This window comes from Gluconacetobacter brunescens (assembly GCF_048695475.1).
GTDB lineage: Bacteria > Pseudomonadota > Alphaproteobacteria > Acetobacterales > Acetobacteraceae > Gluconacetobacter.
In genome coordinates this window covers 686,370-914,392 of record NZ_JBLHEN010000002.1, presented here as the reverse complement: position 1 = coordinate 914,392, position 228,023 = coordinate 686,370, and the positions used below count along the sequence as shown (strand labels likewise).

The following is a 228,023-nucleotide window of genomic DNA, read 5'->3' as shown; positions in this document are numbered from 1 at the left end:
GGCCTGCCATGGCAGTGTCCGGGCCGGGCGCAGCCTGACGCGGGCGGAGATGGATGCGCTGCTGCGCGACATGGAACGGACGCCGCGCGCCGGCACCTGTTCCCACGGGCGCCCGACCTGGGTGAAACTGAGTCGCGCGGACCTGGAAACGCTGTTCGGCCGGCGATAACCGGTGGAAAACGCGGGGCTGCTTCAACGTCAGTGCGTGGCCGTGGTTGCGTAAAGTGCTGAAAACCGGTGCCGCTCGGGAGAACGTGATGCGGCGCCCGGGTAGTCTCGTTGCCGGAACAGGGATAGGCTTCGCCATCTTTCACGGACGATGAGACCGACGTGCATCCCATCCTGCTCTCCCTGGTCACGTATCTGCCGCTGGGCGGCGCGCTTGCCATCTTCCTGATGCGCGGCACCTCCGAGGCGATCGAGACCGCATCGCGATGGGTGGCGCTGTGGACCAGCCTGCTGGTCTTCGCGCTGTCGGTGGTGATCTGGACCGAGTTCGACCCGCAGGTGCCGGGCTTCCAGTTCGTGCAGCAGGCGGACTGGGCTGCGTCGTTCGGCGTGTCGTACCATACCGGGGTCGACGGGATCAGCCTGCTGTTCGTGCTGCTCTCCACCTTTCTGACGCCGCTGGCGGTGATCGGCGGATGGAAGCTGGTGACGACGCGGGTGCGCGACTACATGGTGGCGCTGCTGCTGCTGGAAACCACGCTGGTCGGCCTGTTCTCGGCGCTGGATCTGGTTCTCTTCTATGTGTTCTACGAGGCGACGCTGATTCCGGGCAGTCTGATGATCGGCGTGTGGGGTGGGCCGAAACGGATCTGGGCCTCGATGCAGTTCTTCCTGTTCACCTTCGGCGGGTCGCTGTTCATGCTGCTGGCGCTGCTGGCGATGTGGACCATGACGGGTACCACCGACATTCCCGTGCTGATGCACGCGAATTTCGCCCCTTCCATGCAGTGCTGGCTGCTGCTGGGCTTTATCCTGGCCTTCGGGGTGAAGCTGCCGCTGTTCCCGCTGCATGCGTGGCTGCCCGATGCCTATACCGAGGCACCCACGCCGACCACGGCGCTGCTCTCGGGCGTGCTGTCCAAGGCCGGTGCCTACGGGCTGCTTCGTTTCGGCGTGCTGATGTTCCCCGATGCCGCCCGGCTGTTCGCGCCCTACGTGCTGACGCTGGGGGTCATCGCCGTGATCTATGCCGCCATCATCGCCCTGGCGCAGACGGACATGAAGCGGCTGATCGCCTATTCCTCGTTCTCGCATATGGGGGTGATCGCGGTCGGGCTGTTTACCCTGACGCCGGAGGGGATTGACGGTGCGATCTTCCAGATGTTGTCGCATGGCGTGATCATCACCGCGCTGTTCTTCTGCGTCGCCGCCGTGTCCTGGCGGGCGGAGACACGGTCGATCGACGCCTTCTCGGGCGTTGCGCATAAGATGCCGGTGCTGGCGACGCTGGGCATGCTGTTCGTGATGGCCAATATCGGCCTGCCGGGCACGGGCGCCTTCGTCGGCGAATGGCTGGTGATGGTCGGTGCCATCCATGTCTCGTTCTGGATCGCGTTCCTGGCGGGCAGCAGCATGATCCTCGGTGCGGTCTATATGCTGGTGCTGTATCGCCGGGTGATGTTCGGCGCACCGGGACGCGGCGTGGTGGCGATGCTGCGTGACCTGACCGGGCCGGAACTGGCGGTGCTGGTACCCTGCGCGCTGGTGACGCTGTGGATGGGCATCCACCCCACCAGCTTCCTGCGGGTGTTCGATCCGGCGGTGGTCAATGCCGTTTCGGCGCCTGCCGCCCAGGCGGCTCTGGCACCGGTCCATCTCGCTTCCCGCTGACCAGCGGGCTTTCCTTTACGGCTGACCTATTCCGTATCCGGGAGAGGGCACAGGGCGCGGCACATTGTTGCCGCGCCCTGTTTTCGTTTGGCGATGGCCAGTGCCATCCACATGCGGGGGGCATGGCGTCTGCAATCGGGTTGCAGGCACGCCGAACGGCAGATTGTAACCAGATCGAAACAGGAAGAGGCTTTTCACGACCTTGCGAGGTGTCGTGGGTATTGATATTAATAATCGTTACCCATGAGAGAGCGCGTGAAAGACGACGGGCCGGATTTCGGTTTTCGGGCGGCCGGTGGAGCGAACTGATCTGGGTTGGGGAATCAGTACGAATGTTCGGCTTTCTGAAATGTCGTCTGGGGGATGCGCGGGCGACGCTTTCCGCGCTCGATCGTTCGCTGGCCATTATCGAATTCGATCTTGCGGGCCGGATCCTGACCGCGAACGAGAATTTCTGCAAGGCGCTGGGCTATCGGCTGGACGAGATCCAGGGACGGCATCACAGCATTTTCGTCGATCCCGATTATGCAGGAAGTCGTGAATATACGGCGTTCTGGGACAAGTTGCGCCGGGGCGAATTCGACGCCCGGGACTATGTGCGCATTGGAAAGGGTGGGAAGGAAGTCTTTATCCAGGCGTCCTACAACCCTGTGCGGAATTTTTTTGGGAAGCCCTACAAGGTCGTCAAGGTCGCGGCGGTCACGACCGACGAGGCGGTGAGGATTGCCGACTTCAGGGGCAAGATGGATGCCGTTTCCCGCGTCCAGGCGATGATCGAGTTTACGCCGGATGGGGAAGTCCTGAACGCGAACGATGCTTTTCTCTCATCCATGGGCTACGGCCTCGACGAGATCAGGGGGCAGCATCATCGGTTGTTTGTCGAGAAGGATTTCGCCCGTTCGCCGGATTATGCGGCCTTGTGGCGGAAATTGCAGGCTGGCGAATATGTGGCGGCCGAGTTCAAGCGGATCGGCAGGAACGGCAGGATTGTCTGGCTTCAGGCCTCGTATAATCCGATTTTTGACCATCGTGGGCGCGTCACCAAGGTCGTCAAGTTCGCGACCGATGTGACCAGCCGTGTCCAGGCGGTGGACGAGGTTGCCGGCGGGCTGGACAAGTTGGCCAGGAATGCCCTCAGCCATCGTCTGGTGACGCCGATCGACCCTGCCTATGAAAAGCTGCGTCGCGATTTCAATGCCGCGATGGAGACGCTGGAAACCACGATGGGGGCGATTTCGGCCTCGGCGGGCAGTGTGGGCAGTGGTGCGCAGGAGATTGCTTCGGCCTCGAACGATCTGGCGCGGCGGACCGAAATGCAGGCCGCCAACCTGGAGCAGACAGCGACGACCCTGGGTGAAATCACCCGTGCGGTGACGCGGAGTGCCGCAGGGGCCAGGGCGGCTTCGATCTCCGCTTCGGTCGTGCGAGCCGACGCCGTGAAGTCCGGCGAGGTGGTGCGTGAGGCCGTTGTCGCGATGGGGGAGATCAAGGGCTCGTCGCAGGAGATCGGCCAGATCATCGGCATGATCGACCAGATCGCCTTCCAGACCAACATGCTTGCGCTCAATGCCGGGGTGGAGGCCGCGCGCGCCGGCGATGCCGGCCGGGGCTTTGCCGTGGTGGCATCGGAAGTGCGTACGCTGGCGCAGCGTTCGGCGGAGGCGGCCAGCAAGATCAAGGCGCTGATCGGCAGGTCGGGCAGCGAGGTGGCGCGGGGCGCGAAACTGGTTGAGGAAACCGGTATGGTGCTGAACGCCGTGGTGAAGAAGATCTCCGAGATCGACGCGCTGGTGTCGGAGATCGCGCAGACGACCGAGGAGCAGGCGATAGGGCTGACCCAGGTCAACGAAGCCGTCACGCAACTGGACCAGGTGACGCAGCAGAACGCGGCGATGGTGGAGGAGGCGACGGCGGCGGCGACCAGCCTGAGTCATGAATCCCACGAACTGATGCGGCTGATCAGCCAGTTCGAGACGTGCGACAGGCCGCAGGTTCTGAAGACCCTTTCGCCGGTCATGGCATCGCGTTCGGCCGCCTGAGAAGGCGTGGCGCGCTGGGAAATGCGGGTCAGGCTGCTGCCAGCGGAGACAGGCTCTTAAAGAAGTCCGTTCTTTGCTGCAGTGACGACTTCGCGCGTCAGGGCGTCCAGCAGTCGGGTGCCGATGCGGGCGTGCTGCCAGTAAAGTGGTACGTCCAGATGGTGATTGGGCGTCAGGCTGACCAGTCGGCCGGTGCGCAGGTGGGCTGCGACCAGCGGAATCGGGTTCATGCACCAGCCCATCCCCGCCAGAGCGGCGTCGATGAAGCCGTGGGTGGAGGGAATCCAGTGGGTCGGCATCTCGGGTTCGGGCCCGAAGAGGGAGCGGGCCCAGCGGGCGTGCAGATCGTCCCGCCGGTCGAAACGCAGGACCGGTGCCCGCGCCAGCGATGGGGCGTCGACACCGTTTGCGAACCATTGCGCCACGAAGGCGGGCGATGCCGTCGCGGCATAGCGCAAGGCACCCAGCGGCACGGTGCGGCACCCCTGGACGGGTGCGTGGTCGGTGGTCACGGCGGCGAGGACGTCGCCCGAGCGCAGGCGTTCGGCCGTATGGTCCTCGCCGGCAATGACCAGATCGACCAGCCGGTCGCCGCGTCCGGCAAAGGCGGCGATGGCGGGAATGAACCAGGTGGCCAGGCTGTCGGCATTGACCGCGACGCGGATTGTCGGCGGTCCGGACTCGGCGATCTGGCTTGCCAGGCCCGGCAGGGCGGAGGCCATCTCGCCTTCCAGCAGGCGCACCCGTTCGACATGGGCGCACAGCCGGGCGCCGACCGCCGTGGCGCTGCAGGGTTGTCCACGAACGATCAGTACCGCGCCCAGCCGGTCTTCCAGCGCGCGCACGCGCTGCGATACCGCCGAGGCCGTGACGCCCAGTGCCGTCGCCGCGCGTTCGAAGCTGCCTTCCCGCGCGACGGCGGCCACGGCGGCGAGGGCGGCGTAATCCAGCATGGAATTTAGATCCGCTTAATCAGGTAAAGAGAATTAAGCTGGATTACGCGAAGATCCCCCGGCATGGAAGCGGCCATGTTGATTCCTTCCGGCTTTGCCAGCGGGTTCGGCCTTGCGGCCGCCCTGATCGTCGCCATCGGCGCCCAGAATTTATTCGTCCTGCGCCAGGGGCTGCTCCGCCGGCATGTCGTGCCGGTGGTGATGTTCTGTGCCCTGTCCGACATGCTGCTGGTCTCGGCCGGGGTGCTGGGGATGGGCGTGATCGTGCAGCGGATGCCCGCGCTGATCTGGATCATGTCGCTGGGTGGGGCGGGGTTTCTGGCGTGGTACGGGCTTGGTGCCCTGCGGCGTGCGTTCGCCCCCGCTGCCATGGTGGCCGATGGGCGCGAAGGGCAGCATAGCCTGGCCGGTACGCTGGGGCGGGCGGCGGCGTTTACCTATCTGAACCCGCATGTCTATCTGGATACGGTGCTGCTGATGGGGGCGGTGGGCGGCGGCCTGCCCGGCACGGCCAGGCCGCTGTTCGTGGCGGGGGCGGCGACGGCCAGCGCGCTGTGGTTCACCGGCCTGGGCTTCGGTGCGCGCCTGCTGCGCCCGGTCTTTGCCCGGCCCGCCGCGTGGCGCGTGCTGGACGGGCTGGTGGCGGCGGTGATGCTGCTGCTGGCCGGCATGCTGGCGGTGCGCGGTGTCGGCGGTGCGGCCCCGTATCTGGCCGCGCTGCACTGGTTCTGAATTGGAGCGGCGTCTTGGAGGCTGACAGCCTCTAATCGCTGGTCATGTCTGGCGGATATGTGCTCCGATCGTTGCATGAGAGATGCGCGATGAGGAGAGCGTCCGGATGCCAGCCCCGCCGTCAAAGCCGTGGTTTGCCGCGAAACAGTATGGTGTCGGGTCGGGCCTGCCCGTCGCATGGCAGGGCTGGGTAGCGCTGCTTCTGTTCCTTGCCGTTCTTTTCGGCGTTTCGGTGCTTCCGCTCTTCTTTCGTTCCGCCATTGTCGTTTTGATCGAAATCGTCATCATTCCCGTCACCGTGGCCGTCTTTCTCGTGATCTGTGCGGTGAAGACGGAAGGGGGATGGAAATGGCGCTGGGGCGGGAACGGCATGTGACGACCGGAAGGCCGTGCGGGTATATGCGCGGCGGGATGTGGCGGTCGTGAGCGATGGCGGGGCCCGCGGGGCGAGGGTTTCCGCCGGCAGTCCGGCGGGGGCCTATGGCTGGTCGCCGATTGTCGTCATGGCGCTGCTGTTCTTCAGCATCGGATTCGTCACCTGGCTGAACGGGCCGCTGATCACGTTCGTGCAGCTTGCCTTCAGCCTGAGCGATGTCGCGGCGTTTCTGGTGCCGTCCTGCTTCTATCTGGCTTATCTGGTTTTTCCGTTGCCAGCCACGCTGCTGGCGCGCCGGACCGGGCTGAAGGCCGGCATGGCGATCGCGCTGATGGTGATGGCGGCCGGTACGGCGTTGTTCGGCGAATGCGTGACCGGGCGCTGGTATCCCGGAGCGCTGGCAGGGCTGGGGGTGATCGGGGCCGGGCTGTCGCTGTTGCAGGTGACGGTGAATCCTTACGTCACGCTGCTGGGGCCGCATGAGCGCGCGGCGCAGCGGATCGCGATCATGGGGACCGCGAACAAGTTCGCCGGTATCCTGGCGCCGCTGGTCTTCGCGGCGCTGGTGATGCGTGATATCGGCGGCATTGCGACATCGGTGCGGGCGGCGCCTTCGATGGCCGCGCGTAATGCCATCCTGACGCAGTTTACCCGCGCCGTGCATGCGCCCTATCTGTTCATGGCGGTGCTGCTGCTGGTGATGGCGGTGTGGGTCCTGCGGTCGCGCCTGCCGGCGATCGGGATCGGGCCGGAGTCGGGCGTGCCAGCCGAAGGGCGTGACGGGGGCCTGTTGCTGCTGGCCCTGGGGGTGTTCAGCACGTTTCTTTATGTGGGCGTGGAGGTGATGGCCGGGGATGCGATCGGCCTGTATGGCCGGTCGTTCGGCCTGTCGCTGGACGTGACCAAATATTTTACCGCCGTCACCCTGGCGGCGATGCTCGCAGGGTATCTGGCTGGCATGGTGGTGGTGCCGCGCCTGGTGTCGCAGGAGCGCTATATGGGGCTTTCCTGCGCCATGGGGCTGGCCTTGTGCGGGGCGGCGTGGATGACGACGGGCCTGCTGTCGGTGCTGTGCGTGGCGCTGCTCGGCTTTGCCAATGCGATGATCATGCCGGCGCTGTTTCCGGTGGTGATGCGGGCGATGGGCCGGCATGCCGACCATGCCGCCGCCCTGCTGGTGATGGCGTTTTGCGGCGGGGGCGTGCTGCCGCAAGTTTTCGTGCATCTGGCGGGGGCCTGCGGGGTGCAGGCGGCCTTTGTCGGGGTCGCGGGGCCGGCTTACCTGGTCATTCTGGTTTATTGCGGCCTGATGGTGCGTCGGGCTGGGCGGTCGCCGGCGGCTCTATCGGGGTAAACGGGCCGGTCGGCTGGACGAAGATTTCGTTCCGGGCCCGGGGAATCCAGACCCGGTGGTTGCGGAGAAACTCCGCCCCCAGCAGACTTTCGTCGGTCTCGCTGACCGGCAGGAGAGGATGGTCGAAGTGGAAGGGGCCGATCTGGAAGGTATCGAAGCGATGCAGGAAGCGCGTCAGTTTCTGGTCGTCGATGCCGAAACTGATGCCTTTGCGATCACCGGCCAGGGTGGATTGCGTCACGCCGGCGTCGTGCGCATCGCTGGCGGCGATCAGGGTTCGTTGGGCGCCGCTGTCGAGAATGGCGTCCATGGGATGCCCGTCGAGCTTGACGCGGACGATGATCTTGGTCGGGTCCCGGTGATCCTCGTCGGTCGGGACGCTATAAAATCCGCCGGTCCATCGCGGGATGACGCCCTTGCATCCATGGACATCGTACAGATTGACCTGATGGTTCGGCAGGTCGAAAACGACATCGTAGCTGGAGAGAAAATCCGCTCCGAGCAGTCCCACAACGGGAATCCCGTTGATCGCGCGGCCATCCATCAGTTTGCCGACGGCAACGAAGGACACATCCGAAGCGGTCGCCGCGCCCAGCCCCATCGAGCGGGCCGTGACGATCGTGCCCAGGGTTTCGCCGCCGACGCCGCGCAGACGGACCTGGCGAAACGTGGAATATAGACCGAGTTTGTCGATCTCCTGTGGCCAGACGGCCGTGATCAGCGAGCCTGTATCGACGATGAACGCCACCGGATGCCCGTTGATGGACGCCTTGACGATGGGGGAGCCGTGCCCGTTCAGAACGGGCATATCGCCGACCGACGCGATAGTGCAGGCGCCGTTCTCGGCACAGGCGCTGAGAATGAGGGGGATGCAGAGCAGCGACCAGCGCAGGGATCGGACCATGAAGCCATGGTAGGGCTTGTCGGGAAATCCTGACAAGCTGCCGGCATCGTGCCGCGTGTTCAGGCGCCGGCCCCGCCGGCGCGGGCGAACCAGGGAACCATGCGCCGCAGGGCCTCTTCCAGCCGGTCGGTCGAGACCGCGAAGCTGAAGCGCATGAAGCGGTTGCCCTCGACCGGGTCGAAATCCAGTCCGGGCGCGGTGGCGACGCCGGTATCGGCCAGCAGCCGGGCGCAGAAGGCCAGGCTGTCATTCGTCAGGTGGCCGATATCGGCATAGATGTAGAAGGCGCCGTCGGGCGGGGCGATCCGCTCGATCCCGAGTTCCGGCAGCCGCTCCAACAGCAGGTCGCGGTTATGGCGGTACATGCGGACATGGCCCTCCAGTTCCTCACGGCAGTCGAAGGCGACTAGACCGGCATGCTGGCTGAGCGAGGGGGGCGTGAGGAACATGTTGCCCACCCGCGTCCGCACCGCCTCGACCAGCGACAGGGGCGCGACCAGCCAGCCCAGCCGCCAGCCGGCCATGCTGAAATATTTCGAGAAGCTGTTGACGACCAGCGCCTCGGGATCGTCCTGCAGGATCGAGCGGGTCGGGCCGACATAGCTGAGTCCGTGATAGATCTCGTCGGAGACGATGCGGATGCCTCGGTCCCGGCAGACGGTGACGATGGCCTGCATCTCGGCGTCCGACAGGATCGTGCCGGTGGGGTTGGCGGGGCTGGCGAGGATGATGCCGTCGGGCGGCGGGTCCAGCGCCGCGATGGCGGCGGCCGAAAGCTGGAACCGCTCGGCCGGGCCGCAGGGGATTTCGACCGGTTCCATATAAAGTGCCCGCAAGGTGTTGCGGTAGGCGACATAGCCCGGCCGGGCCAGCGCGACCCGCGCGCCGGGCGTGAAGGCGCTGTTCAGCGCCAGGACGAAGGCCGGCGAGGCGCCGCAGGTCAGCCAGATCTGCTCGGGCAGGACGGTCGCGCCGTAGGTTTCCAGGTAATGGCGGGCGATGCGCACCTTCAGCGGTGTGCTTTCCCAATAGCCCATGGCGTCGCTGTCGAGGATGCGGTGGGCCTCGGCGATCGCGGCCTTCGGGGCGCCGGTCGAGGGCTGGCCGAATTCCATATGCACGATATCGTGCCCTTCCGCCGCCATCTGGTGGGCCAGCGTGCTGAGGCCGACGGCATGGAAGGGATCGATGCGGGGAACGGTCATGGGCGGGCCTCGTCCGGAGTGGCGAACTCTGTCGGCATAGTCACCATGCCGGCCCCCGGCAAGCTATCGGACCGGGCGCCGTTAACGCGCCCGGCCGAGCCGGTGGCCGCCGGCCGTGCGCAGGAAGGTGCCCTCGCGCAGCCGGCCTTCGATTTCCTCCAGCGACAGGCCGCGCGTTTCGGGAACGAAGCGCAGCACGAACAGGAAGGCCAGGGCATTGACCAGCCCGAACAGCAGGAAGGTGCCGCCCGCGCCGAAGCTCTGGACCATCGACAGGGTGGTGAGCGAGATCAGCAGGTCGGCCGCCCAATGCGCGGCCGCCACCAGGCCCATGCCCTTGCCGCGTACCGACAGCGGAAAGACCTCGGCCCCGATGATCCAGATGGTGACCGACAGGCTGCCGACATTCAGCACCGCATAGCCCAGCAGGGCCGCCACCATTAGCCAGGGATGGGACGCGCCCGCCGCCTGCATATGGAACAGCTCGGCCAGTGCCAGCAGGCACAGGCTGGCTCCCGGCAGGAACCACAGCAGCAGGGCACGCCGGCCGATCGCCTCGACCGCCCAGTTGCCGAACAGCGTGGCCACGATGATCGCCACGCCGACCGCGATCGAGGTGAGGAGGGCCGATCCCTCGCCGAAGCCGGCGCCGGAGAAGATGGTGGGGGCATAATAGAGGACGGCATTGATGCCGCTGAGCTGGCAGAGCAGGGCGACGCCGACCGCAGCCACCAGGGCGGGGCGGATCCATGGGCGGGCCAGTTCCGACCACGGTGCCTGACGGTCGTGCGCGTCGATGATGCTTTGCAGTTCCTGCTCGGCCGTGTGGTGGCTGGAGCGGACCCGGCGCAGGACGGTGCGGGCGCCGTCGAAATCGCCCCGCATGGCCAGCCAGCGCGGACTGTTGGGCAGGAAGGCCATGCCCAGCAGCAGGATCACGGCGGGAATGATCCCCAGACCGAACATGATCCGCCAGCTTTCGTGGCGCAGCAGATAGCCGGCGATGTAGGAGACCAGGATCCCGAAGACCACCGCGAACTGGAACAGCCCGACCAGGCGCCCGCGCCGGTGGGCCGGCGCCAGTTCGGAAATATAGAGCGGCACAATCTGCGACGCGGCACCGACCGCCAGGCCCAGCACGAAGCGCGCCACGGTGAGCATCCGGGTGCTGTCGGCCAGGGCGGCGACGAGCGTACCGATGATGAAGATGGCGGCCGCCACCATCACGGTGCGCCGGCGGCCGCAGCGGTCGGACAGCGGTGCCGCCCCCATGCAGCCGACCAGCGCGCCGGCGATGATGGCCGAGGTGACGATCTGCTGGCCGCCGATATCCAGATGGAATTGTGGCGTGATCTGCAGCAGGGCCGCCGAGATGATGCCGGTGTCGTAGCCGAACAGCAGGCCGCCGGCGGCGGAAATGCCGGCTATGACGTTGATGAGCAGCTTTGCCTGCGGATTTTCTTTTTCATTCATTCAGTTATTTTATGAAGAGATTGAACGAAAATCAAAGAAAAGCAGGGTGTCCGCTATAAAAAGACAGCAATCCCGGACGGGTTTGTGATAATTTTTATCGTCCTTCAAGAAACTTTTCGAGCAGATGGCGTGCAGTCAGAAGGGCGAGAATGGGGAGGGTGGATATATATTGGGGATGCTCGATCACGTATTTGTGATTGAGAGATATGATGTCGATCAGGAAGTTGCCATGCTGATCGGATCACAATTGTCATACCGGGACGACACACCGGGGAACAATGATCAGGAAACGGAAAAGAATGAACAGCAATAAGATATTCCGGCCTGCGGACTCAGAAGACGCGATAACGGGAACCGGCCTGCGCCATGCCGGGGCGGTTCATGCCAATCTTCATGCGCCCGAACTGATCGGGCATGCGATTCGTCGGGAGGAAGGCGCTTTGTCCTCCGGCGGGGCGCTGATGGTGCGCACGGGCCTGCATACCGGCCGGTCGGCGCAGGACAAGTTCGTCGTCGACGAACCCTCGACTCGCGACGGCGTCTGGTGGGGGGCCATCAACGCCCCTCTTCCGGGGGCGGCGTTCCAGCGGGCCTGCGATTATGTGCGGGGCTATCTGGAGGGGCAGGAACTGTTTACCCAGGATTTGTATGCGGGCGCCGATCCGGCCCATCGCATCCGGGTGCGCCTGGTGACGACCCATGCCTGGCACGCGCTGTTCGCGCGCAACATGTTCATCCGGCCGCCGGCGGCCGAACTGGCGGGATTCGTGCCGGATTTCGTGATCCTGCATGCGCCCGACCTGGAACTCGACCCTGCGACGCATGGCGTGCGGAGTTCCACCGGCGTGATCCTGTCGCTGGAGCAGCGGCTGGTGGTAATCGCCGGCACCCAGTATGCCGGCGAGATCAAGAAATCCATCTTCACCGTCATGAACTGGCTGTTGCCGGAACAGGACGTGATGCCGATGCATTGCTCGGCCAATATCGGACCCGGCGGTGAGGTGGCCCTGTTCTTCGGCCTGTCGGGCACCGGCAAGACCACGCTGTCGTCCGACGCCGCGCGCCAGTTGATCGGCGATGACGAGCATGGCTGGTCGCGGGACGGTGTGTTCAATGTCGAGGGGGGCTGCTACGCCAAGGTGATCGGCCTGAAACGCGAGGCCGAGCCCGAGATCTGGGACGCATCGCACCGCTTCGGCACCGTGCTGGAAAATGTGGTGGCCGACCGCGACGGTGTGCCGGACTTCATGCATGGCGGGCTGACGGAGAACACCCGCGCCTGCTATCCGATCGATTTCGTGGCCAATGCCAGCGCGGACGGGCAGGGCGGCGTGCCGCGCCATGTGGTGATGCTGACGGCCGATGCGTTCGGCGTGCTGCCGCCTATCGCGCGGCTGACGCCCGCGCAGGCGGTGTATCATTTTCTGTCGGGCTATACGGCGCGGATCGCCGGGACCGAAAAGGGGTTGGGCAAGGAGCCGCAGGCGACCTTCAGCGCCTGTTTCGGCGCGCCGTTCCTGCCGCGCCCGCCGGAACTGTATGGTGCGCAACTGGCGGCCAGTCTGGCGCGGACGCCGGTGACGTGCTGGCTGGTGAATACCGGCTGGACCGGCGGGCCGTATGGGACCGGGCGCAGAATTGCGCTGGCGCAGACGCGCGCGCTGGTCAACGCCGCGCTGGACGGGAAGCTGGACGACGTGTCGTTTCGGGTGGAAGAGCATTTCGGGCTGTCGATTCCGACCCATGTGCCCGGCGTGCCCGACAGCCTGCTGGACCCGGCTTCGACCTGGGACGATCCGGCGGCTTATGCCCACGCGGCGGCCGACCTTGCGGCGCGGTTTGAGAAGAACTTCGAGACCTTCCGGGAGGGCTGTGCGCCCGAGGTTCGGGAGGCCGCGATCCGTCCGCGCGCGTCGTGACCGGTGCGGGCGGGCCGTGGGGACGGCCCGCCCATTGCGCGACAATGTGACGTGCCGCGCCGCCGGGTAGTGCAGCTTGCTCTTGACCCCGGCCCTTGGGGCGGGACTAAGATTGCGCCGTTCTCCGGGGAGTCGCATGCGAGCGGCTGAGAGAGGGGTGTTTTCCCCCTGACCCGTCGAACCTGATCCGGGTCATGCCGGCGAAGGGATGGGAATTGTGCGCGGCGCTGCGATGTGCCGCCGTCATGACATTTCGCGCCGGCGCGCCCCCTCAATGAGCAAAGAGGACGCGCCATGAATATCCAGACACCCCCCACCACGCCGCCGCGCCAGCCGACACGCACGCCCGCGACCGGCGATGTGACGATTGGCCCCCGTGTCGGCGGGCATAAGGTCTATCAGGAAGGCACGCTGTTTCCCGACCTGCGCGTGCCCTTCCGGCAGGTCGATCTGCACGCCAGTTCCGGGGAGCCGCCGGTGACGCTGTACGATCCGTCAGGCCCCTATACCGACCCTGCCGCCGAGATCGATATTGCGCGCGGCCTGCCCGCCCTGCGTGCGGGATGGATCGCGCGGCGCGGCGACTGTGCGGTGGTGGAGCAGCCGCGCCAGGTGCGGCCGGAAGATAATGGCGGGGCCAGCGGGGCGACGCTGGCGCCGGCCTTCGACAATACCGGGCGGGTGGTGTGGCGTGGTCGGCCGGGGCGACCGGTGACGCAGCTTGACTATGCGCGCGCCGGGATCGTGACCGAGGAGATGGAATATGTCGCGATCCGCGAGAATCAGCGCCGTGCGGCGACGGACCGGGCGCTGCGGGATGGGGAGGATTTCGGCGCCAGCATTCCGGACTTCGTGACGCCGGAATTCGTTCGCGACGAAATTGCCCGGGGGCGGGCGGTGCTGCCGGCGAACATCAACCATCCGGAACTGGAGCCGATGATCATCGGCCGGAACTTCCTGGTGAAAATCAACGCCAATATCGGCAATTCCGCCGTGCTGGGCCATGTGGCCGACGAAGTGGACAAGATGGTGTGGGCCACGCGCTGGGGCGCGGATACGGTGATGGATCTTTCCACTGGCCGGAATATCCACAATATCCGCGACTGGATCATCCGCAACAGCCCGGTGCCGATCGGCACGGTGCCGATCTATCAGGCGCTGGAGAAGGTGGGCGGCGTGGCCGAGGACCTGACATGGGAGGTTTTCCGCGACACGCTGATCGAACAGGCCGAGCAGGGAGTGGATTACTTCACCATCCATGCCGGGGTGCGGCTGGCCTATGTGCCGCTGACGGCGCGGCGGGTGACGGGCATCGTCTCGCGCGGCGGCTCGATCATGGCCAAATGGTGCCTGGCGCATCATCGCGAGAGCTTCCTGTATGAGAAGTTCGGCGAGATCTGCGAGATCATGCGGGAATATGATGTCAGCTTCAGTCTGGGCGACGGGCTGCGGCCCGGCTCGATTGCCGATGCCAACGATGCCGCCCAGTTTGCCGAACTGCGCACGCTGGGCGAGCTGACCCGTGTGGCGTGGGACCATGGCTGCCAGGTGATGATCGAGGGGCCGGGCCATGTGCCGATGCACAAGATCAAGGCCAATATGGACGAGCAACTGGCCCATTGCGGCGAAGCGCCGTTCTACACGCTTGGTCCGTTGACGACGGATATCGCGCCTGGATACGACCATATCACCAGCGCCATCGGGGCGGCGATGATCGGCTGGTTCGGCACGGCCATGCTCTGCTACGTCACGCCGAAGGAGCATCTGGGCCTGCCTGACCGTAACGACGTGAAGACCGGAGTGATCACCTACAAGCTCGCGGCCCATGCCGCCGATCTGGCCAAGGGGCATCCGGCGGCGCGGTTGCATGACGATGCGGTTTCACGCGCGCGTTTCGAATTCCGCTGGGAGGATCAGTTCAATCTGGGGCTGGACCCGGAGACGGCGCGTTGTTTCCATGACGAGACGCTGCCGAAGGATGCGCACAAGACGGCGCATTTCTGTTCGATGTGCGGGCCGAAATTCTGCTCGATGAAGATCAGCCAGGATATCCGTGACGCGGCGCGTGGCCAGAATGACGGGGCTGGGATGTCGGCCGCCGAGATCACGGCCGGGCTGGCGGAGATGGGAGAGAAGTTCCGGGTTGGCGGGAGTGCGATCAACGTGGCGGTGGAGTGAGGTTTCTGTTCTTTTTTGAAAAAAAGAACCAAAAAACTTTTGATCTATTAAGGACTTTCCTGCGGGATTCGTAAAAACCCTAAACGGATAAAAGTCTTTTTGCTTCTTTTTCTTCAGAAAAAGAAGACTCTCCTGCCACTGCATGAAACCGTGCGGTGGCAGGATCCGCCTCGTAAAAACCGGCCATGGGATAGGGCGCGCGAGCCAGTTCGTCCACGGCCGCGATGATCTGTGCCGCTTTTGCGTCATCCATCAGCACGCTGAAATTCAGGCGTGTCCAGCCGGGCTTGCGCATTTCCGCACCCGACAGGATCGCGGTGCGCAGGGTATCGGATTCCGTGCGGTCGATTCCCAGCAGGCGGTGGGCGTAGGGGCCGGCGCAGGCGCAGCCGCCCCGGGCCTGGATGCCGTAGCAATCGGACAGCATGCGGGTGAAGAGTTGCTGGTGGATAAAGCCGCCATGCTGCCGGTCGTGGACCTGCATCGAGAAAATCGGCAGCCGCCGTGTGGCGGCCGGGTTGCCCAGGATGACGAGATTGGGGTTGTGGTCCCAGACCGCGCGGGCCGCGTGGTAGAGCGCGTCATCGCGGGTGTTCATGAAATCCTGTCCGATCGCGTCCTTGACCAGGAAGGCGAGGGCGGCGCGGATATCGCCGATCACATTGGGTGTGCCGGCTTCCTCGCGCGTTGCGATGCCGTCGGCATAGTCATGACCCCAGGGGGAGACGAAGCGCACCGTGCCACCGCCGGTTACCACCGGGCGGTTCAGCGTTACGGCCGCATCGCGGACGATCGTGATGCCCGAGGCGCCGGGCCCGCCGATGAATTTATGCGGCGAAATCACGATGGCGTCTTTTTCGCAGGGGGTACCGGGCTTCATGTCGATCGGCAGGTAGGGGCCGCCGCCGGCATAGTCCCAGACCGCCAGGGCACCGTTGGCTTTCAGCAGCGCCGTGACCGCGTCGGTGTCGGTGATGATGCCGGTGACGTTGGATGCGGCCGAGAAGGCGCCGATTTTCAGGCGTGACGGGCCGGCTTCCGCCAGGGCTGCCGCGAGATGGACGAGATCGGGCCCGCCCTCGGGAGCCTCGTGGATTTCCACGATCTCGGCACCGCTTTCGCGCCAGGGCAGGATGTTGGAATGGTGCTCGTAGGGGCCGATGAAGGCGACCGGGGTGGCGCCGTTCCGCACTGCTTCGGGCACGCCCAGCAGGGACACCAGCCGGTTCAGCCCTGCCGTGGCGCCGGACCCGGTGAAGATGGTCGAAAATCCTGCGCCGGCGCCGCATAGAAGGGCGATGGTGGCCCGCGCGGCATGGCGCAGGCGGCTGACATGCCGGCCGCAGAACGAGGCTTCGGTATGGCTGTTGGCGTACCAGGGCAGGACATGATTCATCACGAAATCCTCGACCTGGCGCAGTGCCCGGCCGGAGGCCACGTAATCGGCATAGATCAGCTTGTGGGTGCCGAACGGGCCGGGGATGGGGGCGCCTTCGCCGATCAGGCCGGCGCGGAGTCCGTCAAGACCGCCTGCGCGCAGGGACATGGTGAAATCCGAGAAGAGATCCTGTCCGTCGCGCATCGCCGCCTGCCTCCATCAATGGGTGGCCAGAAAATAGACGGGATTCGGTGGAAGAACTTTAGCATTCTCTCGATTGAAATGACCAACATTGGGTCATATGATCGGGTATGGCGGAAAAACTGGATCATTTTGATCGGGCATTGCTTCAGGCCCTGCAACGCGATGCCGGATTGTCGCAGCGCGACCTGGCCGAGCGGATCGGGCTGTCGCAGAATGCCTGCTGGCGGCGGCTGCATGCTCTGCGCGAGCGCGGGATGATCCGGCACCAGACGGTGCTGCTCGATCCCGAAGCCCTTGGGCTGGGGCTGACGGTTTTTGTGATGGTACGCACGCGCCACCATTCCCGCGACTGGCTGGACCGCTTTCGCGAGGCGGTGGTGTCGGTGCCGAATGTGATCGATTTCTACCGGATCGCCGGTGAGTACGACTACATGCTGAAGATCGTGACGACGGATATGAATGCCTTCGACGCCATCTATCGTACGCTGATCGCGCGGGTCGAGCTGGATACCGTTACCTCGTACATGGCGATGGAGGCGATCTGCGATCGGCGGGACCTGCCTTTGTGACAGGCCCCGGCGATCCTGGGCGCCTGGTGCTTAGAATTTATTGATCGTGCCCTTTACGGCGCCCTTCGCCTTTTCGGCGGTGCCCTTCAGCTTCTGCGCCTCGCCTTCGGCTTCCAGGTCGGTATTCTTGGTCACCTTGCCGACGTTGCGCTTGATCTCGCCGACCACCGTGTCCGCATGGCCTTTGACCTTGTCCTTGAATTCGCCCATTTCCGTGCCTCCTTGGTTTCGCGCCTCTCGGGGTGGACGCGGGCATGGATCGAAACGTCAGCGTCCGGGAGGGGTTGCGTGCGGGCGCGGCGGGGGTGGCAACGCAGCCATGCCCTGAGCGGGTCAGTGCTGTTCGTCGCCGATCGTGGCCTGATCGGGCGTGACCTCGTGCATCCGGGTGGAGGCCTTGCCTTTTGCGTGGCTGGACGGGGCGCAGGGAGCGGGCGACGAATCGTCGCCGCCGCTCATGCCACCCATGCCGCGATGCATACCGCCACCGCCCATGCTGAAGCCGCCGCCACCCATTCCTCCACCCATTCCGCCGTCCATCCCCCCGGCCATGCCACCTCCGCCCATGCCACCCCCCATGCCGCCACCGGCGCCGTGGTGACCGCCGAAGCCGCCGGAACCGCCGTGCCCCCCGCCACGTCCCGAGCGGCAGGCGCCATCGGAGTCATCGCCGCCGCAGGCGGCCAGCAGGGGCAGGCAGGCAATGAGCAGGCAGGGCAGCAGGATTCGGGTCAACGGCATGGTCAGCGCCTCCATGAATGAACTGGAGGCGATGATGGGCACGGGCGGGCCGGAGGGAAAGAAACAGTCTGTAACGGGCTGGCTTCAGGAAGCGTCTTCCGGGGTGGGCGTGGTCAGCGGGGGCATGTCCGGGGTGAGATGCAGTGCCAAGAACAGCGCGACGATATCCGTGCTGGAACCCAGGTCGACCCCGCAGATGGTTTCGACCCGCCGCAGGCGGTAGTCGAGACTGTTGCGGTGCAGGCCGAGGGCCGCGGCGGTGGGTTGCGGCCGCATGCCGTGGGCCAGCCATGTCCGCAGCGTATGCAGCAGCATCGCCTGTCCGGGGGCTTCCAGCAGGGGGCGCAACGGAGCCCGGAGTTCCTGCGTGCGCCAGTCCTGGGAGGGGGCATCGAGCAGGACTGCCAGGCGCATTTCGTCATAGAACAGGAGGTCGCGCGCCGCATGCAGGCGCCGTCCGACATCCAGCGTGGCCCGTGCCGTGTGAAAGGAGCGTACCAGCCCGTCCGCCCCTTCGATGAAGCCCCCCAATGCCAGCCGCAGGTCCAGCCCGGTGGCGGCGCGTGCCCGCGCCAGCAGGCGGTGTGCCCGCTCGCGATGCCAGTCCAGGCTCCAGGTGCCCTTGGTGGTCAGGGCCGGTTTCAGCACCGCGATTTCGGCCAGCGACAGGGGGGCGACCAGATTGCCGCGTTCGGGCTCGCAGAGCAGGTTGATCAGGTGATGCCGCTCGCCGAGCAGGGAGGCGGCGTCGGGCCCCTCGGAGCGGATTTCGATGATCGCGGCGACCCGTGGCTGCCGCAGGTCGATGCCCAGCCGGGCCGCCGACCGGGACAGGGCCGGCGGCGTGGTGGCCTCGCGCACCAGACTCAGCACCAGTTCCTCGCGCAGGCGGGCATCGCGCGACAGGGTGCGGTTCTGGCGCGCATGTTCCAGCATCGTCTCGGCCGCCATGCGGACCAGTTCGGCATAGGGGCGCAATGTGCCGGGCGCGCCGGTCAGCCCGACGCAGCCCACGATGGTGCGGCCGATCCGCAGCGGCAGGTTGACGCCCGGCCGCGCGCCGCCGAACTGCCGGACGGCGCGGGCCTCGATCTCGACCGCGCTGCTGCGTGCCAGCACCAGCAGGGCGCCGTCATGGATCTGGCCCAGCCGGGCGGGATCGCCGCTGGCGATGATGACGCCGCGGGCGTCCATCACATTGATGTTGCAGCCGGTAATGGCCATCGAGCGATCGACGATCGCCTGAGCGAGGGAAGGGTCGATATCCGGCCGCCCCATGCCGTCGGAGGGCGCATTCTGGGCAGTTGGGTCCGATATCGTCATGGTTTGCCTGTCATATGCCCGGAATTTTGTGCCAATTCTGGCATATTTATCGTGCATATGCACCAAGACGGCGGGGCGGTTCTGCCCGTAGGGTCGATCCAATGGCCCGAACGCCGCATGGTGTCGCGCCCCCGTCCGTATCCCGCCCCGGGACGTGGCCGGGCAAGAAGAACAAGCATCGGGGAAGAATGATGCACGCAGCCTCCGCACTCTCGTCGTCGGCCGTGGACCGGCTGGATGCGACCTTTCGCAAGGTCGCGGGCAGGGTGGTGCCCTATATTTTCGTCTGTTACCTGTTCAATTACCTGGACCGGGTGAATGTCGGCTTCGCCAAGCTGGACATGCTCGATGCGCTGCATATGTCCGAGCGCGCATACGGCCTCGGCGCCGGGATCTTCTTCCTTGGCTATATCGCCTGCGGCGTGCCCAGCAACCTGATGTTGCAGCGCGTGGGCGCGCGGCGGTGGCTGGCGATGATCATGGTCGTGTGGGGCCTGCTGTCGGCCGCGCAGATGTTCGTGGCCGGTCCGGCCAGTTTCTATCTGCTGCGGTTCGTCACCGGAGCGGCGGAAGCCGGATTCTTTCCGGGGTTGGTGCTGTATCTGACGCGCTGGTTCCCCTCCGAGCGGCAGGGGCGGGCGCTGACCCTGTTCATGTCGGCGATTCCGCTTTCGGGCGTGGTGGGCGGCCCGCTGTCGGGCTGGATGCTGTCGCATTTCGCCGCCGCGCCCGGCGGGCTGGCAGCGTGGCAGTGGCTGTTCCTGCTCCAGGGATTGCCGACCGTTGCGCTGGGCATCGGCATGGTGATGCTGCTGAGCGACACGATCGAGCAGACGGCATGGCTGGCGCCGGAGGAACGGGCGGCGGTCAGTGAGGCGTTGCGGCGCGACCGGCTGGAGCAGCCGAAGCAACTGGCCGATACTTTCGGGGCCGTGCTGCGCAATCCGGCCGTCTGGATGCTCGGGCTGCTTTATTTCTGCATCCAGGCCAGCGTTTATGCGATCAATTTCTGGCTGCCCACGATCATCCGCTCCAGCGGCATCCATGATGCGGCGATGATCGGCTGGCTGAGTGCCGTGCCCTATGTGGCGGCCAGCCTGTTCATGATCGGCATGGGCCGTTCGGCCGACCGGATGCGCGAGCGGCGGTGGCATCTGGCTGTTCCGCTGCTGATGGCGGCCGGCGGCCTGGCGCTGGCGGCGCGGTTTCCGGACTCGATGCCCGTGGCATTGGGGGCGCTGACAGTGGCGACCGCGGGCGCGCTGACCGGGTTGCCGATGTTCTGGCCGCTCTGCAACGGTTATCTCAGCCCGGCGGCGGCGGCCGGGGGGCTGGCGCTGATCAATTCGATGGGACAGTTGGCAGGGTTCGTCAGCCCGTATCTGGTCGGCTGGGTCAAGGACGCGACGCAGCGGACCGATGGGGCGCTGGCCCTGCTGGCGGCGATGGCGGTGCTGGGCGTGGTGTTGGTGTTGCGTATGTCCCCCTCCCGCGTCAACCGCTGAAAGCGTGGCCGGACATGCGCGCTGGTGGCGATCCGACGCGCGTTTTCTGCGCTCCGGTGCTCACGGCCATCAAGGCCGCTCCGCTCCGGTGCACGGAAACACACGACGGGCGCGGCCCGTAAAATAAAAAACGGGGAACGACGATGAAGATTGTAATCGTGTGTGATTCCTTCAAGGAAAGCCTGTCGGCCCTTCAGGTGGCCGATGCGATCGAGGACGGATTTCGCGCAATCTATCCCGATGCGACCTATGTGAAGCTGCCGGCCGCCGATGGGGGCGAAGGTACGGCGGAGTCGCTGGTGCTGGCGACCGGCGGGCGGATGTTGGCGCGGGAGGTGACCGGGCCGCTGGGGGCACCCGTCATGGCGGCATTCGGCATTCTGGGTGACGGGCAGACGGCCGTGGTGGAAATGGCGGCGGCCGCCGGATTGATGCTGGTACCGCGTGACCGGCGCGACCCGCTGGCGGCCACGACCTACGGCGTCGGGCAACTGATCCTCGCGGCGCTCGACGAAGGGTGCCGGCATGTCATTCTCGGGCTTGGCGGTAGCGCCACCAATGATGGCGGGGCCGGCATGGCCCAGGCGTTGGGGGCCTCGCTGCGTGACCATGACGGGGTGGAACTGCCGTTCGGCGGCGCGGAACTGGCGCGTCTGGCGCGTATCGACCTGTCGCGCCTCGACGCCCGGCTGGCGGGCTGCCGGATCGAGGTGGCCTGCGATGTCGATAACCCGCTGACCGGCCCGTTCGGCGCTTCGGCGATCTTCGGTCCGCAGAAAGGGGCGACGCCGGAGATGGTGGGCCTGCTGGATGGCGCGCTGGCCGGATATGCCCGGCATGTCGCGGCCGCGACGGGGCGGGAGGTCGACGCCGTTCCCGGCGCCGGCGCGGCGGGGGGGCTGGGGGCGGCGGCGCTGGCATTCCTGGATGCCACCCTGCGGCCGGGCGTGGAGATCGTGATGGAGGCGCTGGGGCTGGATGCCATCCTTTCCGATGCCGACCTGGTGATTACCGGCGAGGGCCGGATCGACGGGCAGACCGTGCATGGCAAGGCCCCCATCGGCGTGGCCCGTGTCGCCCGCCGGCACGGACGGCCGGTGATCGGGATCGCCGGGTCGCTGGGCCACGATGCGGCAAAGGTGCATGCCCATGGAATCGATGCCGTCTTCAGCGTCGTCAACCGGCCCTGCACGCTGGAGGAGGCCCTGGCCGAGGCGGCGACCAATGTGCGGGTGACGGCGCGCAATGTGGCCGCCGCGACAGCAATCTTTCGGGCCAGGTGAGGAAATGTAACCAACGGGGCGAGGTTTCGGCCCGGATTGATTTTATTTTATGTCAAATATGACAGAACGAAGACGGTGTTTTTGCGACGAGTGTGTTTTTCCTGAGTAGATCGTATTTTTTCAACTTGTTGTTTCTTAATTGTTTAATTTAAGAAATTCAGCCTGCCTCAGTGTGGGAAGCAGGCCTTCTGCGCTTTGGATATTAACTTAAATTAACTAAAAGACCATCGTTTCATGTAACATAAGAACCGAAAGCGGCTGCATCTGGGCCATGGGCGCGTGCAACGGGCATGGCGGCATGCTCGCGGAGGGGGGATCCGACGGGGCGCATTCTTGATCTGGCGTCTGATTTCCCCGATGCTCGCCAAGAAGCAGGAGGCTTGTGGCGATCGGCGGGGATCGCACCAGGGAGTGAGCGCGGTATGGCGATCGAGTGGGCCGAAGCCGCATCGCGTGCCGGTACCGGGTCCCTTCAGGCGACAATGTGCGTTTTGATGCGTCGTGCGGCCGGCGGCCGTCGCGACGGTTTGTTTTTTATGGTCTCGAAGAGGGCAGGGGAACATTATGAAGACTAAGGGCGGTATCCGTATCGCGATCGTGGGGGTCGGCAACTGTGCCAGTGCCCTGATCCAGGGCATTCATTATTACGGCCCGAACCGCCACAACGAGGAAGTCATCGGCCTGATGCACGAGAGCCTCGGTGGCTATCGTCCCAGCGACATCGAGGTGGTGGCGGCGTTCGATATCGATGCGCGCAAGGTCGGCACCGATGTGAGCCGTGCCATCTTCTCCGCCCCCAACTGCGTGGTGAAGTTCGAGCCGAACATTCCCGACAGCGGCGTGACCGTCCGGATGGGCGCGGTGCTGGACGGTATGTCCGAGCACATGGCCAATTATGACGAGAAGCGCAGCTTCGTGCGGGCCGACGCCCCCGAGCCGAGCCGGGAAGACGTAGTGGCGGAGCTGCGCCGCAGCGGTGCCGAGATCCTGGTGAACTACCTGCCGGTCGGATCGGAGAAGGCCACGCGCTTCTATGCCGAATGCGCGCTGGAGGCCGGGGTCGGCTTCATCAACAATATTCCGGTCTTTATTGCCAGCGATCCGGAATATGCCGCCCGATTCGCCGAGCGCAACGTGCCGATCATCGGTGACGACATCAAGTCGCAGCTTGGCGCGACCATCGTCCACCGCGTGCTGACCGACCTGTTCGCCAAGCGCGGCGTCAAGATGCTGCATACGTACCAGCTCAATACGGGCGGCAACACCGACTTCCTGAACATGAAGAATCAGGAGCGTCTGGCGTCGAAGAAGACCTCGAAGACCGAAGCGGTGCAGGCCGTCGCGAAGACGCGCATGGAGAACGAGGATATCCATGTCGGCCCCAGCGACTATGTGCCGTGGCAGAACGATAACAAGGTCTGTTTCATCCGCATGGAAGGTCACGCCTTCGGCAACGTGCCGATGGAACTGGAACTGCGCCTGTCGGTGCAGGATTCGCCGAATTCGGCGGGTGTGGCCATCGACATGATCCGCTGCTGCAAGCTGGCGCTCGATTCCGGCGTTGGTGGCGTTCTGGCGGCGCCCAGCGCCTATTTCTGCAAGCATCCGCTGGTCCAGTACACGGATGACGAGGCGTACAAGATGGTCGAAGAGTTCATCACCACCCATTCGACCGAGGCCGTTCCCGCCTGATGAAGTGCCTGATCGTCGCCGCCGGGCAGGGCAGCCGCCTGCGTGACAAGGGGCCGCTCAAGCCCCTGGTCCCGATCCGGGGGCGGCCCCTGATCGCCGAGGTCATCGACCGTGCCCGTCAGGGCGGAGTCGATGAATTCGTCATCATCAACGGCTATCGCGGCGACGAACTGCGCGCGGCCCTGGACGGGATGGCGGAATGTGACGGGGTGCGCATCACCCATGTGCATAATCCGGCATGGGACCGTGCCAACGGGGTTTCCGTTCTCTGTGCCCGGCCGTTCCTCGACGGGCCGTTTCTGCTGACGATGTGCGACCATGTGCTGGACCCGGAGATCAATCGCCTGATGGCGGCAATCCCGGCTGGCCGGGGCGGCGTGACGCTGGGCGTCGACAGCAATGTGGAGCGCATGCTGAACGATCCGGACGATGTGACGCGCGTTCTGTGCCGGGATGGACGGATCGAGCGTATCGGCAAGTCGCTGGTGGAATTCAATGCGTTCGATACGGGGATCTTCCGGTGTACGCCGGAGATGTTCGATGCGCTGGAAAGCAGCCAGGCCGAGGGCGAGGACAGTATCTCCGGTGCCATGAACACGCTGGCCCGCTGGCACAAGGCGCATGTCCTCGATATTGGCGAGCGCCTGTGGATCGATGTCGATGATCCGGTGGCCTATGACAAGGCCGAACGTCTGATGGCCCAAGGGCTGCTTTGACCCCGGGGCCGCTTTGACAGGGACTGCCCCGGTCCGTGTGGGCCCGGGGGACGAGGGAAACAAGGGCGGCCATCGTGTTGCAGCAGACAGACCCCGTGCGGCGCACGTCGGAAATCGAAGAACTGACCAACCTGCACGTTATCCACCCGGTCTCCGGATGGCTGACGCGGCATTTTGCCCGCTTGGGAGTACCGCCCAATGCCGTGTCGCTGGGCGGGATGGCGGCCGGAGTGCTGGCCGGGGTGGCTTATCATCATGTCGGCGACCTGCGTTTCGCGGTTGCCGGGTTCCTGCTTATGGTCGTCTGGCATATCATGGACGGTGCGGACGGCCAGCTTGCGCGCCTGACGGGCAAGCAGTCGCAGACCGGAAAGATTCTCGACGGCATCTGCGATTATGTGACATTCGTCTCGGTCTATGTCGGGCTGGCGCTGGCGCTTTCCGCCCTGTACGGCGCGTGGGTCTGGGCGCTGGTTGTGCTGGCGGGCGGATGCCATGCGGTGCAGTCCGCCGCCTATGAACGGCAGCGGCAGGATTATAATTTCTGGGGCTGGGAGCGTGGATCGGCACCGGTGGCGCGGGCGAAGGCCTGCTCTGGCCGGCGCATGGGCGACCTGCTGTTCGGGTTCTATAACCGGCTTGAGGCGTTGACCGCGCCGGGCGGAGAGGCGGGGCTGAACCAGCGGCTCGCGGCCCTGCTGGCCACGTATCCCGACCGGGCACCGGTGATCCGCCAGGCCTATCGCGAGGCTTTTGCGCCGCCGTTGCGCGGCTGGTCGATCCTTTCCGCCAATTATCGGACCATCGGCATCTTTCTCTGCGTGATCTGCCGCGTGCCGCTGGCTTATTTCACGTTCGAGATCGTGGGGTTCACGGCGATCCTGATGCTGCTGCTGGCGCGGCAGCGCCTGTGTGACGGTGCGTTCATGGCCGGGTTGGATGGTCTGGCCGTGGAGGCGCCGCGCCCCGGCGAACGCCGCCTTGATCAGGCGGTGTTCGCGGTCGAGACCGAGGCGCCTCTGGTGCCGTGATGTTGCGGCAAGGGCGTTGCCCTTGACCCACCAAAGGGCAGTCGCCCTTTGGAAACCCATTCGTTATCAAATGGTTGGGGTGCAGGGCCTCAGGCCCTGCCGGGTCCAGGGCGGAGCCCTGGTTATGCGTCAATCTCAAAACAAGGCTGATGTGAGAGGCTGCTTGCAAAGTCGGCCCGCCGGATCGCCGGCAGGCCGACTTTGCAAGCAGCCTCTTATTCTCTGGTGTGGATGAACAGGTAGGCTGCCGACAGCATCAGCAGGACGGGAGGGGTGAGGGCTGTGATCGCCGGATTCAGGTCCAGCAGCAGGCCCAGCCGGTTGGTGATTTCCTGCCCGAGTGAGAACACGATGGCGATCGCGATGCCGATGGCCATGCGATAGCCGAGGCTTTGCGAGCGCGGCGGCCCGAAGACGAAGGGCGCGGCGCAGGCGATCAGCGCGATCATGGCGAACGGCGTGCTGATGCGCGACCATAATTCCTGCTCGTAGCGTGTGGCCGGCAGATGATGCCGCTTGAGATCCCGGATGTAGCGATACAGCGCGATGGGCGGCACGCTTTCGGGCGGCAGGCTGAGGAAGCGGATCTGCCGCGACGACAGGAAGGCATGCCAGGTCATGCTGTCCTGATGGCTCGTGTGGAACTGGTCGGCGACGATGTCCTTGCGCGTGACGTCCGTCAGTACCCAGTTATCGTCCGCGCCGATCGTGGCGCGGGCCGCGTGCAGATAGCGTGTCAGCGCGCCCTGGTCGTCGAAACGGTAGATGTCGATATCCTCGCCCAGCGTTTCGTTGACGAAGCGGTGGACGCCGAGGAACTGCTGGTCGCCATGGGCCCAGAAAGCGGTGTTGTCCGCGGCATTCACAGCGCCGGAGGTGAGGGCGGTGGCGCGCCCCTGCTGCGCCATGTGGCGGGCCGAGGGCACGACGAACTGTCCGACCAGGAACAGCAGCACGATCGTCGGCACGATCAGGCGCAGCACGGCGCCGATGATCTGCATTTCGGACAGCCCGATCCCTTGCAGGGCCGTGAGTTCGGAATGTTTGGCAAGGCCGCCCAGGCCCAGAAGGCACGCCAGCAGCAGGGCGATGGGCGTGACCTGCATGAAGCGGGCCGGTGCCAGAAGGGCGGTATAGGCGGCGGCATCGGCCAGGTGATACTGCCCCTGCCCGACGAAGGAGAGCTGGTCGACAAATTCCAGGAGGCTGAACAGGGCCGTCAGCCCGAGTGCGACCAGGACGAAGGCCCGCAGCGTGACGAGCTGGATATAGCGGTCGAAGCGTTTCAGTTTCATGTCGCGTCGGCCCGCCGGAACAGGAGATCGGCGATCTGGGTGCGCAGCATGAAGCCCGTCAGGACCGCCAAGAGGGCGGGGGCCCACCAGATGCCGGGGAACGAGGCCACCATGCCGTGCTGCACCCAGGTGCGGGCGGACGTATAGAGCAGGTAATAGACGAAGAAGATCAGGATCGCGGTCCCCAGCTTGCCATAGCGGTTCTGCCGGGGGCGGCCGCGCGCCAGCGGCACGGCCAGCATCGCCAGCAATATGGTCGTGAGGGGCGTGGACAGGCGCCACTGGAATTCCGCCACGTCCGCCGGCTTGTGGGAGGTGGCGATGCGCAGGCTGCCGGCGGTCACCGAACTGTAGTTCGGCGCTTCCACCACATGGCGGTTCGGGTCCTGCGTGATTTCGCGCACGCTCAGGACCTCGTCATGCGCGCCCGGCCGGGTGCCGATATCGTAGATATGGGCATTCTTCAGCCGCACGTAGAAATCGGCGTGGCCCTTGCCGTCATCGGCCACCGGATAGCCGAGTTCGGCATGGATGATCCTGGTATCGTTGGGGCGGCGCAACTGGACGAAGATATCCCGTGCCGGGCCGTTGGGGCCCTGGCGCCGGGTGAGGAAGATGACGCGCGCGCCGTTCTGCACGACATAGAAGGTGCCGGGCTGCATCGCATCGACGTCCAGCGTCAGTTCGGCGCTGCGCGAGAGGGCATGCAGGCGCTCATAGGCCCAGGGGCGCACGGCCAGCGACAGGATGCCGACCCCGATGGCGACGCAGCCGGCCAGTGTCATGACATGGCGCAGCAGCATGCCGGGAGTGACGCGCAGGGCATGCAGCGCCGTGATTTCGGAATTGCCGTACAGCGTGCCCAGCGCCAGCACGATGGACAGGTACAGCGCCACCGGGACCAGCACTTCCAGGCTGATCAGGAGCTTGAGCACGATCAGTTCCACGATCGTGTTGGTGGACAGTAATCCGTTGACTGCGTCCGACAGGAAATCGGCGGCGCTGTAGCCGGCGAACAGGGCCATGCACACCACCAGCATGGTTGCCAGGGGTTTACCGATTTCGCGCAGAAGATAGGTGCGAATGATCAAGCTATGAAAACCGTCCGTCGGGGACATGAGTCGCGTCGGGGCGTGCGCGTTAATATCTTCGCCCTGTCACGCGCGACGGGTGCGGTCTGTGCCGCAGATGAACATGCCCTCGAGGGTTCAAGGATAAAAGAGAGACCCATTTTCGTCAAACCGCTCGCGGCTGCCGGTTCAGGAGCCGGAGGGCGGCAGGATCGGCGACCCGGTGCGCAGCAGATGTTTCAGCCAGCGCCAGGATTGGTGTCGGTACTGCCGCCATTGGCGTGCCTTCCAGCGTTGCGCCGGCTCGGCCGGGGCGAAGAGGCGTTCGGAGATCGCGGTCATGATCCGCGTGGCGCGGGCTTCCCATGTCAGGGTACGGCTTTCCGCCTGCGCGGCCTCGGCGAGACGCGCGCACAGGATGGGATCGTCGGTCAGTTGTCGCACGGCTTCCGCCAGGGCCTGGGGAGAATCGGGCTGGCAGAGATAGGCATTCTCTTCGTGGTGCAGGATTTCCTGCACGTCCGGCGTCGCTCCGGCCAGGATCGGGCGGCCGGAGGCCAGGTAGAAGAACAGCTTGAGCGGCAGCACTGTCGATCCGAAGCGCGTCAGGGGCTGGAGCGACGGCGGGACCAGCAGGATATCGGCCGCCGCGACATATCGGCCCAGGGCCTCGGACGGCTGGAAGGGAACGATCCGCACGTTTGGCAGGAGGCGGGCTTTTTCCTCGATCGGTCCGTCGCCATAGGAGCCGACGAGGACGAACAGCCGGTCGGGCAGCAGGCGCGCCGCCTCGATGACGACATCGAGCCCCTTTTTCTGGTTGATCCGGCCGGTATAGACGATCGTTCGGGCGGTCGCCGGGATGGACAGGGCCTCTCGCGCGGCGTCCGGGGCGGGGATCGCATCCAGCCGCCCGGGTTCGAAGCCGTTATGGATGCAGCGCAGTTTTCCGGCGGGCACGCCCAGTTCCAGATATTTCCGCCGCGTATAATCGGAATGGCAGATATGGAGGATGAAGCGCGGGTGGTTCATCAGCCGGTACAGCCAGCGGCGGAGCGGGGGGATCTGGTCGGGCCACGGGCGATAATGGTCGAAGACCACCTTCTGGCCGAACCGGATGGCCATCCAGGCGATCCACAGATTGCGGGTATAGACCAGATCGGCCTGGCGGAAGGCGTGGCGGCAGACGATGGTCAGGCCGCACATGAGGTGGCGCAGGGCAGCCGGGCCGGCCGGTGCCCAGGCGCGTACGATGTCGAGGCCCGTGACCTCGGCCAGGGCCGCGCAGGATGCCCGGTCGCGCATGGGAACATGCAGCCGCGCGCGGGAGGTCAGGCGGGCCAGATAGCGGGCGGTCGTGATGAAGACTTCGGCGTCGGCCTCGGCGCTGGGGAGCGGATTTTCAAACGCGAACAGGATCTCGATCCTCGCATCCGGATTTCCGGCATGGCCGTTTTGTCTCAAAGCGCGCATCCATCAGGCTTTTGTCCGGGCGCTGGCCCGCCGATGGCGCATATGACCGGGAACGTTCGTGGGTGTCCAGAAGGAGGGCGTGCCGCGCCGGGGCCGGGATGCAACCATTGCGGACATGGCGCGCTACGAAAGCGGGTAACCGCGTCTTTCGCGGTCCCTGTCTGGTTCGGAGGAAACGGCCATGGCTGATCTGACCGCCATCGAGATCCTGTCGCACCTGACCGCGCTGCGCGCCCAGGTGGCGGGATTGTATTCGGTCTTGCAGGCGCCCCGGACCGTGCAGGCGCCTTCGCCTTCGCGGGCCTCGGGAGATGGCGAGCGTGTAACGGTCACGCTGAATGATTCCATTCTCCGGCGCGTCGAGGACTGGCAGGCGCGGCAGTCGGACCTGCCGAGCCGCACGATCGCGCTGGAACGGATGATCGAGGCTTTTCTCGATCTGGAGGCGTGGGCCCGGCGCCCAAGCGCGAGCGGGGCGGGCACCGAGGGCGCCGGAGCCTAGGTAGGCCGCCCAGCGCCGCGCTCGGAGGGCGGGTTATGGCCAGCCGGTCGCCGGAATATCGAAATGCTGGATCAGGTCGTGGTCGGGCAGTTGCGCCAGCTCCTTGGGTACGGCCAGGATCAGCTTGTCCTGCGCGACGCCGGTCAGTTCGGCGCGGATGGCGTGCAGGAGATGACCGGGCGCGGCCAGGATGAAGCGGCTGATCGTGCCGTCGGTCACGCCGCGATTCAGCGTCTCGGCGATGGTCGCGGCGAAATGTTCGGTGGGTGCGATGTGGTCGGTCGTGTGCAGCGCATGTCCTTCGTGGCGCAGCAGGCGCGCCGTATGCGCGTCGGCGACGACATAGGTCACGGGGTCGATCGTTGTCATGATCTTCTTCTCCCTCTCGAAGACGCCATCATCTTTCACCCGAATGCCCTTGCCGGGAAGGGGGCTGCGTCGTGCGCTTCATCACTTTCCGCGATCCGGCCGGCGATGGCGAAGAATTGCTGGCGGACGGTGCGGGCATGGGGATTGAGGTGGGCGATGGCATGGGAGACCTCGGGGGCGTCGTTCCGCACCATGGCGGCGGCGGCGCGGATGAGGTCGAAACTGCTGGTGCTGATCCGTTCGGGCATCGGGCCCATTTCGGAGAGGATATGGGCTAGCAGATGGGTCAGGCCCTGTGCCATCGCGGCGTCGCGGTCGTGGGCGTCGGGCGTGGTCAGGATGACGTCCAGCCCCAGGGTGTGGCGGAGGAACGCGGCGATGGGGCCGGGCCGGGTGCCGCGTAGCGGGCAGAGCACGATCCGGTGGCCGGCGATGCCGTCGCGCGCGCTCTGCGGGCCGAACAGCGGGTGGGTGGCGATGATGCGGACATGCTCCGGCAGTTCGCGGCACAGGATGTCCGCGGGCAGGATCTTGACCGATCCGACATCGGCGACCAGTGCATGAGGCGGCAAATGTGGACCGATCGCGCGGGCGACCGCCTGCATCCGCGTGACCGGAACGGCCAGGATCACGATCGGGCAGCCTGCCGCGTCTTCCAGCGTCGTCGCCGTGACCCCCTGCATGACGGGACCGGGCGGCAGGACAGGATCGTGGACGCGGATGCGGCAATGGGCGGCCAGATGGGTGGCGATCAGCCGGCCGAAGGCGCCGAAACCGAACAGGCCGACCAGGGGAAGGGAGGCCGGGGAGGAAGAGGAGAGAGATGATCCGTCTGACATGACACTGCTTTCGTGAAGCTGCGTTGCCAGGAGGACTCTCGGATGTTCAACCGCTGACGACGCAGCGGTTGAACATGATAATACGCCCCCGCCGCTATGAATGCGGCGCGTAATACAGTCCGGAGAGGAAGGACGGGGTACTCATGGGACGCACCTAAGGGGATTCCGTGGGGCCGGTCAAGGCCGGCGGGGGTTTTGCCGGGGCGGCAACCAGCAGCCATGTTCCGACCACCTGGAGCGGCAGGCCGGCGACCAGCATCACGAAGCCTGCCCAGTGCTGATCTTCAAGCGGCGTCAGGTCCCATCGGCACAGCACGTCCAGATAGGGGGCGTAGAGCACGCGCGGTGCCGTCATCCAGACCACCGCCACCACCGTCATCGGCAGGCTGCCCAGCAGCGCATAGGCTCCGACCAGCGGGTTATGCCGGATCACCCGGCTGCCCGGCATCAACTGGGCCCAGAACAGCAGGCCGGCCAGCAGGTCCAGCAGGCCCAGCGGGGCGCTGAACAGGGCGTTGGCCAGCGAACGATCGAGGATCGAGGGCAGGCCGGTGGCCACCGCCAGGCCGCCGAACAGGGCCGCCGCCACGCCTGGGTCGCGTGCCCAGCCCGCGACATGGATGGGACGCCGGTTTGTCGTCGTGGGCATGGCGAGCAGCAGGAAGGGTGGGACGACCTGGCCCAGCACCATCAGCGCGGCGGTATATTGGGTCATCGAGGCCAGCGGGTCGCGCAGGCCCAGGCAGGAGGCCGCCAGCAGGGCCGTGCCGGCGCCCGCCGCCGCCAGCCGCCAGGATGGGCGCCGGTGGCGGGCGGCCAGGAGCAGGATCGCGGTGCCGATGAGCAGCCCGGCGGTGACCCAGCCGGCCTGGAGCAGCGGGCTCCAGCCCCTCATCGGGACAGGACCGCGCGGATGTCGGCGGCCATGGAGGCCGGAGCGTTGAGTTGCGTCATGCCGTAGCGCGCGCGCATCCGTCCGTCCGGGCCGACCAGGGTCAGGACCGAATTGTGGTTGATGTGGCCGTCGGTGCCCGTCCAGCCGATTCCCCAGGCGCGGGCCGTGGCGGCCAGTTCGGCCGGGCGGCCGGTCAGGCCGGTGGGGGTGGGCTGGAAGTGGGAGAGGTAGGCATGCAGCACGGCGGGGGTGTCATGTGCCGGGTCCAGCGTCACGAACAGGACGCCCGTTCGCGCCGCGTCGGGACCCAGCCGGGCGAAGACCGGTTCCAGCGCCGCCAGCACCGTCGGGCAGACATCGGGGCAGCGCACATAGCCGAAATAGACCAGCGTCGCCCGGCCATGCAGCGTCGCCGGGTCAAACGGGCGGCCCAGATCGTCGCGCAAGGCGAGGCTGGGGGCCGGGAGTGGCGGGACCGCAGAGCCAAACCGGCCGAAGCCGCCGCTCCAGCCGGCATAGAGCGCCAGCAGGGCCAGGATGGCCGCCACCGTGCAGGCGGCGCGGCGCAGCGACTGCCGGAGCGGAGGCGCGAGCGCCGTCACGCGCGCCCTACCAGAGAATCCAGCCCGGCGCCCGTGTGACATGGTGCAGGAACGGCCACAGGATCGGGATGTAGGCGGCGATGGTTGCGAGCGCCGTGATGCCGGTCAGCAGCCAGATATGATCCAGCGTGCGGATCAGGGGCGAGGCCGACTGGACCGGGTTGGGCGGCGAGTCGATGGTGGAACTGGCCGGGCCGCCGAAGGACTGGGCGAAGGGAATGGGCGGCGGGGCCGCGCGCCGGCCGAACAGGATGGTGCCGAAGAAGACGGCGAAGAAACTGTAGCTGGCCACCCAGAGCAGGACGCCGCCGATGGCCACCAGCGCCAGCGGGACCGACGCCACGCCGTAGAGTGCATGATAGGTGCCGTGCGGCAGGGCGGAGACCCATGCCCGGCGCGGCACGCCGTACAGGCCCGCCCATGTCATGCCGATGGCGAAGATCGTCATGCCGACGAACCAGACCCAGACGGAGAACAGAGCCAGCCGGCGGCTGATCAATTGCCGGCCGGTCAGGTGCGGTACCATCCAGAAGCTGATTGCCATGAAGGTCATGGCGGTGACGCTGCCGACGGTGACGTGGAAATGGCCCGGAATGAAGGTGGTGTTGTGGACGATGGCGTTGAGCTGCCAGCTTCCGTTGACGATGCCCGTGGCGCCGCCGAGGATGAAGGTGATGGCGGCGAGGACCTGGCCCGCCACGCTGGGGTCGCCCCAGGGCAGGGCACGGAACCAGCCGAACCAGCCCTGCCCGCCGCGCAGGCGGCCGGCATATTCCAGGCTCAGCCCGATGGTGAAGGCGGTGACCAGGCTGGGGGTCGCCACCGACATGGTCAGCACCACCAGGATGCCGCGCCAGATCGAGGAGAAGCCCGGATCGGAGAACTGGTGGTGGGTGCCCACGGGCAGCGAGAAGATCATCAGCAGGGCGAAGGTGATCCGCGCCATCGGGTCGGAGACCAGCTTGCCGCCGACCTGGCGCGACAGCAGGCCGTACCAGGAGACATAGGCGGGCATCAGCCAGAAATAGACGATCGGGTGGCCCGTCAGCCAGAACAGCGTGCGGTTGATGATCGGATCGACGGTGCTGATCAGCCCCAGCGACCACGGATCGAGCTGCAGCACCAGTTCGGCCACCACGCCTACGCCGGCCAGTCCCCACATCAGCATGGTGGTGAGCGACATGTAGGTGACCAGCGGCGTGATTTCGCCGGGGCGGTGCCGACGCCAGGTCTTGCGCATTTCCATCAGGATCGGCAGCGGCATGGTGCTGCCGAGCGCCAGGAGGGTGATGCCGATATAGAAGAACGGGCTGCCCTTGAGCGGCGGATAGAACGTCCAGAGCACCGACGATGAATTGTCGCCCATGGCATAGAGCACGCACAGCGCACCCACGGCCATGACCGCGAAACAGGCGCGCCACATCGTGAGATTCGGCGTGACCCCCAGTTCGCGGGCGGGCAGGTAGACCAGCAGCCCGCAGGTGACGAAGAAGGTGAAGACGTAGCCGTTCATCACCCCGTGGATGGTCAGGCCCTGGTAGTAGCTTTGCAGCAGCGGGCGCAGGGCGGGATAGGCGTCCACGCCGCCGTAATTCAGCGCCTGGAGCGGGCCGATCGTGGCCCCGACCAGCAGGGCGGAGAAGCCCGTGATCAGGAAGGCCAGCATCAGCCGGCGCATGCTGGCGGCGGCGCGATCGGACTCTGACTGGGGAAGGGCGGACGGGAGTGTGTCGGCCGCGATTTCGATGCTCATGGCGTGCCTGCCGGATCGACGATGATGCGGGCCACCATGGCGTGGTGGAACATGCCGCAATATTCGTTGCAGATGATGCGGAACAGCCCGGTATGGTGGAACGTGTATTTCACCGTGCCGACCACGCCGGGCACTGCCGTGAGGTTGACCGGCGTGCCCTGGATTTCGAAACCGTGCAGCACATCGGCGCTGGTGACGTAGAAGGTGACCTCCGCGCCTTCGGGCACGTGGATCACGTCCGGCGACCAATGCCAGGCGCGGCCGACCATGTAGACCGCATAGGCGTTCGGGCCGGTGTGGACCACCTTGCCGTCCTGGAACGCGGCTTCGCGCGCCGGGGCCTGCGGGTCGGTGGCGTAGGAATGGGTGGCGGTCACCAGGCCGTAATCATGGACGACGTAGAACATCGTCCCGATCGTCAGCAGGACCAGCATCACCAGCACGCCGAAGATCCAGAACCGTTCGTGCCGTTCGGCCGAGGCGTGGAAGGCGGATTCGAGCGGGCTCATGCCCGTATTGTCGTTCATAACCGTTCCTCTCCCGTCACGCGCGATGCAGGAAGATCACCGAGACCAGGATCCAGACCGTCAGCACCGCCACCAGCAGCACGCCGCTGACGACCCAGGTGCCGACGGGCCGGACATCGATCATGGGCGGCGCGAGGCTGTCGTCGCCTTCGCTGTGGTCCTGTGTGGTCGGTGTGCTCATTTCGCGGCTCCCGCATTCGGTCCCGGCAGGCTTTGCAGATAGGCCGCCACGGCCTGCATGTCGGCATCGGTCATCGCGTGGGCTTCCGTCGCCATCATCTTGCCCATCGGGTCGCGATCCTTGCCCTGGTGCCAGCCCCGCAACTGTTCCAGCAGATAGGGGGCCGACTGGCCGGCCAGATGCGGGGCGAAGGTGCCCATGCCCTGACCGGCCGGACCATGGCAGCCCCCGCATGGCATGACGCCGTTGGCCATGACCCCTTTTTCGAACACCTCCTTGCCGCGTGCGCGCAGCCCGTCGCTCGCCGGGTCGTTCTCGGGGGGAGGCGGCTCGGGCAGGCTGGCATAATAGGCGGAGACGTCCTGCATCTGCTTCTGCGTCAGCATCCGCGCGTAGGGGGCCATCCAGCTATTGCTGCGCTTGTCGGTGGCGAAGTAGCCCAGTTGCTGTTCGATATAGGCGGCCGAGAAGCCCGCCAGGCGTGGTATGCCCACGTCGGGCTGGCCCGCGCCGTTCATCAGATGGCAGGCCGAACAGCCGACATGGCCGGTCAGGACACCGCTTTCCGCGATCGTCCGCCCCGCCGCCGGATCCGGTGTATCGGCCGCGTGGGATGGTTGCGCGGCCAGCAGGGCAAACCCCAAGAGCGTCAGTACGCCAGCCCGTCGCCGGCCTGGACGGATGATGCTTCCCGCCGCCTCGTGCATGCCTTTCTCCCGTTCGGCTGTCTTGCCGATATGATACGCTATAGGCGATTGCCTGGGATCGGGCATATCCCGTATCACCCGGCGTCGTGGTGCGTGGTGTTCTTGCTTATTGTCCCGCTCGCACTGTCGCTGGGACTTTCCGCCGTCGCCGATGGCCTGTCACGGGGGCACCGCCGATCCGGATATCCGACCTGTCGCAGAATTGAGACAGGATCGCGCGGTCAGGGCGGAGAAATCCGAAATATAGAGACAGGAATAAGGGCGCTTTCATCGTGGCGGCCATAATCTCTGAAACGTGATTATAGTCAATCCGTATCGATGCTGCCGGGCGGAAAAGCGCCATCCGGGATTTTCTGCATCGCACCATGATTTTCGGGCCCTGTTCTTGTCTGGCCCGGCCCGGACTTGTCGCAGTTTTGCGACAGTCCAACCGTTCCATGCCTTTTCGGTGGCGTGACAGAAACGGCTGGACCGGCGAATGCTGAGGGGCCTGACACAATAAGAACGACAACGTGCAGGTGGAGCATCGTCATGAATGGTTTTGCCTGGGGTAAGTGACGGATCCCGCACCGCGATCCGCCGTTACATCGTCCCGCCCCTGTCGGGCGGCGTTCCGGCTGGTCGGGCGCGACCATCAGTCCTTGAGAGCAGAGCTGTCGTCCGGACGATCCCTACCGGAAGAGTGTTGCGGGAGATCCAAGATGAAGTTCGCTTACCGTACCAGTGTCACCCGGCGGCCCCTGCGCAGGGCGGTGCTGGCCCTGCCGGCCGCGCTGGCCTGTGCGACCGCGCTGACGGTTTCATCCCCCGTGCGGGCGCAAGACCCGGCCGGGCCCTACCAGCCGGTGACGAACGAGCGGCTGGGCCATGCGGCGCAGGATGATGGCTGGCTGATGTACCGGCATGATTATTCCAGCACGGGGTATTCGGCCCTGGATGGGGTCAATGCGGGTAACGTCGCCCAGCTCAAACCCGTCTGGGATTACGAGACGGGGTCGAAGAGCGGGCATGAGGCGCCGCCGATCGTCAATGGCGACTATATGTTCATCACCACGCCGAAGAACGGGCTTCTGGCCTTCCAGGCCAGTACCGGCAAGCTGCTGTGGAAATATCAGCGCGACCTGTCCGATGTGGGGCTGAAGACGATCTGCTGCGACGTGGTGAATCGGGGCGTCGCGCTGTACGGTACCAATGTCTACATGGCCACGCTGGACAATCATGTGCTGGCGCTGGATGCCACGACCGGCAAGGTGGTGTGGGACCAGGCGCTGGAGGCGCCGGACCTGGGCTATGCGATGACGCTGGCGCCGCTGGTGGTCAAGGGCCATGTCATCGTCGGCGTCTCGGGCGGCGAGTATGGCGGGCGGGGCTTCATCGCGTCGTTGGATGCCAAAACCGGCAAGCAGGTCTGGCGGCAATCGACCATCCCCGCGCCGGGCGAGCCGGGCGGCGATACCTGGCCCAAGGGTGCGTACAAGACCGGTGGCGGCGCGACCTGGCTGACCGGCAGCTACGACCCGCAGACCGACTCGCTGATCTGGGGCGTGGGCAATCCGGGACCGTGGCTGGCGGTGCTGCGGCCGGGCGACAATCTCTATACCGACAGCGTGATCGCGCTGAACCCGGCGACCGGCAAGATCAAGTGGCATTACCAGTATACGCCGAACGATACATGGGATTATGACGGCACGAACGAGCCGGTGCTGACCGACCTGACCTACCAGGGCAAGGCGTACAAGGCGCTGGTCAGCGCCAGCCGCAATGGCTGGTTCTATGCCGTCGACCGGACGAACGGAAAACTGATCTATGCCGAAAAATTCGCGCATGCGACATCGGTTTCCGGATTCAAGGACGGCAGGCCGATCACCGATCCCGCCATGCGGCCGGATGTGGACAAGGAGGTCTTTACCTGCCCCAGCTTCCTGGGCGGCAAGAACTGGTGGCCCATCGCCGTCGATCCGCAGACCCATTTCGCCTATGTGCCGACCTTGCACACCTGCATGAAGATGAAGGGGGCCGCCGTGTCGTACAAGGCAGGGCTGCCGTTCCTGGGCGAGACGTTTACCGTCATGCGCGATCCGGAACACCCTGATGAATGGGGTTCGGTGCAGGCGATCGACCTGAATTCCGGCAAGCAGGCCTGGTCGTTCAAATCCGCGCTGCCGTGGAATGGCGGCATGCTGGCGACGGCCGGCGGGGTGGTCTTCTCGGGCAGCGCCGATGGCTACCTGTATGGCTTCGATGCGAAAACGGGTTCCGTGCTCTGGAAGAGTCCGAAAATGTCGTCGGGCGTCCTGGGCGTGCCCAGCACCTGGAAGGTGGGCGACAAGCAATATGTCGGCGTTTATGCCGGTTGGGGCGGCGGTGTGCCGATCTGGGGTGGCGACATGGCGAAGGATCCGCGCGTCCGCTCCATTCCGCTGGGGGGCCATCTCTATGTCTTCGCGCTGTAAGGAGGACCGCATGCGCCTGAACATTGCCAGTCTGTCGCGCCGCGTGCTGGTCTGCGCTGTCGCGGCCAGCGCCCTGATGGCTGCCCGGCCGGCCGGGGCGACCGTCTCGGTCTGCATCGATTCCTCCAACCCGGCCCATGCGATGGATCGCCGTGTGGTCCAGGCGGTGGCCCATCAGCAGGGTACCGATGCCGCGATCTATACGTTCGACGGCAGCGGCGAAGGGGACGACGATGGGTTCGACGTCAAGAAATTCAGCACGCTCGCGGCCTCGCGCTGCGCGCTGGTGCTGGGCTTTCCCGTGGATGCCATGCATGGCGCGGTGCCTGAGGGGATGCGGGCCACGGCGCCCTATGCGCGGATGGGATTCGTGCTGGTGACGCCGCGCAGCCACGAGGCGGAAACGCTGGCGGCGCTGCCGAATGGAACGGATGTGGCGGTGACCTACCTGACGGCACCGAACCTGTATTTCGTGAAACATCCCAACGTGCGGGCCGATATTTATCCGACGGACGCGCAGACCATTGCCAGCGTGGTGCATCATACGGACCGGGCGGCGATGGTGTGGCGCGCCAGTGCCGTGGCCTATCTGCCCGGTGGGGAAAAAGCGCGCGACTATTGCATTCATGCGCTGAACGAGCCCCATGCGGCCTGGGACGTGGTGGCGTTGTATGGCCCGCACGGCGCGGCGGCGGCGGCTTCGTTCCAGAAGAGTGTCGAGGCGCTGCGGCGCTCCGGCCAACTGGCGGCGCTGCTGAGCCCTTATGCCATGTCACCGGCCAATCCGATCGTATTGGCCGCGGCGGATGTGCCGGCTGCCCCGGCGGCTGCGGCCGCTCCGGCTGCTCCGGCTGCCGGTGGGGATAAGCCCGCGCTCTTTACGGCGGCGCAGGCCGATGCGGGCAAGAAAGCCTATGCCGACAATTGCGCGCAATGTCATGGCGACAATCTGGAGGGGATGGCCGGGCCTGCGCTGAAGGGCAAGAATTTCGCCTCGCCCAAGGCGAATTTCCATGTCGGCGATGTCTTTACCATTGTGTCGCAGAACATGCCGGCAACCCAGCCGGCCAGCCTGCCGCACGATGTCTATGTGAATATCATGGCGTTTCTGCTCCAGCAGAACGGCATGCCCGCCGGTTCGACCGAACTGACCTTCGACGGGGCCAAATCATCGACCGTGCCGCTGGTCTATAGCGGCGAGTAGGACGTGGGACGCCGACCCGGCCAGATTCCCGGCCGGGTCGGCTTATGGCGCGGGCGCTGTTTCTGTGGCTTTCTGATGGTCCCGGGGCTTGTGCGGGCGCGCCGCGAATGGTTATTCGCGCTATAGCGACGAACGACTTATAATAAAAATAAGAAACAACGGAGTTGGTCACATGTCTGCAAGACATTGGGCGCATGTGGGTTTGACGGCCGTTCTGGCTGCTGGTGGCGTGTCCATGCTGTCGGCCCGCCCTGCCAGAGCTGATGATTACAGTGATCTTCTTGATATCCTGCGGGCCAAGGGGGCGTTGACGCAGGTTGAATATTCGACCCTGCTGGCCAAGCACCGGCACCATGCGGTGGAGGAGGCTTCGGCCCCGTCGCCGCGACGGGGGCGGGGTGTTGCGCGTCACGGCGCGGCCGCAACGACCGAGGCCGCCACGGATGGCGCGGTGATGCCGGCGGTGGTTGCCGCGCAGCGGGCGGCCGACAGTGCGGCGGCGAGCGCCCGTGCCGCCGAGGCCTCGATGCTGGCGGCGCGCAGCACGATCGACAGCCCCAGCGTGGTCCGGGTCGCGCCCTATGTTTCCGGCAAGGGGCTGACCTTCAAGGCCGGGCCGATCGATATCAATTTCTCCGGCTTCATCAACGGGTTCTATAGCTACAATATGCCCGGGCACGGTCTGCCGGTGGCGGGAGGACTGTCGAGCGGGGGGAGCGGATTCGATTCGTCGGCCGTGCGCAACGGCCTGTTGCCGGCGGGCTTCGTCCTCAAGCTGTCCACGACGCAGTCGGGGATCGATATGTCGGCGGTGCTGGGGATGTATCCCGGCCTCGACAACGCCAATCCGGGGGCGTTCAACGCCAATTCCGGTGGGAGCCCGGTCGGGTTGGGAACGGCGGGCATCGATCTTCGTCAGGTCTACCTGACGGCGGGCACCAAGAGTTTCGGCACCGTCAAGCTCGGTCGCGATCTGGCGCTGTTCGGCTCCGATGCGATTCTGGAAGATGCGACGCTGCTCAGTGTCGGCTCGACGGGCAGCAATACCGCGCCGGCCAATACCTCGCTGGGCCGCATCGGCCTGGGTTATGTCTATGCCGACTGGATTCCGCAGATTTCCTACGCCTCGCCGGTCGTTGCCGGTTTCCAGGGATCGGTCGGTGTCTTCCAGCCGCTGGATGCTTACAATTTTGCCGGGGGCAACCTGTCGGCAGGGTCGACGCAGCATAGTTCGCCGATGGTCCAGGGCAAGCTCACCTATACTTTCAAGATCGGCGACCTGACGACGAAGATCTGGTCCAGTTTCCTGATCCAGCATCAGCAGGGCCTGACGAGCACCATATTGGCGGAAGCAGACCGGCGTGGCGCCATGGCCGAGGCCGGCGAAATCGGTGCCAAGCTGACCTATGGCGCGGCCCAGGCGGTGGTTTATTACTATCGCGGCAGCGGCCTCGGCACGACCGGTCTGTTCTTCGACGGGATCGCGGAGAATGGACGCAAGCGGGATTCGGAAGGTTACTATGTGCAGGGTGCGTATAATTTCACCAAGCGCTTCAAGCTGGTGGGGAGTTATGGCGTCAGTAACCTCTATCTGGCGGCGGGCGATACCGCGACCGGGCTGGTGCGGCGCAATCAGTCCGAGGTCGGCGCGGCCTATTACGACCTGACGGACTGGCTGAAGCTGGTGGCCGAATATGCCCACACCCAGGCGGCGGCGCATAACGGCAACTCCGCCAGCGACAATACTGTTTCGGGTGGTGCGATCCTGTTCTTCTGATATGACTTGTCATCCGGGGGCATGGGTGCCCCCGGATGATTTCGCATCGCCCACGGACGATGACCCAAACGAACAAAAGTCTTTTTGCTTCTTTTTCTTCAGAAAAAGAAGAATCCAGACCTTACGGCATGCGTCGGAACCCATCCATGGTTCCCCCCGCCTGCGTGGCGATGGCCAGCCGGATCAGGTCGGCGGTGCGGGCGACGCCCAGCTTGGTCTTGATCATGCCGGCGGTGTTGGCGACCGTCTTGTAGCTGACGCCCAAAGTTGCCGCGATATCGGACAGGCTGCGTCCTTCGCCCAGAAAACGCATGATATCCAGGTCGCGTGCCGTCAGGCGGCCGAAATCGCGGCCCAGCACGTCGCGATGTTCGTTCAGCATGGCGGCGATTCCGGCTTCGACATAGCATTGTCCGCCCATGGCCTGACGGATGGCGTCCAGCAGGTCTTCGGCGCCGATCGTCTTCGAGACATAGCCTGTTGCCCCGGCATCCAGCGCCCGGCGGGCGTAGATCGGGTCGGCGTGCATGCTCAGCACCAGCACGCGCAGGCCGGCGTCGCGTAGGCGGGGCAGCAGCCACAGGCCGCCGGCGCCGGGCAGGCCGAGATCCAGCACCACGAGGTCCGGCTGCCTGTGCAGGGCGAGATCGAGGGCGGTCGGGGTGTCGGCGGCTTCGAGGATCGTGGCGCCCAGCGCCGTTGACAGGAGTTGCCCCAGCCCGGCGCGCACCACCGTATGGTCGTCTACCAGCAGGATTTTCATATGTCGTGCGCCTCCGGCGCCATGGTGTGGGTGATGGGGGCCGGCGCCGGGTGGATGTCCGGATCGGGCAGGGTGGCGGTGACGGTCCAGCCGTGGTCGCGCGAGATGGCCAGATGGCCGTCCAGGTCCGCGAGCCGGCGGCGCATGCCGGCGAGGCCGAGGCCCGGCGTGCCGGTGCCGGTCGTGCCGTTGTCATGGATCGACAGGATGATCCGGCCTTCGCTGCGCGTGGCTTTTAGTGCGATGTGCGAGGGATGTCCGTGGCGCGCGGCATTGCAGACGGCTTCCTGCGCCACGTGAAACAGGGCTGCGCGCGCTGCATCGTCCAGGGTGGCGAGCGAAGGGGCGCATGAAACCGTAAAGATGATGTGTGGAGCGATGTTGTTCCAGAACAGGACGATTCCGGTCAGGGCTTCGGGCAGGCCGCCGTCAGGCGTGGCGTGCAGCCGCTTCAGGATGGCGCGCAGGGTGCGCTGGATCGATCCGGTGGCGTCCTGTATGGCGCGGATCTGGGCTGGGATGGCGTCGTGGCGGCCTTCGCTGGCGGAGCGGGCAAGGGTGGCGGCGAAGGTGGTGATCCCGAACAGCAGGGGGCCGACTTCGTCGTGCAGGTCGCGCGCGATTTCGGCGCGTTCTTCTTCCGCAACGCGGGCGAGCTGGTCCTGGAGATGGCGGTTTTGCGCGGTTGCGGTGCGCAGTGCGCGGGCCATGCGATTGAAGGAGGCGGCCTGGCCTGCGATGTCGGCCGGGCCGGTCTCGGGGAGATCCACCATTTCGTCGCCTGCCGCGATGCGGGCATAGGCTCCGGATAATGTTGCAAGTGGGCGCAGGCCGCGCACGACGATGACGCAGCATGATCCGGCGATCAGCACGACCAGCAGCGTGATGGTGGCGATCTGTACCCGGAGCTCTCCCCAGCGTTCCGCGGCTTCGTTGGTCGCATCGGCTTGCAGGCGCAATCGCCATCCGGTCGGGAAGCCGGTGGGGGAGAGCGTTATCGGGGCCATGGCCGGTGCGGTGGCGCGCAGGAACCAGGCGGGCGGACGGGAACCGGTGGCCAGTCGGGACTGATGCAGGACTCGTCCGGTCTGATCGGTGATCCGCGCCTGGATGTGGCGGTTGCCGTCGAAGCTGTCGCACAATTCCGTCAGCCAGGCGGTGGCGGACGCGGCTGGTTGAGGGGGCGTCGCAGCAATGTCGGCACGGGCATTCGCCAGGGCGGCGGCGAGTTCCACCCGGATCGAACGGGCTGCCTGCCACGCGGCGAGGCCGGAGCCGGCCGTGAAGCCGATGATTGCCGCCACCGCGAGTGCGAGCAGCAGGCGCCCCAGCAGGTCCAGGCGCGCGGCGAAGGGCCGCGATGTGAAGAATGCCGGCCGGAACGAATGATTTTTGTGGCGCTCGGGAAAATGTCCCATCGACTTCCCTGGTTCCGTTCGGTCTGATGAACCGTGTGGCATGCCAATCAAAAGAAAAGAATAAACGCATGTTTGAAAAAATGATCGGGCGGAGGGCCATGTATCTGGCCTCCGCCGCATTGTGCTTTCTGCCAGCCCGCGCGGTACTGGCGCAGCCGGTCCCGGCGACGGCCGCGGACGGTGTGTCGGCCGGCGTGCAGCCGGAGGATATTACCGTGATCGGCACCTCGCCCTTGCCTGGGTCGGGCATCGACCGTGACCGTCTTCCGGCGGCGACCGCCATCGTGACCGCGCATGACCTGCAACTGACCGGCACGTCGGACCTGCTGCATGCGCTGGATAGCCGTCTGGCGGGTGTCAGCCTCAATTCGCCCGCGGGGAATCCCTATCAGCCCACCATCGTGATGAACGGCTTTCAGGCATCGCCGTTGCAGGGTACGTCGCAGGGTATTGCGGTCTATCTCGATGGTGTGCGCTTCAACCAGGCTTTCGGCGATACGGTGAATTGGGACCTGATCCCGGACCTGGCGATCGAACGGGTGGCGGTGGAGGGATCGAACCCCGTCTTCGGCCTGAATGCGCTGGGTGGGGCGCTGAATGTGCGGATGAAGAATGCCTTCAATAAGGCTACCGGCGGCGAGGCCGATCTGTCCGGCGGGTCGTTCGGACGGATCGTGGCGCAGGGCGATTATGCCGCGCGCCGGGGGAACTGGGGTTTCTATGTCGCCGGCCGGGAGGTTCATGAGGATGGCTGGCGGGACCTGCAAAGCACCGACATCCAGAGCCTGTATGCCGACCTGGGCTGGAAAGGGTTGGCGACGGAGGTGCATGGCAGCCTCGATCTGGCCAATTCGGTGCTGAACGGGCCGGGGACCTCGCCGGTGGAGCTTCTGCGCGCCGACCCCAGGGCGCAGTTTACCGCGCCCAACCAGATGGCGAACAAATTCATCCAGTTCGCGGTGAATGGCCGGCACAGCTTTACCGACACGCTCTCGGTGCAGGGGCAGGTGCATTACGATTATTTCCAGCAGCGCGTGATCAACGGCAACGCACCCAACGATGCGCCGTGCGATGATGGATCGGGCCTGATGTGCACCGACGACGGCGATCCTTCGACCACGCGGGGCGGGGCGACGATTCCCGATTTCCTGGATGGTGGCGCGTATTCCGAACTGGATTTGCAGACGACGAACACCAACGGCTATGGCGTGACGATGCAGGAGACCGAGGACCATTCGGTGTTCGGCCTGCGCAATCATGAGGTGGCGGGCGTCAGTTTCGACGGGGCGCAGACGATGTTCACCGGTTCCGCCATACTGGGGGGACTGACCCCGGTGACACGGGAATATTATGGCCCCGGCTACGTGATTGACGAGCCGGGGGAGACCGTGCCGGTGCGGGTGCGGGTGAATGATGCCTATGTCGGCGTGTTTGCGACCGATACGATCGACCTGACGCCGCGCCTCTCGCTGACCGGGTCGATGCGTTACAATTTCGCGCAGATCAATCTGGCCGACCAGAATGGCGGCGATCTGAGCGGCCATCATGCCTATTCGGCGATCAATCCGGGGGGCGGGATCAGCTACCGCCTGACGCATTGGGCCACGATCTATGGCGGCTATGCCGAGGCGAACCGTGCGCCGACGCCGGCTGAACTCTCCTGCGCCGGACCGGAGAATGCGTGCAGTCTGGCCAATTTCTTCGTCGGCGATCCGGAGTTGAAGCAGGTGCGGGCGCATACGTTCGAGGCCGGTCTGCGTGGCGGGTTTACGATCGGCAAGGCGGGCCGCCTGACCTACGATCTGGGGCTGTTCCGCACCGATGCCGACAACGACATTGTGTTTATCAACAGCGAGACGCTGAACCGGGCGTTTTTTGCCAATATCGGGGCGACGCGGCGGCAGGGGGGCAAGGTGCATCTGGCCTGGCAGGCGGATGGCTGGTCGGCCTGGCTGAATTATACCCATACCGACGCGACCTATCGCAGCGGCTTCGTCGAGGATGCGGGCAGCAACCCCGCTGCTGACGATGACGGCAATATCACCATCAGCAAGGGCAATCGCCTGCCGGGGATTCCGCTGGACAAGCTGACCGGCGGAGTGGATGTGCGTATCACCCCGATCTGGACCGTTGGGGGCGATTTTCTCCTGCAGGGCGGGCAGTATCTGTTTGGCGACGAAGCCAACCTGACGCCGCGCCTGCCGGGGTTCTTCGTGCTGAACCTGCACACGTCGGTTCAGGTCACGCATTCCCTGCAATTGTTCGGCAGCATCTCGAATGTGACCGACCGGCATTACTACACCTTCGGTACGTTCTCGCCGACCGGTTCGGTCTATCTGGCGCAGGCGCCGGGGGCGACTAATCCGCGCAGCTACAGCCCCGCCGCGCCGATCGGCGGGTTTGGCGGTGTGCGCGTGACGTTCTGAGAACCCGATGGGTTCTCCAGACCGGGTGCCTGTCGGCACCCGGCTGACCCGTTGGGGGCGGGTGGTCAGAAGAACCCCAGTTTCTTCGGGGCGTAGCTGACCAGCAGGTTCTTGGTCTGCTGGTAGTGATCGAGCATCATCCGGTGATTTTCACGCCCGATGCCGGACTGCTTGTATCCGCCGAAGGCGGCGTGGGCCGGGTAGGCGTGGTAGCAGTTGGTCCAGACGCGGCCCGCCTTGATGGCCCGTCCGACGCGATAGGCGCGGGTGCCGTCGCGGGTCCAGATGCCCGCACCCAGGCCAAACAGCGTGTCGTTGGCCAGTTTCACCGCCTCGGCATCGTCGCGGAAGGTGGTGACGGAGACGACGGGGCCGAAGATCTCTTCCTGGAAGATCCGCATCCGGTTGTCGCCCCTGAAGACGGTGGGCTGGATGTAGCAGCCGTTCGACAGCGCGTCACCCACGTCGGCCCGGCTGCCGCCGGTCAGCAACTGGGCGCCTTCCTGTCGCCCGATATCGATATAGGAGAGGATCTTGTTCATCTGGTCGACCGAGGCCTGGGCGCCGACCATCGTCGTGAGATCCAGCGGATTGCCCTGCTTAATCGCGGCGACCCGGCGCAGCGCGCGCTCCATGAAGCGGTCATAGATGGATTCGTGGATCAGGGCGCGGGAGGGGCAGGTGCAGACCTCGCCCTGGTTGAAGGCGAACAGGACGAAGCCTTCGATCGCCTTGTCGAGAAAATCGTCGTCTTCGGCGGCGATGTCGGAAAAGAACACGTTGGGGGATTTGCCACCCAGTTCCAGCGTGGCGGGAATCAGGTTGTCGGCGGCCGCATGGGCGATCATCTTGCCGGTCGGGGTCGATCCGGTGAAGGCGATCTTGGCGATCCGGCTGTTGGAGGCGAGAGCCGTGCCGGCTTCGCGCCCGAAGCCGTTGACGATGTTGAGCACGCCGGCCGGCAGGATGTCGGCGATCAGTTCGGCCAGGACCAGGATCGAGGCTGGGGTCTGTTCGGCCGGCTTCATCACCACGCAATTGCCCGCCGCGAGGGCCGGGGCCAGTTTCCAGGCCGCCATCAGCAGCGGGAAGTTCCAGGGGATGATCTGGCCGACCACGCCCAGCGGTTCGTGGAAATGATAGGCGACGGTGTCGTGGTCGATTTCCGACAGCGCACCTTCCTGCGCGCGGATGCAGGAGGCGAAATAGCGGAAATGGTCGACGCATAAAGGCAGGTCGGCGTTCAGCGTCTCGCGCAGGGGCTTGCCGTTGTCCCAGCTTTCGGCGCGGGCCAGCAGTTCGAGATTCTCGTCGATCCGATCGGCGATGCGGTTGAGCAGCAGCGCGCGCTGGGCCGCGCTGGTCTCGCCCCAGGCATCGCGCGCGGCGTGGGCGGCGTCGAGCGCCCGTTCGACATCCTCGGCCCTGGAGCGGGCGACCTTGCACAGGATGCGCCCGTCGACCGGTGACGGATTGTCGAAATATTCCCCGTCGAAAGGGGGCACCCAGCGGCCGCCGATGAAATTGTCGTACTGCGCCTTGAACGGTGACGACATGTCGATTCGATGGCTTTCCAGCGAGTCCATGGTCATTCTCCTTCTTGGTCGCCGCGGACGGAGCGCGGTCAACATTCGGAAGAGTGACGATGGAGACTGGATTTGTCAGCCCGCCAGGGCTGGTGCGAAGCCCGATCTGTCGCAGTTCCGCGACAGTGGCAGGGCCTCAGTGGGCCTCGTGACGCTTCAGCCGGCGATGCAGCGTGGCACGGCTGACGCCCAGTTCCCGCGCCGCCGCCGAGATGTTCCCGTTACAGCGTTTCAGCACCCGTTGCAGGGCGGCGTGGGCGGCGCGTGCGGGATCTTCGTGGCCGGTATCCGACAGCAGGTCGGGCAACGTCATGGGTTTGCCGGCGTGCAGGCCGAACAGGGCGCGGGCGGCCTTGTTGGTGCCGACGATCACCTCGTTCTCGTCCACCGCCAGCAGGGCCTGCGCCTCGTTGCCCAGCGAGATGATGCGGTGGTCGGCGAAGGCTTCGCCGAACAGCCTGGTTTCGATTCGTCGGGCGGCATCTTCGACCACCAACGCCAGGAAGGAGAGCGTCGCCGTGTCGCAATCATTGCGGCACGAGGAAATGTCGATGCCGCCGATCGGACTGCCCGAGGGATCATGGATCGGCGCCATGGTGCAACTGAGGCCGGCGTTGCGGGAGAAGAAATGCTGGTCGCGATGGATCGTCAGCACCCTGTCTTCCGCGAGGCAGGTGCCGATGCCGTTGGTGCCTTCATGGGCTTCGTCCCATACGGCACCGAGATTCAGGCCCCAGGAACTGAAGATTTCCTCGTCGCCGGCCAGGCATCTCTGTTCCAGCGCGACGCCGCGCGCGTCACTGAGCAGCATGCAGAATCCGCCGCGCCGGACCGCGGAGGTCAGCCGGTCCAGAACCGGTTGTGCCGCTTGCAGCAGCAGCGCGCTGCGTTCGCGTGCTTCGCGATAGCCCCGGGCGTCCAGACGGTGTGGGGGGGCGTTATGATTCGGGCTCAGGCCGTAATGGCGCAGCGAGCGCGACCAGGAGGCCGCGAGCGCCGAGCGGCCGGACGCGGATTCATCTCTCAGCATGCTGTAGACACGATCCGCGTGGTGGATGCTCACTGAAGCGTGATGATTGTCGAGTGATCTTGGTTTCGTCACTCTTGGCCTCTGCATTTCAGGCATATGTGTTATGCTGAGACGCTAATCCTGTTCGGGTGGCCAGGGCAATGATGTCGTGTTCACAAACGCGCGGGACCCAGGGGAACGGACCCTTGCAGGAAACCCGCGCGGGTGCATGTGGTTGAATCGCCGTAGCGGCGGGAAGGTTGCGATGTCCATGCGTGAACATGACCATTCTGACCATTCCGGGCCCCGGCGGCCGATGCCGACGCCCTCGCCCGGACCGTATGATCCGGACGAGCCGATCCCTGGCGATGTGCCGGACGAGGGGCCGTTCGAACCCGACGACGATGACGAAGGACCGGTTTTGTCATCGTGCCTGCTCTGGAGGGACGTTCGGGTGGGCCTCTGAGAACCTGTCTGGAAACGCGCGTCGGATCGCCGCCTGCGTGCATTTCCAGACAGGGTTTCAGATCATGCGGATACCGACGATGGTGAGTACGCTGGCCAGAACCATGCGCTGGACGCTTTCGCGGACCATGCCGACGAAGAGGCTGCCCAGGATGATACCGGGGATCGATCCGACCAGCAGGGATAGCAGCATGCCGCCGTTGACCGAGCCGAGAAGCCAGTGGCCCAGACCGGCGACCAGGGTCAGCGGCACGGCGTGCGCGATATCGGCTGCGACAATCCGGGCCGTCGACAGTCCGGGATACAGCACCAGCAGGACCGTGACCCCGATCGCGCCCGCGCCGACGGACGATAGCGAGACCAGAAGGCCGAGCAGCGCCCCGACGGCGATGGTCAGGATATGGGTCCGGCGGTCGGACAGGCTGGCGGAGAAACCGGACAGACGCTGCATGATGGCGGCACGAAACAGGATGCAGGGTGCGGTCAGCAGCAGGGCGACGCCCAGGCTGCGGGTAATGAGGTGGGTGGTGATCAGCGATGGCGCACCCATCGTGTGCAGCACGACGAGTGCCAGGGCGGAGGCGGGGATACTGCCGCTGGCCAGGCGGCGGACCACTTTCCAGTCCACCCCGCCGGAGAAACCATGCACACCGGTGCCGACCGCCTTGGTGATCGCGGCATAAAGCAGGTCGGTGCCCACCGCCGTCTGGGGATGCACGCCGAACAGCAGGATCAGGAGCGGCGTCATCAGGGATCCGCCGCCAACCCCGGTGAGACCAACCAGAAACCCCACGCCCAGACCGGACAGCGAATATAACGGCTGGATGGTGTCAATAAGACTCATTACGGGAATTCCGGCGGGTTAAAAATCATCATGTACGGTCGATATGCGGCAAACAGGTCGGAGCTTGAAGCGACGCGCATCATAATGCGGTATTTCTTTTAATCAACGATCAAATATGGTGATAAAATTCGCGGCCTCGATCCGATAGGGCCGTCATCACGGCCTGTTCATCTTATTGTTCCGATGTCAGTCTTATCGGCGGCTCGGCGGACGGGAGCAACTGGACGGCTATGGGCACGCCGAGGCGGATCGTTGCGGCACGGAGGGGACGTGATCATTCTTCTGCCGTTGCTGGTGTTGTGCGGGCTGTTGGTCCCGGTCTTCTTCATCGGGGCGGACCTGCCTGCCAATGAACCGTCATGGGATGGTGCGATGGGCTGCGGCTTCATTGCCTATGTGCTGATGGCCTTCCTGTTTCTCCTGACCGGTCGCCCGCTGCGGGTCCCTTTCAATGACGGCAAGTTTTTTACCGTTGCGCATCGCCTGCTGGGGTGCGTCGCGGGTGGGTTCGTCGTTCTGCATGCCGGCCTGTCGCTGTGGGCCGAGCCGCTGACGGGCCGCTACCTGCTGCCGGGTGGTCCGGGCTACATGCTGGCTGGCCTTGCGGGGCTGCTGCTGGCCGCTCTGGCCATCGGACCGTCCTTTCATGCCGTGCGCGCTCGGATCTGGCGGAAAGCGGCCCGTTTTCGGCAGGCGCACGGGCTGGTGGCGCTGGTCCTGCTCGGCATGGCCAGTTTTCATATCATGGTGGCCCGCCTGCATGTACAGGCACGGGGCCAGATGATCGCCCTGTCGGCGATTGCCGCCTTCTGCGCCATCCTGCCGTGGGTGGGCCGCCATGGCAGGTTGCCGCGGCCTTCCGGCCATCGGCGCCGTCACACCGCGCCTGTCGCCGTTCGGCTGGCGGTGGTGGTTGGCGGTGTCTCGCTGGGTGTCTGCGTGCTCTATGGAGTCCGTGTCAGCCAGTGGCTGGCGCCATGAAGGGCTGGCTCCCTGTCTGGGGGCTGGCCGCGATCCTCGGTATCGGGGGCGGCGTGGCATGGTGGTGTGAATCGGGCATCAGCCACGCGATGCCGATCCCGGTCGTGTTCATGCATCGCGACCATGCGGCTTATAATTGCGTGCAGTGCCATCATGACGTGCTGGAACCCGCGTTGGCTTCCGCCCCCGACCGCACATGCATCGGTTGTCACCGGACGCGACCGGATCAGGCGGCCCTGGCATTGTCGACATTTCATGATTTCTGCGAGGGCTGCCATCTGGCGCGTCGCCGCGAGCATGGCACGGCCGGCCCGGTCCGGTTGTGCCATGGCTGCCACCTGCCGCCGCAGGGCAGGAAGGGACAGGATATCCTCTGAACCGGATAGCCGCGAGCCGCTGCGTTATGCGCCCCGGCTGGTCCTGCCGATGCCGAGGGGGCGGTCGAGCCATCGAATCGGCGGTAGCAGCATGAGAGAGGGGCCTGGGGCCGGCGGTATTGTTTCTTTCACGGAATGCTTGGCGGCTGCTGCTGCGGCAGGTTCCGATGTCCGAGCGTATCGCGCGGCGGCCGGAGCATAGGCGGCAGGGCGGCGCACGATACGACTCCTGACTTATTAGGCTGATTTTCCCGAATTAAAAATACAATAAAAACAATAAAATAAAAGGATGTTCGCGATTGGTACGGCTATAGGAGCCCAGGATGCCTGTGGTGAAAACGGCAAGAGATCGTGCGGGCCGGCAGGGGGCGGAGCATGCGGCAGTTTGTTGCAACTTTGTCACGCACAATGGATTTTTCATTCGTTTTGAAAAATGAGTTTGAATAATTAATGAAATTTCTGCTGGTCTCTATACAAAACCAGACCAATCGGTCAGGTTCCCTGAAAAATGACCTGGGGGGGTCATCTTTCATCAATGGAGATTGTATGACAAACTATATCAGGTCGACGATGCTCGCTCTGGTGTCTTCGACTGTGCTTTCGTCGATCGGGGGGGCGGCGTTCGCGCAGGACGTCGCGCCGTCGTCATCCAAGCCGGCCGCCAAGGTGCCCGGGACTTCAGAGGCACGCCCGGCTGAGGTTACAGCCAACGCACGCCCGACGATGCTGGGTGCGACGGAGCCGACCGATCAGGAACGTATCGAGGTGCGTGGCGCGCGTACTCTGGGCGACGGTGATACCGGCCGCGCCTTCGGCGGCGGCCTGATGGGCAAGGAAGATGCGCCGAAATCCATTTCGGCGGTGACCCGCGACTGGATTGCCAAGCAGAACCCGGCGCAGAACCCGATGCAGCTGATCGCGTTGCTGCCCGGCGTCAATACGTCCGACAGCGACCCGATGGGGATGACGGGCGGCAACATGTCGGTGCGCGGTCTGACCGAAAGCCAGATGGGTTTCACGCTTGAAGGCTTTCCGATCAACGATATCGGCAATTTCGCGGTCTATCCGCAGGAAATCGTCGATTCGGAAAACCTGAAGACGATCCGCCTGTCGCAGGGCTCGGCGGATCTCGACAGCCCTCATCTGAGTGCCACGGGTGGCACGGTCGACATGTACATGATCGACCCGAAGGCGAAGATGGGCGGTCATGTCAATATGAGCTATGGCTCGTTCAATGGTACACGCGGCTTCCTGCGCTTTGACACCGGTTATCTGGGTAATACCAATCTGCGGGCCTATTTCTCCTATTCGCAGGCCCGTCAGGACCATTGGCGTGGTCCGGGCGTCGAGGACAAGAAGCACGGCGAGATGAAGCTTGTCTCCGACTGGGGGCAGGGCAACCGCTGGTCATGGGTCGTGGTCGGCAATCGTCTGGACAACAACTCTTACCGCACTGTCACGCAGTCGTCCTGGAACCAGTATCTACAGAACGGTGACAAGGGTTTGAACCCGCCCGCTAACTACAGCGCCATTCCCTATACGGTCTCATCGAACGGAACGAAGATTTACAACAGCAACTATTACAAGCTGCATCCCAATCCGTTCACGAACATCTATTCCTCGATGCCCATGACATTCAATCTGGGGCATGGGGTGGAACTGACCGATACGCCGTATTTCTGGTACGGTTATGGCGGCGGCGGTGGCGGCCTCTCGAACTACTGCCTTGATGGCGATGCTTGTACCGCCAACAAGATATCGGTGGTCGGCCAGACGGTGACCGGCAAGTTTGACGGAGTGACTTCGGGAACCTATCCGTTCTACTACACCAGCCTGACCCAGACTTATCGCCCGGGCAACACGGCCAAGGTCACCGTGACGACCGGCGTCAACCGCCTGATGATCGGTTACTGGTTCGAGTATTCCAAGCAGACCCAGACCTCGCCCTACAGCCTGATCGGCGATAATGGTTCGCCGTTGAACTCGGGTGACGACAGCGGAAACCTCGTTATCACCAGTGGTCCGTATAGCGGCGAGACCCTACAGTATCGCGACACATTTACGCAGACCCGTGTCCACACACCCTTCATCGGCGACCAGCTCTCGCTGCTGAATAACCGGCTGACGATTGACGCGGGGTTGAAATATGCCATCGTCGATCGCAGTGGCACCAACTATCTGCCGATGGTGTCGCAGAAATATGTGACCACCAATTACCGGGTGGCGCTGCCGACCGGTGCGATCCGCTACAAGATCGACGAGCACAACCAGTTGTTCGCCTCAGTTTCGACCAATTTCCGTATGCCGCAGAACTATGCGCTTTATGATTCCGGCACGTACAAAAACGGTTCATACAGCACTGTGCCCAATCCCAAGCAGGGGCCGGAAATCTCTATCTCGGAAGAAGCGGGCTGGCGTTATCAGGACAACCTGATTTCTGCGGCGGTGACCTATTTCCACTATGCATTTACCGGCCGTCTCTATACCCAGTTACTTCCGGATCAGGTGACCACGACGAACATCAACGCCGGTAGTTCCCATGCTGACGGTGTCGACGTTGAGGTGGGAACGGCGCCGCTGCGCTACCATCTGCGCCCGTATGCGTCGTTCGAGTATCTGCATGCCGTGACCGACAGCAACATGCCCGGTGGTGGCGACTACCTGCGGACCAAGGGCAAGATCGCGCCGCAGGCGCCGGGATATCAGGTCGGTTTCGGCCTGGATTACGATGACGGCCATGCGTTCGGCGGGTTTAACCTGAAATATGTGGCGAAGCAGTACTCCACGTTCATGGATGACCAGAGCATGCCCGGCTATGTTCGTATGAACATCCATGTCGGTTATCGTCTGCCGAAGCTCGGCTTCTTCCAGAACCCGACGATTCGTCTGAACCTGCAGAATATCTCTGACAACCGTTATCGCGGTTACGTCACCTCGCCGCAGGGCAACGCAGTGGCGACCATCGGCGTCAATGGCACGAAGATTGCCGCCAGCTCACCCAGCTACTCGATCGCCTCGCCCTTCGCGGCGATGGCCACGATTGGTAGCGATTTCTGATTGTTGCCGTGTCGTCGGGGCCATGAAGCTGAGCATGGCCCCGTCGGGTTGACATCCGGCGCGGTGGCTGATGCCGCCGCGCCGGATTGTTTTTTGGGGCAGGGGGGCGCCTTGCCGCTTGTTCTGTCGGGTTAATGTGACCGAACGACGCGGTGGTCATTCGGATGGCGGTTCAGGCTTGTATGGGGCGAGGATGCGCCGCCAGAGTCCGCAGGTCGGCATGGATGCGCCGGATCGGGTCTGACCAGTCGAGGGGGGCGGTCTGCTGATAGATGCGCAGGCTGTCATACCATGGCGAATCGGTGCGACCGGAAAGCCAGCGCCAGCATTGGTCGTAGCGGGACAGCATCCAGACCGGTTTCCCCAGTCCTGCCGCCACGTGTGCGGTTGACGTATCGACGGCGATGACCAGATCCAGCGCGTTGACCAGCGCGGCGGTGTCGCTGAAATCCCGCAACAGGGATGTGTGATCGACCAGGCGCATTCCAGTGGGCGGGGTTTGGGCTTGTAAGGATTTTTCGCCGATTTGCAGGCTGTAGAACAGAATGTTCGCCTCTATCCGGGCAAGAGGCGCGAAGGTTGCAAGGTCGGTCGAGCGCCGCCGATCGGCCAGTTCGGCCGCCTGGATCTCGGGATGCGGAGCGCCTGCCCAGACCAGACCGACACGGAGGGGATTGGCAAGCCCGCCGTTCGCCGCGTCATCCTGATGAAACATCTGGTGCCAGAAGGATGTCTTTTGCGCATCCGCATGGAGGAAACCGCTGGCGCCGGGAATGGTCGTCAGGGTCGTGCCCAGTGCGAAGGGCAGGCTGAGAACGGGGCATTGAAGATCATGCGGCGGTACCGCGTCGTCTTCGGAAAAAAACCGCTGTTCGGGAAAAGACTGCCGCAGGAGGGTCAGTAATTCCCTCCGTGCCCGCACGATGACATGCCCGCCTCGCTGGGCGGCCAATGGAATGAAGCGGGAGAACTGGAGCATGTCGCCGAAGCCGCCCTCGGTATGGATCATGAGGGTGCGGCCGGGGAAATCCTCGCCTTTCCATTGCGGAACGGTCATGCCGTAGCTACGGGAACTGTGGGTTGTCCAACGCCACTCATACTCTCGAAAGCCGGGGAGATAGTCGCCCTGCGCCAGCAGCGAGATGGCATAATTGGTGCGTGTATGCGCGTTGTCAGGCGTAAGCTGTATGGCGACCTGGTGAAATTTCTGGGCCAGTTCGTGCGCGCCGCGATGGTCGAGGACTACACCGAGATTGCTCAGGGCCAGGGCGTGCGCCGGATTGCGTTGCAGGCAGTTTCTGTATGCCGCGATCGCTTCATCGTAGCGCGCCAGATGCAGCAATGTGTTGCCCAGATTGGACCATGCATCGGGTTGGGTCGGGTCGAGCGCAATCGATCGGGTGAGGATTGCGTATGCGTCGTCGAAACGGCTGCATGCGTTTAACAGCCCGCCGTAATTGCTCAGGGTTCTGGGGTCGTTCGGGGTGGATGCCAGCCGGGCCTGATAGGCCGCCGTGGCCTCGTGCAGGTGTCCGGCAAGCTGTAATGCCTCGGCACTGCCTTCGGGATGAAGCGTCTGTTCCGCGGAGAACCCGACTGCCTGGGGCATGACGTGCAACCCTTACACTCTTGGGAGAAGAAAAATGGCGACGGATGCGCACGATTTTTCAGGAGGTCGGCCTGACGGCGGTAATATTCCGCCGGAAGACGGAAGAATGCGCTTCAGAGCGACGAAAACCGGCTGATGACCGGCAAGAACCACAAACCCGACATCGAGGAAGGGCGGTGGGGCCCGATATTGGCACGCTGTTGCCTGAAAAGGAGCCGTGCGGATATCTGGGCGCGCCTTGCCGACGATGGGATAATGCGGGGAAAGGCGATAACCCAGGAAGATCAGATATAATCTGCCAGTGTCATGCCCTTCATGTCGGCAACAAGCTTGTAGGATACTTCAAGCTGCAATTTGACGGATGCGACCTGGGTGGCAACGGTCGCGGCATCGACACCCATGGAATCGTCAAGCTGATCTTCCAGCGTCGACTGGACATTGGTCAGCAGGCTCGATTGTGCCGTCAGGTTGTTCTGGGTGGTGCCGACCGACGATTCCAGTTCGGTAAGCTGGCTGATGGTGGTTTGCAGGGAGGAATAAAGCTGCTTCGCCATGTCTGAAAGACCGCTTGTCGATGATGACATGCCCCCCATGGCCGAGGTGATCATCATGTCGCGCATCAGGTCGCGGATGGGCGACCCCGTCGATGTCGAGGACGCTGCGGAGGTCGTCGAACCCTGTGTCGCGACGATTCCGACATTCGTCGTCGAATCGTTGTTCGTCACCGTCACGCGCTGCTGGTCCTTGGCGGAATTGGCTGAAACCGAGATGGACGAAGCGAAGACAGAGAGCGGATCGCTGGAAGAGGCATCGTTCGTTCCGGCGGCCGTCGTGGCCTGTTCCAGCGCCGATGCCGCGCCGTCGGTCGAAAGCGAACTCATGATGCCCGAGATTGTCGTCGCGAGCTTGCTGTCCGCGAGCGACCCGGAGCCGGCGATCGTCGGCGTATTGGTGTCGGTGCCGGAAAAAATATAGGTCGATCCGCTGGTCGTATTGAGGACGCTCTTGAGTGCGGACAGGGAACTCTTTGCCTGTTCGGCAACGGCTGATACCGTACTGGTATCGGCTGTGCCGGAGATACTGAGCAGGCTTGTCGCCATGGCCTGGGCTTGCGAGACAAGCTGGGACAGGGCGCTGGCAGTGACCGTCAGGTCGGTCTGTGCATTCGTGATATTGGATTGCCAGGCCTTGATCTGGGTGATTTTCGGCGTGAGGCTGATCGCTGTCGATCGTGTGGAACCGAGGCCGGCGAATGTCGGGGCAATGGTGCCGTTGCTGGCCTGCCAGGTCAGCGTTTCCTGTTGCAGGGACATGGCCTTGATGCCGGCGGAAAGAATCAGTGATGTCGCGCCGCCGCCATATTGATTGATTGCCGAGCTCATCAGTTTCCTATCCCGATCTTGAATTAGTTGATGGCGTTCAGAAGCGCGGTAAACATCGTTTGAACCGTGGATACGATCTTGGCATTGGCCGTGTAGGCATTCTGCAAGGCTACGACCTTGGCCAGTTCGTCATTGACGTTGACGCCCGATACGTCGGCGACTTTCGCCTGCAGGACGGTCTGGACCGATGTGCTGGCTGTCAGGCTGCTGCTGTTCGCCGCGATGGTCGCGCCCTGATCCGACGTGAGTGCCGTGGCTAGCTGAAGCAGCCCCTGGGAGCCGGTATAGCCGGTCGAGATATTTCCGTTTACGCCCAGATTGTTTGTCGGGGCCTCGAGATCCGGGCCGCCCGAACTGGTCTGGTCGCTGACATTAGCGGAACTGGTGCCGAATGTCTGGCTGAGAACCTGCTGAATGATGGTCGAATCGCCGGTCGTTGTCGTGCCGGTGGACGTATTGGTGGCAGCCACCGTTGTCGTGTTGCCTGTGCTGTCGGTCGCGGTCGTTGTCGTCGTCAGCAGCGACGGCGTATTGGCATACATGGTGCTGACGCTGATCGCGGACGACAGGCCGACGATGCCGGCCGGCGTCGTTTGCGTCGTATTGGACGACTGGGCCACCGCCGTGCCCGTGGCATCGGAACCGTTCGTGAACAGCGAGAGGCCTGCGTTATTGAAGCGGTTGATCAACGTATAGGAGAACGAATCCAACTGCGCCTGCATCTTCGGGTAGGTCTCGTCGCGCAGGGTAATGTTTGCGCCGAGCGTGCCGCCGGTGAGATGCGAGGTGATGTCCTTGCCGTTCAGCATGATGCCGGGGATCGCCGAGGTGCTGCTGTCACCCGTATAGGACATAGCCGATGTAACGGTCACGTCGCTGGTGCTGAGCGGCCAGGTCGTGGAGGGCAGCTTCTGTGAACTGTCGCTTAGTCCGATCTGGTCGGGACGGGTCGGCAGTTTCGTGCCGTCCTCGGTCCGAACGACCATGTCGCCGTTCGATGACTCGGAAAATGTGACCGACAGATTCGACGACAGGTCGGCCATGACCCCCAGGCGCTGGTTTTCGAGATCGGCCGTATCGGAGCCGAGCGCCTTGAGTTTCATGATCTGCTGCGAAAGAGCGCCGATCTGCGTCAGGTCGGAATTGATGACCGGGACCGTCGAGGCGACACTGTCCTGCGCATTCTGGCGCTGGGTCGCATAGGTCGATGCCAGCGTATGGATCGTATTGGTCAGGGACTGTGCGTCCGTAATCACCTCTGTCTGCGACACGCTCTGAAGCGGCGTGGAAATCAGCGATGTCAGGTCGGCCTGCACATTGCCCAACTGATCGGTCAGCGTATTGGTGGTGCCGGCAGGGGTGGTGTCTGTCGAACTCGCTGCGGTCGTACCCTGAACCGCCGATAGCGCGGCGAGCGAATTGTCCATCGCGGTGTAGGAGGCGACCTGGGCATTCTGTGCATACAGGGCGGTTTGCAGCGCCTGATTGACGTGCAGTTGCGTCGCGCCGATACGGACACCGTTGCCTATGCCGCCGGTGACGGCGCTCGTGATGGTGGCTGTCTCGCTCACATAGCCTGCGGTGCTCTGGTTGGCGACATTCTGGGATGTGACGGAATATTGATATTCAATCGCATTCAGTCCGCTGGTGGCTGTCGAGAGAGAGGATAACAGATCCATCGTTGTAAAATTCCCTGTACCTAGCCACCTGTCCACGGAACATTCGCGTTTGCCGCCGGAAGCATGGCGGACCCCGAGACTATGTTATGGATTTTGCTATCCGTTAATGGTTTCTAAAAGGTTACGCGCAGCGCTGCCCGCTATCGGGGAACGGTCTTTCTTCAAAACGGCCTGTCTCAGGCCGACGGCTCGGCGGTGATCTTGTCGATTGCGTTCATGTTGCGGGTCGATTCGGTCTGGATAAGCTGGAATGTCAGATCATAGTCCCGCTGGATTTCGACCATTCTCGTCGCTTCCGAGACGGCGTTGACATTGCTCGATTCCAGCATGGCCTGCCGGATCTCCGGACGGGCGACGGTATGGGTCTGGGTGGTCGGCCGAAGAAGAAAATGGCCTTCGGGCATCAATGTCTGGGGATTGTCGACCGTTACCAGCCCGATCGTCCCGATGGCGCCGGTCTGGGTCGAGATGCTGCCATCGGCCGCGACCGAGAGCAGGTCTTCCTCATTCTGCAGCACCAGATTCCGGCCGGCATTGTCCAGAACGGGATTCCCTGATCCGTCGACGATCGTGCCATCCATGCGGCGATGGAACTGGCCATTGCGCGTCAGCCTGATTCCCTGGGTCGTGCGCACAGTAAAGTAGCCTTCGCCATTGATGGCGAAATCGGTCAGGTTGCCGGTGTGCCTTAACGGGCCCTGAAGCTGGTCGCGATAGGTTGCCTGATCCTGCGTGTAGGATTCCTGCTTGTCCCCCGGCAGGGTGTTTGGCCCCTTCTGCTTGACGAGATACTCGGAAAACAATTGCCTGCTCGCCTTGAAGCCGTCCGTGTTGGCGTTGGCGAGGTTATTGGCCGTTACATCGAGAGCGCGCGTCAATGTATCGACGCGGGACAGGGCAATATAGGTGGTATTGTCCAACGTCGCTCTCCAGAAGGAACCGGGCAGGGCGCCCTCAGGCCGGTATCCGCCCGATCATTTGACCAGCATGCCCGGCAGGGGGAAACAGCGACGGAGCATGCGCGCCGAGATTAACGAATTGCTGATGCAACGGCAACAGGAGAGGCCACGCCTGTGGACCGTGATCCTGCCGGATGGCGCGCCGTTCGGCCCATCTTTATTTCATCAGGTTGATCGTGCGTGTCAGCATGGATCGCGTGATCTGCATGGTATTGAGGTTGGCCTCGTACGAACGTTGCGCTTCGTGCGTGTCCAGGATTTCGACCATTGCGTTCACATTCGGCATCTTGACCAGGCCGTTGGCGTCAGCGGCGGGATGGGACGGATCGTATTTTGTCTCGAACGGGGTCTGGTCCTGTCCGATGTCCTTGATGTCCACGCCGGAGACGCCGGAAGTGCGGTTCAGGGCTTCCTTGAACGTAATCGTCTTGCGCCGATAAGGGTCTGCCCCGGCTGTCGTGCCGGTGGTTTCCTGGTTGGCGAGGTTTTCGGCCGCGATCTGAAGGCGTTTTGCCTGGGCGCGCATGCCGGAGGCAGAGATGCCCACTGTATCGGAGAAATCCATGACAGGCCTCGTGCGATCAGGAGGATGAGGAGCCGAGGGCTATCGAGAACATCGACATATAGACACTGTAGGCATTCGTCGCGAGGCGTTGCTGGTCGTTGGTGTCCGCGATCTTTTCCAGTTCGCCTTCGATGTTGACCTGATTTCCGTCGAGGGAGGTATTTGTTCCTGTTCGCGTTGCGCTGCTGGCGGTGCTGCGTCCGGCCAAGTGGCCCGGCGCGGTCTGTGCCAGCGTCGTCGCCATCTGGTTTTGCAGCACGCCCTGAAACGATGCGATGTCCTTGGATGCATAGCCCGGCGTATTCGCGTTGGCGACGTTGCCTGCCAGCACGGATTCGCGACTTTGCAGCCATTGCAGGCGGCGCCCGGCCAAGTCCAGCACATCGGTGCCGCTATGAGCCTGTGACATTCGGGATGACAAGGCTTCCAGCATACGCTGTCAATTCCCCTGGTTTCCATTCTGGCCCGGATTTCGGGCACGTGCTTTCCATATATAGTGCGTATCGGCGCCTGAATAGCGTGCCCTTGTGACAAGACGGCAGTTTTTTCTGTCTGGCTAGAGCAGATCCTGTTTGAACGTGTGCGTTCGAACAGGTGAAGATGCTCGTAAAAACAATACTCTAGAGGGGGGATGTCGCGGGTGCGGTATCTGCGGCTTCGCCCGGCGGTCTGGTCATCAGCTTGAACATGCGTCCACGATCTCCGTCCGGCATCCTGTCTCCGACGCGGTCGGCCACCCAGCCCAATATGGTCTGATCGGCCGCCTGCGAGGCATCCGAAGCCAGACGGAGAGCGAGAATCTGCTGGCTTTCCGTCAGGGAACCAGTCGGCGGAAGCAGGTCTTCGGCCATCTTGCGGACGTCGCTGGCCGCCGCCGCCCATTCGCCTTTCTGTTCATGGACGCGGGCGGTCAGGTCGAGGGCGGACGTGTTCGGGCTGTTGCGCAGGAGGGTGAGGGCCTTGGCCTGGTCGCCTGTTGCAAGCGCGATGCGGGCGGCGAGCACCTGTCTGGTGGTTTTGATATCGTCCGGAAGGGAGGGGTCGTCCGTGATCGTCAGGGCCTGGGCCGCGTCCTGAGGACGCTTTCTTTCGATATTGGTTTCCGCCAGTGCCGCGCCCGCCAGCGCGCGAAGATCGGGGGCGGCGAGCATGGGGATCGCATCGGAAAACGCCTGGGCCGCATCATCCGGCAGGCCGAGGGCGAGCAGCATCCTGCCGTAAGAGACCAGAATGTTGCCTTTCCGTTCTCCTGGCGGCAGATCGGGCAGATGGACCTTCAGCATCGCCGTATCATGCAGAAGACTTGCCTTGTCCGATCCGGGGGGGATGGATGCGGCAATGCCGGTGAGAGCCTGGGACAGTAATGGTGCCGCCACGTCTTTTGAAGACGTGTCGGGGGGCGTCCGGGCCGCGTCGATTGCCTGAAGCGCGTCGCCCCATCGCTGCGTCTGGATATAGGCGCCGGCCTGCATCAGGCGAACCTTGGCCTCGCGGCCGGCCAGTCGCGCGTCGGGTATCATGGTTTCAAAGATCTCGGCCGCCGCGCCCGGCTTGAGGTGGCCATCGGCGAGTTCGATCGACGTTTTCTGTTCGAGCGCCTTCTCGGCCACCTGGGGATCGGGATCTTCGGCCAGTTTCCGGAACTGGGCGTAGGCAAGGTCTCGCTTGCCGGAGCGCATCTGCCTGAATGCATTGGCGAGCTGATAGGCTGAGCCGGCGGGCAGGTTGTCCAGCGTCGCGAGATCTTCCGGCGTGCCGTATCGGGCGATTTCCTCGGAGGCGATCGGCAGGAGCACGTCGCGAACCGGGATGGGATAGGATTTGAGCCGCGCGAAATCGCGCGCCAGCAGTTGGGCCGCAGCCGCGTCATTCTCGCCGGTGGCGGCCAGATAGAGCCCCTGCCAGAGCTGGGTCGCGCGCTTCTGGCCGCCTGACCAGGGGCCGTTGAGCATCGTGGCGCCGTCCATATCGCCGCACAGCAACTCGGCTGCGCCCAGAAGGAACCGGACGTCGGGCAGGGCGGCTTCTTCCGGGTCATCCTGGAGGGCTACGGTAAGAATGCCGCGGGCCTCGACAAAGGCACCGAGGCTGAAGGCGGCCTTCGCGGCCTTCAGTCGCTGCGTGAACCGATGGAAGGGATCCGAATCCGCAGCGGCAAGAAGGGCGGCGTGATAGCGTCGGGTCAGGGCATCAAGGGGAAGATTCTGCAGCCCCAGCCATTTCAGGTCGACATCGTTGGCATAGGCGGCCTCGCCATGATCCAGAAAAGCCTTGCCGTCCTGGGTCAGGAGGATGCCGCTGGGAACAGGTTTCAGATCTATGCGCGGCGAGTGTGCCGCGATCACGATGCCTTCCGACGTCGGCCATACGTCATAGCCACCGCCGTGTCGCAGGGAGAGAATGCCGCCGTCATCCAGGGTCGAAGTGCCGACCAGCAGCCGATCCCCGGATGCGGGGTCCGAGATCGAGAGCACGCGACCGGACCGGCGCATCGGATACAGGATGCCGCTGTCGGTATATTGCGGATTGATCACGCGCCTGTCGTCGTAATGGCCGCCCGGAGGCGGCTTGTCGCCCAGTACCCATCCTTCCGCCTGCTGGGAAAGATAAAGGCGCCGCGTATCCGGGAGACGGACCTGGATCAGGGTCGCGTCAGGAAGGGTATTGACGGACAATGTCGAGAAGAGGCCGTCACCGTGCAGGGCGCTGGTATCCATCGGTTCCGCATTGTCGACGACAATGATGAATCGGTCGCCGCTCTGGAAGGCGGCAATACCCATGCGTGACGGCACCGGAAGCAGGATGCGGTTGGTGGATGCCACGCTTTGTGGGGGAGCCCCGGTACTCGCCGGAGGCGTCTTCGATGAAGATGCGCGTGACGCCTCTTTCGTGCCGTTCTTCCCGGCGGTCGGTCCGGTGGGGGGCGTCGTGGCAGGCGGTTGCGGCGGGTCCATGAGCGTTGCCCGCCAGGAGGAGGGCAAGCCCTTGAGCAGGATCGAATCGGACAGTTCGACGTCTTGCGACGGATCGGGCGTCGGGTTTGCGGCCGGGGCGGCAGGCGCAGGCGGCTGGCTGGAAGTCGAGGCGGCGTTTCGCGCGGCCTGGCGGTGGGCCGCCGCAGGTCGATCTGCCGCCATGGCGGACGGAAGCGTGGAGCAGGACAGGCATGCGAGGACTGAAAGCGTGACACGGTGTCTTACGTGGGAAGGTCGGCTGAAAGGCACGTGTCTTTAATCCTGACGGGGATCATATCCCCGTTGTCTCGAGGTCATCGTCTCTGAACGGATCTTATCGCTGATGTCTGCGAGGACAGGATTGCAGTAGCCATGTCGTCAGACGGGACGCTGTGGATCGATCGGAAAGAAAAAAGCCGGACGGATTCCATCTGCCAGCAGGCCGGTCATATGGAAAAGACATGCCGGTGCAGAACACACCGCCCGGCCGCGATCGATCAGGCGAAGAGATCAACGGCGCTGGCGGTCGCGGATTCCTTCTTGTTCTTCGTGCCGGTGGGCACGATCTGGCCGCTGGCGTCGAACTTGATGGACGAGGATGAACCGTCAATGCCGCTGGAGCTTATGTTGACGCCAGTCGCGGCCGCGTGCGCCGGACGCGCGCTGCGATAGGCGACGTGAGAGGCCGTCGAGGTCGCTTGGCGGAGGCTGGACGCGAGAAGCGAGGCAGCCGTGGTGTCAACCATTTCGTTATCCTTCAAAACCACAAAGCAGAATAAATTCCGGCCGAAAACGCAGCCGCGAGATGCCTCACATTCCCGATCCGACGGTTTGCCGGGCGGCGGTCATATGATTCAGCCAGAAGTGGCTAAGGCAGATCTCCCTGATAAGCATTCCCTGTCGGACAAAGTGCGTCTTCCTGGACTCAATCCAGATATGCGGCCACACGCCCCGGCTTTCATTTTGAGGAAACGCGGTGTGAAAGCTACAGAAATGATTCAGTCATATCTCATAGTATAACCGAACTATGCTCCCTTCAGTTTATGAGATGGATGCGGCTTCGCCAAGATGCTTTTTTCCTGTTCAGGCCGTGCCACCGATAATCGTTTATGGCCGGGAAGCCTGTGCAGTCATCGCCGTCTGTGGCAGGTATGTAAAGATCCGAGGTCAGGGTGGCTTTCTTCCGATGATAACGGTGCTGCCGTGAGGCATCGGTCTTGACACTTGCCGCTATATGGGGACTTTTGGACACCGCATCTATTCCGATATTGAACAGACGTGGCTGTCTGGCGGAAACAGCAGAAAATTGGATAGAAGACAAGTATAGTCCTGTATTTCCTCGCGATAGGCGACCACACATTTGGGACGGAAGTGGATATGCGCGTACTCTGCGTTGGCGAAGATTCGACTCGGGGAAGTGGTCGACCCTATGAGGGGTTGTCCAAGGCCGCGGTGGATGGGTCGGTCTCGATAACGATGTCGGGGTCTGCCGGGGTCGTGGAAACATTGCGGCGGTCCCATTACGATATCGTCGTTATTCAGCAGACTTCGCCCGATATGAAATTGCTGCGTCATATCCGGAACAGCCGTGTGCCGACGCCGGTTATGGTCATTGCCCAGACGTCCACGCCATCGGAAGTGGCCGAGTTGCTGTCCATCGGCGCCGATGATTGTGTGCCGGCTTCGGTCGATCCTGCGGAGCTTCTGGCCCGGCTGCGTGCCATTGTCAGACGTGTCAGCGGACATGACAGCCTGACCCTGCATATCGGCCGCTTGACGGTTGGTGTCGACAGGCGGGAAGTCCATATCGATTCCAAGCCTGTGCCATTGACGCGCAGGGAATACGATCTTGTGGAATTGCTGGCCCTGCGCAAAACGCAGGTTTTGAGCAAGGAAACGGTTCTGGACAGCCTGTATGCCGGGGAAAGCGAGCCCTATGGCAAGGTTATCGATGTCATGATCTGCAAAATACGTAAGAAAATGCGCAATTTCGGCATTGACGAGCCGTTTACCACGCTGTGGGGGATTGGCTATCGGCTGAATGAGGTGGCGTTTGCTCCCCTGGGAGCGAGAGCGAACGCCGCGGAGAGCAGGACCGATCAGCCGGCGAAGGAATCCTGTATTCCGGTCATGTCGGGCATCAACATCATGCAGTCGACCACGACGCTGGACCTTGTGTAATTTCGCGGCGGGGGTAACGCACGCCGGAATGTGTCTGATGGCCGGATTGCCCGGAACCGCGCGCGGGTGGCAAGCTGGTGTAAGCTTCCTGTAAATTGCCTGCAGCATCGGACTCTTGAGGGGCTGTTTTAAAAAAGCCCCGCTGGCGCTGGTCGGATGGCAACGTCCTTGCGCTTCATGGCGGGCGGGCCTTCAAGGCCGCTCCAAGGCTCAAGAATTACCGCCAGACGCATGGCTCACGCCATGCTTCCTCGTGATCGGACTCCAGGTTCGCTGGCGATCGGGATTGTCCGGGCTGGGGGCCCTCCTCCGGTCGAGATGCTGGAGGAGGGGTATTTTCAGGAGCTGGCGCTGCTTGAACTGGTGCTGCTGGTGGTTCCCGAGGAGATGTTGGTTACGTTGGACATCGGGATGGTGGCGCTGCCCATCTCGAGTTCCATGTCGGAATCTCCTTTTTGTACTCCGGTGATGGTGCCCGTTACGGTGAAAGGAACGCTGGAGGTGGTGCCGGTCGAACTGATCGTTTGTACCGAAACACTATAGGCGCCATCGGCCAACTGGTTGCCGTTGTTGTCCGTTCCGTCCCATGTCCAGGTATTGGTGCCGCTGGCGGTGGTTGCGACGACGTCCTTGACAATGGTGCCTGCAGAATTGGCCACTGCAATGGCGACCGTCGCGCCCGATGTGCCGGAGAAACTGAGCGAGGCGGAGCTGTTCTGAAGCGGTAGCGTCGTTGTGGTTGCTGTGGCCTGCTGGCCGACCAGAGCGGTGCTGTTGGTCATCTGGCCGCTTTCGTTCAGCGAGATCAGCGAGGAGAGTTTCGAATTCGTCTCGACCTGCTGTTCAACCCCGGCGAACTGCGCGAGTTCCGACGTGAAGGTGTCGGTATTCATCGGGCTGCTCGGGTCCTGATGCTGCAATTGTGTGGTCAGGAGCGACAGAAAGGTGGTGTAATTATTGGCCAGAGAGGACAGGGCTGAAGTCGTGCTGCTGCTGCTGCTTGAACTCGAACCGCTGGAAGAGGACGTGTTCGCGGCACTCTTGGCGGCCGCTTCCGCTGCCTGAATAAGCTGGGTCTCGTTGCTGACACTCGATGTCGTCGTCATTTGCCTGTTCCCTTTCTCCCCGCGACGGCCATTGGGGTCATGCGGTAATGTTAACGCCGCCTCCGGCATAGGGGCCGGAAGGTTTTATGGAATGCGAACCGCTTTGCGCCTCGGGATCGCCAGCGCCATGGTCGGACATGACGCTATTGGTGCTCCAGGCGTTGCCGCCGTACGATTGCTGACCGTTCTGTCCGGAACTGCCGCCAAACATGCTGCCTGAAAAACCGCCATTATATGCGGTGCCGTCGGCATTCTGGTTTTGGCTCTGGTTCTGAAAATTGTCGCCATTGTTGCTGCTGGCGGTGACAACGTCAATTTTCAGGTTGCTCACGTCCACACCGGCGGCACTGAGTGCCGCGACGAGTTCATGCTTGTTGTCGGCCAAGTGGCGTGCGGTTCCCACGTCTTCGCTTTGGAGAAAGACTCCGGTTGTCAGGCCATCCGTACCTTCGAAGCGTACATGCACAGGTGTGGAATCGTCGGTCATGATGGTCATGGAAAGAGATGTCGATCCGTCATCGGATTGTACCGTGACCGGAGGGGCAATGGTCTTGCTGTCGGTTTCATGCGACGTACCGGCCTCTTTCGGGGTGGCGTTGCCCTGGGGGGCGGACCCCGCGTCGTTCAGCGTGGTTGCAAAGGAACCGGACGGCACGATGCCAAGGGGCAGATTGAGGCCGGTGGTCGTCTGCGAGGCAGTCTGGGAGTTTGCGTCGTTGCGATTGTCGTCGGTGGAAGCGGATTCTCCAGGCGTGCCGCCATGGCCGCCCGATTGTGCGGCAGACCCGTCCGTGCTGTCGGGAAGAGGCGTGAGGCTGGAGACAGGATCTGTCGCATCGTCAGGCAAAGGCGACAGCGCGGCCAGGGTGGGGCCGCGGTGCTGAGCAATCTGATTCGCGGAGGCGGATTGCCGGACCGGAGAGGTCGATACGCTAGCCGCGGATGCTGTGGCGACGGTCGCGATGTCTTCCTGGACGGAAGACGTGTCATGCGACGCATGGCTGCGGGTGCTTGACAATGTTGCAGCGGCCTGGAGGGCCGATTGCCCCAAGGGAGAAGCAGGAGCGGCCACGATTTGCGGACTATTCGGTGTCTGTGTCGCTGCGATCGTGGGGCTGTTTTGGGCGACTGCTGTCGGGGTAGCTGTTGCAGGCTGGGTCGCGGTGTCGGTCCAGCCTTGGTTCTCCGGCGTCTGGGTCGGTGCGGCCGTGGTGCTGTTCTGAGCGGTTGTCGGCGTTGTCGTTGTGGGCTGGGGCGCGGCGCTGACCAGGATTTGCGGGCTGTCCGGCGTCTGCGTCGATGCGGTGTTGTTGTTCGGGGCAGTTGCCAGCGTGGTTGTCGCGGGCTGGAGCGTGGCGTTGACCAGGATTTGCGGGCTGCTGTCCGGCATCTGCGTCGGCGCGGCCGTAACGTTGTTCTGGGCGTTGGCGGACGTGGCCTGCTGGGTGTCCGGGATCTGGGCCAGGATAGCGGCGAAGGTGCTCGGGGTGGTTGCCGTTGCGTCGGACGGTGTCGCGGGTGTGACCTGCAGCCCGGATGGCAATACCGGCGCCTGCTGGATTGCGGCCATTTGTGCGGGAGCGGACGTGGTGGGCAACGGGGAGGACGGGTTTGCCGCGGCCGCCGCGTCTGTCTGGTTGGCCGGCCCTTGTGCCTGAGCCGAAGGAGGAAGGCTCTGTTGAAACCCGAGAGTCTGGGACAGAATGTCGGTCAGCAGGCTCTGAGACGTCAGATCGGATTCCGGGGCACTGTCGGTTGCAGTGTCCGGATTGGATGTGGCCTTTTTGGCCTGACTGACCGTGGATTGATCGGGCGCGGTATCCGTTGCCTGGGCGATTTGTGAAGAGAGCGTGGCCGTAACCGTGGCTGATGGCAGGTCGGTGGTTTGTGCCGCCGCATGTCTGGCCTGATTGTCGGCCGGGCCCTTCGATGTCGTTTGGGAGGCGTGGGCTGCCGTTTCGCGAGGGGCCGCATGGTCCTGCGATCCGCCGGCCTGCTCGTCTTGCGCGTTCTTGAGGTGGGCGCTGAAGGACGCTTGCCCGTTGGAACGGCGGCGGGGCGTCCGGGACCGGGACGCGGCCGCCCCGGAGATGGTGGAGCCAGGAGTGACCGGGAGCAGCGAACCGGATGGCGAAGAGGCGAGCGCCTGATCCGCTTTCGTCGAAACTTTTGACATCGTAATGCCCATCGGACGTACCGTATTCCCTGTCGTCATTCCGCTCCGTCAGGCCGCGGCAGCCATGGCGGGCTGCGACACGGATAATGCCGTATCGAGTTCAGTAAACGAAGGCATAAAAGCGGGCGGAATATCCTTGCGCCCGATTTCGGCACTGACCTGGGGTGGATTGCCTTGAAGATGTGCGACGAAGACAATCCGGATGATGTCCTGATAACGGCCATCCTGGGTTATCACATCCCGCATCCGGGCGGCCAGGGGCGCCACGACGCCGTAAGACAGCAGCACGCCGAGAAACGTGCCGACGAGGGCGCCGGCGATCATTTCACCCAGAACGGCTGGCGGCTTGCTGATCGAGGACATTGTCTTGATGACGCCCAGGACCGCGGCCACGATGCCCAGCGCCGGCAGGGCATCTGCTATGCTCCCCAGGCATTCGGCGGTATGCAGCTTCGCCGTCAGGTTCTTTTTCAGCTCGCGCGCCATGACTTCGTCAAGCTGGTAGGCATCCTCCATATTGAGGCTGATCAGCCGTAGATAGTCGCAGATCAGGTTGCGGGTTTCGAGATCGTCGCGGATAGCAGGCGATTGGGCGAAAATGCTGCTTTCGGCCGGATTTTCGACATGCTCTTCAAGCGCCATGTTCCCCTTCGCATGGGCCAGGCGCATGAACCGGAACAGCGTGAGCAGGAGTTCGGTATAGGCCGCCTTGTCGTAACGGGGGCCCTTCAACGTCAATCTCAGGTCGGGGAGAAGTTTTTTGAGCGCGCCGGCCGAATTCGACATCACGAAGATGCCGGTCGCTGCGCCCATGATGGTCAGCATCTCGAACGGCATCGAGGCGAGCAGAGGGGCCAGGACACCTCCGGAGGCTACGAACGAGCCGAAGACGCAAAGCAGCGCAAAGACGAGGCCCCCGATGAAGAGCATTGAGTTGTCTCCGTTTCACCCAGATATGCCGGCCGGCGCGCGCCGGTCGCGGTGGTATGCAGTTTCTCGATCGCAGGCTGCCGGACCGACGTCTTTGGTGCCTGCTTCGATATCGTGGCGCAGGGGCGTTATTCCGGCTGTGCCGCTCCGGATGTCTGCTGATTCATGCCTGTGCCTTCAGGGCCGGGCGCTGCCGCGCCGGGACTGTTCGACAGGGGAAGGACGGGCGGGGCTGCACCGCCATACATCTTGTGCATGACAATCACGACCCTTCTGTTGGCCGCGGCCGAAGGGGTCGCGGGAACGGCCAGGGACCGATCGGCTCTTCCGGATACGTCGAGGATATTGGTGTCGGGATAGCCGGCCTTGACCAGTGCCTCCCGGGCGTAATCCGCCCGCAGCGCGGAAAGGGTCCAGTTGGACATGCTCCAGTTCTTGCCGGGGCGGTACGTGTCGGAATCGGTATAGCCGATGATGGAAATGCGTTCCGGCATCGGGGCGAGCCATCTGGCGATTTCGGCCAGCATCTGTCGGCCCTTGCTGTTGGGTGCCGGCGATCCGGAATCGAACATCGGCGTATTGCTGGCATCCCGAAGCTCGATCCGGATGTCGTTCCGACCGAAACTGACCGCCATGTTGGGGGTGGCGTCGTGAAGGGCCGGGTCTTTCTGGATTGCCTGCTGAAGGTTGGAGGCCATCTGCTCGATCTTGCCCTGTTCGGCGGCCGCATCGTCGGCGCTGACATAGGCCGTGTGCTGGGCGCCGCCGCTGTCCGGTCCGCCAATCGGGACGACACTAGGTGGGCGTGGGACGAATGCTGTCCTGATTCCGTAGGTGATGTCGTCGGGAGCGCCGCCCTCTATGGATGTGATGGGGCCTTGTCCTGCGCCGAGCTTCCTGGGGGCCGGCGCATTCGCAGTCGTATCGTTCTTGATCGTCTGCAGCGATTTTCCCGACGTGAGCGGAGAGGGAGAGGCATCGAGCACGCCATCCGTCGGCGGCACGATGGTCTTGCTGTCCGCCATGGGATTGAAGAATTGGGCGATGCCCCTGCGTTGCTCGTCCGTTGTCGCGTTGAGAAGCCACATGACCAGAAAGAACGCCATCATCGCCGTCATGAAGTCGGCATAAGCGATTTTCCACGCCCCGCCGTGATGGCCCTGCGTGTCGGATTCTTCGCTGCGCCTGATGATGACGGGGGGTTTGGTGTTTTTGGCCATGTGGAGCTACCGTGACCTTACAGGGCCTTGTGATGGACCATGCCGACGCGGCGGGACGGATCTCCGCGAAAGGCCGCGCGCCCGGCATGCGTCAGGGAAATGGAGGTGTCGAGCCAGACTTCGCCACCGAGTTCGCGCCAGCGCCGGCAGAAAGTGAAATCCTCGCTCAGATAGGTGCCGGTTTCCGGATCGATGCTGGCATCGAACAGGGCATGAGCCAGACCGTCGTCTCCGCTGCCCGCGGTGTCGATCCGGCGGTAGGCGGTTTCGGGGTAATGCTTGATCATGCGGGCGATCGCCTTCCGGCTGATCATCATGAAGCCCGTGCCGGCGTAATGTGTCCGAATCAGCGGCCCTTTTTCCCAGGTCTCGTGCATGGCATCGGTCTCGCCGACATAGCGCAGGGAGGCCGAATCCTGAGCTTCGCCGCGCAGGATATTTTCCTGGGTACCTTTATCCCAGAACCGATCCTTGATCGGATACATGCCTGCGATCAGGTCCTTGTCGGCCGCGAGGAGGCGTGCCGGCGCTTCCGCGGGGAAGCCGATATCGGCGTCGATGAAAAGGAGATGCGAGGCGTCGGACCGCGTGAAGAACTGATGCACCAGGGTGTTGCGCGCCCGGCTGATCATCGCGTCGTCGCCGAGCAGGGAGAGAGTCATCGGAGTCCGCATCACGCCGGTGCAGGCGATAATGGATTCCATGTATTCCTGCGTTACCAGACCGCCGAAACAAGGCGTCGCAATGAATAATTTTGCGGTCTGTTGTTCTGTCTGTTCCATGCGCTTTCCTGGTCGCTCACGTCCATGGGGATGATCGGATCGTATCAGGCACGGTCACGCGCCGACCCCGATAATAGCGATAGCCGGGGCATTGCACTTACTCAAGGATGAAACAGGATAAAAACGACGATCGTCTTGCCGGATTGATACATGAACATTGGAAGTCAACCTGGCATCATGCGCTCCCGTCGTGACAGATCGTCGATTTCGGCCATTTCCCGCCGGGTGCGGATCTCTTTTTCCTCTTCCATTCGCCGATCGAGGATCGAGGTTGCCGCCTTTAGGGCCGCGTTGGCCTGCATGAGGGTTGCGCGCGCCTGGTCCGATGCCTGACTGGCGATGTGCAGGGCGTTTTCGGCACGTTCGACCGCTTGCTGCCCGAAGGGCAGCCAGCGACGGAAATCGTCCATCGACACGTGCTCGGACATGGCTGCCTGCCGTTCGCTTTCGATCGTCGCCCGGCAGCTTTCCAACCGGGCGCGTGCCGTATGTTCGCTGGCCAGTGCCTCGGCCATGGTGGCCTTTGCCTGGTCGACCTTCGTTTTGTGAAGGCGGATCAGGGAGCGTAATGCGCGTGTGCGGGCATTCATCGCGATGTGCGGGACGCCGAGAGCGCGCCGCGTAGGGCATCGAAGCTTGCGGCGATCGTAGCCCTTTCCTGACGCGACTGCTTCAGGATGTCCTCGATGACGGGCGCGACGTGAATGGCCTTGTCGGTGACCGGATCATTTCCCGCCCGATAGGCGCCCAGGCGAACCATGTCCTGGATATCTTCCCAGGTTGAAAGATCGGTTCGGGCCTCCTGGACCAGGGCGTTTTCCTCCACGCTGTTGCAGCCGGGAACGGTGCGCGAGAGAGAGCGGAGGACATTGACGGCCGGATATCGCCCGGCTTCGGCGATCCGCCGCTCCAGCACGACATGCCCGTCGAGAATACCGCGTACCGCGTCGGCGACCGGTTCGTTGTGGTCGTCGCCTTCGACCAGCACCGAGAACATGGCCGTGATCTGGCCGGCCTTGCCGTCCGGCCCGGCGAGACCCGGGCCCGCGCGTTCCAGCAGGCGCGGCAGTTCCGCGAAGACGCTGGGTGGATATCCCCGGGTTGCGGGAGGTTCGCCGGATGACAGGCCGATTTCACGCAGGGCCTGGCAAAAGCGGGTGACGCTGTCCATGAGCAGCAGCACCGATTTGCCCTGGTCCCTGAAATATTCCGCCACTGCCATGGCTGAATAGGCGGCTTCCCGGCGCATGAGGGGGGAGGTGTCGGAGGTGGCGACCACGACGACCGATTTGGCCAGCCCTTCCGGACCCAGATCGTCTTCCACGAACTCCCGGACTTCCCGGCCGCGTTCGCCGACAAGCGCGATCACCGCCACGTCGCAGTCGGTATTGCGCGCCAGCATGCCCATCAGGGTGGATTTTCCCACACCGGAGCCGGCGAACAGGCCGAGTCTCTGGCCCTCGCGGCAAGTCGTGAACAGGTTGAGCACCCGGACGCCCAGATCGATGCGCGGCCCCAGGCGTGCCCGCAGGCCGGCTTCGGGGGGAGGGGCGTGCAGCCGGCAGGGTTCCCCGCCCGGGGGAAGCGGGCCCTTGCCGTCAACGGGGCGCCCCATCGGGTCGATGACACGTCCCTGCCACTGCGGATTGACGGCCAGCGTGCCGCCCGCCCGGCGCCTTCTCTGCTCCTGATCATAGAGCCGGAATGTCGCACGGCAGCCGGACCCTATGCCCGCCAGTGACCCGAACGGCATGGCGATGGCCGTATCCCCCCGGAAGGCGACGATTTCCGCATCTGTCTCACGCCCGTCCAGTCCGATAATGCTGACCCGGTCTCCAATGCCGGTGAAGTCGCGCATGCCGCTGAGGGAGACGGACAGGCCGGTCAGTCCGGTCACGCGCCCTTCCAGCACGCCCACGGGAACATCGTGAAAGGGACCGGCCACGGCCTTGCGGAGCGCATCCAGGGTGCGGGCCATCGCGCTGGTGAGCGCATCGTCCTGCGATGCTCTCTCGGTTCCGCTGTTCGTTTCGGCAGGCTGCATGCCGCGCTCATCCTGTCAGGCAGGTTGCGCCTGCGTGGATTGTCAGGCCTGGAGATCGTCTGGTTGGAGGCGGTTTCAGTAACGGCACGTTCGGTGCGCCTGCAACGGCCTTCTTGAAATATGTCAGAAACAGGATTTCAGCTCGAAGATGACGTGTTGACGCCAAACAGCGCGGCGATACCCTCGGCACTCGAACCGCCTCCGTACAGGTCCATCATGGTGACTGGCTTGTCCGGCGTCTGTGGATTGACCTGGAGCATGGCCAGATAGCGTTCGGCATATTGCTGGATCTGCTTCGGGGTCGAGAGTTTGCTGAAATCCACCTTGTCCTTCAGCAGCCGGACCTGTTCGTCGTAATCCAGGGTTCCGAATGTCGAGGGATCATAGCCTGCGACCGTTTCCGCGACTTTAAGCAGGGTAGAATCGGACATCAACTGGGCCAGGGTGGTGACTCCGCTCATCTTGCGCGTGAAATAGAGCGCGTTGCCGACCCCGTTATTCTGCATGTCGTCACTGTTCTCGTACTGGCTCAGTTCGAACTGTGAGACGGCAGTGTTGATATTGACCCCGGTTACGGTGCTGGCAACCGTGCTGTCGCTTGTCAGGGTCGAATCCTGGGTCAGCGGCGACGTCGAGAGATTCGGAGGCTGGACATTGACGGTGTAGGTGACGCCGTTCACCTTCGCCTGTAGGGCGGGAATATCGTGCGAATACTGGCCGTTGACCTGCATCACATTGCCCGTGCTGTCGAACGCGGTCGTAAAGGTCGTGCTGGTGACCTGCGTGCCGTAAGGATCGATGATATAGGCCTGCCAGGTGGAGGGCGAGGATGTGTCCTGCACCCACTTGACGGACAGGGTGGTTCGATTGGCGGCGCTGGTGCCGTTCGCATCGTCTGATGCCTCGTTCGGGTCGAACGGTGCCGTGACGTAGGTCTGGTTCGTTCCCGACGTGGTGCCCAGGGTAATGGAGGGAAGGGTCAGGGTGGTGCTGGAGTCCGCCGAGGACGTCAGGCTGACGACCTGGCTCGTGCTGGCGGTGCTGGTGAAGGAACTCTCCGGAGCCATGGTAACGCCGCTCGTTCCGCCCGGCGCTCCGAGATCCAGGTCGACGGATTGCTGCGTCGTGGTTCCATCGGACTGCAGAATGTCCAGGGTGATCGGCAATGCGACGGTGCCCGCGTCGTTCGTTGCCACCGCCTTGCCGGTCGACGTGTCGGTGGCTGATGCCAGGGTGCCGTCTTTATTGAAGACGACCTGATAGGCGTTCGTATCGACCGTTGCATTGCCGTCGGCATCATAGGCGCTGACGGTCCAGGACAGGGGATTGCTGGAATCCTGGGTCCATTTGAGGGCCACCTGGTGGGCGTCCGAATTCGCGTCGTAGGTCGTGACGGGCGCCGTGGTGTAGGTCTGGCCTGTTGCGCTGGCGGAAGGAAGGATTGCACTGACCGATATGGTCTTCGTCGCCGTATAGGTCGTGCTGAGCACGTCGGAGGTCGCGTCGGTGAGGAAGGGCGACACCGTGGATGTGCCCTTGTTCTGCCCCCAGGTCTTGAAGGCATCGGCGAAGGCCAGCCATGTCGCGTTGCCGGACGATTTGGCGAGGGATGTGGAGGATGTCGGGTCCTGCGTCAGCAGGTCCTTGATGACCGCCGTCTGGCCGGAAAGGGAACTGAGGCCGTAAGCGCCGAGCACCACCTGCAGGACCGAATAATTTTTCAGCAGGCCGTCGGCAGATGTAATGGATGCGGCGTCCTTCTCGAATTCAGCGACCTCGCGCTTGGTTGTGCTGTCGGTCTTCGCATAGGTTTCCGCTGCCGTCGTCTCGTTCTTGATGGCGGAAATATATGTCGCAATCGGAGAGACGCTCGAGATGGACATCAGCGCGATCCTTCATATCCTGCCATGACGCGGAAGACGCGACTATGATTTTGCTGCAGCAGTATAGAACCTTCCGGTGGCCATGACCATAGGGTCATTCTTCCGGAAGTAGAAAAGATGATGCATCGGGTGGATGGATTATCTCTTTAACCTGCGCTTCAATAGAAATGGAGCGGCCTTATGGCCTGTTCTTCCGGATTTCAGGTGATTGTTGCGATCGTCTTGATGCGGGCGCGTGGGTATATTTCAGATTGCGAGAGAACCGACACGCTTGGCCGGACACGCTCCACGATTGACCGCATGGAGTCGCGGACCGGCGTCGAGACGACGATGACGGGCACCTCGCCACTGGACGAGAGGGTATTGAAGACATCGCGCAGTCGCGTGACGAAACGATTCAGCAGCGAAGGCGGCATGGCCAGGCGCCGCTCCTCGCCCTGTCCCGTGATGTGGTTCATGAACTCCGCTTCCCATTCCGGAGACAGCGTGACCATCGGAATATAGCCGCCCGGACCTTCCAGCGTGCTGCAGATCTGCCGGGACAGGCGGACGCGCACATGGTTGGTCAGGTTCTGTATGCCGCGCAGGCCGAGGCCGCTACCTTCCTGGATGCTCTCCAGAATGGTCGGAAGGTCGCGGATCGAAATGCGTTCGGCCAGCAGCGATTGCAGGACGCGCTGCACGGTGCTCAGGGTCACCTGGGATGGGATCAGATCGTTGACGAGCTTCTGCTGTTCGCGGGGCAGGTCGTCGAGCAGCGACTGGGTGGCGACATAGGTCAGGAGGTCGGGCAGGTTCTGTCGGACCAGTTCGCTGAGATGGGTCACGACGACGCTGGCGGGATCGACCACGGTGCATTTCAAGGCGATGGCCTTGGTCTTCAGGGACGGGTCGATCCATACCGCCGGCAGGCCGAATGCCGGCTCGATCGCCTTGTCGCCGGCCAGGGGCGGCGTGCCGCCGGACGGGCTCATGGCCATGAGCTTGCCGGGCTTCGCCTCGCCCGATCCGAGTTCGATCTCCTTGAGCTTGATGACGTATTTCTCGGATGGAAGCAGGATGTTGTCCTGTATCCGGATCGGTGGCGTCACGAAGCCCATTTCGGTCGCGATCGCCCGGCGCAGTGCCTTGATCTGCTCGGTCAGCTGGGAATTCTCGCCGCTTGTCAGCGGCAGCAGGCCGAAGCCGAGTTCGAGGCGTAGCAGATCCAGCTTGAGCACATCGGAGATTGGTGTCGCCGCCGGGGCGGGCGCGGTTTCGGTAACGTCGCCGTCACTGTCCGTCGTGGGGGTCTTGTGGCGCCACCAGGCCCCTGCACCGGCCAGAGCGGCGATGGTAAGGAAGGGAAAAGCCGGCAAGCCGGGCAGCAGGGCGAAGCAGGCCGACAGGACCGCGGCCATGGCCAGCGGCTTGGGATTGCCGCCCAACTGACGGACCAGCGTGACGTCGGCGGAGCCATCGGTTCCGCCCTTCGTGACGACGATGCCGGCGGCGGTGGACACCAGAAGGGCGGGAATCTGCGAGACGAGGCCATCGCCCACGGTCAGCGTGGTGAAGGTATTGGCGGCTTCGTTCACGGGCATGCCGTGGCGCAGCACGCCGATGGCCAGGCCGCCGACGATATTGATGCCCGTGATGATGATCGCGGCGATCGCATCGCCGCGCACGAACTTGGCGGCGCCGTCCATGGCGCCGTAGAATGAGCTTTCCTCTTCCAGTTCCTTGCGTTTCAGGCGGGCAGTCCGGTCGTTGATCGCGCCGGAGGCCAGTTCGGCGTCGATCGCCATCTGCTTGCCCGGCATGGCGTCGAGAAAGAAGCGCGCCGCGACCTCGGCGATGCGGCCCGAGCCTTTGGTGATGACCATGAAGTTCACCACCAGCAGGATGCAGAACACGATCCCGCCGATGACGACATCCCCACCCATCAGGAAGCCGCCGAATGCGGCCACCACATGGCCGGCGGCATAAGTGCCTTCATTGCCGTGGCTGAGGATCAGGCGTGTGGTCGCGATTTCGAGTGCCAGTCGCAGGAGCGTGGTCAGCAGGAGGAGTGTGGGAAACGAGGTGAACTCGACCGGCTTCTCAAGAAACAGCGACACCATGAGAACCAGTGCCGAGGCGGTGATCGACAGCGACAGCCCCATATCGAGGATGAAGGTCGGCAGTGGGACGATGAGAATGGACAGGAGCAGCAGGACGCCGAGCGCGAGGCCGATATCCGTGCCGGGGACCAGGGAGCGCCAGGAGAAGGTATTCAGGTTGCCGCCGCGCAGCAGGCTGGTTGCGGAGGCGATGCCGCGCGAAAGCGATGGGAACTTGCCGCGCGCGGCGGTTCCGTCAGTCAGCTTGCCATTGCCGGGCCCGGCGACCGTGCTGCCATTGGCGGGGTCCAAGATGCCACATTTCCTTTCGCGTGCCGGTCATGATCATAACGATATCTGGTGATGGTCTCCCGTGGTGGGGAATCCAGGGCGACCATATTCTGCGAGATATACCGTACAGGCCCGGTTTCTGGGGGCGATAAGTACCGTTATAGTCGGTTTTGAGCAAGGCGCGAAAAGGGTGGTTGCGCGGAATATGGACACTTCCGGCCAATCCAACGGAAGGGATGTGGCGGGTTGATCTTTGGGCGGTTCGAGGATCGATTCATGGTCGTGAGGCAGAATGCGGGGCGTGGTGTATGGCTCCCGGACGAGGTGAGGCGGGATTCGTGACGGAAATTGAAACGAAGGTGGGCCCGGAGGCCGGAATGGGCGAGGCCGCACAGTCCGTGGATGTCGCGCTCCTGAAGGAAAGCCTGCTGCAATCGCCGACGGCGGCCCATCTGATCGAGGTGAGCGATACGTTGGGGAAGAAAGGGCAGTTCATCGACATCATCCGCCTGGTGCTGGAAGTGACATCGCTGCATATGGATGACGGGCAGTTGAGCCTGGCCGGTGCGACGGTGATCCTGCGGTACAGTTCCCGCTATGAGATTGTCGAAACATTGGTGCGCAATACTGTGCGGGTCGATCCGGACAATGTCGCTGCGCAGGCGTTTCTGGCGCATGTCCGAGTGGTTGGCGGCGATGTCGCCGGTGGGTGCGCCCTGTTCGCCGGCATGATGGAACGCTATCCGGAGAAGCGCGCGAACATATGTGAATTCATATCGATGTCGCTCCTTGAAGCCGGATATCCGGGGGAGGCGCTGAAGGTCCTGCAAGCTCATCTCATGAGCGGGGATGTGACTGCGGCGCTTCTGAACAATATCGGATGTGCTCTGGAGCGTCTCAATCGGTCCTCCGAAGCTCTTCCCTGGTATGAAAGAGCCTTGGCGCTTGAACCGTCGCCCGACCTCAGATTCGGTTATGCCTGCACGTTGCTGAAGGCAGGGAGGTTGGCGGATGGATGGCAAATTTATTCCCAGCGGGACCTGATTGTCATGGACAAGTCGGCATGGTACCTGACGCTGCCGCGTCTGGGGCCGGGCGATGACGTATCAGGACGAAAGGTTCTGCTGTTCGATGAACAGGGGTTCGGCGATACCATTCAGTTCATCCGCGGCGTCCCTTATCTGCTGGAAAGGGGGGCGGAGGTGACCGTCGTCGTGCCCCCGACGCTCGTTCGTTTGCTGTCCTTGTCTTTTCCTGGCGTGTGCGTCCGCGACAAGTGGAGCTTCGGCCAGGAGGATGGCTACAGCTATGCTGCCCCAATTCCGGATCTTCCTTATATCTGCGGCGTGATGTCGGTGCGGGATATTCCGGCTGCCATTCCCTATCTGCGTGCCGATGAGGGGGATGTCGCGCGGTTTGCTGCCCTTTTGCCCGACAGGCGGCCGCGAGTCGGGCTGGTCTGGGCGGGCGAACGGCGGGTGCAATCCGAGTATGAGCTGGCGGACAAGCGTCGTTCGACCACGCTGGCTGATATGGGAGCGGCCCTGACTCCGGTGGAAGCCACGCTGGTCAATCTGCAGTTTGGTGGGCCGCGCGCGGAAATCGAGGCATGGCACGGTCAGAAACTGTTCGACCCGATGGGCGATGTGCGTGACATGGCCGATACGGCCGCGATCATGAAAAATCTTGATCTGGTCATTTCCGTCGATACGGCGCCGCTGCATCTTGCCGGAGCCCTGGGCTGCCCCGTGTGGCTGATCAGCCGTTGGGATGCCTGCTGGCGATGGGGCGATGAAGGAAGCGGCTCGCCCTGGTACCCAAACATGCGCGTGTTCCGGGCGAGGGAACGGTCGTTCGCGCCTGTATTGCAGGAGGTCGGACGGGCTTTGCGCAACTGGCTGTAATGCGGTGCCCGTTCCGGCGGGCGAATGTTTCGCGAGAGACTGTCCGCCATATCGGGCGTCAGCCCGTGGGGCGTGCCATCATGACGGGGTTGGCGCGGTAGGATGCCAGGGTGCGCCCCCGCATGCCTCCGGTGGTCGGGCGATGGATCGTGGGCTGGGTGAAATGCGCAAATCCCTGGAACGGGTGAAAGACCTTGGCCGGCGCCGGTGGAGCGCTGCCGTCGGTCTCGGGCTGTGCGTCGGCCGTCAGGATCGGCTGTATCGTTTTGGGCGCGTTGGGCGCGGCTGGATGCAGAGAAGTTGGCGTGATGGGGGATATCATGTGGACGTTCTGGCGCGCTGGTGCGCGAGCATCCCGTCCGTCCTGCGGGATCGCCCAGGCTTCCAGAACCTTCCACTGGTAGGGGGTGCCGATGCCCGGTGTCTGGGAATGGTACGCGGCGGCGGCGCGCGGCCAGCTTCCCGTCTTGTCATACATCTGGAGCAGGAACCGGCCGGCGTAGAGCGTGTTGGTCACCGGGTCGAATGCCTGGTCGAGGGAGGCGAAGGCATCCGGATGCTGTTGCAAATTGACCTGCATGCAGCCGACGTCGATCGACTGGATACCTTGCTGACGAAAGGCTTCCACGGCCGCGACGGCTTCGGTGCGTGTTGAATAATAATGGCCGATTCCTGCTGCCGTGATTGTCCATGGCCATGCGGAAATGGTGCCGTCCGGGCCGGGCTTGCCGCTTTCGACCCGGCTCATGGCATTGAGAAAACCGTCGGGAACATGCAGGGCCCGTTCCGCTTGCGCTGTCGCCGTGATGCAAAGTGATGCTTCGGGCGGTCGGGCGAATGTGGCACGTGCCGGCAGGAGCAGGGCGAGGACGGTCAGTGTCGTCCGACATGCGGGGTGTTGCGGAGCGTGGTAGCGGATGGCCGGTGTCGGGGCTGGACCTGTCACAGGCCGTCTCTCCCTGTATCGTGGGCCGTTCGGTCCTGCATGGGAGGGGCGAGGTCGCCGCGCCGGCGTTCTGAACGGGTCTATCGAACTTTGAGGTATGGGCAGTCGTCCGGCTTTACCTCATTTCCATGATGGTCCACAACCGGACGGAAGACGAAGGGCCCAGGCGGACTGTCCTTCCCATTTCGCGTCGCTGGACCATTGAATGTGATGGTCCCGCAGCGTATTCTCCAAACCTGCCATGGTCACTTCGCGGAATGCCATGGGCCGAAGTGTAAAAGGTGACCAGTGTCTATGAGGACTTGCCTCAGGGCGGCCAGCCTCTATCGCAACCATTTCGGTCGCGGCGATGGAACGGGTGCCGCGTTTTTCAGTCGGAAGAACAGGCAAGGGCTCCGTTTCCGGCGGATCGTGGCTTTGGTTTCGGCCGCGTTTCTCCTGATCGGGCTGATTCCGTTTCCGCAGGCCAAGGCCGCGATGGTCCGGGTGAAGGATATCGTCGATTATGAAGGCGTGCGTGACAACCAGCTTGTCGGGTATGGTCTGGTCGTGGGACTTCGCGGCACGGGCGATCGCCTGACCAATACCATTTTCACGCGCGAAACGCTGATCAGCATGCTGAACCGCCTCGGCGTGAATATTCGTGACCGCGAAGTGCAGCTTCAGACGCATGACGTGGCCGCCGTCATGGTGACCGCGACCCTGCCGCCTTTTTCGCACGGGGGTGGACGGATCGATGTGACGGTTTCCGCCGTCGGTGATGCGCGCGACCTCGCCGGCGGGACCTTGCTGGTCACGCCGCTTCAGGCTGCGGATGGCGAGGTTTACGCCGTCGCCCAGGGGTCGCTGGTGACGAATGCATTCGCGGCTAGCGGAGCCGGCGGCGGCATGACGCAGAATATTCCGACCAGCGGCCATATCGCCAATGGCGCGGTGGTGGAACGCGAGGTGCCGGTCAATCTGGGAGCGGGCGGGATTATCCATCTTTCCCTGCGGAATGCCAATTTTACGACCGCGAACAGAATTGTCGATGCGATCAACCGCTCTATCGGGCGGGGCATGGCACGGGTTGACGACCCGCGTACCATTGCCATCGACCTGTCCGGGCGCAATGTGGCGACAACCCTGTATCGCATCGGCGACCTGAGCGTCGAACCAGATACGATGGCCAAGGTGATCGTCGATGAAGCCAGCGGAACGATCGTCATGGGCGACAATGTGCGCATCAGCACCGTCGCCATCGCCCAGGGAAATCTAACGATCCAGGTTACGGAGATGCCTGTAGCATCCCAGCCTGGCCCGTTCTCCAATGGAACGACCGCTATTCTGCCGCGGACGCAGATCTCGGCGAATACGGGTAGTTCCAACCGGCTGGGGATATTGCGCGAAGGACCGACTCTTGCCAGTCTGGTCTCGGGCATGAACGCCCTGGGCATGGGGCCGCGGGATATGATCGGTATCCTTCAGGCCATCAAGGCCGATGGTGCGCTCCAGGCCGATCTTGAAGTAAGGTAGCGAGGCATGAGTGGTGTAGGCAGTGTCGCGTCTTCGCTGTCCGCGATGGGCCAGCAGCAGGTTGCGACCGGGCAGTCGGACCAGGATACGGCCCGCACGGAACAGGCCCGCAAGGCGGCCGTCTCGTTTGAAAGCGTGACCATCGGCGAATTGTTGCAGCCCATGTTCGATACGGTGGATACGTCCAAGGGCATGTTCGGGGGCGGTGCGGCCGAGAAGCAGTTCCGCTCGCTTCAGGTTCTGGAAATTGGCAAGCAGATTGCCAATAACGGTGGTATCGGCATTGCCGACAGTGTCTATCGCCAGATCCTGGCCATGCAGGAACAGGCGCAACAGGAGCAGAGCCAGTCATGAGCCGCGCGCCAGCCGGAATGGCGGCGTCCGTTCTGGCAAGCTTCCAGACGGTCTGCGCCGTGCTTGAGACCGAGAACGATCTGCTGAAAGCGGGCAGGCTGCGAGAGGTCGTGGACATGCTTCCGGCGAAGCAAAGAGAAATGGACGCTCTGGAGAACATCCTGGCGATGGATCCAGCCGATTCGTTGCCACCCGACCAGCGACATAGTCTGAGGACGTCGGAAATCGAAGAAGCGGCTGGCCGCTTCGGTGCATTGGTGCGTGCCAACCGGACATTGCTGAAAAATGCGATCGACGCGCAGAATGTCCTGATCCGGCTGATCGTGGTGGATGCGACGCAGGATGCGGGCATCGGTTACGGGGCTTCGGGTCAATATATGTCGAACCCGGACGCCCAGGCGGCACTGACATTGCGCAGCGATGTCTGATACCGGCTGTTTGTTCTTTTCCCTCTGCCGCCCGAATGTGTCCGGACGGCATGCCGTACAGACTGAAGAATCCTCTGCTGCCTGGTATGCCTGGACGAAAGGGGTTTGAATGTTCGGTTTCCCGATATCCGGAAAAGAGAATTCATGAACCTGAGACGTCATTTCGCGGCTCCGCTGCCTGATATCCGGCGGTATGCAATGCGGATGGGTGCAGTGGCCCTGGCGTCCGCCGGGCTTGCGGGCTGCCTGTCTCCGGCCAAGCCGTATCTGGATATGGGGCGCCGTCTGGCGGAAGCCGGTTTTGTCGCGCATAAGGCGGACACGACAGCACGCTACGCCATGATGAATACGCTTCCGCCCGGCGAGGTCACGTATCGGCCATCCACGGTCGGGCCGGTGTATCTCTATGCCGATCCGATCGGCTGTGGCTGTGTGTATATGGGGTCGGCGACAGCCTACAGCTATTATGTCTCGTCGGTTTCCGCAGGCAAGAAATCAGCTCCCGCTCCCTCGGCGATCCCTGCGATGGCGGCCGAAAACAGGCGCGATACCGCGTCGTGGGACTGGAGCGCGTGGTCGCCCAATGCCGATCCCGGGCCCAGCCAGCCCCGGCATGTCATCGGTGGATACTGGTAGGGCAGGGACTCTCTACCGGGAGGGCCGGCCGAGAAAGGTGTTCTCCAGCCTTTTCATCTGGTGATTTTTTTGACGGTAAGAGGTTGAAGCCCGGCTTTTGGTATTCTTCGGCCCGTCATTTTCTCTTTCCGGAGCCGATGTTGCACTACGCTGCGTCGGTGGGAGACTTGGGCTGGGGGCTGGACTTTCCTCGCGAGTTGCCCTGAGCGCCACATTATCAGCCGAAGGCTTGGCGATTGTCGGCGTCGTGTTTCGAGGGGACGCTGTCTCGTCCTGCCTCTTGGATTGCTGGGGCGGCCTGGATTCGCGACCGTTTTCCTGCGGGTCTGCCGGAGCTACCATGGCAATCCTTTGGTCCGTACCCTCGGATGCAGGCTGGCTTTGTGCTTCCTCATTCTGCTTCAGCTCGATTTCGGACGCTTTTTCGAGCAGGTGTTCAAGTTTCTTCTCATGCGGGGAGGCCTTGATCGTCGCCTTCTCCAGACGGCCCGCCGTTGCGTCAGCCTTCTCGACCATGGTGTCGAGTTCGGTGCCTGTTACCTTGGCCAACTCGATCATGCGGCTGAGTGGGCGGCCGCTGACCTCCCCGGCCACGCGCAATTTCTCCACGCCCTCTTCCGCGCTTTTCACGCTGGCTTCGAGCTTTTCGACCAGGCCCATCAGGCTTTCGCGGTCGTGCTTCAGATTGGAGAGAACCCGACTGAGATAAAAGCTGTAGATAATCCCCAGAAGCAGGAAGAACGATAAAACGATCTCGATGATCAACTGGATCTGAGTCAGCATCTGCCAGATGTCTCCAGTCTGGCCCGGTTGTGAAGCGACGGGCGGATAATGAGAGAAGGAATCGGGATGGTCCTGTTTTCTTATTCGCCTGATGCGGGCGGCGGGGTCGTGTGGGGATGGGGACTGTCGGGCGGCACCAGCCGCCGTTCGATTTTCACCGCTGCCTTGCCGTGCAACTGGCCAAGCCTTCCCACGAAAAGGGAGGTCTGTCCGCATTGCAGCGTGACATGGATCTCGGTGTCCTTCCTGTAGGGAAACGCGATCTGGGTGCCGGGGCGCAGGTTGAGGACCTCGGAAAGGGAGACGAGCTTTTCCTCGAATACGGCAGATACTTCAACGTCGGTTTCGAGAATCTCAGAAATCAGGTGGTTTTCCCAGATTGAATCGCGGCCGAACCGTTCGCCCATGAATTGCTGCGACAGGCGGTCACGCACCGGTTCCAGGGTCGCATAGGGAATGATGAGATCCAGATTGCCGCTCTTGTCCTCCATGTCGATATGCAGCTTTGTCATCACCACGGCGTTGGATGCGCGGGCGATGGCAGCGAAACGGGAACTGACCTCGAGCCGCTCGAAGGTGAGATCGATGGTGCAGACAGGATTGAACGCCGCCGAAAGGTCGTTGAGGGTCAACGTGATCAGTTTTTCGATCAGGGACCGTTCGATCGCGGTATGCGGTCGGCCTTCGGTCCCGGCGTGACCCACGCCGCGGGGGCCGCCCATCAGAATATCGATAATGGAATAGGACAATGCGGAGTCGACGACGACAAGCCCGTAATTCTCCCACTGGACGGCCTTGAAAACCGCGAACAGGGACGATGACGGCACAGTGTTCATATAGTCGCCGAAACACATGGAGCGCGTGTTCTCCATGGTGATTTCGACGTTGTCGTTCGTGAAATTACGCAATGTGGATGACAGGAGCCTGACGAGCCGGTCCAGCACGATTTCCAGCATCGGGAGGCGCTCGTACGCCACGAAGCCGGCCTTGATGACACGTTCCATCCCGGTCTCTTCCCGGTCGGGAAGTCCGGCAAATGTATTGCCCAGAAGGCTGTCGATTTCAGACTGATCCAGCACGTGGCTGCTGATCATGCTGTTTTCGAAGCCTGTGGACGCATCTTCTCGCGTGGTGTGGCCCGCGTTCGACCCGTGGCTTGACGTTTCGTGCGGCGCGCCGACGCTGGCCTCATCGGGCTTGGCGGCGTCCGGCGTGTCGTTTACATCCTGCATATTGTCTTCGCCACGGTTTGATCTGTACTCTGTTTGAACATCAAGTAAAGCATTCCGATTACTGAATCAGGAATTCAACCAGATACAGATTCGTGACCTGCAAGGGCGTCAGTTCCGCCCTGAGACGACGGATCATCGCCTCGCGCAGCCGGTATATGCCATCGCCCCGGATATCCTGCGGGCGTGTCTCGTGGAGGTATGTCTGAAATATGTCCTGTACTTGGGGGATCATGTTCTGGAGCGAGGCTTCGTCCCGTGCGCCCGAGATTTCGACCTTGGCCGTCAATTTCACATAGACCGGTCGGCCGTCGCCGTTGTCGAGATTGGACACGATCGACGGGATGCCCAGAATGATCGGCGGATGCAACATCTGGCTCGCACGGTTTGCCACCCCGCTCTGGACCGAATGAAGCAGAGGGCCTTTCTTGACGAATACGGTGCCGCCAGCGCCGATAGCGAGAACGATAGCCGCCAGACCGATGAAGAGAAATATCTTCCTGGAACGACGGGGTTTCACTTCCGCAGCGATGGATTGCCGCCTCTCGTCCCCGGCAGAGGACTCCGGTGCGCCGCCGCCGGTTATAGTCTCGCTCATATGCAGGTGGCTCCCAGAGGGTGGATAAACGATTTGCTAACAGTGTAGCTACTGGCGGGAGCATGCTCAATGGGACGGCGAGAGCGTTTGTGACGATAGGAGAGGATGGCCACCATTACAACGGGCCGGGCTGATCGGTTTGGCGTGATATTTCTATGAGAGTGTGAACTGCCAGAGACGGCCGCCGATCCGTTTTCGTGCGATTATGTGGCATGGATGAAACATGCGGTCGATCGGTGTGTTTCCATCGGCGTCGGACGATGTGTCTGGCCTGGGAGCGAGATGAAAGGGACGCCACGCATCAACAGACAGACATGGCCTGCCTGAAATCATTCATCTGCTGTAAAGGGCGGGAAGCTAATGGTTGTCGTGCCTGACATGCCGTGTCGGCATGCTGGCTAGCCTGTGTCAGCCACAGGCCAGCCATTGCATCTGTTACTGCTTCATGGCGATTGTGGTCTGCAGCAACTGGTCTGCGGTCGTGACGATCTTGGTATTGGCGGAATAGGCTTCCTGCGCGACGATCAGAGCCGACAGATCGCTGGTGAGATCGGTCGTGGAGGATTCCACATACCCGACCGACAGCGTGCCTGTGGCGTTCTCCCCGACATTGCCGATCCTGGCGCTGCCGGATGATGCCGTGGCGGTGTAGGCCTGACCATCGACGGCGTTCAAGCCGTCGACATTGGCGAAATTCGCCAGCGCGATCTTGCCCACAAGCTGGGTATCGCCGTTGTCGAACGTCGCCATGACCGAACCGTCGCTCTGCATCGATATGCTTTGGAACGTGCCGCTCGTCACGCTGTCGCTGGCTAGTTTCGGATCACTCGCCGTTGTGCCAACCGTCATGCCAGTCGTGCCGCCGATGGTACCCAGGTTGACACTGACGCTTTGCGTGGTGCCATCCGGATATGTCACTGGCACCACAACGCTGGCTGCTGCACCTGTCAGGGTGGAGGTGACGTTTTGCGTGCCGTCGGTTACGGACGCTAGAGTGCCATCGCTATTAAAATTGACGGTATAGGTGCTGCTGGCGGGGGTCGTAGAAAAAGTTTTTCCGGCAGTGGTTCCAGTGACATTGGACCCAGATATGGTAACGGTAGCAGTATAGCCGTCGCCGCTGGCGGCTGCTGTCGGGGCGCTCCATTGAACGTTGATCGTACCCGAGTTATCGGAGGGTGCGGTCTGGTTGTATAGACCGTCATAGACAGTCGTTGTGGCGGGATCTGGTGTCGTGCCTTCAGCCAGGGTTCCGGTTGTCGTGATTGTAGTTGACTGCGTGGGGCGGAAGGCGACGTTCGCGACGTTGAGCGGCTGCACGGTGGTGCCGAGCGTTCCGCTCTCATCAACCTGATAGCCATCCAAGTAATAACCACTGGTGTTAACCAGATAGCCGGCCTTGTTTTCGTAAAATTCGCCGTTGCGGGTATAATACTGCGTGTTCTGGAACTGTGTCGCAGTGGCGGTGGACGCGCCGGTTTCCTTGGACACCACGAACAGGCCGCTGCCGGAAATCGACGTCGCCAGGCTGTCCGTGCTGCTGGACGCCGTGCCCTGTGAGTCCACGTGCTGGATCGTTACGGCAGAGACGGAATCTGAAATGTCGGACGACGCGGCGTTACCGACGAGCGAACCCGCCACGAAATCCTGGAATGCCGTCGTGGTCGCCTTGTAGCCGACCGTCTGGCTGTTGGCGATGTTGTTACTCAGATTCGTGAAGGCGGTCGACTGGGCGTTGATCCCGCTGACTGCCGTGGTAAGGGCGTTGAAAACTGACATGTGCCGTCCCTGCCTTGTGCGCGCAGTTATCTGTTCCGCCCACCGTCAGGCAGGAAAACCTTGACCCGATCATGGCTCAGACCATTTCTGGCATGACGTCATCTCGGATCAGCGATCTTACGGACACGGAATGGTGGCTGAAACATTCCCTGCGCAGCAGCTGTGCCTTTCTGGCACCTGAGTAGCATGCACAGCGTGAAATACAAGGATTTCCTGTATCGTTTTTATGGGCAGCGATACGGGAAAAGTGTTACGGAATTGTTTCCTGCCGCCGGCCTTAACGGTCTTTTATTGCCTTGGCGCGCGTGAACCGGGCGTCTTGAGTTTCATGACGTAGGCGATGATCGCGGCGACGGGCTGGAAATATTCCGGTGGTATTTCGGAATCCACCGGCAGGGCGTAGAGCGCGCGGGCCACGGGCGGATTGGAGACGATCGGGACTTTTGAGTCCTCGGCCGCCTCGCGGATTCGGGCGGCCACCTCGTCCGCGCCCTTGGCGACGATTTTCGGTGCCGCGTCCGTGCCGTTGTCATAGGAAAGTGCCACGGCATAATGGGTCGGGTTGGTGACGATGACCGTGGCTTTCCTGACGGCCTGGATCATCATCTGCCGGGCGCGCCGCATGCGGATCTGTTTCTGCTTGGCCTTGACCTTGGGGTCGCCGTCTTCCTGGCGTACTTCCTCCTTGATATCCTGATGGCTCATGCGCAGTTTCTGCAGCCGGTGATAGCGTGTCCATACTTCGTCGAGGAGGGCGATCGCGGCCTGGATCATCAGGATGATCAACGTGGCATACACGAACCATGAGATGAGTTCCGACGTCAGATGACGGAGAGTCCAGCGCTCGGCCTCGGGCGCTACGCGCAGGGTGCCTTTTGCCACTCCGTAGAGCACCGCGCCGAATACAACGAACTTGATCAGGCTTTTCAGCATTTCAACGACATTATTCATGCTGAATACGCGCTTGATCCCCGATAGAGGGGACAGGCGCCCGATATCGGGGACGAGGGCCTGAGGACGGAACAGCAGGCCCGTCTGAAGCATGCCGGACACGACGACAACCACTGCGCAAACGAGTGCCAGGGGCGCTGCCAGAAGGATACCTTCGCGCACCGCCTGCCGGAGGGCGAGGTAGAGTGCGCCGCCGTCCGGCGAGACAGTGTCGAAATGTTCCATCAGGCCGCGCATGTGGCGGAGAAACGTGTTGCCCGAGACGGCGGTCGTCATGGTGAAGACGGCCAGGAACGCGCCCAGGATCAGGAGCATCTGCGTTTCGCGGGAGTGCGCGACGTTGCCTTCCTCGCGCGCTTTCTGCAGCCGCTTTCCGGTCGGGGCCTGCGACTTGTCGTCGCTGCTTGATCCTTCTTCAGCCACGTGAGCCTATCCCCTTATGGTGCCGACATGCCGGACGGGCACATCCGGCCAAAAAAAGGGAGCACCGTGCTGTCGGTTATGTCCGAGGCTCCGGCGCACGGCACCGGGTGGATGGCGTCCAGGTCCGGCATATCAATGTGACGATGACGTTGCACTTATACCGGGTAATGCGGCAAGTAGATCGCTCATTCTTTCCTGCCAGCCGCCCGTCATGACCTGGATCAGCATGGCCAGCAGAAGGATGCCGCCCAACAATTGGGCTGGCATGGCAATGCCATAGACCTGGATGGACGGCATCAGGCGGTTCAGTACGCCCAGCATGGCCGGCCACAAGGTTCCGATGAGGACGAAGGGGGCGGCTAATTGCAGGGCCAGGACGAATGTCTGCGCCGTTGCGGCGACGATGCTCTTCGTCATGTCGCCGAGCATCGGCATGTGGCCGGGCGGAAACAGGTGGTATGAGCCTGTTACCGCGGCCAGGGGGAAGATGTACAGCCCGGTGGACAGGAAAATGACCGGAGTCAGCGTCGAGGCCATATGGCTGATGGCCGTGCTGGATGCCCCGAGTTCCGGGTCCGGCTGCAGGATACTGGCCAGGCCGGCGAGAACGGCGATGAACTGCATCGCGATAATCAGCGCCATGGAAATGAGCCGGGCCAGGAGCCCGATGAATGCGCCGCATAAAAGTTCGCCCGCGATGATGGCCAGTACCATGAACGGATGATGCATCGCGGACCCGGATACGGCCACCAGGTGGTCCTGCACGACCGGCAGAATGGTAAAGGTTACGACCAATGCGATTCCTGCCCGGACCACCATCGGAGACGTGGTTTCGCCAAGGCCGGGAGCCGTCATGACCATGGCGCTGACCCGGCACAGGGTCATCAGAAACATGGCGGCCAGCACGGGGATGGAACCGCCGGGAAAGAACAGATCCCCGGTCATTCCAGAATGGTCGCCGCCGACGTGCGGCCTGCCTTCACGAACCGCCCACCATGATCATCTGGTCGAAAATGGTGTGGGCATAGGTATGAAGCGTGGAATACATGAACGAGCCCGTCAGCATGAGGGCGGCTGTCGCGGCGATGAATTTCGGCACAAAGGATAAGGTTGCCTCGTTCACCTGGGTTACGGCCTGGAACAACGAAACCAGAATGCCGGCGCACAGGGACGATAAAAGGGACGGAGCCCCCATCTTGACCGCCACAAGCAGGGTCTGGCGCAGTATTTCGTGGATATCGACCGTATGCTGCATGAATACGACTTAGATCGACATCTTCATGACGTCCTGATAGGCCTGAACGATCCGGTCCCGGACGGTGGTGACGGTCTGAAGGGTCAGCTTGGCTTCTTCCACGGAGGTTGCGATGTCGGTCAGGTTGCCTTTTCCGGACAGGCCCTGTGCCGTCAGCGTCTCGGCGCTCTTGCCGGTCTGGACCGCGTTCTTGAGCGCGCCGTCCAGGACATTGCCGAAGCTGGATACGCTATCGGAAGAGGCGTCGCTCTGGGTGTCGTCGGTCGAAGGCTGCAGGGCCTTCTGTGTCTGCCCATAGGCGTTGAGCGCATCGAGGCTGCGGGTGGTGATGTCGCTGATCATCGTGTGCGTGCTGTGCCCCTTGCTGCCTGGCCGGAAGTCCCCAACAGGCTACTACGATTCATTGCCTAACCTAGTCTTGCCATAACGGCAAGAGCGCTGTTTTTTACCTTTAATTAAAACAACATGACTGACTGGAAACGCTTTTGACCGGACAGAATCGTTCGGGCTGGCCATCGGGGCAGTCGCCGGTCGGCGGATAAATTCGTCTCTGTCGGACGCTGTGCGGCTGATAGGGATCATGATAGAGGGTGTTTTCGCGCGCTTCAGCCATCATGGGGCGTCTGAGCCGTCGTGGCAGGGTGACAGAAGATCGCCCGGTCGTGTGTACGTGGAGTGCGGCGTTGATAGGTCATATAGAGTCGATATGCGACGTTCGGTGAACGTTGTCCGCGCCGGAACCGGCAGGGGACGATTGGCTTGCGCGACGGCGCTGGCTGCCTTGCTGGGTTTGGGTGGTTGCGGGGCAGCCATGGCCAGAGGCAGCAGCAATGGCGGTACGAACACGACCGCGCATATCGGAGATGACGGTCTTCATTGTCCGGCGGGGCCGGTGCATATCGCTGAAATCCAGGCGATCACGCGACAGAATGATACCGCGGATCCGAACCTGCCGCTCGGTGAGGCTTCGATCGAGATCTGCGCGACGGACGCCACCAAATTCACCGATGTCGTGACGCGCGGCGCGCCAGATAATGGCGCGGCGGGTGGTTCGGTGGGGCAGAAGACGGGCGTCGACGGAACGATGCAGATACGCGGCCGCACCGCGCAGATGGATGCAACGGTCTATGTTCCGCTTGCTGCGGCGGATATGGGGCAATGTGGCTCGCAGGACGATGGCCAACAGCAGGATGGTGCCGGTGGTGGCACATGCAGGCCGCATGGATTCGTGGCGAGCTTTGCCGGGACATGGGTGTTTTCGCCGGGAAAGTGGCAGAGCTTTCAGGCGGGAACGGATTCTTCGGGCAATCCGATTGTTCTGGCCGTCAGGATCCTGAACGGACCTGTGGAATGAGGATCTGACCTTGCGGGCGGACATACCGCAGGGGCGAATGATGCATATGCCGCCTCTGCTGATCATTGCCCTTCGGTAGCGGCTGTTTTCCAATCGGCTTCGACAAAGGGCAAAAAAAGTGCCCCCGGCAATCGCCGGGGGCACTGTCCATTTTACGCTGTGAGCGCAGGAATGGATTACTGGAACATCGAGAGGATGTTCTGCGACTGCGAGTTGGCGATCGTCAGCGACTTGATGGCCAGCTGCTGCTTGGTCTGCAGCGAGGTCAGCTTCGCGCTGGCGGCGGCCATGTCGGCGTCGGTCAGCGCGCCGATGCCGTTGGTCAGGTTGTCGGAGATCGTCGAGCCATAGGTGCTCATGTTCTTGATCATGTTGGTGTTGGCACCGAGCTCCGACGTGACGAAGGTCATCGCCTTGATCGCCGCCTGGACCTGGGTGATCATGTTGGCTACACCGGTTGCTCCGGTGTAGCTCGCGTTCGTGATGCCTTGACCCTGTGTTTCGAAGACGTTGGCCGTCGGATTGACGCCCGCCGTAGCGTCGCTGGAAACGGACAGGCCCAGGATGGCCGAAAGGGTCAGGCCAGTGGCAATGCCTGTTGCTGCGCCGGCAGCGCCGCCCGTTCCAACCCAATTGGCGATCGTTGAGGCGGCAAAGCCTGTAACAGTCGAGACATCGCCCTGCAGGCCCGTCACGTAATTGAGTGTATTGGTGGTCATCCCCTTGCCGTCGGATGTGGACCCGCCAGGGCTGGCGGCCAGCAGGTTCACACCGTTAAACGTCGCGTTGCGGGCAATGGTGTCGATCTGTGCGAGGTACTGGGTGATCTGCGTGCCGATCTGATCCAGTGAGGCGGGGCTGCCCAGGTTGTCGCCCAGCGAGGTCACGGCCTGCTGCACGGACTGCAGCACGCTGATGATCTGGTTGGCGGCGCTGGCCGTCGAGCTGACGGTCTGGGCGGCAAAGGACAGGCCGTCATTCACGGCGCTCTGGCCGGACACGTTGCCCTGCATCTGCTGAGCGATGCCGAAGGCGGCGGCGTTGTCGGCGGCGGTGGAAACCTTCAGGCCGGTCGAAACGACGTTCTGCGTGCTGCTCAGGTCGCCCTGGACGGCATTCAGCGTCTCGATGGCGATTTTCGAAGAGGCGTTGTTGTTAATGGACAGGCTCACGGCATTTTCTCCAAGCGGACTATCCTGGGGTAGACCAGGTCCAGGCCAGACAACCGGGAAATGGCTAAGAGAAGGTTACCAGCGTCGCTCGAAGAGAATTTTTCCTGCGAGATGCGCCTGGCCGGGATAGGGGAAATGCTCTGTTCGGGGAGATGGGCGGGATGGTCTTGGACTGCGGAGTAGGCTAGAATGATCGCTGTCCAGTATGACAAATTGCAGACGGTACGACGATGATTCATCCAGCACTTCGGGCTTACCAGACCGTGACGGAAACTTCCCTGACGGGGAGGGAGGCCGAAGCGGTCTGTTTCAGAATGCTTATCGATGAATTGGAAGCCGCCAGCCAGATTGCCGATTCGCAGGTTCGTAGCCGGGCACTGGACAGGCATCAGCGTCTGTGGTCGATGATTATGAAGGCCAATATTCTCGATAATGGTCTGGCGGTGGAGGAAGATCGGAGGCTTTTTGTCAGGCTGGCCGATCAGGCACAGAAATATGGCATCCAAGCCATCCTGGATCCGAAGATGCCTCTTACGCCCCTGATCGAGATCGCGGAAAATGTTCTCGCGGGTCTGGAGATGGTTCCGGAAGTGAATGAACGGGGGTCGGGTTCCGCTGCTCTGGCCTGAGTGCTGGAGGCGACCCGTCGGCTTCTATCGGGAAACAGATCCCCACGCCGATTTGTGCTGTGCGTTTCGGGTTGGAACAAGCGCCTGTCGGGGCAATGTGCGTCGGATCGCCGACGCTCGTATTTCGAGCCAGACTCGCGGAACTTCCCATAAGGAATGGGGGCGATCCGGGAACTGGCCAAGCTGCTTTCTGCGCGTCGTGCGGAAGGGAGCAAGGCAGGCTGTCATCGGCAGTTTTTTCAGGCAGTCTCCTAGAAAAGGTCTATTTCACCGGCTGCCGTGGTGTGATTTGGCGCGTCTTCGCCCTTCAGAACCTGCACGACATCGCCGAGTGTGATCCCCTCATACAGGCGGGCAACGTTGACGGTGTCCGTGATACCGGCCGGGGCGAGGGACATCAGGTTTTTGAGTACCGTCGCTGCGGAGGCGACTGTCTGCGTCGCCAGGTCCAGTTTTTGCAGGCGGCACATTTCCGAACTGGTCATGGACGTGTCGCGCATGCATTCCGCGACTGCCTGCTGGGCGCTCGTCAGTTCTTCGCCCGCCATGTCCAGAAGGCGCAGGACCTTGAAGACAGTGTCATGCACCGTGATTTCCACGGGGGATGCCCCTTGTGAGATGGTGGAATGCATGGTCATGGCTGTCTCTCTTTCCACGCTCAGGTGATCAGAACAGTTCAATGCTGGAACTGGCCTCGCGCACCCATCTGCGTTCGGCTTCGGCCTCTTGCCGGTTATAGGCCTCTTCCTGACGAACGATGGCCTGACCATCCTGGATCAGGTTCTGCTGGGCTTTGCCCGATGCCGGCCAGAATCGCACCCGCCTGGCCTGGGTGCCGCCGAGGCTCTGGGCGATGCAGGGGATGCCTTCATCGGCCAGATATTGGAGGACGAAGAGGCTGTTTTCATGCCCGATACGGCCCAGGGACGGGACGATCGCGGCCCCTCCGAAGGCCTTGCAGCGCAGGCGGTCGCGTTTGCCGCCCGCCTTGAGGATGCCGTTGATGAGCTTTTCCATGGCATTGACACCGAAACGCATGGCCGTGCCGTCATGGCTCTCGCCCCCACCGGGCAAGAGAAAATGATTCATGCCGCCGACCTGCGTCACCGGATCGAACATGCAGACCGAAATGCAGGACCCCAGAAGGGTCATGAGAAGGTCGGACGGATTGTCCGAAACGACGACTTCGCCTTGTACAACTATCGTGGGTGTCAATGCGTGGGTCACGTTATGGGTCCGAATACCTTCTCGAGCACTTCCCGCAGTTTCGCGACCGTGTAGGGCTTGGCGAGAAAATTGTTCACTCCCGCCTTGACGGCCTCCTGAACGAGGTCTCGGCTGGCTTCGCCGGTCAGGATGATGAAGGCGACCTTCTGGGTCTTGGGATTGCCGCGGACGGCACGAAGCAGTGCCAGCCCATCCATGACGGGCATGTTGAAGTCGGAAATGACGAGATGCGTCGGGTTCTGGGCAAGATACTCGACGGCTTCCTTGCCGTCCTTTCTCTGGGCGATATGGGCGAAACCGAGTTGCAACAGACTGTTGGCCAGAATCTGGCGAATGGAAGACTGGTCATCAACGATGAGGACCCTGATCTGTGAAGCCGCGGGCATTTTTTCCTCCTCTTTCCCTTTCAGGTCTGGCTGGGGCGCCGGTATCAGTCGTCGTGCATCGTAGGCGCATGGCTGCAATGCACGATCGCGCGTCGTTCGGCTTGTATCAGCGTATCTGGGCGTTCATGGCGGCAGCACTGATCTGACCAAGGGGGACGATCTGGGAGGCTGCGCCGAGTTCGGCGGCAACCCGCGGCATTCCATAGACGACGGAAGACGCCTTGTCTTGCGCAATTGTCCAGGCTCCGGCCCGGTGCATTGCAAGCATGCCTTCGGCGCCATCCTGCCCCATTCCGGTCAGGATGATGCCCAGGGCATGATTGCCCGCGGACTCGGCGACGGAGTCGAACAGGACGTCGACGGACGGGCAATGCCCATTGACCGGAGCGGCTTTCAGCAGGCGTGTGACATAGTGGCCGTCCCGTCGTTCCACGGCCGTATGCCGATCGCCGCCCGGGGCGATCCGGACGGTGCCGGGCAGCAGGGTCTCGCCATTCCTGGCTTCGCTGATGGAAAGGGCTTCGATCTTCTGGTTCAGCCTGTTGGCGAAACTCGCCGTGAACAGGGCTGGCATGTGCTGGCAGATGACGATGGGTGGGCTCTGGCGCGGAAAACCCGACAACACCTGTTCCAGTGCTTCCACGCCGCCCGTCGATGCGCCGATCGCAACCAGCTTGAAATCATGGGCCCATGATTTCTGGTGTTGCTGTACGGAGCCTGGCTCGTTGCGCTGAAATTTTGCGACTGGGGAATGGGCGGCCTGCCGGACGAGACGGGCCAGGCCGGCAAACGCATCGCCGCCCGGCGTCACGGAAGAGGGTTTCGGAAAGCAGTCGAACGCGCCCATTTGGAGCGCCGTGATCGCGATATCCGCGCCCCGGGCCGTAAGGCCGGACACCATGACGACGGGAATCGGGCGCAGCCTCATGATCTTGTCGAGAAACTGCAGGCCGTTCATGCTCGGCATCTCGACATCGAGCGTGATGACGTCCGGCTGATCCTTGATGATCAGATCCCGGGCTTCGATCGGGTTTGCGGCTTCGCCGCAGATGACGATGTCGGGATGCTGCTCGAAAGAGCGCCGAATCAATGCCCTTGCTGTTCGTGAATCGTCAACCACGAGAACCTTTATCGGCTTCTCCACGCTTTACTGGCCCTTTCGGTAAATGGTGGGAGCGACCTGTATCAGACCGCATTGGCTTGCACACGATACGCGCTCGGAATGGCCGACATACAGAAAGCCATCAGGTTCGAGCTTGTTCGCCAGGCGCTGCCACAGATGTTCGCGGGTGGTGTCATCGAAATAGATGACGACGTTCCGGCAGAAAATGGCTGAAAAAGACCCCTGGATCGGCCAGGACGCATTGAGATTGAGGACACGGAACGCGGGCAGGTGGCGGATCGGGCCTTCAAACCGATAATCGCCGTTGCCGACAGGCTCCATGAACTGCGATTTCCTGGCCGGCGGAATGCCTTCGATTTCCTCGGCGTTGTAGGTACCTTCGGTGGCCTGGGCGACGACATTGGCGTTGATATCGGTCGCAAGGATGCGAAAATCGTGCGAGGTCGCGTCGGGAAACGCCGTCATGACGGACATGGCGATGCTCCAGGGTTCCTGGCCCGTGGAACAGGCGGCCGACCATAGCCGCCCGCGTTTTCCGGCCCGAACGCGAGCGGCCATCTGCGGGATCACGACGGATTCGAGATGATCGAAGTGGTTCTTTTCCCGGAAGAAACTCGTGACGTTGGTGGTCAGGGCATAGATCAGGTTCTGCATTTCGTTCTGACCGGCGGGCGTCGTTACGAAATTCAGATAGGCCTGGAACGAACTCTGGTTCAGTTCCCGCACCCTGCGGGAAACCCGCGAATACACGAGAGCTTTCTTGGTGGCGGGAAGATGGATACCGGCCTGTTCACGCGCGATTTGCCGGACTCTCTGGAAATCGGCGTCGGTATAGTCGGACTCGCTGACCGGGAGCAGGTCTTTCATTCGGAAACCGTGTCCGTGACCAGTTGTCCGACGACGGTCTCCAGCCGGAGGAGGCCGATCATCCGGTTGTCGACCAGGACCAGGCCGCCCAGACAACTGCCTTCTTCGGACACGGCCTGGACATCGTTCAGATTGATATCGGCCATGTCGATAACGCGATCCACCAGGAGCCCGCAGACGACGCCATTCTTCGATTCGACGATGACCACGACGCGGCGCGGGTTGTCGGTCTGCGGCGGAACATTCAGATAAACGGCGAGATTGATCACCGTCAGGATGATCCCGCGCAGGTTGATGGCCCCGCAGACATAGGGAGGGGCAAACGGCAAGGTTGTCGTCTTCTCGAAACCGCGGATCTCGCGAACGCTGAGGATCGGAATGCAATATTCCTGCACGCCGATGGCAAACACGATCATCTTGACGATCTTGGCGTCCGTGGCCTCTTTGAGCTCTGTCTGTTCCGTCATGATCGGTTCCTGCTTAATGTCGATCGCCCGTATGGCCTTGCTAGGCAGCCAGTTCCGCGCGGATGTTTGATGGCTTGCTGTCGATATGTCCAATGGCGGAGGCCACCAGCGCCGAGACGTCGAGGATCAGGGAAACGCTGCCGTCACCGAGAATGGTTGCCGCCGACACGCCGAATATCTGCCGGTAATTGCTCTCGATGCTCTTGATGACGACCTGGGTCTGGTCCCGGATTTCGTCGACGATGAGGGCGGCTCGGGCGCCGGATTCGTTCTCGACGACGAGGATGACCGAGGCATCGAGGCTATCTGGAGGCGGGGCATCGGACAGTTTCAGGACCGTGGCCAGGGGAATCAGCGGCATGCAGTCGCCACGGATGGAAATCACATTGCTGCCGTCGGGAAGGGCGTAGACATCGTTCTGGTTGACGATCATGGTTTCGATGACCGACGAAATCGGAATGACCATGGTCGATCCGCCAGCGGCGATCAGCATGCCATCCAGAATGGCCAATGTCAGAGGCAGGCTGAAACCGAATGTGGTTCCCTTGCCGGGTATGCTGCTGATCGTGATCCTGCCGCCCAGGCTTTGAATGGCCTGCTTGACGACGTCCATGCCCACGCCGCGGCCGGAGAGGTTGGAAACCTGCGCCGCCGTCGAGAAACCCGGCATGAAGATCAGGTTGTTGACCTCGTCGTCCGACAGGACCGCATCTGGCTGGATAATGCCCCGCTTGACGGCCGTCTCGAAGACGCGCTGACGGTTGATGCCGGCACCGTCGTCCTTGATGGTGATCAGGATCCGGCCGGAACGATGTTCGGCGGACAGCACGATGTGGCCTTCTGCCGGCTTGCCAGCGGCGATGCGGGCTTCCGTGCTTTCGATGCCGTGATCCACCGCGTTCCGCAGCATGTGGGTCAATGGATCGGTCAGCTTTTCGACCAGTGTCCGGTCGACTTCCGTATCCTCGCCCTCGAGCGTCAGCACGATCTCCTTGTGGGTCATGGAGGACGCTTCGCGCACCACGCGCTGCATGCGCTGGAAGACGGCGCGGACGGGCTGGGCCCTGACCGCCATGACCGCGTCCTGGATATCGCGCGTCAGCGACTGCATGCTGCTGATGCTCTGGACCAGTTCGTGCTGTCCCGCCGCATCGGTTCGGCGGGAGAGGGATTCGATCGCCGCCTGCGCAATCACCAGTTCGCCGACCAGATCCATCAGGTCGTCGATGCGGTGCAGGTCGACGCGGATCGATGCCTGCTCGGGCTTGCGGACGGCGGTGGCCGGTGGCGACGCGGGAACGCCGGCATGTAGATCCGGCGCTGCCGGAGCTGGTGGGGAGGCGAGCGTGTGGACCGGATGCGGCACTGCAGGCGGGGGCGCGGGGGGCGGCGCTACCTGGTCTTCCACGGGCGGGATGACGGCCGCCGCCTCGGCCGTTTCCGGCTGTTCTACCGCCGGCTCTGGGGATGCCTCGGCCTCGGTTCCTTCACGGACGATCGAAAAATCGCAATCTTCGCTGACCCAGTCGAAGACCGAATTGGCGCTATCCTCGGAAACCGCGGCCGGCAGGACGATATGCCAGGAGAGGTATGATTTGTCAGGCAGCAGATCGGCGAGAGGAGGTAACGCCGAACGATCGCAGGTGACCAGGACCTCTCCGTCGCATTCACGAGCGAGATCGGCCAGGCCGATCAGGATGTTCCTTGCGTCATCTCCGCGCTCGTACAGTGCGTCATGAGGCCGAAAGGTCACGATCAGTGATGCGGCGGCCGGGGCGGCTTCCGCTTCGCCAAAGTCGAAATCGAAGGGAACTGGTTCGAAATCCGCCGGAACGGGCTCGAAATCCATGGGGACAGGGGAAAAATCCGCTGGAATGACGTCTTCGGTCGTAGCTGCCGGCGAGGCGCCCTGGTTGCTGCCGGTGCCGTTGATGTCGGCCAGCTCGGCTTGGCTCTCGGCAACGCGCGCCGGGTCGACCGTGGCTCCGCCACGGGCCTCGTTGACCAGATCGCTCAGGACATCCATGGCCTTGAGGAAGACCTTGACGACATCATGCGTTGGCGCGAAACGCCCCGAGCGCAGGCCATCGAGGGAATTTTCGAAGACATGGGCGAACCGGACCAGGTTATCCAGTCCGAAAGACGCGGCTCCGCCCTTGATCGAATGGACGGCACGAAAGACGGCATTGACGGTCTCATGTTCGGATTCGCCATCCGACAATGCGGAGAGCCCGCGTTCGAGCTCCTGTAGCTGCTCGTCACATTCCTGGAAGAAAATCTGGAGGATATCATCCATATCGGAACTCATGCCGTCCCCGCTTTCTTCAGGCTGTTACCCGACGGATTGCCGCGACCAGGCTGTCGGAGCTGAAGGGTTTGATGATCCATCCCGTCGCGCCGGCTGCCCTGGCCCTGGCCTTCTTTTCCGGATCGCTTTCGGTGGTCAGAACGATAATGGGCAGATGTTTGAAGGCCGGCATCTTTCGAACGGCCTCAATCACACCGAAGCCATCCATGCGCGGCATGTTGATGTCCGTAATGATCAGGTTGGGCGGGGGATCGGCGCTTTCCAGGACTTCAAGGCCTTCGACGCCGTCCCCTCCCTGAATGACATCGTACCCGGCTTCTTCCAACGCCTTGCGCAGCATGCCCTGCATGGTTCGGGAATCATCAATCGTCAGGACACGCAAATTTTTTTTTTCCGTCATGCTGAAAGCTCGCTAGAGGAAGTGGACGGTTCTGACAGGAATTCACTGACCCCGAAAAGGGCGAACGCTTCCCTGACTTTCTCTGACGGCGCGACCAGGGGGCGACCGCTTGCCAGAAGAACCTGAAGACACAGGCCGCCGATATAGGCAACGCCCGAGGCATCCAGAGCGGAATCCGCCGCCTCGGCCTGCTCGACAAGACCCTTGAGCACCTCGACCGTCGCAGTGTCCAGACGTTCTGGCAATGGCACCGGGGCGATGGAGGGCGCAGGGGTCGTCTCGACGTCGGCAGTCATCAGAAATCTTCCCATCCCTGATCGGATGATGTGGTCAGGAGCGCCGTTGCCGAGGGGGGAACATTGACCGAGCGGGTGGGTTTGGGCACAGGGGCTTGCCCTGATGGAAGCGTAGTGGCGCTTTCGTCGAACATGCCATCTCGACGGTCATTGCCGACCTTGAACCGGCTGATGGTCTGGATCAGCGTTCTGGTTTCCGCTGTCAGGTTATGGCTGGCTGCCGTCGTTTCCTCGACCATTGCGGCGTTTTGCTGCGTCACCTGGTCCATGTCGCCGATCGCCGCAGTGACTTCGGACAGGCGTTGGGCCTGATCGCGGGTGGAGACGGAAATTTCTTCAACCCGCGTTGAAATATTCTGCGTGCTGCCGGCAAATTCGTTCAGGTAACGGCCGGTCTGCTGGACCAGATCGACACCCTTGTCGACCTGGTCCGCCGAAACGGAAATCAGGCGTTTGATCTCGCTGGCTGATTTGGCCGATTTTTCAGCAAGGGACCTGACTTCCTGTGCGACCACGGCAAAGCCGCGACCGGCGTCACCGGCCCGGGCGGCCTCGACGCCCGCATTCAGGGCCAGCACGTTGGTCTGGAAAGCGATGCCGTCGATAACCGAAATGATCTCGCCGATCGCGTCCGACGATTTCTTGATGCCATCCATCGCCCGCGTCGTTTCGGTCATGACGGCCGTAGCGGATTTCACCTTGTCCAGAGATTGCTTTGCTTCGGAACTGGCCTCGGAACTGGCTTTGGCCGTGCGCTGGACGCCATCGGTAATGGTGCGGACCGAGGCAGCGGCCTGACCGAGATTGGCGGCCTGCTTTTCCGTCCGTTTCGCCAAATCGTCGGATGCGGTCGAGATTTCCGTGGCGCCGGTCGCGATCAATTCGGAATTGCTGGCCACGGCACGCAGTGCGTCGTTCAGGTGCGACGCCGAATTGTTGAACGCATCGCGCAGGGGCGCGAACTCGCCGTTGAAGATATCGGAACTGATCCGGCTCCTCAGGTCGCCACGCGCCATGTCCGCCAGGGCGGCGCCGAGGACGTCGATCACTTCGTGGGTCTGCTTGTCGCGGGTCTGGCTATGTTCGAGGGACTGCTTGATTTCCTGGGCCATGGCGGCCTGGCGGGTCTGTGCCTGCTGCTGTTCCTGCAGGCTGCGCGCGAATTCGACCATCACGCGGGCCATGCGACCGGTGCAATCCCTGTTTTCAAGAAACGGAACATCGCCACGAATGTCTCCGCGGCTAAGCTGCTCGCCCAGGTTGGTGAGGGTTTCGAGCGGCTCGGTTACCACGCGGGTCAGCATGAACCAGATGAGCTGGACGACGACCGCGCCGAAGGCGAGGGCGCACATATTCACGATGAACATATGCTGGATCGGCTCATGGATGAAATATCCGACGGCCTCGATAACGATCTGAAGCAGAAGATAGGCTTCCAGACCCAGCATCACCGTTCTGATCTTGCCCCGGAACGGCGCGTCCCGATACAGCCAATTCAACATGCTGACCTAACTTTCCTTACGCATAGGGCGGGGTGCCATCATGTGGAGCTGCTCGCGCATACGGTCTCGCTTCGGATGGAACGCCGGATCCCGATGGCTTTTCACGGCTTCCTCTTGGCCTGCGCCGAGGATAATGGGCTGATGCCTGTTCTCCAAGGCCCTGTGGGAGGCCTTGTAAACGGGTGGTTTTATTTGAATGTCTGTCGGGCGCGCAGGAGGCGTGGCCGGCCTGCCGACGCCGGGCCGGAAGGCAGGAAGTGGTCCTTGCATAACGGTATTGCTATTGCTCGCCAACTTCGAACGCCTGCATTGCCTGTTGGCCATTCTCGCTTCGCCTGCCGCCGCCGGAACGGGGCGTCATTTCCCGATGAATGGCCGGGAGAAGGCCTCTCATACCCCTGAGATGTCGCTATTGGGCATGACGTAAATCAATTAATAAGTCGTTAAATCTTATTGGGGATCGGGTTGCGCCGATGCCGGTTCGAGCTTCCGGCTGTTCGTCGTGGCGGGCAGGTTTTGCCACCTGTTGGAAAACCGGCACGACGTGAGGCGCATGTCTTTTCCCGTTGCCGGGAGGGTGTGGCTCATCCGCCGAAGCTCCGGACGAGGCCGCCCGCCACCATCTGCCAGCCATCGACCATGACGAAGAAGATGAGCTTGAAAGGCAGTGAGATGGTCGCCGGGGGCAGCATCATCATGCCCAGGCTCATCAGCACGCTCGCCGTGACGATATCAATGACGAGAAACGGAAGATAAAGCAGGAAACCCATTTCGAAGCCGCGGCTGAGTTCACCGATCATGAAGGCCGGCATGATGACCCGCCACGGCGTTTCGGCGGCCGTCTTCGGCGGCGGGAGGTTGGCCAGATGCTGGAAAGTCGCGATGTCGGCCGGTCGCGCGTTGGCTAGCATGAAAGTACGGAAGGGCTCGGCCGCCGCCTTCAGGCCATCGATCTCGCTGACCTGCCCTTCCATCATGGGGACGATTCCATGGTTCCAGGACTGTTCGAGGACCGGCTGCATGACGAAGAAGGTCAGGAACATCGCCAGACCGATCACCACCGTGTTCGGCGGTGTTCCCTGCGCGCCGATGGCGCCGCGAAGAAGCGAGAGGACAATGATGATGCGTGTGAACGCGGTGACCATCACCAGCAGGCTGGGAGCGAAGGACAGCAGGGTGATGAGCGCCGTCAACTGAATGAGGCGGCTTGTCGTGCCTGTGTCTCCGAGCCCCTTGCCGAGATCCAGGGTCAGCGCCTGTGCATGGGCCAGGTCGGGCATGGCGGCCAGCATCGCGAAGGCGAGAATGCCTGTGATGAGGGCCCCGAAGCCGGCAGGACGGTTCGTGGGCAGTGGGGCTGTCAACGCATCGCGCTCCCCTGTTCCTCTCGATCGCGAGGATGGTCCGAATCCGTGTTGCATGAAATTCGGTGCGATTTCATAAAACGCTCTCATGGCCACCGGGCAGGCCCCCGCGTGCTTCGGGAGGCGCGTCATCGGCCGGCATGGATATCCGCCGGCAGGATGGGCGAGGGCGGGGCGGCCGATTGTGAAGTATCCTGCTCGTCCATCCATCCCAGGAACAGGTCATTTCCGCCGCCGGTCAGGATCAGCCCCGTTCTGCTGTTGTATCGTATGATGCTGAGCCGCCGCCGCTGGTCGATCGCCAGGCTTTCGACGATCGCCAGGCTACGGGTCCGGCGTCCTTTCAGCAGGTAGGGCTCAAGATATTTCAGGCCATGGCGGCTGAGGAGAATCAGCGCGATGACGATCACGAACGACGCAAGATAGGCAAGCCATGCGGTGGCGAACGTGCCGGCCCCGTGCGCCAGTGATCCCGTCTGGGGCGTAAGGAGGCCTGTTGCCGACATTCCGCCTCTTTCAACCCTGAGGGGTTGGCGTGGAGGACAGAATTTCCGTCATCGTCACGCCGATATGGTTGTCGTCGACAACCACGACTTCACCGCGCGCGATCAGCCGGTTGTTCGCATAGATATCCACCGCTTCGCCCAGCTTCTTGTTCAGCTCCACGACCGCGCCGCGCCCCAGCCGCAGCAACTGGCTGACGGGCATTGTCGCCGTGCCGATGACGGCCGTGATCCTGACCGGAATGTCGTAGACCGCTTCCATCTGGCTGGCGCCAATGGTCGTTGCGTCCTTGTCGGCCGGTTCCGGCGTGCCGGCGGCCGGCGTTGCCGCCGCTGCGCTGGTGGCGAAATCTTCCAGTCCCATATGTCCAGTATCCGAATTCATGGTTCTCTCCGCCTGGTCTATGCCTTCGGTGTTCGTTGATCCGCGCGCTGTCCGGCCAGGGCCGTGACAGCGGTGACGATCTTTTCCGCAACGGATTTTCGCCACTCTTGCGGATCGATGACAATGCTATTCGCCGCCGAGACGATGCTGATGATGGCGGGTTCGGTATCGGGTACGGTTTCCATCCGGATGCGCGGCTCTGCTCCGGCGACCGATTGCAGGAGGCGGGCGTCGGTCTCCCGACAGCGGATCGTGACGTCGCCTTCGCATTCCATGGCGAAGCACGCCGCATCCGCCACCAGGTCGCGCTCCAGGCCGCCCAGCACCGCGTGATCCAGGGCCGTCAGGCCTCCGACAATCTCCACCACGGCATCTACGAAGGATCGGCTGGCTTCCGCGACAACCTGATGCCGCCGGACGCTCTCGGCCTCGAATGAGGCGGCAAGAGAGGCCAGTTGGGATACGAATTCGTGACGGAGCGCCTCTTCCTTCTCCCTTGCGCCCTGTTCCTGTCCCTCACGGAAGGCTGCGTCGTGCAGGGCGGCGATTTCGTCGCGATGCATCGTGACAAGGTTGGGATCCGGTTCGGGCTCGGCGGCGGAGATTTCGGTGGTTCCGACGCTTGCGGCATCCAGTCCCGGTGCCGCGCCGAAATCTTCCAGATCGAGCAGCAGGTGTGGGATTCGCGTCTCGCTGACCATGCGCGCGCTCTTTGGCCGGGTATCTGTTCCCGCCATGTCAGGCGTGTCCGGCCAGTTGGCGGGAGGGGGCGTCACGGAATGATTTCGTCATTGCCGGCGCTCTCGGTCAGGTCGATTTCGCCGGCATTCGCCAGGTTCTTGATCGTCAGGACGATTTCGGTCTGTGCCGCTTCGACGTCCTTGACGCGCACGGGCCCCAGCGAGGCGACTTCCTCGAGCAGGATGCTGCCGGCGCGCTTGGACATGCATTGCAGGAACAGCTTGCGGATGGTGTCGGACGCGCCCTTCAGGGCCAGCGGCAGCTTTTCACGGTCGATCTCGTTGACGATCCGCATGAGCGATTCACGCGGCAGCCGCTTAATGTCCTCGAACGTGAACATCAGCGCCTTCACTTTTTCCATGTCGTCGTGATTGCGTTTATCCATCGACTCCATGAGGCGTGCCTCGGTCTTGCGGTCGAAATTGTTGAAGACTTCGGCAAGCAGTTCATAGCTGTCCCGCCGGGCCGACCGGCCGAGGGTGGAGATGAATTCGGAACGCAGGGTTGCTTCGACACTGTCCAGAACGTCGCGCTGGACCGTTTCCATATGCAGGATGCGCATCATGACATCGGTCGCGTAATCCTCGGGCAGTAACGAGAGGACGCGCGCGGCGTGGGCGGGCTGAAGGCGGGTGAGAATGACGGCGGCGGTCTGCGGGTACTCGCTGCGCAGGTAGCTGGCCAGCACGGTTTCCTGCACGTTGCCCAGCTTGTCCCACATCGTCCGGCCGGCCGGACCACGGATTTCGTCCATGATCTTTTCGACCTGGTCGGATGGGAGGGCCCGGCGCAGAAATTCCTCGGTGGTTTCGTATGTGCCGACCAACCCCTCCGGCGACTCGAAGTTCTTGGTGAACTCCCGGCAGACGCTCTCGACCGCTTCGGCCCTGACGATGCCGAGGCTGGCCATCGCGACGGAGATGTCGCGGATTTCGTCCTCATGAAGCAGCTTCAGCAGCTTGGCCGCCTTGTCACGCCCAACTGCCAGCATGAGGATGGCGGCTTTCTGTTTGCCGGTCAGGTGGAGCGCCTGGGGCGGTGAAGGGGCCATGAATCCCGGCGTGGCTTCCATCGCGCTGTCACTCACGGTCCCGTCCTTTCTTGATATCCGGCGTGGCGAGCCAGTTGCGGATGATGAAGATGGTCTCGCGAGGGCTCTGCTCTATGCGATCCGACACTTTCGTAAGGGCGGCCATCTGGAGTTTTCCTTCGATCCCCTCGATGGCAACCGTGTCGTCTCCATTGCCTTCGACGGCGGCCAGGGCCGGGCCTGGCTGCCCTGGAATCTGGCCGACGGCGGCGCCGCCGGCGGGAGATGCGCCCGGCAGCGTCTCCAGATGCGTCGTCGGGAGGAGATCCGGCAGAGTCTTGCCGCGCCGCAGAATGGGACGGATCGCCAGGAAGATGGCCCCGACCGCCAGGAGAATGGGAACGACCCACTCGGCGACGTAAATCAGGGTATCGCGTGTGAACAGGCTGGAACGCTCCGCGCCGAAAGCGCCTTCCGGTTCTGCCATGAAGCGCATGGAGACGACATTGACCTCGTCGCCACGGCCCTTGTCATAGCCGACAGCCGTCCTGACCAGGGCCGTCAGTCTTTCGACCTCGGTGGTATCCAGCGGCTTCCAGACGTCGTTGCCGGCCTTGTCCTTGCTGTATGTGCCGTCGACCAGAACGGCCAGACTGATCCTGGCGACACGAGGGCGGGTCTGGCTTATGACCCGGACCCGCTTGCCGATCTCGTAATTGTCGGTCTCTTCCTCGCGGTCATCATTGGAGCCGGTGCGATTGTTCTGGTTCGCATTGGCATTCGGCAGATTGTTCCCCACCGTGGTGTTTGGTGTCGCTTCGGTATTGACGCTTTTGTCGGACGTCGTCTGCTGCGATCTCAGGACCTGCTGATTGGGGTCGTAATTTTCCTCGGTTTCGCGAATTTCGTCGGTATTGATGGTAACGGCCGCGCGCGCGCGGACATGGCCGCTGCCCAGCGTGGGAATCAGGATCTCTTCGGCGGCCTGGGTAAGGCGCTGTTCTTCGGCGTGGCGGAATTTCTCGAGGGAGGTGGCCTGGCCATCCGGGCTGTCGGGATCGCCTGGCTTGGCCAGGACGTCACCGCGCGTATCGACAATCGAGATATTCTGCGGACGCAGGCCGGGCACGGCCGCCGCCACGAGGTTCTGGATGGCCTGGATGCCGTCTGGCGCGATGCGCCCGCCGCGGCCGATATCGAGCACCACGCTGGCCTGGGAGGGGCTGGTCTGGGTCGAGAACAGGTCGCGGTGGGGAAGGACGAGATGAACCCGGACGTTTCGCACCCCCTGCAGGAGACGAATGGACCGCTCCAGTTCGCCTTCCATGGCCCGGGTTTCGTTGATTGTCTGCTCGAACTGCGTGCTGGTGAGTGTGGCGCTCTTGTCGAACAGTTCGTATCCGACGCTTCCGCCGCTTGGCAGGCCATCCTTGGCCAGCAGCAGGCGCGCGCTGGCGACCTGATCCTGTGGCACGTAGATGCTGGTGCCGTCGTTGCTCGTGCGGTTGGGAATATGTGCCTTGGTCAGGTCTTCGACCATATGGGCGGCCTCATTGAGGTCGACGCCACCATACAGAAGGGCCATTGACTGGCCGCCGCCCCGGAAGGCGAAGAGACCGATTGCCGCAAGGAGGACTGCTGCGGCAGCCCCCATCACCATCAATCGCGTACGCCCGAGCCCCTTAAGGCCAGCCAAAAAATTCTGCATAAGAAAACCGCTACGTTGATACAGTGCCGGGCCGGGAACTCATGGTATCCCCAGGGAGTTTGATCATTCGAAATCTCTGCAGTTCGCATTGCCACCGCGCTGTCAGGCGCATCAACGCGATCCGGAAGCACTGTGCCGCCATCATAGCGCAGCCGGTCTTCTCAGGAAGGGAGAAACGCCAATTCATGACGAAAACCCGAAAAAAACCGGATTCCGTCATGCGGCGATTGGAAGGCGGGTTGCCTTCGGGGCTCCTGTTCAGGAACGTGAGTCCTGTCCCGTGGGCTCAAGGGATGTAGTCGTTGGTCGGCGGCGCCTGTTTGACGTTCATGTTCAGCCGGTCCGCGTTCTGGTCCTGAGTCAGGCCGGTCGGCCCCTGGGCCACTTCCCGCGCAACATTCGGCATCTGGTCCGGGCGGCCCCAGCAATCCACGCCGTTCCAGCTTTGGGTGCAGTAAGGCTGCGGAACGGGCGGCCTTTCCGGCGGCGCGCACCAATCCTCCCCTTCCTGGATGTAGCCGGCATTGCACTCGCGGCCCGTGAGGTGCCGGGCGACTGTATCGGCGGAACAGCCCGCGAGAAGTGTGGTCATCAGCACCATCGCTCCGCGCCTGATTGTCATGACTGCCCGTTCCTGCCCTTCAGTAAGACTGCATTCCGGTCGCATGGTGTCTGGTCGTTCCAGAATGCCGCACGGAAATGATGCCGAATATGCCTGCGCGCGCACGCCTTCACAACCGGCGGCATCATTTTTCCCGTACAAAACATTCGGGCAGAAACCGATTCGCGTTGCGGCAGCTGTAGAAGTAACAGGCCCCAATATCGGGTGTGATTATTTCCAAAACGGACGAACTGTTGTCAAGTGGTTCGCCAGGGGGAGGTGGATCACTGGCGCGACAGTTTCAGGGCGCCCTGTTCGGATTGCCTCTGATCGGCCCTGGATTTGGGTGGCCAGGCCAATGCTGCCGAATCCACGGGCTGTCCGGCCATGCCATCGAGAGACGTGCGGAGGGGACGGAATGTTCTGACCCCCGCCATGTATTGCGAAACGATATTGACTCGCTCGGGCATCATATACCCCATGACGGCCGATATCTTTCGCGGGCTCATCTTGTTCGCGACGGAAACCAGTACGTGGATGTCCATGATGTTGAACACCGCCGCAGCTTCCTTGGGAGGCATTTCCTCGTAGATCCTGACCAGCCTGTCTGTCTCGGCCGACATCGTTTCACGATGCGCGGCCTGTCGCTCGGCAAGGGCCGCCATCGAACTGTCCAGGGTTCGCATCTTTTCATTGAGCGCTGCCTGGGCCGCGTCGAGGATATGCTTCTGTTCTTCCAGGTTTTTCTGTTCGTCGTCGAAGGTGGATTGTCTTGTCAGAATGTTCTGGACCAGATCAGCTTCCGCCTTGGCGACTTCGGGATCGGCGCTCTGTCTCGACTTCACCGCCGTTGCCGTCGACACCACAGGAGGGCAATTTTCGTCCAGGCAGAGTTCGGCGGAACGGGGAGTGGGTGTCGCGGTCGCAGCCGGAACGGCCGGGTCCGTGGCGCGCTTTGCCACGTCATGTTCGTCCGAATAGAGAATCGAGGTCCACCCTTCGGTGGCATTCTTCGCAGTGTTTACGGTGCGTTCCGTGTTTTCCGCGGGTCTGCTCTGGTCTTTCTGCGGGGCTGGGGTCTGCGTCGTCGTGTCGTCGGCCTCTATGGTGTCGTCCTTCAGGTGGCCGGCAAGGGCATGCATGTTCATCGCCAGCAGCAGTGTCATCAGAATTGACGAAACATGCACAAGCTTCCCGAATGACAGGCGAGGTATCAGCATCTTAACCTGATCGGCTTTCGGATTCGTGTCGATGACGTGACATGGTGTTGACCCAACGTGGGAATACAGGCGATTAAATGGACTTATGCAGGCAACTCGTTACGGGTTTTCGCGCTTTGTCCGTAACGAGTTCCTGCGGAATCTGTAACTGGCTTGCTTTTCTGCAAGTCATCGAGTCTCCGTAGGCATTGAATGCAACGGACGCTGTAATTCGGAAACCGAAATCGCATGTTTCTGTTACCGCATAGTAAAAATGCTGGGAATGGCGGCCTCTGTCAAGCCGGGCCATGACCTGACGGCTTGTTTTCTCAGGGCGGAATAGAGCGCGGCTTGAGGAAAGGCAAGGGGCAGCGCCAGGATGCATTTCCGGCTTGCGGTGCTTCAAAGCCGACGGTTCCATGCATGAGTGTGATCATGCTGGGCAAGCATGGCGTAACAGAAAGAAATGGCTTGGCTTTGCCTGACGGCGGAGTGATCGGCTATTGCGGGGGAAGCGAGCATTCTTCCGTCTTTATTGTTACAATTATTGTAACAATTTTGCCGCCATCTTTTTTTTGGAAAAATATGGTGGAAGGGGTTGGATTCGAACCAACGTAGGCGTACGCCAGCGGATTTACAGTCCGCCCCCTTTAGCCACTCGGGCACCCTTCCGTGTTGGGAAGGGTGGTTAAGGCCATCGGCCGGACGTGTCAATGGGCTTGTCATGCGTTCTCGTGCGCCATGTCGTGACGGGCAAGGCGGTTCGCCCTATATCAAGGAGATGCGTAACCGCCCCCCGCGTCGTCCGGACGCCCGAATCGCCTCTCATTCGACCGATAATCGGGCGGAGAGCGCTGCCCGTGAGCCCTCCCGCCCTTCCCGGCGGAGCGGGGGGACCACGCCGCGCGGTACATACTGGCTGTATGGCCTGCATCCGGCGCTGGCGGCCCTGGCGAACCCGGAACGGCGAATCCGCCAGATCCTGACGACCGAAGAGGGGGAGGCCGCCCTGCGCCAGCGGCTGGAGGCGCCCTTGCCGATGCAGCCCCAGCGGGCTGATCGGACACGGTTCGAGGCTTTGTGCGGCCGTGACGCCGTGCATCAGGGGGTTGCGATCCTGACCGACATCCTGTCGCCCCTGGCGATCGAGGATGCCGTGGAGCGACCCGGCCCACTGCTGCTGCTGGATCAGGTGACCGATCCGCGCAATGTCGGGGCGATCCTGCGTTCGGCTGCGGCGTTCGGCGCCGCCGCAGTCGTGGTGATGGACCGCAATGCGCCTGACGAGACGGGGGCCCTGGCCAAGGCGGCCTCTGGCGCGCTGGATGTCGTGCCGCTGGTCCGCGTGGTGAATCTGGCCCGTACCCTCGATCTGCTGAAGGAGCGGAATTTCTGGGTCGTGGGGCTGGATGCCGGTGGGGGCGTGCTGGATGGGGGCACGTTCGGACAGCGGCGCGCCGCCCTCGTCCTGGGGGCCGAGGGTGACGGGTTGCGGCGCCTGACCCGCGAACATTGCGACGAGATTGCCGGACTGGCGATGCCGGGAGACATGGAAAGCCTGAATGTTTCGAATGCTGCGGCGGTCGCGCTGTATGAGGTGACCCGTCGGCGTTGATGACGCGGGAACGGGGGTGATTCTAAAATCGTCATCATGATCCGTGAAAGGCGGGGCATCCTGCTGACGGGAAGGCCTGGATCTGACATTCTGGACATGCCCCGCGGAGAATGTTCCCGATGAGAGCCGTCATCCCTCTTCTGTTCGTTGCGCCCCTCATGCTTGCCGGCTGCGTCGAACGGCGGGCCGATGGGATCATTGCCCGTTCCGATGTTTCGGCGGGATCGGCCACCAATGCCCATTTTGTGCGGGATTTCGTGGTGGCCGCCGGCCAGCCCGGCATCGTGAATACATGGTTCATGCTGAATCCCGATTGTTCGGTCGTCGGCCAGGTCACGGTGCGGGTGCGGGATATGCCGGCGCATGGCACGGTGACGATCGAACCGGGTGCGTACTATTCCAACTATGCGGTCGGCGACCAGCAGCACGCCTGCAACCTGCAGCCTCGGCAGGGTGTGCGGGCCATCTATCATCCTGCACCTGGCGCGCTGGGTGCGGATCGCTTCTCTATCCTGGTCATAACGCCGTTCGGGCAGTCCTGGACGACCGATATCCATGTCGTCATCCGCTGACAGGCGCCTGGACGCGCCGCGCCCCCTGACCGGAAGCTGCCTGTGCGGCGCCGTTATTTATCGTCTCGAGGGGGCGCCGCTGGATTTCGTGCTGTGCCATTGCGGACGCTGCCGCAAGACGACGGGATCGGCCTTTGCCGCCAACCTGATCGCCCGCCCCGAGGAGCTGGTCTGGCTTTCCGGCGATCCGGATGCGGTCATGCGCTGGGACCTGCCGACGGCCGCCAGCTTCGCCACCGCGATTTGCCGGGCCTGTGGCACGCCCGTTCCGCATGCCACGCGGAACGGGCGACTGATGATCGTTCCGGCCGGCACGTTGGATGACGACCCCGGCATACGGCCCCGCCGGCAGATCTTCACCGCCTCGCAGGCGGGCTGGTGCGTCGATCTCGAGGATGTGCCGGTCGAGACCTGATCATTGCCAACCGGAGATCGATAAATGTTTAGTCATGTGACCATTGGCGCCGACGACGTTGTCGGGGCGATCCCCTTCTACGACGCATTTCTGGCCCCGCTGGGCATTGCCCGGATCTGGACAGACGAGAACGGGGGCTTTGCCGGCTGGCGCAAGGGCGAGGCGGGGCCGATGCTTTACCTCACGCGCCCGTTCGACGGCCGACCGGCAGCGTCAGGCAATGGCTGGATGTGTGCGCTGGTAGCGGACAGTCACGACGCGGTGCGCGCGGCCTGGGAAGCCGCCATGGCCCATGGCGGTGGCGACGAGGGGGCACCGGGACCGCGCCCTCATTATGGTCCCGATTATTTCGGTGCCTATGTGCGCGATCCGAATGGCAATAAACTGCACGTCGTCTATCGCGGCCCCTGAGAGGACTGGCCGTAATGGTGGTCGGCGGGGTTCCGCCGTCCGTCTGGCATCAGGACGCCATTTCCGTCATCGGTGGGCCGGGTCCGTGGCCACGCGCAGCGGGGAGGCGGCGATATCGAGATGAACCGGGGAAAACCCTTTCCTGTCACCGTCACTCTGGATGGGGATGGTGGCGGGGGATGGAACCTGGACGGTTGCGGCGGTCAGGGTTCGCATTCCCTTCCGCGTTCCGATCCGGCCGAGGAACAGGGAGAGAATGGTCCTCATCAGGGCCAGCCTGCCGGATGTTTCGAATAGAATGACGGAAAATGTCTTATCCTTGTGTGCGGAGTGGCGCGTCAGTTCGTATTTTCCGGCGTAGAGCGATCCTTTCGACACGATGATGGTCGTCGCCTGGTAGGGAATATCATCGATGAGTGCCGTGAATTCCGTCAGTTCATACCGGAACAGGGATGAAAGCGTACTGACGGCATAAGCGGCGCGTCCGATACAGGCTTTCAGCCGTGTCGATGTGCCGTGTACGATGTGGGCGTCGAACCCGATGCTCGCCATCTGCACGAAAAGCTGGCTTCCGGCGTTTGTGTGGAGATAACCAGGCCAGATGGTCGTGAAATGCCCGGTATGGATCAGGGTGGCGTTCCTGATCTCGTTGAAGGGTATCCTCAATTCGTGGGCCAGCACATTGGCCGAACCGAGGGGGAGGATGCCCAGGATGGCGGATGTGCCGATCATGCCGGCCGACACTTCCGCGATCGTGCCGTCCCCGCCCGCCGCGACGATGTGGGAATAGGTTCCGCTCTCGGCGGCGCTGCGGGCCAGGAGGGTCGCGTGGCCCGGATAATGCGTCCGGGCGATCGTCGTGCGCAGGCCGGCCTGCTCCAGAGAGCGTGTGAAGCGGGAAATTCTTGAACGACTATGATGGCCAGCCGTTGGATTTGTAATAATAATGACGTGTCTCATCGAAAATATTCATCTTCTGAAAAATTTTCGCGATCATATACATGGCTGTGACAGGTCGCAGGCGGACGGATTGATCAGCATTCCGGGAAATTGACGGCCAGGCCGCCCAGCGCGGTTTCCTTGTAGCGGTGGTTCATGTCCCGGCCGGTTTCCGCCATCGTGCGGATGACCTGATCCAGCGAGACATGATGCGCGCCGTTGCCGTGCATGGCCAGCGAGGCGGCGTTGATTGCCTTTACCGCACCGAAGGCGTTGCGTTCGATGCAGGGGATCTGCACCAAGCCGGCGACCGGGTCGCAGGTCATGCCCAGGTGATGTTCCATGCCGATCTCGGCGGCATTTTCGATCTGGTGCGGAGTGGCGCCAAGTGCGGCCGCCAGGCCCGCAGCCGCCATGGACGAGGCGACCCCGACTTCGCCCTGGCAGCCGACTTCGGCGCCCGAGATCGAGGCATTGAGTTTGAACAATCCGCCGACCGCCGCCGCTGTCAGCAGGAAATCATGCATGCCGGCGCGCGAGGTATCGGGGCAGAAATCACGGTAATAGCGCAGTACGGCCGGGATCACTCCCGCGGCGCCGTTGGTGGGGGCGGTGACGACGCGGCCGCCAGCGGCGTTTTCCTCGTTTACCGCGATGGCGAACAGGCTGACCCAATCCATCGCCTCATGCGGCGGGCGCTGGTTAAGGCGCGCGCGTTCCATCAGGCGTTCGTGCAGTGCGGCCGCGCGGCGACGGACCTTGATCCGGCCGGGTAGCGTGCCTTGCTGGACCAGGCCCCGTTCGACGCAGGCCATCATGGTCTCGATGATCCGGTCCAGATAGGCTGCGATCTCGGCCTGAGGGCGGATTGCGCTCTCGTTGGCCAGGACGATGCCTGCGATGGTCAGGCTGCTTTCGCGCGTTCGATCCAGCAGTTCGGCGCCGCTGGTGAAGTCGAGCGGCATGTCGGGCAGGGCGTAACCGGCTTGTTTCGTTGCGTCTTCTGGCACGATGAATCCGCCGCCGACTGAACAGAAGCGCGCCGTATCCAGCACCTCACCATCGGCGGCCAAGGCCTCGAATTGCAATGTGTTGGGGTGGACGGGCGGGATCGTCTCGCGGTCCAGTACGATGTCGCGGGCAGGGTCGAAGGCGACGGGGCGACCGTGAACGAGGAGTGCGCGGCTGATGCCAATCTGGCGGACGATGTCATCGGCCGTATCGGGATCGACGCTCTCCGGCGCCTCTCCCGCCAGGCCGAGGATAACGGCCTTGTCGGTGGCATGGCCGCTGGCGGTCCAGGCCAGCGAGCCATAGAGCGTGACGCGCAGCCGTGCGATCGGGGTCGCGGGGTCGAGATGCGCGATGAAGCGCCGGGCTGCGCGCATCGGCCCGACCGTGTGGGACGAGGACGGGCCGATACCGATCTTGAAGAGGTCGAAGAGGCTGATCATGCTTCGTCATGGTGCGCCCATGGCTGGTGCAGCACAAGGAGGGGCACGAGGATGTCAGGCTCCGAGACGACAGGATTAGAACGGCAGAACGCTATCCATAATCTGCTGTCCGTAACGCGGTGTCTGAATCCGGCTCAACTGGCCGCGGCCACCGTAGGAAATCCGGGCCTCGGCAATCCTGTCGTGAGTGACGGTATTGTCTTCGGTGATGTCTTGCGGCCGGACGACGCCGCTGACCATCAACTGGCGCAGTTCACCATTCACGCGGACTTCCTGGCGGGCCACGACGACGAAATTGCCGTTGGGCAGGACCTGGGTAATCGTGCCTGCTAGGGCGAGCGTGACCGTTTCGTTTCGCGTGATCGTGCCGGTACCCGTATTGGCACTGGCACTGCTGGTGTCCAGGGCCGATGAACTGGACAGGGTCTTGCCCTGGGCGCCAAAGAAGCTCGGAATGCCGAATGTCTGTGAGCCGCTGCCCGCGGCGCTCGTATTGTTTCTTACGGCCGCATTGTCGGCGATATTGACGTCGATCGTGATCAGGTCGCCGACCTGCGATGCGCGCTGGTCCTTGAAAAAGGCGCGGCTCCCTGGTCGCCACAGGCTTCCCACTTCCGTCGGGGGGGGCTGGAGTGGCGGCATGGGCATCGTGATCGGGCGGTAATCGGGCGCCTGGGTCGGGTCGGACGTTCTCGTCATGCGGGGAGGGTGGCCGATCTCGCTCATATCGGCGAGCCCGGTGCATCCGGAAAGGCACAGTAATCCAGCAAGGACTGCCCCGGACAGAGGATGTTTCATTGCAGGCAGGTTCCAGCGCATATGCGACCGCTACCGAAGGGACAGATTCGCGCGCGAGGCATCGCGCGCAGGCGCCGTCAGGCGCCGCAGTGTATTCCCATCGGAGGGAACCGGATTGCTCCCTGCCTCGACCTCGATTTCCGATGCGTTGATCACTCTGCCTGTTACGATCATGCTGCTCGACAGGTTGAGAATACGCACATACTGGCCCGCTCCTCCATCTTCCAGTGCGCGGCCGGTCGCCGTCAGATGAACGCCCGGAGCGGCGAATGTGATCATCGCCGGGTCTCCCTTGTGCATCAGCACGGTGCGATGGAGATCCTGGTCGAGGACGGCCGAGCCGGCGACCACGCCATGTGTCACGGTCATGCCATCAATATCGGCTTCGTCGGTGAAGGCCCTTGAGGGAAGGTGTCCCGCATAGGATTCGTCGATCTGGACGTCGGAAGCTGAAACCACGCTGCCGGCGGGAAGAGCGTGGGAATAAACCAGCAATCGGCGTGCCGCATGGATCACGCCGGTCAGCATGAAGGAATCCTGCGTGATATCGCCCGTAGGCTGACCACGATAGACAGTCGCGGAAAACCATCCGCTGCGCTGATCCCATTTGACGTCGGACAGTACGACCGGCTTTGGGTTGTCAGGCGCGACCATCATGGGATGAAAGTCGCGGAGGTCGATGGAAACGGGGCCATTGCCGAGTTCCGGCAGGTTCTGCCTGACGAGGTCGGCGAAATAGGCCTGATCGAGCACACGGCTCGCACGGGTAATGGTTGCCATGGCCGTGGGGGATTGATCGAGCCAGTCCACGCCATACTCGTCAGCAATGGCGAGAAGTTGCGCGCCCCCGACCTGAATGCTGGAGCCGGGCGCAGGGCCCGGCCCCAGGGCGCGGTCCTGCCCCGGTTCCAGATCGGCGAAGAGGTCGGACAGCCTGACTGTGCCGGACGTGATGACCGAGGCATTGCGGAGTGTCGCCGCCTGGGAATGCACAACGGATGCTGCCACCAGGCCCGCCGCGAATATGCCTGCAATGACCCCACGCCGCCGCATGTTATTTCAGGTTCGTCAGTGTCTGCAGCATCTCGTCGGAGGCAGTGATGACCTTGCTGTTCATTTCATAAGCGCGCTGCGCGGTGATCAGGTCGGTGATTTCGGTCACCACGTTGACCGATGACTCTTCCACGAAGCCCTGTCGGACCGATCCATAGCCTTCGCTCTGGGGCGTGCTGAGGTTTGCGGTGCCTGACGAAGTCGTTTCGGTGAACAGGTTCTGCCCCATCGCCGCCAGACCGTTTTCATTCTGGAAGGTCGCGAGCTGAATCTGACCTGCGACCTGGGCTGTCGTCTGGCCGGACAGGGTGTACTGAACCTGGCCGGACTGGTCGATGGTGATGTTCTCGGCATTGTTCGGCAGGGAAATGTTGGGAGACAGGGGATAGCCGTCCGCCGACACGATGGTTCCGTCTTCCGACAGTGAGAATGTTCCGTCGCGCGTGTAGGCATATTCGCCAGAAGGCAGCGTCACGCGGAAATAGCCGCGTCCCTCAATCGCGAGATCGAGCGAATTACCCGTCTGTTCCAGTGTGCCCTGTTCGTTGATCCGGTAGATGCCAGCGGTGCGGACACCCAAGCCGATCTGGGCGCCTGCCGGAACAAGGTCGCCGGTATCGGAACTCATGGTTCCGGCCCGTCGCAGATCCTGATAGATCAGATCCTGGAATTCAGCGCGACGCCGCTTATAGCCTGTCGTGGTCATGTTGGCAATGTTATTGGAAATCGTCTCGACATTCGTCGTCTGGGCCTGCATGCCCGTATTGGCGATATCAAGCGAACGCATCATGGGATGACAGTCCTCCGGGTGTGCCGCGCCGTGCGGTTACCCACTATAACAAATGTAGGTCCGTAATATTCGCATATGCCATAGTCCGACGGATTGCATCCATCTCTGCATTGCCATCGACACAGCTACGATCATGTCGCGTTCATGGCAAGGTCTTTCCCCGGTTGCGGTTCGTTAAATTTCTCTGCCCGTACACTTCTTATATGGGAGCAGGGATCAGGCAGAATCCTCGCGGCCCGGTACATGGCGTTGTTCGCGCCGCCCGAAACGATCGGGGGCGTCATGTTACGGCGGCTATGCCCTGCGGAACGAGCAGGGCCTTTTGATATGACGAGACTGGGGGAGAAGGAGGAAAGCGAAGCGGTGGCGCACCATCCCGGGAATCCGGTGCGGTGATCCGGGTGGAGCAGCCCTGCGCTGCCGTCTGGTAGCCGGCGCGTGTGAGGGAGTTGACTGTACGGCGGGGGCCGGGAACGATCGGCGCGCCTATCGGTCGCCTAGAGGAAGGTGGATTATGTCCGTGAAATCGCCCCATGCGTGGAAGCCGCTCAACTGGTTTTACCGGGATCGGCACCGGGTCGACCAGCCGCCGCGCGCGCCGCGATGGATCGACACATTCAATGATCGCCTTGCCGTCAAGATGACGGTGATGTTCGGCAGCATCTGGTGCGTCTATATGTTTACCGTTTTCTCGCTGTTGCCGCTGGTCAATGCATCATGGCAGGGGCCGCTGCTCTATATCAGCAACTGCATCCAGCTTGTCGCGCTGCCCGCGTTGATGGTCGGCAACGCGGTTATCGCGCGCGGCACGGACCAGCGCGCGATCGAGGACCATACGGCCCTGATGGAAATCCTCAACGACGTGCGCGAGGAACTGGCGCAAGTGCGTGCCTTCACAGCCGGCATCGCCCAGACCCAGAAGGAGAACAAGGACCGGCCGACGGATCTTATCTCCTTCGCCAACGAAGCGGTCATCACGGTGAACGAGCCGACCGCACCGAAATCCTGAACAGGGCAGTCGTCGCGTTTCGCGCAGGATCCGGCAGTGGCGAATGTTCAGGATTGGATGTTTTCTGCGGGCTCTGGCGGAGAGGGTGGGATTCGAACCCACGGTACGCTTGCACGCACGGCGGTTTTCAAGACCGCTGCCTTAAACCACTCGGCCACCTCTCCGGCGGGATTGAACGGTATGGACCGCCAACCATATCCGCGAACGGATACCGCATGGCGGCCTTCTACAGTCAACCGCCATGTCGCATTTACGACCTGACGACGCCCTGGATGCCGGACTGGCCGATAAGGGACCAGCCCGCGTACCAGAGCGTTGCTACTGGCGCGCCCTGCTGGATTCGAACCAGCGACCCACAGCTTAGAAGGCTGTTGCTCTATCCAACTGAGCTAAGGGCGCATGCGCAGTGGCGTTTCTTCTGCCAGAGCGCGGTCAATGCGTCCAGTTCTGGACCCGGTCGTAGCGGAAATTGTCGGCGTAGAGTTTCGGCTTGCGCACCCGGGCCACCGGCAGTTCCAGATCGTAGGGAACCGCATGTCGGTCGGCATAGGCGACGGCGCTTTCGCGGTCGGGGAATTGCAGGCGCAACTGCGAACGGGTGTCGCGGCTGCCGGTCCAGCCCATCAGCGCATCCTGCTGCCGGGGCTGGGTCTGTCCGTATTCCAGAATCCAGTCATGGGTATTCGCCTGGCCGGACTGGGTGGCCGTCTTTGCCTGCCTGTAGATTCGGGCCCGCATGGAACGAAACTCCCTTTATTTTTTTCTGGTCGGGGCGCCCGGACTCGAACCGGGGGCCTCGTGTACCCAAAACACGCGCGCTACCAGGCTGCGCCACGCCCCGAACCAGGGGGAAGCTATGAGTCCTTGAGGGCGCTGACAAGCGCCCCACGAAATTTTTCCCATGGCCGCATGCGGTTCAGCCTGCCGTGCTGCCCTTGCGTGCCAGGGGTGGGATGAACAGCGGCGCGGTATCCCACGGGAACAGGACCCAGGTCTCCTGCGGTACTTCGACCACGAACAGGTCGGTCAGAGGCTTGCCGGACGGCTTGGCGTACAGGCAGGCGAACAAGGCCTTGGGGAGGAGTTGGCGCACGATCTGGGCGGTGACGCCGGAATCGACCAGATCGTCGATGATCAGGAATCCTTCGCCGTCACCGGCAGCGGCGGGCGCCTTCAGCACCGTGGGGTGGCCCTGTTCTTCCTCGTCATAGGTCACGACCGAGACCGTTTCGATCAGCCGGCAGTCGATTTCCCGCGCGATGATGGCCGCAGGGATCAGGCCGCCACGGGTGACCGCCACGATCCCCTTGAAAGGACCGCGCGGGATCAGGATTTCGGCCAGTTGGCGGGCATCGCGATGAAGCTGGTCCCAGGTTACGGTTGCATAGTTGGTGGCCATCAGAACAGCTTTCCTCCATCGGGCACGGTCAGGTCGGGTCTGATCAGGACGACGTCGCCCTTCGTGTCGGGCATGCCCAGGGTCAGGACTTCACTCAGGAACGGGCCGATCTGGCGCGAAGGGAAGTTGACCACTGCGCAGACCTGCCGTCCGACCAGTGTATCGGGCGTGTAATGGACGGTGATCTGGGCCGACGAACGCTTCACGCCGATCTGCGGCCCGAAATCGATCCATAACTGGTAGGCCGGCTTGCGGGCAGCGGGAAAGGCGCGGGCCTCCACGATGGTGCCCACGCGGATGTCGAGGCGCGCGAAGGTCTCGAAATCCGTGGGGGGAAGCGGCGCGGATGGGACGGTCTCTGTCATGAAACGGTTTTGCCCGTGCGGCGGCGGATTTGCAAACCACCCGCGGCCTCGGACGCCCGATTACCGGGGTGTGATGGCGCGCACGAGAGACAGTGGATGGTAAAAGGCCGCTATCGGGCTATTGTCCGCCCACCATGCCAGATCACTCGGACCAGGCGGACGAATCGCGGGCGCTATCCGCCGCCCCCATGCAGCCGTCGGCGCGCCTGTTCAGCCACCGGGGATTCGCCGTTTTCCTGACGGCCCGGACCCTGTCCTCGTTCTCGTCGCAGGTTCAGGCCGTGGCGGTCGGGTGGCAGATCTACATGCTGACCCATAGCGCGAGTGCGCTGGGTTGGGTCGGGCTGGCGCAGTTCATGCCGATGTTCTGCTTTACTCTGGTCGCCGGGCATGTGGCCGATCATTTCGACCGACGCTTCATCACCGCGACCTGCCAGATGCTCGAAGCCTGCGGGGTGTTCGCCATGGCGGTCGGGTCGTTCGGCGGCTGGCTGACGCCCGGCATGATCTACGGCATGGTCGCGCTGTTCGGAACCGCCCGGGCATTCGAGATGCCAAGCCAGCAGACGTTCCTGCCGGCGCTGGTGCCCCCGGCGCTGTTTGCGCGCGCGGCCGCGCTGTCGTCTTCGCTGTTCCAGGTGGCGTCGATCATGGGGCCGTCGGTGGGCGGCCTGTTGTACGGTGTCGGGGCCGGGATCTGCTACAGCGTCTGCACGGTCGGGTTCGGGCTGGCATCGGTGGCGACCCTTTGCATGCGGCTGGACGCGCCGGCACGGGTTCGGCGGCCCATGACGCTGGAGACGGTCATGGGAGGGCTCCATTTCATCCGGGCTCATCCCGAGATGATGGGAGCGATCTCGCTCGACCTATTCGCAGTGCTGCTGGGCGGCGCGACCGCTATGCTGCCGCTCTATGCCGATTCCATCCTGCATGCCGGGCCGACCGGGTTGGGTATTCTGCGGATGGCGCCGGCATTGGGGGCGCTGCTGGTCGCCCTGATCTTCGCCCGCTGGCCCTTGAGGCGCCGGGCGGGTGAGGCGATGTTCGCTGCCGTCGCCGTGTTTGGTGCTGCCACCATCGTGTTTGGCCTGTCCCGTTCGCTGGTGGTGTCGGTGGCGGCCCTGGCGGTTCTGGGAGGGGCCGATGTGATCAGCGTAGTGGTCCGTGGCGCGCTGGTGCAGTTGCGCACGCCTGACGAAATGCGGGGCCGGGTTTCGGCGGTGAACATGCTGTTCATCGGGTCGTCGAACCAGTTGGGCGAGTTCGAGAGCGGCATGCTCGCCAGCCTGATCGGTCCGGTGGAGGCCGTGGTGCTGGGCGGAGTCGGTACGATCGCGGTCACGCTGCTGTGGATGCGGCTGTTCCCCGGTCTGCGGCGGCTGGACCGGCTGGACGACATCCGTCCGGCGGAGTGAGCCGATCACGGACCGCAGGAGGCCTCAGAGGCGGTTTGAAAAGTCGGCCTGCCGAGCGCATGTGCCGCATGGCGGCACGCCCGGCGTGTATTTTTGAGCATCGGAGCATAGAAATGCGCGTCGGATCACCGGCAGGGTGGCTTTGCAAGCAGCCTCTCAGTGGAACGAGGGGGCGGATGACGGTATGATGGCACTTCAACATGGATCGGGATATCCGCTTTTCATGTCCGTCTCCACCCTGCCCACCGGCCCGTCCATCGCGCTTGTCTCGCTGCTGGTCGGCTTTCTGTGCCGGGTTGCCCGCCAATATCGTCCCGAGCCGACCCTGCGCCTGCTGGAGATCGGGACGTTTGCCGCGGCGCTGGGGATACCGCTGGTGGTGATGCGCCCGCTGGTTCCGGATTTCATTGCCATTCCGATCGGCAATGCCCTCCTGTTCCTGGCGCTGGGCCTGTTCTGGCAGGCGACGGTCCGGCTGGACGGCAAGCCACTGTCCCGGTCCGGGTTGGCGGCCCCGGTCGTGATCTGGCTGAGCCTGTACGCGTTGCCGGCGTTCCGGCATTCGTTCGTCATGCGGGTGGAAGTCGCGATGGCCATGGCGATCGTGCTGGTGCTGCTGGCGCTGTATCAGTTGATTCGGCTTCCGCGCGAAACCCGATCGCACCAGATGCTGATCATCGTCTGTGCACTGCATATCGTCAGTTGCCTCGGCCGGGCGATCCTTGTGGGATTGCCGCCTCTGGCCTCCTGGCTGCCCCTCATGGCTGCGACCATTCCTTTCGAAATGCTGACCTATGTCGTGTTGTGGCCGGGCCTGATGCTGACCCTGGTTGCCGAACGTTCCATTCTGCAAGCGCGGGCGGCGGCGTTGCGAGACGACATGACCGGCGCGCTGAATCGACGGGGATTCTGGCAGATGGCGGAGACGGTGCCGCAGCGTGGAATCCTGCTGTTCGACATCGACCATTTCAAACGTGTCAACGATACGTTCGGCCATGCGACGGGTGACCGCGTGATCGCGCATTTCACTACCGTGGCGACGGCGGTTCTGGGCGCCGATGCGGTTTTTGGACGGATCGGCGGTGAGGAGTTTGCCGCGGTCGTCAGCCTTCTGTCGCGTGACGAACTAGGAGCACTGGCCGAACGGGTGCGCGCTGCCTTCGAGCGGACGCCGCTGTCCGACGATCTTCTGGCCACGGTCAGCATCGGCTATGCGGCCGCCACTATTCCCGACCGGCCGCTCGGCGAGCAGATGGCGTTAGCCGACACCGCCCTCTATTGCGCCAAGCAGCGGGGGCGCAATCGCGTGGAGGGGGTTGGTTCGGTCGTCGGTATGGCCGCCCGCATCCGCCGCAGGGACATCGAAACCGGGGAAAGCGTGCGCGAAGCCCGTGGTCCGGTGGCTGTCGAGCCGGACTGCCCGTCCTGACCGCAAATCCGCGTGAGTGGCGTGTGCCGAGCGTACGGTAGAGCGGCTTTTCAAACAGTCGTTTAGCGGGAAATGACGGGCATGCGGCGCCTGGACGGTAAAAATTTTTTCTTAAGATGCGTGACGAATTGGATCGTCCGTGGCGCTCGTGCATTCCTTGTTCCGAAGAGCGAAGACAATCGGGTTCTTTTCGATATGACGATTGTCGTCTCGGAGACAGAGCGCGAGATCCTCTCGGCTTCCGTTCCGCGGGCGCCGGTCCTGCTTCAACCGCTTGTCCGCGACATCGTGCCGCCAACCGTGCCTTTTTCGGCCCGGAGGGAAATCGGATTCGTAGGCGGTTTGCTCACCAGCCGAACCTGGATGCCGTTCGCTGGTTCCTGGCTGAAATCTGGCCGCCTGTTCGCCGGAAATGTCCGGACCTGAGCTTTTCGATCGTGGGCAGCCATCTTCCGGAAGGTATCGCCAGGCCGGAAGACGGTGTGATTTATCTTGGGCCGATTGACGACCTGCACGCATGGTTCGACACCTTGCGTGCCTCGGTGGCGCCGCTGCGTTTTGGTGCCGGTGCGAAAGGCAAGGTGGCTTCGAGCCTCGCCAGCGGATTGCCCTGCGTGCTGTCGGCCATTGCCGCCGAGGGCATGAATCTGGTCGACGGTGAAAATGTTCTGATCGCAGATACGCCGGAGATGTTTGCCGACAGGATCGTCGCCCTCACCTCTGACGAGGATCTGTGGCTGAGGATGTCGAACGCAGCGCTCGCCACGGCCCCGACAGCAATTTTCGCATCAGGCCAATCGGCGGGCTCTGCATCGGGCGTTGATCAAAATGGGTTCCGGTGCCGGATGTCTTTCCGGGGTCAGACGCCACCGGGAGCGGGTGAGGTTGGGCAGGCGGTACGATAGCGCCGTTCGCGGCGGGGAGGGGCGGCGAGGGAAAAATCCGCGTTCTCCAGCGTATAATTCGGGTTGTAATAGGGATCATTCAACAGAACATCGCCCCAGTGCGCTACCATGAAGTCTCTCTCGCGCTGGAAACGCGCGGCATTTTTTCCGGATTTGTCATGCCCGCGTGACGCGCTTTCATGATGATAGAGTTCCGCGAATGGCGTCCAGACGATGCGTAGCCCCAGGGTTCGGATTTTCAAGCATAAATCGACATCGTTGAAGGCAATGGCCAGATTGGTCTCGTCCATTCCCCCCGCCTTTTGCCAGACGTCGCGTCGCAATGCGAGGCAGGCGGCCGTGACCGCGCTGGCGCTGCGCAGCAGACCCAGAGTTCCGAACGGGCCGTAATCGTCACGACGCGCGCCGACAAGAAGGTGGGCGCCGACGCCTCCGACGCCCAGCGCCGTGCCTCCATGCTGCAGACGGCCATCCGGATAGAGCAGGCGGCATCCCACGGCGCCGACATCGGGCCGGATGGTGTGCGACACCATCTCGCGCAGCCAGCCGCCATCAATGACTTCGATATCGTTGTTGAGCAGAAGAAGGATTTCGCCCCGTGCCTCGGCGGCGGCCTGATTTGTGATCCGTGCGAAATTGAACGGGCCGGGCTGGGGGAGCACCCGTACGCGTGGATCGGACTGGATATCCTTCAGCAGTGCGAGCGCGTCCGGTTCGGTGCTGTCATTGTCGGCGATCAGGACTTCGATGGCCGGATATTGCGTATGGTTGAGCAAACCATCGAGGCATACACGCAAGAGATCTGCCCGATTGCGGGTGGGTATCACGATTGAAACGAGCGGTGGCGGTTGCGGCACAGGAAAGACGATCCGGTGATAGATGCCGGCGGCCGGCAGAAGCTCGGCCTCGATTCCGCGTGCCGTCAGATGTTCGCCGATGGCCTGGCGTGCCAAGGTGACGCACCGGGCCATTGCCGCTTCCGAAAAGGATTGCGTTCCCGTCTGCTGGCGCCAGTGATACAAGATGCGCGGGATATGGCGTACGGCCTCCGGTCCGCAGGCGGCGGTCGCGCGCAAGGCAAGGTCGTGGTCCTGCGAACCCTCGAAACCTTCGCGGAAGCCGCCCAGGGACAGGACGAGGTCCCGCCTGTAGGCGGTGAGATGACTCAGCAGATTCTGTCCCAGCAGTAGGTCGGGATCGAAATCGGGCTTGAAATAAGGGCTGTGGCGCCGGCCCTGGCCGTCGATCTTGTCTTCATCGGTATAGAGAACCCGGGCTTCTGGGTGGTCGACGATCTCGGCTGCCAGTTCGTACAGCGCGTCGGGCGGTAGCAGGTCGTCATGGTCCATCAGGACCACCCAATCGCCGCGCGCCAGGCTCAGTGCGGAGTTGGAGGCCGCCGAAATATGCCCGCGCATGGAACGCCTGATGACACGTATACGGGGATCGGCTGCCGCGGCCGCGTCGAGAATCTCTGCCACATGGGGCGCGCTTGAGCCGTCATCGGCCACGCAAAGTTCCCAGTCCTCATAGATCTGGGCCTGGAGGGACGTGATCGCCGCGCGCAGATAAGGCGCTGGTGTTTCAAAGGTCGCCATGACGACAGACAGCGTCGGACGGTAGGCAAAGCGCGCGATATGGGCGCGCATGGCGGCCTCGTCCGCCGTGGTGATCGCTTCGTGTTGGGTAATCCAGCTTGCATAATCGCGGCGTGACACGTGCCGGGACCGAAAGGACATGATCAACGGCATGATACGGCGCCCGGCTGGGAGCAGAGCGCGCTTCAGCACCGGATGCCTGCGCACGAAGCGATGCGCCGCTCCCATGGCCTGATAGACTGTCTCGGCGGTCGTTCTGCGGATTGCTGTCGTGAGGCCGCCGATGAATGGGATCATGAATCGCTTTCTCTGGTTTTCGACCTTCATGGCAGCGGCATATGCCGTTTGCTGTCGTCCGGGGCGTCTGAGTGGCGGAAATCGAGCTGGAAAAGATCAGGTAGCCAGCTTGTTTTTTTTGGTAGTGCAAGCTGGAGAACGATGATAGCGACGAAGGTTTCCGAAGCATGAACGATCATGCAGGGGCGATACCTGCAGCCCGCACGGTCGTCTGTCCCATGATCTTACACACCGTTACCGAGGAGGCATGGATAAGCAATCTAGTGGAAAACACAGGCTGTTACTGGGCTGCCGCCTCGATTTTCGTCAGTTCCCTGAACGCCGAAGCGGGGAGATATTGTTCGAGAATGCTCATCGGGTCACCGTCGCCCCTGATCTGACCGTTCTCGATCCAGAGCAGGCGATTGCACCATTCGATCAGGATCGAAGGAGAGTGGCTGGCCAGTACCAGGATGTCGGCGTGGCGGACCATGCCTTCCACCCTTTTCTTGGCCTTCTCCATGAAAACGGCGTCGCCGGCGAGGATCCACTCATCCATCAGCAGGATTTCGGGCGGGAATGCTGTGGCCATCGCGAAGGCCAGCCGGATCGTCATCCCCGAGGAATAATTTCGGACCGGAAGATCGAGAAAATGCCCGAGTTCAGAAAAATCTTCCACGTCCTTGACGAGTTCCTGCGTCTCGGAAACGGATAGGCCGAGATAGAGGCCACGCAGTCGGATATTCTCTCGTCCGGTGAGCTGGTGGTTCATGCCCTGTCCGGGGTCAAGCAAGGCCGTCAGGCGTCCATCCGCCGACAGGACGCCCCCGGTTGGCTGGTATATCCCCGAAAGAACGCGCAGGAGAGTTGTCTTGCCCGATCCGTTCGAACCGATCAATCCGAGACGATCGCCGGAATTCAGGGAAAAGGAGATGCTTTGAAGAGCCTGGACGACGGGGCGGTTGCTGGTGTCTCGTCCGAAGCGAGCCGACGCTTGCCCGAGGATGGTCTTTTTCAGCGAGCGGCTGTCGCTGTGATAGAGCGGAAAATCAATCGTGATATTGGATGCGGTGAGATTTGCCATTGTGTTCAGACCCAGAAGGCGATCCGGCCGCGCGTTCGCGCGAAAGCGATCCATGAGAAAAGGATAAGGACACTGGAAATGATCAGTGCGTAGATCCAGGTCGTGGCCGGCAATGGCGTGCCCAGGAGAGGAGCTCTAAGAATTTCAAGCAGGTAATAGAATGGGTTGAAACGGATCAGAAAAAGCGCCTCGCGGTGGCCGTTGAGGATATTCGCGTTCCACATGACTGGCGTTACGAAAAAAGCAATCTGCATGATTGCCGAAATGATTTGCGGCACATCCCGGAAACGGGCGCACAGGGCGCCGAAAAGCAGCGAGAACGCGAACGCATCGACAAGCCACAGGCTGAATGCCGGTATCGCCATGAAGGAAAACAGGGACTGGTGCACGCCCATGATTGCGAAAACCGCAATGATGATCACGATATTATGGGCAAGAATCATCGTGTTGCGCACGACGCTGCGTGCCGCATGAACGGTGAAGGGCATGCGCATGCCCTTGATGATGGAATCGGACTGAATGAAACAGCCGCAGCCGTCGGTCACCAGTGCATTCAGGTAGTTCCAGGCGATGAGGGAGAGGGACAGGAAGGGAAGATAGGTGTGGATGTCGGTGTGGAACAGATCGGCATAGATGAAGGCCATGGCCCCCACCTGTACGCCCATCGAAATGGTCAGCCAGAACGGCCCGAGTGCGGAACCGCGATATCGGAGTTTGATATCGAGAAAACCGAGGACCGCGATGAGTCTCCAGAGATGGGCCCCTTCGCGCAGATCCGCCAATGCCAGTTGGAAACGCTGTTTCCATCCGCGATCCGCTGACAGACGAAAATGGACCGGTTTTCGAAAAGCTCCGTCTTGCGACATGGTAGAGGTTGCTTTGGTCATGACAATGGAGCCTTTGATACCCTTATATCTGCCAGGAACCTGGGCAAAAATGCGCGCGAACGGTGATCATCCGACGCGCATTCGCGGTGAGGCTCCAGGGAGCTGACCATACGCGGATTGAACCTCGCGAGGCAAACGGGCGCGGACGGGCGATCCAAGCTTATCCCAGCACGAACCAGAGGCGGAAAATCATCTGCTCGGCGCGGGTGCTTCGCCGCATCTCGGGCATCCTTTGCAGAAGCCGGCAGCGGGCCAGACAGCCGGCCGGACCGGGGATATCCAACGCCTCGCGGAGCTTGGCCAGGCGGGTGACAGCCGGTTCCGTCAACAGATCTGCGTGGCGGAGAAGCTGCGTGACGTTGGCGCGGAAGGTCGACATGAACAGGGCCGGCCCCCGCCGGAGGGCAGCCAGTGCCCGGGTTGCGAAATGCGCCGGCGCGCCCACCGCATTGCTCTGGTGCTGGCGGTAATAGAGAGTGGCCTGGCTGTCCGTCACAACATGGCCACCCGCGCCGCTGACCAGCAGATAGCTCCACCAGTCATGCAGCGTTCCGGCCGGCGGCGGCATGGTGGCCCGCACGAGCCGGATCGCGGCGGGTGAGAGCATGACGGTGCAGCCCGTGGCGATGTTCTGAGTCAAGGCCATGGAAAAAACGGGCTCGGGCGGCAATGCGGGCGAAAGGCCGAGGCGGGCAAGCGCCGAGTCCGTGAGCATCTGGCGGGAGCAATATAGAGCTGGCTTATCCGTCCTATGGAAGGGCGACAGGGCCTGCACGGCGCGTTCCAGCTTGTCTGGAAACCAGACATCGTCCTGGTCGCAGAACGCGGCCAGATGACCGTCTGGCACATGGTCTAACAGCATGCCGAACGATCCGGCTATGCCCAGGCGCTCCACGCTGCGGCTGACCTGGACGCAGCGCCCGGCGGGCAGGTTGCCGGCGAAGCGCTGCATGATTCGCACGCTGTCATCGGTCGATCCGTCATCCCGCCAGACAAGGCGCCACGCCGCATGGGTCTGCTGCCCCAGCGACTGGAGCTGCGCATCGAGAAAGGTGGCGCCGTTATGGATTGACAGCAGGATGCACACCGGCATGGCGTCGCGCGTGGGAAGACGGTCGGAACTGGTCACGCGGAAAGATCCCGTGCTGGAATGTTGGTTCAGGGGCGGCTGGGGATCTGGTCGACAGCCAGTAGAGAATGCCTTCCCACCGAGGCGTGTCGTGCCGAAATGGGGAGCCGTGATTTGAAAACGGTGCCTGCGTCCTCATATATCCTATGTCGCTATGTTTATTAAGAAGATTGGGGCGCGATCATGACGGATGGACAGTTTGAAACGATGCTGGAAGAAGGGGTCGGTCGGCTTCAGGATGGGCTTGGCGGATTGCTGGGTGATCCCGCGCTCCAGATGAAGGGCAAGGGGCGGGTGTTGTGTGCCAAGGCTCGTTCTGCCTGCTTCATGGCTGGGGATGCCGTGCGGGACCTGACGGTGGATCAGCCGCTGGTGGCTGTGGTGACGGCGGGGCTGGCTGGATTTGCGCTGGCCATGGCATGGGTGCGGCGCTGAGGAACCGCCGGGCCGACCCGGCGTTCGTCCTGCAAGGACTATGGATGGAGCGTGGATGATGTTGAAGCTGGCCCTCTTTTTTCTGGTGATCTCGATTATCGCCGGGCTGTTCGGGTTTACCGGAATTTCCGCTGCGTCCGCTGGTGTCGCGAAGATTCTGTTCTTCCTCTTCATTCTCGCCTTTGTCGTCTTCCTGCTGATCGCGTTGCTGACAGCCAAAACGATCTTGTGACGACGCGCTCCGGGCCGCCAGCGTGGCCCGGAGTGTTTTCTTTGGAGCTTGTAGGGCGAGTGTGCCCTACTGATTTTTATCTTTCTGGATGAAAGACGGCAGGAACGGATTGTCTGTCTGGAGCGACGCCTTCGAGGGCAGGCGCGCGGCGTTCCATCCGCCGCCGAGGGCCTGCACCAGGGCGACACTGTCGACCATGCGCTGCTGCTGGATCGAGAGGGTTGTTTCCGCGATCCCCAGCGCCGTGGTCACGTTGGTGATGACGGTGGTGTAGATCTGCGTTCCGGCCTCATACTGGTTCATCGAGACCTGGACGGCCTTGTTGGCGTAGTCCAGCGCAACCTCCTGCTGTGCGGCCTGCTGGGCGAGGATGCGCAGGTTGGACAATTGATCCTCGGTGCCCTGCAACGCCGTCAGCACGGTCTGGCGATAGGTGGCCACGGCGCTGTCATACTGGGCGTCGGCCGAATGGACGGCTGCGGTGCGCGACCCGCCGCTGAACAGGGTTTCGGTGGCCGACGCGCCCAGCGACCAGACGCGATTGGCAACGCTCATCAGCGAGGTCACCGGATCGCCGCCGCTCTGCGAATAGCTGGCATTGATGGTGACGTCGGGGAAGAAGGCCGCGATGGCGGCGCCGATCTGGGCGTTGTACTCTTCCATGGCGCGCTCGGCGGCGGCGATATCCGGCCGGCGTTGCAGCAGGTCGGCGGGAACACCGACCGGAATCGGCGGGATGGCGCGGCTCAGTGCACCCGGCGCGATCGTCAGTTCGGCGGGCGAGCGGCCGACCAGCACGGCGATGGCATGTTCATACTGGGCACGGGCGACGCCGGCCTGGATCAGCGATGCGCGGTTCTGTTCCAACTGGGTGCGGGCCTGCATCACCGCCGTCGGGTCGGCGATGCCGGCGTCGAACTGGTTCTGGGCGATTTCCAGCGCCCTGGTGTTGAACGCGACATAGCGGCGCAGCAGGTCCTGCAGCGAATCCTGGTAGCGCAGGTTGAAATAGGCCGTTGCGAGCTGCGCCTGATAGGACAGGGTGGCGTTGGCCAGATCGGCGGCGCTGGCCTGGGCTGCCGTCACCTGGCTCTGGATATTGCGGCGGATCTTGCCCCACAGATCGAGATCCCAACTGGCGCTGGGACCGATGCTGTAGGAATTGTAGACCGTGCCGGCATTGGCAAAGGTACTGCCGGAGGACGAGACGGACGACCCGCCATGGCCCGCGCGGTTGAAGCCGATGCTCCCGCTGATGGTGGGGAACAACTGCGCGCGGACACTGTTGATGGTGGCGCGGGCCTGGCGGTAGTTCGCCTCGTACATCCTGACGTTCTGGTTCGAGATCGCGACCCGCGATTCCAGATCGTTCAGGATGGGGTCGTCATAGATCGTCCACCAGGCATCCTTGGGCAGTTCCGCCATGGCCGGCCGGGCTTTCTCCCAGCCAGGTGCCGGCACCAGTTCCTTGAAACGGGCGGAGACCGGGGCGGTGGGGCGATGATAGGACGGGCCGACCATGCAGCCTGCCAACGCCAGCGGAGACAGGACGACGCCGAGCAGTAGGGCATGCCGGCGCGGCGCGCAGGCGCCGGGGCGGGATTTCGGGGCGATCGATCGGGAGGGCGGCAGGGACATCCGGGTCAGGCATCCTGTTGGGAAAGGGGGCCCCGCCGGCCCGGCAGGGCCTTGGTCAGGGAACGGAACTGGCGTCGGCACCATAGGCCGAAGCGGTCGAGATACAGATAGACGACCGGGGTGGTGTAGAGCGTCAGCGCCTGGCTGACGACGAGCCCGCCGACGATGGCGATCCCGAGCGGGCGCCGCAGTTCCGAACCGTATCCTTGGCCCAGGATCAGCGGCAATGCCCCCAGAGCGGCGGCCAGCGTCGTCATCATGATCGGCCGGAAGCGCAGCAGGCAGGCAGTATGGATGGCCTGAGCCGCTGGCTGGCCGTTCCGTTCGGCCTCGATCGCGAAGTCGACCAGCATGATGGCGTTCTTCTTTACGATGCCGATCAGCAGGATTACTCCGATCATGGCGATCAGTGAGAAATCCTCGCCGGCCAGGTCCAGCGCCAGCAGCGCGCCGACGCCTGCCGACGGCAGGGTGGAGAGGATGGTCAGCGGGTGTACGTAGCTTTCGTACAGGATGCCCAGCACCATATAGACCGCCGCCAGCGCAGCCAGGATCAGCAACGGCTCGTTATTGACCGATTTCTGGAGCTGGCCGGCATTGCCGGCAAAGCTGCCATGAATGGTCGCGGGCACGTGCAGGCGCACCATTTCGGCACTCACGATCTGGGTTGCCTGCTGCAAGGGCACGCCGGTTGCGAGGTTGAAGGAGACGGTGGCGGCGACTGACTGGCCCTGGTGATTGACAGACAGCGGCGTGAGTTGCGGCGCGACGGTGGAGACGATGCCGATCGGGACCATCGTCTCGGCATTGGTCGAAACCGCCGAGCCATTGGATGCCGAGGCCCCGCCAGCCAGGCTGTTGGCGATCTGGTTGCGGAAGGACTGGCTGCTGAGGCTGTTGGCCTGGCTGGAGGTGGACGCGGTGGGGACGCGGATCGTATTCGCTCGCGTTCCGCCGCCGGCCGAGCCGCCGGCAGTGCTGATCCAGACCTGCTGGAGGCTGGCGGGGTCCTTCCAGAACCTGGGTTCGACTTCCATCACCACATGATACTGGTTCAGCGCGTTATGGATGGTCGATGCCGAACGCTGCCCGTAGGCATCGTACAGCGTATTGGCCACGAGCTGGGGCGTGACCAGCATGCGGGCCGAGGTTTCGCGGTCTAGGGCCACGTTGAGGGCGGAGCCGCCCTGCTGCACATCCGACGAGACATCGGTCAGCTCCGGGTGTTTCTGGAGTGCGGCGACCAGCTTGGGCATCCATGTATACAGGTCGGTCGGTGAGTCCGATTGCAGTGTGTACTGATAGGCGGCATTGGACTGTCGGGCGCCCAGCCGCAGCGTGCCGGGAGCCATGAGGTAGAAATGCGCGCCCACCATGTTCTGCAGACGGGCGCTGATGCGGGCGATCGTGGTGCTGGGCGGCCCGGCGCGCTGTGATTTGTCCTTGAGCACGACGAACATGTTGGCCTGGTTGGACGAACCGCGCCCGCCGGTGAAGCCGGTGATGCTGGCGATATCGCGATCGGCCATCACGGCCTTCTGGACCTCGTCGATCTTGCCGACCAGGGCCTGGAACGAGATCGACTGGTCGCCCTGCAGATGCCCCATCAGCATGCCGGTGTCGCTGTCGGGAAAGAAGCCCTTGGGCATGTGGATGAACAGCGCCACCATCAGGACGACGGTGCAGGGTAGCGATAGCAGGACCAGGCGCGGATGGGTCAGCGCCGCATCCAGCGTGTGGACATAGCTGCGTTGCAGGCCATTCAGCATGCGTTCCAGCACGGCGGCGATGCGTTCCCAGGGGCCTCCGGCCGTCCGTGTGGTATCGTGCGCCGGCAGGAACAGCGCCGCCATCATGGGCGTGAGGGTCAGTGACAGGATCATCGAGACGATGATTGTGACCGACATCGTCATCGCGAATTCATGGAACAGCCGTCCCGCGACCCCGCCCAGCAGCAGGATCGGCAAGAAGACCGCGATCAGCGACATCGTGATCGAGAAGACGGTGAACGCGACTTCCTGCGCGCCCAGCAGCGTGGCCTCCAGCCGGCCCTTGCCCTCTTCCAGATAGCGGCTGATATTTTCGATCACCACGATCGCGTCGTCGACGACGAAGCCGGTGGAGACCGTCAGCGCCATCAGCGACAGATTGTCCAGCGAATAGCCCAGGAGTTGCATGGCCCCGAAGGTGGCGATGATCGAGGTCGGGACTACGATGGCGGGGATCAGTGTCGTGCGCCCCGACCGCAGGAAGACCAACACCACCAGCACTACCAGCACCACCGAGATGACGAGGGTATATTGGGTATCGGCGAGGGCCGCGCGAATGGTCGTGGACCGGTCGAGGACAGTATGCAGTTCGACATTGGGCGGCAGGGCGGCACGCAGGGAGGGAACTTCGGCCTTGATCTGGTCGATGGTGCGGATGACGTTGGCGCCGGCCTGGGCGAAGATGATTGCCAGCACCGCCGGCTGGCGATTGTAATAGCCGGCGTTGCGTAGGTCCTCGACGCCGTCATTGACGTCGGCCACATCCGACAGGCGTACCGGCCGGCTGTTGTGATAGGCGATGATCAGGTCGCGATAATCCTGGGCACTACGGGCCTGGTCGTTGGTATCCAGCGTATAGCGGGTGCCCTGATAGTCGATGAATCCCTTGGGGGTATTGGCATTGGCCGAGGCCAGCGCCGCGCGCAGGTCCTCGAACCCGATCCCGAATTTGTAGAGCGGCAGGGGATTCATCTCGACGCGGACCGCCGGCAGCGAACTGCCGCCGACCTCGACCTGACCGACGCCGCGGATCTGCGAGAGGTGCTGTTGCAGCACGTTGGATGTCAGGTCGTAGAGCTGCGACATCGTGCGGGTTTTCGATGTCAGCGCCAGGATCATGATCGGCGCGCCGTTAGGGTTTGCCTTGGAGTAGCTCGGGTTTTGCCGCAGTGACGTGGGCAGGTCGGCGCGGGCGGCCTGCAAGGCCGCCTCCACGTCGCGAGCGGCGCCGTTGATGTCGCGGTTCAAGGCGAATTGCAGGGTGATCCGGGCCTGGTTCTGCGTCGACTGGGACGTCATTTCCGTCAGGTCGGCGATTGAGCCCAGCCGCCGTTCCAGCGGGGCGGCGACCGAACTGGCAATTTCTTCCGGTGATCCGCCAGCCTGGCGCGCCTGGACCTGGATCACCGGGAAATCGACATTCGGTAGGTCGGCGACCGGCAGCGCGCGATAGCCGATGATGCCGGCGATCAGCAGAGCGATCGTCAGCAATGTTGTTGCGACTGGTCTGAGGACGAAGAGGCGGACGGGGTTCATGTCGCGGTCTGCTGGGGCGGCACGTCACGTGCCGGCGTGGCGGCCGCTCCGAAACGGCGGCGCAGGTCGAGGCTGATCCGATCCATCAGCAGATAGATGACGGGGGTGGTGAACAGGGTCAGCAACTGGCTGAGCAGCAGGCCGCCGACGATGGCGATGCCCAGCGGGCGGCGCAGTTCCGAGCCGGTGCCGGTGCCGATGACCATCGGCATCGCGCCGAGCATGGCGGCCAGCGTCGTCATCAGGATCGGCCGGAAGCGCAGCAGGGCGGCGTGATGGATGGCCTGGACGGGCGGCATGCCCTCGATCCGCTCCGCCTCCAGCGCGAAATCGATCATCATGATGGCGTTCTTCTTCACGATGCCGATCAGCAGCACTAGGCCGATGATGCCCATGACCCCGAGGCCGGCGCCGCTGAGTTGCAGGGCCAGCAGGGCACCGACGCCCGCCGATGGCAGGGTGGAGAGGATGGTGATGGGGTGGATGAAGCTCTCATAGAGGATACCCAGCACGATATAGACCGCGACCAGGGCGGCCAGCACCAGCCACATCTCGTTGCCCAGGCTGTTGCGGAACGCCGCCGCCGTGCCCTGGAACGAGGTCTGGAAGCTGGCGGGCAGGTGCAGCGTGCTCTCCACCCGCTCGATCGCGTTCGTCGCCTCGCCCAGCGAATAGCCCGGCGCGACGTTGAACGAGATCGTGGTCGCCGGGAACTGGCCGACATGGGTGATCAGCAGCGGCGCGGTGTCGCGGGTGACGGTGGTGACAGTGCGCATCGGCACCAGGCCCGAGGTCGGCGCGCGGGTCGGGCCCGAGGTGCTGCTGCCCGAATTGCCGCTGATGCCCGGCAGATACAGCTTGTCCAGCGACGCCAGGTCCTTCTGGAAGGCGGGATCGGCCTCCAGGATCACGCGATACTGGTTGGACTGCGTGTAGATGGTCGAGATCTGGCGCTGGCCGAAGGAATCATACAGCACGTTGTCGATCGTCTGCGGGGTGATCGAGTATCGCGCGCCGGTGGTGCGGTCCAGCGTCACATGGGCCACCAGCCCCTCGGCCTGGAGGTCCGACGTGACGTCGGACAGGGCCGGTTCCTGGCGCAGTGCGGCGATGACCTTGGGCACCCAGGTGCGGAACTGGTCGTAATCGGGATTTTCCAGCAGGAACTGGTACTGGGTCGCGGAAACCGTCGTATCCAGCGACAGGTCCTGCACCGGCTGGAGATACAGGCTGGCACCGGGAATGTCGGCCGTCTCCTGCTGGATGCGGGCCGCGATCTGGGCGGCGGTCTCCGACCGGTCGTCATGCGGGCGCAGGTTGATCAGGAACCGCCCCTGGTTCAGCGTCACGTTCTGCCCGTCGACCCCAATGAAGGAGGACAGGCTGACGACATCCTTGTCCTGCAGGATGCGCCGGCCCAGTTCCTGCTGATGGGCCGCCATCGCATCGAAGGACGTGGATTGCGCCATGACCGAGATGCCCTGGATCACCCCGGTATCCTGCACCGGGAAGAAGCCCTTGGGGATCGACCAGGCCAGCAGGCCGGTCAGGCCCAGCGTGGCGACGAAGATGGCCAGGGTCAGCTTCTGATGGCGCAGCACCACCGTCAGCGCGCGGCCGTAGGCGGCGATCACCGCTTCGGTCCAGCGCTCGACGGCGGCCGACCAGCCGCGCGCGTCCGGCCCGTGCGGGCGTTCGCTGAGCAGCCGAGCGCACATCATCGGCACCAGGGTGAGCGACACCACGGCCGACAGCACGATCGTCACCGACAGGGTGATGGCGAATTCGTGGAACAGGCGGCCCACCACGTCGCCCATGAACAGCAGCGGGATCAGCACCGCGATCAGCGAGACGGTCAGCGAGATGATGGTGAAGCCGATTTCGCCGGCACCCTTCAGCGATGCCGTCATCCGGTCGTCGCCCATTTCGATGTAGCGGGCGATGTTCTCGATCATCACGATGGCGTCGTCGACGACGAAACCGGTCGCGATGGTCAGCGACATCAGCGACAGATTGTCCAGCGAGAAGCCCATCAGATACATGATCGCCAGCGTGCCGATCAGCGACAGCGGGACCGACAGGCTGGGGATGATCGTCGCCGGCACGTTGCGCAGGAAGACGAAGATCACCGCCACCACCAGCACCATTGCCAGCACCAGTTCGAACTCGACGTCGGCGACCGAGGCGCGGATGGTGGTGGTGCGGTCGGTCAGCGGCGTGATGGTGATGCCCGGCGGCAGCGCCTGGCGCAGTTGCGGCAGGGCGTATTTGATATTGTCGACCACCGAGATGACGTTGGCGCCCGGCTGGCGCTGCACATTCAGGATCAGGGCCGGCGTGGTGTTCGACCAGGCGGCGAGCTGGGTGTTCTCGGCCCCCTGGACGACGGTGGCGACGTCGCGGATGCGGATCGGGCCGCTGTTCTGGTAAGCGATGACCTGGTTGAGCAACTGGTCGACGCTGGCGATCTGCCCGTCGACCCGCAGGGTGGAGGCCCGCTGCGCGCCGTCGAACGTGCCGGTGGGCGAATTGACGTTGACGTTGCCGATCGTGGTGCGCAGCGTGTCCATGTCCAGGCCGAACGAGGTCAGCTTGGGCACGTTGACGCGCACGCGGATCGCCTTGCGGTTGCCGCCCGACAGCGTGACCAGGCCGACGCCCGAGATCTGGCTGATCTTCTGTGCCAGGCGGGTATAGACATAATCCTCGACCTCGGTCAGCGGCATCGTCTTCGAGGTGATGCCCAGCGTCACCACCGGGGTGTCGGCCGGGTTGACCTTGGCGTAGATCGGCGGGGCCGGCAGGTCGGTGGGCAGCAGCATCTGCGCCTGGTTGATCGCCGCCTGGACTTCCTGCTCCGCCACGTCCATCGACATGGTCAGGCCGAACCGCAGCGTGACGATCGAGGCGCCGCCGGAGGATTGCGACGTCATCTGGTCCAGGCCGGGCATCTGGCCGAACTGGGTTTCCAGCGGCGCGGTCACCGATGTCGCCATGACGTCGGGTCCGGCGCCGGGATAGAAGGTCTGGACCGTGATGGTCGGATATTCGACCTGCGGCAGCGCCGAGACCGGCAGGAAATGATAGCCCAGCAGCCCCGCCAGCATGATGGCGAGCATCAGCAGCGTGGTGGCGACCGGGCGTTCGATAAACAGGCGGGACGGATTCACGCACGGCTCTCCGGCTGAAGGCGACGGATCGGGTGTCGGGCCGGGATCATTGCTGGGGCTGTCCGCCGGATGGGCCGCCGGAGGTACCATCGCCTGAGGTACCATCGGTGGTGCCGCCGGTCGTGCTGCCGGTCATGTCGCCCTGTCCGCTCGCGGCGTGGCGGCGGTGGCGGCGCCCCTGTCCCGCCGCCGGGGCGGCCGCATCGCCGGGCGCGGCGGTGCTGTCGGTCGCGGTCGGGATCGTGACCTTGGCGCCGGCACGCAGATGGTCGGTGCCGTCGGTTACGACCGATTCCCCTTCCTTGAGGCCGCTGGTCACCACCACGCTGTCGCCGTGCGACGTGCCGGTCTTGATGTCGCGGACCTCGGCGGTGTTGTCCGGCTTGACGACATAGACGAACGATCCGCTCGGCCCGGTCTGCACCGCGTTGGCCGGAAGCAGCAGCACGTCATGCTCGGTATTGACCAGCAGGTGCGCGTTGACGAACTGGTTCGGGAACAGGGTCTCGTCCTGGTTCGGGAAGATCGAGCGCAGCTTGACCGTGCCCGTCGCGGTGTCGATCTGGCTGTCCAGCACGCTGACGGCGCCATCGGCGAGCTTGCGCGTGTTGGTGCTGTCCCATGCCTCGACCGGCAGGGAGACGCCGCTGTGCAGCCGCTCGGCCACCCGGCCCAGTTCGGTTTCCGGCAGGGTGAAGATCACGGAGATCGGCTGCATCTGGGTCAGGATGACCAGGCCGTTGGTCTGGCCGGCGGTGATGTAGTTGCCCATGTCCACCTGGCGGATGCCGACGCGGCCGTCCACCGGGGCGATGACGTGGCAGTAGGTGATCTGGAGCTTCTGGTTGTCGACCAGGGCCTGGTCGACCTTAACCGTGCCTTCGAGCTGCGCGACCTTGTATTGCTGGTCGACGGCGGTCTGGGCCGCGATGCTGTTCTGGCGGATCAGGCGCTGATAGCGGGCGTTATCCACCCGGGCCTGCTGGAGTTGTGCGATGTCGGACGCCAGTTGCCCCTGGTACTGGGCCAGCAGCACTTCGTAGGGCCGCGTGTCGATCAGCGCCAGCAGGTCGCCCTTCCTGACATGCTGGCCCTCGGTGAACAGCACCTGCATCAGGTAGCCATCGACGCGCGACTGCACCGTGACGTTGGTGATCGGGATCACCGTGCCCAGTTCGGTCAGTTCCACCGGCATGTCGCCCTTGCGCACGGCAGCCACCGCGACCGGCTGGACATCCGCCGCCATCTGGCGCGCATGCCGCCCGCCGCCGCTCTGGCCGTGCGGCCTCAGGAAGGCCGCCGCAATCACGGCAGCACCTACAAGCGCCGTGCCCCACAGCAGAAGCCGCCGCCGCGATGTCCTCCCGGCCCCGCCCCGCCGGCCGGCCCCCGTCGTTTGCTGCGCAGGCACGTCGGACGGCTCCAGAGTCGGTTTGTCCATGGTCCTCAGGTCTTCCTCAATCCAATGACGTCAGGCACGCCGCAGGCGTGCGATTTGTTGGGGCAGTGTTAGCAGCTACGCGAAAAAAAGATGCCTAAATCCTTGCTTAGGAAACCGTCTAGAAATGTAACAATTTTTGTCGCTCGCCAACTGGCTACCATGCGTTTTCATCGAATGCCGCCAACTGTTCCGTCGGTGGCGGGATCGGGGCGTCCGCGATAGCGTGCCATCCGGCCCGGATGATCCGGTCCGCCCGGGGGCGGTATGCGCAACCGGGGCGCATTCGATCCGTTTCCATAGGACCGGCCCCGCGCGGGCTGGCTCGTTTGGAGGAGTAAAAGGCATGACGGAATCCGGTAACGACACGTTTGTCGAGAAGGCAAAGGGCACGATCGAGGAAGGGGCCGGCCGTTTGAAGGATGCGGCTGGTGGCCTGACGGGCGATCTGGGCATGCAGGCGGAAGGCAAGGTCGATCAATTGAGCGGCATGGCCCGCCGCGAGTTCGCCGAGCTTTATGACGAGGGCGAGGGCAAGGTGGAAAAGGCGGTACTGTTCGTGCAGGACCGGCCCCTATTGTCGGTGGCGATTGCGGCCGTGGTCGGGCTTCTGGCCGGGCTGATCCTGCTGCCGCGGCGGACGTCGAAGGGCTGAAATCTCCCTGGCCCGAGTCCCTGGCGGAAGAAGTTTTTTCCGTTTGAAAGGACTCGGCATGGAATCAGCATCTTGCGCAACATGACGTAAAGATGGTTTCCATCCCTTCAGGACGTGATTCGGTGTGCGAATCGGGCGACAGGCGCCCGGCTCGGCCCGGTTCGGGATGGGGTGAATGCCGGATTACACGCGCGAGGCGCAGCATGGCGGCCGGGTTGCCGGAGTGGATGAGGTGGGCCGTGGCCCGCTGGCGGGTCCGGTCGTGGCGGCCGCGGTGATGTTCGACGGCGGTGTGCCGGCCCAATTGGCCACTCTGCTGGATGACTCGAAGAAGCTGTCTGCCGTGGCGCGGCGTCGTGCCTATGTCGCGCTCCGTGGCGCCCGTGGGGTGCATATCGCGGTTGCCGCTGCTTCGGTCGCTGAAATCGCGCGCCTGAATATTCTGCATGCCGCCTTTCTGGCGATGCGGCGCGCTGTTGCGCGCCTGTCTGTGCGGCCGGAACTGGTGCTGGTGGACGGAAATGCCGCCCCCGATTTCGGATGCCCGACGGAATGCGTGGTGGGTGGCGACGGTGAAAGCCTGTCGATCGCGGCGGCGTCGATCGTGGCCAAGGTGGTGCGCGACCGGCTGATGGAGCGTCTTGCCGTCCGCTGGCCCGCCTACGGATGGGAGCGCAATGCCGGTTACGGCACTGCCCAGCATCGGGCGGCGCTTTGCGATGTCGGTACGACCCCGCATCATCGGGCGGCGTTCGGCCTGGTCCGGCAATTATCGCTTGGCCTGCCCGCCGACAGCCGCCCCACGGCCTGGGGTGTGTCATGAGCGGCGCGGTGATGATGGAATTGCCCCTCGATCAGATTCTGCGTGGCGATTGCATCGAACTGATGCAGACATTGCCGAGCGGGTCGATCGACTGTATTTTTGCCGACCCGCCGTACAATCTCCAGTTACGTGGCGAGTTGCGCCGACCCGATGACAGCATCGTGGACGGGGTGGACGATGACTGGGACAAATTCAGCGATCTCGCGGAATATGACCGCTTTACCCGCGCCTGGCTGGGCGAGGCCCGCCGCCTGCTGCGCAAGGACGGCACGATCTGGGTGATCGGATCGTATCACAACATCTTCCGGATCGGTGCGATTCTCCAGGATCTGGGGTTCTGGATCCTGAATGACGTGATCTGGCGCAAATCGAACCCGATGCCGAATTTCCGGGGACGGCGCTTTACCAATGCCCATGAGACGCTGATCTGGGCGGCACGGGGCGCCGACAGCCGCTATCGCTTCAACTACCAGGCGATGAAGGCATTGAACGACGACGTGCAGATGCGCTCGGACTGGTATCTGCCGCTCTGCACGGGGGGAGAGCGGCTGCGCAATGCCCATGGCCTGAAGCTGCATCCGACGCAGAAGCCCGAAAGCCTGCTGCACCGGGTGCTGGTCGCTTCGACCAATGTGGACGACATCATCCTCGATCCGTTTGCCGGCACGGGCACGACGACGGCGATGGCGCGGCGTCTGCGCCGTCGCTTCATCGGGATCGAGCGTCATCCCGACTATGCGGAAGCCGCGATTGGCCGCGCCCGGCGCGAGCGCCCGGTGCCTCTGGACAGCGTGCTGACCACGCCCGCCCGGCGCGAGGCGCCGCGCGTGCCGTTCGGCAGCCTGGTCGAACGCGGACTGCTGCCGGCCGGAACGATGGTCTATGATCGTCATCAGCGCGTGTCGGCCACGGTTGCGCCTGACGGCACGCTGGTCAGCGGCACGCAGCGCGGATCGATCCATAAGCTGGGGGCGCTATTGACCAACGCCCCGTCCTGCAATGGATGGACCTTCTGGCATCTGATGCGCGAGGGGCAGATGGTTCCGCTGGACACGCTGCGGAGCGAGATCCTGTCGCGGGACAACGCAGCCAGCTAGAAAGCACGTTCTGAAACGTCGGTCGCTGACGCGATACCCCCGTTCGGATTGGTTGATCCGAACGGGGGCCCGGTTCCGCAGATGGAATGTCAGCCGCCGCCGAAGCCCAGGAAGCCGATTTCGGGTCGCGGGGTGCCGTTGTCTCGGGGGGCGGTACGGCTTGTTGCCATCATCATGCCCGATCGGGATCCGTGGCTGGTGCCATCGATGGTCAGATGGCCGCTGCCATCGCGCATCGTGATGCCGGAATGGGTCGTCGAAGCCGCGATGACATGCTCGTCATCCAGCGTGCGGAGCGACAGCAGCAGGAAGGTGATGTCGTTGCGGTTCAGGTCGATCGCCATGTCCAGCGGCGTCTGGCCCAGAACATTGTGGCCTTCCATGTCGGCACCACGGTTCAGGGCTTCCTTGGCCGCGCCGAGGCTGCCGCGGTTAATGGCGTCGAACAGGGCGGCGGTGGGATTCAGGTCGCCATTCGCATGGCCGCCGATCTCTTCGTTCGACTCAGCGCCGGGCAGGGCGGCCGGTGGGGCTGAGGCACGCGCGGCGCGACGGGCTTCAGCCTGCTTCGCCGCGTCGGCGGCATCGGCTTCAGCCTCGTCGTCCTCCGACTGGGCACAGGCAAAATGCATTGGGGCCATGATCACCGCGCTGCCGGTCAGCAGTGCGAGAAAGAGAAGGCGGATACCTGTTCTGACAATCATTATTCGTCTCAGTAACATTCGTCTCGATGACAGGCGCGACCTGTTCGGGGCGGATGCGGACCGTCCGATATGGACCGGCCTGCCGGACGCGGACCCGGCCTCCTTTCATAATCCAGATCGGGGCGGGATGCGATGGAAATCGCAGGATCGTGAGTCATGGCGCCTTCCTGGAGAAGGTGCTGCACACCGGCGGGTCGAGTGGCAGTACACTCTCTTCAGCGGCCTTCGCGCCACCAGCCGGTCAGCAGAAGCACTGCGGCCAGAGCCAGCACCAGCCATGCCGGGAGAAGCGGACTGGCGGTGCGACCGGTGACCAGGCGGGCATCGCGTTGTGGAAAGCCCATCCAGTCCGGTCCCGATACGCGGCCCGAGGCCGGGGGGCGCAGTGCGGGCAGGTGGAGATTGGCCGGGTCGTCGCCGAGCCAGTAGACGCCGCCGCCCGTCTGGCCGGCGAGCGGGGCCGTGACGGTTGCCGTGGCGCGCAGGTCTGACCATTCCACCGGATCGTCCTGGGTCGGAGCGGCGAAGGTGCGATGCGTGCCGTCGTCGGCCATCCAGATTCCCTGCTGGGTCGCGGGTGCATCGGCCTGGGACAGACCGATGCCGGTAGCATGTAGCGGCACCTGGCGGGTAGTGCCGTCGGGCGCGGTGATCGTGACCGCCTGCGGCACGACGGGGGCTGCGGTGCGGCGGGTCACGACGATCCTGCCGTCGGCAATTGTGGCCGTCAGTTGCTCCTCTTCCAGCTCGGGCTCTTTCATCAGCCAGTGCGAGACGTGCCGCAGCAGTTCGGATTGCGGGCCGCCGCCGCCTTCGCCGTGCGACCACAGCCAGATCTGGTCGGACAGCAGGAAGGCGACGCGGCCCCGGTCCACCCGGTCCAGGATCAGCAGCGGTGTATGGGCCGGACCGTCCATCAGGACCTGCCCATGGACGGAATCGGTCCGCAACACACGGTACCATGGTCCCCAGTCGGCATCGTGCCCGTCTGGGGCGGTGCCGGCTCCCGGCAGGCCCGTCGTGACGGGGTGACGATGACCTTCGGCCGTGAGGGTGGGGCGGAAGCGCTGTTCCACCAGCCCGCCTTCGACAGGGACATGGGCCGGCAGGATGTCGCCCAGCGGTGTATCCTGCAACGAGCCCGCGCCCAGGAATTCCGGGCCGCCGATCAGCAGTAGTCCGCCGCCGTCGCGCACATATTGGGCGATGTTTTCCAGATAGGTGCGCGGCAGGATGGCGCGATTCTCGAACCCGTCGAGGATGATCAGGTCGAATTGGCTGATCTTTTCCTGGAACAGTTCGCGCACCGGAAAGGCGATCAGTGCCAGGTCGGACAGCGGCGTGCCGTCATCCTTGTCTGGTGGGCGCAGGATGGTGAAATGCACCAGATCGACCGACGGGTCGGCCTTCAGCAGCCGGCGCCAGACCCGCTCACCCTGGTTGGGCGTGCCCGAGACCAGCAGTACCCGCAGCCGGTCGCGGACTCCGTTGATCCGCACCACGTCCTGGTTGTTGGCGGTGGAGACTTCACCCGCGAGGGCCGAGACCGACAGGCCGACCAGCATGGGGCCGGGATGGGTGACGGGCAGGGTGATGTCCTGTGGCTGGCCGACACGGACGGTCTTGTGCAATGGGGATTCGCCGCCGCGATCCAGTGTCAGGTCGACCTCGGCGCCGGTGTCGGGGTGGGGGCCCAGATCGTCTACCTGCACCCGCAGCGTCGCACTCTGGCCGACGATGGCATAAGGCGGCGCCTGGAGGATGCGCAGCCGGCGGTCGGTTTCCTCGCCCCGCGCGGTCAGCAGCACATGCAGCGGAAGGGTTGTGTGCCGGCCGCCGGAATCGGCGGGGCGCAGCCGTTCGGGCCCCTGGGCCGGGGTGTCGTGGACCTGTCCGTCGGTCAGCAGGATGGCACCGGCCAGCCGGGCCGGCGGAATGTCTGCTGCCGCCTGATCCAGGGCCGCGAACAGGCGCGTGCCTTGGCCATGGCCGTCGCCGTCGCGCACGGTGACGGTGCGCAGGGTCAGCCCCGGCACATGCGCGGCATCGGCCTGGAGGCGTTCCGCCGCCTGGTGGGCTACGGCGGCGCGTTGCCCCACGCTCATGGAGGAGGATTGGTCGACGACCAGGATGGCGGTTTCGGGCAGGGCCTGCCCGGTCTCGCTGATGCGTTCGGGACCGGACAGCCACAGCAGGACGATCGCCGCCGCCGCCGCGCGCCACAGCGTGCCGCGCGCCCGGCGTAGCAGCCCGGTCAACAGGACGACTGCTGCGAGGACTGCCAGCGTGTAGAGCAGCCAGGTGGGTAGCAGCGGCGAGAAGGAGGTCATGTGCCGCAGGGAGGTGAGGTCTGGCATGGTCATTCCCCCAGCCGCCGCAGCAGGGCGGGAACATGGACCTGATCCGCCTTGTAATTGCCTGTCAGGGCATAGAGCACGGCATTGACGCCGAACCGGTAGGCCGTGACGCGCTGGGTGCTGCCGTCGGGCACCGTGGCGTAGGGCGTGTCGCCCTGAGCATCGACGGCCCAGGCATGGGCCCAGTCGCTGGATCCGATGATGACCGGGCTGACACCGTCATTCGCGCTGTCGCCCTCGCGCGCCACCCAGACGGGTAGCCCGTCATAGCGGCCCGGAAAGCTGTGCAGCAGGTAGAATGTGTGGGCAAGCACGTGCTTGTCGGTCAGCCGGGTAAGGGGAGGAACGTCCAGCCCCCTCGTCATGCGCCGCAGCGCCGCGGCCGTGCCGGGAGCCCGGGCGGCGAAGCCGGCCCCCTGGGAGCTATTATCGGTGCCGGGTGCGGCCGGATCGATGCCCTGGCTGTCGATCAGCAGGATGCCGCCATGGCGCATATAGGCGTTCAGCGCCGCCGTGCGCGCGGGGTCGATCGTCGTGTCGGCCACGACCGGCCAATAGAGCATCGGATAGTAGGACAGGTCGTCGCGATCGGGCACGACCCCATCCGGGTGGCCCAGTACGGCCGAGGTTCTGGCGTTGGTGTAATCCGACAGGCCTTGCAGCCCTTCGCGCGACACGGCGTCGATATCGGCATGGCCGGTTAGGATGTAGCCCAGCCTCGTTTCCAGTGCGGCGCCGGGTACACCGTCGGGGCGGGGATCGGCATGGGCGGAGGAGGACGAGATGGCCAGCAGGATGGCGCCCATCAGGGCGGGCTGCCGGCCTGACAGGCGGCCCGCCCTGAGCAATAATGTCAGCACCGCATCCAGTGTCAGCAGCAGCAGGGCCGCGGCGACCAGCCAGGGGCCCAGCGCGCGGTCGCGCGCCTGGCCGCCCAGCGTGACTTCGTGCCCGATCGTGCCCTGGGCGGCGATTGGCCCGATAGCGTCGCCCAGATTCAGGGCCCGCCGGCTGGCGCGCGGGCCGTACAGGCCAGGCGGATGGGCGGCGGAGGCCGACGTGGTGCCGAATGCATCGGCCGGGAGAGCCCGCGCGGCGGGCGGGGGCGGGCCCAGGGCGGCGTCGGCATCCAGCGTCATGTATGGCGCCAGCAGGCTGTGGTCGGCCGGGGCGTCGACACCGACCGAGCGTTCGGCCAGCCGGCGCAGCATGTCGACGAACAGGCCCGACAGCGGCAGGTTGGACCATTCCGCCGTGCTGGTGACATGGAACAGCACCACCTCGCCCGTGTCCAGCGCGGCGTGGGTGACCAGCGGCGTGCCGTCGGTCAGGCGGGCCCAGCTATGCGTGGCCAGGTCGGCTGCCGGACGGGCCAGTACCTGGCGGGATACGGTGACGTCGGCGGGAACCGTCAGCCCGTGGAACGGCGAATCATCGGGGAACGGGGCCAGATGTTCCGGTTTGCCCCAGGACATCGCGCCACCCAGTTGGCGTTCGCCGTCCATCAGTGGAACGGGCAGCAGGGCGTCGGCCAGCGGCGAGGCTGCGGCGCCCGAGTCCGGAAGGGTGTCGGGGGCGGTCGGGTCGTGGTCCGGGCCGCCATTCAGCAGCGGGCCGGCGAAGCGGATCAGCATGCCGCCCTTGCGCACCCAGTCCGTAACGATGCGCCGGGTTTCGGGGCTGTCCAGCGCGCCGTCCGGCGCGATCAGGATCGAGAGCGGACGTTTCAGCAGCGTGGCCGCCGGGCCTTCGCGCAGTTCGGCGGTGGGAGAGAGGGCGCGGCGGAGATAGAACAATGTGCCCACCAGCGGGGTATCGGTGCCGGCGACGCCGATCAGCCCCACCGGGCGGCGCCGATCGCCCTCGTCCAGCAGGCGCACGCCGGCCGGGCCGGGCATGTCGCGCAGGACCAGTCGGCCGATCCGGTTACGCAACTCGGCGGGCAATGCCACGCTGGCCGATCCCTGCCGTGCGCCGGCCGCGACGGGCACCGGCACCAGCGACAGCACGCCGCCATCCGTGGCCTCGGCGCGCACCGTCAACTGACGCGGATGGGGCGCGGGCAGGGTATCGACGGCGACGTGCAATTGCTGGTCGCCGTTGGTGGGGGAGGGTGTCAGGACCGCGATCGTTGCATCGCGGTCGATCAGGGTCTGGACGGGGCCGAGTGCGGTCAGCGCGGCGGCGAAGGCCGGGTCGTCGGCGCTGGCCAGCCCGTCGGAGACATAGGCCACATGCCCGTGCCACCCGCTGGATGCCAGGTCGCGCAGTGCGCGGGCGGCGGCGGCACGGTCGGTCGGCCAGGGCATGGGGCGGGTGGAATCCAGCATGCCGCGCAGAAGGGATGGCGGTGTTGGCACACCGATGGCAGGTGCTTCGCCGGCCGGGCCCGGCGCGGTCGTGAGCAGGCGGACGGGATGCGTTGCGCGGTCCAGCATGGCGTCGATGGCCGCCAGACGGCGGGACCAGTCGGGCACGGCGGCCCAGCCGTTGTCGAAGACGATGATCTGTTCGGCACTCTGGCCGCCGGGTGCGGACTGGCCGGCCCTGTCCTGACGCAGGATCGGGCCGGCCAGTCCGACGATCAGCGCTGCGAGCGCCACGCAGCGCAGCAGCAGCAGCCAGAGCGGGGCGGTGGCGGCCTGCGTGACCCGTGCCCGCAGACCGCGCAGCAGCATGATGGCGGGGAAGGCACGGCGCTGGGGCGGCGGGGGCAGGGTGCGCAGCAGCAGCCACAGCACCGGCAGGATGGCCAGCGCGGCCAGCAGCCAGGGAAGCTGGAAGATCATGGGCGCTCTCCCCGCCCGGACAGGGCGGCGTGCAGGGCCAGCAGGGCTTCTTCCGGCCGGTGGTCGGTCGCATGACGGACCAGGAGATGGCCGTTGGCGCGGCAGAGTTCGGCCAGGTCGGCCTGATGGCGGGCATAGGCCTCGCGATAGGCGCCGCGTACCTGTTCAACGCCGGAGAGCGTCAGCGTGTCCTCGCCTTCCAGGCCCGAAAAGCGGACATGCCCCGCGTAGGGCAGCTCGGCTTCGGCCGGGTCGTTGACCAGCAGGAGCATGGCATGGGCCGGGCGCGCCGTCAGGCCGCGCAGCAGCGCCGCCATGGCCGGCAGCCCGCATAGCCCGTCACCGATCAGGACGACCCTTGCATGCCTGGGTACCTGCTGCGGATGGGGCAGGCTGGTGTCTTCGGGGTCACGGGCCATGGTCCGCATCAGGGCCACGGCCAGCCGGTCCAGCGCCGCCCGTCCGCCTGGGGGGATATCGACCGGTTCGCCCGGCGTGAGCAGGCGTACCCGTTCGCCCTGGCGCAGCAGCAGCGCGCCCAGAGCGAGGGTGAGCAGGATGGCGCAATCCGATTTCAGGGGCAGTGCCGGGACGGAATGCCAGCGCATCGAGGCGCTGGGATCGCACCACAGGCAGACGGTCTGCGCGGCTTCGGCTTCGGTTTCGCGGACATAGGCCCGGCTGCTGCGCGCGGATTGCCGCCAGTCGATGCGTGTGACCGGCTCGCCGGGCTGGGCGGGGCGGAACTGCCAGAAATCCTCGCCCGGACCGGCCTGGCGCCGTCCATGATGGCCGGCCGCGACGGTGGCGGCGATGCGCTGGGCCGACAGGATCAGCGACGGCATGCGCGCGGCCAGGTTTTCCGCCGCCGCCAGGGGAATGGCGGCTGGGGTTATGCCGGCGTCGGGCGTATCCGTCATCGGGACATGACGTGCCAGCGCGCGGCGCAGGAACGCGGCCGCGCGGCCGGGCAGGGAGGGGGGCCGCGTCATCGCGACGCTCAGTCCAGCGTGCGGAGCAGGCCGTCGATCAGGTCCGGCAGGCGCCGGTTCTCGGCCCGGGCGGTGAAGGTCAGGGACATGCGGTGCGCCAGGACCGGCTGGGCGAGGGCCGCAATGTCGTCGATGCTGGGCGACAGGCGGCCGTCGAGCAGGGCGCGGGCGCGGGTGGCCAGCATGAGCGCCTGCGCGGCGCGGGGGCCGGGGCCCCAGGCCACGGAGTCGCGGATGGTGGCGTCCTGCGTCGTTTCCGGCCGGGCGGCGCGGACCAGACGCACGATGGCGTCCACCACCCGGTCGCCGACCGGCAGGGCGCGGACCAGGCGCTGGGCCTCGATCAGGTCGCGGTCGGTCAGGACCGGACGTGGGACGATGTCCTGGCTGCCGGTGGTGGCCAGCAGCATCGCGCGCTCGGAGGCTTCATCGGGGAAACCGAGGGGGATCTGGAGCATGAAACGGTCGAGCTGGGCCTCGGGGAGTGGGTAGGTGCCTTCCTGTTCGATGGGATTCTGGGTGGCAAGGACGTGGAACGGGAGGGGTAATGTGTGGTCGGTGCCGGCGATGGCGACCCGGTGTTCCTGCATGGCCTGCAGCAGGGCCGACTGGGTGCGGGGGCTGGCACGGTTGATTTCGTCGGCCATCAGCAACTGGCAGAAGACGGGGCCGGGCACGAAGCGGAAGCTGCGGCGGCCGTGTTCGTCTTCATCCAGGATCTCGCTGCCGGTGATGTCGGACGGCATCAGGTCGGGGGTGAACTGCACGCGCCGGGCGTCCAGGCCCAGCACCGTTCCCAATGTCGTGACCAGCAGGGTCTTGCCCAGCCCCGGCGCGCCGACCAGCAGCGTGTGGCCGCCGGCCAGGATGCTGGTCAGAGTCTGGTCGATGACCGTGCGCTGGCCGTGGATGACGCGGCTGATTTCGGCCCGCGCTGCCTGCAGCAGACTGCCCAGGCGTTCGGCCTGCGCGAGGTCGGCGGTGGCGTTCGGGGCCGAGAAGGGGGGCAGGCCCGGCGCGGTGCCGGAGGCGGGGGGCAGGGCGTCCGATATCGTCATGCGCTCAATCTGACAGGTCTGGGGGTTTCATCAAGTCGGGGATGATCCCTATATCGGGGGTCGGATGATTCAACAGGCGTGGGTTATGCAGTTGGCTGACGATCTGAACAGGCGTGCCGTCGCGGCTTTCGATGGTGCCCAATGCTCCTCCCGCCCTGCCATTCCTTCCGCGTCGGCGTCATGCGGGGCGTTGCCGTTTAGGATACAGCGGGACGGGACGTGGCTTTATCGCGGCACGCCGATCCGCCGCAAGCCGATGGTCTGCCTGTTCGCGTCGGTGCTGACGCGGGACGCCGAGGGGGCGTACTGGCTGCAGACGCCGACCGAACGCGGCACGATCGAGGTCGAGGACGTGCCATTCGTGGCGATGGAGCTGCATTGGAGCGGATGCGGGCGCGAGCAGGTGCTTTCCTTTCGGACGAATGTGGACCTGGTGGTCTGTGCCGGGCCGGACCATGCGATCGTGGCCGAATGGGATGTTCCCTGCGAGGAATGCGGCACCGGCCCGGTTCCCTACCTGCATGTGCGCGATGGTGCCGGGGCTTACCCGATCCAGGCGCGAATCGCCCGTTCGGTCTATTACGAACTGGCGGCCCTGGCGGTTCCCGGCACCTGTCGCGGCACGCCGTGCCTGGGTGTGTGGAGCCAGAACGTCTTTTTTCCACTCTCGTGCCTGCCGGCGGGGGGCGAGAGCTGAATCGGGGCGGCGAACTGGCGGACCGGCTGGCGGCATTGCCGCCGGATGCGCGGCAGGGGCTGGCAAGGCTGTGGGAATTGCTGCCGGGGGCGCGGCTGGTCGGCGGGGTGGTGCGCGACCTGCTGGCCGGGCGGACAGTGGCTGATATCGACATGGGCACGCCCGAGCCGCCCGAGCGTGTGCAGGCGATCCTGACCGAAGCTGGAATCAAGGTCGTGGCCACCGGGCTGGCGCATGGCACGGTGACCGCCGTGATCGACGGCCGGCCTTACGAGATCACCACGCTGCGTCGGGACGAGCGGACCGATGGGCGGCATGCCGTGGTGGCCTGGACCGGTGACTGGGAAGAGGACGCGGCCCGGCGGGATTTCACGATCAATGCGATGTCCTGCGACCGGCACGGGGTGGTGCATGATTATTTCGGCGGCCGGGTGGATCTGGCCGCCGGCCGGGTGCGGTTTGTCGGCGATGCGGCGGCGCGCATCCGCGAAGATGCGCTGCGCGTTCTGCGTTTCTTCCGCTTTCATGCCCGCTATGGGCGGGGCGCGCCGGATGCGGCGGCGATGGAGGCGATCGTGGCGGGGCGTGACGGCCTCTCCCGGCTCTCGGCCGAGCGGGTGTGGTCGGAGTTGCGGCGCATCCTGACCGGGCCTGCCGTGGTGGCGACGCTGGCGCTGATGGCGGAATGCGGTGTGCTGGCCTGCCTGCTGCCGGAGGGGTGCGACCTGCCGGCGCTGGCGCGGCTGATCGGGACCGGGGCGCCGGATGACGCGGTATTGCGCCTGGCTGTGCTGGCGCGGGCGGCGCCGGAGGAACTGGCCGGGCGCCTGCGCCTGTCGCGGGCCGATACGGCGGTGCTGGCGGCGATCCGGTCGGGACCGGAGCCTGATCCGGCGATGGAGGACGACGACCGCCGTCGCCTGCTGGCCGACGAGCCGGCTCCGGCCCTGGTGGGACGGAGCTGGCGGGTCCAGGCGGAGCGGCTGGGGGGGGCCTCACCCGTGTGGGATGCGCTGCGGACCGATCTGCTGGCCCGCGTGCGGCCGGTCTTTCCGCTGGCGGGCCGGGACCTGGTGCAGGCCGGCATGGTGCCCGGCCCGCGTGTGGGGCAGGTGCTGGAGCAGGTCCGCGCCTGGTGGCACGCCGGAGGGTGCCGGGCCGGGCGGCGGGAGTGCCTGGCGCAACTGGAGCGGTTGACGGCAGGGTCAGCCTGATCCCGGGGCCGGGACCGGCGTTGCTTTCTTTGTCATTCATGGCTTGGTAAAGGGCTGCATGAACGTCGTCTCGTCCCGGACCCCGGCTACTTCCCCGCCCATGACTCCGCCGGCCCGGCCGGCGGGAGGCGATGCGCGTGAGCGGGGCATGGACCTGCTGCGGCGCGTGTGGCGCGAGGATGTGCGTCACCATCGCGGACGGATCGCGGCGGTGATCGGGCTGACCATCCTGATGGCGTCGCTGACCGGGCTGTATCCGCTGGTGATCCAGCGGGCGCTGGACATGTTCGCCGACCACGATCCGCGCATTCTCTACCAGGTGCCGGCGCTGGTGATCCTGATCACCGCCGCCAAGGCGCTGTCGCAATACGGCCAGACCGTCGCGGTGCAGAACCTGGTGCTGGTGGTGATCCGGGGATTGCAGGAGCGGATGTTCGCGCATCTGCTCCATGCCGATATCGCCCGGGTCGAGCGCGAGGCGCCGGCGCAGCTTGCCGCCCGCTTTACCACCGATGCCGTCTCGATCCGCGAGGCGATGATCCGTGTCGTCAATTCGCTGGGCGATGTCGTCACCGTCGCGGGGTTGGTGGTGTCGATGTTCTATATGGATTGGGAACTGAGCCTGATCGCGGCGGTGCTGTATCCGATCGCGGCGGTGCCGATCCAGCGGCTGGGCAAGAAGGTGCGGCGGGCTTCGGGCGGCATGCAGGAACGGATGGGCGAGACCTCGGCCCTGCTGACCGAGAGCTTTTCCCAGGCGCGCACCGTGCGCGTCTATCGTCTGGAGCAGGCTGAGACGAAGCGGGTCGATCAGGCGTTCGACCAGTTGCATGCGGCGCTGCTGCGCATCGCCCGGGGACGGGCGCGGGTCGACCCCGTGCTGGAAGTGCTGGGCGGGGCCGCGGTGGCTGCCGTGCTGGGCTTTGCCGGCTGGCGCGCGGCGCTGGGTGGGGCGACGCTGGGCGATTTCTCCGGCTTTGTGGCGGCGCTGCTGCTGGCTTCGCGGCCGCTGCGGGCGCTGGGGTCGCTGAATGCCGCGATGCAGGAAGGGTTTGCCGGCCTGGAGCGGATCTTCGCCGTGATCGACGAGCCGGCCGACATTGTGGAAGCCCCCGATGCCCGGCCTCTGCCCGAGGGCAATGGCCATCTGCGCTTCGAGGCGGCTTCGTTCGTCTATCCCGATGGCCGGGTCGGGCTGGACGGGCTGAGTTTCGACGCCAGGCCGGGGTTGACGGTTGCGCTGGTCGGACCCTCCGGTGCGGGGAAATCGACCGCGCTGTCGCTGATACCCCGCCTGCATGACGTCAGTGGCGGGCGGATCGTGCTGGACGGGATGGATCTGCGCGCCGTGCGGCTGGCCGATCTGCGCGATGCCATCGCCTATGTCAGTCAGGATACGCTGCTGTTCGACCTGTCGGTGGCGGACAATATCCGGGTGGGGCGGCCGAGCGCGACGGATGCCGAGATTCGGGCGGCAGCGCGGGCGGCGGCGGCGGAACCGTTTATCGATGCGCTGCCGGAGGGATTCGCCACCCGTGTCGGCCCCGGCGGCCAGCGCCTGTCGGGCGGGCAGCGCCAGCGGGTGGCGCTGGCGCGGGCGCTGTTGCGCGATCCGCGCGTGCTGTTGCTGGACGAGGCGACCAGTGCCCTGGACAGCGAGAGCGAGGCGCTGGTGCAGGAGGCGCTGGGCCAGTTGCGGCAGGGGCGGACGACCATCGTTGTGGCGCATCGGCTGTCGACCGTGCGCTCGGCCGATCTGGTCGTGGTGCTGGCTGACGGGCAGGGTATGGAATGCGGAACCCATGCCGACCTGATGGCGGCCGATGGGCTTTATGCCCGCATGGTAAGGACCCAGGCTTTCGGCCTTTGATGGTCTGATCGAAAATGCGCGCCGGCGGTGATCTGACGCGCATTTCCTGCGCTGTGCTCCGATGTTCGAAAACGCACGCCGGGCGCGGTCCGTTCCGGGCCGCTCTCGCTCGCCAGCCCACATTTCAGGTCAGGCTCTGAGGGCCCAGTTGTGACGAGGATCCGATCGGCAGAGGGCATGGCTTGTGCCGGCGACAATAGCTGAATTTCCTTGATGATCATCAGGATGACCGGTCGGAGACCGGTTTGCGGTCTTTAGCAGATTTTTCAGATGCAAGCCGCGCCTGGCGCTGAAATGCGCGCCGCGGGGACCGTCATGCGATTCGATATACGTTTTTCTGGGCTTATCATTTCGATATCAACATTAAATTATATTAATTAAATTCGAATGGAAAATGAACAATGTGCGCTTGTTATGTCTAAAATAGATATGTAATGCATATATTACGGTTACGGACCGTTGCTGCATCAGGCGTAGCGAATGCGTGATCGGAAGGCGCATGGAGCATCAGGAATGACGTTCAGAAAAATGTTGTTGGCGGCATGTGCGACGCCGGTCCTTTTGGCTGCCCAAAACCCGGCATTCGCGCAGACCGCTGCCCCGACGAAGGAAAAGGACACGCATGTCCGGCATGTGCAGGCGGTGCCTCCCGCGCCTCATGCCGTGACCGCTCCATCGGCGATGCGGCAGCGCGAACCCGCGGAAGCCGTGATCGTGACCGGAACGCGGCAGCGCAATGCGACCGCGCGGCAGAGTCTGGCACCGGTTGATGTCGTGACGGGCGCCGCGCTGCGCGGTACGGGGCAGAGCGATCTGCGCATGGCGTTGAGCCTGCTCAACCCGTCGGTGACGACGCAATCATACGATAGCGACGCGGCTGCGCTGACCAACACGCTGCGCCTGCGCGGGCTGAATCCGGACCAGGTGCTGGTTCTGGTGAACGGCAAGCGGCGCCACGTCAGCGCCAATATCGTGGCCGACCGTGGTCCGGAGCAGGGATCGGTTGCGGTCGATCTCGACATGATTCCGATGAGTATGGTCGATCATATCGAAATTCTGCGTGATGGCGCGGCCGCGCAATATGGTGCCGATGCGGTGGCTGGCGTCGTCAACATCATTCTCAAATCCGGTGCGAATAAGGGCACGGTGCAGGGCATGACTGGCGCCTATGACCATGGTGACGGCTGGAACGCCTCGGTGATGGGCGACTACGGGTTCAAGTGGGGGAATGATGGCTACCTTCACCTGGGTTTCGATTTCAAGCATCAGGATGCGACGAACCGTTCGGGCGTGGATAGCCGGACTGGTCGGGCTGATTTCGAGACGTTCGGTCTGCCTGAGCAGACGCGCGAGAATTTCGGTATGAATTGGGAAAAGCCCCTGACCGGAACGGTGACGTTCTTCGGGAATGCGACCTATGCTCATCGTTTCGGACGGGGGTACCAATATTATCGCGTGCCCACGATCCTGCCTTCATATTATCCGTACGGGTTTTCTCCCGCCCTGACCAACAACGAGAACGACTATTCCGTCCTGCTGGGCTTGAAAGGCGTTGTGGGTGGATTCGACTGGCAGGTCAGCACCACCTATGGCGCCGACCGGATCAGCATGGGCATGATCAATTCCGCCAACCTGGACCTGTACGCCGATACGGGCGCGACGCCGACGACCTTCCATATTTCCGGATACAATCAGGCACTTTGGGCGAATAACGTCGATTTCGTCAGGCGATTCAAGGTGCCGGTGATCGACATGCCGCTCAATCTGGCATTCGGTGCGGAGCATAGGATGGAGAATTATACCATCTATCCGGGAGAGGCGGCTTCCTACTATAAATCCGGAACGTCGTCCCTGCCTGGAATATCGCCGGCGAGTTCGGGCGATTTCTACCGAGATGTCTATGCCGGCTATGTCGACGTCAGCATGAAGCCCACGAAGAAGCTGAATATCGATTTTGCCGGCCGCTATGAACATTATTCCGACACGCAGGATACCGAGACCGGCAAGGTTGCGGCGCGATATGATTTCAATCGCCGGTGGGCGCTCAGGGCGTCGATCAGCAATGGTTTTCGTGCGCCTTCTCTAGCTGAAGAGCATTACAGCAATGTGGCCGTTTCTCCCACCGCCGCGACCGGCCAGATTGCCCCGAGTTCCGTGGCTGCCGAGATGCTGGGTGCCAACGCGCTGAAGCCGGAACGTTCGACCAGTGTCAGCGGTGGTATCGTGGCTGAACCGGTCGATCGTTTCCATGTTGCGGTCGATGTCTATCAGGTGGATATCCGTGATCGTATCGTGGATGGTAACAATTACCAGGGGGCCTCGACGTTGGCGGCGTTGAAGGAATCAGGACTCCAGATCTCGGATTCGATCAATCCAGCTTATGTCTCGGCACAATATTTTACGAACGGGGCCAGCACGCGCACCCAGGGCCTGGATCTGACGGCCGATTACATGGTGCCTCTGCGGCAATATGGACGCCTCAATCTCAATCTGGCGATCGACCTGAACCGTTCGACTGTCCGGCATATCGGGACCGATCATCTTGGTAACCCGCTGTTGAATGCGCAGGGTGTCAGCTTCCTGACCAGGGAGTCGCCACGCAGCAAGATCATCATGGGTGGCAATTGGACCATCAAGCGCTGGACGATCAATCTTCGCGAGATCCGTTGGGGACAGACATCCGGCGATCTGACCTATTATGCCGGGCCGTACTACCAGTCCAATACCCAGTTCCTGCAGTTCATATCCAAGCCCAAATGGCAGACGGACCTGGAAGTGAGCTATCGTGCGCTCGACCGGCTCAATATTTCCGTCGGCGCCGTCAACCTGTTCAACAAGAAGGCGACGATGCTTCCCTTCAATGGCCGGTATCTGGGGGCGCAGCTTTACGATATCCGCTCGGCGCAGATCGGATTTCAGGGTGGATATTATTACCTTAGAGTGGATTATTCGCTCTAGGACCGGGACGAGGGACGAGATGACGATGTTTGATCTGAACGAGTATGTCGAGCGGCTCCGCCGGGTTCGTGGGGCGATGGCGGCGCAGGGTCTGGATGCGCTGGTCGTCGACGAAATCGAATCCATGGCGTGGCTTTCGGGCTACGGCGTGTCCGAGACATTGTGGCGTTGCTGCTGCGTGCCGAAAGATGCGGACCCGTTCCTGGTCGTGCGGGAATTGGATATGGCTCCGGCAGCGGAAAAAAGCTGGATCAGTGATATTTCAGGTTTTCTCGACTGGCATGATCCCGTTGTGCTGACGGCTGGCAGGCTGGCAGCTCTGGGGAGTGTGCATCGGGTCGGCGTGGATTTCGGCTCGCCGGCGATGACGGCGGCACGACTGGGCGCGCTGCGGGCCGCGCTTGGTGCCGGTATTGAAGTATGCGATACGGGGCGGCTGATCTCCACTCTGCGCCTGATCAAGTCCGACAAGGAAATCGCCTGTCTTGCGCGGGCATCGTCGATTGCCGATATCGCGTTGGGAGAGGCGATCGCGGCTGTCAGGCCGGGCGGGACTGAGCGGGATATTCTACAGGCTGCGGCGACCGCTTTCATGGAGAACGGTGCGGATGACACCCAGGTCGGGCCGATCACCTCGGGAAAGGGGTGGGGATTCCTGCATGGCTTCGTGCATGATACCTGCCTGGAAGATGGCGATATTGCCCATATCGAACTGATCCCGAAATATCGCGGCTATAGCGCGCGGATCATGCGCTCGGTCGTGGTCGGCGAGGCGACTGCCGAGCAGCAGGCGACCGCGTCCTCCCTGGTTGCGCTGCAGGACCGGCAGATTGCGGCCATGTGGCCCGGAGCGTGTGCGCGGGATGTGGATGCGATCATGCGTGAGGGGGTTCTGGAAGCAGGCTTACGTACTGATTATACGAATATTACTGGATATACACTGGGTCTGTACTGTCTGCCGAGCCAGCGCACCAGCGACTTTACCCGGATCTTTCATCCGGATGCCGAGTGGCTGCTCGAAGAGGATATGGTGTTTCACATGTACACGTCCGCGCGTGGACTGGCGTTCAGTGAAACGGTTCTTGTGACGGCGAAAGGGCCGAAACGCCTGACCGCGTTTCCGCGCAGGCTCTACCAAACAGCTTAGGGGCGCCGCATCGTGCCATCGCAAGGCCAGGCGCGCGCGCGTCCGGGTGGGGGGATATTGTTCATCCTGTTCCTGTCCTATCTGCTGGATTGTATAGATCGCCAGAATATCGGCTACGTGCAGGATGCCATTCGGCGGAGCATAGGCATGTCGGTGGAGGGGTATGGGCTTTCAGCCGGAATCTTCTTCATCGGCTACATCCTGTTCGAGATCCCGTTCAGCATGCTGGGTACGGTTGTCGGAGAGCGGCGGCTGTTTACCGGCATCATGATATTATGGGGTCTGGTCTCGGTTGCGATGGCTGCGGTACAGACGCAGTGGCAGTTTCATGGGCTGCGTTTCCTGCTGGGCGTGTTCCAGGCGGGTTTCGCACCGTGCGTTCTGTATTACCTTTCGGCCTGGTATCCGCCGCAGCGACTGGCATCGGTCGTGGCTCTTCAGCAGATGGGCAGCCCGGCCGCGGGCATTCTGGTCGGGCCGCTTACGGGCACGATCCAGACGCTGGGTGACGGTATGCTGGGCCTGGCCGGCTGGCAATGGGTGTTCGTCCTGGAAGGACTGCCGTCGCTCCTGCTCGGTGTTATCGTCTTCTTCTATCTTCCCGATACGCCGTCGCGCCGGACCGGGCCCGTCGTATCGCATGGCCGCGACCTGTTTCATGCCCTGCGTGATCCGGTGGTCTACTGGATGGCGATTCCATATTTTGCGATCATCTGCGGGATCGATACGATATCGTTCTGGTTGCCGGGCATGATCCGTAATAGCGGAATCCATTCCAGTGTAACCGTGGGCTTTCTCGGGGCCCTTTCCTATCTTATGACGATCTTCGCCATGTATGTGTGGGCGCGCCGTACCGACAGGGGCGGAGGACGGGCCGGGGCGGTGGCGCTGCCGCTGATGCTGGGGGCCGCTTGCCTGGCGGTGATGCCTTTCGTCCTGCATAGCACTGCGTGGGTCGTCGGACTGGCGATGCTGGGCAATGTCCTGATCTATGCTGCCTACGCCGTCTTCTGGGCGATGCCGGCCGGCATGATCGGCTCCGGCCCGACCGGGTATGCGCTCATCAACTCCATCGGGCTCATTGGAGGCTTTGCCAGTCCCGTCGTGATCGGTCGGCTGTATCAGTCCAGCGGCAGTCTCGATACGAGCTTGTGGCTGATGGGGACTGTGATCCTGGTTGGTGCGATCGGTGTTTTTCTTGCTCCCGCCCGTTATTGGGTCGGGCGCTCCGGAGACAATTCTTGACGACCGTACCCAGAGTCAGCCTGGCAGGTATCCACGGGCTTCTGTTCGATGCCGCCTGTGGCGGGTTCAATCTTGCCACGCAGAAGCGCCTGTGGGCGATGTCGCGCCTTCTGTCGGAGCAGGAAGGCGTGGCGGAGACGGTGCCGGGCGTGAATAATCTGCTTGTGCTCTTTCATCCTGACGGGATTGGGCATCGATACCAGTCCGATATTCTTCTTGCGGCCTGGGAGGCGGCCGAGGTCGATGACATGCCCATGCGGGAGATCGAGATTCCCATTGCCTATGGCGTCGGCGTGGAAGAGGATCTGCGGGATATCAGCCGGATGACTGGCCTGACGCCGAGCGAGATCTTCGCGCAGCATGAAGCAGCGCGCTATTTCGTGGTCGCCGTCGGGGCGATGCCGGGCTTTCCCTATATGGCCGGCTTGCCTGGAGCATTGGACATTCCGCGCCGTGCCAGGCCGCGTAACAATGTATCCGTCGGGACGGTGGTCATCGGTGGAGGTCTTGCTGGCATCATGCCTTGCACGGCCCCCACGGGATGGTATGGCGTCGGCACGACCGAAACCGTTCTCTTCAGTCTGGATCGCCCACATGGCCCCTCATTGCTGCGGCCGGGAGATCGCGTGACGTTCAGGAGTGTCGGCCGATGATGCCTGCATGCGAGATCCTGACCGATGGGCCGCTGAATACCATTCAGGATCTGGGACGGAGGGGTTATGCGGCGGAGGGGGTCAGCCGCGCGGGAGCGATGGACCCGCTGGCTTTGCGGCTGGGTAACGCCCTGGTCGGAAATGATGGCGGCCAGGCCGCGCTCGAGATCGCGTTCTTTCCCTTTCGTGTACGTTTTCTGCGCCGGGTGGCGTTTGCGATAACGGGCGCGCATGGCGCTGCCCTGCTGGATGATGTGGTACTTCCACCCTGGTGGGGCATGGTGGGCGAACCGGGCCAGGAACTGACCTTGCAGGCACCCCTTCGTGGAGTATGGCGTTATCTGGCGCTTGAAGGTGGGGTTGACGTACCGCTTGTGCTGGGCGCGCGCGCGACGGACCTGAAGGGGTGTTTCGGTGGTTGGCGTGGTGGTGCCGTTGGTACGGGCACCCGACTGACGACGTTGCCCGCTGCCGGTCCGGGCTGGGGCGAGGCGGGAGGCTGGGGGTGCGTTCTGCCGCCCGATGCGCTCGGGCCTGCCGCGGGCAGCGATACGACGCTGACCGTGCGCGTGCTGGCTGCCGCCGAATATGACCGGTTTACCGATGCGGCGCGGGATGCCTTTACCGGTAATCCATGGTTTGTCAGCCGGACGTGCAACAGGGTGGGCTATCGGCTGGAAGGCACGCCGCTGACTTTCGAGACGTCTGTCAGCCTGTTCTCGCACGGGATTGTGCCAGGGACGGTCCAGGTGCCGCCGAATGGTCTGCCGATCGTACAGATGGTGGATGCCAACACATGCGGCGGCTACCCCAAGATCGCGACCGTGATCGAGCCCGACCTGCGCCTTCTGGCGCAGGCGCGACCCGGCACGGCGATCCGCTTTGAAATCGTGACGCTGGAGGATGCATTGGCCATTTATGAACGGGCGCGGGCCATTGTCTCGGGCCTGTCCCGGGCGCTGGGCGCGGTGGGGCCGCGTTGATGGCGGACGCGCGACAGGCGGGAGCCGGGCGAATCATCGACTTGAATGCCGACATGGGCGAGGGGTTCGGACCCTATCGGCTGGGGGATGATGCGGCCATGCTGGATGTCGTTTCGTCAGCGAATGTTGCCTGTGGCTTTCATGCTGGCGATCCGCAGATCATGGCCACGACGTTCGGCCTGGCGCGGGACATGGAGGTGGCTGTCGGGGCGCATCCGGGGTTCCCGGATCTGTGGGGTTTCGGTCGCCGCACCATGACGTTTTCGCAGCGTGAGATTGTGCATATGGTGGCCTACCAGGTCGGTGCGGCCCAGGGAATGGGCCGCCTGTGCGGTGTTCCTGTTCGGTATGTGAAGGTGCATGGGGCGTTGGCCAACATGGCCGAGACCCGGCATGACGTGGCGGCAGCCATTCTGGACGGGATTGAGAGCGCCGGCCCGGGCCTGCCGGTGCTGGCGATTGCGCACAGTGCTCTGGACGGGCTGTGCCGGGAGCGCAGAAGACGGTGCTATAGCGAAATCTTTGCCGACAGGGCCTATGATGAGCATGGTCATCTCCTGCCGCGCAGCCATCCGGGCGCGGTACTTCATGACCCTGAGGACATTGCGCGACGGGCCATGCGGATGGTGCGTGGCGGATATATCGAGACGATCGGCGGCCGGATGGTCGAGACCCGGATCGATTCGATCTGCGTTCATGGCGACACGCCCGATGCTGTCGGTATTGCCCGCGCGCTTCGCCGTCATCTGGAGAGCGAAGGCGTGATTATCCGTGCATTTGCCTGAGCATCATCGCGGCCGGGAGAGCATCGATGGATGAAGAACTGGTCCAGACGCTGATGGAGGCGATGTCGCGTCTCGGGATGCAGGACCTTGAATATCGGCGGGGAGACCTGCGTGTGGAATTGCATTGCGCGGCGGGGTCGCTTGCAGTTCCGGCCGCCGCTGTCGTCGTGCCGTCTTTGCCCGCGCGTGAACGGGAAGTGGGTGAGGACGGCAGGCTGGTGCGGGCGGGGATGGCAGGAATCTTCTACCGCAGCAGTGCGCCGGGAGCAGAGCCTTATGCGACGGAGGGCGCGCGCGTGGAAGGCGGGGCGACGCTGGGTATGATTGAGGTCATGAAGATCCTGAGCCGTGTCTGTGCCCCCTCGGCGGGAACCGTCGTGGCTGTTCTGGCGGAGGATGGCGCATTTGTGGAAGCGCATACGCCGTTGTTCAGAATGGAGGACGGCACATGATCGGTTTGCCCTTCAAAACGGTACTGATTGCCAACAGGGGCGAAATCGCCCTGCGTATCGTGCGGGCGTGTCGTCATCTGGGGCTGCGCACGGTGGGGATCTGTTCGGAGGCGGATCGCACTGCGCTGCATCTTGGCATGGTGGACCAGGTGCTGTGCATTGGACCGGCGAAGGCGAGCTATCTGGAGATCGGGCGGATCATGCAGGCGGCGGCGCTTTGCCAGGCCGATGCGATTCATCCCGGATATGGCTTTCTGTCGGAAAATCCGGAATTCGCTGAGGCTGTCGAGCAGAGTGGACTGGTCTTTATCGGCCCATCAGCGGATGTGATCCGGACGATGGGCGACAAGATCGCCGCACGCCGACGGATGCGTGCGATAGGTCTGCCATGCCTGCCCGGATCGGATGATGCCCTGCCGTCCGATCCGGATGCCTGTGCGCAGATCTGCCTTGAAATAGGTTATCCGTTGATCCTGAAGGCGGCGAATGGAGGGGGCGGGCGCGGGATGCGAATCCTCCGTCATCCGGCAGAACTGTTACCTGCGCTGGAAAGCGCACGACAGGAAGCCACACAGGCTTTCGGGCGTGCCGACATTTATGCCGAGCGTTATGTCGAGGCGCCCCGTCATATCGAAATCCAGGTTCTGGCCGACAGGTTCGGGCATGCCGTGTGGGTGGGCGAACGTGATTGTTCGATCCAGCGCCGACATCAGAAACTGCTTGAGGAAGCGCCTGCACCTTGCATGAATCGCGCGGCAATCCACGCGTTGGGAGAGGCGTGCGCCGCAGCCTGCCGCGAGATCGGATATATCGGTATCGGAACATTTGAATTTCTCTATGATACGGATGAATTTTTCTTTATCGAGATGAATACGCGCCTGCAGGTTGAGCATCCGGTGACGGAGATGGTCCATGGCCTCGATCTGGTGACCGAGCAGATCCGGGTTGCGGCGGGTTTGCCGCTTTCGGCGTCGCAGGAGGAACTTTATCCGCGCGGGCATGCGATTGAATGCCGGATCACAGCAGAGAAAATGGGGAGCTTTATGCCGGCTCCGGGCACGGTCAGGCGCTGGCGGCCACCCGGTGGGGCGGGCATTCGCGTCGAATCTCATCTGTACGATGGATATGTGATTCCCCCCTTCTACGATACCTTGATCGCCAAGATCGTTGCTCATGGCCGTACGCGTGATGAGGCATTGACACGCATGCGGTGTGCGTTGGACGAAATGGAGATCGAGGGCATCGATACCATCGCGCCGCTCCATCAGGCGATCATGAGGGATCCGACGTTTCGCGCAGGCGGGGTGAGCGTGACCTACATCGAGGACGGGAGCTGGAATGGGGAGGGCAAGCAATGAACATGCTCGACCAGATGACGCGTCTGGTGGAAGGAATGCGCAGGCATGGCATTGATCGTCTTTCCTATCAGGATAAGGCGTTTGGGCTTTGTATCCGCCTGGCTCCCTTGTCCGGAGATGCCTCGACGCAGCGATTCGGCGCCATGCAGCCTGAGCCGCCGGTGACGCACCGGGCGCTGGCGCCGGATATGGGCGTTTTTCTGCGATGTCATCCGCAGGAGGGAACGCCTGCCGTCGCGGATGGCCAGTGGGTTACGGCGGGAACGGTGATCGGCTTCGTCAGGCAGGGAGAGATCCTGAAGGGAGTCACGGCGCCGGCAGATGGATATTGCGGCATATGGCTGATTGAGGAGGGGGCGGTCGTGGGATATCGCGATCCCGTGCTCGTCATCGGCGGATAAGGGGACTTTCCAAGGGATTATGCCCTCGACCGGGGAGGAAATGATCCGTTATGCTCCTGAGATCGGGATGGATTTTCGGTGTGGTCTGGTGACGGCTCATGCCGGACGACCGGCGATACGGCATGAAGGAAGGGCAGGATCATGAGCAGGAAGCCGACGGAAAAGGCACCTCCGCAGACGGCCGCTGCCGCACCTTCGGCCAAGAACGCCTATATCGTCTCGTCCTCGCATCTGGCCATTCATGGGGCGGAGGATCTGAGCGAGTTCGAATTCGGGCTGACGGTTGTGAACAACGCCTTTCAGCGTTGGATCGTCAAGGCCGTCGCCGCCAGTGGTGCGCCGGACCTTTCGCCACTCGATACGTTGATCCTGCATTATGTGAACCATCGTAGCCGCCGGAAAAGTATTACCGACATTCTGTTCACGCTGAACATGCACGAACGACATTATCTCAATTATGCGATGAAGAAGCTGGAATCCGCCGCGCTGATCTCCCGGACCAAGGAAGGCAAGGAAGTCTATCTCAGTGTCACGGAGAAAGGGCAGCAGATCTGTCACGAATATGGGCGGATACGGCAGATCTGTCTTCTGGAGCTAGTTCCTGAGACGCGGGAGATTGCTGGCGTGCCGATCGGGCAACTGGCCAAGGCGTTGCGCGTTCTGTCGGGCATGTACGAACAGGCATCGCGTTCGGCCGTTTCGTTGTGAGAATCTGACCTGCCAGGGTGGCTGCCCTGGGCGGAGTGATGTCACGGATTGATCGTGTGCCGCGTATTCTCACCATGATGACCATGTTCGGGGATCGTCTTTTCGCCGTGCGCATCGGGCTGGGCGGTTGATGGATCCGGTTCTTCGTGCCATGGATTGACCGACCGGTTCGGTCATTCGACCGCGCTGGCGGCATGAGCTGGAAGTCAAGAGGAACCGTATGGCCGAGCAAGACGGCGCAGGGTCGGGCGACAAGCCGGAAGAATCGCGCAAAAAGAAACCCAACCCGCTGGTCCGCGTCGGCCTGATCCTGTTCGTGGTCGGCATTGTCGTAGGGGGCGGACTCTACTGGTTCCTGACCCGCCATGACATCGAGACGGACGATGCGTTTACCGCCGGCCGCGCGGTGACCATCGCGCCGCATGTGCGCGGCTATGTGACGGAACTGCTGGTGAACGATAACCAGTTCGTCCATGCCGGGCAGGTGCTGGCGCGGATCGACGACCGCGATTATCGGGCGGCGCGCGACAATGCGGCGGCGACGTTGCAGGTCGCGCAGGCCCAGGCGGAAGGCGCGCAGTTCGGGCTGGCGGTCGCGCAGAAGGACTTTCCGGGCCGGTTGCTGATGGCGCAGGGCCAGTTGCAGGCCGCCCAGGCGCAGCAATTCAGGGCCGAGACCGATTATCGCCGCCAGCATGCGGTGGCCCGCGCTGCCACCACGCAGCAGGATATCGACTATGCCACGGCGGCGCTTCAGGCCGCCAAGGCGCAGGTGACGCAGGCGGAGGGTAATCTGCGGATTGCCGAGCCGGTGCAGGCCAATATCTCGAACACCCAGACGCGGATCAGCCAGTATGACGCGCAGGTGGCGCAGGCCAAGGCGCAGTTGGCGCAGGCCGAGCTGAACCTGGGCTGGACGGAGATCCGCGCCCCGCATGACGGCTGGATTTCGCAGCGCAATATCGAGCGGGGCAGCTTCGTCAGCGAGGGGCAGTCGCTCTTCTCGGTCGTCGAGCCGGAAGTCTGGGTGATCGCGAACTACAAGGAAACCCAGATGACCCATATGCGGCCGGGCCAGAAGGTGGACATCGCGGTGGATGCCTATCCGTTCCTGAACCTGAAGGGGCATGTGGATTCGGTCCAGCTTGGCACCGGCGCGACCTTCAGTGCCTTCCCGCCCGAGAACGCGACTGGCAATTACGTGAAGATCGTGCAGCGCGTGCCGGTGAAGATCCTGATCGACCAGGGCATGCGGCCCGACCTGCCGCTGACGCTGGGCCTCTCGGTCGTGCCGACGGTGCATACGGAATGAGCGACAGCCCGGCGGCCGGCGCGTCCGCTCCGGCGGGACAGCCTCCAGCGGAAAGGCCATGGAAGCCCAAGGCGAATCCATGGCTGATCGCGGTCGTCGTGACGGTGGCCGCGTTCATGGAAATCCTGGACACGACCATCGTCAACGTCTCGCTGCCGCATATCGCCGGCAGCCTGTCCTCGACCTATGACGACGCGACCTGGACCCTGACATCCTATCTGGTGGCCAACGGCATCGTGCTGACCATCTCGGGGTGGCTGGGAAAACTGCTGGGCCGAAAACGCTATTTCCTGATCTGTATCTTCATGTTCACCGTGTCGTCGTTCCTGTGCGGCATGGCGACCAGCCTGCCGGAACTGATCCTGTTCCGGCTGATGCAGGGCTTCTTCGGCGGTGGGCTGCAGCCCAACCAGCAATCGATCATCCTCGACACGTTCCCGCCCGAGAGGCGCGCGGCGGCATTCGGGCTGACGGCGATCGCGACCATCGTGGCGCCGGTGATCGGGCCGGCGCTGGGCGGGTGGATCACCGACAATTATTCCTGGCGCTGGATCTTCTTCATCAACGTGCCGGTGGGGTTGGCGGCGACGTTTGCCGTGTCGATGATCGTCGAAGACCCGCCATGGGCGGGCAAGCAGAAGGCGCCGCTGGACATTATCGGCATCGGGCTGATCGCCATCGGGTTCGGCTGCCTGGAAGTTGCGGTCGATCGCGGCGAGGACGAGGACTGGTTCGGCTCGTCGATGATCTGCACCATGGCGGTGCTGGCGGTGCTGGGGATTGGCGGCGCGGTGGTGTGGCTGCTGCGCACCAAGAAGCCGGCGGTGGATCTGCGCGTGTTCAAGGACCGCAATTTCGCGACCGGCACGTTGCTGATCGGGGCGGTGGGCGCGCTGCTCTATGCGGCCGCGATCATCGTGCCGCAATATGCGCAGCAGGTGATGGGTTATACCGCAACCCTGTCGGGCCTGATCCTCTCGCCGGGTGGCATCGCGGTCATCATCCTGATTCCGCTGGTCGGGCGGTCGATGAAATATCTGAGCCTGCGGACGCTGATCGCGATGGGCTTCTTCTTCATGGGCGTGTCGCTGTTCTGGTCGGCGCATCTGGTGCCGCTGCTGGATTTCCGCCACCTGGTGATGTTCCGCATGACCCAGACGGCCAGCCTGGCCTTTCTGTTCGTGCCGATTTCGACCATCACCTTCGCCACCCTGCCGCGCGAGTTGAATGGCGATGCCTCGGCGCTGTTCAGCATGGCGCGCAACGTGCTGGGGTCTATCGCGATTTCGGGTTCCACCGCCATGCTGACGGAGATCCGCCAGGCGCATCAGACGCAGATGGTGCATTGGATGACGCCGTTTCATCAGCCCTATAACGATTACCTGGCGCATGCGAAGCAGGCCGCCGCCGGGCGCGGGATCGCGCAGGGGGCGCTGGATGCCGTGGCGCAGCATCGGCTGTTCGTCGAATTCACGCGGCAGATTGCGATCCTGGCCTACAACGAGGTGTTCATGATCCTGGGGATCGGGGCCTTTCTTGTGGTGCCGTTCTGCTTCCTGCTGTCACCGATCAAGGGGGGCGGCAAGAAGCCGTCGGCCGGACATTGAGCGGCAGGAAGGCGCGGGGGCGGGTGATCAGCGTCGTGTCGGCCGCGATCGTGCGGGACGGGGCGCTGCTGGTGGTGCGCAAGCGCGGCACGGACAGCTTCATGCTGCCGGGCGGAAAGGGTGAGCCGGGCGAGACCGAGGCCGAGACCCTGCAACGCGAACTGCATGAGGAACTGGGGTGCCGGCTGCATCCGGACGGGCTGGCGCTGCTGGGGCATTTCGAGGCGCCGGCGGCCAACGAGCCGGGATGCGTGGTGCGGGCGGCGATCTATCGCGGGGAACTGGATGGCACGCCGGTTATCGCGGCGGAGATCGCCGAGATGCTGTGGCTGGATGTGGAGGGGGAGGAAGACCCGCCGATCCGCCTCGCCCCGCTGTTGAGCCGGCATGTTCTGCCGGCCCTGTGCCGCGAGGGCGTGTAGGGCAATCAGCCGCGCGGTTGCGCGTAGGGGGCGAAGTCGCGGACCAGGGTGAGGTAGATGTCGCGCTTGAAGCCGACATTGTGCTCGGGCAGCGTGGCGAGGTCGATCCATTGCCAGGCATCGAATTCCGCCGGCTGGTGGGCATCGAGGCGGATATCGGCATCGGTGCCGGTGAAGCGCAGGGCGAACCATTTCTGGGTCTGGCCGCGATAGCGGCCGCCGAGCACCTTGCCGACCAGCGCCGCCGGCAGGTCGTAGGTCAGCCATTGCGGATGGGCGGCGAGGATCTCGACGCGATCGGTGCCGATTTCCTCGTGCACTTCGCGCAACACGGCCTGCTCGGGCTCTTCGCCGGCGTCGATGCCGCCCTGCGGGCACTGCCAGACGCCCTCCGACAGCGGGCCGCCGGCGCCGGGCTGGTCGGTGCGCCGCCCGATCAGGATCTGGCCCCGGTGGTTGAAGAGCATGGCCCCGACATTGCGGCGGTAGGGCAGGGACGCCGCGTCAGTCATGACGCGGCTGGTTTGCCGGCGTGGCATCGGCCGTGTGCGGGCCGGCGGCCATGGCGCGCACGATCTTGAGCCCCTGCTGCAACTGGAAGTCGGTCGTGGGCTTCGTCATGTCGAAGGCGGGCCAGTTGGCCGGCGGCTCGTTGGGGATGGAGGAGACGATCGGCGGCATGTCGACGCGCGCCGGCGGCTTGGCGGTGTTGCCGCCCTGGTTCTTGATGATGTGGCTGAGGTCGGCTTCGCGGATGCTGTAGCCGGGGTCCTCGCGGGTTTCGCGCACCGTCACGTCGGGGACGATGCCCAGGCCCTGGATGGAACGGCCGGACGGTGTGTAGTAGCGCGCCGTGGTCAGGCGCAGGGCGCCGTCGCCGGGGATCGGCAGGATGGTCTGCACCGAACCCTTGCCGAAGGATTTCTCGCCGACCAGGACGGCGCGCTGATGATCCTGCAGGGCGCCGGCGACGATCTCGCTGGCCGAGGCCGAGCCGCCATTGATCAGGACCACCATCGGCAGGCCGTCGGTGATGTCGGTACCGTGGGCGTCCCAGCGCTGGCTTTCCTGCGCGTGGCGGGCGCGGGTCGAGACGATTTCGCCATTGCGGATGAAATCGGCACTGACGCCGATCGCTTGGTTGAGCAGGCCGCCCGGATCGGAGCGCAGGTCCAGCACCAGGCCGGTCAGGTGCCCATGGGCGTCGGCCTTCAGCTTGCGATAGGCGGCTTCCAGCCCCGGCGTGGTTTCCTCGTTGAATTCCGACACCCGGATATAGCCGGTGGAATCGTAGAGGGCCGACTTGATCACCTGGATATGGATGATCGCGCGCGTCATCGTCACGATGATCGGCTTGGGCGTCTTCTCGCGGATCAGGGTCAGGGAAATTTTGGTGTCCGGCTTGCCGCGCATGCGCTGCACGGCTTCGTCCAGCGGCAGGCCGTCGATATTCTTGCCGTCGATGGCGACGATATAGTCGCCGGTCTTGATGCCGGCCTTGGCGGCCGGTGTGTCGTCGATCGGCGAGACGACGCGGATGTGGCTGTCATCGGCCTGGACTTCCAGCCCCAGCCCGCCGAACTCGCCCTTCGTGCGGGTTTGCAGGTCGGCGTACTGTTTTTCGGTCATGTAGGAGCTGTGCGGGTCGAGGCCGCTCAACATGCCGTTCAGCGCGTTGATGATCAGTTCGCGGTTGGAGACCTGATCGACGTAATTCGCCTTCACCTGTTCCAGCACATGGCCGAACAGCGACAGGAGGCGGAAATTCTCGGCCGGGGAATCCGAATCGCTGTCCTTGGCCAGGCTGGCGGCCAGCGCGTTGGATGTCAGGCTGTTCCCCCCGGAGAGGGAGAGGTGGGCGATCTGTGGCCCCGCCGCGATGCCAGCCAGAAAGGCGCAGCCAAGCAGCAGGCCGGTGCGGAACGTCATACCGTGCGTCTCCTGAGTGAAACCGCCCCTGCCGTGGACGGGTGGGGCCCGTGCCGTCGGGAAACGGCCCGGACCATCATCATTGCGACGATCTTATACCGAACTCGTGCCGGGCGGAAACCGCCGAGAGGAGGACTATAGAAACGGAGCGGGATCGACCGCCCCGCCGCCGTGCCGCAACTGCACGAACAGGGTCGGCCGCGCGCCCTGGCCCGACCAGTCGGGCATGCGGCCCAGCGGGGCGCCGTGGGCGAGCGCCTGCCCCGTCGAGACGGCGAGCGCGCCCAGCCCCGCCAGGACGAAACGGTAATGGCGCCCGCAATTGAGGATGACCATCTGGCCGTAGGAGCGGAAGGCCCCGGCAAAATCGATCTGTCCGGCGCAGGGCGCGCGTACCGTGGCGGCCGAAGGGGGGGCGTAGGTGATGCCGGATGCCGGCCCGGCCTCGGTCGTGGCGCCCCAGGCGGTGACGATGGCACCCGGCACGGGGGCCCCGCGCCCGGCCGGCGTGCCCGGTGGCGGCGTGGTGAGACCGGGGCCCGGCCCCTGGGCGATGGCGGCGGCGCGGGCGCGGGCGGAAGCGGCTTCGTCGGCGCGATGGGCGCGGATGGCGGCCTGGGCGGCCTGTTCCAACTGGTCCTCGGCCGCTTTTTCCAGGGCTTCGATCCGGTTGACGGCGTCTTGCAGGCTGCTGGCCTTGCGCGTTGCGTCCTCGACCTGGCGGGCGGCGCGGGTGGCGGCGCTGTTCGAGCGCTGCTGGGCCTGGCGGGCGGCCTCGGCGGCGCGGGCGACGCTGTCGCGCTGGGCGGCCTGCTTCTGCTGGAGCGCCGCCAGTTGCGCGCCCTTGGCCGCCAGGTCGGCATCCAGCGCCGTCAGGACGGTACGGCGGGCACGGATGGCGCCGGCCCGCTGTTCGAGCTGCGCCGACAGGCCCTGGATGACCAGCAGGCCCGCGATGGCACGGTCGGGCGGGACCGGGGCGGCCAGCAGCGTATCGGCCGGATAGCGCGCCAGCCGTGCCGCGAGCGGCAGCATGGGGGTGACCGCCGCCGAGTCGCGGCCCAGTTCCGCGCGGAGTTGGGCCTGTTCGGCCCGCAGGGCGGCCACACGGTCGCTGAGGTCGGCGGTCTGCTGTTCGGTCTGCTGCAATTGCGTGGTGGCATCGACCGTTGCCTCCGACAGGGCGGCGGCTTTGGCGGTGTCCTGGCGTGCCTGGGCGCGGGCGGCGTCGCGGGCGGCGGTGCGGGCCGCCAGGTCGCGGGCCTGAAGCTGCTGGCGGGCGATCAGCGCCTGCTGGGCGGCATGGGCCTGCGCCACCGCGCGGCGCGCGGCGGCGGCGGCATGATCGGCGGCCGCGCTCTGGCTGGTGTGAGGGGCGGCATGGTGGTGCGGGGTGGTGTGGGACGTATGAGGCGGGGCTGCGCCGACAGGGTTGGCGATGATCAACCCGGCGAGCAAGCTTGTGCTCATGAACCCGCTTGCCGCCAGCGCGCTTTGGCGGAATGAGGGTAAATGTGTGTCCGGAAACGTGGGCTGGTGAGCGAGAGCGGCCCGGAGGGCCGCGCCCGGCGTGTGTTTTTGAGCACCGAAGCGGAGCGGCCTTGTGGGCCGTGAGCATCGGAGCGGAGTAAACGCGCGTCGGATCGCCGCCAGCGCGCGTTTACGGACACACATTTTAGAAGCCGTGCTTTGTGGCCAGCAGGGATTTGCCGGTCATCGCTTCCGGCTTCGGCAGGCCCATCAGGGCCAGCAGGGTGGGAGCCAGGTCGGCCAGGCGGCCGTCATGCAGGGTGACTTCCCGCACGCCGGACAGCACCACGGGGACCACGTTGAGGGTGTGCGCCGTGTGCGGGCCGCCGGTCTCGGGGTCGAACATCGTCTCGGCATTGCCGTGATCGGCGGTGACGAGGATGGCGCCGCGCTGGCGATGCACGGCCTCGACCAGTTGCTTGAGACCCCGGTCCACGGCCTCGATCGCCTTGACCGCCGCGCTGAAGACGCCCGTGTGGCCGACCATGTCGGGGTTGGCGTAGTTCAGGATGATCAGGTCGTAGGTGCCGCTGTTGATGGCCTGGACGGCCTTTTCGGTGAGTTCGGGGGCGGACATTTCCGGCTGGAGGTCGTAGGTCGCGACCTTGGGCGAGGGGACCATGATCCGGTCCTCGCCGGGCAGTTCGCCTTCCTTGCCGCCGTTGAGGAAGTAGGTGACGTGGGGGTATTTCTCGGTTTCGGCCATGCGGAGCTGGCGCTTGCCGGCGGCCGAGACCACTTCGCCCAGCAGGTCGTCGAGCGATTGGGGCGGGAACAGCACGCCGATCAGCGCCGCCAGGCGGTCGCTGTAGCGCGTCATGCCCACGGCGGCCGAGACATGGACCACGCGCGAGCGGGTGAAGCCCTGGAAATCCTTCTCCAGCACCGCGTCCAGCAACTGGCGGATGCGGTCGGCGCGGAAATTGAAGGACAGGATGGCGTCGCCGTCCTTCATGCCCTTGTAGGCGCCGAGAACGGTCGGCGGCAGGAATTCGTCGGTGGTGCCGGCCTTGTAGGCGGCGTCCAGCACTGTCAGCGGGTCGTCGCCATGCGGGCCCTGGGCCGAGACGATGGCGTCATATGCCTTTTCCACCCGCTCCCAGCGGCGGTCGCGGTCCATGGCGAAGTAGCGGCCCGAGATGGTGGCGATGGTGACCGTGGGCGGCAGGTCGTTGAGCAGGCGGGTGACGTAGTCGCGGCCCGAATGCGGGGGCGTGTCGCGGCCGTCGGTAAAGATATGGAAGGCGACCGGCACGCCGTTATTGGCGAGGATCTTGGCGAGCGCCACGGCGTGGTCCTGGTGGGAATGCACGCCGCCGGCCGAGACCAGGCCCATCAGGTGGCAGGTGCCGCCGGTCTTTTTCACCGCCGCGATCAGGTCGGTCAGGGCCGGGTTGGCGGCCAGGCTGCCGTCACGGATGGCGGCGAAGATGCGCGGCAGTTCCTGCATGACGACGCGGCCGGCGCCGATATTGAGGTGGCCGACCTCGGAATTGCCCATCTGCCCTTCCGGAAGGCCGACATCCTCGCCACATGTCTTGAGGAAGGCGCGGGGGCCCTCCTGCCACAGGCGATCGAAGGTGGGGGTGGACGCGGCGCGCACGGCGTTGTCGGCCACGTCCTCGCGCCAGCCGAACCCGTCGAGGATGACGAGCATGACGGGGCGGCGGGGGTGGAGCTGTGTCTGGTCGGCCATGGGTATTCTCTCCCGTTATTTTGTCGCCCATGATGGCACCGATTGCCGGGATTGCGAATGCCCGGGACGGGGCTCCGGCGCGATCGGCGCCCCTGGATGGAGGAAGCGTGATGACACCGAACGAAGCGAACCCGACGGATGGCCCGGCCTGCGGCACTGGCTGCGGCCCGCTGACGCCGGAGCAGATCCGCGTGATGCGCGACCATGGCACCGAGCGCCCCGGATCGAGCCCGCTGAACCATGAAAAGCGGGCGGGACTTTATCGCTGCGCGGCCTGCGGCACGCCCCTGTTCCGCTCCGAGACCAAATATGACAGCGGCAGCGGCTGGCCCTCCTACTATGACGTGCTGCCGCATGCGGTGGAAAGCCATACCGATACCAGCCATGGGATGGTCAGGACCGAAATCCATTGTGCCTCCTGCAAGGGGCATCTGGGGCATCTTTTCCCCGATGGGCCCCGGCCGACCGGGCTGCGCTACTGCATCAACGGGCTGGCGTTGAATTTTGTGCCCGACGCCGCCTGAGAGGGCGGGTAGCCCTTTCGGTTCCGCCACGATCTGCCGTAAAAGGGCAGAATGAGCGAGAATGTGATTACCCCCCCTTCCGCGCCCGTGGTGGTGCTGGATCATCCGCTGGTTCAGCACAAGCTGACCCGGCTGCGCCAGGCGAGCACGTCAACCGCCGGTTTTCGCCGCCTGACGCGCGAGATCAGCCTGCTGATGGCCTATGAGGCCACGCGGGACCTGCCACTGGAGACGGTGGAGATCGAAACGCCGCTCGAACACATGGAAGGGCGCCTGCTCTCGGGCAAGAAGCTCTGCCTGGTGTCGATCCTGCGGGCCGGCAACGGCATCCTGGACGGGATGCTCGACCTGCTGCCGGCGGCCCGGGTGGGGCATATCGGCCTGTTCCGCGACCCGGAATCGCTGGAACCGGTCGAATATTACATGAAGCTGCCCGAGGACATCGATGCGCGGGTCTGCATCGTCGTCGATCCGATGCTGGCGACCGGGCACAGCGCGGCGGCGGCGATCGACCGGCTGAAGATCGCGGGCGCGCGGCAGCTTGTCTTCGTCTGCCTGCTGGCGGCGCCCGAAGGGGTGGCGTTTCTCTCGGCGGCGCATCCCGACGTGAAGATCATTACCTGCTCCATCGACCGCGAACTGGACGAGCACGGCTATATCCGACCTGGGTTGGGGGATGCCGGCGACCGGCTGTTCGGCACCAAGTAGGCGGCCGGAACCCGGGCAGGCGGGAGCCGTTGTTCCTCCATCAGAGGCTGTTGCAAAAGCCTCGATGGTGAGTGGAAGCGTGGCGCAAGCCATGCGTCTGGCGGTGGTTTTCGAGCATCGGAGCGGAGCGGCCTTGATGGCCGTGAGCACCGAAGCGTAGGAAACCGCCGTCAGGCCGCCGCCAGCGGGGCTTTTGCAACAGCCTCGCAGGACAGGGAGGAACATCATGTCCGAACATGTCTATAAAGTGGTCGAACTGGTGGGGTCGTCGCCCGATACGATCGAGGCCGCGATCGGAAGCGCGCTGTCGCGTGCATCGGACAGCGTGCATGCCATCCGCTGGTTCGAGGTCGTGAATACGCGCGGCCATGTCGTCAATGGCCAGGTCGGCCATTACCAGGTGACGCTGAAGGTCGGTTTTACCATCGACGACACCTGACCGGCCGGATCGTCAGTCCAGGCCGTAGACCCCGTTCAGGGGCCAGTTCCAGCGATAGAGGCTGAGATCGTCCATGCGTTCCCCGGCGGGAACGCGGATGCGGTCATGCGTGTCGCGCAGCGGGCCGGTGAAGGGGGACCAGCCGGCCATGATCCGGTCGCGCGCGGCGTCGGCCTGTTGGCGTACGGCTTCGGGCACGCGCCCCCCCCAGGCGTCGCGATCGACGCCGGCGCCCAGCGGCAGCAGGTGAGGGGTGGGGATCCAGCGCCCCTCCAGGCGGGCGCGCACCTGATCGACGTAATGCTGGCGGAAATCGTAGACGACCGAACTGAGATAGGCGTCGGGGCCGCTGGCGCGCTGGTCGGTGCTGGACATGACGCCCCACAGGCCGCGCTGCTGGGCGAGGCGCAGGTAGCTGGGCTCGTCCATGATGCCGGCCAGGACATCGCACCCGTTATCGGCCAGGGCGGCCGCGGCGCCGAGCGCGCCCTGTGGGTCGAACCAGGCATTGATGGACACGACATGCATGGTCGTGTCGGGACGGACGGAGCGGGCGCCCAGCAGCAGCGCGTTGGCGCTGCCATAGACGCTGGGCAGCGGAAAGGACGCGATGAAGCCGAGGCGGCCGGTGCGCGTCAGCCGGCCGGCGGCGATGCCGATGACGTAGGACGCATACCAGTGCGCGATATAGTACCAGCCGACATTGCGGGCCAGGCGGTTGCTGTCGCACTGCACGAATGCGACCTCCGGGGCGCGTTCGGCGACTTCGGTGAGGAAATCGCCGTAATCGGCGCCGGCCAGCACCATGTTCGCGCCTTCGGCCACGAACTGGCGGAGAATGCGTTCGGCATCGGCCGAAAAGGGAACGTTTTCCACCCAGACGGTGCGCAGGCGCGGAAAGGCGGCATGGACGGCCTGGACCGCGCGATTATGCAGGGAACTCCAGCCGCCATCGGTGACCGGGCTGATATGCGCGATGGCGAGGAGGGCGTCTTCCTCGCGGATCGGGGGGAGGGACGGCGTGGACCATTGGGCCGCCAGCCTTGCCAGGATCGGGTCGTCGGGCGGGAGGTCGCGGCCGGCGGCGCGGCCGGGCGGCAGGGCCGTGGCGAGCGAGGCGGCGGTGGCCATGTGCAGGAGGCCGCGCCGTGTGGCCGTGCGGGGCCCGAACGGCCGGATGCGGTTCATCCGGGGGAATCGAGAAAGGGCAGCAGGATGTCGAGCAACGCGTCCGGGGCGACGACGTGGGGGGCGTGGCCGGTGTCGATGGTGCGGATGGTCGCGCCGGGGAGCCGTTGGCACATGAGTTGCTGCAAGGGCAGGGTGACGGACCTGTCGCGGAGGGCCTGGACGTAGAGGCGCGGGATCGTGCCGAAACGCTCCGGCGTCAGATGCGCGGTCAGGGCGCGGCCGCGTTCGCCCTGCGGCGTGAGGCGGCGCGCGGCCGGTATCGCGACGGCCGGCGGGCAGTCCTGGAGGAAGAACGCGATGGCGGCTTCCGGCGGGACGGTGGAGATTTCGCCCGGCACCGGCCAGTCGAGCCACGGGGTGACGCCGGAGGCGGTCGGGTCGGTGGGCAGCAGATGGTTGACCATGTCCGCGAAGCCGGTTTCCGATGGCAGCATCATGCCGGCGATATAGACCAGCCGGCGTGTCAGGCCGGGATGCCGTTCGGCCAGGGCCGAGGCGACGACGCCACCGCCGGAATGGGCGACGATGCTGAATGGGCGCCCGATGTCGGTGACGATCCGGTCGAGATGCTCCAGATAGGCCGGCAGGGAGGCGACCGAGGGCGGCGCGCCGTCGGCGCCGTTGCCGGGGAGATCGACGGCGATGGCTTGGCGTGGATTGGGGCGACGGGCGAGCGCCGCCCGGAAGCCGTCCCATACCCATGCGCCCTGCCATGCGCCGTGAATGAGCAGGAGGGGGTCGGCGCCAGGAGCAGTCATAGGGGATCAGCCATAGGTGCGGCGGTACATGGCGCGCAGATGGTCCTGTACGGTGACGGGCGGGTAGCGCGGCGTTTCGCCCGGTGCCAGGCAGCCGGGCAGGCAGGAGACCGTGTAGTCGGCATTGCCCGTGTAGAAGAAGGGCACGGAATAGCGGTCGGTCCCGGAAATATTGACCACACGGTGCAGCGTGGAGCGGTAGCGGTCGTTGGTCCAGCGCGCGATCATGTCGCCCAGATTGACGACGAAGCTGCCGGGGATGGGGGTGGCGTGAATCCAGCCGTCGTCCGGCCCGCGTACCTGCAAGCCGCCGCTCTGGTCCTGGAGCAGGAGGGTCAGACCGCCGAAATCGGTGTGGGCGCCGCAGCCTTTTTCGCCGGGTTGCGGGTTGGCGGGCTGGGGTGGGTAGTGCAGCAGGCGCAGCGTGATCTGGGGATCCCGGCAATAGGTGCTGAAGAAGGAATCTTCCAGCCCGAGGGAGAGGGCCAGGCCCTGCATCAGCCGTTCCGCGACGACGGTCAGGGCGGCGGAATAGGCCATCATGGCGGGGCGGAAGCCGGGCATGGCCGTGGGCCACTGGTTGGGGCCCTGGTTGAAGCGCTGGCCGCCGCAGTCCGGCTGTTCCGCGCCGATATAGAAGCCTTCCTTGAGGTCGGGCGGGGCGCCGGCTTCGAGCGTCTGGTTGCGGAGTGCTTCGTAGCCGCGATTGCAGGAGGACCGGGATTTGTCGAGGCGGGCCTTGTCTTCCGCCGGCAGGGCAAAGAAGCGGCGGCTTTCCGCCAGCACGGCGTCTATGAGGCCCTGCGGCACGCCGTGGTCGGTGCAGTAGAAGAAGCCGGTGCGGGTGCAGGCGGCGTGCAGGGCGTCGCCGACGGCCTGACGTTGCGCCGGATCGGCCGAGCAAAGGCCGGCGATCGAGATGATGGGCAGGGCATCGGCGCCGACCTGGCGCGCCTGCAGATTCGTCCCACTTCCCATGCGTGTGCCCCTGACCCCAATCTATTGATAACGAACGGGTTTCCAAAGGGCGACTGCCCTTTGGTGGGTCAAGGGCAAAGCCCTTGTATCGTTACGACAACATATCGGGCCGTGTCGCCGTGAGCAAGGAACTCCGGATTCAGAGGCTGTTTCAAAAGCTCTGATAGTGAGCGGAAGCGTGGCGGTAGCCATGCGTCTGGCGGTGGTTTTTGAGCATCGGAGCGGAGCGGCCTTGATGGCCGTGAGCACCGAAGCGCAGGAAACAGCCGTCAGGCCGCCGCTAGCGGGGCTTTTGAAACAGCCTCTTCAGACGCGGCGGACGATGTAGGTCTTGGCCAGTTCATCCATGATCTGCTGGGCGTGCACGGGATCGCGGGCTTCGATCATCACTTCCAGTTCGGCGGCCTGGACGCTGGCGGCGGTGAACAGGCGCTGGTGCGAGACCTCGATGATGTTGCCGCCGGCATCGCCGATCGTGCGCGAGATGTCGGCCAGCACGCCCGGCCGGTCGGGGATGTCCATCTTGAGGCACAGCAGGCGCCCGTCGCGCAGCAGGGTGCGCAGCAGGGTGTTGGCCAGGATGCGGCTGTCGATATTGCCGCCGGTGACGGGGAGGGCGACCCGCTTGCCGCGGAACAGTTCGGGGTAGGTCAGCACCGCCGCCAGGGCCGCGGCGCCGGCGCCTTCGCTGACCTGCTTGGCGCCCTCGGCCATCAGGGTGATGGCGTCCTCGACCGCGCGTTCGGGCACCACGAGCACGCGCGAGACGTGATCGCGGATGACGGAAAGCGGCTGGCGGCCGATGCGCAGCACCGCGATGCCTTCGGCGATCGTGGCGCCGCCGGGGGGCATCAGTTCGTCGCCGGGGAAATCGGAGAGGGAGGAATAGGCTTCGACCTGCACGCCGACGATGCCCATCTCCGGCCGCAGGGCGGCGCCGACCACGGCGCAGCCCGACAGCAGGCCGCCGCCGCCGATGGGGCCGACGAAGACATCGAGCGGGCCGGCATCCTCGAACAGTTCGAGGGCGAAGGTGCCCTGGCCGGCCATGACCGCCGGGTCGTCGTACGGATGGACGAAGACGCGGCCTTCCGCCGCGCATAATGCGTCGGCATGGGCGGTGGCTTCGGCGAAATTGTCGCCCGCCAGCACCACGCGCGCGCCCCACGCGGCGGTGCGCGTGACCTTGGCGGCGGGGGTGAAGCGCGGCATGACGATGACCGCGTCGATGCCCAGCAGGGAGGCGTGGCGGGCGACGCCCTGCGCGTGGTTGCCGGCCGAGACGGTGATGACGCCGCGGCTGCGTTCCTCGGGTGTCAGCAGCGCCAGCTTGTTGGCGGCGCCGCGCTCCTTGAACGAGCCTACGGCCTGGAGATTGTCCAACTTGAGCACGATCTCCGCGCCGGTCGCCTTCGACAGGGCGTGCGAGGGAACCGTGGGGGTGCGCAGGACGCGCCCCTCGATCCGGGCGGCGGCGGCCCGGACGTCATCGAGCGTGATCATCGCCGGCTGCCTCAGCCGTAGGTGACGGCCAGGATTTCGTAGGTGCGGTCGCCGCCGGGCGCGGGAACCGACACCGTATCGCCGATCTTCTTGCCGATCAGCGACTTGGCCAGCGGCGAGGAAACGGACAGCAGGCCCTGCTTGATGTCGGCCTCGTGCACGCCGACGATCTGGTAGGTGGCTTCCTTGTCGGTCTCTTCGTCCACCAGGCTGACCTGGGCGCCGAACTTCACCTGGTCGCCCGACAGGGTGGAGGGGTCGATGACTTCGGCCGAGGAGACGATCTCTTCCAGCTCGATGATCCGGCCTTCGATGAAGGACTGGCGATCGCGGGCGGCGTGATATTCGGCATTTTCCGACAGGTCGCCGTGGCTGCGGGCCTCGGCGATCGCGCGGATCACGGCCGGGCGTTCTTCACTCTTGAGTTTGCGAAGTTCATCTTCCAGCCGTTGCAGGCCCTTGCCTGTCATCGGAAATTTCTGCAAGGCGCGTCCCCAGGGTGAAGGTCGGTCAGATGGCCGACATGGCAGATTGCAACAAGAGCATCCCACAAGACCGACAGCGCCGGGAACGGGGCTGGCGGTGCCTGCCCTGTTCCCGGCGTGGGTGTGGTACGCTCAGAACGATCCGTTAAAGTAGGATTGAAGCGGCGCGACTTCAAGCGGTCCTTCCCGCATCGCCGCGATCGCGTGCGTGGCGGCGCGTGCGCCGGCGATCGTGGTGAAGTGCGGAATGCCCGAAGTGAGGGCCGAACGGCGGATGTCGAAACTGTCCGCGACCGACTGTGCGCCGTGGGCGGTGTTGATGATCATCTGCACCTCTCCGGAGCGGATGGCGTCCACGCAGTTCGGCCGGCCTTCCAGCACCTTGTTCACCACCTGGACGGCGATTCCGGCCTCGCGCAGGTGCTGCGCGGTGCCGCGCGTGGCCAGGATGGTGAAGCCCATATCGACCAGGCGGCGGGCCAGCGCCGGCACCGTCGGCTTGTCGCTGCGGCGCACCGACAGGAAGACCGTGCCCGACAGGGGCAGCTTTACGCCGGCGGCGAGCTGCGACTTGGCGAAGGCGCGCTCGAAGGAGGCGTCGAGACCCATGACCTCGCCGGTGGAGCGCATTTCCGGGCCCAGGATCGTGTCCACGTTCGGGAAGCGGTTGAAGGGGAAGACGGCTTCCTTGACCGCGACATGCGGGGCCACGGCGCGGTCGTCGAGGCGGAATTCCGCCAGCTTCGCACCGGCCATGACCCGCGCGCCGATCTTGGCCACCGGCACGCCGGTCGCCTTGGCGACGAAGGGCACGGTGCGCGAGGCACGGGGATTGACCTCCAGGACGAAGATTTCCTGATCCTTGATCGCGTACTGGACGTTCATCAGCCCGACGATGCCCAGTTCGCGGGCCATGGCCTCGGTCTGTGCCTTCAGTTCGGTGACGATGGCCGGCGAGAGCGTGTAGGGCGGCAGCGAGCAGGCACTGTCGCCGGAATGGATGCCCGCTTCCTCGATATGCTCCATGACGCCGGCGACGTAGACTTCCTGCCCGTCGGCGATGCAGTCGACATCGGCCTCGATCGCGTCGTTCAGGTAGCGGTCGATCAGCACCGGGCCGGAGGCGATGTCCTGGCCGGCCAGTTGCAGGGCCACGCGCATGTAGCGCTGGAGGCTGGCGCGGTCATGGACGATTTCCATCGCCCGGCCGCCCAGCACGTAGGACGGGCGGATGACCACCGGATAGCCGATGCGGTCGGCCACGTCCTCGGCCTCGGCCGCCGAGCGGGCGATGCCGTTGGCGGGCTGGCGCAGGCTCAGCCGCTGGAGCATGGCCTGGAACCGCTCGCGGTCCTCGGCGCGGTCGATCGCGTCGGCCGGGGTACCGAGGAGCGGGATGCCGGCGGCTTCGAGCGCGTGGGACAGTTTCAGCGGCGTCTGGCCGCCATACTGCACGATGCAGCCCAGCACGGTGCCGCTTTCCTGCTCGCGGCGGATCAGGGCGATCACGTCCTCGGCGGTCAGGGGCTCGAAATACAGCCGGTCCGAGGTGTCGTAGTCGGTCGAGACCGTCTCGGGATTGCAGTTGACCATGATGGTCTCGAACCCGGCCTCACGCAGCGCGTACGCGGCGTGGACGCAGCAATAATCGAACTCGATACCCTGGCCGATGCGGTTGGGGCCGCCGCCGAGGATGACGACCTTCTGCCGGTCGGTGGGGCGGCTTTCGCATTCCGGCGTGCCGAAGCCGCCCTCGTAGGTCGAGTACATGTAGGGCGTGCTGGAGGCGAATTCGCCCGCGCAGGTGTCGATGCGCTTGTAGACCGGCGTGACCGCCAGGCGGGTGCGCAGGGTCGCGATCTCGGCGGCCGAGGTGCCCGACAGGCGGGCGAGCTGGACGTCGGAGAAACCCATCGCCTTGAGGCGGCGCATGTCCTGGGCGTCGCGGGGCAGGCCGTCGCGGATCACGCTGTGTTCGGCCGCCACGATCCTGGCCAGTTCGCGCAGGAACCAGGGCTCGAACTTGCAGGCGGCGTGGATGTCTTCGATGCTCAGGCCGGCGCGCAGGGCCTGGGCGGCCATGAGAATCCGTTCCGGCCGAGGCTGGGAGAGAGCTGCGCGGAAGGCGTCGGGGCCGCCGTCGCCGGGGGCTTCCACCGGGTCCAGCCCGGCGAGGCCGGTTTCCATCGAGCGCAGGCCCTTCTGCAGGGCCTCGGGGAAGGAGCGGCCGATGGCCATCGCCTCGCCCACCGACTTCATGCTGGTGGAGAGCAGGGCCGGAGTGCCGGGGAATTTCTCGAAGGTGAAGCGCGGGATCTTGACCACGACATAGTCGATGGTCGGCTCGAACGACGCCGGGGTGGAGCCGGTGATGTCGTTGGCCAGTTCGTCGAGCGTGTAGCCGACCGCGAGCTTGGCCGCGATCTTGGCGATCGGGAAGCCGGTGGCCTTGGAGGCCAGGGCGGAGGAGCGCGAGACGCGGGGGTTCATCTCGATGACGACCATGCGCCCGTCGGCGGGATTGATGCCGAACTGGACGTTCGAGCCGCCGGTCTCGACGCCGATGGCGCGCAGGCAGGCCAGCGATGCGTCGCGCATGCGCTGGTACTCTTTGTCCGTCAGGGTCAGCGCCGGGGCGACGGTGATCGAGTCGCCGGTATGCACGCCCATCGGGTCGATATTCTCGATCGAGCAGACGATGATGCAATTGTCCGCGCGGTCGCGGACGACTTCCATCTCGAACTCCTTCCACCCCAGCACCGATTCCTCGATCAGGACTTCGGTGGTGGGCGAGGCGTCGAGACCGGAGGTGACGATCTGGTCGAATTCCTCGCGGTTATAGGCGATGCCGCCGCCCGAGCCGCCCATGGTGAAGGAGGGGCGGATCACCGCCGGCAGGCCGACCTGCTCCAGCGCCGCGCGGGCTTCGTCGAGCGTGTGGGCGATGGTGCTGCGCGGGCTCTCGATGCCGATCGCGTCCATCGCCTCGCGGAATTTCTGCCGGTCTTCGGCGCGGTCGATCACCTCGGCATCCGCGCCGATCAGTTCCACGCCGTGCTTCTTGAGGAAGCCCGACTTGTCGAGCGCCATTGCGGTGTTCAGCGCCGTCTGGCCGCCCATGGTGGGCAGCACCGCGTCGGGCTTTTCGCGCAGGATGATGCGTTCGACGAATTCCGGGGTGATCGGCTCGATATAGGTGGCGTCCGCCAGGCCGGGATCGGTCATGATCGTGGCCGGGTTGGAGTTGACCAGGATGACCCGATAGCCTTCCTCGCGCAGGGCCTTGCAGGCCTGGGCGCCGGAATAGTCGAATTCACAGGCCTGGCCGATGACGATCGGGCCGGCGCCGATGATCAGGATCGAGCGTATGTCTGTCCGTTTGGGCATGGGGGCGCGACTTTCAGGCGGGCTGATTGGTGCGGTCGATCAGGGCGACGAAGCGGTCGAACAGGTAGTGGCTGTCCGACGGGCCGGGGCTGGCCTCGGGATGGTACTGGACCGAGAAGGCCGCGTAGCGCGTGGAGGCGATGCCTTCGTTCGAACCGTCGAACAGGCTGCTGTGCGTCACGCGGACATCGTCGGGCAGGCTGGATTCGTCCACCGCGAAGCCGTGATTCTGGCTGGTGATCTCGACCTTGCCGGTGCCGAGGTCCTTGACCGGCTGGTTGGCGCCGCGATGGCCGCGCGCCAGCTTGTAGGTGCGGGCACCCAGAGCCTGGGCCAGGAGCTGGTGGCCGAGGCAGATGCCGAAGATGGGCTTGCCGGCATCCAGCACGCCGCGGATCGCGGGCACCGCGTATGCGGCGGTCGCGGCCGGGTCGCCGGGGCCGTTGGAGAGGAAGACGCCGGCGGGGTCGAGGGCGAGGATTTCTTCCGCCGTGGCGGTGGCGGGGACGACCGTGACGTCGCAGCCCGCGTTGGCCAGGCAGCGCAGGATGTTGCGCTTGGCGCCGTAATCGACGGCGACGACGCGGCGGCGCTTGGCGGGCAGGGGCAGGGTGCCGCCCGGCCAGGTCCATACGCCCTCGTCCCAGCCATAGGGCTTGGCGCAGGTGACGTCGCGCGCCAGGTCCATGCCTTCCAGGCCGGGCCAGGCGGCGGCCTGTGCGCGCAGGGCGTCGAGGTCGAACGCGCCGTCGGCCGGGTAGGCCAGGATGGCGGTCTGCGGGCCGCCGTCGCGGATGCGCAGGGTGATCGCGCGGGTGTCGACGCCGCAGATGCCGGGGACGTCGCGGGCTTTCAGCCAGCCGTCGAGATCTTGGGTGGCGCGCCAGTTGGCGGGTTCGGTCAGGTCCTGCTTCACGACCAGGCCGCGGGCCGCGACGCGGGCGGCTTCGTCATCGGCTGTATTGGTGCCGACATTGCCGATATGGGGGAAGGTGAAGGTGATGATCTGCCCGGCGAAGGATGGGTCGGTCAGGGTTTCCTGATAGCCGGTCATGCCGGTGGAGAAGCACAGTTCGCCGATGGCGGCGCCGGTGGCCGGCGTGTGCGCGCCGAAGCCGCGCCCCCACAGGATGGTGCCGTCGGCCAGCACCAGGGCGGCGGTGGCGCCCGTGGGAATGGCGGCTTGGGGCGAGGCGGGAACCTGGCGCTCGGTCATCTGGGTCTCCGGTCCATCGTACGCTTTGCTGGGGGGCACGCTATCGGGTTGCAGGTCGGAAAGGCTGAGGCCGGTATGGCGCAGGATGACCGTCCAGTGCTTGGGCGGAATCGCGCCGGCCTGACGCCATTTGCGGATGGCCTCGGTCCCGACGCCGGTCAGGCGGGCGGCGTTGTCGGCCCCGCCCAGACGGTCGATGATGTGGTCGATCGATGACGGCATGGAGAATTCTTCCTTCCGGGGTTATCTCCTACCAGCCTCTCGTGGGGCTGGGAAGAAAATTCCCACCCTGATTGTTCTCTGTCGGGTGGGAAAAATCTTCCGGCTGTTTACCCGAAGGCACCCCGTCCGGTAGGTGCCTCTCAATTCAGGAGTACGGATCATGAGCCTTCGCGCACGTTTCATGGAAGACCTCAAGGCTGCGATGAAGGCCGGGCAGAGCGCGCAGGTCGCGACCCTGCGCATGGTCAATGCGAAGCTGAAGGATGTGGACATCGCCGCCCGCGCGCGGAGCGCGGAGGTGTCGGAGGACGAGATCGTGTCGATGCTGCGCGGCATGATCAAGTCGCGCACCGAGTCGGCCGCGATGTATCATCAGGGTGGGCGGCCCGAACTGGCCGAAAAGGAAGAGGCGGAGATCGCGACCATTCGCGCCTATCTGCCGGCCGAACTGGACGCGGCGACGCTGGAGGCGGCGGCGCGCGAGGCGATCGCCGAACTGGGGGCGGCGTCGATGAAGGATATGGGCAAGGTGATGGCGGCGCTGAAGGCGCGCTTTGGCGCGGCGCTTGATGCGGGGCAGGCCAGCGGCCTCGTCAAGTCGCTGCTGTCCGCCTGACGGGTGGCGCTCGACCCCGCCTTTCTGGAGGAGCTTCGGGCCCGCACGCCGATCGCATCGGTGATCGGGCGGCGGACGAAGCTTGTCCGCTCGGGCCGGAACTGGAAGGCGTGCTGCCCCTTTCACGGGGAGAAAACGCCGTCTTTCTATGTCTATGACGACCACTTTCATTGTTTCGGATGTGGCGCGCATGGCGATGTGATCACGTTCGTGATGCAGAGTGAGGGGCGGGGGTTTCCTGAGGCGGTTGCCGAACTGGCGGCCGAGGCGGGGCTGGAAGTGCCGCGTGCCAGCCCGCAGCAGCGCGAGAACGAGCAGCGTAGCCGTGATCTGGCAGAGGTGCTGGAACTGGTTCAGGCCGCCTGGGTGCGGCGGCTGCATGCGCCGGAGGGGCGGGGTGGGCTGGCCTATCTGCGTGGGCGCGGCCTGTCCGACGAGACGATTGCCGGATTCGGGCTGGGGTGGTCGGGCGAGGGCCGGGGCGGTCTGCTGGAGGAATTGCGTCCCAAGGGGGTGACGCCCGAACTGCTGGTGCGGGCTGGGCTGATGCGCGTGGATGAGGACGGGCGGCCCAAGGGAGAACTGTTCTTCAACCGCGTCACGTTTCCGATCCGGGACCGGAAGGGGGGGCTGGTGTCGTTCGGTGGGCGCATCCTGGGGGATGGGCAGCCGAAATATCTCAATGGGCCGGAAACCGAGCTGTTCTCGAAGCGGCGGGTGCTGTTCGGCATGGATCGTGCCCGCAGCGCCTTGCGGATGGCGCGGCCGCGTGGGGCGCCGCCGGTCGAGTTGCTGGTCGTCGAGGGCTATATGGACGTTATTGCCCTGCATCAGGCCGGCTTTCCGGGGGCGGTGGCTCCGCTGGGTACGGCCCTGACCGCCGAGCAGATGGAGGCGTTGTGGCGTCTGGCGCCGGCACCGATCCTGTGTTTCGACGGGGATGGTGCGGGGCAGCGCGCGGCGGTGAAGGCGGCCGAGACGGCGTTGCCGCTGCTGTCGATGGAGCGGACGGTCCGGTTCTGCACCCTGCCCGAGGGGGAGGATCCGGACAGTCTGCTGCGCGCGCGGGGCGCGGGGGCGGTTGCCGCCCTGGTGGAGGGCGCGCGGCCGTTGAGTGCGGTCCTGTTCGAGTTGCTGACCCAGGGGGTGCGCGATCCGGGGCCCGAGCAGCGGGCGGCGCTGCGCCGGCGTTTGACGGATGCGGCGGCGATGATCGCCGACAAGGGGCTGGCCTCGGAATACCGCTCGACGTTGGTGGATCGGTTTTTCGAGACTTATCGGCGTCGTCCGGGTGGCGGGCCACGTCGGGATGGTGGGGCCAGGCCGTCCGTTGCCCCGGTGGCGGCGGCGCCGTTCGATGCCCTGGCGGCGACGGAGGAACGCATGCGGATCCTGACCGCGATCCTGCTGCGTCATCCGGGCTTGCTGTCGGAAGTCGAGGATGCCTATTGCCGGTTGGACCTGCCGCCGGCGCTGGGCCGGGTCCGGGCGGGGCTGATGGACGCGGCATCGGAGGGGGGCCTGGTGGATGCCGATGCGCTGGCTGCCTGGCTGGATGAGGCCGGGCTGGCGGAAGAGCGCGCCGCCGTTCTGTCGGCCCGGCCGCTGCCGATGGCGCTCAGTGCGCCAGACGATCTGATGGCGGTCGATGTCGCGCAGGAATGGTGGCATTTCTATGCGCTGATGAATGTGCGCCAGTTCGGCGAGGACCTGCGGGGGGATACCGAACGGATGTGTGCCGGCACGCTGGACGAGCGCGCGTGGGCCAGTCTGCGCCCTCGGCTGCTGGCCTGGGAGGCCCTGCGGCGGGGGGAAATATCCTTCGACGACGGATGACGTTACGGGGCCTGGAACATGCCGGGCCTTGACTTTGGCGGGTGAATCGACCACCTGCACACCACTTGTAATTTGTCAGATGCGATAGAATGGCCGTTTCGTATCCGGAGGTTTGTATCCCACGCGCTTGAGTGGGACCGGATGTGAGGCAGGGCCGGCGATGCCGTGGCGCGGGGAAAGCGTGGCGGCGGGTTAGCGCTTAGGGATAGGGCAGGCGATGGCTACAAAGACAGCCGCGGGTTCGGAAGCGACTGCTGGCGACCAGGATAACGACACCACTCTGCTGGATACGCAATCCGGAGCTGTCAAGAGGCTGATCGCCCGCGGGAAGGAGCGGGGGTACATCACCTTCGACGAACTGAACGCCGTCCTGCCGCAGGACCAGATGTCCTCGGAACAGATCGAGGACGTGATGGCGGTGCTGTCGGAGATGGGTATCCAGGTCGTCGAGAACGAGGATAACGACGACACCGAGGCGAACCGCGAGGAAAAGACCGAGGAAGCCGAGACCGAGGAAGAATCGGCCAGCGGCAATGTCGATACCGAGAGCCTGGGCCGTACCGATGACCCGGTGCGGATGTATCTGCGCGAGATGGGCTCGGTCGAACTGCTGTCGCGCGAGGGCGAGATCGCCATCGCCAAGCGGATCGAGGCGGGCCGCGACGAGATGATCGGCGGGCTGTGCGAAAGCCCGCTGACCTTCAGTGCCATCATCTCCTGGCATGAGCGGCTGAAGGCCGGCGAGATGCTGCTGCGCGACATCGTCGACCTGGAGGCCATGCAGTCGGGCGGCGCCGAGGAAGAGGGTGTCGAGGCATCGCAGGAAGATGGGGCTTTCGAGGCTCCGGCCGAGAACGAGGAAGGCGAGGAAGGCGACAGCGCCGGCCTGTCGCTCTCGGCGCTTGAGGAGAAGCTGAAGCCGGAGATCCTGGCGCAGTTCGAGGAGATTGAGGAGCTTTATTCGCGGCTGCAGAAACTGCAGTCCAAGCGGTTGGAGACCCTGACCTCGGGCGCCGAGATGTCGGACAAGTCCGAGAAATCGTACGAGAAGCTGCGCGAGGAACTGGTCGGCAAGGTGCAGCAGGTGCATCTGCACAACACCCGGATCGAGTATCTGGTGCAGCACATGAAGGAGATCTTCCAGCGGCTGAACGGGCTGGAAGGGCGGATGCTGCGCCTGGCCGAGAGCACCAAGGTCTCGCGCGAGGACTTCCTGATCAAATATCGCGGCAGCGAGCTGGATCCGGGCTGGATGGACATGGTGTCCGCCCTGCCGGCCAAGAGCTGGAAGAACTTCGTCGCCAAGCATACCCTGACCGTGCTGGAACTACGCGGGCAGGTGGCCGCCCTGTCGCAGGAAACCGGCCTGCCGGTGGGCGAGTTCCGTCGCGTCTATGCCACCATCTCGCGCGGGGAGCGGGATTCGGCCCGCGCGAAGAAGGAGATGATCGAGGCGAACCTGCGCCTGGTGATCTCGATCGCGAAGAAATATACCAATCGCGGCCTCCAGTTCCTGGACCTGATCCAGGAGGGCAATATCGGCCTGATGAAGGCTGTGGATAAGTTCGAGTACCGGCGCGGCTACAAATTCTCGACCTATGCCACCTGGTGGATCCGGCAGGCGATCACGCGCTCGATCGCCGATCAGGCGCGGACCATCCGTATCCCGGTGCATATGATCGAGACGATCAACAAGCTGGTCCGGACCTCGCGCCAGATGCTGCATGAGATCGGGCGCGAGCCGGCGCCCGAGGAACTGGCCGAGAAGCTGGGCATGCCGCTGGAGAAGGTGCGCAAGGTCCTGAAGATCGCCAAGGAGCCGATCTCGCTGGAAACGCCGATCGGCGACGAGGAAGACAGCCATCTGGGCGATTTCATCGAGGACAAGACGGCGGTCATTCCGCTGGATGCCGCGATCCAGACCAACCTGCGCGAGGCCACGACGCGGGTGCTGTCCTCGCTGACGCCGCGCGAGGAGCGCGTGCTGCGCATGCGCTTCGGCATCGGCATGAACACCGACCACACGCTCGAAGAGGTCGGCCAGCAGTTCAACGTGACGCGCGAGCGTATCCGCCAGATTGAGGCCAAGGCGCTGCGCAAGCTCAAGCACCCCAGCCGCAGCCGCAAGCTGCGCTCGTTCCTCGACGATAACTGAGGCCCGGTGTCGTGAATGCGATGATCGGGTCCGGACCGACGACCCGGATCGTCGTCGACGTGACGTTCCTGTGCATGGACGCGCCGCCGGTGGGTGTCGCGCCCGTGCTGCCGGATGCGTACCGGATCGTGCGTCAGCCGGCGCCGGACTTCGCCTTCTACCGGCGGCTTTATGATGGTGTGGGGCAGGATTACTGCTGGTGGATGCGCCGGGTCATGCCCGAGCGGGAACTGGCCGCCCTGCTGCGCGATCCGCGCGTCGAGGTGCATGTCCTGTGGCGGGGAGAGGAGATCTGCGGTTTCTTCGAACTGGATCGGCAGGTGCCGGGTGAGGTCAACCTGGCCTATTTTGGCCTGATGCCTGGGCAGATCGGGCAGGGAATCGGGCGGATTTTCCTGCGGGCCGCGCTTGATGCGGCCTGGGCGTCGCGGCCCCAGAGCGTGCGGGTCAATACCTGCACGGCCGACCATCCGAGGGCGCTGGAGACCTATCTGCAGGCCGGATTCCGCAAGGTGCGCATGGTGCGCGAGGTGTGGGACATTCCCGACCGGCTGGGGATGAGCGTGCCGGGCTGGTTGCGTGTGTAGTTTTTCCTTGTGATCGGGCGGGGTTTGTGCTTCACACCGCTCCTTCCCTGCTCGGGCGCGGCATCGCCCCGGCTATACCCATGCCCCCCGGGAGGGGCGCCGTGCGGACCGTGTCCGAGGCGGCCGGGTTGACCTTATCCGAAGGGAGTTCCCATGCCGTTATATGAGACCGTGTTCATCGCACGGAATGACGTGTCGCAGCAGCAGGTCGAAGCCGTCGCCGACGGAATCGCCACCCTGCTGGAGACTGACGGCGGTGCCGTCAAGAAGCGCGAATACTGGGGCCTGCGCAGCCTGGCCTATCGCATCAAGAAGAACCGCAAGGGGCATTACATGCTCCTGGGTCTGGATGCGAAGCCGGAGACGATCAAGGAGATCGAGCGCCAGCTGAGCCTCAACGAGGACGTGATGCGCGTCCTGACCCTGCGCGTCGAAGAGATCGACGAGGCGCCGTCCGTGATCCTGTCCCGCAAGGGCGACGAGCGCGAGCGCGGTTTCCGTGGTCCGAAGCCGGCCGGCCGGTTCGAGAGCGGCCGCGGCGGCCCCCGTCGCAGCTATGACGACCGCGAGGAATTCCGCGCCCGCAATGACGAGCCGCGCGACACCGACGGCGAAGCGGAGTAAGAATCCATGTCCGACACCACCGAAATCAATCCCGCCGCCCGTCGCACGGCCGTGGGCGCGCGTCGGCCGTTCTATCGCCGCCGCAAGTCCTGCCCGTTCTCCGGCCCCAACGCGCCGAAGATCGACTACAAGGACGTGCGTCTGCTCAGCCGCTTCCTGTCCGAGCGCGGCAAGATCGTGCCGAGCCGCATCACCGCCGTTTCGGCGAAGAAGCAGCGCGAGCTGGCCCAGGCGATCAAGCGGGCCCGCTTCCTGGCCCTGCTGCCCTACATCGTCGGTTGAGGGAGGCAGATCATGTCCGCAGTAGAACTGATCCTGCTCCAGCGCGTCGAAAACCTGGGGCAGATGGGCGACATCGTAAAGGTGAAGCCGGGATACGCTCGTAACTTCCTTCTGCCCCAGGGCAAGGCGATCCGTGCCAACGGCATGAACCGCGAGCGCTTCGAGCGCGAGCGCGTGCAGCTGGAGGCGCTGAACCTGAAGCGCCGTGAAGAGGCCGAGCGCCTGTCCGAGCGCATGCATGGCCTGTCCGTCATCCTGATCCGTCAGGCCGGCGACAGCGGCAGCCTGTATGGCTCGGTCACGACCCGTGATGTGGCCGAGGCCACCACGGCCGCCGGGCTGACGGTCTCGCGCACCCAGGTGGTGCTGGAGCACCCGATCAAGCAGCTGGGCCTGTACACCGTGCGCGTGGCGCTGCATCCGGAAGTCTCGATCCCCGTCACGGTCAACGTGGCGCGTTCGGAAGAGGAAGCCGAGCGTCAGGCACGCGGCGAGGCCATCGGCGTCGAAGAGGAGCCTGCCGGCTTCGTCGAGGAAGCGCTGGTCGAGGAAACGGAAGAGGCTCCGGCCGAAGCCTGATCCGACTCGCGCGGCGTAGACGCGCCGAAGCTGCGAAAGGCCCGGAAGAGCTTGCTCTTCCGGGCCTTTTGTCGTTGAAAAACCATCGAAAGCCCCGCCGCGCGTTCTTTACGGATGGCGCCGCAGACTTCATGCTGCCCTCAGGATAAAGGGAGCTGAATGATGACGCCGGTGATCGACAGGATCTTTCGCAGCTTCATCACCGAGGGGCGGCTGGATGTCGTCTTTTCGGACGGGACGCGGCGCACCTATGTCGGCACGCCGGGGCCGATTGCGGCGATGCGCGTGCTCGCGCCGTCGGTGGAGCGGCGGCTGATCACCAATCCGGGCCTGGCCTTTGGTGAAGCCTATATGGACGGGCTGGTCGAGCCGGTCGGCTGCACGCTGTACGACCTGCTGGACCTGCTGATGACCAACAGCATGCGGGCCGGCCATATCGGCGAAGCCGTGGCGGCGGTGATCCGCTATGGCAAGCGGACCTGGACCCAGTTCAATCCGGCGTCGCGCTCGCGGCGGAACGTCGCCCATCATTATGATCTGAACGGGGCGTTGTACGACCTGTTCCTGGACAGCGACCGGCAATATTCCTGTGCCTATTTTCCGCGTGGGGACGAGACGCTGGAAGAAGCCCAGGTAGCCAAGAAGCGGCATATTGCCGCCAAGCTGCGGCTGGATCGCCCTGACCTGGACGTGCTGGATATCGGCAGCGGCTGGGGCGGCATGGCGCTGACGCTGGCGCGGGAATACGGTGCGCGGGTCACGGGTATTACCCTGTCGGAAGAGCAGCTTGCCGTTTCCCGTCGGCGGGCGGCGGAGGAAGGGCTCGCGGACCGGGTGCGGTTCGAACTGGTGGATTATCGCGATGTGACGCGACGCTTCGACCGGATTGTGTCGGTCGGCATGTTCGAGCATGTGGGCGTTGGCCATTATCGCCAGTTCTTCGAGAAGGTGCGTGCGATCCTGGCACCTGACGGGGTGATGCTGCTGCATTCCATCGGGCGGAATGACGGCCCGGGCTCGACCAATCCGTGGATCGATCGCTACATCTTCCCCGGTGGCTATTCGCCGGCGCTGAGCGAGACATTCGCCGCGATCGAGAAGGCGGGGCTGTGGGTGACGGATTGCGAAATCCTGCGCCTGCATTACGCACAGACCATCACGCATTGGCGCGCGCGCTTCGCCGCCAATCGGGATCGGGTGGCCGCCTTGTACGACGAGCGGTTCTGCCGGATGTTCGAATTCTATCTGGCCGGGGCGGAACTGTCGTTCCGCGTCCAGGGGCATCTGAACTTCCAGTTGCAGATTACCCGTTCGATCGATGCGGTGCCGTTGACGCGGGACTATATGGTCGAGGCCGAGCGGGCCGGGACCCCCGCGACCGAAGTCGCTGCCGCGCCGCGGCGCCGGGTTCGTGCCCGCAAGGACAAGATTGCGGGGTAGGGGTGCCGTCCCTGCCCGTCAGGCGGTCCGGGCGGCGTGGCAGCGCGCCAGCCGGTCGAATTCGGCGATCGATAATGTTTCCGCCCGGCGTTCGCCGGCGATTCCGGCTTCGCCCAGCAGGGTTTCGCCGCCGATGGAACGCAGGGAGCCACGCAGCATCTTGCGCCGCTGGCCGAAGGCGGCTGCCGTGACCTGCTCCATGGCCCGGAACAGGGCGGGTTCGGGTTGGACCGCGTGTGGAATGAGGCTGACGACGGCGGAATAGACCTTGGGCGGCGGGGAGAAGGCGCCGGGCGGAATCCGCATGACCAGGCTGGCCTGGCAGGTCCATTGGGCCAGCACCGCGAGGCGCCCGTAATGGCTGGTGTCGGGGGCGGCGCAGATCCGCTCGGCGACTTCCATCTGGAACATCAGGGTCAGCCGTTCCCACGACGCGGCCTGGCGCAGCCAGCCGACCAGCAGCGGGGTGCCGACATTATAGGGCAGGTTGGCGACGATCTGGCGCGGTGCGGGGCAGAGTTCCGTCAGGTCGCGCCGCGTCGCGTCGGCTTCCACCAGCCGTAATCTGTCGGGGAAGTAGGCGACCAGCTCCTCGATGACCGCCACCGCCCGGCGGTCGATTTCCACCGCCGTGACGCTCGCGGCCGGGGTGGCCAGCAGGGAGCGGGTCAGGCCGCCGGGGCCGGGGCCGACTTCGACCACATGCCGGCCGGCCAGGTCGCCGGCCAGGGCGGCGATCCGCGCGGTGATGCCGGGATCGAGCAGGAAATGCTGGCCCAGCGCCTTGCGGGCGTCCAGCCCGTGGCGGGCGATAACGTCGCGCAGCGGCTCCTGGGCCGGATCGGGGGTGGACATGGCCAGATGGTCCGGGCTGGTCACACTTTCGACCGGATGTCGATGACGGCGCGGCGGCGCAGGTCGCGGTTGAGCTGCCGCGATGTCTGTTCCACCCGCTCGTTCATCAGCTGGTCGGCGATTTCGCTGGGGGTCTGCTGGGCGAAGTTCTTCTGCTGGCGCGCGCAGACCATCAGCACCGCGATGCCGTCGCCCGAGACCAGGGGATGGCTGGCCTGGCCGGGGGCCAGGTTGGCCAGGATCTGCTGCATCTGCGGATTGACCCGCTCCAACTGCAGGTCGCCGGGATTAGCGGCGCGCTTGTCGCCGTATTTGTGGTTCGCCGCCTCGAGATCGGCGCAGGAATGTGCGCTGGCGGAAAGCTGCTGGGCTTGCTGCAGCATTTCGCGCTGCTGCTCGGACGGGGCCTGGGGATTGAGTGGCGCGGTGAAGGGCAGGTAGGCCTGACGCAGCGTCAGCAGCGTGCCCATCTGGTGGCCGATGGTGCGGCGGCCGTTCAGCGTGGCGATGACATAGCCGCCGGCGACGCGGATCGGGTTGGAAATGGCGCCGTCCGGCATGGCACGGGCGACGGCGACGACCTGCGGGTCCAGGCTGTCTTCCTGCACCCAGCCCATCATGCCGCCTTCCAGCGCCGTCTGGCTCTGCGAGAACTGGGCGGCAACGATGGGGAAGGGCGCGCCGTTGCGCAGTTCCTGGATGATCGTCTGGGTGAATTTCAGCTCATCCTCGGAATGACGCGCGTCATCGACCGGGATGAAGATCTCGCTCATCAGATACTGCGTCTTGCCGTCTTCGTGGCGCAGCGCTTCCTCGCGCTGGGCGATCTCGGCGGCGGTGGTGCGTCCGCGCGAGCCCAGCTCCTCGCGCAGGACCTGCGACCAGCCCAACTGCACCCGGATCTGGTCGATCATGGTGGTCAGTGAAATGCCGTCCGCGGCCAGATGGTCGCGCAGGGCGTTGTGGGGCATGTTGTTGCGCCGCTCGATATCGGCGATCGAGGCGGCGATCTGCTCCGGCGGCACGTTGATGTGGCGCGAGAGCATCTCCTGCTGCCGCAGGCGCTCGTCGATCAACTGCCGGACGATCTGCGGACGCAGCCGTTTCATCAGGTCGTCGGTCAGGTCCAGGCCTGCGGACAGCCCGAACAGCCGGCCGCGATTTTCCACGTCACGCCGTGTCAGCACCGTGCCGTTGATGACGGCGACGATCGAATCCTGGGGGATCGACCCGTCGGAGGCCTCGGCGGCTGGCTTGGGCGCGGTCTTGGGCGCCGGGGCGGCATCGGCGGGCAGGGCCACGCCTGCTGTCCAGGCTGCCAGCCCGGCGGCTGCGATGCGGGCCAGGAGGGGCGATGGGAATCCGGTCGGGGAAAGGCGGCGTCGCATTCTGTTCGGTCTCTCGCGCGTCGTCGGGTCAGCCATGGATACCAAAGGCCCCGATGGTCTTGAAGGTCAGGGTGAACATGACGGTCGAATTGCGCTGCTCGCCGCCGATCGAGGTATATTGCTTGATATACATGACGTTGAAGGCAAAACAGTCATTCTGATAGCCGGCATTGCCGCCCATGCTGACGAATTCCTTGCGGGACAGGCTGCGCCGGACGAAGCCGGAAAGGCTGTAGCCGCTCCAGTTCGTCGATGCGCCGAGCGTCAGTTCGTTGGTGCGGACGTAGTAGGCGGAAGGCGGGCCGCTCGTCTGGAGGTTGGTGGCATAATAGTAATACGGTGTCACCGGCTCGTAGACATAGCCGCCCGTGACGCGGAAATGCTCGACGCCGGTGGAAAACAGCGCGTCGCCGAAATCGATCCGCCCGGCATAGGGGTCGACCCGGGTGCGGCCGGTGAAGTCGACATAGCGGTTGGGGGCGATGCGGGCCCGGGCGACCACGTCGGAGAGATGGTGGTTCAGCCCCGAATAGGGGATGCGGTTGTGGTCGATATGCTCCTGGACGCTTTCACCGACCAGCGTGTCGATTTCATGCCCGTCCCAGGTCCAGTTGGCATGGACGCCGAAATTGCCGCGCAGGCCGCCATCGAGCCTGTCGGTGCCCGGATAGCGGTTCAGCGCGAACAGGGTCGAGTCGGTGAACTCGTATGACAGGCTGTCTTCATTGGGCATGTTGCGGGTGACGCTGTTGCCCGTGTTGGGCGCGGCGATGATCTGGGCGATCGGCTCCAGGATCTGGGTGCCGCTTCCATGCTGGAAGGAGCGCAGGAACGGCCAGTTCATCTTCAGTGCCACTGTCGGCAGGACCTGGCCGGTGACCGCGGCGCGGCGGGCCGTCGTGAGGGCGTAAAGCGGCTGCTGGTTCAGGCTGGTGGCACGATGGACGGCCGACTCCAGATGCAGGGTCAGTTTCCAGAGCTGGCCCAGCCGGTTGCGGAACGGCCGGTCCCAGTTCGCCGAGAGCTGCGCCCGCTGGTCCGATACGCCGTCGTTGCGGTAGACGTAGAAATCATTGGTATCCAGCGACAGCCGGCCGCCCCAGGCGTCGGGCTGGCCGAAATAGCTGAACGCATAGTGCGGCAGCACCCAGGGCAGGTCGTTGTTGCGGATGACGCCCTGGTTCAGGCCCTGATAGGCCTGTGCGTCGAGGCGCGAATAGGAACCGGTGCCGAACCCTTCGAGGAAGATGTTCGACGACAGCATTTCCTGCCCGTAGCCGGTCACCCGGTAGTCGCGCATGTAATTGGCGGAGGTGGCGAGGTTGATGTTCATCCCCGTGCGCCATTCCCGCGTGATCGAGGCCTGGCCCTGGGCGAAGATGAAGCCCTGTACCCCATGCTCGTCGGCCGAGCCGACGGTGTTGCCGAACGTGTTGATATAGGCACCCTGGCGATGGGTATCATAGGCCAGGCCGGCCAGGATGTTCAGCGTGCCCCAGTTGAAGACGTTGCGGTACTGGCTGCTGACCTGCGGCCCGGTACGGGTGGAGAACAGCCCCTGGACCGTCAGGTCGGACTGGCCGTCGATCACCCAGTAATAGGGGATGGTGACGTAGGCGCCCAGATAGCGGTCGTGCGGCGTGATGCCCGGCGTAAGGAAACCGCTCTGCCGACGGACCGAGGGATCGGACATGGAGAAGACCGGCAGGTACATGACCGGTATCCCGAACATATCGAGATAGGCGTCGCGGAACTCGATGCGCTTGTGCTCGGTATCGTCGATCGCGTCATAGGCCCGCAATTGCCAGAATGGCGGCCGGGTGGGGTTCTTGGCGCAGATCTCGCAGGCGGTATAGACCGCGCGGGTCATGTCGTTGATGCGCGCGCCGGTCCGGCGCATGCCGTTGGCGGCGAGCTTGGCGTTGTCGGCCATCAGCGCGTGCAGGCGCGTCATGATGCCGTCGCGCATGCCGTTGCTGAGTTCGGCATAGTCGCTGAACAGCACGGTGCCGTCCGCCTCGACGATCGCGACGTTGCCGCGCGCCGCCGCGATGCCGGTATTGCGGTCGTAGGTGACCGTATCGGCCCGCAGGACGTGGTCGTTCTGCCAGATCTGGACATTGCCCGACCAGGTGACGATCCCCTGGGCGTTGTCGTAGGACACCTGGTCGGCCTGGACGGTCACCGGGTCTTTCTGGGACACCGACGTGCCCGTGTCGACATGCAGGGGATGAACCTGGGCATGGGCGTGGTGGATCTGGAACGCGGCCCCCAGAAGCGTGCCGCCCAGCATGCTGGCAGCCAGCAGCGTGCCGCGTGCCTGCGCGGATTTTCCCCCGACGGGGCGGAACGGGCAGCGAGGCAGGAGGAAGGGCATCATCCGTCTTCTAGATGAAGCAATAGAGAAACTGCAAGGCAGAGACCCGCTCCAGTCGGGGCCCAGGCGGCCAGAATCGGCGGCATGGCGCCGGATTCGCCGAATTGGGCCGCGACTTTGGACACCGTGAACAATGCGAAGCCGGCGGCCACGCCGCCGCCGACCATGCGCGCCACCCCGCCGCGACGGGTCGGGCGCATCGAGAACCCGGCCGCGACCAGCGCCATGGTGCCCGCCAGAATGGGCAAGGTCAGCAGCGACTGGAAATGCAGCCGGTGCCGGATGGACGAAAAGCCCGAGCGCTCCAGAAGTGAGATGAAGCCCGGCAGTGCCCAGACCGACAGCGTGTCGGGCGAGGCAAAGCTTTCCTGCACGCGCGAGAGCGTGAGGTCGGTCGGCAGCGTGAACCGCCCCACCTCGACGGGCAGGCGGTCGGGCCGGATGGTATGGGTGTCGTCAAGCACCCATTCTCCGTTACCCAGATGCCCCTCGGGCGCTTCGACGCGGACGATCATGCGATCGGCTTCATCCAGCCGGAACAGGCTGATGCCGCTGATCCGCAGGACGCCGTCCTGCAGGTGCACGTTGCGGGCATGCAGGATCGCCACCCCGTGGGGTGTCAGGGCCTTGTCGGCCTGACGGATCCATAATGCGCCGTCGGCAAGGTTCAGCGGGCCGCCGCTGCGCAGATAGACATGGTCCAGCGTCTCGGCCCGCCGGTACATGATCGAGGAAAGCGGCGACAGCACCCCGGTGGCCAGGGCGCCGATCAGCAGGGCGCAGGCTAGCGGGCCGGCCAGGAACTGCCACGCCGAAATGCCGGCGGCCCGTGCCACGATCAGCTCGGACGACCGGGTCAGGCGCCAGAAACAGACGATCCCGCCCAGGAGCACGCCGAAGGGCAGGATTTCGATCATGAAATAGGGGATGTGCAGGAGCGCGATTTCGCTGACCAGGCGCGTGGGGACGTTGGGGCGCGTCGCGACCCGGCGCAGGAGGTCGATGAAATCGAACAGCGAGACCAGGCCGGTCAGCGACAGGATCATCGCCATCACCGCCAGGATGAACTGCCGGGCGATGTAGAAGGAGAGGGTGACCGAGACAGTCATGGCCGGGGTGCCCGGCCCGGCGAGGCGGGTGCCAGGAGCGACGCGGCCATCGCCTGCTGCCGCTGGCGCCATTCGGGCAGGAAAAGCACGATGGCGCACAGGGCGCCGGGCACGATCGCCTCGACCCACATCAGGGGTACCAGGCCCGGATTGCGGCCGGCCAGATTCTGCACCATCAGGCTGAGCGCCAGCAGGCACACCACGCTCATGATCGCGGTGAACGGGCGCAGGATGTTGCCGTGCCGCGAGAACGTGCCGCGCAGCACGCTGACCAGCCCGATCATGGCGAACGAAAAGGCGGTGAAGGGCGACGTCAGGCGCCGCCAGGCCTCGACCGCGAACTTGCCGCGATCGCGGGCGGAGACCTCGTGCGGGTCGGGATGCAGCAATTCGCGCAGCGACATCTCGCTGGCGTCGCGATAGCGGATCTGCTCGCCGTGCGGGGGGGTCAGGTCGATGGTATTGCGGGCGAAGGTCAGGACGTTCAGCCGGCCGGTCCGGCGATCGATTTCCTGCCGCGACCCGTCGAACAGGACCACGCGGGGCTGGTCGTTGACGATCAGCATCGTGCCGCGCTCGGCCAGGATGGTTGACGGATTGTCGGGCTGGCGGCCGTCCTCGACCATGATGCCGTGCAGCGTGCCGTCATGATCGCGGGAGCGGACATAGACGGTCATGGTGCTGGACAGCGGGGTGAAGACGCCATCCTGCAGCATGAAGGCCGCGATGCGGTTCCGGATCTGGAATTCATATTGCTTGAACGCATGAAAGGCCTGCGGGACGATCCACAGATTCAGGAGCAGGCAGAGCATCACCGACGCGCCGGCGCAGAGCAGGCCGGGCCGTGCCACGTGGAAGGGCGACAGGCCGGCGGCGCGCATGACCGTGAGTTCGCGGTCGGTCGCCAGGCGCTGATAGACGAACTGCACCACCACGAAGGTCGTGATCGGCAGGATGATGGCGACGAAGGAGGGCACCAGCAGGCTGGTCAGTCCGATGAAGACCCGCAGCGACAGGCCGCGTTCGACGACCAGCGAGACGAAGCGCAGGGACTGGGTGAGCCAGATCAGGGCCGCGAGGCCGCCCGTTGTCGCCGCCAGTGCCATCAGGAGCTGCCGCAGTACGTAGCGGTCGAGCATCGGCAGGTGCGCCCTTGATGGACGTCTTGTTGCGGATCGGGCGAACGACATAGGCCTGTGTAGCTCCCCGGAGGATATGGTGAAAAGCCCTGCGTCTCCGGTGCCGTGCGACCGTTACGGCGATCCGTTCCGCCGGTTCCCGGCCGTCGGGACGAGGGGCCCGGTTGAAGGGGGTTCCGTCCCGATGGTTGCGGCTGCACGGGCGAAGATGCTTGTGGAAAATTAAGGAACCGGAAATATGCCGGCGCGCCGGCCGGGCGGGCGGCGCGGGCCCTAGCCGGCGGGAGGAAACAGCGTCGCGGGGTTCATCAGTCCGTGCGGGTCGATCGCGTTCTTGATCCGGCGCATGGTGGCCAGCTCGGCGCCCCCGCGCCAGCCCGGCATCATGTAGGGCTTCAGGCGCCCGACCCCGTGCTCGGCCGAGAAGGAGCCGTCCAGCTCGCGCACGATGGCGGCGACCGTGTCCATGATGCGGTGATCCTGCGCCAGGAACGCGGCCGGGTCCATGCCCTCGGGCTGCACCAGGTTGAAATGGATGTTGCCGTCGCCGATATGGCCGAACGGCGCGGGGCGGATGCCCGGGATCAGCGCCGCGCAGGCGGCGCTGGCACGGTCGATCAGCTCCGGCACGCGCGAGACGGGAACCGAGACGTCGTTCTTGACGCTGGCGCCCGCCCTGCGCTGTGCCTCGGCATGTTCCTCGCGCAGTTTCCACAGCGCCAGGCGTTGCCCCTCGCTTTCGGCGATGACGGCGTCGCTGACCGTGCCGGCTTCGAACATGCCGGCCAGGACGTCCTCCAGCACCGTGCGGAGATCGGCATTGCGGCGCGGGGTTGCCAGTTCCACCAGCACGTAGGCCGGGGCGGGTTCGGCCAGCGGCAGACTGGTGCCGGGCACCAGCCGCGTGACCAGGTCCATGCCGGCGCCCGACATATATTCGAACGCCTGGATCAGCGCCGGGTCCTGGTCGCGGAAGGCGGCGAACAGGACCAGGGCCGCGCTGGCGTCGGCCACCGCGCACAATGCGGCCTCGACCGCGCGTGGCTGGGGCTGCAATTGCAGGATGGCCGAGGTGATGAAGCCCAGCGTGCCCTCGGACCCCACGAAGAGCTGGCGCAGGGCATAGCCGGTATTGTCCTTACGCAACCGGCGCAGGCCGTTGAAGACGCTGCCGTCGGGCAGCACGACCTCCAGCCCCAGCACCAGTTCCCGCGCGTTGCCGTAGCGCACGGTATTGTTGCCGCCCGCGTTGGTGGCCAGCACGCCGCCGATCTGGGCCGAGCCCTCCGACGAGATGGAAAGGGGCAGCATCAGGCCGGCGTCGCGTGCCGCGTCCTGCGCTGCCTTCAGTGTCACGCCCGCTTCGATTTCCATGGTGTGGTCCAGCGGGTCGATCCGCCGCACGCGGTTCATCCGTGACAGGCACACCACGATGTCCCGTCCGCTCTCGTCCGGCGTGGCGCCGCCGACCATGCTGGTATTGCCGCCTTGCGGCACCATCGCGACGCCGGCTTCGGCGCAGAGTGCGACGGCCTGGGCCAGTTCGGTCGTGCCGGCCGGGCGCAGGACGGCCGCCGCACGCCCATGATAGAGCGAACGCCAGTCGGTGCAGTAGGGCGCGACGTCGGAGATTTCGGTCAGGATGCCCGACGGCCCCAGCAGTGCCGCCAGACGGGCCAGCAGATCGGCGGTCGGGGTGGCGGAGGGCGGGGGAACGGTCATGACGGATTTCCGGTGGCGATGGAGGATCGGCGCGGGAGAGGGCGGTGCCTGTGCCAAGGGTGCCTGTCTTGGGGCAGAATGGCGGGCATGGCAATGTCTCGCATGCGCGCCGCCTGCCGATCGGTTGCCGATCTGGCTGCGATCAGTTCAGGGCGGTCGTCCTGAACGGGACGGCCGGCACGTCCATTGCGCGGACCATGCCCATGCCGATCGCGCCGACCAGGGCGCCGACGGCGAAGGCCAGGGCGACGACCGAGCGCCGGCGCGGCGTGGGGCGCGCCCGCATTACGGACAGGGCGGCTTGCGTCTCGGCCCGGGCCTGCTGGGTCAGGTAGAGCTGCGAGCGCAGTTCCTCATTGCGGGCGCGTGCGCTGCGCAGGTCGAGATCGAGCCGGTTGACGCTTTCGGTCAGTTGCAGGATCCGCGTCCGCGCGGCCTGCATTTCCTCGGCGGCGGCGCCCGAGGCGGCGCGTGATGCGCGCGGGCGCGGCGGCGGGCGCGAAGGCGGGTTCGGCGCGAGGGCGGTGAACAGGTTTTTCAGCGCCCCGCCGGTCATGCTGTTGCGGCGGGCGCGGTTGCGGATGGCATCCAGGGCATTGGCGGACTGACCCGGATGGTCCTCCAGGACCAGCGCCAGGATATCCGCCAGAATCTTCAGTTCCTTGGGATCGAGTTTGTCGCTCATGGCGGCGGATCACGATGTTCCAGGCAGGCGGTTGTGGACGGATACGGCATCATGCGGGGCGGGGCGAGGCGGCGCGGCGCAGGCGGTCGCGGATGGCCAGGCCCAGGCCGTCGCGGGGGATCGGCATCGCGGCGATGCGGGTCAGGCCACGCCGGGCGCCCTCGCTGTCGAGAAAGCGCAGGCCCGCGAACAGGCGGGCCGCGGCTTCGTCCACCGCGCCCGAGGGGCTGAGATTCCAGACCAGCCCGGCCCCCGGCAGTTCCGGCCCGAAGGCCAGGAGCGCCTCGTCGGCGCCGACTTCCTGCGCGTCGAGACGGACCGGCAGGGAGGGCGCGTAATGCGAGGCCATCCGCCCCGGGGAGACGGGCAGCGTGTCGGCGTAATCGTCGGGGTGGGAGATCGGGCCGCAGATTTCGGCGAGGGCCTCGATCGTGACGCCGCCGGGGCGCAGCAGCATCGGCGCGGTGCCCGTCAGGTCGAGGACCGTGCTTTCCACCCCGACCTGGCACGGGCCGGAATCCAGCACCGCGTCGATGCGGCCGCTCAGGCCGCGCAGGACGTGATAGGCGTCGGACGGGCTGACCTTGCCGGACAGGTTGGCCGAAGGCGCCGCGACCGGGCGCCCCGTGGCGCGCAGCAGGGCGGCCGTGACGGCGCCGCGCGGCACGCGGACGGCCACCGACGGCAGGCCGGCGGCGGCCAGGTCGGAGATCGTGCCGCCCGGCTGGCGCGGCAGGATAAGCGTCAGCGGGCCGGGCCAGAACCGCTCGGCCAGGCGCCGGGCGAGATCGTCGGGCACGGCCTCGGTGAAGGCGGCTGCGGCATCGGGGAAATGGCTGATCAGGGGATTGAAGCGCGGGCGCTCCTTGGCGGCGAAGATGCGGGCCACGGCCGTATCGCTGGTCGCGTCGGCGCCAAGCCCGTAGACGGTCTCCGTCCCGAACGCCACCAGGCCGCCCGCCCGCAGCAGGTCCGCCGCGCGGGAGATGCCCGTGTCGTTTGCTTCCAGGCGTTCCGTCATCTCCCCTCTACCCGTCCGTTTCCTAGCCGATCATAACGTGTCACGCGCCTGATGGCTCCCGCTTTCCGGCGCAGATGAAGTGCGGGTTGCGCCAGTCGGGCTTGCCGTAGCGCAGCGGTTCGCCATCCATCGTGGTGACGCTGCCGCCCGCGGCCTCGACGATGACCTGCGGGGCGGCGGTATCCCATTCCATCGTGGTGCCCAGGCGGGGATACAGGTCCGCCGCGCCTTCGGCCACGCGGATGAATTTCGCGGCGGAGCCGATATTGCCCAGATGGGCGATCCGCCGGCCGCCGAGGAACGATGCCAGGCGCGGATCGTCGGCATAATGACGCGAGGCCAGCACCGTCAGCCCGTCGGGCGGGACCGCGCGCGCGTGGATGGCCTGCGTGCCGTTTGCGTCGATGCGGCGCGCGCCGGTGGCGACGTGGCCGGCATAAAGCTGGTGGTAGGCCGGCAGGGCGACCGCCCCCAGGACGGCGCGGCCGTCGCGGACCAGGCCGATATTGACCGTGAAATCGTCCCGGCCGGCCGCGAATTCGCGCGTGCCGTCCAGCGGGTCGACCAGCCAGAACATATGGCCGCCCTCGACGCGCACGCCGGCGGCGGCCTCTTCCTCGGCGATCACGGGGATGGTCGGCGCAAGGGCGCGCAGCCCGGCCAGGATATGGGCCTCGGCCGCATGGTCGGCCTCGGTCACCGGGGACGAATCGGACTTCGTCACGGTCTCGAACCCGCGCGCGCGGATGACGCGGATCAGTTCGGCGGCCTCGTCGGCCAGCCGGGTCGCGAGATCCAGCAAGATGTCGTCGCCGGGATGCAGCGGGGAGGAACGGTTCATGGGTTCATGGGATTAGCTTACTCGCGGCCGCGCGTCATGCGCCTTTTCTCGGGGCCCCGGCCTTTCGGCGGCAGCGCGCGGGGGCGTGCTTTGGACAGATGGGCTGGCATGCGGCATGCTGCGACACCTGTTCCGGGGCCAGGGCGCCACCCTGTCCGACCGATCGTTGCGGAGTATCAGCGCCATGTTGCAGACCGGCTTTTCCGACGTCACCCTTCCCGTCGATGGTGTTCTGGCCATTCTGGTGCCAGAGGATGGGCCGCGCCCGGCTTCCTATCTCGCGGCCGACCGGGCGACCGGCGGCGCGCTGGAGCGCGCGGTCGAGGCGGCGTCGTTCACGTTCGGCGCCGGCCGCACCTGCATGCTGCTGGCGCCGGGGGGCGGGTTCGACCGGGTTCTTCTGGTCGGCCTGGGCAAGGTGGCCGAGATCGGTGCCCGCGTCGTGGAGAACGCGGCGGGAGCCGCTGTCACGGCGCTGGGCAAGCTGGCTGTTACGGCGCGCATCGCGGCCGATGGTGTCGAGCCAGCGTTGGTGGCTCATGTCGCGCAGGGAGCGACGCTGGCGGCCTTCCGCTTCGACAGTTACCACACCCGGCTGCCCGAGGATGCGCGCTGGCGCCTCACGGAAATCACGATCCTGACCTCGGACATCGCACTGGCCGAGGCCGCGTGGGCGGATCTGCTGGCTGTCGCGAAAGGTGTCTATCTGGCCCGCGACCTGGTCAGCGAACCCGCGAACGTGCTGCGTCCGCCCGAATTCGCGACCCGCATCGAGGCATTGCGCGATCTGGGGGTCGAAATCGAGATCCTGGATCGCGATGCCATGGCCGAACTGGGGTTCGGTGCGCTGCTGGGAGTCGCGCAGGCGAGCGACGCGCCGCCCCGTACGGTGCTGATGCGCTGGAATGGCGCCGGCGACGATTCGGCGCCGCTGGCCTTCGTCGGCAAGGGCGTGACCTTCGATTCCGGCGGTATCTCGATCAAGCCGGCCGGTGGCATGGAGGAGATGAAGACCGACATGGCCGGTGCCGCCGCCGTGGTGGGGCTGATCGCGGCGCTTGCCGGCCGCAAGGCGCGGGTCAATGTCGTGGGCGCCGTCGGGCTGGTGGAGAACATGCTGGCCGGCAACGCCCAGCGGCCGGGCGATGTGGTGCGGACCTATTCCGGGCAGACGGTCGAGGTGATCAATACCGATGCCGAGGGACGGCTGGTACTGGCCGACGTGCTGTGGTACGTGCAGGAGCGCTTCAAGCCGCGCCTGATGGTCGATCTGGCGACGCTGACCGGGGCGATCGTCGTCGGGCTGGGGCATGAATATGCCGGCCTGTTCTCCAATGATGATGCGCTGGCCGGTCGGCTGGCGGCGGCGGGCGAGGAAACGGGCGAACTGCTGTGGCGCATGCCGCTGTCCGATGCCTATCGCGACGCGCTGCGCTCGGATATCGCGGATTTCAAGAATGTCGGTGGCCGGCCGGGCGGTTCGATCACGGCGGCGAAATTCCTGGAGCATTTCGTCAATCAGGTGCCCTGGGCCCATCTGGACATTGCCGGCACCGCCTGGGCCAAGAAGACCGTGCATTGCACGCCCAAGGGCGCCACGGGCTTCGGCGTGCGCCTGCTGGAGCGCTTCGTGCGGGAAAATCACGAAGGGTGAGGCGAGGCTGAGGCGGGATCGCGGCGCGCCATGGCGGAAATCGGCTTCTATCATCTGACGCGGACCAGCGTGGACCAGGCGCTGCCGGCCCTGCTGGGCCGGACGCTGGAAGCCGGGCGGCGTGCCGTCCTGCGTTGTGGCGACGTGCAGCGGGTCAAGGCGATGGACGAGGCCCTGTGGCGCTCCACCGACCCCGTCTGGCTGCCGCATGGCAGCGCCGCGATGGGACACGGGCCGTTGCAGCCGATCTGGCTGACGGTGGGAGAGGACGTGCCGAACGGGGCGACCTACCTGTTCCTGATCGATGGGGTGAACTGCCCCGATGCTGCGGCGTTCGAGCGGGTGTTCGATCTGTTCGATGGTGGCGACCCGGATGCCGTGGAAGCGGCCCGCCGGCGGTGGACCCTTGCCCGCGAGGCCGGGCATACGCTGGTCTACTGGCGGCAGCAGGCAAAAGGATGGAGCCGGGGAGGCCGCTGAGAGGTTGCGAGGAGGACCGCGCGGCATGATGAATTCCGTATCGTTTCCGGGTGGCACGCGCCTGCCGGCGCTGGGGATGGGCACCTGGGCGTTGGGCGACAGTGCCGAGCGCCGTGCGCAGGAGATCGCCAGCCTGCGGCTGGGCCTGGATCTGGGGCTGCGGGTGGTCGATACCGCCGAGATGTACGGCGCCGGGCGGTCGGAGCGGCTGGTGGGCGAGGCGATCGCCGGTCGGCGGGACGAGGTCTTCCTGGTCACGAAGGTCCTGCCGTCCAACGCTTCGCGTGCCGGAGTGGCGGCCAGTTGCCGGGCGTCGTTGCGGCGGTTGGGCACTGACCGGATCGATCTGTACCTGCTGCACTGGCGGGGCGCCGTGCCGCTGGAGGAAACGATCGGCGCCTTCGAGAAGCTCAAGCGGGAGGGGCTGATCGGCGCCTGGGGGGTGTCGAATTTCGATGTCGGGGATCTGGACGATCTGGCACGCGTTGCCTCGCCCGACCCCTGTGCCGCCAATCAAATTCTTTACAGCCTGGATTATCGCGGGGTGGAGTTCGACCTGCTGGAGGCGGACCGACGGCGGTCCATCGTGACCATGGCCTATTCTCCGCTTGGGCAGGGCGGCGACCTGCTGCGCCAGCCGGTGTTGCAGCGGATCGCGGGAGAGCACGAGACCAGCCTGGGGCCTGCCACGCCCGCCCAGGTGGCGCTGGCCTGGGTGCTGCGGCAGCCGGGCATGCTGGCGATTCCTAAGGCGGGCAGCCCGCAGCATCAGCGCGAGAATGTCGCGGCGACCGAACTGGTGCTGACACCGCATGACCTGGAGGCGATCGACCGGTCGATCCCGCCACCGCGCCGCAAGGTCCCTCTCGCCATGATCTGAGCGGCGTGGTTTGATGGGGGTTCGATCGGACCCGTGATTCGGGGATGGGGCCATCCTGCCGCTGTTTCTCATGCTTGTGCTGTCGGTGCTGCTGCTGGACGGCCTGATGCCCCGGTTCGCGGTGCCCCAGGCGGTGCGGGCGGGGTGGGGGCTGGCCCTCGTTCTGGCGTTGGCGATGGCCTGCCTGCCTCCCGGGTTGGCCCTGATCGCGGGCTATCCATCGGGGCCGGTGGCCCTGTTGCGGGTCGATGCGCTCTCGCTGCCCTTTGTGCTGATCCTGTCGGTGGCCGGTCTGGCCTCGGGTGCGCGGACGCCGGTGCTGGCGGGGGCGGCACTGATGGTCGGAACCGGCAATCCAGTCCTGTTCTGCGTCGGCGCGGCGGGGGTGCTGCCCCTCCTGCGGGCGGAGGGAGCCGTGCCACGTGGCATGGTGGCCTGGGGGAGTGCGGGGATTGCGGTGGCCACTGCCCTGCTGTCGGGTTCGGGCGGTTGGCGGCTGATTGTGCTGCCGTTTCCCGTTCTGCTGGCCGCTTCGGCGCTGATGGGGTTGTCGCTCCGGCCGCTGTCTGGCGCGCGGCATGGGGCGCCCGTCGGGGTGGCGCATCTGGCCGGGCTGGTGACCGGACTCTGCCTTGCGGTGCGGATGCTGGTCGACTGGCCGGTGGCGCCGGTCGGCGCCATGTGGGGCGGTGGCCTGAGCGTTGCGGGGCTGGTGCTGGCGCTGGCGGGATGCTGGCGGGCCCTGGGCGCGCGCGATGCCGGACGTGTGGTGGCCGGCATGCTGAATGGATGGGGCGGTCTGGCGCTTTTGCTGGTCGGCCTGGTGGTTACCGGGCGTGCGGATGACCTGCCGCTGCTGGCGCTGGGGGCATTTCGCGCCCTGATGCTGCTGGTGGGGGGAGTGGGGCTGGCGGTCCTGGCCGCGATCCTGACCCTGGCGCGGATCGCCGAGGCGGCGGGTTCGCTGGGACTGGCGCGTGTCGGCGGGCTTGCGGCCCTGATGCCGAAGGCGTCGGCGCTGCTGGCCCTGGCGCTGGCCGGGTCCTGTGCGCTGCCGCCGTTCGGCGGGTTTGCGGTGGCGTGGCTGCTGGTTCAATCGCTGCTGGCGCTGCCGCGTGCCGAGGGGCTGGCGGGGGCGATGCCGCTGCTGGCGGTGCTGGCCGGGGTAGGGCTGGTCTGCGGGCTGCTGATCCTGGCGGCGGCGCGCCTGTTGGCCTGCCTGGTGCTGGGGCGGCCGCGCACGCCGCGCGCCGCCGGTGCGACCGACCCTGAATCGGGACGACTGGCCGTGCCGGCTGCTTGCCTGGGTGGGGCGGTGGGCGTGGTGCTGGTGCCCGGGTTCTGGTTGTGGCTGACGCGGGGGGCGGGTTGGGCCGCCGCCGGCCTGAGGGGGCCGATTCCATCAGGCGCGCGTCCGGACTGGCTGGCGCTTGCCGCGCCGGGTGGTGGTGGCGTGCTGTATCCGATCGGCATCGTTGCGCTGCTGGCGCTGGCGGGCGGGCTGGTGCTGGCATTGTCGCGTCTGGCGGGCACGGTGCCGTCACGCCCGGTGCCGGCCTGGATGGAAGGGGCGCCGCCATCGCCGCCCTGGATGCCGTTCGGCGAGCCGGCGGCGCAGGCCGGGCCGGCGCAGTTTACCGGTGCGCTGGCCTGGGGCATGGGGGGGCGGCGCCCGGTTCGGCGCGTGATCCGGCGGGTGGTTCGCAGGGTTCGGGATCGTGGCAGCCGGGTGTCGACGCTGATGGAGGCCGGGGTGGCCTGGGTGGCGCGCCATGCCATGGGGCTGGTGCTGCTGTGGCTGGCTGTGGCGGCGCTGGTCCGGATGTGGGGCCGTTCGGGATGATGGCGTGGGCGATGATTTCGGCGGCGATGGCCGGGAGTGTGCTGCTGGTCGTGCATCTTGTGCTGATGGTTGCTTGCGCGCCCGTCGTGCGTGGCCTGGTGGTGGCCGGCGTGGCGCGGGTGGGTGGTGGGGAACCGGTGCCGGTGCTGGCCCGCTGGAGGCTGATCCTGTCCCGCGTGCGTGGGCATGGGGTGCGCGCTGCCGGTGGCGCGGAGATCGTGCCCGCGATGGCGCTGGCGGTCGCGCTGGCGGCTTGCTTGCTGGTGCCGTCCTTCGCGCTGGGCCTGCCGGGGGCCGGGCTTTCGGACCTGCTGACGGTGTCGGGCCTGCTGGTGCTGGCCCGCCTGCTGCCCCTGCTGGCGGCGCTGGAGGCGGGTAGCGCACGGGCCGGGCTGGCCGCGGCCGGCGACATGGTGGCGCTGGTGGCGATGCAGGCGGTTTTTCCGCTGGCGGTGGCTGCTGCGGTGATGGCGACCGGACATGGGGGGATCGACGCGCTGCTGATGCGTCTGCGCGAGCCCGACCTGGGGAGCGGGCGGGTGTCGGCCATGCTGCTGGCCGTCGCCATGCTGCTGGCGGGGCCGGATATCGGCCCGGGTGATGATGCGCGCGCGGCGGACAGGATGCTCGATCTGGGCGGGCGCGGCCGTGCCGCCATGGAGTTGGCGCGGGACCTGGTGCTGCTGGCCTGGATCACGTTGGCGGGCGATCTGGCGTGGCCCGGGGGACTGACGATGCCGCAGGCCGGTGCCCTGTTGCCGGCGGCCGCGTCGTTGCCGGGCGCCATTGTGGCGTGGCTGGCGCGGACGGGGGTGATCTGTGCCGGAATCGTCGGGGCGCGGGTGGTGGTGATGGGCTCGGTGCGGGGAACGCGCGGCCGGCTGGTGCTGGCGCTGCTGTTCGCGACGCTGGCGGTGGTGGTGCTGTTCGCGGATCAGGAGGGCGTGTGATGGCATCGCCGCTTCCCGGGCTGCTGATCGCGGCCTCTGTCGTGCTGTCGGGCCTGCGCTGGGCGTTGCCCTGGCAGGCCGGGCTGGTGGTCCTGACGCTGCTGGCGGGGGCGCTGGATGCCGGTGGCCCGGTGCGCCCCTGCCTGGCGGCGCTGTTCGTGGTGGCGGGGACGGCGGCGCTCGTCTGGGGGCTGGCGCGGCTGGAGGACAGGGCGCCGATGCCGGGGGAGCGGATATCGGGGGTCGGTGGTGGCCTGATGCTGACGATCCTGGCCGTGCTGGCGGTGCCGCGCGGGCTGGTCGATGCCGTGACCCGGCCGGACCTGATCGCGGCGCTGGTGGCGATTCTCTGCGGCGTTCTGGCTACCGCGGTCCGGCGTTCGGTGGTGGGGCAGTGCGCGGGGCTGGCGGGGGCCGTGAATGGATTGCTGTTGCTGGCCGGCCTTGGCGGGCGGGACGCGGTGCTGGCGGGGGCGGTGGCCTTGCAGGCGGCGCAGCTGGTGGTTGCCTTCGTCTGTCTGCGCCGCATTGCCTGGGGACGGGAACTGACGTGAGCGTGGCCGCTGTTTCGTCCCCGATGCTGTCGCTGCCGGTGTTGATGCCGCTGGCGCTGTGCTGGCCGTTTCTCTCGATGGGCGTGCTGGCCGCATGCTCGCCGGCCTCGGCGCGGGCGGCGGCGATCGGACTGTCGGCGATCGGGCTGGGGCTGGCCGTTCTGGCGGTGGCGGCGCGGAGCGTCTGGCCGGCCACGCCGTTCGGTGTTCCGGCCGGTTCGCTGGGGCTTCTGCTGCCCTTGCCGCTGGTGGCGCTGTTTGTGGCCAGCCTGTCGGCCGACGCGGTGCCGGCCCGGCGGGGGGCGAGCGTGCTGACCCATGGGCTGGCCGGTGGCGCGGTTGCCGCCACCGCGTGCGCCGATCCGCTCTCCGGCGCGGTCGCGGTGGGCGGGGTGGCGATGCTGGTGGCGCTGGCGACCGCCGTGACGCGCGGCGCGGCGCGGGCGGGGTGGGACCTTTTTCGCCTCAGCCTGTCCGGCATCCTGCTGGCGGTGCCCGGTGCCGCGCTGCTGGCGGCGTCTGACGCGGCGGGGCGGCTGGAGGGGCTGGCCGGCCTGTTGCTGACGGTCGGGTTGGGAACCGTGGCGGGGTTGGGCCCGGCCGCGCCGGTCGTGCTGGCGGCCGGCGATGCGGCGGCGCCCATGGCCCTGGCGCCGGTCATGACCGCCGTGCCGGTATTGCGCCATCTGGCGGAAGGCCCCGACCGGATGGGCGTGATGGCGCTGGGGCTGGTGACGGTGTGGCTGATGGCGCTGTCCCTCCGCGTTGCGCCGGCGGGGCGGCGTGGCCGGCTGTCGGTGGGACTGGCGATCGGCCTGGCGGCGATGGCGGCCGGGGCCGGTGGCGCCGCCGGGCAGGTGGGGCTGGTGGCGCTGCTGCTGTCGGTCGCCCTGCTGGGGCCGCTGGCGCGGCAGGGGGCGGCGTTCGGCCGGGCGGCGCCGCTGGTTTATGCGCCGTTTCTGCCGTTCGGGGGGTTTGTGCTGACGCTGGTGGCGCTGTGCGATGCGGCGCCCCTGCTGGTGTTTCCGGCGGCGGTTGGTGTGGCGGTCGGTAGTCCGGGGCCTGTCGGTGGCGCCTTGCGGGCCGGCTGGCTCGGGAAGGGCGTGGGCGTGTTGCTGCTGGCTGGTCTGGTGGGAGTGGTGCTGTGGGGCTGGCGATGATGGTTCGCGCCGAAGCTGATCCGTCTCCATGGAGTGCCGCCGCGCTGATCCGGCGAGGGGAGGCTGAAGCGGGTGCTTGGCGCTTCCGGCTGGACGAGGAAGGCTGGCGGGATCTGGCGGAGGCCCTGCGGCATGATCCGCTTCCGTTCGTGACCCTGTGGGCCGATGGGCGGGATGTGCATGCGCTGTTTCTCGATGGCGGCGAACGCCCGTTGGTGGCGAGTATCGAACCCTATGGCGGCCGCTATCTGGGGCTGTCTCCGGTGCGTCCCGCAGCCGCGCCGTTCGAACGCTGCGTGCAGGATCTGTGGGGATTTTCGGCGATGGACGCGCGGGATTCGCGCCCGTGGCTGGATCAGGGGGTGTGGACCGCGACCTGGCCGCTGAGTGACCGGCCGGGCCCGGTCGCCTGGCCGCCCGAACCGCCGGATTTTCGGCCGGTGCCGGCGGATTCCATGATTCTGGGCAGTGGGCCGGCCGATGGCGGGCATCATGCGCCCGGCCATCTGCGCCTGGCGCTGGATGGCGGGGGCGTGGTTGGGCAGGCGGAATGGCGCCTGGGCTACGCGCATCGCGGCGTGATGGCCCGGCTGCCGGGGCTGGATGCCGATGGGGCCGTCCGCCTGGCCGGGCGGGTTGTCGCCGGCGCGTCGGTTGCCCATCAATCGGCGCTGTGCCGGGCGATCGAGAGTGCGGTGGGGCAGGGGGCCGATGTGGCCACGACGCGCTCGCGCGTGCTGCTGGCGGAAATCGAACGGGCGGCGACCCATCTGCACGACCTGTCGCGCGTGGCGCGGGCGGCCGGGGCGGCGGCGCTGGCGGCGGAATGCGAGCGGGTGCGCGAGGCGATCCTGGAGCAGTGTGGCCGGGTTGGCGGCCATCGGTTGCTGATGGACCGCGTCAGTCCTGGCGGGGCGGGCGATCCGGCGATGGACGATGCGGCGGCCGCCATGGCGGTCGGGGTGGCCGATCTGCTGGAAGCGGCGCGGGACCGGCTGGTGCGGTGTCGGGCGTGGCCGGGGCTGGAGATGCGTATCGTCGGTGTTGGTGTGCTGGAATTGGTGGCGGCGCGGACGTTGGGCGTGGGCGGCGTCGTTGGCCGGGCGTCGGGGCGCGAGGAGGATCTGCGCCGGCTGGTGCCGGGCTATCGGCGCGAGTGGCTGGATAGCGGCGTGCGGCGCGGTGGCGATGTGGCGGCGCGCATCGACCTTCGGCTGACGGAACTGGGCAGCGTCGCGCGGGTGTTGCGGGCGGCGGAGGGGAGCGCGCCGGCCGTGGCGCGGGCGCTGCCGGGCGTCGGCGAGGGCGTGGGGTGCGCCGAGGGGCCGCGCGGGGCGGTCTGGTATTGGGTGCGGATCGTGGAAGGGCGTGTTGCGGCGGCGCATGTGTGCGACCCCGCGCTGGCGTTGGCGAGTGCGCTGGAGCATGTGCTGGTCGGCTCGCGGGCCGAGGATGTGGCGATGATCGTGCGCTCGTTCGGCCTGTCGGCCGCCGGTGCGGATCTTTAGGCGGGAGACGGGGCTTGGCGCTGCTGCGTGCGATCTTGACGCGGGGATTCCGGCCCGCGATCCGCCTGCCTTCCGTGGGGGCGGTGGCGGTGTTTCACGTGGATACCGGTGGGTGCGAGGGGTGCGCGATGGAGGTTTCGGCGCTGGATGGCGCGGCCTATGCGTTGCCCCGGACGGGTGTGCGTTTCGTGACCACGCCGCGCCTGGCGGATGTGCTGCTGGTGACCGGGCCGCTGACCCGCGCCATGGCCCCGGTGCTGGAGGCGGCATGGCATGGCATGCCCGACCGGAAGGCCCTGGTGGCGGTTGGGGCCTGCGCGATCGACGGTGGCCCGTTCGGGGAGAATTATGCGGTTCTGGGTGGGCTGGAGGGGCGGGCGCCGCTGGATGCGTCGATCCCCGGCTGTCCGCCTTCGCCGGCGGCCATCGTGGCCGGGCTGGCCGGGCTGCTGGGAGTGTCGGGATTGTCTTCCTCGGCCTGAAGGGCCAGGGCTTCCTGCTTCAGGCGGTGGAAGCTGCGGCGGCTCAGCGGCAGCAGGGCGATGTAGATGACGCCGGCGGCGGCCAGCGCGCCCCACGGGTCGGCGACCAGTACGGCGGCATAGGCGCCGGTGCCCAGCATCAGCGGCAGCACGTAGATTGACGGGACCTTGAAGTTCTTGAACGACCAGACGGGCAGCGTGGAGACCAGCAGGAACGCGGTGAAGCTGAGCGTCAATGCCGGCAGGATGGGCAGGCGGGTCATGTCATAAAGCTGGTTCCAGCCCAGCTTGTGGGCCTCCAGGCCCAGGAACAGCGGAAACAGCGCCAGCCCCGCGCCGGCGGGGGCGGGAACGCCGGTGAAGAAATTGCTGGCGTATTTGGGCTTGTCGGTATCGTCGAGGCTGGCGTTGAAGCGGGCCAGGCGCAATGCCATGCACACGGTGAACATGATGCAGGGCAGGTAGCCGTAGCGCCCGGCGTCGCGCAACGCCCACAGATACAGGACGAAGCCCGGCGCCACGCCGAAGCACAGGAAATCGGACAGGCTGTCGAATTCCGCGCCGAAGCGGCTGGTGCCGCGCAGCAGGCGGGCGATCCGGCCGTCCAGCCCGTCGATGCATGCCGCGATCAGCAGGGCCACCGCCGCGTCGCCGAACCGGTCGTCGAGCGCGAAGCGCATGCCCGTCAGCCCCGCGCACAGGCCCAGCATCGTCATGATGTTGGGGATCAGCCGGTTGAAGGACGGGCCGCGAACGCGGGGCCGCCGCCTGCGGATCAGCCGGCGCCGCCGCCGCGGTGCGGCGGGGGCGGAGGACGGGGGCATGTCGGGCAGCGCCATCGGGATCAGAGACGCGCCATGACCGTTTCGCCGCCGATCATGGTCTGGCCGGCCGTGACCAGCGGTTCCACGCCCGGCGGCAGGTACAGGTCGGTGCGCGAGCCGAAGCGGATCAGGCCGAAGCGTTCGCCGGCCTCGTAGGTCATGCCTTCCTCGGCATCGCACAGGATGCGGCGGGCGATCAGCCCCGCGATCTGCACCACCGCCAGGTTGCGCCCGTCTTCCAGCGTCAGGCGCAGGGCGTTGCGCTCGTTGAGTTCCGACGCCTTGTCGAGGCTGGCGTTGAGGAACTGGCCGGGGTGATAGGCCACGCGCGTGACCGTGCCGGCGGCGGGCATGCGGTTGACGTGCACGTCCAGCACCGACAGGAAGGTGGCGATGCGCCAGACCGGGGTGTCGCCCATGTCCAGCGACGCGGGGGGCGCGATCTTTTCCACCGACACCACGCGGCCGTCGGCCGGGGCGACCGCCAGGTGCGGGTCGGCCGGGGGCACGCGCTCCGGGTCGCGGAAGAAATAGAGGCAGAAGCCGAAGAACAGCCCCGCCGCGCGGCTCAGCCAGCGGGCCGGGCGCCAGGGCAGGAGCCGGGCCGCCACCGCGGTGGCGCCCGACGCCAGAAGAAAGGGACGGGCTGCCGGATGCGGCCGCGCGAGGACGAGCTTGATGGACTGGATCAGGGACATAGGCCGAGCTTCATGAGGTTTGCGGGGGAATGGGTCAAGCGTGGCGGCCAGTGTGGCATGGATCGGGGGGCCGGTCAGCCGGGTTCGTAGATCCGTCTTGGCGCGCGGATCAGGGCGGGGGCGGTCAGGGCCGGCACGCCGGAATAGACATCCTTGACCGCCTCGATGACGAACACGCCGCCCAGTTGCGGCAGCAGCATGTGGCCGGCATTTTCGGCCAGCGCGCCGGCGCGGCGATGCCCGGCCCCCGGCGGGGGCATGAACAGCGCGCCGTCATGGCGTTCGGCGCACAGGAAGGCCTGCGACAGGCGCCGCGCGATCTGGCGGGCGGAAAAGGGCTCGCCCTGGCCGAAGGGCGTGCCGTCGGAATGGGCCCACCAGCCGGCCCGGTTGGGCACCACCAGCAGTAGGCGGCCATGATCCTTCATGACTTTCCACACCGAACGGATCAGCGCGTCAGGCCGCTGGGTGACTTCCAGCGCGTGGACCAGCAGCACCCGGTCGAAGGACAGGTCGGGGAAGGGCAGGCGGTCTCCGGCCACCAGGCAGTCGCGCACGCCCTCGGGCGTGGCGGCGGGGGCTTCGCGGGTGACGGGGGTGTTCAGGCGGGCCGAGATGCAGGGCGTGCCGTCCGGCCGGGCCCAGAGCGGCAGGAAGGGCTGGGTATAGCCCAGGCCCAAGATCCGGTCGCTGCCCGTGCGGGGCCAGAAGGCCTGCATGCGGTGCCGCAGCAGCCGGGCGGTGTTCTCACCCGCCCCGCTCGCATAGAATCTGGCCGCGGTGCAGATATCGTCTTGCATCACGCCTGATTAGCACAAACTGTTGGAGAATGCCGGGATGCCCCGGCGCCGCGTACGAGACGGAGACAGATCATGGTGCTTGCCATTCGCCCGGTCCCGATCCTGACCGACAATTATGCCTGGCTGCTGCGCGACGAGGAAAGCGGCGCCACGGCGCTGGTCGACCCCGCCGAGGAGGCGCCGCTGGTCGCGGCCGTGGAGGCGGCCGGCGGCCGGCTGGACCAGATTTTCCTGACGCATCATCATGCCGATCATGTGGCGGCGACGGATGCCCTGCGCAAGCGCTACGGGGCAATTGTGACCGGCGCGGCGGCCGACGCCTACCGCCTGCCGATGCTGGACCAGGCGGTGAATGACGGTGACGGCGTGACGCTGGGCGAGTCCATCGGCACCGTGATGGAGACGCCGGGCCATACGCGCGGGCATGTGGCATATTATTTTCCGCTGACGCCGGCGCTGTTCTGCGGCGACACGCTGTTCAGCCTGGGCTGCGGGCGGCTGTTCGAAGGCACGCCGGAGGAGATGTTCCATTCGCTGCGCCGGATCGCCGCCCTGCCGGATGCGACGCTGGTCTGCTGCGGGCATGAATATACCCAGTCCAACGCGCGCTTCGCGCTGGCGGTCGACCCCGACAATGCGGCGTTGCGCGAGCGGGTGGCCGAGATCGACAGTCTGCGGGCCGAGGGGCGGCCGACCGTGCCGGTACGGTTGGGGGTGGAGAAACGCACCAATCCGTTCCTGCGCGCGCCCGATGTGGCGGCGTTCGCGCGGCTGCGGCGGGAAAAGGACGGCTTTCGCTGAGGGGCCGTTTCAAACGCCCCGCCGGCGGCGGAAGATGGCCGTGCGCGTGATCACATCGATGCCCGAAGGTAGCGGATCATTCGGGGGTTCGTGGTAGGGAACGGACGGACCGTTTGACCATGCCGCGCGCCGCCCCCTGGCGGCGACAGGACCCGTTTTTGATATCGCAGGATTTTTTCGTGCAGCTTTCCTCCACGGCGGCGACCGCGTCTGCCTATACGCCCGCGACACGCATTCTCGTCTTCATCGGCCTGATCCTGACCATGGTCATGGGGGCGCTCGACCAGAGCATCGTCTCGACCGCGCTGCCCACCATCGTCAGCGACCTGGGCGGCCTGGCCCATATGTCGTGGGTGGTGACGGCGTTCATGCTAACCGCCACCATCGCCACGCCGATGTACGGCAAGCTGTCCGACATGTTCGGCAGGCGCCCGCTGCTGGCATTCAGCATCGGCACCTTCCTGTCGGCCTCGCTGCTGTGCGGCATCGCCCAGGGCATGTGGCAGCTCATTCTTTTCCGGGGATTGCAGGGTGTCGGCGCCGGGGGGCTGATGACGTTGTCGCAGACGGTGATCGGCGACATGGTGGCGCCCCGCCTGCGCGGCCGCTACCAGGGCCTGTTTACCGGGGCGTTCGCCGTCAGCAGCGTGACGGGGCCGTTCCTGGGCGGGGTGCTGACCAGCGCCCTGTCCTGGCGGTGGGTATTTTTCGTCAATCTGCCGATCGGGCTGCTGGCCCTGTCGCTGATCATGCTGAGCCTGCCGGCGGGCCGGGCGGAGGCGAGGCCGCGGCTCGATTATCGCGGCGCCGCCCTTCTGAGCGTGGCGACGGCGGGTTTCCTGCTGCTGTTCAATTCGGTGGGCACTGCGCTGGCATGGACCTCGCCCCTTACCGTCTGCCTGCTCGGCGCCAGCGTGGCGGTGTTCGCCCTGTTCATCCGTCAGGAGCGGCGGGCGCCCGAACCGCTGGTCAATCTCGACCTGCTGCGGATTGCCGATTTTTCGGTGTGCGTCGCGGCGACCGGGATCATGTCCTTTGCCATGATGGGGTCCATGATCTTCCTGCCGCTCTATTATCAGCTCGTCCTCGGAGAGACCCCGGCGATGTCGGGCCTGATGATGCTGCCGCAGGTCGGGACCATGATGATCAGTTCGGTGCTGGGCGGCTATGTCTCGTCGAGAACGCAGCGTTATGAACTTCTGCTTGCCGTCGGCGTGGGTATCGAGTTCTCGGCGCTGACCCTGATTGCGTTCTGTGCCCATCACGGGGCGTCCGCGCCGTTCTTTCTGTTCAGCCTGGGCTGTCTCGGCGTGGGAATGGGGATCGGCATGCCCAATGCGACGGTCATCATCCAGAATTCCGTGCCGGGGGAGGCGCTGGGGATCGCGACCGCCATGATGGCCTTTATCCGGTCGCTGGGCGGGTCTCTCGGGGTGGCGCTCTCGGGTGGCGTGATGGCGCTGACCTTGCAGAACCGGCTGCATGCCCTGCCGGAGAAGATCGATGTCTCCGCGTTTCTGGAAAAGGGCATGATCGCCATTCAGGCGCTTTCTCCCGCAACGCGCGGGCAGGTCACCGAGGCTTACAAGGCAGCGATCAGCGCCAGCCTGAGTGTGAGCAGCAGCTTCATGTTCCTGGCATTCCTGATGATCGCGGCCCTTATGGTGCGCCAGTCACGGGCCGGGAAAGTGGCTTCGGACATCGTGCCGCATTGATCGGCTGAGTATTCAATGCCGCAACGCCAGTTTTCCGTGCATCGCATATCCGGAAAATGACGCGGCGGCACTATAAATTGCCGGAATGCGGCCACGAGACGAGATTCTGGGCAATTTCGGCGTATTTTCAGGGGTATGACGGCAGAGATATTCTGCGGGCACGCATTCGTGATGCCATCGCCGCCCAAGCGGAGCGTTGAGAGCTGCATGTGCTGCGTCAACGAAGGATTGCGATCATGATCGAAAAACCATCAGGTTCTCCTGACAGGAAATTTTCGCGCGACACGGAATTCGATACCATTGCCGATGCCCTGACCGGGGCCTCCGGGGATACTTCCGGCCTCATGAGTGTCATGATCGGTTGGTTGGGACGAGGCAACAGTCCCGATCGCGAGGCGGTGCGCGCGCGGGCGAAGGCTGGCGGCATCGCGGGACTTTGGAAGCGCTGGGAGGAGACACCGACCACCCGTCCGATCGGCGAGGATGTTGTGCTCACCCTGATTCCCGAAGCGGCGCTGGAGCGGTTTTCGCGTGAAACCGGTCTCTCGCACGATGCCGTCCTGACGGCGCTGACGAACATGCTGCCGCAACTCGCGCGCATGGACGAGATCCATCAGGTGCAGACTGAGCGCGCGCATGACGAGGCTGGTAAAGCGGCGGGCTCGTGAGGCGGCGATCCGGGCGAAATCGGAGGGCGAGGGCGGCTGTCTGACGATGGCCGCCCGCGCGCATTTCGCGGCTAACGGATCGTGTAGCCGCCGTCGACAACCAGGTTTTCGCCGTTGACCATCGCGGCGGCGTCGCTGACGAGGTAGGTGACCGCGCAGGCGATTTCGTCGGGTTGGGCGAAGCGGCCGGTGGGAACCTGGGCGCGGAAGGCGTCGCCAACGGGGCCGGACCAGACCTGCTTGCCGAGGTCGGTTTCGACCACCGTGGGGGAGATGGCGTTGGTGGTGACGCCGCGCGGGCCCCATTCGAAGGCGAGGACCTTCGTCAGGCCGAGGATGCCGGCCTTGCTGGCGGTGTAGGCCACATGGCCTTCGAGCGCGACCAGCGCCGCCTGGGAGGCGATGTTCACGATCCGGCCGAAGCCGTTGGCGCACATATGCGGGCCGAGGGTGCGCGCGAAGAGGAACGGCGCGCGCAGGTTGATGGACAGCGTGGTGTCCCATGCCTGGGTGGCGAGTTCGGCGGCGGGGGCGATCAGCGCGATTCCGGCATTGTTGACCAGGATGTCGATCGTTCCGGCCTGCTCGATGGCCGAGGCGCAGGCCCGGGTGATGGCGGCTTCGTCGGTGACGTCTGCCTCGATGCCGATATGGCCCGCGCCGAGGCGGGAGGCGGCTTCCGCGACGGTGGGGCTGCGGTCGACGAGGCAGAGGCGGGCACCCTGCTCCGCCAGCCTCTGCGCGATGGCGAAGCCGATGCCCGAGGCGCCGCCCGTGACCAGGGCGGTGCGGTTGCGCAGGGAGAAGAGTTCAGCGAACGGTTTCATTTTCCATAGTCCTTGTCGGTAATTTTTCTGTTCTTTACAGGCGGGTCATTTGGCCAGGCTGGCGTGGGGCACGGGGTGGACCGAGGGCGCGCGGGATCGTCTTGCCCGGTCGAGTTCCGCCTGGAGGTCGGGCTCCAGGGTCAGGAACCAGGTCAGGATGGCGCTGAGCACGTAGATCGCGGCGTAGACCACCATGACGCCGAAGATCCCGAATGAGGGCTCGACCAGATAGACCACGGCGGGGCCGATCCAGACGCTGGCGCCGGCGCCGAGATTGAGCAGCGACATGGCGGCGGGTTTGTCGTCCGGCGCGAGGTAGGGCATCAGGGCCGAGAGCGGGACATAGGCGGCCAGCGTCATGCCGTAGAGCGCGCCGGCGAACAGGGTCGGCATGATATGCTCCGGGCCGAACCAGGTCGGGCACCAGTAGAGCAGCATGGTGCTGACCGCCGAACCGAGGCCGCCGCCGATCATCACCGTGCCGCGCCAGCTCAGCCAGTCGCTGAGGATGCCGAACAGCAGGTTCCAGATCACGTTCGAGACGAAAATGGCTTGCAGGACCAGCAGCCACTGGCTGAGGGTGAAATGCAGGTCGTGCATGAAATAAATCGGCAGGCACACGAGAAATCCGAACTCCGCCGAGGTGTCGATAGCGCGGACGATGCAGCCGATGCCGACCTTGGGCCGCTCCCACGCGATGGAGAGCGAGGCGAACAGGGTGCGCAGCGGGTGTTTTTCGGCGCCTGGAGCATGCTGGTTGCCGTGGGTTTCGCGGATGCCGCCGAGCGCCATGGCGCCCCCCAGCAGGACCAGCAGCAGGGCGCTCCACAGCGTGTAGATCGAGCCGATCCAGGGGATGGTCGTCCGGGCGAACATCGAGCCGAGCGTGGGCATGCCGCCGGTGAAGCAGAACCAGAACCAGCCGACGGCGGAGCCCAGGCGGCGCGGGTGGACGGAGGTGACGACCCAGACCAGGAAGCCGAACGCGAAGAGCGGATAGCCGAATCCCCTGATGCCGTAGAACAGGATCATCAGCGGATAGGAATTCGACGGCAGCGCGAAGGCCAGGAAGCCGACCTGGAAGACCACCCAGATGGCCAGCCCCGTCATCATGACGCGGCGGGCGCCCCAGAGGTCGGAGAGCGCGCCGGACAGCCAGGCGGAGATGGCGGCGCTGAGGCCGTAGATGGTGAAGAGCAGCGCGACGTCATGTTCCGTCAGGCCCGTGCCGACGAGATAGGAGGACAGATAGCCGCTTTCCACGCCGTCGCCGGACATGAAGATCAGCAGGCCGATGAAGCCCCATGCGAGCGACGGCGGCATGCCGATGCCGACGAGAAGGCGCCCGACCGCCGTGCGCGGACGCTCCTCGGCGGGGATTTCGTCCTCGGGACGAACGGGATGTGTGGAGAGTGTTCCAGCCATTTTTCCTGCCCCGGTTTGGGGGCCTGCATGCGTGGGCGCATGTCGGGCCGTGAAGGCTTTTTCTTGTTTCTTGGAGCCTGGCTGCCGATGCGCGCGGGCGGCCCGTACGGCCGCGCCGCGTTTGCTCGCCAGCCGATATTTTCAGACAGGCTCTTGAGTGATGGTGAATGGCGTGTCGGTGCTTGCTGTGGTGTCGTTCTGTCCGCTGTTCGGGCGTGGCGTTCAGGATTCGGCGATTTTCGCCAGTTCGCTCGCCATCGTCTGCAGGATCAGGCAGCAGGAGGTGGCGCCGGCGTCGAGCACGCCGCGCGAGCGCTCGCCGAGGCGGCTGGCGCGGCCGATGCGGGCCACGAGGTCGATCGTGGAATCGCGGCCTTTCTCGGCGGCGGCGGAGGTGGCGGCCAGGGCTGCCTTCAGGCCCCGGGATTCGGCGGCGTGGCACGCCTGGACGGCCGGGACGAGGGTGTCCATGAGCGTCTTGTCGCCGACATCGGCATTGCCGAGCGAGCGGATTCCGGCCTCCGCACCGTCGAGCATGAGGCCGAACACCCTGGCGTCGATATGGTCGGTGTTGGCGAGGGGCAGGGCCATGCCGGCGAAGAAGCGCCCATAGAGCGGCCCCATCGACCCGCCGATGCCGGCCAGCAGGGCGTCGGAGAGGATCTGCAATGCCTCCTGAAGCGGCGGCGGGTTGGCGCCGAGCGCCTGGCCGCAGCGTTCGAAGCCCTTGGCCATGTTGATGCCGTGGTCGCCGTCGCCGATCTTGCCGTCGATCTCGCTCAGCCAGTCGCGGGCGCCGACGATCGCCTCGACCAGGGCCGGGATGACCGTGGTTGTGTTCTGTACTGGAATGCCGTTGCTGGCACTGTATTTTTCGGCGGTGAAGACGTTTTCGACGTCGGCCTGCGTTGCGGCGGCGATGGCGGGGGCTTCGACCGGCGGGGCGGTATAGAAGGTGCCGATGCGGGTCAGGCCGATCGAGTGCGTGGGGTGGGACATCAGCCGGTCCAGCTCGGCATCGAGCTTCATGACCGTCAGCGTCGCGCCCTTCATTTCCAGCGAGGTGAAGAAATTGCCGACGAAACTGTGGCGGATCGTGATGCCGCGCTCCTTCATGACCTCGGCCACGTCGGCGAACAGCACATAGAGTTCGATGATCGGCGTGGCGCCGAGGCCGGAGAGCAGGACGACGACATCGTCGCCGGCCGCGAACGGCAGGTCGCCCAGGACGTGGTCGCACATCATGCGCGCGATCTCGCGGGAGCGCTCCAGCGGGCGGACTTCGACGCCCGGCTCGCCGTGATGGCCGATGCCGACTTCCATGGTTCCGGCTTCGATGATGAAGTTCGGGTGGCCGTTGGCGACGATCGTGCAGGGTGACAGGCCCACGCCGATGGAGCGGGTGTTGTCGATGGCCTTCCGTGCTGCCGCCAGGACCTCTTCGAGCGAGCCGCCTTCTTCCGCGCGGGCGCCGCCGGCCTTCCACATCAGGATTTCGCCGGCGACGCCGCGCCTGCGGGTGGCATCGTCCCTGGGCGCGGAGGCGACATCGTCATTCGCCACCACCGATCCGACGGTGATGCCTTCCCTGGCGGCGTCGCTCATGGCGAGGCGCACATTCATGGTGTCGCCGGCATAATTGCCGAACAGGCAGGCGACGCCCGCCCCCATGTCGGCGACGCGCATCGCATCGAGAAAGCTCGCGGCGGTGGGGGAGGAGAAGATCTCGCCGATGGCGGCGGCGTCGAGCATGCCGGTTCCGACATAGCCGAGGAAGGCCGGCTCGTGGCCCGAACCGCCGCCCGTGATGACCCCGACCTTGCGGACCGGACTGCCCTCGCGGCGGCGGACGACGCGCGGATTGCCGGTCGCGGCCAGGATGTTGGGGTGGGCGAGCAGGTAGCCCCGGACGGCATCTTCGACGATATGGTCAGGACTGTTGAAGATACGGTCCAGCTTGGGAATGGAGCGGGATTTGGGATCGATATTGTTCATGGGATGTCCCCGGTGCTCGCGGACGGTATGGCGCCGCCCTGTTATTTTTACGCGAATGATCCTGAACGAAAAATTACGGTAAGGAACATTTGTGCTCATATAAAGAGGGGGCGATTGCGGAGCCCGATCCGTGTTTGGCTGATTAACGCATAGTTTCCGATGGGAACGGTATCACTAATCAGTGAAACTGTCACCTACGCGCCGAGCGCGGCGCCTTGTTGTTGGAACATTTGTGCAATTTGGTTTGCATTTGTGTGGTGGTCCGCGCAAGATCGGCGCAACGCAAATCCGGCAAGCCGGGGCAGCCCCTGTCGGGCGCATTTCCTGAAGCGCGGGAATCCGGAATCGGCGGAAGATCGGTAAGGAGGACGGGGATGAGAATCGCCATCGGCTGCGACGAGGCGGCCACCACACTCAAGGACATCATCAGGATCGCGGTGGCCGAGGATGGGCACGACGTCACGGATTACGGGACGTTCGGGACCGAGCCCGTGCTTTACCCCGATATCGCGGTCACGGTCGCGAAGGCGGTCATGGCGGGGCGGCATGATCGCGGCATCCTGCTGTGCGGGACGGGGATCGGGGTTGCGATCAGTGCGAACAAGGTGCCGGGCATGCGGGCCGCGCAGACCCATGACACCTATTCCGCCGAGCGGGCCATGAAGAGCAATAACGCGCAGATCATCACGCTGGGCGCCCGGGTGATCGGGCCGGAACTTGCCAAGTGCATCGTGCGTGCGTACCTGCTATCCGAGTTCGGCAATGGGGCATCGGCGGAGAAGGTCGATCGCATTGCGCATTACGAGGGCCTGCTTTCCGCATGAACGCATGAAGGACGAGTCTGACCGCCCGGCTGACGCTTCGCCGCCCCAGGCCCCCGACGAGGGGACGCGGGGAAACGGTGAGGCGCGCAGGGGGCCGCGCGTGGATATCTCGTCCGAGCAGCTTACGGAAATCGCGGCCCTTTATTACCTTGAGCAGGTGACGCAGGAGGATCTGTCGCGGCGTTTCGCCCTGTCGCGGCCCACGATCAGCAAGCTGCTGAAGCGGGCGCGGGAGGAAGGGATCGTCGAGATCCGGGTGCGGACGCGGCCCGCGGCCTCGGCCGAACTGGAGCAGGAATTCCGCAGGCGCTTCCGCATCGAGCGGCTGCTGACGGCGGTGGACCAGCGGGACCCGGAGGCGCAGCGCGACGGGGTGGCGGCATTGCTGGCCTCGCATCTGGAAAGCATTCTGCGCGACGAGATGATCGTGGCGGTCGGCATGGGGCGCAATGTGGCGGCGATTGCCGACCAGGTGGGCAACCCGGTGGCGCGGGAGATCATTTTCGTCTCGGCGATCGGCGGTTCGACGCGGGCGGGCGAATATATGAGTTCCGACCATATCTGCCGGCGGCTGGCGGCCCGGTTCGGTGGCGAGAGCGAGACGCTCTATGCGCCGGCCCTGGTGGCGGACCCCGAGATCCGGCGGGCGCTGATGCAGAACGATGTGGTGCGGCGCACGCTGCATCGGGCGCAGCGGGCCGATGTGGCGCTGATCGGGATCGGCGATGTCAGCGAGGAGAGCAACATGGTCCGGATGGGCTGGTTCTCGCCCCAGGAGGTGGCCGCGGCCAAGCTGGCGGGCACGGTCGGCGACATGATGGGCTATGATTTCATCACCATCGATGGCCTGGCCGCCGATGTGCCGATGCAGGGGCGGGTGATTGGGCTGTCGCTGGAGGATCTGCGGCGGATTCCCAATGTCGTGGCGATTGCAAGCGAGAGTTCGAAGCTGGTGGCCATCATGGCCGCGTTGCGCACCGGCACCATCACCACGCTGGCGACGACGGAAACGATCGCGCGAAACATTCTGAGCCTTGATGGGGAGGGGGAAGCCGGCCACGCTGGCTGACGATGCCGGTTGCCGCCGGTTTGCCGCCGGTTGCCGCCGGTTTGCCGCGGACTGTCCGAGGATACTCCTGATGAAGCTCTATCATGCTCCGCTCAGCCCTTATGCGCGCAAGGTGCGGGCTGCCGCCATCCTGCTTGGCCTGGAGTCCCGGCTGACGGAAATCGTGGTGCGGGTTGCGGACTCGCCGCCCGAGGTGCTGGCGGCGAACCCGTTATGCAAGATCCCGACCCTGGAACTGCCGGACGGCGAGGGGCTGTATGACAGCCGGGTGATCGTGGATTACCTGGACGGGCTGGCCGGCGGTGGCCGGCTGGTGCCGGCCGGGGGTGAGGCGCGCCGGCGGGCCCTGCGGATGCAGGCGCTGGGGGATGGGCTGGCCGATGCCGCGATTCTGGTGCGGACGCTGATCCCGGCGGGGCTGGCGCATGATCATCCGCTGGTCCAGCGCCAGCTTGCGGCGGTCTGGCGCAGTCTGGACCGGCTGGAAAGCGCGCCTCCCGCGCTGGAGCCCATGGATATCGGCGGCCTGTCGGTGGCCTGTGCGCTGGGGTATCTGGATGTGCGCTTCGCCGATGATCCGTGGCGGCGCGATCGCCCGGCGCTGGCGGCGTGGTATGCGGCGGCCAGCGCCCTGCCATGCCTGGCCCGGACGGCCATACCCGCATAGCACCTGCCGATCGGCCGTCGGGTGGCCGGCGGCGTGACCGGTCATCCTCTCGGGCCGTGGCACCGGTGGGCCTGCTGGCGCGTTAGGCGGGGCGCCGCCTGTGCATCGGGGGAGCGGTCATGCTAGGTTCCCCGACCCTGGTGCCCATGTCCGAGGGGATCGCGAGGCGATTGCCCCGGGTGGATGGTCGTTTTCGTGTTGTTTCGCCGATGCTTGCCCGGCGGTTCGTTTCATGCTCCGGCCACCTGCCGGCCCAGCCCGTCGATGGAGGGGATATTGCCGGATGCCAGTCGCCCGTGCGGCCCGATCGTCATCAAGAAATACGCTAACCGACGTTTGTACGATACCGAGCGCTCGATCTATATCACGCTCGACACGCTGGCCGACATGGTGCGTTCCGGCAAGGATTTCGTGATTTTCGATGCCCGTACGGGTGACGACATCACGCGCGCCGTCCTGACCCAGATCATCATGGAGGAAGAGACCAAGGGGCGGGCCATGCTGCCTGCGTCCTTCCTGCGGCAGATCATCCGTTTCTATGGCGACAGCATGCAGGGGCTGGTGCCGGAATATCTGGACCAGATGATGGAACAGTTCACCGCCAACCATAACCAGATCCGCACCACCATGCAGCGGACGATGGAGCAGTTCCTGCCGCCCGGCATCGAGCAGCTTGGCCACCATGACATCGAGATGATGGACCGGGCGATGTCGATGTTCGCCTCGCTCTACCGGCCGGAGGCGGAGCCCTCGGCCTTGGCCGGCGGGGGGGCGCATGACGATGGGAACGGTAACGCCGGGCCGGTGGACGAGGTGGCGCCCGAGGGCGTCGAGAGCATGGAAGAGGAAGTGGCGCGCCTGCGCCGCGAGGTTGCCGAGTTGCGGGCCGCGCTGGGGGTGTCGCCCGGCGTGGAGGGCTGACGCCGCTGGTCCGCTTCAGCGCAGCCAGTCGGTGATGTGACCCAAGGGCAGGGCGCCGATGAAGACCATGCCGGCGTTCAGGCGCAGGGGCAGGCTTATGGGGCGGTCGGTGAGGGCAGGAGCGTCGGGCGTGGCGGGGGCGGTGATGGCGTTGGGAGACCCTGCCGCCAGTTGGTCGATTGCCGTGACCAGTCGTGTGAGGTCCGGCGACAGCGTGCCGGCGTGATCGAGCGTGCGGACGGTCTGGCCGATTCCCGCGATGGACAGGGTGAAGGCGCCCTCCGCACCGCCGGGTGCCGCGAGGTGGGCGGTTCCCACGGCCGACAGGGAGAGATGCGTCCAGCGCGCGTGCAGGTCCTGCACCAGCAGGGGGATCGCCGTGCCGCCGGGGAAGGAGACGGTCAGCCCGGCATCGGACAGGCGGTGCGCGTCGGTCGGGGCGGTGGGCAGCGGCCAGGTTGGCGGCAGGTCGATCGTGGCGGCATGGGTGGTCAGGGCGACGCGGCTGGAATCGGGGCTGGCCTGGCCGTTCCAGAGTCCGTGGCCGCGCAGGTCATGCAGCGTCAGGTCCGTGGTGTGGCCGTCCGGGTTCAGGATCTGGAGGGTGAGCGAGCGGGCGGCCCAGGTGGCGTGACCTGTTGGGGCGTCGGCCGGCAGGCCGAGGGGGAGGAAGAGGCGGGCGTCTTCTGCCTGGAGCCTGAGCGCCTGGTCCGTGTCGGGGCCGGTCAGGCGCGCGGCCTGCGTGCCGTCGAGGCCGATCCGCACCGTCAGGGGGTGCAGCAGGGACAGGGATAGCGTGATCCTGTCCGCGCCCCAGACGATGGTCCGGTTGCCGGCCGGGCCGTTCAGGCGCGGATTGTGGAGGGTGAGGCGGGCCGTCAGGAAGGAGCCGCCCCGCGCGGTCTGGCCGGGGGCCGGGGTCCAGCCCTGCCGGCGCAGTTGCGTGCTCCAGTCCGCGACCATCCTGCCCAGTTCATGCTGCGCGGCCTGCCAGGCCAGGCCGTCGAGGGCCGCGAGCCCGAGCAGGGCAAGGGCGGCACGGCCTGGCCATTTGCGGCGGCTAGGCCGGGGTGGGCGCGCGGCTTGGGGGGCGTGCGAGGGCATGGCGTACTTGATAGGGCACTTTCCGGAAGGCCGGGAACAGATTGATTCACAAATGTTTCACATGATTGCCCGGTCTGGAAAAAAGCGGGGGAGCAGATTTATCCACAATGCGGGGCGGCTGCATTCATCCGGTGGGACCAGGCCAGGCCGCCGGTCGGTTCCATACAGGGTCTGTCAAGAGGAAATATTAAAAACGGGTGCAAATTTAATATGTTATTGCATGTTTTTTCGCCGCCCGGCGCATGATGGCGCGGCGTGGTGGCTGTTGGCGGGAGAGGGATGCGCGGTTGTGGGCAAACGGACAGTCACAGGCCCATCGAATGACCGCTTTGACTGCCCACAGAGTTATCCACAGGCATTTTTGCGCTCTCGGTCCTGTCGAACCGGCTGGATAGCGCCTGCCATTCCGTGG

At 64.8% G+C, this 228,023-nt stretch carries 207 protein-coding genes, 4 tRNA genes, 1 pseudogene and 1 riboswitch (2 of these 213 cut by a window edge); of the genes and pseudogenes, 88 read left to right on the top strand and 124 right to left on the bottom strand.

Annotated elements, in window-relative coordinates; all coding sequences use genetic code 11:
* The 3 genes from mutL to ACMAUO_RS16440 all read left to right on the top strand — a co-directional run.
* Positions 1-169, top strand: the 3' portion of a protein-coding gene (gene mutL, locus ACMAUO_RS16450) for a DNA mismatch repair endonuclease MutL (protein WP_420358007.1). 1,718 nt of this gene lie to the left of the window's left edge; 169 of the gene's 1,887 nt are visible here — the last part of the coding sequence; the start codon falls outside the window, past its left edge; its stop codon occupies positions 167-169.
* 161 nt (positions 170-330) lie between these two features.
* Positions 331-1,839, top strand: coding sequence for an NADH-quinone oxidoreductase subunit M (locus ACMAUO_RS16445; RefSeq protein ID WP_420358006.1), 1,509 nt, complete (start codon positions 331-333; stop codon positions 1,837-1,839).
* A gap of 332 nt (positions 1,840-2,171) precedes the next feature.
* Positions 2,172-3,878 (top strand): methyl-accepting chemotaxis protein, encoded by a 1,707-nt coding sequence (locus ACMAUO_RS16440; RefSeq protein ID WP_420358005.1) that lies wholly within the window; start codon positions 2,172-2,174, stop codon positions 3,876-3,878.
* A gap of 56 nt (positions 3,879-3,934) precedes the next feature.
* On the opposite strand, the gene ACMAUO_RS16435 is transcribed toward ACMAUO_RS16440, so the two are convergent.
* Positions 3,935-4,831, bottom strand: coding sequence for a LysR family transcriptional regulator ArgP (locus ACMAUO_RS16435; RefSeq protein WP_420358004.1), 897 nt, complete (start codon positions 4,829-4,831; stop codon positions 3,935-3,937).
* 75 nt (positions 4,832-4,906) lie between these two features.
* Between ACMAUO_RS16435 and ACMAUO_RS16430 the strand changes: the two genes are divergently transcribed.
* The 3 genes from ACMAUO_RS16430 to gluP all read left to right on the top strand — a co-directional run bounded on the left by ACMAUO_RS16430 (position 4,907) and on the right by gluP (position 7,293).
* The gene (locus tag ACMAUO_RS16430) at positions 4,907-5,563 is read left to right on the top strand and encodes a LysE/ArgO family amino acid transporter (RefSeq protein ID WP_420358003.1); all 657 of its coding nucleotides are present in this window, start codon (positions 4,907-4,909) and stop codon (positions 5,561-5,563) included.
* A 106-nt stretch (positions 5,564-5,669) separates the two neighbouring features.
* On the top strand, positions 5,670-5,939 hold the full coding sequence (locus ACMAUO_RS16425) for a hypothetical protein (protein ID WP_420358002.1): 270 nt from the start codon (positions 5,670-5,672) through the stop codon (positions 5,937-5,939).
* A 127-nt stretch (positions 5,940-6,066) separates the two neighbouring features.
* Entirely contained in the window at positions 6,067-7,293 is a 1,227-nt protein-coding gene (gene gluP / locus ACMAUO_RS16420; RefSeq protein WP_420358303.1) for a glucose/galactose MFS transporter, read from the top strand.
* Here the strand turns inward: gluP and ACMAUO_RS16415 are convergent.
* The 3 genes from ACMAUO_RS16415 to ACMAUO_RS16405 form a co-directional block, all read right to left on the bottom strand.
* Complete coding sequence (locus ACMAUO_RS16415; protein WP_420358001.1) at positions 7,226-8,233, bottom strand: aspartyl protease family protein; 1,008 nt, start codon at positions 8,231-8,233, stop codon at positions 7,226-7,228. The two genes, gluP and ACMAUO_RS16415, sit on opposite strands and share 68 nt — an antisense overlap.
* 23 nt (positions 8,234-8,256) lie before the next feature.
* The gene (locus ACMAUO_RS16410) at positions 8,257-9,402 is read right to left on the bottom strand and encodes an aminotransferase class I/II-fold pyridoxal phosphate-dependent enzyme (RefSeq protein WP_420358000.1); all 1,146 of its coding nucleotides are present in this window, start codon (positions 9,400-9,402) and stop codon (positions 8,257-8,259) included.
* Positions 9,403-9,483: 81 nt separating this feature from the next.
* The gene (locus ACMAUO_RS16405; protein WP_420357999.1) at positions 9,484-10,875 is read right to left on the bottom strand and encodes a sugar porter family MFS transporter; all 1,392 of its coding nucleotides are present in this window, start codon (positions 10,873-10,875) and stop codon (positions 9,484-9,486) included.
* 299 nt (positions 10,876-11,174) lie between these two features.
* On the opposite strand from ACMAUO_RS16405, the gene pckA reads away from it, so the two are divergent.
* Both pckA and thiC read left to right on the top strand, forming a co-directional pair.
* Positions 11,175-12,794 (top strand): phosphoenolpyruvate carboxykinase (ATP), encoded by a 1,620-nt coding sequence (pckA, locus tag ACMAUO_RS16400; protein WP_420357998.1) that lies wholly within the window; start codon positions 11,175-11,177, stop codon positions 12,792-12,794.
* A 115-nt stretch (positions 12,795-12,909) separates the two neighbouring features.
* Positions 12,910-13,021: riboswitch (TPP riboswitch) on the top strand.
* Positions 13,022-13,088: 67 nt separating this feature from the next.
* On the top strand, positions 13,089-14,972 hold the full coding sequence (gene thiC / locus ACMAUO_RS16395; protein WP_420357997.1) for a phosphomethylpyrimidine synthase ThiC: 1,884 nt from the start codon (positions 13,089-13,091) through the stop codon (positions 14,970-14,972).
* A gap of 79 nt (positions 14,973-15,051) precedes the next feature.
* Here thiC and ACMAUO_RS16390 read toward each other — a convergent pair whose 3' ends face one another.
* Entirely contained in the window at positions 15,052-16,554 is a 1,503-nt protein-coding gene (locus ACMAUO_RS16390) for an aminotransferase class V-fold PLP-dependent enzyme (RefSeq protein WP_420357996.1), read from the bottom strand.
* Between the two features lie 107 nt (positions 16,555-16,661).
* Between ACMAUO_RS16390 and ACMAUO_RS16385 the strand changes: the two genes are divergently transcribed.
* On the top strand, positions 16,662-17,123 hold the full coding sequence (locus ACMAUO_RS16385) for an Lrp/AsnC family transcriptional regulator (protein WP_420357995.1): 462 nt from the start codon (positions 16,662-16,664) through the stop codon (positions 17,121-17,123).
* 30 nt (positions 17,124-17,153) lie between these two features.
* Here the strand turns inward: ACMAUO_RS16385 and ACMAUO_RS16380 are convergent, their stop codons facing one another.
* The 3 genes from ACMAUO_RS16380 to ACMAUO_RS16370 form a co-directional block, all read right to left on the bottom strand.
* Complete coding sequence (locus ACMAUO_RS16380; protein WP_420357994.1) at positions 17,154-17,333, bottom strand: CsbD family protein; 180 nt, start codon at positions 17,331-17,333, stop codon at positions 17,154-17,156.
* A gap of 123 nt (positions 17,334-17,456) precedes the next feature.
* Positions 17,457-17,864 carry a hypothetical protein gene (locus ACMAUO_RS16375; protein WP_420357993.1) on the bottom strand — a complete coding sequence of 136 codons (408 nt, stop codon included), beginning with the start codon at positions 17,862-17,864 and terminating at the stop codon, positions 17,457-17,459.
* Between the two features lie 84 nt (positions 17,865-17,948).
* Positions 17,949-19,187, bottom strand: coding sequence for a sugar diacid recognition domain-containing protein (locus ACMAUO_RS16370; protein WP_420357992.1), 1,239 nt, complete (start codon positions 19,185-19,187; stop codon positions 17,949-17,951).
* A gap of 188 nt (positions 19,188-19,375) precedes the next feature.
* Here ACMAUO_RS16370 and ACMAUO_RS16365 point away from each other — a divergent pair, with 188 nt between their 5' ends.
* The 5 genes from ACMAUO_RS16365 (at position 19,376) to ACMAUO_RS16345 (ending at position 25,414) form a co-directional block, all read left to right on the top strand.
* Positions 19,376-20,692: an MFS transporter gene (locus tag ACMAUO_RS16365; RefSeq protein ID WP_420357991.1), complete on the top strand. Its 1,317-nt coding sequence runs from the start codon at positions 19,376-19,378 to the stop codon at positions 20,690-20,692.
* A 143-nt stretch (positions 20,693-20,835) separates the two neighbouring features.
* Positions 20,836-21,975 (top strand): glycerate kinase, encoded by a 1,140-nt coding sequence (locus tag ACMAUO_RS16360; RefSeq protein WP_420357990.1) that lies wholly within the window; start codon positions 20,836-20,838, stop codon positions 21,973-21,975.
* A gap of 564 nt (positions 21,976-22,539) precedes the next feature.
* Positions 22,540-23,667, top strand: coding sequence for an inositol-3-phosphate synthase (locus ACMAUO_RS16355; RefSeq protein WP_420357989.1), 1,128 nt, complete (start codon positions 22,540-22,542; stop codon positions 23,665-23,667).
* A complete protein-coding gene (locus ACMAUO_RS16350) occupies positions 23,667-24,383 on the top strand; it encodes a phosphocholine cytidylyltransferase family protein (protein ID WP_420357988.1) in 717 nt (238 codons plus the stop codon). The genes ACMAUO_RS16355 and ACMAUO_RS16350 overlap by 1 nt, the downstream gene beginning before the upstream one ends.
* Positions 24,384-24,457: 74 nt before the next feature.
* Entirely contained in the window at positions 24,458-25,414 is a 957-nt protein-coding gene (locus ACMAUO_RS16345; RefSeq protein WP_420357987.1) for a CDP-alcohol phosphatidyltransferase family protein, read from the top strand.
* Positions 25,415-25,629: 215 nt separating this feature from the next.
* Here the strand turns inward: ACMAUO_RS16345 and lptG (ACMAUO_RS16340) are convergent, their stop codons facing one another.
* The 3 genes from lptG (ACMAUO_RS16340) to ACMAUO_RS16330 all read right to left on the bottom strand — a co-directional run bounded on the left by lptG (ACMAUO_RS16340) (position 25,630) and on the right by ACMAUO_RS16330 (position 29,243).
* Positions 25,630-26,709 carry an LPS export ABC transporter permease LptG gene (gene lptG / locus ACMAUO_RS16340; RefSeq protein ID WP_420357986.1) on the bottom strand — a complete coding sequence of 360 codons (1,080 nt, stop codon included), beginning with the start codon at positions 26,707-26,709 and terminating at the stop codon, positions 25,630-25,632.
* Positions 26,706-27,800, bottom strand: a complete 1,095-nt coding sequence (lptF, locus tag ACMAUO_RS16335) for an LPS export ABC transporter permease LptF (RefSeq protein ID WP_420357985.1) — start codon at positions 27,798-27,800, stop codon at positions 26,706-26,708. Before lptF (ACMAUO_RS16335) ends, lptG (ACMAUO_RS16340) begins: the two co-directional genes overlap by 4 nt.
* A 168-nt stretch (positions 27,801-27,968) precedes the next feature.
* Complete coding sequence (locus ACMAUO_RS16330) at positions 27,969-29,243, bottom strand: glycosyltransferase (RefSeq protein WP_420357984.1); 1,275 nt, start codon at positions 29,241-29,243, stop codon at positions 27,969-27,971.
* A gap of 190 nt (positions 29,244-29,433) precedes the next feature.
* On the opposite strand from ACMAUO_RS16330, the gene ACMAUO_RS16325 reads away from it, so the two are divergent.
* Entirely contained in the window at positions 29,434-29,754 is a 321-nt protein-coding gene (locus tag ACMAUO_RS16325; protein ID WP_420357983.1) for a hypothetical protein, read from the top strand.
* Positions 29,755-29,787: 33 nt separating this feature from the next.
* On the opposite strand, the gene ACMAUO_RS16320 is transcribed toward ACMAUO_RS16325, so the two are convergent.
* The 9 genes from ACMAUO_RS16320 to ACMAUO_RS16280 form a co-directional block, all read right to left on the bottom strand.
* Positions 29,788-30,123, bottom strand: a complete 336-nt coding sequence (locus tag ACMAUO_RS16320; protein ID WP_420357982.1) for a host attachment protein — start codon at positions 30,121-30,123, stop codon at positions 29,788-29,790.
* Positions 30,124-30,158: 35 nt separating this feature from the next.
* On the bottom strand, positions 30,159-30,962 hold the full coding sequence (locus ACMAUO_RS16315) for a prephenate dehydrogenase/arogenate dehydrogenase family protein (protein WP_420357981.1): 804 nt from the start codon (positions 30,960-30,962) through the stop codon (positions 30,159-30,161).
* Positions 30,963-31,116: 154 nt separating this feature from the next.
* Positions 31,117-31,857 carry a cytochrome c oxidase assembly protein gene (locus ACMAUO_RS16310; protein ID WP_420357980.1) on the bottom strand — a complete coding sequence of 247 codons (741 nt, stop codon included), beginning with the start codon at positions 31,855-31,857 and terminating at the stop codon, positions 31,117-31,119.
* Complete coding sequence (locus tag ACMAUO_RS16305; protein ID WP_420357979.1) at positions 31,854-32,459, bottom strand: SCO family protein; 606 nt, start codon at positions 32,457-32,459, stop codon at positions 31,854-31,856. The genes ACMAUO_RS16310 and ACMAUO_RS16305 overlap by 4 nt, the downstream gene beginning before the upstream one ends.
* 7 nt (positions 32,460-32,466) lie before the next feature.
* Complete coding sequence (locus tag ACMAUO_RS16300) at positions 32,467-34,212, bottom strand: cbb3-type cytochrome c oxidase subunit I (RefSeq protein WP_420357978.1); 1,746 nt, start codon at positions 34,210-34,212, stop codon at positions 32,467-32,469.
* A complete protein-coding gene (locus ACMAUO_RS16295; protein ID WP_420357977.1) occupies positions 34,209-34,739 on the bottom strand; it encodes a cupredoxin domain-containing protein in 531 nt (176 codons plus the stop codon). The genes ACMAUO_RS16300 and ACMAUO_RS16295 overlap by 4 nt, the downstream gene beginning before the upstream one ends.
* 16 nt (positions 34,740-34,755) lie before the next feature.
* Complete coding sequence (locus ACMAUO_RS16290) at positions 34,756-34,920, bottom strand: hypothetical protein (RefSeq protein ID WP_420357976.1); 165 nt, start codon at positions 34,918-34,920, stop codon at positions 34,756-34,758.
* Positions 34,917-35,627 (bottom strand): c-type cytochrome, encoded by a 711-nt coding sequence (locus ACMAUO_RS16285; protein WP_420357975.1) that lies wholly within the window; start codon positions 35,625-35,627, stop codon positions 34,917-34,919. Before ACMAUO_RS16285 ends, ACMAUO_RS16290 begins: the two co-directional genes overlap by 4 nt.
* 305 nt (positions 35,628-35,932) lie before the next feature.
* The gene (locus ACMAUO_RS16280; RefSeq protein ID WP_420357974.1) at positions 35,933-36,160 is read right to left on the bottom strand and encodes a hypothetical protein; all 228 of its coding nucleotides are present in this window, start codon (positions 36,158-36,160) and stop codon (positions 35,933-35,935) included.
* A gap of 168 nt (positions 36,161-36,328) precedes the next feature.
* On the opposite strand from ACMAUO_RS16280, the gene ACMAUO_RS16275 reads away from it, so the two are divergent.
* The 3 genes from ACMAUO_RS16275 to ACMAUO_RS16265 all read left to right on the top strand — a co-directional run bounded on the left by ACMAUO_RS16275 (position 36,329) and on the right by ACMAUO_RS16265 (position 41,061).
* Positions 36,329-38,080, top strand: a complete 1,752-nt coding sequence (locus tag ACMAUO_RS16275; RefSeq protein ID WP_420357973.1) for a methanol/ethanol family PQQ-dependent dehydrogenase — start codon at positions 36,329-36,331, stop codon at positions 38,078-38,080.
* Positions 38,081-38,090: 10 nt separating this feature from the next.
* Positions 38,091-39,284, top strand: a complete 1,194-nt coding sequence (locus tag ACMAUO_RS16270; RefSeq protein WP_420357972.1) for a c-type cytochrome — start codon at positions 38,091-38,093, stop codon at positions 39,282-39,284.
* A gap of 172 nt (positions 39,285-39,456) precedes the next feature.
* Complete coding sequence (locus tag ACMAUO_RS16265; protein WP_420357971.1) at positions 39,457-41,061, top strand: porin; 1,605 nt, start codon at positions 39,457-39,459, stop codon at positions 41,059-41,061.
* A 121-nt stretch (positions 41,062-41,182) separates the two neighbouring features.
* On the opposite strand, the gene ACMAUO_RS16260 is transcribed toward ACMAUO_RS16265, so the two are convergent.
* Both ACMAUO_RS16260 and ACMAUO_RS16255 read right to left on the bottom strand, forming a co-directional pair.
* Positions 41,183-41,824: a response regulator transcription factor gene (locus ACMAUO_RS16260; protein ID WP_420357970.1), complete on the bottom strand. Its 642-nt coding sequence runs from the start codon at positions 41,822-41,824 to the stop codon at positions 41,183-41,185.
* On the bottom strand, positions 41,821-43,242 hold the full coding sequence (locus tag ACMAUO_RS16255; protein ID WP_420357969.1) for a sensor histidine kinase: 1,422 nt from the start codon (positions 43,240-43,242) through the stop codon (positions 41,821-41,823). Before ACMAUO_RS16255 ends, ACMAUO_RS16260 begins: the two co-directional genes overlap by 4 nt.
* A 68-nt stretch (positions 43,243-43,310) precedes the next feature.
* Here ACMAUO_RS16255 and ACMAUO_RS16250 point away from each other — a divergent pair, with 68 nt between their 5' ends.
* Complete coding sequence (locus tag ACMAUO_RS16250; protein WP_420357968.1) at positions 43,311-45,668, top strand: TonB-dependent receptor; 2,358 nt, start codon at positions 43,311-43,313, stop codon at positions 45,666-45,668.
* A 65-nt stretch (positions 45,669-45,733) separates the two neighbouring features.
* Here the strand turns inward: ACMAUO_RS16250 and exaC are convergent, their stop codons facing one another.
* The 3 genes from exaC to ACMAUO_RS16235 all read right to left on the bottom strand — a co-directional run bounded on the left by exaC (position 45,734) and on the right by ACMAUO_RS16235 (position 49,572).
* Complete coding sequence (exaC, locus tag ACMAUO_RS16245; RefSeq protein ID WP_420357967.1) at positions 45,734-47,254, bottom strand: acetaldehyde dehydrogenase ExaC; 1,521 nt, start codon at positions 47,252-47,254, stop codon at positions 45,734-45,736.
* Positions 47,255-47,390: 136 nt separating this feature from the next.
* Complete coding sequence (locus ACMAUO_RS16240; RefSeq protein WP_420357966.1) at positions 47,391-48,284, bottom strand: helix-turn-helix domain-containing protein; 894 nt, start codon at positions 48,282-48,284, stop codon at positions 47,391-47,393.
* Positions 48,285-48,786: 502 nt separating this feature from the next.
* Positions 48,787-49,572, bottom strand: a complete 786-nt coding sequence (locus tag ACMAUO_RS16235; protein WP_420357965.1) for a sulfite exporter TauE/SafE family protein — start codon at positions 49,570-49,572, stop codon at positions 48,787-48,789.
* A 270-nt stretch (positions 49,573-49,842) separates the two neighbouring features.
* Between ACMAUO_RS16235 and ACMAUO_RS16230 the strand changes: the two genes are divergently transcribed.
* From ACMAUO_RS16230 to ACMAUO_RS16220, 3 genes are all read left to right on the top strand, one after another.
* Complete coding sequence (locus ACMAUO_RS16230; protein WP_420357964.1) at positions 49,843-50,553, top strand: ferric reductase-like transmembrane domain-containing protein; 711 nt, start codon at positions 49,843-49,845, stop codon at positions 50,551-50,553.
* Positions 50,550-50,930, top strand: a complete 381-nt coding sequence (locus tag ACMAUO_RS16225; RefSeq protein WP_420357963.1) for a cytochrome c3 family protein — start codon at positions 50,550-50,552, stop codon at positions 50,928-50,930. The genes ACMAUO_RS16230 and ACMAUO_RS16225 overlap by 4 nt, the downstream gene beginning before the upstream one ends.
* A 546-nt stretch (positions 50,931-51,476) precedes the next feature.
* Positions 51,477-53,987 carry a TonB-dependent receptor gene (locus tag ACMAUO_RS16220; protein WP_420357962.1) on the top strand — a complete coding sequence of 837 codons (2,511 nt, stop codon included), beginning with the start codon at positions 51,477-51,479 and terminating at the stop codon, positions 53,985-53,987.
* A 172-nt stretch (positions 53,988-54,159) separates the two neighbouring features.
* Here the strand turns inward: ACMAUO_RS16220 and ACMAUO_RS16215 are convergent, their stop codons facing one another.
* The 8 genes from ACMAUO_RS16215 to ACMAUO_RS16180 form a co-directional block, all read right to left on the bottom strand.
* Complete coding sequence (locus ACMAUO_RS16215) at positions 54,160-55,596, bottom strand: tetratricopeptide repeat protein (RefSeq protein WP_420357961.1); 1,437 nt, start codon at positions 55,594-55,596, stop codon at positions 54,160-54,162.
* Positions 55,597-55,880: 284 nt separating this feature from the next.
* On the bottom strand, positions 55,881-56,978 hold the full coding sequence (locus ACMAUO_RS16210; RefSeq protein WP_420357960.1) for a flagellin: 1,098 nt from the start codon (positions 56,976-56,978) through the stop codon (positions 55,881-55,883).
* Between the two features lie 23 nt (positions 56,979-57,001).
* Complete coding sequence (locus tag ACMAUO_RS16205) at positions 57,002-58,657, bottom strand: flagellar hook-associated protein FlgK (protein ID WP_420357959.1); 1,656 nt, start codon at positions 58,655-58,657, stop codon at positions 57,002-57,004.
* A gap of 176 nt (positions 58,658-58,833) precedes the next feature.
* Positions 58,834-59,577 carry a flagellar basal-body rod protein FlgF gene (gene flgF / locus ACMAUO_RS16200; protein ID WP_420357958.1) on the bottom strand — a complete coding sequence of 248 codons (744 nt, stop codon included), beginning with the start codon at positions 59,575-59,577 and terminating at the stop codon, positions 58,834-58,836.
* A 196-nt stretch (positions 59,578-59,773) separates the two neighbouring features.
* Positions 59,774-60,181 carry a flagellar basal body rod protein FlgC gene (flgC, locus tag ACMAUO_RS16195; protein ID WP_420357957.1) on the bottom strand — a complete coding sequence of 136 codons (408 nt, stop codon included), beginning with the start codon at positions 60,179-60,181 and terminating at the stop codon, positions 59,774-59,776.
* A 16-nt stretch (positions 60,182-60,197) separates the two neighbouring features.
* Positions 60,198-60,614 carry a flagellar basal body rod protein FlgB gene (locus ACMAUO_RS16190; protein ID WP_420357956.1) on the bottom strand — a complete coding sequence of 139 codons (417 nt, stop codon included), beginning with the start codon at positions 60,612-60,614 and terminating at the stop codon, positions 60,198-60,200.
* Positions 60,615-60,801: 187 nt separating this feature from the next.
* Positions 60,802-63,318, bottom strand: a complete 2,517-nt coding sequence (locus ACMAUO_RS16185; RefSeq protein ID WP_420357955.1) for a hypothetical protein — start codon at positions 63,316-63,318, stop codon at positions 60,802-60,804.
* A 314-nt stretch (positions 63,319-63,632) separates the two neighbouring features.
* Positions 63,633-63,881: a hypothetical protein gene (locus tag ACMAUO_RS16180; protein WP_420357954.1), complete on the bottom strand. Its 249-nt coding sequence runs from the start codon at positions 63,879-63,881 to the stop codon at positions 63,633-63,635.
* A gap of 631 nt (positions 63,882-64,512) precedes the next feature.
* Here ACMAUO_RS16180 and ACMAUO_RS16175 point away from each other — a divergent pair.
* Positions 64,513-65,316 carry a response regulator transcription factor gene (locus ACMAUO_RS16175; protein WP_420357953.1) on the top strand — a complete coding sequence of 268 codons (804 nt, stop codon included), beginning with the start codon at positions 64,513-64,515 and terminating at the stop codon, positions 65,314-65,316.
* Positions 65,317-65,654: 338 nt separating this feature from the next.
* Here ACMAUO_RS16175 and ACMAUO_RS16170 read toward each other — a convergent pair whose 3' ends face one another.
* The 9 genes from ACMAUO_RS16170 to flhA form a co-directional block, all read right to left on the bottom strand.
* Positions 65,655-66,422: a flagellar hook assembly protein FlgD gene (locus ACMAUO_RS16170; RefSeq protein WP_420357952.1), complete on the bottom strand. Its 768-nt coding sequence runs from the start codon at positions 66,420-66,422 to the stop codon at positions 65,655-65,657.
* 37 nt (positions 66,423-66,459) lie between these two features.
* Positions 66,460-68,637: a hypothetical protein gene (locus ACMAUO_RS16165; protein WP_420357951.1), complete on the bottom strand. Its 2,178-nt coding sequence runs from the start codon at positions 68,635-68,637 to the stop codon at positions 66,460-66,462.
* A gap of 9 nt (positions 68,638-68,646) precedes the next feature.
* The gene (motA, locus tag ACMAUO_RS16160) at positions 68,647-69,528 is read right to left on the bottom strand and encodes a flagellar motor stator protein MotA (protein WP_420357950.1); all 882 of its coding nucleotides are present in this window, start codon (positions 69,526-69,528) and stop codon (positions 68,647-68,649) included.
* A gap of 128 nt (positions 69,529-69,656) precedes the next feature.
* Complete coding sequence (locus ACMAUO_RS16155; protein ID WP_420357949.1) at positions 69,657-70,748, bottom strand: flagellar motor protein MotB; 1,092 nt, start codon at positions 70,746-70,748, stop codon at positions 69,657-69,659.
* Between the two features lie 17 nt (positions 70,749-70,765).
* The gene (locus tag ACMAUO_RS16150) at positions 70,766-71,530 is read right to left on the bottom strand and encodes a hypothetical protein (protein ID WP_420357948.1); all 765 of its coding nucleotides are present in this window, start codon (positions 71,528-71,530) and stop codon (positions 70,766-70,768) included.
* A gap of 164 nt (positions 71,531-71,694) precedes the next feature.
* Positions 71,695-72,120 carry a flagellar export protein FliJ gene (locus tag ACMAUO_RS16145; RefSeq protein ID WP_420357947.1) on the bottom strand — a complete coding sequence of 142 codons (426 nt, stop codon included), beginning with the start codon at positions 72,118-72,120 and terminating at the stop codon, positions 71,695-71,697.
* On the bottom strand, positions 72,117-73,508 hold the full coding sequence (fliI, locus tag ACMAUO_RS16140) for a flagellar protein export ATPase FliI (RefSeq protein WP_420358302.1): 1,392 nt from the start codon (positions 73,506-73,508) through the stop codon (positions 72,117-72,119). The genes ACMAUO_RS16145 and fliI overlap by 4 nt, the downstream gene beginning before the upstream one ends.
* A gap of 203 nt (positions 73,509-73,711) precedes the next feature.
* Positions 73,712-75,457 carry a DUF1217 domain-containing protein gene (locus tag ACMAUO_RS16135; protein WP_420357946.1) on the bottom strand — a complete coding sequence of 582 codons (1,746 nt, stop codon included), beginning with the start codon at positions 75,455-75,457 and terminating at the stop codon, positions 73,712-73,714.
* 200 nt (positions 75,458-75,657) lie between these two features.
* Complete coding sequence (gene flhA / locus ACMAUO_RS16130; RefSeq protein WP_420358301.1) at positions 75,658-77,733, bottom strand: flagellar biosynthesis protein FlhA; 2,076 nt, start codon at positions 77,731-77,733, stop codon at positions 75,658-75,660.
* 266 nt (positions 77,734-77,999) lie between these two features.
* Here flhA and ACMAUO_RS16125 point away from each other — a divergent pair, with 266 nt between their 5' ends.
* Positions 78,000-79,733: a tetratricopeptide repeat protein gene (locus ACMAUO_RS16125; RefSeq protein ID WP_420357945.1), complete on the top strand. Its 1,734-nt coding sequence runs from the start codon at positions 78,000-78,002 to the stop codon at positions 79,731-79,733.
* A 58-nt stretch (positions 79,734-79,791) separates the two neighbouring features.
* Here the strand turns inward: ACMAUO_RS16125 and ACMAUO_RS16120 are convergent, their stop codons facing one another.
* Positions 79,792-80,679, bottom strand: a complete 888-nt coding sequence (locus ACMAUO_RS16120; RefSeq protein WP_420357944.1) for a transglycosylase SLT domain-containing protein — start codon at positions 80,677-80,679, stop codon at positions 79,792-79,794.
* 477 nt (positions 80,680-81,156) lie between these two features.
* Here ACMAUO_RS16120 and ACMAUO_RS16115 point away from each other — a divergent pair, with 477 nt between their 5' ends.
* From ACMAUO_RS16115 to ACMAUO_RS16100, 4 genes are all read left to right on the top strand, one after another.
* Positions 81,157-82,194: a flagellar basal body P-ring protein FlgI gene (locus tag ACMAUO_RS16115; protein ID WP_420358300.1), complete on the top strand. Its 1,038-nt coding sequence runs from the start codon at positions 81,157-81,159 to the stop codon at positions 82,192-82,194.
* Between the two features lie 6 nt (positions 82,195-82,200).
* The gene (locus ACMAUO_RS16110; protein WP_420357943.1) at positions 82,201-82,548 is read left to right on the top strand and encodes a rod-binding protein; all 348 of its coding nucleotides are present in this window, start codon (positions 82,201-82,203) and stop codon (positions 82,546-82,548) included.
* Between the two features lie 59 nt (positions 82,549-82,607).
* On the top strand, positions 82,608-82,976 hold the full coding sequence (locus ACMAUO_RS16105) for a hypothetical protein (protein ID WP_420357942.1): 369 nt from the start codon (positions 82,608-82,610) through the stop codon (positions 82,974-82,976).
* Positions 82,977-83,120: 144 nt separating this feature from the next.
* The gene (locus ACMAUO_RS16100) at positions 83,121-83,612 is read left to right on the top strand and encodes a hypothetical protein (protein WP_420357941.1); all 492 of its coding nucleotides are present in this window, start codon (positions 83,121-83,123) and stop codon (positions 83,610-83,612) included.
* 12 nt (positions 83,613-83,624) lie between these two features.
* Here ACMAUO_RS16100 and ACMAUO_RS16095 read toward each other — a convergent pair whose 3' ends face one another.
* The 8 genes from ACMAUO_RS16095 to fliE form a co-directional block, all read right to left on the bottom strand.
* Complete coding sequence (locus ACMAUO_RS16095; RefSeq protein ID WP_420357940.1) at positions 83,625-84,395, bottom strand: DUF6468 domain-containing protein; 771 nt, start codon at positions 84,393-84,395, stop codon at positions 83,625-83,627.
* An 80-nt stretch (positions 84,396-84,475) separates the two neighbouring features.
* Positions 84,476-85,627: a flagellar motor switch protein FliM gene (fliM, locus tag ACMAUO_RS16090; protein ID WP_420357939.1), complete on the bottom strand. Its 1,152-nt coding sequence runs from the start codon at positions 85,625-85,627 to the stop codon at positions 84,476-84,478.
* A 58-nt stretch (positions 85,628-85,685) separates the two neighbouring features.
* Complete coding sequence (locus ACMAUO_RS16085) at positions 85,686-86,222, bottom strand: flagellar basal body-associated FliL family protein (protein WP_420357938.1); 537 nt, start codon at positions 86,220-86,222, stop codon at positions 85,686-85,688.
* A 435-nt stretch (positions 86,223-86,657) separates the two neighbouring features.
* Positions 86,658-88,001, bottom strand: a complete 1,344-nt coding sequence (locus tag ACMAUO_RS16080; RefSeq protein WP_420357937.1) for a flagellar hook protein FlgE — start codon at positions 87,999-88,001, stop codon at positions 86,658-86,660.
* 288 nt (positions 88,002-88,289) lie between these two features.
* A complete protein-coding gene (locus ACMAUO_RS16075) occupies positions 88,290-89,375 on the bottom strand; it encodes an EscU/YscU/HrcU family type III secretion system export apparatus switch protein (protein WP_420357936.1) in 1,086 nt (361 codons plus the stop codon).
* A gap of 132 nt (positions 89,376-89,507) precedes the next feature.
* A complete protein-coding gene (locus tag ACMAUO_RS16070; RefSeq protein ID WP_420357935.1) occupies positions 89,508-90,281 on the bottom strand; it encodes a flagellar biosynthetic protein FliR in 774 nt (257 codons plus the stop codon).
* Positions 90,282-90,354: 73 nt separating this feature from the next.
* The gene (locus ACMAUO_RS16065) at positions 90,355-90,630 is read right to left on the bottom strand and encodes a flagellar biosynthetic protein FliQ (RefSeq protein WP_114726411.1); all 276 of its coding nucleotides are present in this window, start codon (positions 90,628-90,630) and stop codon (positions 90,355-90,357) included.
* A gap of 9 nt (positions 90,631-90,639) precedes the next feature.
* Positions 90,640-90,972, bottom strand: a complete 333-nt coding sequence (gene fliE, locus ACMAUO_RS16060; protein WP_420357934.1) for a flagellar hook-basal body complex protein FliE — start codon at positions 90,970-90,972, stop codon at positions 90,640-90,642.
* 238 nt (positions 90,973-91,210) lie between these two features.
* On the opposite strand from fliE, the gene ACMAUO_RS16055 reads away from it, so the two are divergent.
* Complete coding sequence (locus tag ACMAUO_RS16055) at positions 91,211-91,984, top strand: hypothetical protein (protein WP_420357933.1); 774 nt, start codon at positions 91,211-91,213, stop codon at positions 91,982-91,984.
* Positions 91,985-92,160: 176 nt separating this feature from the next.
* On the opposite strand, the gene ACMAUO_RS16050 is transcribed toward ACMAUO_RS16055, so the two are convergent.
* Positions 92,161-93,156: a flagellin N-terminal helical domain-containing protein gene (locus ACMAUO_RS16050; RefSeq protein WP_420357932.1), complete on the bottom strand. Its 996-nt coding sequence runs from the start codon at positions 93,154-93,156 to the stop codon at positions 92,161-92,163.
* A gap of 230 nt (positions 93,157-93,386) precedes the next feature.
* Here ACMAUO_RS16050 and ACMAUO_RS16045 point away from each other — a divergent pair, with 230 nt between their 5' ends.
* On the top strand, positions 93,387-93,785 hold the full coding sequence (locus ACMAUO_RS16045) for a flagellar biosynthesis regulator FlaF (protein ID WP_420357931.1): 399 nt from the start codon (positions 93,387-93,389) through the stop codon (positions 93,783-93,785).
* A gap of 251 nt (positions 93,786-94,036) precedes the next feature.
* Here ACMAUO_RS16045 and ACMAUO_RS16040 read toward each other — a convergent pair whose 3' ends face one another.
* From ACMAUO_RS16040 to ACMAUO_RS15955, 18 genes are all read right to left on the bottom strand, one after another.
* Positions 94,037-94,417 (bottom strand): DUF8776 family protein, encoded by a 381-nt coding sequence (locus tag ACMAUO_RS16040; protein WP_420357930.1) that lies wholly within the window; start codon positions 94,415-94,417, stop codon positions 94,037-94,039.
* 34 nt (positions 94,418-94,451) lie between these two features.
* Complete coding sequence (locus ACMAUO_RS16035) at positions 94,452-95,012, bottom strand: chemotaxis protein CheD (RefSeq protein WP_420357929.1); 561 nt, start codon at positions 95,010-95,012, stop codon at positions 94,452-94,454.
* The gene (locus tag ACMAUO_RS16030; protein ID WP_420357928.1) at positions 95,009-95,398 is read right to left on the bottom strand and encodes a response regulator; all 390 of its coding nucleotides are present in this window, start codon (positions 95,396-95,398) and stop codon (positions 95,009-95,011) included. Before ACMAUO_RS16030 ends, ACMAUO_RS16035 begins: the two co-directional genes overlap by 4 nt.
* Positions 95,399-95,504: 106 nt before the next feature.
* Complete coding sequence (locus tag ACMAUO_RS16025) at positions 95,505-96,542, bottom strand: protein-glutamate methylesterase/protein-glutamine glutaminase (protein ID WP_420357927.1); 1,038 nt, start codon at positions 96,540-96,542, stop codon at positions 95,505-95,507.
* Between the two features lie 3 nt (positions 96,543-96,545).
* On the bottom strand, positions 96,546-97,388 hold the full coding sequence (locus tag ACMAUO_RS16020) for a CheR family methyltransferase (protein WP_420357926.1): 843 nt from the start codon (positions 97,386-97,388) through the stop codon (positions 96,546-96,548).
* The gene (locus ACMAUO_RS16015; protein WP_420357925.1) at positions 97,385-97,948 is read right to left on the bottom strand and encodes a chemotaxis protein CheW; all 564 of its coding nucleotides are present in this window, start codon (positions 97,946-97,948) and stop codon (positions 97,385-97,387) included. Before ACMAUO_RS16015 ends, ACMAUO_RS16020 begins: the two co-directional genes overlap by 4 nt.
* A complete protein-coding gene (locus ACMAUO_RS16010; RefSeq protein ID WP_420357924.1) occupies positions 97,896-100,151 on the bottom strand; it encodes a chemotaxis protein CheA in 2,256 nt (751 codons plus the stop codon). The genes ACMAUO_RS16015 and ACMAUO_RS16010 overlap by 53 nt, the downstream gene beginning before the upstream one ends.
* A 28-nt stretch (positions 100,152-100,179) precedes the next feature.
* On the bottom strand, positions 100,180-100,563 hold the full coding sequence (locus tag ACMAUO_RS16005; RefSeq protein ID WP_420357923.1) for a response regulator: 384 nt from the start codon (positions 100,561-100,563) through the stop codon (positions 100,180-100,182).
* Positions 100,560-100,859 carry an STAS domain-containing protein gene (locus tag ACMAUO_RS16000; RefSeq protein ID WP_420357922.1) on the bottom strand — a complete coding sequence of 100 codons (300 nt, stop codon included), beginning with the start codon at positions 100,857-100,859 and terminating at the stop codon, positions 100,560-100,562. The genes ACMAUO_RS16005 and ACMAUO_RS16000 overlap by 4 nt, the downstream gene beginning before the upstream one ends.
* Positions 100,859-102,361 (bottom strand): methyl-accepting chemotaxis protein, encoded by a 1,503-nt coding sequence (locus tag ACMAUO_RS15995; protein ID WP_420357921.1) that lies wholly within the window; start codon positions 102,359-102,361, stop codon positions 100,859-100,861. Before ACMAUO_RS15995 ends, ACMAUO_RS16000 begins: the two co-directional genes overlap by 1 nt.
* A 584-nt stretch (positions 102,362-102,945) precedes the next feature.
* Positions 102,946-103,653: a flagellar type III secretion system pore protein FliP gene (gene fliP, locus ACMAUO_RS15990; RefSeq protein ID WP_420358299.1), complete on the bottom strand. Its 708-nt coding sequence runs from the start codon at positions 103,651-103,653 to the stop codon at positions 102,946-102,948.
* Positions 103,654-103,853: 200 nt separating this feature from the next.
* Complete coding sequence (locus ACMAUO_RS15985; RefSeq protein WP_420357920.1) at positions 103,854-104,231, bottom strand: hypothetical protein; 378 nt, start codon at positions 104,229-104,231, stop codon at positions 103,854-103,856.
* Between the two features lie 10 nt (positions 104,232-104,241).
* A complete protein-coding gene (gene fliN, locus ACMAUO_RS15980; protein ID WP_420357919.1) occupies positions 104,242-104,613 on the bottom strand; it encodes a flagellar motor switch protein FliN in 372 nt (123 codons plus the stop codon).
* Between the two features lie 17 nt (positions 104,614-104,630).
* Positions 104,631-105,350, bottom strand: a complete 720-nt coding sequence (locus ACMAUO_RS15975; protein WP_420357918.1) for a FliH/SctL family protein — start codon at positions 105,348-105,350, stop codon at positions 104,631-104,633.
* 35 nt (positions 105,351-105,385) lie between these two features.
* The gene (gene fliG, locus ACMAUO_RS15970; protein ID WP_420358298.1) at positions 105,386-106,405 is read right to left on the bottom strand and encodes a flagellar motor switch protein FliG; all 1,020 of its coding nucleotides are present in this window, start codon (positions 106,403-106,405) and stop codon (positions 105,386-105,388) included.
* A gap of 28 nt (positions 106,406-106,433) precedes the next feature.
* Complete coding sequence (gene fliF / locus ACMAUO_RS15965; protein WP_420358297.1) at positions 106,434-108,038, bottom strand: flagellar basal-body MS-ring/collar protein FliF; 1,605 nt, start codon at positions 108,036-108,038, stop codon at positions 106,434-106,436.
* 340 nt (positions 108,039-108,378) lie between these two features.
* On the bottom strand, positions 108,379-108,714 hold the full coding sequence (locus tag ACMAUO_RS15960; protein WP_420357917.1) for a hypothetical protein: 336 nt from the start codon (positions 108,712-108,714) through the stop codon (positions 108,379-108,381).
* Between the two features lie 263 nt (positions 108,715-108,977).
* Positions 108,978-109,859: a MotE family protein gene (locus ACMAUO_RS15955; protein WP_420357916.1), complete on the bottom strand. Its 882-nt coding sequence runs from the start codon at positions 109,857-109,859 to the stop codon at positions 108,978-108,980.
* Between the two features lie 456 nt (positions 109,860-110,315).
* On the opposite strand from ACMAUO_RS15955, the gene ACMAUO_RS15950 reads away from it, so the two are divergent.
* Positions 110,316-110,510, top strand: a complete 195-nt coding sequence (locus ACMAUO_RS15950) for a hypothetical protein (RefSeq protein WP_420357915.1) — start codon at positions 110,316-110,318, stop codon at positions 110,508-110,510.
* On the opposite strand, the gene ACMAUO_RS15945 is transcribed toward ACMAUO_RS15950, so the two are convergent.
* Positions 110,479-110,564: transfer RNA gene (locus ACMAUO_RS15945), tRNA-Tyr, on the bottom strand. The genes ACMAUO_RS15950 and ACMAUO_RS15945 overlap by 32 nt on opposite strands.
* Positions 110,565-110,616: 52 nt before the next feature.
* Between ACMAUO_RS15945 and ACMAUO_RS15940 the strand changes: the two genes are divergently transcribed.
* The 4 genes from ACMAUO_RS15940 to ACMAUO_RS15925 all read left to right on the top strand — a co-directional run bounded on the left by ACMAUO_RS15940 (position 110,617) and on the right by ACMAUO_RS15925 (position 112,905).
* A complete protein-coding gene (locus ACMAUO_RS15940) occupies positions 110,617-111,507 on the top strand; it encodes a TrmH family RNA methyltransferase (protein WP_420357914.1) in 891 nt (296 codons plus the stop codon).
* A gap of 119 nt (positions 111,508-111,626) precedes the next feature.
* Positions 111,627-112,079, top strand: a complete 453-nt coding sequence (locus ACMAUO_RS15935; RefSeq protein WP_420357913.1) for a hypothetical protein — start codon at positions 111,627-111,629, stop codon at positions 112,077-112,079.
* A complete protein-coding gene (locus ACMAUO_RS15930; RefSeq protein WP_420357912.1) occupies positions 112,063-112,494 on the top strand; it encodes a GFA family protein in 432 nt (143 codons plus the stop codon). Before ACMAUO_RS15935 ends, ACMAUO_RS15930 begins: the two co-directional genes overlap by 17 nt.
* 24 nt (positions 112,495-112,518) lie before the next feature.
* Positions 112,519-112,905, top strand: coding sequence for a VOC family protein (locus ACMAUO_RS15925; protein ID WP_420357911.1), 387 nt, complete (start codon positions 112,519-112,521; stop codon positions 112,903-112,905).
* A 66-nt stretch (positions 112,906-112,971) separates the two neighbouring features.
* Here ACMAUO_RS15925 and ACMAUO_RS15920 read toward each other — a convergent pair whose 3' ends face one another.
* The 5 genes from ACMAUO_RS15920 to flgG all read right to left on the bottom strand — a co-directional run bounded on the left by ACMAUO_RS15920 (position 112,972) and on the right by flgG (position 117,936).
* The gene (locus tag ACMAUO_RS15920) at positions 112,972-113,865 is read right to left on the bottom strand and encodes a diacylglycerol/lipid kinase family protein (RefSeq protein ID WP_420357910.1); all 894 of its coding nucleotides are present in this window, start codon (positions 113,863-113,865) and stop codon (positions 112,972-112,974) included.
* Positions 113,866-113,939: 74 nt separating this feature from the next.
* Positions 113,940-115,298: an L-serine ammonia-lyase gene (locus tag ACMAUO_RS15915; RefSeq protein WP_420357909.1), complete on the bottom strand. Its 1,359-nt coding sequence runs from the start codon at positions 115,296-115,298 to the stop codon at positions 113,940-113,942.
* A gap of 75 nt (positions 115,299-115,373) precedes the next feature.
* Entirely contained in the window at positions 115,374-116,117 is a 744-nt protein-coding gene (gene flgH, locus ACMAUO_RS15910; protein ID WP_420357908.1) for a flagellar basal body L-ring protein FlgH, read from the bottom strand.
* Positions 116,118-116,126: 9 nt separating this feature from the next.
* Positions 116,127-117,104: a flagellar basal body P-ring formation chaperone FlgA gene (gene flgA / locus ACMAUO_RS15905; protein ID WP_420357907.1), complete on the bottom strand. Its 978-nt coding sequence runs from the start codon at positions 117,102-117,104 to the stop codon at positions 116,127-116,129.
* Between the two features lie 46 nt (positions 117,105-117,150).
* Positions 117,151-117,936, bottom strand: coding sequence for a flagellar basal-body rod protein FlgG (gene flgG, locus ACMAUO_RS15900; RefSeq protein ID WP_174787910.1), 786 nt, complete (start codon positions 117,934-117,936; stop codon positions 117,151-117,153).
* 643 nt (positions 117,937-118,579) lie between these two features.
* On the opposite strand from flgG, the gene ACMAUO_RS15895 reads away from it, so the two are divergent.
* Positions 118,580-118,948 (top strand): hypothetical protein, encoded by a 369-nt coding sequence (locus tag ACMAUO_RS15895; RefSeq protein ID WP_420358296.1) that lies wholly within the window; start codon positions 118,580-118,582, stop codon positions 118,946-118,948.
* Positions 118,949-119,022: 74 nt separating this feature from the next.
* On the opposite strand, the gene ACMAUO_RS15890 is transcribed toward ACMAUO_RS15895, so the two are convergent.
* The 6 genes from ACMAUO_RS15890 to ACMAUO_RS15865 all read right to left on the bottom strand — a co-directional run bounded on the left by ACMAUO_RS15890 (position 119,023) and on the right by ACMAUO_RS15865 (position 120,712).
* Positions 119,023-119,112 (bottom strand) — tRNA-Ser (locus tag ACMAUO_RS15890).
* A 158-nt stretch (positions 119,113-119,270) separates the two neighbouring features.
* Positions 119,271-119,347 (bottom strand) — tRNA-Arg (locus ACMAUO_RS15885).
* 33 nt (positions 119,348-119,380) lie between these two features.
* Positions 119,381-119,686 (bottom strand): ETC complex I subunit, encoded by a 306-nt coding sequence (locus tag ACMAUO_RS15880; RefSeq protein ID WP_420357906.1) that lies wholly within the window; start codon positions 119,684-119,686, stop codon positions 119,381-119,383.
* A gap of 26 nt (positions 119,687-119,712) precedes the next feature.
* Positions 119,713-119,789: transfer RNA gene (locus tag ACMAUO_RS15875), tRNA-Pro, on the bottom strand.
* Between the two features lie 75 nt (positions 119,790-119,864).
* Entirely contained in the window at positions 119,865-120,347 is a 483-nt protein-coding gene (gpt, locus tag ACMAUO_RS15870; protein ID WP_420357905.1) for a xanthine phosphoribosyltransferase, read from the bottom strand.
* Positions 120,347-120,712, bottom strand: a complete 366-nt coding sequence (locus ACMAUO_RS15865; protein ID WP_420357904.1) for a tRNA-binding protein — start codon at positions 120,710-120,712, stop codon at positions 120,347-120,349. The genes gpt and ACMAUO_RS15865 overlap by 1 nt, the downstream gene beginning before the upstream one ends.
* Before the next feature lie 134 nt (positions 120,713-120,846).
* Between ACMAUO_RS15865 and ACMAUO_RS15860 the strand changes: the two genes are divergently transcribed.
* The 4 genes from ACMAUO_RS15860 (at position 120,847) to ACMAUO_RS15845 (ending at position 124,461) form a co-directional block, all read left to right on the top strand.
* Positions 120,847-122,127 carry an MFS transporter gene (locus ACMAUO_RS15860; protein WP_420357903.1) on the top strand — a complete coding sequence of 427 codons (1,281 nt, stop codon included), beginning with the start codon at positions 120,847-120,849 and terminating at the stop codon, positions 122,125-122,127.
* Between the two features lie 223 nt (positions 122,128-122,350).
* Positions 122,351-123,556, top strand: a complete 1,206-nt coding sequence (locus ACMAUO_RS15855) for a GGDEF domain-containing protein (RefSeq protein WP_420357902.1) — start codon at positions 122,351-122,353, stop codon at positions 123,554-123,556.
* 81 nt (positions 123,557-123,637) lie between these two features.
* On the top strand, positions 123,638-123,982 hold the full coding sequence (locus tag ACMAUO_RS15850) for a hypothetical protein (RefSeq protein WP_420358321.1): 345 nt from the start codon (positions 123,638-123,640) through the stop codon (positions 123,980-123,982).
* Positions 123,886-124,461: a glycosyltransferase family 4 protein gene (locus ACMAUO_RS15845; protein WP_420358295.1), complete on the top strand. Its 576-nt coding sequence runs from the start codon at positions 123,886-123,888 to the stop codon at positions 124,459-124,461. The genes ACMAUO_RS15850 and ACMAUO_RS15845 overlap by 97 nt, the downstream gene beginning before the upstream one ends.
* Here ACMAUO_RS15845 and ACMAUO_RS15840 read toward each other — a convergent pair.
* The 5 genes from ACMAUO_RS15840 to ACMAUO_RS15820 all read right to left on the bottom strand — a co-directional run bounded on the left by ACMAUO_RS15840 (position 124,416) and on the right by ACMAUO_RS15820 (position 129,435).
* Positions 124,416-126,356, bottom strand: a complete 1,941-nt coding sequence (locus ACMAUO_RS15840; protein WP_420357901.1) for a glycosyltransferase family 2 protein — start codon at positions 126,354-126,356, stop codon at positions 124,416-124,418. The two genes, ACMAUO_RS15845 and ACMAUO_RS15840, sit on opposite strands and share 46 nt — an antisense overlap.
* A 26-nt stretch (positions 126,357-126,382) precedes the next feature.
* Positions 126,383-126,535 (bottom strand): hypothetical protein, encoded by a 153-nt coding sequence (locus ACMAUO_RS15835; RefSeq protein ID WP_420357900.1) that lies wholly within the window; start codon positions 126,533-126,535, stop codon positions 126,383-126,385.
* A 101-nt stretch (positions 126,536-126,636) separates the two neighbouring features.
* On the bottom strand, positions 126,637-127,419 hold the full coding sequence (locus ACMAUO_RS15830) for an ABC transporter ATP-binding protein (RefSeq protein ID WP_420358294.1): 783 nt from the start codon (positions 127,417-127,419) through the stop codon (positions 126,637-126,639).
* A 5-nt stretch (positions 127,420-127,424) separates the two neighbouring features.
* Entirely contained in the window at positions 127,425-128,306 is an 882-nt protein-coding gene (locus ACMAUO_RS15825; RefSeq protein WP_420357899.1) for an ABC transporter permease, read from the bottom strand.
* Between the two features lie 160 nt (positions 128,307-128,466).
* Positions 128,467-129,435: a glycosyltransferase gene (locus tag ACMAUO_RS15820; RefSeq protein ID WP_420357898.1), complete on the bottom strand. Its 969-nt coding sequence runs from the start codon at positions 129,433-129,435 to the stop codon at positions 128,467-128,469.
* A gap of 183 nt (positions 129,436-129,618) precedes the next feature.
* Here ACMAUO_RS15820 and ACMAUO_RS15815 point away from each other — a divergent pair, with 183 nt between their 5' ends.
* Positions 129,619-129,870, top strand: a complete 252-nt coding sequence (locus tag ACMAUO_RS15815; protein WP_420357897.1) for a hypothetical protein — start codon at positions 129,619-129,621, stop codon at positions 129,868-129,870.
* A gap of 58 nt (positions 129,871-129,928) precedes the next feature.
* Complete coding sequence (locus ACMAUO_RS15810) at positions 129,929-130,102, top strand: DUF1328 domain-containing protein (RefSeq protein WP_114726676.1); 174 nt, start codon at positions 129,929-129,931, stop codon at positions 130,100-130,102.
* 66 nt (positions 130,103-130,168) lie between these two features.
* Here ACMAUO_RS15810 and ACMAUO_RS15805 read toward each other — a convergent pair whose 3' ends face one another.
* From ACMAUO_RS15805 to ACMAUO_RS15790, 4 genes are all read right to left on the bottom strand, one after another.
* A complete protein-coding gene (locus ACMAUO_RS15805; protein ID WP_420358293.1) occupies positions 130,169-131,623 on the bottom strand; it encodes an efflux transporter outer membrane subunit in 1,455 nt (484 codons plus the stop codon).
* A 122-nt stretch (positions 131,624-131,745) separates the two neighbouring features.
* The gene (locus tag ACMAUO_RS15800) at positions 131,746-135,045 is read right to left on the bottom strand and encodes an efflux RND transporter permease subunit (protein ID WP_420357896.1); all 3,300 of its coding nucleotides are present in this window, start codon (positions 135,043-135,045) and stop codon (positions 131,746-131,748) included.
* Positions 135,042-138,215 carry an efflux RND transporter permease subunit gene (locus tag ACMAUO_RS15795; protein ID WP_420357895.1) on the bottom strand — a complete coding sequence of 1,058 codons (3,174 nt, stop codon included), beginning with the start codon at positions 138,213-138,215 and terminating at the stop codon, positions 135,042-135,044. Before ACMAUO_RS15795 ends, ACMAUO_RS15800 begins: the two co-directional genes overlap by 4 nt.
* 46 nt (positions 138,216-138,261) lie before the next feature.
* Positions 138,262-139,656, bottom strand: coding sequence for an MdtA/MuxA family multidrug efflux RND transporter periplasmic adaptor subunit (locus ACMAUO_RS15790; protein ID WP_420357894.1), 1,395 nt, complete (start codon positions 139,654-139,656; stop codon positions 138,262-138,264).
* A 343-nt stretch (positions 139,657-139,999) separates the two neighbouring features.
* On the opposite strand from ACMAUO_RS15790, the gene ACMAUO_RS15785 reads away from it, so the two are divergent.
* The 3 genes from ACMAUO_RS15785 (at position 140,000) to ACMAUO_RS15775 (ending at position 142,228) form a co-directional block, all read left to right on the top strand.
* A complete protein-coding gene (locus ACMAUO_RS15785) occupies positions 140,000-140,308 on the top strand; it encodes a CsbD family protein (protein WP_420357893.1) in 309 nt (102 codons plus the stop codon).
* Positions 140,309-140,483: 175 nt separating this feature from the next.
* Entirely contained in the window at positions 140,484-141,131 is a 648-nt protein-coding gene (gene rnhB, locus ACMAUO_RS15780; protein ID WP_420357892.1) for a ribonuclease HII, read from the top strand.
* Entirely contained in the window at positions 141,128-142,228 is a 1,101-nt protein-coding gene (locus ACMAUO_RS15775; protein ID WP_420357891.1) for a site-specific DNA-methyltransferase, read from the top strand. The genes rnhB and ACMAUO_RS15775 overlap by 4 nt, the downstream gene beginning before the upstream one ends.
* Before the next feature lie 89 nt (positions 142,229-142,317).
* Here ACMAUO_RS15775 and ACMAUO_RS15770 read toward each other — a convergent pair whose 3' ends face one another.
* From ACMAUO_RS15770 to ACMAUO_RS15750, 5 genes are all read right to left on the bottom strand, one after another.
* The gene (locus ACMAUO_RS15770) at positions 142,318-142,932 is read right to left on the bottom strand and encodes an ankyrin repeat domain-containing protein (protein WP_420357890.1); all 615 of its coding nucleotides are present in this window, start codon (positions 142,930-142,932) and stop codon (positions 142,318-142,320) included.
* Positions 142,933-143,147: 215 nt separating this feature from the next.
* Positions 143,148-145,289 (bottom strand): VWA domain-containing protein, encoded by a 2,142-nt coding sequence (locus tag ACMAUO_RS15765; protein WP_420357889.1) that lies wholly within the window; start codon positions 145,287-145,289, stop codon positions 143,148-143,150.
* Positions 145,290-145,291: 2 nt separating this feature from the next.
* Positions 145,292-148,078, bottom strand: a complete 2,787-nt coding sequence (locus ACMAUO_RS15760) for a DUF4159 domain-containing protein (protein ID WP_420357888.1) — start codon at positions 148,076-148,078, stop codon at positions 145,292-145,294.
* Positions 148,075-149,070, bottom strand: coding sequence for a DUF58 domain-containing protein (locus ACMAUO_RS15755; RefSeq protein WP_420357887.1), 996 nt, complete (start codon positions 149,068-149,070; stop codon positions 148,075-148,077). Before ACMAUO_RS15755 ends, ACMAUO_RS15760 begins: the two co-directional genes overlap by 4 nt.
* Before the next feature lie 8 nt (positions 149,071-149,078).
* Entirely contained in the window at positions 149,079-150,128 is a 1,050-nt protein-coding gene (locus ACMAUO_RS15750; RefSeq protein WP_420357886.1) for an AAA family ATPase, read from the bottom strand.
* An 85-nt stretch (positions 150,129-150,213) separates the two neighbouring features.
* Between ACMAUO_RS15750 and ACMAUO_RS15745 the strand changes: the two genes are divergently transcribed.
* The 16 genes from ACMAUO_RS15745 to ACMAUO_RS15670 all read left to right on the top strand — a co-directional run bounded on the left by ACMAUO_RS15745 (position 150,214) and on the right by ACMAUO_RS15670 (position 167,940).
* Entirely contained in the window at positions 150,214-150,825 is a 612-nt protein-coding gene (locus ACMAUO_RS15745) for a DUF1285 domain-containing protein (protein ID WP_420357885.1), read from the top strand.
* A 14-nt stretch (positions 150,826-150,839) separates the two neighbouring features.
* Positions 150,840-152,039, top strand: a complete 1,200-nt coding sequence (locus ACMAUO_RS15740; RefSeq protein ID WP_420358292.1) for a CCA tRNA nucleotidyltransferase — start codon at positions 150,840-150,842, stop codon at positions 152,037-152,039.
* 100 nt (positions 152,040-152,139) lie between these two features.
* Complete coding sequence (locus ACMAUO_RS15735) at positions 152,140-153,909, top strand: ABC transporter ATP-binding protein (RefSeq protein ID WP_420357884.1); 1,770 nt, start codon at positions 152,140-152,142, stop codon at positions 153,907-153,909.
* 513 nt (positions 153,910-154,422) lie between these two features.
* Positions 154,423-156,867 (top strand): TonB-dependent receptor plug domain-containing protein, encoded by a 2,445-nt coding sequence (locus tag ACMAUO_RS15730; protein ID WP_420357882.1) that lies wholly within the window; start codon positions 154,423-154,425, stop codon positions 156,865-156,867.
* Positions 156,830-158,014, top strand: coding sequence for a M24 family metallopeptidase (locus ACMAUO_RS15725; protein ID WP_420357881.1), 1,185 nt, complete (start codon positions 156,830-156,832; stop codon positions 158,012-158,014). The genes ACMAUO_RS15730 and ACMAUO_RS15725 overlap by 38 nt, the downstream gene beginning before the upstream one ends.
* A 12-nt stretch (positions 158,015-158,026) precedes the next feature.
* Positions 158,027-159,259 carry an MFS transporter gene (locus ACMAUO_RS15720; protein ID WP_420357880.1) on the top strand — a complete coding sequence of 411 codons (1,233 nt, stop codon included), beginning with the start codon at positions 158,027-158,029 and terminating at the stop codon, positions 159,257-159,259.
* Positions 159,256-159,912: a 5-oxoprolinase subunit PxpB gene (gene pxpB / locus ACMAUO_RS15715; protein ID WP_420357879.1), complete on the top strand. Its 657-nt coding sequence runs from the start codon at positions 159,256-159,258 to the stop codon at positions 159,910-159,912. The genes ACMAUO_RS15720 and pxpB overlap by 4 nt, the downstream gene beginning before the upstream one ends.
* Positions 159,909-160,895: a 5-oxoprolinase subunit C family protein gene (locus ACMAUO_RS15710; RefSeq protein WP_420357878.1), complete on the top strand. Its 987-nt coding sequence runs from the start codon at positions 159,909-159,911 to the stop codon at positions 160,893-160,895. The genes pxpB and ACMAUO_RS15710 overlap by 4 nt, the downstream gene beginning before the upstream one ends.
* Positions 160,895-161,680, top strand: a complete 786-nt coding sequence (locus ACMAUO_RS15705; RefSeq protein ID WP_420357877.1) for a LamB/YcsF family protein — start codon at positions 160,895-160,897, stop codon at positions 161,678-161,680. The genes ACMAUO_RS15710 and ACMAUO_RS15705 overlap by 1 nt, the downstream gene beginning before the upstream one ends.
* Before the next feature lie 26 nt (positions 161,681-161,706).
* Positions 161,707-162,132, top strand: a complete 426-nt coding sequence (locus ACMAUO_RS15700) for an acetyl-CoA carboxylase biotin carboxyl carrier protein (protein ID WP_420357876.1) — start codon at positions 161,707-161,709, stop codon at positions 162,130-162,132.
* Positions 162,129-163,490, top strand: a complete 1,362-nt coding sequence (locus tag ACMAUO_RS15695; RefSeq protein WP_420357875.1) for an acetyl-CoA carboxylase biotin carboxylase subunit — start codon at positions 162,129-162,131, stop codon at positions 163,488-163,490. Before ACMAUO_RS15700 ends, ACMAUO_RS15695 begins: the two co-directional genes overlap by 4 nt.
* Positions 163,487-163,891: a hypothetical protein gene (locus ACMAUO_RS15690; RefSeq protein WP_420357874.1), complete on the top strand. Its 405-nt coding sequence runs from the start codon at positions 163,487-163,489 to the stop codon at positions 163,889-163,891. Before ACMAUO_RS15695 ends, ACMAUO_RS15690 begins: the two co-directional genes overlap by 4 nt.
* A gap of 141 nt (positions 163,892-164,032) precedes the next feature.
* Positions 164,033-164,599, top strand: coding sequence for a winged helix DNA-binding protein (locus tag ACMAUO_RS15685; protein ID WP_420357873.1), 567 nt, complete (start codon positions 164,033-164,035; stop codon positions 164,597-164,599).
* Positions 164,600-164,819: 220 nt separating this feature from the next.
* A complete protein-coding gene (locus tag ACMAUO_RS15680) occupies positions 164,820-165,911 on the top strand; it encodes an HlyD family secretion protein (RefSeq protein ID WP_420357872.1) in 1,092 nt (363 codons plus the stop codon).
* Complete coding sequence (locus ACMAUO_RS15675; protein ID WP_420357871.1) at positions 165,908-167,518, top strand: DHA2 family efflux MFS transporter permease subunit; 1,611 nt, start codon at positions 165,908-165,910, stop codon at positions 167,516-167,518. Before ACMAUO_RS15680 ends, ACMAUO_RS15675 begins: the two co-directional genes overlap by 4 nt.
* Positions 167,515-167,940, top strand: coding sequence for an NUDIX hydrolase (locus ACMAUO_RS15670; RefSeq protein ID WP_420357870.1), 426 nt, complete (start codon positions 167,515-167,517; stop codon positions 167,938-167,940). The genes ACMAUO_RS15675 and ACMAUO_RS15670 overlap by 4 nt, the downstream gene beginning before the upstream one ends.
* A 5-nt stretch (positions 167,941-167,945) precedes the next feature.
* Here the strand turns inward: ACMAUO_RS15670 and ACMAUO_RS15665 are convergent, their stop codons facing one another.
* From ACMAUO_RS15665 to gpmI, 4 genes are all read right to left on the bottom strand, one after another.
* Positions 167,946-168,452, bottom strand: a complete 507-nt coding sequence (locus tag ACMAUO_RS15665; RefSeq protein ID WP_420357869.1) for an RNA pyrophosphohydrolase — start codon at positions 168,450-168,452, stop codon at positions 167,946-167,948.
* Positions 168,445-169,869, bottom strand: a complete 1,425-nt coding sequence (locus tag ACMAUO_RS15660; RefSeq protein WP_420357868.1) for a S41 family peptidase — start codon at positions 169,867-169,869, stop codon at positions 168,445-168,447. The genes ACMAUO_RS15665 and ACMAUO_RS15660 overlap by 8 nt, the downstream gene beginning before the upstream one ends.
* A gap of 135 nt (positions 169,870-170,004) precedes the next feature.
* Entirely contained in the window at positions 170,005-171,339 is a 1,335-nt protein-coding gene (locus ACMAUO_RS15655) for a murein hydrolase activator EnvC family protein (RefSeq protein ID WP_420357867.1), read from the bottom strand.
* 205 nt (positions 171,340-171,544) lie between these two features.
* Complete coding sequence (gpmI, locus tag ACMAUO_RS15650; protein ID WP_420357866.1) at positions 171,545-173,095, bottom strand: 2,3-bisphosphoglycerate-independent phosphoglycerate mutase; 1,551 nt, start codon at positions 173,093-173,095, stop codon at positions 171,545-171,547.
* A 110-nt stretch (positions 173,096-173,205) separates the two neighbouring features.
* Here gpmI and msrB point away from each other — a divergent pair, with 110 nt between their 5' ends.
* The 3 genes from msrB (at position 173,206) to ACMAUO_RS15635 (ending at position 174,766) form a co-directional block, all read left to right on the top strand.
* Positions 173,206-173,619, top strand: a complete 414-nt coding sequence (gene msrB, locus ACMAUO_RS15645) for a peptide-methionine (R)-S-oxide reductase MsrB (protein WP_420357864.1) — start codon at positions 173,206-173,208, stop codon at positions 173,617-173,619.
* Between the two features lie 51 nt (positions 173,620-173,670).
* Positions 173,671-174,327, top strand: coding sequence for a uracil phosphoribosyltransferase (gene upp / locus ACMAUO_RS15640; RefSeq protein ID WP_420357863.1), 657 nt, complete (start codon positions 173,671-173,673; stop codon positions 174,325-174,327).
* A gap of 226 nt (positions 174,328-174,553) precedes the next feature.
* Complete coding sequence (locus ACMAUO_RS15635; protein ID WP_473965184.1) at positions 174,554-174,766, top strand: dodecin; 213 nt, start codon at positions 174,554-174,556, stop codon at positions 174,764-174,766.
* A 12-nt stretch (positions 174,767-174,778) separates the two neighbouring features.
* Here the strand turns inward: ACMAUO_RS15635 and ACMAUO_RS15630 are convergent, their stop codons facing one another.
* The 7 genes from ACMAUO_RS15630 to carA all read right to left on the bottom strand — a co-directional run bounded on the left by ACMAUO_RS15630 (position 174,779) and on the right by carA (position 184,506).
* Positions 174,779-175,954 (bottom strand): BMP family ABC transporter substrate-binding protein, encoded by a 1,176-nt coding sequence (locus ACMAUO_RS15630; RefSeq protein WP_420357862.1) that lies wholly within the window; start codon positions 175,952-175,954, stop codon positions 174,779-174,781.
* A complete protein-coding gene (locus tag ACMAUO_RS15625; RefSeq protein ID WP_420357861.1) occupies positions 175,951-176,715 on the bottom strand; it encodes an alpha/beta fold hydrolase in 765 nt (254 codons plus the stop codon). The genes ACMAUO_RS15630 and ACMAUO_RS15625 overlap by 4 nt, the downstream gene beginning before the upstream one ends.
* Positions 176,716-176,721: 6 nt before the next feature.
* Positions 176,722-177,693 (bottom strand): isopenicillin N synthase family dioxygenase, encoded by a 972-nt coding sequence (locus tag ACMAUO_RS15620; RefSeq protein WP_420357860.1) that lies wholly within the window; start codon positions 177,691-177,693, stop codon positions 176,722-176,724.
* A gap of 306 nt (positions 177,694-177,999) precedes the next feature.
* The gene (locus tag ACMAUO_RS15615; RefSeq protein WP_420357859.1) at positions 178,000-179,196 is read right to left on the bottom strand and encodes a threonine ammonia-lyase; all 1,197 of its coding nucleotides are present in this window, start codon (positions 179,194-179,196) and stop codon (positions 178,000-178,002) included.
* A gap of 11 nt (positions 179,197-179,207) precedes the next feature.
* Complete coding sequence (gene greA, locus ACMAUO_RS15610; RefSeq protein ID WP_114726480.1) at positions 179,208-179,681, bottom strand: transcription elongation factor GreA; 474 nt, start codon at positions 179,679-179,681, stop codon at positions 179,208-179,210.
* 132 nt (positions 179,682-179,813) lie between these two features.
* Complete coding sequence (gene carB / locus ACMAUO_RS15605) at positions 179,814-183,068, bottom strand: carbamoyl-phosphate synthase large subunit (RefSeq protein ID WP_420357858.1); 3,255 nt, start codon at positions 183,066-183,068, stop codon at positions 179,814-179,816.
* Positions 183,069-183,081: 13 nt separating this feature from the next.
* Positions 183,082-184,506: a glutamine-hydrolyzing carbamoyl-phosphate synthase small subunit gene (gene carA, locus ACMAUO_RS15600; RefSeq protein ID WP_420357857.1), complete on the bottom strand. Its 1,425-nt coding sequence runs from the start codon at positions 184,504-184,506 to the stop codon at positions 183,082-183,084.
* A gap of 160 nt (positions 184,507-184,666) precedes the next feature.
* On the opposite strand from carA, the gene ACMAUO_RS15595 reads away from it, so the two are divergent.
* The 8 genes from ACMAUO_RS15595 to ACMAUO_RS15560 all read left to right on the top strand — a co-directional run bounded on the left by ACMAUO_RS15595 (position 184,667) and on the right by ACMAUO_RS15560 (position 192,625).
* Positions 184,667-185,122, top strand: a complete 456-nt coding sequence (locus ACMAUO_RS15595) for a GatB/YqeY domain-containing protein (RefSeq protein ID WP_420357856.1) — start codon at positions 184,667-184,669, stop codon at positions 185,120-185,122.
* 3 nt (positions 185,123-185,125) lie between these two features.
* Positions 185,126-186,958 carry a DNA primase gene (gene dnaG, locus ACMAUO_RS15590; protein WP_420357855.1) on the top strand — a complete coding sequence of 611 codons (1,833 nt, stop codon included), beginning with the start codon at positions 185,126-185,128 and terminating at the stop codon, positions 186,956-186,958.
* 217 nt (positions 186,959-187,175) lie between these two features.
* Positions 187,176-189,113 (top strand): RNA polymerase sigma factor RpoD, encoded by a 1,938-nt coding sequence (gene rpoD, locus ACMAUO_RS15585; protein ID WP_420357854.1) that lies wholly within the window; start codon positions 187,176-187,178, stop codon positions 189,111-189,113.
* 20 nt (positions 189,114-189,133) lie between these two features.
* Complete coding sequence (locus ACMAUO_RS15580; protein ID WP_420358290.1) at positions 189,134-189,700, top strand: GNAT family N-acetyltransferase; 567 nt, start codon at positions 189,134-189,136, stop codon at positions 189,698-189,700.
* 153 nt (positions 189,701-189,853) lie between these two features.
* Positions 189,854-190,324 (top strand): 30S ribosomal protein S6, encoded by a 471-nt coding sequence (gene rpsF, locus ACMAUO_RS15575; RefSeq protein WP_182964373.1) that lies wholly within the window; start codon positions 189,854-189,856, stop codon positions 190,322-190,324.
* 6 nt (positions 190,325-190,330) lie between these two features.
* Positions 190,331-190,606, top strand: a complete 276-nt coding sequence (gene rpsR / locus ACMAUO_RS15570) for a 30S ribosomal protein S18 (protein WP_114726487.1) — start codon at positions 190,331-190,333, stop codon at positions 190,604-190,606.
* A gap of 12 nt (positions 190,607-190,618) precedes the next feature.
* On the top strand, positions 190,619-191,185 hold the full coding sequence (gene rplI, locus ACMAUO_RS15565; RefSeq protein WP_420357852.1) for a 50S ribosomal protein L9: 567 nt from the start codon (positions 190,619-190,621) through the stop codon (positions 191,183-191,185).
* A gap of 162 nt (positions 191,186-191,347) precedes the next feature.
* Positions 191,348-192,625, top strand: coding sequence for a class I SAM-dependent methyltransferase (locus tag ACMAUO_RS15560; protein ID WP_420358289.1), 1,278 nt, complete (start codon positions 191,348-191,350; stop codon positions 192,623-192,625).
* Positions 192,626-192,643: 18 nt separating this feature from the next.
* On the opposite strand, the gene rsmA is transcribed toward ACMAUO_RS15560, so the two are convergent.
* The 9 genes from rsmA to cysQ all read right to left on the bottom strand — a co-directional run bounded on the left by rsmA (position 192,644) and on the right by cysQ (position 203,762).
* Entirely contained in the window at positions 192,644-193,480 is an 837-nt protein-coding gene (rsmA, locus tag ACMAUO_RS15555) for a 16S rRNA (adenine(1518)-N(6)/adenine(1519)-N(6))-dimethyltransferase RsmA (RefSeq protein WP_420357851.1), read from the bottom strand.
* A 20-nt stretch (positions 193,481-193,500) separates the two neighbouring features.
* A complete protein-coding gene (locus ACMAUO_RS15550; protein ID WP_420357850.1) occupies positions 193,501-194,868 on the bottom strand; it encodes a peptidylprolyl isomerase in 1,368 nt (455 codons plus the stop codon).
* Between the two features lie 28 nt (positions 194,869-194,896).
* Positions 194,897-197,248 (bottom strand): LPS-assembly protein LptD, encoded by a 2,352-nt coding sequence (locus ACMAUO_RS15545; protein WP_420357849.1) that lies wholly within the window; start codon positions 197,246-197,248, stop codon positions 194,897-194,899.
* The gene (gene lptG / locus ACMAUO_RS15540; protein WP_420357848.1) at positions 197,245-198,354 is read right to left on the bottom strand and encodes an LPS export ABC transporter permease LptG; all 1,110 of its coding nucleotides are present in this window, start codon (positions 198,352-198,354) and stop codon (positions 197,245-197,247) included. Before lptG (ACMAUO_RS15540) ends, ACMAUO_RS15545 begins: the two co-directional genes overlap by 4 nt.
* Positions 198,351-199,493: an LPS export ABC transporter permease LptF gene (lptF, locus tag ACMAUO_RS15535; RefSeq protein WP_420357847.1), complete on the bottom strand. Its 1,143-nt coding sequence runs from the start codon at positions 199,491-199,493 to the stop codon at positions 198,351-198,353. Before lptF (ACMAUO_RS15535) ends, lptG (ACMAUO_RS15540) begins: the two co-directional genes overlap by 4 nt.
* Positions 199,494-199,766: 273 nt before the next feature.
* Entirely contained in the window at positions 199,767-201,215 is a 1,449-nt protein-coding gene (locus ACMAUO_RS15530; RefSeq protein ID WP_420357846.1) for an FAD-binding oxidoreductase, read from the bottom strand.
* Positions 201,216-201,357: 142 nt separating this feature from the next.
* Positions 201,358-201,900, bottom strand: coding sequence for a hypothetical protein (locus tag ACMAUO_RS15525; RefSeq protein WP_420357845.1), 543 nt, complete (start codon positions 201,898-201,900; stop codon positions 201,358-201,360).
* Between the two features lie 49 nt (positions 201,901-201,949).
* Positions 201,950-202,921 carry an L-threonylcarbamoyladenylate synthase gene (locus ACMAUO_RS15520; protein ID WP_420357844.1) on the bottom strand — a complete coding sequence of 324 codons (972 nt, stop codon included), beginning with the start codon at positions 202,919-202,921 and terminating at the stop codon, positions 201,950-201,952.
* Between the two features lie 40 nt (positions 202,922-202,961).
* Positions 202,962-203,762: a 3'(2'),5'-bisphosphate nucleotidase CysQ gene (gene cysQ / locus ACMAUO_RS15515; RefSeq protein ID WP_420357843.1), complete on the bottom strand. Its 801-nt coding sequence runs from the start codon at positions 203,760-203,762 to the stop codon at positions 202,962-202,964.
* Between the two features lie 184 nt (positions 203,763-203,946).
* Here cysQ and ACMAUO_RS15510 point away from each other — a divergent pair, with 184 nt between their 5' ends.
* The 9 genes and pseudogenes from ACMAUO_RS15510 to ACMAUO_RS15470 all read left to right on the top strand — a co-directional run.
* Entirely contained in the window at positions 203,947-205,416 is a 1,470-nt protein-coding gene (locus ACMAUO_RS15510; protein ID WP_420358288.1) for a leucyl aminopeptidase, read from the top strand.
* 30 nt (positions 205,417-205,446) lie between these two features.
* Positions 205,447-205,896 carry a DNA polymerase III subunit chi gene (locus ACMAUO_RS15505; protein WP_420357842.1) on the top strand — a complete coding sequence of 150 codons (450 nt, stop codon included), beginning with the start codon at positions 205,447-205,449 and terminating at the stop codon, positions 205,894-205,896.
* 25 nt (positions 205,897-205,921) lie between these two features.
* Complete coding sequence (locus ACMAUO_RS15500) at positions 205,922-206,776, top strand: aldo/keto reductase (protein WP_420357841.1); 855 nt, start codon at positions 205,922-205,924, stop codon at positions 206,774-206,776.
* Between the two features lie 70 nt (positions 206,777-206,846).
* On the top strand, positions 206,847-208,619 hold the full coding sequence (locus ACMAUO_RS15495; protein ID WP_420357840.1) for a hypothetical protein: 1,773 nt from the start codon (positions 206,847-206,849) through the stop codon (positions 208,617-208,619).
* Complete coding sequence (locus ACMAUO_RS15490; RefSeq protein ID WP_420357839.1) at positions 208,616-209,569, top strand: hypothetical protein; 954 nt, start codon at positions 208,616-208,618, stop codon at positions 209,567-209,569. Before ACMAUO_RS15495 ends, ACMAUO_RS15490 begins: the two co-directional genes overlap by 4 nt.
* On the top strand, positions 209,569-210,123 hold the full coding sequence (locus tag ACMAUO_RS15485; RefSeq protein WP_420357838.1) for a hypothetical protein: 555 nt from the start codon (positions 209,569-209,571) through the stop codon (positions 210,121-210,123). The genes ACMAUO_RS15490 and ACMAUO_RS15485 overlap by 1 nt, the downstream gene beginning before the upstream one ends.
* Positions 210,120-211,283, top strand: coding sequence for a hypothetical protein (locus ACMAUO_RS15480; protein WP_420357837.1), 1,164 nt, complete (start codon positions 210,120-210,122; stop codon positions 211,281-211,283). Before ACMAUO_RS15485 ends, ACMAUO_RS15480 begins: the two co-directional genes overlap by 4 nt.
* Positions 211,280-212,791: an NADH-quinone oxidoreductase subunit D-related protein gene (locus ACMAUO_RS15475; protein ID WP_420357836.1), complete on the top strand. Its 1,512-nt coding sequence runs from the start codon at positions 211,280-211,282 to the stop codon at positions 212,789-212,791. The genes ACMAUO_RS15480 and ACMAUO_RS15475 overlap by 4 nt, the downstream gene beginning before the upstream one ends.
* A 14-nt stretch (positions 212,792-212,805) precedes the next feature.
* A pseudogene (locus ACMAUO_RS15470) lies at positions 212,806-213,246 on the top strand (NADH-quinone oxidoreductase subunit B family protein); the annotation flags it as partial.
* Here the strand turns inward: ACMAUO_RS15470 and ACMAUO_RS15465 are convergent.
* The 3 genes from ACMAUO_RS15465 to ACMAUO_RS15455 all read right to left on the bottom strand — a co-directional run bounded on the left by ACMAUO_RS15465 (position 213,138) and on the right by ACMAUO_RS15455 (position 215,595).
* Positions 213,138-214,097 carry a CDP-alcohol phosphatidyltransferase family protein gene (locus tag ACMAUO_RS15465; RefSeq protein WP_420357835.1) on the bottom strand — a complete coding sequence of 320 codons (960 nt, stop codon included), beginning with the start codon at positions 214,095-214,097 and terminating at the stop codon, positions 213,138-213,140. The pseudogene ACMAUO_RS15470 and the gene ACMAUO_RS15465 overlap by 109 nt on opposite strands.
* A gap of 20 nt (positions 214,098-214,117) precedes the next feature.
* Complete coding sequence (locus ACMAUO_RS15460) at positions 214,118-214,795, bottom strand: phosphatidylserine decarboxylase (protein ID WP_420357834.1); 678 nt, start codon at positions 214,793-214,795, stop codon at positions 214,118-214,120.
* 74 nt (positions 214,796-214,869) lie between these two features.
* Positions 214,870-215,595, bottom strand: coding sequence for a class I SAM-dependent methyltransferase (locus ACMAUO_RS15455; RefSeq protein ID WP_420358287.1), 726 nt, complete (start codon positions 215,593-215,595; stop codon positions 214,870-214,872).
* 72 nt (positions 215,596-215,667) lie between these two features.
* Here ACMAUO_RS15455 and gloB point away from each other — a divergent pair, with 72 nt between their 5' ends.
* The 3 genes from gloB (at position 215,668) to ACMAUO_RS15440 (ending at position 218,779) form a co-directional block, all read left to right on the top strand.
* A complete protein-coding gene (gene gloB / locus ACMAUO_RS15450; protein ID WP_420357833.1) occupies positions 215,668-216,396 on the top strand; it encodes a hydroxyacylglutathione hydrolase in 729 nt (242 codons plus the stop codon).
* Positions 216,397-216,575: 179 nt separating this feature from the next.
* On the top strand, positions 216,576-218,111 hold the full coding sequence (locus ACMAUO_RS15445) for an MDR family MFS transporter (protein ID WP_420357832.1): 1,536 nt from the start codon (positions 216,576-216,578) through the stop codon (positions 218,109-218,111).
* Positions 218,112-218,347: 236 nt separating this feature from the next.
* Positions 218,348-218,779: a hypothetical protein gene (locus tag ACMAUO_RS15440; RefSeq protein ID WP_420357831.1), complete on the top strand. Its 432-nt coding sequence runs from the start codon at positions 218,348-218,350 to the stop codon at positions 218,777-218,779.
* Positions 218,780-218,850: 71 nt separating this feature from the next.
* Here the strand turns inward: ACMAUO_RS15440 and ACMAUO_RS15435 are convergent, their stop codons facing one another.
* The 3 genes from ACMAUO_RS15435 to dhaL all read right to left on the bottom strand — a co-directional run bounded on the left by ACMAUO_RS15435 (position 218,851) and on the right by dhaL (position 223,026).
* Positions 218,851-219,606 (bottom strand): GolD/DthD family dehydrogenase, encoded by a 756-nt coding sequence (locus ACMAUO_RS15435; protein ID WP_420357830.1) that lies wholly within the window; start codon positions 219,604-219,606, stop codon positions 218,851-218,853.
* A 45-nt stretch (positions 219,607-219,651) separates the two neighbouring features.
* A complete protein-coding gene (locus tag ACMAUO_RS15430) occupies positions 219,652-221,031 on the bottom strand; it encodes an MFS transporter (protein WP_420357829.1) in 1,380 nt (459 codons plus the stop codon).
* Between the two features lie 222 nt (positions 221,032-221,253).
* Positions 221,254-223,026: a dihydroxyacetone kinase subunit DhaL gene (dhaL, locus tag ACMAUO_RS15425; protein WP_420357828.1), complete on the bottom strand. Its 1,773-nt coding sequence runs from the start codon at positions 223,024-223,026 to the stop codon at positions 221,254-221,256.
* Positions 223,027-223,400: 374 nt separating this feature from the next.
* Between dhaL and ACMAUO_RS15420 the strand changes: the two genes are divergently transcribed.
* The 4 genes from ACMAUO_RS15420 (at position 223,401) to phaR (ending at position 226,507) form a co-directional block, all read left to right on the top strand.
* Positions 223,401-223,850 (top strand): RpiB/LacA/LacB family sugar-phosphate isomerase, encoded by a 450-nt coding sequence (locus ACMAUO_RS15420; protein ID WP_420357827.1) that lies wholly within the window; start codon positions 223,401-223,403, stop codon positions 223,848-223,850.
* Positions 223,851-223,854: 4 nt separating this feature from the next.
* The gene (locus tag ACMAUO_RS15415) at positions 223,855-224,919 is read left to right on the top strand and encodes a sugar-binding transcriptional regulator (protein ID WP_420357826.1); all 1,065 of its coding nucleotides are present in this window, start codon (positions 223,855-223,857) and stop codon (positions 224,917-224,919) included.
* A 70-nt stretch (positions 224,920-224,989) separates the two neighbouring features.
* Positions 224,990-225,586: a glutathione S-transferase family protein gene (locus tag ACMAUO_RS15410; protein WP_420357825.1), complete on the top strand. Its 597-nt coding sequence runs from the start codon at positions 224,990-224,992 to the stop codon at positions 225,584-225,586.
* A gap of 276 nt (positions 225,587-225,862) precedes the next feature.
* Positions 225,863-226,507: a polyhydroxyalkanoate synthesis repressor PhaR gene (gene phaR / locus ACMAUO_RS15405; RefSeq protein ID WP_420357824.1), complete on the top strand. Its 645-nt coding sequence runs from the start codon at positions 225,863-225,865 to the stop codon at positions 226,505-226,507.
* Positions 226,508-226,522: 15 nt separating this feature from the next.
* Here phaR and ACMAUO_RS15400 read toward each other — a convergent pair whose 3' ends face one another.
* Entirely contained in the window at positions 226,523-227,611 is a 1,089-nt protein-coding gene (locus tag ACMAUO_RS15400) for a DUF2125 domain-containing protein (protein WP_420357823.1), read from the bottom strand.
* A 305-nt stretch (positions 227,612-227,916) separates the two neighbouring features.
* Positions 227,917-228,023, bottom strand: the 3' portion of a protein-coding gene (locus tag ACMAUO_RS15395) for a lysophospholipid acyltransferase family protein (RefSeq protein ID WP_420357822.1). The gene runs 664 nt beyond the window's last position; only the last 107 of its 771 coding nucleotides appear in the window; the start codon falls outside the window, past its right edge; it ends in the stop codon at positions 227,917-227,919.

Coding starts and splice junctions, on each gene's coding strand:
- ACMAUO_RS16440 (WP_420358005.1), top strand. CDS start 2,172: ATGTTCGGCTTTCTGAAATGTCGTCTGGGGGATGCGCGGGCGACGCTT.
- ACMAUO_RS16435 (WP_420358004.1), bottom strand. CDS start 4,831: ATGCTGGATTACGCCGCCCTCGCCGCCGTGGCCGCCGTCGCGCGGGAA.
- ACMAUO_RS16430 (WP_420358003.1), top strand. CDS start 4,907: ATGTTGATTCCTTCCGGCTTTGCCAGCGGGTTCGGCCTTGCGGCCGCC.
- ACMAUO_RS16425 (WP_420358002.1), top strand. CDS start 5,670: ATGCCAGCCCCGCCGTCAAAGCCGTGGTTTGCCGCGAAACAGTATGGT.
- gluP (WP_420358303.1), top strand. CDS start 6,067: ATGGCGCTGCTGTTCTTCAGCATCGGATTCGTCACCTGGCTGAACGGG.
- ACMAUO_RS16410 (WP_420358000.1), bottom strand. CDS start 9,402: ATGACCGTTCCCCGCATCGATCCCTTCCATGCCGTCGGCCTCAGCACG.
- ACMAUO_RS16405 (WP_420357999.1), bottom strand. CDS start 10,875: ATGAATGAAAAAGAAAATCCGCAGGCAAAGCTGCTCATCAACGTCATA.
- pckA (WP_420357998.1), top strand. CDS start 11,175: ATGAACAGCAATAAGATATTCCGGCCTGCGGACTCAGAAGACGCGATA.
- thiC (WP_420357997.1), top strand. CDS start 13,089: ATGAATATCCAGACACCCCCCACCACGCCGCCGCGCCAGCCGACACGC.
- ACMAUO_RS16390 (WP_420357996.1), bottom strand. CDS start 16,554: ATGCGCGACGGACAGGATCTCTTCTCGGATTTCACCATGTCCCTGCGC.
- ACMAUO_RS16385 (WP_420357995.1), top strand. CDS start 16,662: ATGGCGGAAAAACTGGATCATTTTGATCGGGCATTGCTTCAGGCCCTG.
- ACMAUO_RS16380 (WP_420357994.1), bottom strand. CDS start 17,333: ATGGGCGAATTCAAGGACAAGGTCAAAGGCCATGCGGACACGGTGGTC.
- ACMAUO_RS16375 (WP_420357993.1), bottom strand. CDS start 17,864: ATGCCGTTGACCCGAATCCTGCTGCCCTGCCTGCTCATTGCCTGCCTG.
- ACMAUO_RS16370 (WP_420357992.1), bottom strand. CDS start 19,187: ATGACGATATCGGACCCAACTGCCCAGAATGCGCCCTCCGACGGCATG.
- ACMAUO_RS16365 (WP_420357991.1), top strand. CDS start 19,376: ATGATGCACGCAGCCTCCGCACTCTCGTCGTCGGCCGTGGACCGGCTG.
- ACMAUO_RS16360 (WP_420357990.1), top strand. CDS start 20,836: ATGAAGATTGTAATCGTGTGTGATTCCTTCAAGGAAAGCCTGTCGGCC.
- ACMAUO_RS16355 (WP_420357989.1), top strand. CDS start 22,540: ATGAAGACTAAGGGCGGTATCCGTATCGCGATCGTGGGGGTCGGCAAC.
- ACMAUO_RS16350 (WP_420357988.1), top strand. CDS start 23,667: ATGAAGTGCCTGATCGTCGCCGCCGGGCAGGGCAGCCGCCTGCGTGAC.
- lptG (WP_420357986.1), bottom strand. CDS start 26,709: ATGAAACTGAAACGCTTCGACCGCTATATCCAGCTCGTCACGCTGCGG.
- ACMAUO_RS16325 (WP_420357983.1), top strand. CDS start 29,434: ATGGCTGATCTGACCGCCATCGAGATCCTGTCGCACCTGACCGCGCTG.
- ACMAUO_RS16320 (WP_420357982.1), bottom strand. CDS start 30,123: ATGACAACGATCGACCCCGTGACCTATGTCGTCGCCGACGCGCATACG.
- ACMAUO_RS16315 (WP_420357981.1), bottom strand. CDS start 30,962: ATGTCAGACGGATCATCTCTCTCCTCTTCCTCCCCGGCCTCCCTTCCC.
- ACMAUO_RS16310 (WP_420357980.1), bottom strand. CDS start 31,857: ATGAGGGGCTGGAGCCCGCTGCTCCAGGCCGGCTGGGTCACCGCCGGG.
- ACMAUO_RS16300 (WP_420357978.1), bottom strand. CDS start 34,212: ATGAGCATCGAAATCGCGGCCGACACACTCCCGTCCGCCCTTCCCCAG.
- ACMAUO_RS16295 (WP_420357977.1), bottom strand. CDS start 34,739: ATGAACGACAATACGGGCATGAGCCCGCTCGAATCCGCCTTCCACGCC.
- ACMAUO_RS16290 (WP_420357976.1), bottom strand. CDS start 34,920: ATGAGCACACCGACCACACAGGACCACAGCGAAGGCGACGACAGCCTC.
- ACMAUO_RS16285 (WP_420357975.1), bottom strand. CDS start 35,627: ATGCACGAGGCGGCGGGAAGCATCATCCGTCCAGGCCGGCGACGGGCT.
- ACMAUO_RS16280 (WP_420357974.1), bottom strand. CDS start 36,160: ATGACGATGCTCCACCTGCACGTTGTCGTTCTTATTGTGTCAGGCCCC.
- ACMAUO_RS16275 (WP_420357973.1), top strand. CDS start 36,329: ATGAAGTTCGCTTACCGTACCAGTGTCACCCGGCGGCCCCTGCGCAGG.
- ACMAUO_RS16270 (WP_420357972.1), top strand. CDS start 38,091: ATGCGCCTGAACATTGCCAGTCTGTCGCGCCGCGTGCTGGTCTGCGCT.
- ACMAUO_RS16265 (WP_420357971.1), top strand. CDS start 39,457: ATGTCTGCAAGACATTGGGCGCATGTGGGTTTGACGGCCGTTCTGGCT.
- ACMAUO_RS16260 (WP_420357970.1), bottom strand. CDS start 41,824: ATGAAAATCCTGCTGGTAGACGACCATACGGTGGTGCGCGCCGGGCTG.
- ACMAUO_RS16255 (WP_420357969.1), bottom strand. CDS start 43,242: ATGGGACATTTTCCCGAGCGCCACAAAAATCATTCGTTCCGGCCGGCA.
- ACMAUO_RS16250 (WP_420357968.1), top strand. CDS start 43,311: ATGTTTGAAAAAATGATCGGGCGGAGGGCCATGTATCTGGCCTCCGCC.
- exaC (WP_420357967.1), bottom strand. CDS start 47,254: ATGGACTCGCTGGAAAGCCATCGAATCGACATGTCGTCACCGTTCAAG.
- ACMAUO_RS16240 (WP_420357966.1), bottom strand. CDS start 48,284: ATGCTGAGAGATGAATCCGCGTCCGGCCGCTCGGCGCTCGCGGCCTCC.
- ACMAUO_RS16235 (WP_420357965.1), bottom strand. CDS start 49,572: ATGAGTCTTATTGACACCATCCAGCCGTTATATTCGCTGTCCGGTCTG.
- ACMAUO_RS16225 (WP_420357963.1), top strand. CDS start 50,550: ATGAAGGGCTGGCTCCCTGTCTGGGGGCTGGCCGCGATCCTCGGTATC.
- ACMAUO_RS16220 (WP_420357962.1), top strand. CDS start 51,477: ATGACAAACTATATCAGGTCGACGATGCTCGCTCTGGTGTCTTCGACT.
- ACMAUO_RS16215 (WP_420357961.1), bottom strand. CDS start 55,596: ATGCCCCAGGCAGTCGGGTTCTCCGCGGAACAGACGCTTCATCCCGAA.
- ACMAUO_RS16210 (WP_420357960.1), bottom strand. CDS start 56,978: ATGAGCTCGGCAATCAATCAATATGGCGGCGGCGCGACATCACTGATT.
- ACMAUO_RS16205 (WP_420357959.1), bottom strand. CDS start 58,657: ATGGATCTGTTATCCTCTCTCTCGACAGCCACCAGCGGACTGAATGCG.
- flgC (WP_420357957.1), bottom strand. CDS start 60,181: ATGGATTTCTCCGATACAGTGGGCATCTCTGCCTCCGGCATGCGCGCC.
- ACMAUO_RS16190 (WP_420357956.1), bottom strand. CDS start 60,614: ATGCTGGAAGCCTTGTCATCCCGAATGTCACAGGCTCATAGCGGCACC.
- ACMAUO_RS16185 (WP_420357955.1), bottom strand. CDS start 63,318: ATGGCGGCAGATCGACCTGCGGCGGCCCACCGCCAGGCCGCGCGAAAC.
- ACMAUO_RS16180 (WP_420357954.1), bottom strand. CDS start 63,881: ATGGTTGACACCACGGCTGCCTCGCTTCTCGCGTCCAGCCTCCGCCAA.
- ACMAUO_RS16175 (WP_420357953.1), top strand. CDS start 64,513: ATGCGCGTACTCTGCGTTGGCGAAGATTCGACTCGGGGAAGTGGTCGA.
- ACMAUO_RS16170 (WP_420357952.1), bottom strand. CDS start 66,422: ATGACGACGACATCGAGTGTCAGCAACGAGACCCAGCTTATTCAGGCA.
- ACMAUO_RS16165 (WP_420357951.1), bottom strand. CDS start 68,637: ATGACGACAGGGAATACGGTACGTCCGATGGGCATTACGATGTCAAAA.
- motA (WP_420357950.1), bottom strand. CDS start 69,528: ATGCTCTTCATCGGGGGCCTCGTCTTTGCGCTGCTTTGCGTCTTCGGC.
- ACMAUO_RS16155 (WP_420357949.1), bottom strand. CDS start 70,748: ATGGCCAAAAACACCAAACCCCCCGTCATCATCAGGCGCAGCGAAGAA.
- ACMAUO_RS16150 (WP_420357948.1), bottom strand. CDS start 71,530: ATGGAACAGACAGAACAACAGACCGCAAAATTATTCATTGCGACGCCT.
- ACMAUO_RS16145 (WP_420357947.1), bottom strand. CDS start 72,120: ATGAATGCCCGCACACGCGCATTACGCTCCCTGATCCGCCTTCACAAA.
- fliI (WP_420358302.1), bottom strand. CDS start 73,508: ATGGCCCGCACCCTGGATGCGCTCCGCAAGGCCGTGGCCGGTCCCTTT.
- ACMAUO_RS16135 (WP_420357946.1), bottom strand. CDS start 75,457: ATGTCCATCTCGAGCGTCTCTCCGATTGCGACATATATTTCCGCCATC.
- ACMAUO_RS16115 (WP_420358300.1), top strand. CDS start 81,157: ATGGTCCGGGTGAAGGATATCGTCGATTATGAAGGCGTGCGTGACAAC.
- ACMAUO_RS16110 (WP_420357943.1), top strand. CDS start 82,201: ATGAGTGGTGTAGGCAGTGTCGCGTCTTCGCTGTCCGCGATGGGCCAG.
- ACMAUO_RS16100 (WP_420357941.1), top strand. CDS start 83,121: ATGAACCTGAGACGTCATTTCGCGGCTCCGCTGCCTGATATCCGGCGG.
- ACMAUO_RS16095 (WP_420357940.1), bottom strand. CDS start 84,395: ATGCTGACTCAGATCCAGTTGATCATCGAGATCGTTTTATCGTTCTTC.
- fliM (WP_420357939.1), bottom strand. CDS start 85,627: ATGCAGGATGTAAACGACACGCCGGACGCCGCCAAGCCCGATGAGGCC.
- ACMAUO_RS16085 (WP_420357938.1), bottom strand. CDS start 86,222: ATGAGCGAGACTATAACCGGCGGCGGCGCACCGGAGTCCTCTGCCGGG.
- ACMAUO_RS16080 (WP_420357937.1), bottom strand. CDS start 88,001: ATGTCAGTTTTCAACGCCCTTACCACGGCAGTCAGCGGGATCAACGCC.
- ACMAUO_RS16065 (WP_114726411.1), bottom strand. CDS start 90,630: ATGCAGCATACGGTCGATATCCACGAAATACTGCGCCAGACCCTGCTT.
- fliE (WP_420357934.1), bottom strand. CDS start 90,972: ATGATCAGCGACATCACCACCCGCAGCCTCGATGCGCTCAACGCCTAT.
- ACMAUO_RS16055 (WP_420357933.1), top strand. CDS start 91,211: ATGATAGAGGGTGTTTTCGCGCGCTTCAGCCATCATGGGGCGTCTGAG.
- ACMAUO_RS16045 (WP_420357931.1), top strand. CDS start 93,387: ATGATTCATCCAGCACTTCGGGCTTACCAGACCGTGACGGAAACTTCC.
- ACMAUO_RS16040 (WP_420357930.1), bottom strand. CDS start 94,417: ATGCATTCCACCATCTCACAAGGGGCATCCCCCGTGGAAATCACGGTG.
- ACMAUO_RS16030 (WP_420357928.1), bottom strand. CDS start 95,398: ATGCCCGCGGCTTCACAGATCAGGGTCCTCATCGTTGATGACCAGTCT.
- ACMAUO_RS16020 (WP_420357926.1), bottom strand. CDS start 97,388: ATGAAAGACCTGCTCCCGGTCAGCGAGTCCGACTATACCGACGCCGAT.
- ACMAUO_RS16010 (WP_420357924.1), bottom strand. CDS start 100,151: ATGGATGATATCCTCCAGATTTTCTTCCAGGAATGTGACGAGCAGCTA.
- ACMAUO_RS16005 (WP_420357923.1), bottom strand. CDS start 100,563: ATGACGGAAAAAAAAAATTTGCGTGTCCTGACGATTGATGATTCCCGA.
- ACMAUO_RS16000 (WP_420357922.1), bottom strand. CDS start 100,859: ATGACTGCCGACGTCGAGACGACCCCTGCGCCCTCCATCGCCCCGGTG.
- ACMAUO_RS15995 (WP_420357921.1), bottom strand. CDS start 102,361: ATGTTGAATTGGCTGTATCGGGACGCGCCGTTCCGGGGCAAGATCAGA.
- fliP (WP_420358299.1), bottom strand. CDS start 103,653: ATGCTGGCCGCCATGCCCGACCTGGCCCATGCACAGGCGCTGACCCTG.
- ACMAUO_RS15985 (WP_420357920.1), bottom strand. CDS start 104,231: ATGTCGGCAACAGGCCTCCTTACGCCCCAGACGGGATCACTGGCGCAC.
- fliN (WP_420357919.1), bottom strand. CDS start 104,613: ATGAATTCGGATACTGGACATATGGGACTGGAAGATTTCGCCACCAGC.
- ACMAUO_RS15975 (WP_420357918.1), bottom strand. CDS start 105,350: ATGGCGGGAACAGATACCCGGCCAAAGAGCGCGCGCATGGTCAGCGAG.
- fliG (WP_420358298.1), bottom strand. CDS start 106,405: ATGGCCCCTTCACCGCCCCAGGCGCTCCACCTGACCGGCAAACAGAAA.
- fliF (WP_420358297.1), bottom strand. CDS start 108,038: ATGGGGGCTGCCGCAGCAGTCCTCCTTGCGGCAATCGGTCTCTTCGCC.
- ACMAUO_RS15960 (WP_420357917.1), bottom strand. CDS start 108,714: ATGACAATCAGGCGCGGAGCGATGGTGCTGATGACCACACTTCTCGCG.
- ACMAUO_RS15955 (WP_420357916.1), bottom strand. CDS start 109,859: ATGACACTGCTGCTGGCGATGAACATGCATGCCCTTGCCGGCCACCTG.
- ACMAUO_RS15950 (WP_420357915.1), top strand. CDS start 110,316: ATGAGTGTGATCATGCTGGGCAAGCATGGCGTAACAGAAAGAAATGGC.
- ACMAUO_RS15940 (WP_420357914.1), top strand. CDS start 110,617: ATGCGTTCTCGTGCGCCATGTCGTGACGGGCAAGGCGGTTCGCCCTAT.
- ACMAUO_RS15935 (WP_420357913.1), top strand. CDS start 111,627: ATGAGAGCCGTCATCCCTCTTCTGTTCGTTGCGCCCCTCATGCTTGCC.
- ACMAUO_RS15930 (WP_420357912.1), top strand. CDS start 112,063: ATGTCGTCATCCGCTGACAGGCGCCTGGACGCGCCGCGCCCCCTGACC.
- ACMAUO_RS15925 (WP_420357911.1), top strand. CDS start 112,519: ATGTTTAGTCATGTGACCATTGGCGCCGACGACGTTGTCGGGGCGATC.
- ACMAUO_RS15920 (WP_420357910.1), bottom strand. CDS start 113,865: ATGAGACACGTCATTATTATTACAAATCCAACGGCTGGCCATCATAGT.
- ACMAUO_RS15915 (WP_420357909.1), bottom strand. CDS start 115,298: ATGATCAGCCTCTTCGACCTCTTCAAGATCGGTATCGGCCCGTCCTCG.
- flgH (WP_420357908.1), bottom strand. CDS start 116,117: ATGCGCTGGAACCTGCCTGCAATGAAACATCCTCTGTCCGGGGCAGTC.
- flgG (WP_174787910.1), bottom strand. CDS start 117,936: ATGCGTTCGCTTGATATCGCCAATACGGGCATGCAGGCCCAGACGACG.
- ACMAUO_RS15895 (WP_420358296.1), top strand. CDS start 118,580: ATGACGGTGATGTTCGGCAGCATCTGGTGCGTCTATATGTTTACCGTT.
- ACMAUO_RS15880 (WP_420357906.1), bottom strand. CDS start 119,686: ATGCGGGCCCGAATCTACAGGCAGGCAAAGACGGCCACCCAGTCCGGC.
- gpt (WP_420357905.1), bottom strand. CDS start 120,347: ATGGCCACCAACTATGCAACCGTAACCTGGGACCAGCTTCATCGCGAT.
- ACMAUO_RS15865 (WP_420357904.1), bottom strand. CDS start 120,712: ATGACAGAGACCGTCCCATCCGCGCCGCTTCCCCCCACGGATTTCGAG.
- ACMAUO_RS15860 (WP_420357903.1), top strand. CDS start 120,847: ATGCCAGATCACTCGGACCAGGCGGACGAATCGCGGGCGCTATCCGCC.
- ACMAUO_RS15855 (WP_420357902.1), top strand. CDS start 122,351: ATGTCCGTCTCCACCCTGCCCACCGGCCCGTCCATCGCGCTTGTCTCG.
- ACMAUO_RS15850 (WP_420358321.1), top strand. CDS start 123,638: ATGCGGCGCCTGGACGGTAAAAATTTTTTCTTAAGATGCGTGACGAAT.
- ACMAUO_RS15840 (WP_420357901.1), bottom strand. CDS start 126,356: ATGATCCCATTCATCGGCGGCCTCACGACAGCAATCCGCAGAACGACC.
- ACMAUO_RS15835 (WP_420357900.1), bottom strand. CDS start 126,535: ATGATCGTTCATGCTTCGGAAACCTTCGTCGCTATCATCGTTCTCCAG.
- ACMAUO_RS15830 (WP_420358294.1), bottom strand. CDS start 127,419: ATGGCAAATCTCACCGCATCCAATATCACGATTGATTTTCCGCTCTAT.
- ACMAUO_RS15825 (WP_420357899.1), bottom strand. CDS start 128,306: ATGACCAAAGCAACCTCTACCATGTCGCAAGACGGAGCTTTTCGAAAA.
- ACMAUO_RS15815 (WP_420357897.1), top strand. CDS start 129,619: ATGACGGATGGACAGTTTGAAACGATGCTGGAAGAAGGGGTCGGTCGG.
- ACMAUO_RS15810 (WP_114726676.1), top strand. CDS start 129,929: ATGTTGAAGCTGGCCCTCTTTTTTCTGGTGATCTCGATTATCGCCGGG.
- ACMAUO_RS15805 (WP_420358293.1), bottom strand. CDS start 131,623: ATGGTCGGCCCGTCCTATCATCGCCCCACCGCCCCGGTCTCCGCCCGT.
- ACMAUO_RS15800 (WP_420357896.1), bottom strand. CDS start 135,045: ATGAACCCCGTCCGCCTCTTCGTCCTCAGACCAGTCGCAACAACATTG.
- ACMAUO_RS15790 (WP_420357894.1), bottom strand. CDS start 139,656: ATGGACAAACCGACTCTGGAGCCGTCCGACGTGCCTGCGCAGCAAACG.
- ACMAUO_RS15785 (WP_420357893.1), top strand. CDS start 140,000: ATGACGGAATCCGGTAACGACACGTTTGTCGAGAAGGCAAAGGGCACG.
- rnhB (WP_420357892.1), top strand. CDS start 140,484: ATGCCGGATTACACGCGCGAGGCGCAGCATGGCGGCCGGGTTGCCGGA.
- ACMAUO_RS15775 (WP_420357891.1), top strand. CDS start 141,128: ATGAGCGGCGCGGTGATGATGGAATTGCCCCTCGATCAGATTCTGCGT.
- ACMAUO_RS15770 (WP_420357890.1), bottom strand. CDS start 142,932: ATGATTGTCAGAACAGGTATCCGCCTTCTCTTTCTCGCACTGCTGACC.
- ACMAUO_RS15765 (WP_420357889.1), bottom strand. CDS start 145,289: ATGCCAGACCTCACCTCCCTGCGGCACATGACCTCCTTCTCGCCGCTG.
- ACMAUO_RS15760 (WP_420357888.1), bottom strand. CDS start 148,078: ATGATCTTCCAGCTTCCCTGGCTGCTGGCCGCGCTGGCCATCCTGCCG.
- ACMAUO_RS15755 (WP_420357887.1), bottom strand. CDS start 149,070: ATGACGCGGCCCCCCTCCCTGCCCGGCCGCGCGGCCGCGTTCCTGCGC.
- ACMAUO_RS15750 (WP_420357886.1), bottom strand. CDS start 150,128: ATGACGATATCGGACGCCCTGCCCCCCGCCTCCGGCACCGCGCCGGGC.
- ACMAUO_RS15745 (WP_420357885.1), top strand. CDS start 150,214: ATGCAGTTGGCTGACGATCTGAACAGGCGTGCCGTCGCGGCTTTCGAT.
- ACMAUO_RS15735 (WP_420357884.1), top strand. CDS start 152,140: ATGACTCCGCCGGCCCGGCCGGCGGGAGGCGATGCGCGTGAGCGGGGC.
- ACMAUO_RS15730 (WP_420357882.1), top strand. CDS start 154,423: ATGACGTTCAGAAAAATGTTGTTGGCGGCATGTGCGACGCCGGTCCTT.
- ACMAUO_RS15710 (WP_420357878.1), top strand. CDS start 159,909: ATGATGCCTGCATGCGAGATCCTGACCGATGGGCCGCTGAATACCATT.
- ACMAUO_RS15705 (WP_420357877.1), top strand. CDS start 160,895: ATGGCGGACGCGCGACAGGCGGGAGCCGGGCGAATCATCGACTTGAAT.
- ACMAUO_RS15700 (WP_420357876.1), top strand. CDS start 161,707: ATGGATGAAGAACTGGTCCAGACGCTGATGGAGGCGATGTCGCGTCTC.
- ACMAUO_RS15695 (WP_420357875.1), top strand. CDS start 162,129: ATGATCGGTTTGCCCTTCAAAACGGTACTGATTGCCAACAGGGGCGAA.
- ACMAUO_RS15690 (WP_420357874.1), top strand. CDS start 163,487: ATGAACATGCTCGACCAGATGACGCGTCTGGTGGAAGGAATGCGCAGG.
- ACMAUO_RS15685 (WP_420357873.1), top strand. CDS start 164,033: ATGAGCAGGAAGCCGACGGAAAAGGCACCTCCGCAGACGGCCGCTGCC.
- ACMAUO_RS15680 (WP_420357872.1), top strand. CDS start 164,820: ATGGCCGAGCAAGACGGCGCAGGGTCGGGCGACAAGCCGGAAGAATCG.
- ACMAUO_RS15675 (WP_420357871.1), top strand. CDS start 165,908: ATGAGCGACAGCCCGGCGGCCGGCGCGTCCGCTCCGGCGGGACAGCCT.
- ACMAUO_RS15665 (WP_420357869.1), bottom strand. CDS start 168,452: ATGACTGACGCGGCGTCCCTGCCCTACCGCCGCAATGTCGGGGCCATG.
- ACMAUO_RS15660 (WP_420357868.1), bottom strand. CDS start 169,869: ATGACGTTCCGCACCGGCCTGCTGCTTGGCTGCGCCTTTCTGGCTGGC.
- ACMAUO_RS15655 (WP_420357867.1), bottom strand. CDS start 171,339: ATGAGCACAAGCTTGCTCGCCGGGTTGATCATCGCCAACCCTGTCGGC.
- gpmI (WP_420357866.1), bottom strand. CDS start 173,095: ATGGCCGACCAGACACAGCTCCACCCCCGCCGCCCCGTCATGCTCGTC.
- msrB (WP_420357864.1), top strand. CDS start 173,206: ATGACACCGAACGAAGCGAACCCGACGGATGGCCCGGCCTGCGGCACT.
- upp (WP_420357863.1), top strand. CDS start 173,671: ATGAGCGAGAATGTGATTACCCCCCCTTCCGCGCCCGTGGTGGTGCTG.
- ACMAUO_RS15635 (WP_473965184.1), top strand. CDS start 174,554: ATGTCCGAACATGTCTATAAAGTGGTCGAACTGGTGGGGTCGTCGCCC.
- ACMAUO_RS15630 (WP_420357862.1), bottom strand. CDS start 175,954: ATGAACCGCATCCGGCCGTTCGGGCCCCGCACGGCCACACGGCGCGGC.
- ACMAUO_RS15625 (WP_420357861.1), bottom strand. CDS start 176,715: ATGACTGCTCCTGGCGCCGACCCCCTCCTGCTCATTCACGGCGCATGG.
- ACMAUO_RS15620 (WP_420357860.1), bottom strand. CDS start 177,693: ATGGGAAGTGGGACGAATCTGCAGGCGCGCCAGGTCGGCGCCGATGCC.
- ACMAUO_RS15615 (WP_420357859.1), bottom strand. CDS start 179,196: ATGATCACGCTCGATGACGTCCGGGCCGCCGCCGCCCGGATCGAGGGG.
- carB (WP_420357858.1), bottom strand. CDS start 183,068: ATGCCCAAACGGACAGACATACGCTCGATCCTGATCATCGGCGCCGGC.
- carA (WP_420357857.1), bottom strand. CDS start 184,506: ATGCCGTCATCGATCGACCACATCATCGACCGTCTGGGCGGGGCCGAC.
- ACMAUO_RS15595 (WP_420357856.1), top strand. CDS start 184,667: ATGAGCCTTCGCGCACGTTTCATGGAAGACCTCAAGGCTGCGATGAAG.
- rpoD (WP_420357854.1), top strand. CDS start 187,176: ATGGCTACAAAGACAGCCGCGGGTTCGGAAGCGACTGCTGGCGACCAG.
- ACMAUO_RS15580 (WP_420358290.1), top strand. CDS start 189,134: ATGATCGGGTCCGGACCGACGACCCGGATCGTCGTCGACGTGACGTTC.
- rpsF (WP_182964373.1), top strand. CDS start 189,854: ATGCCGTTATATGAGACCGTGTTCATCGCACGGAATGACGTGTCGCAG.
- rpsR (WP_114726487.1), top strand. CDS start 190,331: ATGTCCGACACCACCGAAATCAATCCCGCCGCCCGTCGCACGGCCGTG.
- rplI (WP_420357852.1), top strand. CDS start 190,619: ATGTCCGCAGTAGAACTGATCCTGCTCCAGCGCGTCGAAAACCTGGGG.
- ACMAUO_RS15560 (WP_420358289.1), top strand. CDS start 191,348: ATGACGCCGGTGATCGACAGGATCTTTCGCAGCTTCATCACCGAGGGG.
- rsmA (WP_420357851.1), bottom strand. CDS start 193,480: ATGTCCACCCCCGATCCGGCCCAGGAGCCGCTGCGCGACGTTATCGCC.
- ACMAUO_RS15550 (WP_420357850.1), bottom strand. CDS start 194,868: ATGCGACGCCGCCTTTCCCCGACCGGATTCCCATCGCCCCTCCTGGCC.
- ACMAUO_RS15545 (WP_420357849.1), bottom strand. CDS start 197,248: ATGATGCCCTTCCTCCTGCCTCGCTGCCCGTTCCGCCCCGTCGGGGGA.
- lptG (WP_420357848.1), bottom strand. CDS start 198,354: ATGACTGTCTCGGTCACCCTCTCCTTCTACATCGCCCGGCAGTTCATC.
- lptF (WP_420357847.1), bottom strand. CDS start 199,493: ATGCTCGACCGCTACGTACTGCGGCAGCTCCTGATGGCACTGGCGGCG.
- ACMAUO_RS15530 (WP_420357846.1), bottom strand. CDS start 201,215: ATGACCGTTCCCCCGCCCTCCGCCACCCCGACCGCCGATCTGCTGGCC.
- ACMAUO_RS15525 (WP_420357845.1), bottom strand. CDS start 201,900: ATGAGCGACAAACTCGATCCCAAGGAACTGAAGATTCTGGCGGATATC.
- ACMAUO_RS15520 (WP_420357844.1), bottom strand. CDS start 202,921: ATGACGGAACGCCTGGAAGCAAACGACACGGGCATCTCCCGCGCGGCG.
- cysQ (WP_420357843.1), bottom strand. CDS start 203,762: ATGAACCGTTCCTCCCCGCTGCATCCCGGCGACGACATCTTGCTGGAT.
- ACMAUO_RS15510 (WP_420358288.1), top strand. CDS start 203,947: ATGTTGCAGACCGGCTTTTCCGACGTCACCCTTCCCGTCGATGGTGTT.
- ACMAUO_RS15505 (WP_420357842.1), top strand. CDS start 205,447: ATGGCGGAAATCGGCTTCTATCATCTGACGCGGACCAGCGTGGACCAG.
- ACMAUO_RS15500 (WP_420357841.1), top strand. CDS start 205,922: ATGATGAATTCCGTATCGTTTCCGGGTGGCACGCGCCTGCCGGCGCTG.
- ACMAUO_RS15495 (WP_420357840.1), top strand. CDS start 206,847: ATGCTTGTGCTGTCGGTGCTGCTGCTGGACGGCCTGATGCCCCGGTTC.
- ACMAUO_RS15490 (WP_420357839.1), top strand. CDS start 208,616: ATGATGGCGTGGGCGATGATTTCGGCGGCGATGGCCGGGAGTGTGCTG.
- ACMAUO_RS15485 (WP_420357838.1), top strand. CDS start 209,569: ATGGCATCGCCGCTTCCCGGGCTGCTGATCGCGGCCTCTGTCGTGCTG.
- ACMAUO_RS15475 (WP_420357836.1), top strand. CDS start 211,280: ATGATGGTTCGCGCCGAAGCTGATCCGTCTCCATGGAGTGCCGCCGCG.
- ACMAUO_RS15465 (WP_420357835.1), bottom strand. CDS start 214,097: ATGCCCCCGTCCTCCGCCCCCGCCGCACCGCGGCGGCGGCGCCGGCTG.
- ACMAUO_RS15460 (WP_420357834.1), bottom strand. CDS start 214,795: ATGTCCCTGATCCAGTCCATCAAGCTCGTCCTCGCGCGGCCGCATCCG.
- ACMAUO_RS15455 (WP_420358287.1), bottom strand. CDS start 215,595: ATGCAAGACGATATCTGCACCGCGGCCAGATTCTATGCGAGCGGGGCG.
- gloB (WP_420357833.1), top strand. CDS start 215,668: ATGGTGCTTGCCATTCGCCCGGTCCCGATCCTGACCGACAATTATGCC.
- ACMAUO_RS15440 (WP_420357831.1), top strand. CDS start 218,348: ATGATCGAAAAACCATCAGGTTCTCCTGACAGGAAATTTTCGCGCGAC.
- ACMAUO_RS15435 (WP_420357830.1), bottom strand. CDS start 219,606: ATGAAACCGTTCGCTGAACTCTTCTCCCTGCGCAACCGCACCGCCCTG.
- ACMAUO_RS15430 (WP_420357829.1), bottom strand. CDS start 221,031: ATGGCTGGAACACTCTCCACACATCCCGTTCGTCCCGAGGACGAAATC.
- dhaL (WP_420357828.1), bottom strand. CDS start 223,026: ATGAACAATATCGATCCCAAATCCCGCTCCATTCCCAAGCTGGACCGT.
- ACMAUO_RS15420 (WP_420357827.1), top strand. CDS start 223,401: ATGAGAATCGCCATCGGCTGCGACGAGGCGGCCACCACACTCAAGGAC.
- ACMAUO_RS15415 (WP_420357826.1), top strand. CDS start 223,855: ATGAAGGACGAGTCTGACCGCCCGGCTGACGCTTCGCCGCCCCAGGCC.
- ACMAUO_RS15410 (WP_420357825.1), top strand. CDS start 224,990: ATGAAGCTCTATCATGCTCCGCTCAGCCCTTATGCGCGCAAGGTGCGG.
- ACMAUO_RS15400 (WP_420357823.1), bottom strand. CDS start 227,611: ATGCCCTCGCACGCCCCCCAAGCCGCGCGCCCACCCCGGCCTAGCCGC.